The sequence below is a fragment of the Flavobacterium dankookense genome, from assembly GCF_004362665.1.
Lineage (GTDB): Bacteria > Bacteroidota > Bacteroidia > Flavobacteriales > Flavobacteriaceae > Flavobacterium > Flavobacterium dankookense.
Genome location: NZ_SNXR01000011.1, coordinates 1 through 230,686, shown reverse-complemented (window position 1 = coordinate 230,686; position 230,686 = coordinate 1). Strand labels below are relative to the sequence as shown.

General features: G+C 32.4%; 200 protein-coding genes and 1 tRNA gene (1 of these 201 cut by a window edge). 112 read left to right on the top strand and 89 right to left on the bottom strand.

The window, feature by feature from the left end; genetic code table 11:
* The 3 genes in view from BC748_RS02170 to BC748_RS02160 are tightly spaced (at most 47 nt apart) and all read left to right on the top strand, a layout consistent with a single transcriptional unit that may run on beyond the window.
* On the top strand, positions 1–613 hold the final stretch of the coding sequence (locus tag BC748_RS02170; RefSeq protein ID WP_133531820.1) for an endonuclease MutS2. Its footprint begins 1,562 nt before the window's first position; 613 of the gene's 2,175 nt are visible here — the last part of the coding sequence; the start codon falls outside the window, past its left edge; its stop codon occupies positions 611–613.
* Between the two features lie 16 nt (positions 614–629).
* Positions 630–1,046, top strand: coding sequence for a thiol-disulfide oxidoreductase DCC family protein (locus BC748_RS02165; protein WP_133531819.1), 417 nt, complete (start codon positions 630–632; stop codon positions 1,044–1,046).
* A 47-nt stretch (positions 1,047–1,093) separates the two neighbouring features.
* Positions 1,094–3,313, top strand: coding sequence for a M20/M25/M40 family metallo-hydrolase (locus BC748_RS02160; protein WP_133531818.1), 2,220 nt, complete (start codon positions 1,094–1,096; stop codon positions 3,311–3,313).
* A gap of 50 nt (positions 3,314–3,363) precedes the next feature.
* Here the strand turns inward: BC748_RS02160 and BC748_RS02155 are convergent, their stop codons facing one another.
* Together BC748_RS02155 and gyrA are read right to left on the bottom strand one after the other, a co-directional pair.
* A complete protein-coding gene (locus tag BC748_RS02155; RefSeq protein WP_133531817.1) occupies positions 3,364–4,677 on the bottom strand; it encodes a tetratricopeptide repeat protein in 1,314 nt (437 codons plus the stop codon).
* Between the two features lie 15 nt (positions 4,678–4,692).
* Complete coding sequence (gyrA, locus tag BC748_RS02150; protein WP_133531816.1) at positions 4,693–7,308, bottom strand: DNA gyrase subunit A; 2,616 nt, start codon at positions 7,306–7,308, stop codon at positions 4,693–4,695.
* 265 nt (positions 7,309–7,573) lie between these two features.
* Between gyrA and BC748_RS02145 the strand changes: the two genes are divergently transcribed.
* From BC748_RS02145 to BC748_RS02135, 3 genes are all read left to right on the top strand, one after another.
* Positions 7,574–10,120, top strand: a complete 2,547-nt coding sequence (locus BC748_RS02145; RefSeq protein WP_133531815.1) for an ATP-dependent Clp protease ATP-binding subunit — start codon at positions 7,574–7,576, stop codon at positions 10,118–10,120.
* Between the two features lie 99 nt (positions 10,121–10,219).
* Positions 10,220–11,599 carry a 30S ribosomal protein S6--L-glutamate ligase gene (gene rimK / locus BC748_RS02140; RefSeq protein ID WP_133531814.1) on the top strand — a complete coding sequence of 460 codons (1,380 nt, stop codon included), beginning with the start codon at positions 10,220–10,222 and terminating at the stop codon, positions 11,597–11,599.
* Positions 11,600–11,605: 6 nt separating this feature from the next.
* Positions 11,606–11,965: a DUF1304 domain-containing protein gene (locus BC748_RS02135; RefSeq protein ID WP_133531813.1), complete on the top strand. Its 360-nt coding sequence runs from the start codon at positions 11,606–11,608 to the stop codon at positions 11,963–11,965.
* Here BC748_RS02135 and BC748_RS02130 read toward each other — a convergent pair.
* Positions 11,957–12,631, bottom strand: coding sequence for a hypothetical protein (locus BC748_RS02130; protein ID WP_133531812.1), 675 nt, complete (start codon positions 12,629–12,631; stop codon positions 11,957–11,959). The two genes, BC748_RS02135 and BC748_RS02130, sit on opposite strands and share 9 nt — an antisense overlap.
* A gap of 147 nt (positions 12,632–12,778) precedes the next feature.
* On the opposite strand from BC748_RS02130, the gene BC748_RS02125 reads away from it, so the two are divergent.
* The gene (locus BC748_RS02125; RefSeq protein WP_133531811.1) at positions 12,779–13,027 is read left to right on the top strand and encodes a DUF6364 family protein; all 249 of its coding nucleotides are present in this window, start codon (positions 12,779–12,781) and stop codon (positions 13,025–13,027) included.
* Between the two features lies 1 nt (position 13,028).
* Positions 13,029–13,442, top strand: coding sequence for a type II toxin-antitoxin system VapC family toxin (locus tag BC748_RS02120; protein ID WP_133531810.1), 414 nt, complete (start codon positions 13,029–13,031; stop codon positions 13,440–13,442).
* A 54-nt stretch (positions 13,443–13,496) separates the two neighbouring features.
* Here BC748_RS02120 and BC748_RS02115 read toward each other — a convergent pair whose 3' ends face one another.
* The 9 genes from BC748_RS02115 to BC748_RS02075 form a co-directional block, all read right to left on the bottom strand.
* A complete protein-coding gene (locus tag BC748_RS02115) occupies positions 13,497–13,931 on the bottom strand; it encodes a hypothetical protein (RefSeq protein WP_133531809.1) in 435 nt (144 codons plus the stop codon).
* Positions 13,928–15,076 carry an N-acetyl-alpha-D-glucosaminyl L-malate synthase BshA gene (bshA, locus tag BC748_RS02110; protein WP_133531808.1) on the bottom strand — a complete coding sequence of 383 codons (1,149 nt, stop codon included), beginning with the start codon at positions 15,074–15,076 and terminating at the stop codon, positions 13,928–13,930. The genes BC748_RS02115 and bshA overlap by 4 nt, the downstream gene beginning before the upstream one ends.
* Before the next feature lie 85 nt (positions 15,077–15,161).
* Positions 15,162–18,167: a serine hydrolase domain-containing protein gene (locus BC748_RS02105; RefSeq protein ID WP_133531807.1), complete on the bottom strand. Its 3,006-nt coding sequence runs from the start codon at positions 18,165–18,167 to the stop codon at positions 15,162–15,164.
* A gap of 10 nt (positions 18,168–18,177) precedes the next feature.
* The gene (locus tag BC748_RS02100) at positions 18,178–18,660 is read right to left on the bottom strand and encodes an ABC transporter ATPase (RefSeq protein ID WP_133531806.1); all 483 of its coding nucleotides are present in this window, start codon (positions 18,658–18,660) and stop codon (positions 18,178–18,180) included.
* Positions 18,661–18,692: 32 nt separating this feature from the next.
* Complete coding sequence (locus BC748_RS02095) at positions 18,693–19,484, bottom strand: (Fe-S)-binding protein (protein ID WP_133531805.1); 792 nt, start codon at positions 19,482–19,484, stop codon at positions 18,693–18,695.
* Between the two features lie 70 nt (positions 19,485–19,554).
* Positions 19,555–20,001, bottom strand: coding sequence for an LNS2 domain-containing protein (locus BC748_RS02090; protein ID WP_133531804.1), 447 nt, complete (start codon positions 19,999–20,001; stop codon positions 19,555–19,557).
* A gap of 82 nt (positions 20,002–20,083) precedes the next feature.
* Positions 20,084–21,391: a 4Fe-4S dicluster domain-containing protein gene (locus BC748_RS02085; RefSeq protein ID WP_133531803.1), complete on the bottom strand. Its 1,308-nt coding sequence runs from the start codon at positions 21,389–21,391 to the stop codon at positions 20,084–20,086.
* A gap of 12 nt (positions 21,392–21,403) precedes the next feature.
* Positions 21,404–22,357, bottom strand: coding sequence for an MlaD family protein (locus BC748_RS02080; RefSeq protein ID WP_133531802.1), 954 nt, complete (start codon positions 22,355–22,357; stop codon positions 21,404–21,406).
* Positions 22,358–22,409: 52 nt separating this feature from the next.
* Complete coding sequence (locus tag BC748_RS02075; protein WP_133531801.1) at positions 22,410–23,573, bottom strand: N-acetylmuramoyl-L-alanine amidase family protein; 1,164 nt, start codon at positions 23,571–23,573, stop codon at positions 22,410–22,412.
* 135 nt (positions 23,574–23,708) lie between these two features.
* On the opposite strand from BC748_RS02075, the gene BC748_RS02070 reads away from it, so the two are divergent.
* Both BC748_RS02070 and BC748_RS02065 read left to right on the top strand, forming a co-directional pair.
* Entirely contained in the window at positions 23,709–26,381 is a 2,673-nt protein-coding gene (locus tag BC748_RS02070) for a putative LPS assembly protein LptD (RefSeq protein ID WP_342772693.1), read from the top strand.
* A gap of 29 nt (positions 26,382–26,410) precedes the next feature.
* Entirely contained in the window at positions 26,411–26,794 is a 384-nt protein-coding gene (locus tag BC748_RS02065) for a RidA family protein (RefSeq protein ID WP_133532171.1), read from the top strand.
* Positions 26,795–26,825: 31 nt separating this feature from the next.
* Here BC748_RS02065 and BC748_RS02060 read toward each other — a convergent pair whose 3' ends face one another.
* The 5 genes from BC748_RS02060 to BC748_RS02040 form a co-directional block, all read right to left on the bottom strand.
* Positions 26,826–27,200 carry a methylglyoxal synthase gene (locus BC748_RS02060; protein WP_133531800.1) on the bottom strand — a complete coding sequence of 125 codons (375 nt, stop codon included), beginning with the start codon at positions 27,198–27,200 and terminating at the stop codon, positions 26,826–26,828.
* Positions 27,201–27,260: 60 nt separating this feature from the next.
* The gene (locus tag BC748_RS02055) at positions 27,261–28,112 is read right to left on the bottom strand and encodes a BadF/BadG/BcrA/BcrD ATPase family protein (RefSeq protein WP_133531799.1); all 852 of its coding nucleotides are present in this window, start codon (positions 28,110–28,112) and stop codon (positions 27,261–27,263) included.
* Positions 28,113–28,182: 70 nt separating this feature from the next.
* On the bottom strand, positions 28,183–29,193 hold the full coding sequence (gene gap / locus BC748_RS02050; protein WP_133531798.1) for a type I glyceraldehyde-3-phosphate dehydrogenase: 1,011 nt from the start codon (positions 29,191–29,193) through the stop codon (positions 28,183–28,185).
* A gap of 51 nt (positions 29,194–29,244) precedes the next feature.
* Positions 29,245–30,231, bottom strand: a complete 987-nt coding sequence (gene pfkA / locus BC748_RS02045) for a 6-phosphofructokinase (protein WP_133531797.1) — start codon at positions 30,229–30,231, stop codon at positions 29,245–29,247.
* 129 nt (positions 30,232–30,360) lie between these two features.
* Positions 30,361–34,791: a translocation/assembly module TamB domain-containing protein gene (locus tag BC748_RS02040; RefSeq protein WP_246013987.1), complete on the bottom strand. Its 4,431-nt coding sequence runs from the start codon at positions 34,789–34,791 to the stop codon at positions 30,361–30,363.
* 189 nt (positions 34,792–34,980) lie between these two features.
* Here BC748_RS02040 and tsaD point away from each other — a divergent pair, with 189 nt between their 5' ends.
* The 7 genes from tsaD to BC748_RS02005 are packed head-to-tail and all read left to right on the top strand — an operon-like array spanning position 34,981 to position 42,329.
* Positions 34,981–36,003, top strand: coding sequence for a tRNA (adenosine(37)-N6)-threonylcarbamoyltransferase complex transferase subunit TsaD (gene tsaD / locus BC748_RS02035; protein ID WP_133531796.1), 1,023 nt, complete (start codon positions 34,981–34,983; stop codon positions 36,001–36,003).
* A gap of 3 nt (positions 36,004–36,006) precedes the next feature.
* Positions 36,007–36,711 (top strand): 16S rRNA (uracil(1498)-N(3))-methyltransferase, encoded by a 705-nt coding sequence (locus BC748_RS02030; RefSeq protein WP_133531795.1) that lies wholly within the window; start codon positions 36,007–36,009, stop codon positions 36,709–36,711.
* A 24-nt stretch (positions 36,712–36,735) separates the two neighbouring features.
* On the top strand, positions 36,736–38,829 hold the full coding sequence (locus tag BC748_RS02025) for a T9SS type A sorting domain-containing protein (RefSeq protein ID WP_133531794.1): 2,094 nt from the start codon (positions 36,736–36,738) through the stop codon (positions 38,827–38,829).
* 8 nt (positions 38,830–38,837) lie between these two features.
* Positions 38,838–39,479, top strand: a complete 642-nt coding sequence (locus BC748_RS02020; protein WP_133531793.1) for a DUF4159 domain-containing protein — start codon at positions 38,838–38,840, stop codon at positions 39,477–39,479.
* A 4-nt stretch (positions 39,480–39,483) separates the two neighbouring features.
* Positions 39,484–40,572: an AI-2E family transporter gene (locus tag BC748_RS02015; RefSeq protein WP_133531792.1), complete on the top strand. Its 1,089-nt coding sequence runs from the start codon at positions 39,484–39,486 to the stop codon at positions 40,570–40,572.
* 1 nt (position 40,573) lies between these two features.
* Positions 40,574–41,755 carry a THUMP-like domain-containing protein gene (locus BC748_RS02010; RefSeq protein WP_133531791.1) on the top strand — a complete coding sequence of 394 codons (1,182 nt, stop codon included), beginning with the start codon at positions 40,574–40,576 and terminating at the stop codon, positions 41,753–41,755.
* Between the two features lie 4 nt (positions 41,756–41,759).
* A complete protein-coding gene (locus BC748_RS02005) occupies positions 41,760–42,329 on the top strand; it encodes a hypothetical protein (RefSeq protein ID WP_133531790.1) in 570 nt (189 codons plus the stop codon).
* Here the strand turns inward: BC748_RS02005 and BC748_RS02000 are convergent.
* The 3 genes from BC748_RS02000 to BC748_RS01990 are packed head-to-tail and all read right to left on the bottom strand — an operon-like array spanning position 42,326 to position 44,609.
* On the bottom strand, positions 42,326–42,988 hold the full coding sequence (locus tag BC748_RS02000) for a M15 family metallopeptidase (protein ID WP_133531789.1): 663 nt from the start codon (positions 42,986–42,988) through the stop codon (positions 42,326–42,328). The genes BC748_RS02005 and BC748_RS02000 overlap by 4 nt on opposite strands.
* Positions 42,978–44,282 (bottom strand): NAD(P)/FAD-dependent oxidoreductase, encoded by a 1,305-nt coding sequence (locus BC748_RS01995; RefSeq protein ID WP_133531788.1) that lies wholly within the window; start codon positions 44,280–44,282, stop codon positions 42,978–42,980. Before BC748_RS01995 ends, BC748_RS02000 begins: the two co-directional genes overlap by 11 nt.
* A 6-nt stretch (positions 44,283–44,288) precedes the next feature.
* Entirely contained in the window at positions 44,289–44,609 is a 321-nt protein-coding gene (locus BC748_RS01990; RefSeq protein WP_133531787.1) for a rhodanese-like domain-containing protein, read from the bottom strand.
* 159 nt (positions 44,610–44,768) lie between these two features.
* Here BC748_RS01990 and BC748_RS01985 point away from each other — a divergent pair, with 159 nt between their 5' ends.
* From BC748_RS01985 to BC748_RS01965, 5 genes are all read left to right on the top strand, one after another.
* Complete coding sequence (locus BC748_RS01985; protein WP_133531786.1) at positions 44,769–45,227, top strand: MarR family winged helix-turn-helix transcriptional regulator; 459 nt, start codon at positions 44,769–44,771, stop codon at positions 45,225–45,227.
* 11 nt (positions 45,228–45,238) lie between these two features.
* Positions 45,239–45,871 carry an NAD(P)H-dependent oxidoreductase gene (locus BC748_RS01980; protein WP_133531785.1) on the top strand — a complete coding sequence of 211 codons (633 nt, stop codon included), beginning with the start codon at positions 45,239–45,241 and terminating at the stop codon, positions 45,869–45,871.
* A 20-nt stretch (positions 45,872–45,891) separates the two neighbouring features.
* A complete protein-coding gene (locus tag BC748_RS01975; protein ID WP_133531784.1) occupies positions 45,892–46,458 on the top strand; it encodes a YceI family protein in 567 nt (188 codons plus the stop codon).
* 106 nt (positions 46,459–46,564) lie between these two features.
* Entirely contained in the window at positions 46,565–47,134 is a 570-nt protein-coding gene (locus tag BC748_RS01970; protein WP_133531783.1) for an anthranilate synthase component II, read from the top strand.
* Between the two features lie 317 nt (positions 47,135–47,451).
* Positions 47,452–47,799 carry a hypothetical protein gene (locus tag BC748_RS01965; protein WP_133531782.1) on the top strand — a complete coding sequence of 116 codons (348 nt, stop codon included), beginning with the start codon at positions 47,452–47,454 and terminating at the stop codon, positions 47,797–47,799.
* A 4-nt stretch (positions 47,800–47,803) separates the two neighbouring features.
* On the opposite strand, the gene yaaA is transcribed toward BC748_RS01965, so the two are convergent.
* Positions 47,804–48,562, bottom strand: coding sequence for a peroxide stress protein YaaA (gene yaaA, locus BC748_RS01960; RefSeq protein ID WP_133531781.1), 759 nt, complete (start codon positions 48,560–48,562; stop codon positions 47,804–47,806).
* A 173-nt stretch (positions 48,563–48,735) separates the two neighbouring features.
* On the opposite strand from yaaA, the gene BC748_RS01955 reads away from it, so the two are divergent.
* From BC748_RS01955 to BC748_RS01890, 14 genes are all read left to right on the top strand, one after another.
* Positions 48,736–49,170, top strand: coding sequence for an META domain-containing protein (locus BC748_RS01955; RefSeq protein ID WP_133531780.1), 435 nt, complete (start codon positions 48,736–48,738; stop codon positions 49,168–49,170).
* Positions 49,171–49,180: 10 nt separating this feature from the next.
* Positions 49,181–49,642, top strand: a complete 462-nt coding sequence (locus BC748_RS01950) for a hypothetical protein (protein WP_133531779.1) — start codon at positions 49,181–49,183, stop codon at positions 49,640–49,642.
* A gap of 18 nt (positions 49,643–49,660) precedes the next feature.
* Positions 49,661–50,302: a Pr6Pr family membrane protein gene (locus tag BC748_RS01945; protein ID WP_133531778.1), complete on the top strand. Its 642-nt coding sequence runs from the start codon at positions 49,661–49,663 to the stop codon at positions 50,300–50,302.
* A 192-nt stretch (positions 50,303–50,494) separates the two neighbouring features.
* Entirely contained in the window at positions 50,495–50,719 is a 225-nt protein-coding gene (locus tag BC748_RS01940) for a hypothetical protein (RefSeq protein ID WP_133531777.1), read from the top strand.
* A gap of 209 nt (positions 50,720–50,928) precedes the next feature.
* Positions 50,929–51,399, top strand: coding sequence for a hypothetical protein (locus BC748_RS01935; protein WP_133531776.1), 471 nt, complete (start codon positions 50,929–50,931; stop codon positions 51,397–51,399).
* Between the two features lie 165 nt (positions 51,400–51,564).
* Positions 51,565–51,972, top strand: a complete 408-nt coding sequence (locus tag BC748_RS01930) for a hypothetical protein (RefSeq protein WP_133531775.1) — start codon at positions 51,565–51,567, stop codon at positions 51,970–51,972.
* An 11-nt stretch (positions 51,973–51,983) separates the two neighbouring features.
* Positions 51,984–52,250: a hypothetical protein gene (locus tag BC748_RS01925; protein ID WP_133531774.1), complete on the top strand. Its 267-nt coding sequence runs from the start codon at positions 51,984–51,986 to the stop codon at positions 52,248–52,250.
* Positions 52,251–52,416: 166 nt separating this feature from the next.
* Positions 52,417–53,268 carry an LAPAL motif-containing putative phage structural protein gene (locus BC748_RS01920; protein WP_133531773.1) on the top strand — a complete coding sequence of 284 codons (852 nt, stop codon included), beginning with the start codon at positions 52,417–52,419 and terminating at the stop codon, positions 53,266–53,268.
* Between the two features lie 33 nt (positions 53,269–53,301).
* On the top strand, positions 53,302–54,423 hold the full coding sequence (locus BC748_RS01915; protein WP_133531772.1) for a hypothetical protein: 1,122 nt from the start codon (positions 53,302–53,304) through the stop codon (positions 54,421–54,423).
* Positions 54,424–54,565: 142 nt separating this feature from the next.
* A complete protein-coding gene (locus tag BC748_RS01910) occupies positions 54,566–55,138 on the top strand; it encodes a hypothetical protein (protein ID WP_133531771.1) in 573 nt (190 codons plus the stop codon).
* A 152-nt stretch (positions 55,139–55,290) separates the two neighbouring features.
* A complete protein-coding gene (locus tag BC748_RS01905; RefSeq protein ID WP_133531770.1) occupies positions 55,291–55,749 on the top strand; it encodes a hypothetical protein in 459 nt (152 codons plus the stop codon).
* Positions 55,750–56,531: 782 nt separating this feature from the next.
* On the top strand, positions 56,532–56,870 hold the full coding sequence (locus BC748_RS01900) for a hypothetical protein (RefSeq protein WP_133531769.1): 339 nt from the start codon (positions 56,532–56,534) through the stop codon (positions 56,868–56,870).
* 88 nt (positions 56,871–56,958) lie between these two features.
* Positions 56,959–57,279, top strand: a complete 321-nt coding sequence (locus tag BC748_RS01895; protein WP_133531768.1) for a hypothetical protein — start codon at positions 56,959–56,961, stop codon at positions 57,277–57,279.
* Between the two features lie 139 nt (positions 57,280–57,418).
* Positions 57,419–58,846 carry an L-serine ammonia-lyase gene (locus BC748_RS01890; protein WP_133531767.1) on the top strand — a complete coding sequence of 476 codons (1,428 nt, stop codon included), beginning with the start codon at positions 57,419–57,421 and terminating at the stop codon, positions 58,844–58,846.
* A 101-nt stretch (positions 58,847–58,947) separates the two neighbouring features.
* On the opposite strand, the gene BC748_RS01885 is transcribed toward BC748_RS01890, so the two are convergent.
* The 7 genes from BC748_RS01885 to kdpB all read right to left on the bottom strand — a co-directional run bounded on the left by BC748_RS01885 (position 58,948) and on the right by kdpB (position 67,707).
* Complete coding sequence (locus BC748_RS01885) at positions 58,948–59,385, bottom strand: lipocalin-like domain-containing protein (protein ID WP_246013986.1); 438 nt, start codon at positions 59,383–59,385, stop codon at positions 58,948–58,950.
* A gap of 149 nt (positions 59,386–59,534) precedes the next feature.
* Positions 59,535–60,596, bottom strand: a complete 1,062-nt coding sequence (locus BC748_RS01880) for a DUF389 domain-containing protein (RefSeq protein WP_133531766.1) — start codon at positions 60,594–60,596, stop codon at positions 59,535–59,537.
* A gap of 77 nt (positions 60,597–60,673) precedes the next feature.
* A complete protein-coding gene (locus BC748_RS01875) occupies positions 60,674–62,392 on the bottom strand; it encodes a sensor histidine kinase (RefSeq protein WP_133531765.1) in 1,719 nt (572 codons plus the stop codon).
* Positions 62,392–63,519: a sensor protein KdpD gene (locus BC748_RS01870; RefSeq protein WP_133531764.1), complete on the bottom strand. Its 1,128-nt coding sequence runs from the start codon at positions 63,517–63,519 to the stop codon at positions 62,392–62,394. The genes BC748_RS01875 and BC748_RS01870 overlap by 1 nt, the downstream gene beginning before the upstream one ends.
* Positions 63,520–63,616: 97 nt before the next feature.
* Positions 63,617–64,687 (bottom strand): porin, encoded by a 1,071-nt coding sequence (locus BC748_RS01865; RefSeq protein ID WP_133531763.1) that lies wholly within the window; start codon positions 64,685–64,687, stop codon positions 63,617–63,619.
* Positions 64,688–64,971: 284 nt separating this feature from the next.
* Entirely contained in the window at positions 64,972–65,526 is a 555-nt protein-coding gene (locus tag BC748_RS01860) for a K(+)-transporting ATPase subunit C (RefSeq protein WP_133531762.1), read from the bottom strand.
* A gap of 108 nt (positions 65,527–65,634) precedes the next feature.
* Positions 65,635–67,707 carry a potassium-transporting ATPase subunit KdpB gene (gene kdpB, locus BC748_RS01855; RefSeq protein ID WP_133531761.1) on the bottom strand — a complete coding sequence of 691 codons (2,073 nt, stop codon included), beginning with the start codon at positions 67,705–67,707 and terminating at the stop codon, positions 65,635–65,637.
* 86 nt (positions 67,708–67,793) lie between these two features.
* On the opposite strand from kdpB, the gene BC748_RS01850 reads away from it, so the two are divergent.
* A complete protein-coding gene (locus BC748_RS01850) occupies positions 67,794–68,153 on the top strand; it encodes a four helix bundle protein (RefSeq protein WP_133531760.1) in 360 nt (119 codons plus the stop codon).
* A 109-nt stretch (positions 68,154–68,262) separates the two neighbouring features.
* On the opposite strand, the gene kdpA is transcribed toward BC748_RS01850, so the two are convergent.
* The 11 genes from kdpA to BC748_RS01795 form a co-directional block, all read right to left on the bottom strand.
* Positions 68,263–69,984 carry a potassium-transporting ATPase subunit KdpA gene (kdpA, locus tag BC748_RS01845; RefSeq protein ID WP_133531759.1) on the bottom strand — a complete coding sequence of 574 codons (1,722 nt, stop codon included), beginning with the start codon at positions 69,982–69,984 and terminating at the stop codon, positions 68,263–68,265.
* 22 nt (positions 69,985–70,006) lie between these two features.
* Positions 70,007–70,084 (bottom strand): K(+)-transporting ATPase subunit F, encoded by a 78-nt coding sequence (kdpF, locus tag BC748_RS01840; protein WP_091314114.1) that lies wholly within the window; start codon positions 70,082–70,084, stop codon positions 70,007–70,009.
* A gap of 113 nt (positions 70,085–70,197) precedes the next feature.
* Positions 70,198–70,479 carry a DUF7674 family protein gene (locus tag BC748_RS01835; protein WP_133531758.1) on the bottom strand — a complete coding sequence of 94 codons (282 nt, stop codon included), beginning with the start codon at positions 70,477–70,479 and terminating at the stop codon, positions 70,198–70,200.
* 164 nt (positions 70,480–70,643) lie between these two features.
* Positions 70,644–71,984, bottom strand: coding sequence for a sigma-54-dependent transcriptional regulator (locus BC748_RS01830; protein ID WP_133531757.1), 1,341 nt, complete (start codon positions 71,982–71,984; stop codon positions 70,644–70,646).
* A gap of 33 nt (positions 71,985–72,017) precedes the next feature.
* Positions 72,018–72,449, bottom strand: a complete 432-nt coding sequence (locus BC748_RS01825) for a nuclear transport factor 2 family protein (protein ID WP_133531756.1) — start codon at positions 72,447–72,449, stop codon at positions 72,018–72,020.
* A gap of 3 nt (positions 72,450–72,452) precedes the next feature.
* The gene (locus BC748_RS01820; protein ID WP_133531755.1) at positions 72,453–73,757 is read right to left on the bottom strand and encodes an ABC transporter permease; all 1,305 of its coding nucleotides are present in this window, start codon (positions 73,755–73,757) and stop codon (positions 72,453–72,455) included.
* Between the two features lie 100 nt (positions 73,758–73,857).
* Entirely contained in the window at positions 73,858–74,778 is a 921-nt protein-coding gene (locus BC748_RS01815; RefSeq protein ID WP_133531754.1) for an ABC transporter ATP-binding protein, read from the bottom strand.
* Between the two features lie 166 nt (positions 74,779–74,944).
* Positions 74,945–76,060, bottom strand: coding sequence for a molecular chaperone DnaJ (dnaJ, locus tag BC748_RS01810; protein WP_133531753.1), 1,116 nt, complete (start codon positions 76,058–76,060; stop codon positions 74,945–74,947).
* A 65-nt stretch (positions 76,061–76,125) separates the two neighbouring features.
* Complete coding sequence (locus BC748_RS01805; protein ID WP_133531752.1) at positions 76,126–76,695, bottom strand: nucleotide exchange factor GrpE; 570 nt, start codon at positions 76,693–76,695, stop codon at positions 76,126–76,128.
* 252 nt (positions 76,696–76,947) lie between these two features.
* Positions 76,948–77,853 carry a TIGR01777 family oxidoreductase gene (locus BC748_RS01800; RefSeq protein WP_133531751.1) on the bottom strand — a complete coding sequence of 302 codons (906 nt, stop codon included), beginning with the start codon at positions 77,851–77,853 and terminating at the stop codon, positions 76,948–76,950.
* Between the two features lie 66 nt (positions 77,854–77,919).
* On the bottom strand, positions 77,920–78,381 hold the full coding sequence (locus BC748_RS01795; protein WP_133531750.1) for a DUF4442 domain-containing protein: 462 nt from the start codon (positions 78,379–78,381) through the stop codon (positions 77,920–77,922).
* Between the two features lie 198 nt (positions 78,382–78,579).
* Here BC748_RS01795 and BC748_RS01790 point away from each other — a divergent pair, with 198 nt between their 5' ends.
* The 5 genes from BC748_RS01790 (at position 78,580) to BC748_RS01770 (ending at position 82,847) form a co-directional block, all read left to right on the top strand.
* Entirely contained in the window at positions 78,580–79,035 is a 456-nt protein-coding gene (locus BC748_RS01790) for a DUF4870 domain-containing protein (RefSeq protein ID WP_133531749.1), read from the top strand.
* Between the two features lie 71 nt (positions 79,036–79,106).
* Positions 79,107–79,436 (top strand): PadR family transcriptional regulator, encoded by a 330-nt coding sequence (locus BC748_RS01785; protein WP_133531748.1) that lies wholly within the window; start codon positions 79,107–79,109, stop codon positions 79,434–79,436.
* 6 nt (positions 79,437–79,442) lie between these two features.
* On the top strand, positions 79,443–81,197 hold the full coding sequence (locus tag BC748_RS01780; protein WP_133531747.1) for a PspC domain-containing protein: 1,755 nt from the start codon (positions 79,443–79,445) through the stop codon (positions 81,195–81,197).
* Positions 81,198–81,199: 2 nt separating this feature from the next.
* Positions 81,200–81,934 (top strand): head GIN domain-containing protein, encoded by a 735-nt coding sequence (locus BC748_RS01775; RefSeq protein ID WP_133531746.1) that lies wholly within the window; start codon positions 81,200–81,202, stop codon positions 81,932–81,934.
* Between the two features lie 79 nt (positions 81,935–82,013).
* A complete protein-coding gene (locus BC748_RS01770) occupies positions 82,014–82,847 on the top strand; it encodes a GIN domain-containing protein (RefSeq protein WP_133531745.1) in 834 nt (277 codons plus the stop codon).
* A gap of 57 nt (positions 82,848–82,904) precedes the next feature.
* On the opposite strand, the gene trxB is transcribed toward BC748_RS01770, so the two are convergent.
* Positions 82,905–83,852 carry a thioredoxin-disulfide reductase gene (gene trxB / locus BC748_RS01765; RefSeq protein ID WP_133531744.1) on the bottom strand — a complete coding sequence of 316 codons (948 nt, stop codon included), beginning with the start codon at positions 83,850–83,852 and terminating at the stop codon, positions 82,905–82,907.
* Positions 83,853–83,996: 144 nt separating this feature from the next.
* A tRNA-Pro gene (locus BC748_RS01760) sits at positions 83,997–84,071 on the bottom strand.
* 164 nt (positions 84,072–84,235) lie between these two features.
* Here BC748_RS01760 and udk point away from each other — a divergent pair.
* The 5 genes from udk to scpA are packed head-to-tail and all read left to right on the top strand — an operon-like array spanning position 84,236 to position 89,059.
* Positions 84,236–84,844 (top strand): uridine kinase, encoded by a 609-nt coding sequence (udk, locus tag BC748_RS01755; protein WP_133531743.1) that lies wholly within the window; start codon positions 84,236–84,238, stop codon positions 84,842–84,844.
* A gap of 24 nt (positions 84,845–84,868) precedes the next feature.
* Positions 84,869–85,216, top strand: coding sequence for an FtsB family cell division protein (locus BC748_RS01750; RefSeq protein ID WP_133531742.1), 348 nt, complete (start codon positions 84,869–84,871; stop codon positions 85,214–85,216).
* 9 nt (positions 85,217–85,225) lie between these two features.
* Positions 85,226–86,584: a methylmalonyl-CoA mutase subunit beta gene (locus tag BC748_RS01745; protein WP_133531741.1), complete on the top strand. Its 1,359-nt coding sequence runs from the start codon at positions 85,226–85,228 to the stop codon at positions 86,582–86,584.
* Positions 86,585–86,622: 38 nt separating this feature from the next.
* Positions 86,623–86,898, top strand: coding sequence for a hypothetical protein (locus tag BC748_RS01740; protein ID WP_133531740.1), 276 nt, complete (start codon positions 86,623–86,625; stop codon positions 86,896–86,898).
* Positions 86,899–86,920: 22 nt separating this feature from the next.
* Positions 86,921–89,059 carry a methylmalonyl-CoA mutase gene (gene scpA / locus BC748_RS01735; protein ID WP_133531739.1) on the top strand — a complete coding sequence of 713 codons (2,139 nt, stop codon included), beginning with the start codon at positions 86,921–86,923 and terminating at the stop codon, positions 89,057–89,059.
* 64 nt (positions 89,060–89,123) lie between these two features.
* On the opposite strand, the gene BC748_RS01730 is transcribed toward scpA, so the two are convergent.
* The 3 genes from BC748_RS01730 to BC748_RS01720 form a co-directional block, all read right to left on the bottom strand.
* Positions 89,124–89,543, bottom strand: coding sequence for a lipocalin family protein (locus BC748_RS01730; protein ID WP_133531738.1), 420 nt, complete (start codon positions 89,541–89,543; stop codon positions 89,124–89,126).
* Between the two features lie 313 nt (positions 89,544–89,856).
* Positions 89,857–90,198, bottom strand: a complete 342-nt coding sequence (locus BC748_RS01725; protein WP_133531737.1) for a hypothetical protein — start codon at positions 90,196–90,198, stop codon at positions 89,857–89,859.
* Between the two features lie 239 nt (positions 90,199–90,437).
* Complete coding sequence (locus BC748_RS01720; protein ID WP_133531736.1) at positions 90,438–90,923, bottom strand: hypothetical protein; 486 nt, start codon at positions 90,921–90,923, stop codon at positions 90,438–90,440.
* Positions 90,924–91,303: 380 nt separating this feature from the next.
* Between BC748_RS01720 and BC748_RS01715 the strand changes: the two genes are divergently transcribed.
* From BC748_RS01715 to BC748_RS01665, 11 genes are all read left to right on the top strand, one after another.
* Complete coding sequence (locus BC748_RS01715) at positions 91,304–91,687, top strand: hypothetical protein (protein WP_133531735.1); 384 nt, start codon at positions 91,304–91,306, stop codon at positions 91,685–91,687.
* Between the two features lie 68 nt (positions 91,688–91,755).
* The gene (locus tag BC748_RS01710; protein ID WP_133531734.1) at positions 91,756–96,105 is read left to right on the top strand and encodes a CusA/CzcA family heavy metal efflux RND transporter; all 4,350 of its coding nucleotides are present in this window, start codon (positions 91,756–91,758) and stop codon (positions 96,103–96,105) included.
* Position 96,106: 1 nt separating this feature from the next.
* The gene (locus BC748_RS01705; RefSeq protein ID WP_133531733.1) at positions 96,107–97,240 is read left to right on the top strand and encodes an efflux RND transporter periplasmic adaptor subunit; all 1,134 of its coding nucleotides are present in this window, start codon (positions 96,107–96,109) and stop codon (positions 97,238–97,240) included.
* A gap of 71 nt (positions 97,241–97,311) precedes the next feature.
* The gene (locus tag BC748_RS01700) at positions 97,312–98,439 is read left to right on the top strand and encodes a methionine aminotransferase (protein WP_133531732.1); all 1,128 of its coding nucleotides are present in this window, start codon (positions 97,312–97,314) and stop codon (positions 98,437–98,439) included.
* Positions 98,440–98,505: 66 nt separating this feature from the next.
* Entirely contained in the window at positions 98,506–99,387 is an 882-nt protein-coding gene (locus BC748_RS01695) for an SDR family oxidoreductase (RefSeq protein WP_162846387.1), read from the top strand.
* Between the two features lie 176 nt (positions 99,388–99,563).
* Positions 99,564–100,331, top strand: a complete 768-nt coding sequence (locus tag BC748_RS01690) for a ParA family protein (RefSeq protein WP_133531731.1) — start codon at positions 99,564–99,566, stop codon at positions 100,329–100,331.
* A gap of 3 nt (positions 100,332–100,334) precedes the next feature.
* Positions 100,335–101,234 (top strand): ParB/RepB/Spo0J family partition protein, encoded by a 900-nt coding sequence (locus tag BC748_RS01685; RefSeq protein WP_133531730.1) that lies wholly within the window; start codon positions 100,335–100,337, stop codon positions 101,232–101,234.
* Positions 101,234–101,791: a DUF5683 domain-containing protein gene (locus tag BC748_RS01680; protein ID WP_246013985.1), complete on the top strand. Its 558-nt coding sequence runs from the start codon at positions 101,234–101,236 to the stop codon at positions 101,789–101,791. Before BC748_RS01685 ends, BC748_RS01680 begins: the two co-directional genes overlap by 1 nt.
* A complete protein-coding gene (gene dapB / locus BC748_RS01675) occupies positions 101,792–102,499 on the top strand; it encodes a 4-hydroxy-tetrahydrodipicolinate reductase (RefSeq protein ID WP_133531729.1) in 708 nt (235 codons plus the stop codon). It abuts the gene before it with no gap.
* Between the two features lie 104 nt (positions 102,500–102,603).
* On the top strand, positions 102,604–104,343 hold the full coding sequence (gene lepB, locus BC748_RS01670; RefSeq protein ID WP_133531728.1) for a signal peptidase I: 1,740 nt from the start codon (positions 102,604–102,606) through the stop codon (positions 104,341–104,343).
* 10 nt (positions 104,344–104,353) lie between these two features.
* Positions 104,354–104,968 carry a WbqC family protein gene (locus BC748_RS01665; RefSeq protein ID WP_133531727.1) on the top strand — a complete coding sequence of 205 codons (615 nt, stop codon included), beginning with the start codon at positions 104,354–104,356 and terminating at the stop codon, positions 104,966–104,968.
* A gap of 1 nt (position 104,969) precedes the next feature.
* On the opposite strand, the gene BC748_RS01660 is transcribed toward BC748_RS01665, so the two are convergent.
* From BC748_RS01660 to BC748_RS01635, 6 genes are all read right to left on the bottom strand, one after another.
* The gene (locus BC748_RS01660) at positions 104,970–106,019 is read right to left on the bottom strand and encodes an endonuclease/exonuclease/phosphatase family protein (protein WP_133531726.1); all 1,050 of its coding nucleotides are present in this window, start codon (positions 106,017–106,019) and stop codon (positions 104,970–104,972) included.
* A 7-nt stretch (positions 106,020–106,026) separates the two neighbouring features.
* Positions 106,027–106,890, bottom strand: a complete 864-nt coding sequence (locus BC748_RS01655; RefSeq protein WP_133531725.1) for a rhomboid family intramembrane serine protease — start codon at positions 106,888–106,890, stop codon at positions 106,027–106,029.
* Position 106,891: 1 nt separating this feature from the next.
* Entirely contained in the window at positions 106,892–107,704 is an 813-nt protein-coding gene (locus tag BC748_RS01650) for a rhomboid family intramembrane serine protease (protein ID WP_133531724.1), read from the bottom strand.
* On the bottom strand, positions 107,701–109,584 hold the full coding sequence (mutL, locus tag BC748_RS01645; protein WP_133531723.1) for a DNA mismatch repair endonuclease MutL: 1,884 nt from the start codon (positions 109,582–109,584) through the stop codon (positions 107,701–107,703). Before mutL ends, BC748_RS01650 begins: the two co-directional genes overlap by 4 nt.
* 158 nt (positions 109,585–109,742) lie before the next feature.
* Complete coding sequence (gene ribH, locus BC748_RS01640; protein WP_133531722.1) at positions 109,743–110,258, bottom strand: 6,7-dimethyl-8-ribityllumazine synthase; 516 nt, start codon at positions 110,256–110,258, stop codon at positions 109,743–109,745.
* Positions 110,259–110,340: 82 nt separating this feature from the next.
* The gene (locus BC748_RS01635) at positions 110,341–111,129 is read right to left on the bottom strand and encodes a tetratricopeptide repeat protein (protein ID WP_133531721.1); all 789 of its coding nucleotides are present in this window, start codon (positions 111,127–111,129) and stop codon (positions 110,341–110,343) included.
* A 143-nt stretch (positions 111,130–111,272) separates the two neighbouring features.
* Between BC748_RS01635 and recF the strand changes: the two genes are divergently transcribed.
* The 10 genes from recF (at position 111,273) to BC748_RS01585 (ending at position 120,728) form a co-directional block, all read left to right on the top strand.
* Positions 111,273–112,352 carry a DNA replication/repair protein RecF gene (gene recF, locus BC748_RS01630; RefSeq protein WP_133531720.1) on the top strand — a complete coding sequence of 360 codons (1,080 nt, stop codon included), beginning with the start codon at positions 111,273–111,275 and terminating at the stop codon, positions 112,350–112,352.
* A gap of 27 nt (positions 112,353–112,379) precedes the next feature.
* The gene (locus BC748_RS01625; RefSeq protein WP_133531719.1) at positions 112,380–113,066 is read left to right on the top strand and encodes a thioredoxin domain-containing protein; all 687 of its coding nucleotides are present in this window, start codon (positions 112,380–112,382) and stop codon (positions 113,064–113,066) included.
* A gap of 60 nt (positions 113,067–113,126) precedes the next feature.
* A complete protein-coding gene (locus BC748_RS01620) occupies positions 113,127–113,801 on the top strand; it encodes a DUF2461 domain-containing protein (RefSeq protein ID WP_133531718.1) in 675 nt (224 codons plus the stop codon).
* Between the two features lie 90 nt (positions 113,802–113,891).
* A complete protein-coding gene (gene murB, locus BC748_RS01615) occupies positions 113,892–114,905 on the top strand; it encodes a UDP-N-acetylmuramate dehydrogenase (protein ID WP_133531717.1) in 1,014 nt (337 codons plus the stop codon).
* Between the two features lie 23 nt (positions 114,906–114,928).
* Complete coding sequence (locus BC748_RS01610) at positions 114,929–116,116, top strand: immunity 26/phosphotriesterase HocA family protein (protein ID WP_133531716.1); 1,188 nt, start codon at positions 114,929–114,931, stop codon at positions 116,114–116,116.
* A gap of 2 nt (positions 116,117–116,118) precedes the next feature.
* Entirely contained in the window at positions 116,119–116,730 is a 612-nt protein-coding gene (locus BC748_RS01605; RefSeq protein WP_133531715.1) for an FMN-binding negative transcriptional regulator, read from the top strand.
* Positions 116,731–116,809: 79 nt separating this feature from the next.
* Positions 116,810–117,916 carry a glycosyltransferase gene (locus BC748_RS01600; RefSeq protein ID WP_133531714.1) on the top strand — a complete coding sequence of 369 codons (1,107 nt, stop codon included), beginning with the start codon at positions 116,810–116,812 and terminating at the stop codon, positions 117,914–117,916.
* Positions 117,907–118,455, top strand: a complete 549-nt coding sequence (locus BC748_RS01595) for an RNA polymerase sigma factor (protein WP_133531713.1) — start codon at positions 117,907–117,909, stop codon at positions 118,453–118,455. Before BC748_RS01600 ends, BC748_RS01595 begins: the two co-directional genes overlap by 10 nt.
* Positions 118,456–118,563: 108 nt before the next feature.
* The gene (locus BC748_RS01590) at positions 118,564–119,385 is read left to right on the top strand and encodes an energy transducer TonB (RefSeq protein ID WP_133531712.1); all 822 of its coding nucleotides are present in this window, start codon (positions 118,564–118,566) and stop codon (positions 119,383–119,385) included.
* Positions 119,386–119,558: 173 nt separating this feature from the next.
* Positions 119,559–120,728, top strand: coding sequence for a serine hydrolase domain-containing protein (locus tag BC748_RS01585; RefSeq protein ID WP_133531711.1), 1,170 nt, complete (start codon positions 119,559–119,561; stop codon positions 120,726–120,728).
* Here the strand turns inward: BC748_RS01585 and BC748_RS01580 are convergent.
* The gene (locus BC748_RS01580; protein WP_133531710.1) at positions 120,710–121,540 is read right to left on the bottom strand and encodes a CvfB family protein; all 831 of its coding nucleotides are present in this window, start codon (positions 121,538–121,540) and stop codon (positions 120,710–120,712) included. The two genes, BC748_RS01585 and BC748_RS01580, sit on opposite strands and share 19 nt — an antisense overlap.
* Positions 121,541–121,674: 134 nt before the next feature.
* Between BC748_RS01580 and BC748_RS01575 the strand changes: the two genes are divergently transcribed.
* Both BC748_RS01575 and BC748_RS01570 read left to right on the top strand, forming a co-directional pair.
* Positions 121,675–122,169 carry an RNA polymerase sigma factor gene (locus BC748_RS01575; protein ID WP_133531709.1) on the top strand — a complete coding sequence of 165 codons (495 nt, stop codon included), beginning with the start codon at positions 121,675–121,677 and terminating at the stop codon, positions 122,167–122,169.
* A gap of 5 nt (positions 122,170–122,174) precedes the next feature.
* Positions 122,175–122,828: a hypothetical protein gene (locus BC748_RS01570; RefSeq protein ID WP_133531708.1), complete on the top strand. Its 654-nt coding sequence runs from the start codon at positions 122,175–122,177 to the stop codon at positions 122,826–122,828.
* A gap of 35 nt (positions 122,829–122,863) precedes the next feature.
* Here the strand turns inward: BC748_RS01570 and BC748_RS01565 are convergent, their stop codons facing one another.
* Together BC748_RS01565 and BC748_RS01560 are read right to left on the bottom strand one after the other, a co-directional pair.
* Complete coding sequence (locus tag BC748_RS01565) at positions 122,864–124,186, bottom strand: dihydrolipoamide acetyltransferase family protein (protein ID WP_133531707.1); 1,323 nt, start codon at positions 124,184–124,186, stop codon at positions 122,864–122,866.
* 72 nt (positions 124,187–124,258) lie between these two features.
* A complete protein-coding gene (locus tag BC748_RS01560) occupies positions 124,259–125,389 on the bottom strand; it encodes a glycosyltransferase family 2 protein (protein ID WP_133531706.1) in 1,131 nt (376 codons plus the stop codon).
* A 301-nt stretch (positions 125,390–125,690) separates the two neighbouring features.
* Between BC748_RS01560 and BC748_RS01555 the strand changes: the two genes are divergently transcribed.
* Both BC748_RS01555 and BC748_RS01550 read left to right on the top strand, forming a co-directional pair.
* Positions 125,691–127,559, top strand: a complete 1,869-nt coding sequence (locus tag BC748_RS01555) for an ABC-F family ATP-binding cassette domain-containing protein (RefSeq protein ID WP_133531705.1) — start codon at positions 125,691–125,693, stop codon at positions 127,557–127,559.
* 84 nt (positions 127,560–127,643) lie between these two features.
* A complete protein-coding gene (locus BC748_RS01550) occupies positions 127,644–128,423 on the top strand; it encodes an O-methyltransferase (RefSeq protein ID WP_133531704.1) in 780 nt (259 codons plus the stop codon).
* A gap of 58 nt (positions 128,424–128,481) precedes the next feature.
* On the opposite strand, the gene BC748_RS01545 is transcribed toward BC748_RS01550, so the two are convergent.
* Entirely contained in the window at positions 128,482–129,153 is a 672-nt protein-coding gene (locus BC748_RS01545; protein ID WP_133531703.1) for a hypothetical protein, read from the bottom strand.
* A gap of 161 nt (positions 129,154–129,314) precedes the next feature.
* On the opposite strand from BC748_RS01545, the gene BC748_RS01540 reads away from it, so the two are divergent.
* The 5 genes from BC748_RS01540 to BC748_RS01520 all read left to right on the top strand — a co-directional run bounded on the left by BC748_RS01540 (position 129,315) and on the right by BC748_RS01520 (position 135,359).
* Entirely contained in the window at positions 129,315–130,013 is a 699-nt protein-coding gene (locus tag BC748_RS01540; RefSeq protein WP_133531702.1) for an ABC transporter ATP-binding protein, read from the top strand.
* A gap of 274 nt (positions 130,014–130,287) precedes the next feature.
* Entirely contained in the window at positions 130,288–130,857 is a 570-nt protein-coding gene (locus tag BC748_RS01535; protein ID WP_133531701.1) for a cob(I)yrinic acid a,c-diamide adenosyltransferase, read from the top strand.
* 163 nt (positions 130,858–131,020) lie between these two features.
* Positions 131,021–131,242, top strand: coding sequence for a DUF2795 domain-containing protein (locus BC748_RS01530; RefSeq protein ID WP_022828503.1), 222 nt, complete (start codon positions 131,021–131,023; stop codon positions 131,240–131,242).
* Between the two features lie 101 nt (positions 131,243–131,343).
* On the top strand, positions 131,344–134,700 hold the full coding sequence (gene secA / locus BC748_RS01525) for a preprotein translocase subunit SecA (RefSeq protein ID WP_133531700.1): 3,357 nt from the start codon (positions 131,344–131,346) through the stop codon (positions 134,698–134,700).
* Positions 134,701–134,777: 77 nt separating this feature from the next.
* Positions 134,778–135,359, top strand: coding sequence for a hypothetical protein (locus BC748_RS01520; protein ID WP_133531699.1), 582 nt, complete (start codon positions 134,778–134,780; stop codon positions 135,357–135,359).
* A gap of 238 nt (positions 135,360–135,597) precedes the next feature.
* Here the strand turns inward: BC748_RS01520 and BC748_RS01510 are convergent, their stop codons facing one another.
* From BC748_RS01510 to BC748_RS01500, 3 genes are all read right to left on the bottom strand, one after another.
* Entirely contained in the window at positions 135,598–136,071 is a 474-nt protein-coding gene (locus BC748_RS01510; protein ID WP_162846386.1) for an outer membrane beta-barrel protein, read from the bottom strand.
* Positions 136,072–136,144: 73 nt separating this feature from the next.
* Positions 136,145–137,551 carry an FAD-binding oxidoreductase gene (locus BC748_RS01505; protein ID WP_133531696.1) on the bottom strand — a complete coding sequence of 469 codons (1,407 nt, stop codon included), beginning with the start codon at positions 137,549–137,551 and terminating at the stop codon, positions 136,145–136,147.
* 322 nt (positions 137,552–137,873) lie between these two features.
* Entirely contained in the window at positions 137,874–139,091 is a 1,218-nt protein-coding gene (locus BC748_RS01500; RefSeq protein WP_133531695.1) for an MFS transporter, read from the bottom strand.
* A gap of 107 nt (positions 139,092–139,198) precedes the next feature.
* Between BC748_RS01500 and meaB the strand changes: the two genes are divergently transcribed.
* Entirely contained in the window at positions 139,199–140,281 is a 1,083-nt protein-coding gene (gene meaB, locus BC748_RS01495; RefSeq protein ID WP_133531694.1) for a methylmalonyl Co-A mutase-associated GTPase MeaB, read from the top strand.
* Between the two features lie 57 nt (positions 140,282–140,338).
* Here the strand turns inward: meaB and BC748_RS01490 are convergent, their stop codons facing one another.
* From BC748_RS01490 to BC748_RS01475, 4 genes are all read right to left on the bottom strand, one after another.
* Positions 140,339–144,094 carry a T9SS type A sorting domain-containing protein gene (locus BC748_RS01490; protein ID WP_133531693.1) on the bottom strand — a complete coding sequence of 1,252 codons (3,756 nt, stop codon included), beginning with the start codon at positions 144,092–144,094 and terminating at the stop codon, positions 140,339–140,341.
* 214 nt (positions 144,095–144,308) lie between these two features.
* Complete coding sequence (locus BC748_RS01485) at positions 144,309–148,097, bottom strand: T9SS type A sorting domain-containing protein (protein WP_133531692.1); 3,789 nt, start codon at positions 148,095–148,097, stop codon at positions 144,309–144,311.
* A gap of 724 nt (positions 148,098–148,821) precedes the next feature.
* Complete coding sequence (locus tag BC748_RS01480; protein WP_133531691.1) at positions 148,822–149,445, bottom strand: response regulator; 624 nt, start codon at positions 149,443–149,445, stop codon at positions 148,822–148,824.
* 42 nt (positions 149,446–149,487) lie between these two features.
* The gene (locus BC748_RS01475) at positions 149,488–152,352 is read right to left on the bottom strand and encodes a sensor histidine kinase (protein ID WP_133531690.1); all 2,865 of its coding nucleotides are present in this window, start codon (positions 152,350–152,352) and stop codon (positions 149,488–149,490) included.
* Positions 152,353–152,988: 636 nt separating this feature from the next.
* Between BC748_RS01475 and BC748_RS01470 the strand changes: the two genes are divergently transcribed.
* Together BC748_RS01470 and BC748_RS01465 are read left to right on the top strand one after the other, a co-directional pair.
* Complete coding sequence (locus tag BC748_RS01470) at positions 152,989–154,182, top strand: sensor histidine kinase (protein WP_162846385.1); 1,194 nt, start codon at positions 152,989–152,991, stop codon at positions 154,180–154,182.
* A complete protein-coding gene (locus tag BC748_RS01465) occupies positions 154,179–154,814 on the top strand; it encodes a response regulator transcription factor (RefSeq protein WP_133531688.1) in 636 nt (211 codons plus the stop codon). The genes BC748_RS01470 and BC748_RS01465 overlap by 4 nt, the downstream gene beginning before the upstream one ends.
* Before the next feature lie 13 nt (positions 154,815–154,827).
* On the opposite strand, the gene BC748_RS01460 is transcribed toward BC748_RS01465, so the two are convergent.
* Both BC748_RS01460 and BC748_RS01455 read right to left on the bottom strand, forming a co-directional pair.
* Complete coding sequence (locus BC748_RS01460; protein WP_133531687.1) at positions 154,828–155,055, bottom strand: hypothetical protein; 228 nt, start codon at positions 155,053–155,055, stop codon at positions 154,828–154,830.
* Between the two features lie 107 nt (positions 155,056–155,162).
* Complete coding sequence (locus BC748_RS01455; protein ID WP_133531686.1) at positions 155,163–156,536, bottom strand: MATE family efflux transporter; 1,374 nt, start codon at positions 156,534–156,536, stop codon at positions 155,163–155,165.
* 123 nt (positions 156,537–156,659) lie between these two features.
* Between BC748_RS01455 and BC748_RS01450 the strand changes: the two genes are divergently transcribed.
* The gene (locus BC748_RS01450) at positions 156,660–157,688 is read left to right on the top strand and encodes a T9SS type A sorting domain-containing protein (protein ID WP_133531685.1); all 1,029 of its coding nucleotides are present in this window, start codon (positions 156,660–156,662) and stop codon (positions 157,686–157,688) included.
* Between the two features lie 41 nt (positions 157,689–157,729).
* Here the strand turns inward: BC748_RS01450 and BC748_RS01445 are convergent, their stop codons facing one another.
* Positions 157,730–158,605 carry a PPK2 family polyphosphate kinase gene (locus BC748_RS01445; protein ID WP_133531684.1) on the bottom strand — a complete coding sequence of 292 codons (876 nt, stop codon included), beginning with the start codon at positions 158,603–158,605 and terminating at the stop codon, positions 157,730–157,732.
* A 131-nt stretch (positions 158,606–158,736) separates the two neighbouring features.
* On the opposite strand from BC748_RS01445, the gene BC748_RS01440 reads away from it, so the two are divergent.
* From BC748_RS01440 to BC748_RS01415, 6 genes are all read left to right on the top strand, one after another.
* A complete protein-coding gene (locus BC748_RS01440) occupies positions 158,737–159,570 on the top strand; it encodes a DUF6929 family protein (protein ID WP_133531683.1) in 834 nt (277 codons plus the stop codon).
* A gap of 125 nt (positions 159,571–159,695) precedes the next feature.
* Positions 159,696–160,202: an RNA polymerase sigma factor gene (locus tag BC748_RS01435; RefSeq protein WP_162846384.1), complete on the top strand. Its 507-nt coding sequence runs from the start codon at positions 159,696–159,698 to the stop codon at positions 160,200–160,202.
* A gap of 15 nt (positions 160,203–160,217) precedes the next feature.
* On the top strand, positions 160,218–161,132 hold the full coding sequence (locus BC748_RS01430; protein ID WP_133531681.1) for a hypothetical protein: 915 nt from the start codon (positions 160,218–160,220) through the stop codon (positions 161,130–161,132).
* A 72-nt stretch (positions 161,133–161,204) separates the two neighbouring features.
* Positions 161,205–163,097, top strand: coding sequence for a vWA domain-containing protein (locus BC748_RS01425; protein WP_425459544.1), 1,893 nt, complete (start codon positions 161,205–161,207; stop codon positions 163,095–163,097).
* Positions 163,098–163,258: 161 nt separating this feature from the next.
* On the top strand, positions 163,259–163,957 hold the full coding sequence (locus BC748_RS01420; RefSeq protein ID WP_133531679.1) for an SIMPL domain-containing protein: 699 nt from the start codon (positions 163,259–163,261) through the stop codon (positions 163,955–163,957).
* 41 nt (positions 163,958–163,998) lie between these two features.
* The gene (locus tag BC748_RS01415) at positions 163,999–164,454 is read left to right on the top strand and encodes a heme-binding domain-containing protein (RefSeq protein WP_133531678.1); all 456 of its coding nucleotides are present in this window, start codon (positions 163,999–164,001) and stop codon (positions 164,452–164,454) included.
* A 99-nt stretch (positions 164,455–164,553) separates the two neighbouring features.
* Here BC748_RS01415 and BC748_RS01410 read toward each other — a convergent pair whose 3' ends face one another.
* Entirely contained in the window at positions 164,554–166,188 is a 1,635-nt protein-coding gene (locus BC748_RS01410) for an ABC-F family ATP-binding cassette domain-containing protein (RefSeq protein WP_133531677.1), read from the bottom strand.
* 838 nt (positions 166,189–167,026) lie between these two features.
* Here BC748_RS01410 and BC748_RS01405 point away from each other — a divergent pair.
* The 5 genes from BC748_RS01405 to BC748_RS01385 all read left to right on the top strand — a co-directional run bounded on the left by BC748_RS01405 (position 167,027) and on the right by BC748_RS01385 (position 171,102).
* Positions 167,027–167,911 carry a hypothetical protein gene (locus BC748_RS01405; RefSeq protein ID WP_133531676.1) on the top strand — a complete coding sequence of 295 codons (885 nt, stop codon included), beginning with the start codon at positions 167,027–167,029 and terminating at the stop codon, positions 167,909–167,911.
* 147 nt (positions 167,912–168,058) lie between these two features.
* On the top strand, positions 168,059–168,763 hold the full coding sequence (locus BC748_RS01400) for a HEPN domain-containing protein (RefSeq protein WP_133531675.1): 705 nt from the start codon (positions 168,059–168,061) through the stop codon (positions 168,761–168,763).
* Positions 168,764–168,915: 152 nt separating this feature from the next.
* On the top strand, positions 168,916–169,359 hold the full coding sequence (locus BC748_RS01395) for a hypothetical protein (protein ID WP_133531674.1): 444 nt from the start codon (positions 168,916–168,918) through the stop codon (positions 169,357–169,359).
* Between the two features lie 30 nt (positions 169,360–169,389).
* A complete protein-coding gene (locus BC748_RS01390; protein ID WP_133531673.1) occupies positions 169,390–169,617 on the top strand; it encodes a hypothetical protein in 228 nt (75 codons plus the stop codon).
* A 261-nt stretch (positions 169,618–169,878) separates the two neighbouring features.
* On the top strand, positions 169,879–171,102 hold the full coding sequence (locus BC748_RS01385; RefSeq protein WP_133531672.1) for an MFS transporter: 1,224 nt from the start codon (positions 169,879–169,881) through the stop codon (positions 171,100–171,102).
* An 88-nt stretch (positions 171,103–171,190) separates the two neighbouring features.
* Here the strand turns inward: BC748_RS01385 and BC748_RS01380 are convergent, their stop codons facing one another.
* The 5 genes from BC748_RS01380 to BC748_RS01360 all read right to left on the bottom strand — a co-directional run bounded on the left by BC748_RS01380 (position 171,191) and on the right by BC748_RS01360 (position 173,963).
* Positions 171,191–171,490 (bottom strand): type II toxin-antitoxin system RelE/ParE family toxin, encoded by a 300-nt coding sequence (locus BC748_RS01380; protein WP_133531671.1) that lies wholly within the window; start codon positions 171,488–171,490, stop codon positions 171,191–171,193.
* A gap of 1 nt (position 171,491) precedes the next feature.
* A complete protein-coding gene (locus BC748_RS01375) occupies positions 171,492–171,737 on the bottom strand; it encodes a hypothetical protein (protein WP_133531670.1) in 246 nt (81 codons plus the stop codon).
* Positions 171,738–171,768: 31 nt separating this feature from the next.
* The gene (locus tag BC748_RS01370) at positions 171,769–171,987 is read right to left on the bottom strand and encodes a putative signal transducing protein (RefSeq protein ID WP_133531669.1); all 219 of its coding nucleotides are present in this window, start codon (positions 171,985–171,987) and stop codon (positions 171,769–171,771) included.
* Between the two features lie 124 nt (positions 171,988–172,111).
* Positions 172,112–172,729, bottom strand: coding sequence for a DEAD/DEAH box helicase (locus tag BC748_RS01365; RefSeq protein ID WP_133531668.1), 618 nt, complete (start codon positions 172,727–172,729; stop codon positions 172,112–172,114).
* Positions 172,730–172,799: 70 nt separating this feature from the next.
* Positions 172,800–173,963 carry a sigma-54-dependent transcriptional regulator gene (locus BC748_RS01360; RefSeq protein WP_133531667.1) on the bottom strand — a complete coding sequence of 388 codons (1,164 nt, stop codon included), beginning with the start codon at positions 173,961–173,963 and terminating at the stop codon, positions 172,800–172,802.
* A gap of 252 nt (positions 173,964–174,215) precedes the next feature.
* Between BC748_RS01360 and panB the strand changes: the two genes are divergently transcribed.
* The 9 genes from panB (at position 174,216) to BC748_RS01315 (ending at position 186,792) form a co-directional block, all read left to right on the top strand.
* Complete coding sequence (gene panB, locus BC748_RS01355; RefSeq protein ID WP_133531666.1) at positions 174,216–175,034, top strand: 3-methyl-2-oxobutanoate hydroxymethyltransferase; 819 nt, start codon at positions 174,216–174,218, stop codon at positions 175,032–175,034.
* 32 nt (positions 175,035–175,066) lie between these two features.
* On the top strand, positions 175,067–175,420 hold the full coding sequence (locus BC748_RS01350; RefSeq protein WP_133531665.1) for a four helix bundle protein: 354 nt from the start codon (positions 175,067–175,069) through the stop codon (positions 175,418–175,420).
* Between the two features lie 41 nt (positions 175,421–175,461).
* Positions 175,462–176,151 carry an RluA family pseudouridine synthase gene (locus BC748_RS01345; protein ID WP_133531664.1) on the top strand — a complete coding sequence of 230 codons (690 nt, stop codon included), beginning with the start codon at positions 175,462–175,464 and terminating at the stop codon, positions 176,149–176,151.
* A gap of 70 nt (positions 176,152–176,221) precedes the next feature.
* Entirely contained in the window at positions 176,222–177,559 is a 1,338-nt protein-coding gene (locus tag BC748_RS01340) for a DUF5723 family protein (RefSeq protein ID WP_133531663.1), read from the top strand.
* Positions 177,560–177,617: 58 nt separating this feature from the next.
* Entirely contained in the window at positions 177,618–178,949 is a 1,332-nt protein-coding gene (locus tag BC748_RS01335; RefSeq protein ID WP_133531662.1) for an aldehyde dehydrogenase, read from the top strand.
* A 105-nt stretch (positions 178,950–179,054) separates the two neighbouring features.
* Positions 179,055–182,969, top strand: coding sequence for a PAS domain S-box protein (locus BC748_RS01330; protein WP_246013997.1), 3,915 nt, complete (start codon positions 179,055–179,057; stop codon positions 182,967–182,969).
* Between the two features lie 36 nt (positions 182,970–183,005).
* Positions 183,006–183,863 (top strand): KPN_02809 family neutral zinc metallopeptidase, encoded by an 858-nt coding sequence (ypfJ, locus tag BC748_RS01325; RefSeq protein ID WP_133531660.1) that lies wholly within the window; start codon positions 183,006–183,008, stop codon positions 183,861–183,863.
* 156 nt (positions 183,864–184,019) lie between these two features.
* Positions 184,020–185,375: a hydroxymethylglutaryl-CoA synthase family protein gene (locus tag BC748_RS01320; RefSeq protein WP_133531659.1), complete on the top strand. Its 1,356-nt coding sequence runs from the start codon at positions 184,020–184,022 to the stop codon at positions 185,373–185,375.
* 79 nt (positions 185,376–185,454) lie between these two features.
* The gene (locus BC748_RS01315) at positions 185,455–186,792 is read left to right on the top strand and encodes a M28 family peptidase (RefSeq protein WP_133531658.1); all 1,338 of its coding nucleotides are present in this window, start codon (positions 185,455–185,457) and stop codon (positions 186,790–186,792) included.
* Positions 186,793–186,809: 17 nt separating this feature from the next.
* On the opposite strand, the gene BC748_RS01310 is transcribed toward BC748_RS01315, so the two are convergent.
* Genes BC748_RS01310 through BC748_RS01300 form a run of 3 tightly spaced genes read right to left on the bottom strand, consistent with a single transcriptional unit; the run spans position 186,810 to position 191,356 of the window.
* Positions 186,810–188,345 carry a YifB family Mg chelatase-like AAA ATPase gene (locus tag BC748_RS01310; protein WP_133531657.1) on the bottom strand — a complete coding sequence of 512 codons (1,536 nt, stop codon included), beginning with the start codon at positions 188,343–188,345 and terminating at the stop codon, positions 186,810–186,812.
* Between the two features lie 42 nt (positions 188,346–188,387).
* Complete coding sequence (locus BC748_RS01305; protein WP_133531656.1) at positions 188,388–189,293, bottom strand: patatin-like phospholipase family protein; 906 nt, start codon at positions 189,291–189,293, stop codon at positions 188,388–188,390.
* Positions 189,293–191,356 carry a M1 family metallopeptidase gene (locus tag BC748_RS01300; protein WP_133531655.1) on the bottom strand — a complete coding sequence of 688 codons (2,064 nt, stop codon included), beginning with the start codon at positions 191,354–191,356 and terminating at the stop codon, positions 189,293–189,295. Before BC748_RS01300 ends, BC748_RS01305 begins: the two co-directional genes overlap by 1 nt.
* 83 nt (positions 191,357–191,439) lie before the next feature.
* Between BC748_RS01300 and recG the strand changes: the two genes are divergently transcribed.
* From recG to pheT, 7 genes are all read left to right on the top strand, one after another.
* Complete coding sequence (gene recG, locus BC748_RS01295; RefSeq protein WP_133531654.1) at positions 191,440–193,548, top strand: ATP-dependent DNA helicase RecG; 2,109 nt, start codon at positions 191,440–191,442, stop codon at positions 193,546–193,548.
* A 28-nt stretch (positions 193,549–193,576) separates the two neighbouring features.
* A complete protein-coding gene (locus BC748_RS01290) occupies positions 193,577–194,257 on the top strand; it encodes a T9SS type A sorting domain-containing protein (RefSeq protein WP_133531653.1) in 681 nt (226 codons plus the stop codon).
* Between the two features lie 203 nt (positions 194,258–194,460).
* Positions 194,461–195,531 (top strand): efflux RND transporter periplasmic adaptor subunit, encoded by a 1,071-nt coding sequence (locus tag BC748_RS01285; protein WP_133531652.1) that lies wholly within the window; start codon positions 194,461–194,463, stop codon positions 195,529–195,531.
* Positions 195,531–198,617, top strand: coding sequence for an efflux RND transporter permease subunit (locus BC748_RS01280; protein ID WP_133531651.1), 3,087 nt, complete (start codon positions 195,531–195,533; stop codon positions 198,615–198,617). The genes BC748_RS01285 and BC748_RS01280 overlap by 1 nt, the downstream gene beginning before the upstream one ends.
* Before the next feature lie 5 nt (positions 198,618–198,622).
* Complete coding sequence (locus BC748_RS01275; RefSeq protein ID WP_133531650.1) at positions 198,623–199,930, top strand: TolC family protein; 1,308 nt, start codon at positions 198,623–198,625, stop codon at positions 199,928–199,930.
* A 31-nt stretch (positions 199,931–199,961) separates the two neighbouring features.
* Positions 199,962–200,825 (top strand): bestrophin family protein, encoded by an 864-nt coding sequence (locus tag BC748_RS01270; protein ID WP_133531649.1) that lies wholly within the window; start codon positions 199,962–199,964, stop codon positions 200,823–200,825.
* A gap of 80 nt (positions 200,826–200,905) precedes the next feature.
* Positions 200,906–203,326, top strand: coding sequence for a phenylalanine--tRNA ligase subunit beta (pheT, locus tag BC748_RS01265; protein ID WP_133531648.1), 2,421 nt, complete (start codon positions 200,906–200,908; stop codon positions 203,324–203,326).
* A 52-nt stretch (positions 203,327–203,378) separates the two neighbouring features.
* Here the strand turns inward: pheT and BC748_RS01260 are convergent, their stop codons facing one another.
* A complete protein-coding gene (locus BC748_RS01260) occupies positions 203,379–203,936 on the bottom strand; it encodes a fasciclin domain-containing protein (protein ID WP_133531647.1) in 558 nt (185 codons plus the stop codon).
* 195 nt (positions 203,937–204,131) lie between these two features.
* Here BC748_RS01260 and BC748_RS01255 point away from each other — a divergent pair, with 195 nt between their 5' ends.
* A complete protein-coding gene (locus tag BC748_RS01255; protein ID WP_246013984.1) occupies positions 204,132–204,848 on the top strand; it encodes a hypothetical protein in 717 nt (238 codons plus the stop codon).
* Between the two features lie 58 nt (positions 204,849–204,906).
* Here BC748_RS01255 and rpsA read toward each other — a convergent pair whose 3' ends face one another.
* The 15 genes from rpsA to BC748_RS01180 all read right to left on the bottom strand — a co-directional run bounded on the left by rpsA (position 204,907) and on the right by BC748_RS01180 (position 227,896).
* The gene (rpsA, locus tag BC748_RS01250; protein WP_133531646.1) at positions 204,907–206,682 is read right to left on the bottom strand and encodes a 30S ribosomal protein S1; all 1,776 of its coding nucleotides are present in this window, start codon (positions 206,680–206,682) and stop codon (positions 204,907–204,909) included.
* Positions 206,683–207,121: 439 nt separating this feature from the next.
* A complete protein-coding gene (locus BC748_RS01245) occupies positions 207,122–208,378 on the bottom strand; it encodes a nucleoside permease (RefSeq protein ID WP_133531645.1) in 1,257 nt (418 codons plus the stop codon).
* An 82-nt stretch (positions 208,379–208,460) separates the two neighbouring features.
* Complete coding sequence (cmk, locus tag BC748_RS01240) at positions 208,461–209,150, bottom strand: (d)CMP kinase (RefSeq protein WP_133531644.1); 690 nt, start codon at positions 209,148–209,150, stop codon at positions 208,461–208,463.
* Between the two features lie 55 nt (positions 209,151–209,205).
* Positions 209,206–210,237 (bottom strand): type IX secretion system protein PorQ, encoded by a 1,032-nt coding sequence (porQ, locus tag BC748_RS01235; protein WP_133531643.1) that lies wholly within the window; start codon positions 210,235–210,237, stop codon positions 209,206–209,208.
* Positions 210,238–210,420: 183 nt separating this feature from the next.
* Complete coding sequence (gene lon / locus BC748_RS01230) at positions 210,421–212,871, bottom strand: endopeptidase La (protein WP_133531642.1); 2,451 nt, start codon at positions 212,869–212,871, stop codon at positions 210,421–210,423.
* 222 nt (positions 212,872–213,093) lie between these two features.
* A complete protein-coding gene (locus tag BC748_RS01225) occupies positions 213,094–214,137 on the bottom strand; it encodes a lipocalin family protein (protein WP_133531641.1) in 1,044 nt (347 codons plus the stop codon).
* Positions 214,138–214,172: 35 nt separating this feature from the next.
* A complete protein-coding gene (locus BC748_RS01220; protein ID WP_133531640.1) occupies positions 214,173–215,501 on the bottom strand; it encodes an MFS transporter in 1,329 nt (442 codons plus the stop codon).
* Between the two features lie 70 nt (positions 215,502–215,571).
* Complete coding sequence (locus BC748_RS01215) at positions 215,572–216,390, bottom strand: M48 family metallopeptidase (RefSeq protein ID WP_133531639.1); 819 nt, start codon at positions 216,388–216,390, stop codon at positions 215,572–215,574.
* Between the two features lie 34 nt (positions 216,391–216,424).
* The gene (locus tag BC748_RS01210; protein WP_133531638.1) at positions 216,425–218,824 is read right to left on the bottom strand and encodes a glycoside hydrolase family 31 protein; all 2,400 of its coding nucleotides are present in this window, start codon (positions 218,822–218,824) and stop codon (positions 216,425–216,427) included.
* A 183-nt stretch (positions 218,825–219,007) separates the two neighbouring features.
* The gene (gene glgB, locus BC748_RS01205; RefSeq protein ID WP_133531637.1) at positions 219,008–220,912 is read right to left on the bottom strand and encodes a 1,4-alpha-glucan branching protein GlgB; all 1,905 of its coding nucleotides are present in this window, start codon (positions 220,910–220,912) and stop codon (positions 219,008–219,010) included.
* Positions 220,913–221,127: 215 nt separating this feature from the next.
* Positions 221,128–221,973 (bottom strand): hypothetical protein, encoded by an 846-nt coding sequence (locus tag BC748_RS01200; RefSeq protein WP_133531636.1) that lies wholly within the window; start codon positions 221,971–221,973, stop codon positions 221,128–221,130.
* Positions 221,974–221,996: 23 nt separating this feature from the next.
* Complete coding sequence (locus BC748_RS01195; RefSeq protein ID WP_133531635.1) at positions 221,997–223,151, bottom strand: PIN domain-containing protein; 1,155 nt, start codon at positions 223,149–223,151, stop codon at positions 221,997–221,999.
* Between the two features lie 122 nt (positions 223,152–223,273).
* A complete protein-coding gene (locus tag BC748_RS01190) occupies positions 223,274–223,927 on the bottom strand; it encodes a hypothetical protein (protein ID WP_133531634.1) in 654 nt (217 codons plus the stop codon).
* A 390-nt stretch (positions 223,928–224,317) separates the two neighbouring features.
* Positions 224,318–225,940, bottom strand: a complete 1,623-nt coding sequence (locus tag BC748_RS01185; RefSeq protein WP_133531633.1) for a maltokinase N-terminal cap-like domain-containing protein — start codon at positions 225,938–225,940, stop codon at positions 224,318–224,320.
* A gap of 18 nt (positions 225,941–225,958) precedes the next feature.
* On the bottom strand, positions 225,959–227,896 hold the full coding sequence (locus BC748_RS01180) for an alpha-1,4-glucan--maltose-1-phosphate maltosyltransferase (RefSeq protein WP_133531632.1): 1,938 nt from the start codon (positions 227,894–227,896) through the stop codon (positions 225,959–225,961).
* A 74-nt stretch (positions 227,897–227,970) separates the two neighbouring features.
* Between BC748_RS01180 and BC748_RS01175 the strand changes: the two genes are divergently transcribed.
* From BC748_RS01175 to BC748_RS01165, 3 genes are read left to right on the top strand one after another with little or no spacing between them, the layout of a single operon-like run.
* Positions 227,971–228,834, top strand: coding sequence for an alpha/beta hydrolase (locus BC748_RS01175; RefSeq protein WP_133531631.1), 864 nt, complete (start codon positions 227,971–227,973; stop codon positions 228,832–228,834).
* A 34-nt stretch (positions 228,835–228,868) separates the two neighbouring features.
* Positions 228,869–229,504, top strand: a complete 636-nt coding sequence (locus BC748_RS01170; protein ID WP_133531630.1) for a hypothetical protein — start codon at positions 228,869–228,871, stop codon at positions 229,502–229,504.
* Between the two features lie 10 nt (positions 229,505–229,514).
* Positions 229,515–230,156, top strand: coding sequence for an endonuclease III domain-containing protein (locus tag BC748_RS01165; RefSeq protein ID WP_133531629.1), 642 nt, complete (start codon positions 229,515–229,517; stop codon positions 230,154–230,156).
* Positions 230,157–230,686 lie beyond the last annotated feature (530 nt).

Genomic DNA, 230,686 nt, shown 5'->3' with positions numbered 1-230,686 from the left:
TGGAAAAGTTCGCTTTGACAAAACAATTGCTACGCTACAAAAAGAACGTTCGAAATTGGAAAAAACGTCACTAAATTTAAAAGAAGAAGAAAGTAAAGCGCGAGAAGAAAGCAAAAAAATGGAGACGATTAATGCTAAAATTCAGGATAAATTGGAGCGTTATCAAGAACTTTACGATTCCAATCAAAGACTTATTTATATTGGTCAAAAGCTAGATGATATTGCCGAGAAGTATTTTAACAACAAAGACAAAAAAGTATTGATTGGTGAGTTTTTAAAAATTGTTGAAATCGAAAATTCCAAAAGAAAGAAAGCAACAGTTAAAGAAAAAAAGGAAAAAGAAATAATACAAAAAATTACACAACAAGAGGTTAAAGTTAAGGTTGAAGAAATAAGAGAAAAGAAAATAGAAATAAAACAGAAGAAAAAAGAAATCGAACTAATTAAACCAAAAGTGATTCTAAAAATTGGTGATAGAGTTCGAATGATAGATGGAAAATCCGTTGGAACTATTGATAAAATTGAGAAAAATAAAGCTGTAGTTAATTATGGAATTTTCACTTCAAAAGTAAGCATGGAGGAATTAGAATTTGTACAACCCGTAGTGAAATAAATTCAGCATAACAAAAATGGAACTAACCGAATTACCTGTAGATAAAAAAATAATTCTTTTTGACGGCGTCTGCAATCTTTGCGACAACTCTGTTCAATTCATCATTAAACATGATAAGAATGACCTATTCCGATTTGTTGCTTTGCAATCAGCATTAGGACAAAAAATAATTAAACATCTAGGAATTCAAGATAGAAACGTTGATAGTATTATTCTCTACGAACCAAACAAAGCCTACTATTACAAAGCTGAAGCAATAAAAAAAATCGTGAGTGAACTCGGCACTTGGAATCAGATAGTCTCGTTTTTAATTCCAAAAGGAACAATTGGAAATTACTTTTATGACTTTGTTGCCAAAAACAGGTATAAATGGTATGGCAAAAAAGAAAGTTGTATGATGCCAACAGCAGCAATTTTAAATAAGTTTTTATAAAATAATTCGTTTGAATTTATACTTTTACAAATCAAAATATAAAAATTATGCAATTAAAAAATTTACTTTCATTAACCATTTTTATCACAACTTCAATAGTTTTTGGTCAAGAAAAAAATCTTCAAAATATAAAAAAATTAACATTTGGTGGAGATAATGCTGAGGCTTACTTTAGTCCAGATAGTAAATCGTTAACATTGCAAGTCACAAATAATGATAAAGGAATTCCTTGTGACCAAATTTATACATTAGATGTAACAAAACCAGACGTTGACTTCAACAGTTTAAAACTTATTTCTACTGGAAAAGGAAGAACAACGTGTTCTTATTTTATGCCTGACGGAAAACATATTTTATATGCTTCAACACACGAAGCGAGCCATGTTTGTCCAATTCCACCAAAATCGCCTGATGGAAAATATCTTTGGGCAATTTATCCCGAATTTGATATTTATATCGCTGGTTTAGATGGAAAAATAACAAAGCAATTAACAAATTCTCCCGGTTATGATGCCGAAGCAGTTGTTTCTCCTGATGGAAAAAAGATTGCTTTTACAAGTATCAGAAGTGGCGATTTAGAACTTTGGACAATGGATATTGATGGTTCAAATTTAAAACAAGTTACTACAGGATTAGGATATGATGGCGGTTGTTTTTTTTCGCATGATAGCAAAAAATTAGTTTTTCGTGCATCTAGACCAACGACTGAAAAAGACATTAAAGAATACAAAGATCTATTAGCCCAAAATCTTGTGGCTCCAACCAATATGGAAATATATACTTGTAATATTGATGGCACAGATTTAAAACAAGTTACTAATTTAGGTAAAGCAAATTGGGCACCATTTTTTCATCCATCAGATAAAAAGATAATTTTCGCCTCGAATCATCATGCTACAAGAGGTTATGATTTCCAATTGTATATGATTAATACAGATGGAACTGGATTAAAACAAATCACTTACGAAAGCGAATTTAATGCGTTTCCTATGTTCTCACCAGATGGAAAAAAATTAGTTTTTTCAAGTAATCGTCAACAAGACAAACCAAGAGAAACCAATGTTTTTATAGCGGATTGGATTGAAACAGATGAAGTAGAAAATGCCAATGCTTCAAAACTAAAAAAACATATCACCTATCTAGCATCAGATGAATTAAAAGGAAGATTAACAGGTTCAAAAGAAGAAAAATTAGCTGGAAATTATATTGAAAAAGAATTTAAAAAATTAGAATTAAAACCTTATGATAAAACGTTCAAACAAACTTTCAATTATAACGTTAGATTAAATCCTCATGATACTATTTCGAAAGGAAAACCAAACACAGGAACAAATATTATTGGCTATCTTGATAATGGTGCCAAAAGAACAATTGTAATTGGAGCGCATTATGACCATCTTGGATTAAATGAACATCATCACTCTACTAAAATGAATTCAGAAGGAGAAATACATAATGGTGCAGATGATAATGCTTCTGGTGTTGCCGGAGTTTTAGAATTAGCGAGAATGTTTTCACAAAACAAGAGAAAGGAAAATGCCAACTATATTTTTGCCCTTTTTTCTGGTGAAGAAGATGGATTAATTGGCTCTAAACAAATGGCTGCTACTTTAAAAGAATTATATCCAAATGTTGAAGCGATGATAAACATGGACATGATTGGACGACTTGACGATAAAAAAGCACTAGTTATTGGTGGAACTGGCACTTCTCCATCATTTCCAGAAATTATAGAAAAAAATAAGCCCGCAGGATTTACGATAACACAAGAAACTGGTGGAATTGGTCCATCGGATCATACATCATTCTATTTGAAAGATATTCCAGTTTTATTTTTCTTCACTGGAACGCATACCGATTACCATAAACCAAGCGATGACGAGGACAAAATCAATTATTATGGTGTAGAAAATATAGTAAATTATGTTTTTAGAACAGTAAATTCAATTGCTGATTTGAAAACTATTGAGTTTACTAAAACCAAAATAAACGCAGAAAAAATTGTTCCTAAATACAAAGTCACACTAGGAATAATGCCAGATTATACAGATCATGGTGATGGATTGCATGTTGATGGAGTAACTGAAAATCGACCTGCACAGTTGGCAGGTATTCAAGCAGGAGATGTAATTACAAAAATTGGAGATTGCAATATTAAAGAGGTTTATACTTATATGGAATGTTTAGCAAAACTAAATTCTGGTGATGAAAAAGAAGTAACTTTTTTAAGAAAAGGTCAAGTAATGATTGTAAAAGTAAAATTTTAAAAAACAAAAAACTCCGCAAATTGCGGAGTTTTTTTTTTAATAAACCTATTTTATTTTGCTTTCAAAGCTTTATATTTATCAGTCATTTCAAGAGCATTATAAACACTTAACAAAGTCTTTTTTGCTGCATCATTTGTTGGCTCTAAATCATAAGCTTTTTCTAAATAAGGTAAAATTGATTTAAAGTTTTTCTCTCTTTCAGATTTTAGGAAAGTGTATCTTTTGTTATCTTTTTCTGAAGTACCTAATTTATTCATTTCCTCAACAAACTTTTCATCAGCTCTTAATTTTAATTCTGAATAATTTAAATAGGCATTAAAATAATTTGGGTTAATTTCAATAGCTTTTTTATAATGTTTTTCAGCTTCGTCTAATTTATTAGCATTTCCTGCAACAACTCCAAGATTGAAAACTAAATCCGCATTATTTGGATTTTTAGCCAATGCCTCGTTTACTAATTTTGTATATGTATCGAAATCATTCATTTTTAAATATAAATCCATTTCAGTCATCAACAGCGATTCATCATCAGGATTTACTTTTCTGGCTTCTTGAACAGCAGAAATAGCTTCTTGTGTTTTGCCTTTTTGAACTAAAATCAATGCAATGTTTTTATAAATTTCTCCTCGTTTTGAAGGTGTTTTTTCATCACGTGGTTTTTCATGTGTTTTTGCACTATTAACTGAAATGTCTCGGAGTGATTTGTTATCTCCAAAAGACTCTTCAGTTTTACTAGTTTTGTTTGTAGCAAAATAAATTATTGACTCTCCTGAATAGTTAATCTTTTTTAACTCATTGTAATATTCAATTGCTTTTTCATAGTCTTCAGCATTTACAGAATATCCTGCTGCATAGAAAAGCATATCAACATCTTTTTTATCTAATTGATATATTGAATGCAATAGGCTAGCCGATTCTTTATACTTCTTGGCATCACCAAGAGCAATAGCTGCATTTAATAATTCAGGTTTGAAAAGTGCAATTTTAGCTAAAATGTCATCAGTGTAAACTTTTTTACCAACTTTCTTCTCATAGTCCAAAGTAGCGTTAAGGCCTTTTTCAACTTCAGAAACAACACTTGGAGTAGCAATTTGAGCTTTTTGTTGTGGTGTTGCAGTTAAACCTAACGACATAATCTCAACAATTGGCGACATTGCTTTATAAAATCCATAATAAACAACATCACTTTCTGCCGTTGCTAATGGTTGCAATGCATTTAATGTTGCTTTATATTCTGATACATCATTAACTGTTGGAGCAGTTTTTTCATAAATCTTTTTCAGCTTTTTTAACTCATCTTTCTGAGCAAAAGATGAAACAGAAACTAGTATTGCCGAAGCTAATACAATGTGTTTTATTTTCATAATATTAATTTTTAATTATTCATCATCCTCGTCTTCCGACTCTTCGTCTTCGATTTCTTCTTCTTCAATATCGTCGTCATCGTCGTCGTCAGTTGTTCCTTCATCTTCAAGAATTTCAAGAACTGGTTTAACTCTTTCGATAACTTCTCCTTCGATAACATTTCCGTCTTCATCTAGAACTACTTCTGCAACGTCATCTTTCATTACTTTAGTAACAGCTGCAATTGAGTCGCTTCCTTTAATGTTTATCAACTTCACTCCTTGTGTTGCTCTTCCCATTACTCGTAAATCTTCAACTGCCATTCTGATAGTCAGTCCTGATTTATTAATAATCATTAAATCGTCCGCATCTGTAACTGAATTGATAGAGATTAACTTACCTGTTTTCTCGGTAATATTTAGGGTTTTCACTCCTTTTCCACCACGATTTGTAATTCTATATTCGTCGATGCTTGAACGTTTTCCATAACCATTTTCTGCAACAACTAATATTTCACTTTCCATATCGTTTACAGAAACCATACCAATTACTTCGTCTGTTTCATCTTTTAAAGTAATTCCACGAACTCCAGAAGCTGTTCTTCCCATCGGACGAGTTTTACTTTCTTCAAATCGAACCATTTTTCCTGATTTGACAGCAATCATGATGTGGCTGTTTCCATCTGTAAGTTCTGCAGCTAATAATTCATCTCCTTCTTTAATAGTGATTGCTGCAACACCATTTACTCTAGGTTTTGAATATTTGTCAAGAGATGTTTTCTTCACCTGACCTTTTTTAGTCACCATAATAAGATTATGACTATTAGTATAATCCTTATCTTTTAAATCTTGTGTACAAATAAATGCTTTTACTTTATCATCATTTTCAATGTTGATTAGGTTTTGTAAAGCTCTTCCTTTGGCGGTTTTACTTCCTTCTGGAATTTCATAAACACGCATCCAGAAACATTTTCCTTTTTGAGTAAAGAACATCATATATTGATGATTTGTTGCCACATACATGTGCTCTAAGAAATCTTGATCTCTTGTTCCAGCACTTTTTTGTCCAACACCACCACGATTTTGTGTTTTATATTCCGAAAGATTGGTACGTTTAATGTAACCTGCATGAGAAATAGTAATAACTACATTTTCATCAGCAATTAGATCTTCAATACTAACATCTCCACCAGAATATTCAATAACTGAACGACGAGCATCTCCATATTTATCTCTGATTTCTGCTAATTCTTCTTTAATTAAAGCCATTCTTAATTCTTTACTTGCTAATAAATCTTTCAAGTGTTGAATTAATTTCATGATTTCTTCATATTCTGCTCTTAACTTATCTTGCTCAAGACCAGTTAATTGACGTAAACGCATTTCAACAATAGCGCGTGCTTGAATTTCAGAAAGTGTAAAACGCTCAATTAATTTAGTTCTTGCTTCGTCTCCATCTTTAGATGAACGAATTAATGCGATTACTTCATCAATATTATCTGAAGCGATAATTAAACCTTCTAAAATATGAGCTCTTTCTTCAGCTTTACGTAATTCAAATTGTGTACGTCTAACAACTACATCATGTCTGTGTTCAACAAAATAATGAATCAAGTCTTTCACATTCAGCATTTGTGGTCTTCCGTTTACCAATGCAATATTGTTTACACTAAAAGAAGATTGAAGCTGTGTAAATTTATATAATGTATTCAAAACAACGTTTGGAACAGCGTCACGTTTTAATTCATAAACGATTCGCATTCCGTTTCTGTCTGATTCGTCACGAATATTGGAAATACCTTCAATTCTCTTTTCATTAATTAAATCTGCGGTTTTCTTAATCATGTCTGCTTTATTCACTTGATAAGGAATCTCAGAGACAACAATTGCTTCTTTTCCGTTGGATTCTTCAAAACTTACTTTAGCACGAATAACGATTCTTCCACGACCAGTTTTGAATGCTTCGCGAACACCATCCATACCATATATAATTCCACCTGTTGGAAAATCTGGTGCTTTTATATGAGTAATTAATTCATCAATTTCTATATCATTATTATCAATGTACGCCATTGTTCCATCGATAACTTCAGTCAAATTATGTGGTGCCATGTTTGTAGCCATACCAACTGCAATTCCAGAAGCACCATTAATCAAAAGATTTGGAACTCTTGTCGGCATTACTTTTGGTTCATACAAAGTATCGTCAAAGTTTAATTGAAAATCAACTGTTTCTTTGTCAATATCTGCCATAATGTCTTCTGACATTTTTTTCATTCTGGCTTCGGTATAACGCATTGCAGCTGGACTATCGCCGTCAACAGAACCAAAGTTACCTTGTCCGTCAATTAATAAATAACGTAAACTCCATTCTTGTGCCATACGAACCATAGCGTCATAAACAGATGTATCTCCGTGTGGATGATATTTACCCAAAACTTCTCCAACAATTCTTGCGGATTTCTTGTGAGCTCTATTTGAAAAAACTCCTAAATCATACATTCCATATAATACTCTTCTGTGCACTGGTTTCAAACCATCACGAACGTCAGGTAATGCTCTTGAGACAATAACAGACATCGAATAATCGATGTATGCTGATTTCATTTCATCTTCGATGTTAATAGGAATTAACTTTTCTCCGTCAGACATATTTTATAAATTATTAATAAAAAATTAGATTAAATTCAAAACGTGCTAATATAGAATATTTATAGTTTTTGAAGTCTTTTTTAGCTCACAAATTTCAACGATTTATTAACAAAATAGGGACTTTTTTTGGTTAATAAAATACTTGTCTAACTACTTTTATTATTGGCTTTTTTTTTGTCTATTAGCTGACAGTACATTTTAAAGGAATGATTTTTGAATAAGTCATTTCAATTAGTTAAATTTACTTAACAAAAATTATATTGCTATGGATGATAATTTTTCACCAAGAGTCAAGGATGTAATCACTTACAGTAAAGAAGAAGCGCTACGATTAGGGCATGACTTTATTGGAACTGAACATCTGATGCTCGGAATTTTAAGAGATGGAAACGGAAAAGCGATTACGATATTGAATAATCTTTCAGTAGATTTAGAGCATTTAAGAAAAAAAGTAGAGATTTTAAGTCCTGCTAGTCCTAATGTTGAAGTTAGTAATGAGAAAAAAAATCTTCATTTAACTCGTCAAGCCGAACGTGCATTAAAAACTACTTTTCTTGAGGCAAAAGTTTTTCAAAGTTCTTCTATCAGCACAGCTCATTTACTATTATGTATATTGAGAAATGAAAACGACCCAACAACCAAACTACTCCATCGTCTAAAAATTGACTATAGTTTAGTTAAAGAACAATATATAAATATGACACCAAACGAAGAAGAAGATTTTATGGATAATTTGCCAAAAAACGAGTCATATAACGATGATTCCAGTCAAGATGACAGCTTAAAAGAAGGAAACTTCAACAATCCTGCCAACAAAACCAACAAGAAATCAAAAACACCTGTTTTAGATAACTTTGGTCGTGATTTAACTGAAATGGCAGAAGAAGGAAAACTCGATCCTGTAGTTGGTCGTGAAAAAGAAATTGAGCGTGTTTCTCAAATTCTTAGCCGTAGAAAAAAGAATAATCCATTATTAATTGGAGAACCAGGAGTAGGAAAATCAGCTATTGCTGAAGGTTTAGCTTTGCGAATTATCCAAAAGAAAGTGTCGAGAATTCTTTTCAACAAACGTGTTGTTACGCTTGATTTAGCTTCATTAGTAGCTGGAACAAAATATCGTGGACAATTCGAAGAAAGAATGAAAGCTGTGATGAATGAACTAGAAAAGAATGATGATATTATTCTTTTTATAGATGAAATTCATACAATAGTTGGTGCTGGCGGAGCAACAGGTTCACTAGATGCTTCTAATATGTTCAAACCTGCATTAGCAAGAGGCGAAATACAATGTATTGGTGCAACAACACTAGATGAATACAGACAATATATTGAAAAAGATGGTGCATTAGAAAGACGTTTTCAAAAAGTAATCGTAGAACCAACTTCGGTTGAAGAAACAATTACAATTTTGAATAATATCAAAAATAAATATGAAGATCACCACAACGTTATTTACACTCAAGAAGCTATCGAAGCCTGTGTGAAATTAACAAACAGATACATGTCGGAACGTTTCCTTCCAGATAAAGCTATTGATGCTTTGGATGAAGCTGGTTCAAGAGTTCATATTACTAACATTGATGTTCCAAAGCAAATTTTGGATTTAGAACGTCAATTAGAAGAAATTCGTGAATTAAAAAATTCAGTTGTAAAAAAACAGAAGTATGAAGAAGCAGCAAAACTTCGCGATGACGAAAAGCGTTTGGAAAAAGATTTAGCTATTGCTCAAGAACAATGGGAAGAAGATTCTAAAAACAATAGAATTCGTGTCACCGAAGATAATGTTGCTGATGTTGTTTCAATGATGACTGGAATCCCAGTCAACCGAATTGCACAAACAGAAAGCAATAAACTGGCTCATTTACCTGAATTAATAAAAGGAAAGGTAATTGGTCAAGACGAAGCGGTTACTAAAATTGCTCGTTCTATCCAAAGAAATCGTGCAGGATTAAAAGATCCAAATCGTCCAATTGGTTCATTTATATTTTTAGGTCAAACTGGAGTTGGAAAAACACAATTGGCAAAAGTTATTGCTCGTGAACTATTTGATTCTGAAGATGCTTTAATCCGTATAGACATGAGCGAATACATGGAGAAATTTGCTATTTCAAGATTAATTGGCGCACCTCCAGGATATGTTGGTTATGAAGAAGGCGGACAATTGACTGAAAAAGTTAGAAGAAAACCATATTGCGTTGTGCTTCTTGACGAAATTGAAAAAGCACATCCTGATGTTTTTAATATGATGTTGCAAGTTTTAGACGATGGTTATTTGACCGATAGTTTAGGAAGAAAAATTGATTTTAAAAATACGATTATCATCATGACATCTAATGTTGGCGCACGTCAATTGAAAGATTTTGGTCAAGGTGTAGGCTTTGGTACTGCTGCAAAAGTGGCTCAAGCGGATGACAATTCAAAAAGTATTATTGAAAATGCTCTTAAGAAAACCTTTGCTCCTGAATTCTTAAATAGAATTGATGATGTGATTGTTTTCAACGCATTAGAGAAACATGATATTGATTTAATCATCGAAATCGAATTGAAAAAATTATATGCTCGTGTTGCTGAACTTGGATACAAATTAAATCTTTCTGATAGTGCGAAAGCATTTATTGCAGAAAAAGGTTTTGATAAACAATTTGGAGCTCGACCATTAAAAAGAGCTATTCAAAAATATGTTGAAGATGCTTTAGCTGAAGAAATTATTACCTCTAAAATTGCATCTGGTGATGAAATCTTTATGGATTTAGACGAAACTTCACAAGAGTTGACCGTTACCATTCAAAAGGCAGAGAACCCAACAAATTAAAAATTAAATATTTTAATTTAAAACCATTAAGAAATTAAGATAATTAAGTTTAGAGTACTTAATAAAACTTAATTTTTTAATGGTTTAATTTTTAAAAAAATGCCACAAAACAAAATCATTTTAGGTTCCGAAGAATGGTGTTCATTTCCTGAACTAGGAATTCCTGCCATTAAAGCAAGAGTAGACTCAGGTGCAAAAACTTCTGCGCTTCATGCAATAAATATTGCGCCTTTCATTAAAGACAGTGAAAATTGGGTAAAATTTGACATCAATCCAATTCAAAATAATCTTAAAACGGTTATTCATTGTGAAGCAAAACTAATTGACAAACGTATCGTTAAAAGCTCAAGTGGTTTTAGAGAACAACGTTATGTTATCCAAACTAATTTGGCTATTGGCAATGACATTTGGGAAATAGAAATGACATTGACCAATCGAGATTCGATGGGTTTCAGAATGCTTTTAGGTAGAGAAGCCATGAGCGGTAGAATTTTAGTTGATCCAGAACAAAAATACCTTTTAGGACAAACAACAACTGAAAATCTTAAAAGTCTATACGTAAACGCCATTATAAACAAATCTGGACTACGAATTGGTTTGTTAGCTAGTAATCCCGAATTGTATAGCAACAAGCGAATTATGGAAGCTGGAGAAATGCGTGGTCACGAAATGCATTTTTTGAACATCAAAGAATGTTATATGAAACTCGATGCCGACAAACCTGAAATTCATTATCGAGGTGGAAAAATATTAGACAATTTTGATGCTATTATTCCAAGAATACGTCCAAGTATTACTTTTTATGGATGTGCTTTAACACGACAGTTTGAAGCGATGAAAGTCTATTGTTTGAATTCCGCTGCTGCCATTACACAATCAAGAGATAAATTATTTTCATTGCAATTGCTTCTGAGAAATGGTGTTGATATTCCAACAACTGGTTTTGCCAATTCACCTCTAGATACTGATGACTTGATAAAAATGGTTGGTGGTTCGCCATTAATTGTAAAACTTTTAGAAGGAACTCAAGGAAAAGGTGTTGTTTTAGCAGAAACTAAAAAAGCAGCCGAATCGGTAATTAATGCATTTAAAAGCTTAAATGCCAATATTTTAGTTCAAGAATTCATCAAAGAAGCAGATGGAAAAGATTTGCGTCTTTTTGTAGTTGACGGTAAAGTAGTTGCCGCTATCCAACGTGAAGCTGCGCCAGGAGAATTTAGAGCCAACATTCACATGGGCGGAACAGCTTCGATTATAAAACCAACAGCAGATGAAAAAAGAATTGCAATAAAAGCTGCAAAAGCAATGGATTTGAAAGTCGCTGGAGTTGATATTATTCGTTCTTCAAAAGGTCCGCTTTTGTTAGAAGTAAATTCATCTCCTGGATTAGAAGGAATTGAAGGTGCAACCAATAAAGACATTGCTGGCGAAATGATTAAAGCAATTGAAAAGAATTTTAAAGTAAAACAAGAAATCTAAATAACTATGAACTTACTTTCTCAAATTATCGTCGGATTTATTGCTGTTTTACACCTTTATATCCTATGGCTTGAAATGTTCGCTTGGACAACTCGAGCAAAAAAGGTTTTCAAAACTATACCCGAAGATCAATTTGAAAAAACAAAAGTTATGGCTGCCAATCAAGGTTTGTACAACGGATTTCTTGCCGCAGGATTAATTTGGTCGTTACTGATTATTGATGTTACTTGGAGTAAAAACGTAGCGCTATTCTTTTTAGTCTGTGTTTTAATCGCTGGAATATATGGTGCAATGACGGCTTCCAAACGAATATTTTTTGTACAAGCTATTCCTGCTATTTTGGGGATTTTGAGTTTTTTAGTTTAGCTTTTTGTATTCCTGAATATGTCCTAAATTTTTTAAAGTCAACATTCTTTTGAATTCTGCTTTTGATAATTCAATTACATTTCTAGTTGAATCAATTTTTTGCACTTTAATTTTTGACAAAGAATCTATTCTTGCTAAATCATCTTCCGAAACAAGCGTCATTAGTTTTAAATTCTTTTTATCCAATGATAAAACTTTAATCTTCCAGTAAATTGAATCTTTGGTGTTTAAAACAAATGCTCCTTTAATTTTATTTGCTTTATTAAAATTTGAAATTGAAAATATAGTATCATAATAAGTATCTGTAATTTCAATTGAATCTTTTACTTTTCTGAAGTCGAAAAACTTTTTACTATCCAATAAATACATTCTATTGCCAATAATTTTGACACTATCTTTTACCGAATCAAATTCAGATAAACTTACATTATTTCTTTTTATCCATTTATTGCATATCACTTTATCTGTAATAATTAGATAGGTAGAATCTTGATTAATATAACTTCCGATAAGTTTATTTGGAAAATGTTTCAATTCTATATCGTTTATTGACTGAGGTTCTTTAAACAAAAAATCAATTCCAAAATACGGAACAGCATCAGTTTGTCTACAGCTCATATAAGATAAGAAAACAATAATCAAAAGAAAATATTTAGTTGGTTTCATAAAATTAGTTTAAGAAGATCTTAACTAAATTCATGCCAAAAATTTTACACCAACAAATCAATCATAAAACTATAAAAACGTATAAAAAAATAAAAAAACACACGTGTAATTATTTTTAACTATCTTTGTTTCAAATAATTTAAAATCATGAGTACAAAATTGACCTTAACAATCGACGAAGATATTATAGAAAAAGCTAAAAAATATGCCAAAGGCAAAAAAAACAGCTTGTCAAATATCATTGAAAATTATTTAAAAACATTAGTTACCGAAGATAAAAAAGAAACAACTGAGTTAAGTCCGATAGTGAAATCATTAAAAAGTTCGTTCAAAGCCGAAAATGATTTTGATTATAAAAAGGAATTAACCAAACGTCTTTCAGACAAATATCTATAACATGAAAAACGTTTTAATCGACACTGATGTTATTTTAGATTTTTTCTTTGATAGAGAACCTTTTTCCGAAAATGCTGCGCAAGTTTTATCGCTTTGCGAAAAGAAAATTGTTATTGGCTTTATAACTCCAGTAATTTTAAGTAATGTTTACTACTTGTTAAGTCAAAAAGGCAAACAAGAAAAAGTAATTGAAAAACTAAAATCACTTATCTCGTTTTTAGAAATTTTGAACATTGATAAAAATGCAATTATAACAGCTTTAAATTCTGATTTTAAAGACTTTGAAGATGCTTTGCAAAACTACTCTGCCGAACAAAACGGAACTATAAATACTATCATTACACGAAACACCAAAGATTATAAAAAAAGTAATCTCGGCGTTATTACTCCAGAGGAATTTTTGAAAACAAATTGATGAAACTTCAATGTTAATTATATGAGTATTATAATAATCATTAAAGACAATTTATCACTTAAAAACAATTGGTTTCTTCGAATTAATTTTCACTATAGTATAAGGATATTTAGTGTTTTCATCCGTCAAATTAATATCAATATTTTTTTGAGTATCTTTTATATAAACTTCAATTTCTGTTGGTTTTTCAATCACTTTTTGGATGCTAACTCTATTGTAACTTTCTTTGGTTGGTCCAGAATTAATAATTACAAAATTGCTTTCTGCTACATCTTTTGCTTTTATTTTTTTCTTCAAAGTTTCATCACTTTGTAACATCACAATTTCTTTTGGTTCCGTTAAAATTTCGAAAAACTTAATATTGGCACCACCATCATTGTTAACAACAAGAACTTCATAAAGAGGATTATCAACTTTTGATGTTTTACGCGTTGAACACGAATAAAAAAACGAAACCGTCAGTAGTAGTAAAATTATTTTCTTACTCATAATTTTGCCATTTCTTTAGAATTAGTAATCGCTTGAAGGTATAAATCTTCGTATAGTGGTAAAATGTTTTTGATATCAAATTGCTTTGCAACGGTCAAAGCATTTTCTTTAAATTGATTTAAAATTTCATCATTCTCTAATATTTTTAGCGCTTTTATTGCCATATCATCTACATCACCAACATTGCTCATATAACCTGAAATTCCATCAAAATTAACCTCTGGCAAACCGCCTGAATTACTTGAAATAACTGGAACACTCCAAGCCATAGCTTCTAATGCTGCTAAACCAAAACTTTCTGTTTCTGAAGGAAGTAAAAATAAATCGGAGTAGGATAAAATTTGATCAATCTCATTACTATTTCCAAAGAAAATAACTTTGTCCTGAATACCGAGTTGATTTACTAATTCTTCTGCTTTGGCTTTTTCTGGTCCATCGCCAACCATCATTAACTTGGATGGAATTTTTTCTTGAATTTTATAAAATAACTTTACAACATCTGGAATTCGTTTTACTTTTCTAAAATTACTAATGTGGGTTACAATTTTCTCCTCTTTTTTTGCCATTACCGAACGTTGACACGAAATTAAATTTTCATTACGTATTTTGTCTAATTCAATAAAATTAGGAATAACGTGAATCTCTTTTTTAATATTAAAAAGATTATACGTATCGTCTTTTAAACTTTTTGAAACTGAAGTAACTACATCAGACTTATTTATACTAAAACTTACGGCAGGTTTATAAAAAGGATGATTTCCAACAAGAGTAATATCAGTTCCATGAAGTGTAGTTACCATCGGAATATGAATTCCTTCATCTTTTAGCATTTGTTTTGCCATATAACCTGCATAAGCATGTGGAATAGCATAATGTACATGAAGTAATTCTATATTATACAATTTTACCATGTCCACCAATTTGCTTGATAAAGCTAATTCATAAGGTTGATAATGAAACAGCGGATACTCAGGAACATTCACTTCGTGATAATGTACATTTGGGTTGAGTAATGCCAAACGAACGGGTTGTCTATAAGTTATGAAATGAATTTCGTGACCACGATGTGCTAATTCCAAACCAAGTTCGGTAGCAACAACTCCACTTCCTCCAAAAGTTGGATAACAAACTATGGCTATTTTCATAAATGAGTTTTAGTATAACGAAATTAAGAAAATTTGGAATGAATAGGTTTAAAAAATAGTTAAAGTATAATTTCAGAATTTAAAATTATTTCACCATTACAGCATCCATGATTATCTTTTGAATATCTTCTCGAATATTCTCTTTCGAAAGTTTGTTCGGTGCATTGCTATCAGGAAAAGTTCTGTTGGAAAGGAAAACATAAATAATTTCGGTTTCAGGATCAGCCCAAGCAATTGTTCCTGTAAAGCCAGTATGACCAAAACTAGATTTAGATACACAACCACAAGTTGGACCTTCTTTTCCTAGCTGTGGTTTATCAAATCCTAAACCACGACGATTTCCTTCAGCACAAAAATGACATGTGTTAAAAGTATCAAAAGTTGCTGGTGAAAAATAATTCACACCTCCAAAATTTCCTTTTTGAAGGTACATCTGCATCATTTTGGCAACATCCATTGCATTTGAAAATAATCCAGCATGTCCGCCAATTCCACCTTCCATTGCGGCTTCCATATCATGAACATATCCTTGTAAAAATGTATGACGAAAATAGGTATCAACTTCTACTGGAGCAATTCTATCGCAATCCATTTTTTGCAACGGATTGTACATCGTATTGTTCATTCCAAGCGTTTTAAAGAAGTTTTGATTGGCCAACTCATCAAGTGATTTTCCATTCAATTGTTCTAAATATTTCTTTAAAATTATGAAAGTGAAATCACTGTATTTATATTCTTTTTTATCTATCAAAGGACTTTCAATAATTTTTTTCATAATGCTGTCTTGATAATCATCACGAATGAATAAATTTTCAGCAACTTGTTTAGTGAATCCTTCTGTAAGTGTTCGTCGGTAATATTTTTCTAATGGTTGGTTCTTGTCATCTAAAGTAGCTTTGTAAAAAGGAATCCATGCTTGTAATCGTCCATAATGTGAGAGCAATTCTTTAAATGAAATAGAATCTTTGTTAGTTCCTTTAAACTCAGTTAGCATATCACCAAGAGTCGTTTCTAAAGCAACTTCATTAGCATCATAGGCTTTCATAACATTTGGTAATGTTGCCATTATTTTGGTCAAAGAAGCTACATCATACAAATCAGAATTTTTAACTTTCGATAGCTTGTCATAAGTTTGATGTCCGAAAGATTTTTGGTAAACTACTTTTCCTTTTCTAGCCACTAAAACTTGCATTCCAGGTGTCATTTTACCATCAATAGCTTTTTGGGCAATGGTTTCAATTTGTGCCAACTTTTGAGAACTCATTCCAACATATTCTGGTAGCGCAAATCCCAAACGATTGATTTTTTGAGTTGATAAACCTTCATCAATTCCAAAAGAAGAATTGATTGAAACTGGTAATTTCCCTTTGGCTTCAACAGTTCCAAAAATAATTTGTGCCGATACTTCTTGTGAAACATCACTATTTTGATAAGAAACAATAACCGATTCAATTTCGTCAAAATTTGGAATTTGAAGCAAAGAATACGGTTTGGTAAACACATCCAAAACAACTTTATTTTGCTTAGCAATTTCATATATCCAGAGCAAATCGGTTTCAGAAAAATCATGTTTCTTCCACGCTTTGTCTGATTTATGAAAACCAATAATTACTTTGTCAAATTCTTTTAACTGTGATTTTAAAGTATCAATATTGGAATGATAAACCTCTGTAACTTCTGTATATTTTTTGAGTGTTTCAACAAATTTTGAATTCGTATCATCTCCCAATTTTACGTAGGCAATTTTTTCGTCAAGATTTTTTATTGGTAAAAAATTTTCTTCATTTTTCAGCACTGTAACAATATTTTCATACAACTCATATTGAAGAACATCTTTCGATTTATCATTTAAGTCTGTTGCTAAATTACTCATTTCAATAGGTTTATAATTGTTTAAACCCGCTTTGTATTTGTAACGCAATATCTTTTTTACTGATTGTTGTAAACGTTCTTCAGAAAACAAACTGTCTTGATAGGCAACACACAATTTTTCGACAGCAACAGGTACATTTTCAGCAAAAAGCAGAATATCATTTCCTGCTAAAAAAGCATCTAAATCAATTTCTCCTGGTTTTTTGAAATTACTTGCTCCTTTCATATTCAAGGCATCTGTAAAAATCAAACCATCAAATTCTAACTCTTTTTGGAGTAAATTTGTTACTACATTATAAGACAAAGAACTTGGATAATCAGGTCGAATTTCCAAACTTGGAACATTTAAATGTGCCACCATTACGGATACTAAACCTTCGTCAAACATCATTTTGTATGGATATAACTCCACTTTGTCTAAATGTTCTTTTGTTGCATTAACTAATGGTAATGTATAATGAGAATCGGTTGATGTATCACCGTGACCAGGAAAATGCTTTCCAGTTGAAAAAACACCTTGACTTTGAAAACCTTTCATCAGTGCAATTGCTCTTTCGGTTACGTTAACTTTGCTTTCGCCAAAAGAACGAAAACCTATAATTGGATTTTTAGGATTGGTGTTAATATCAAGTACAGGAGCAAAATTGAAATGAATACCTAATCGCTTAGATTCTTTTGCCATATTCTCGCCTACTTTTTCAATCAATTTTAAATCTTGAATTGCTCCAAGTGTCATGTTGAAAGGATAACGATAAGTAGAATCCAACCGCATAGACAAACCCCATTCTGCATCAATACCAATAAACAAAGGAACTTTTGCTTTTGCTTGATATCTATTCGTTAATCTAGCTTGACGAAGTGGTCCGCCTTGAAAAAAAATTAAACCGCCAACTTTGTTTTCTGAAACAAGTTTTTCAACTTCGTTAATGTGGTTGTTGTCCTTATTAGAATAGGCTGCAATCATAAAAAGCTGACCTAATTTTTCATCAAAAGTCATTTGATTGTAAATGCTGTCAACCCAAATTTTTTCTTTATCTGTATCTGGAAAAAAAGTTTTGCGTTCTGCCTTTGAATGTGGTACATAAACAACTTCATCCTCAAGAATAGCTGTTGTTGAAGGTTTTGTTGGTGCTACAACATTTTTTTTTTGAGTAGCACAATTAGCTGTTAGCAAAAGTATAGCAATAGAAAAACTTATGCTTATAAATAGTTTTTTCATTCGCTAAAATTTAAAAGAAACGACTGTGCCAACTCTCGTCAGCGGGAACTTCCCAGTTTTCGTTAAATTCTTCGATAGAATTTACTAAATTATTAAAAACAATCGTATTACCTGTAACCGCTTTTTCCTTGGCCATTCGCTTAAAATCGATTAATGATTTGTGAGCAATGTGTTCACCATTTCTAAAAGTTACATTCATTTTATCTAATAAATCAACTTGAAATTTTTGCTCCAAACTTTGAATAAAAGCCACTGAGCTATCAATAGAACAACCTGTTGCTTGTTGTACTTCTTGATTTACCGCAAGGATTATAAATCGGTTGTACTTTAAAAGATAGGAAGCTTCAAGACTAGTTCCGTGAGCTGACCAATTTTCTATAAAAATTTTTAGTTCATTTTCAATTTCAGTCATTTCATCATCTGAAAATTTTCTATTGGATTGATAAATCCAAATTTTGGAGTCTTCGGGTAAATTTTCAAAAGGAACGTACATGGAATTGTGAATTATTATTTGTGAATTGTAAATTATAAATCTTGAGCATTAGCAATAAGTTCAGCGATGTCCATCACTTTTACATCTGCTTCTTTTTCTTTGGCTTTTACACCGTCGGTCATCATTGTGTTGCAAAAAGGACAACCAGCAGCAATAATCTCGGGTTTCGTTTCCAAAGCGTCTTCTGTTCTTTCGATGTTGACCTCTTTGTTTCCAGGTTCGGCATCTTTGAACATTTGCGCACCGCCAGCTCCACAACATAATCCGTTGGCTTTGGAACGTTTCATTTCTACCAATTCGGCATCCAATTTTTGTATCAAATCTCTTGGAGCTTCATAAATATTATTAGCTCGACCTAAATAACATGGATCGTGAAACGTTATTCTTTTTCCTTTAAATTGTCCACCTTCAATGGTCAATCTTCCGGTATCTAAAAGTGATTTTAAAAATTCAGTGTGATGAATTACATCGTATTTACCACCTAATTCTGGATATTCATTTTTTAGTGTATTAAAACAATGTGGACAAGCGGTAACGATTTTTTTGGCTTCATAAGCGTTCAAAACCTCGATGTTCATCATGGCTTGCATTTGGAACAGAAATTCATTTCCTGCTCTTTTTGCTGGATCGCCTGTACAACTCTCTTCGGTTCCAAGAACAGCAAATTCAACATTGGCACGATTTAAAATCTTGACAAAAGCTTTGGTTATTTTTTTGGCTCTGTCGTCAAAACTTCCAGCACATCCTACCCAAAATAATACTTCGGGTTGTTTGCCTTGGGCTAACATTTCTGCCATTGTCGGCACGTTTATTACTTCATTCATAATTGTATAAATTAAGAATTAAAAATTAAAAATTTAGAATATTATTAATTCGTAATTTTTAATTTTTAATTTATTCATGATGTTCGTCATCAAACACCTGAATGGTTACTTCTTTTTCTACTAAATCGGTAAATTTTCCTCTGTAGCGTGTTGCTTTTACCAAATGATTGTCAATCCAGTGGTAGTTTCCACCTCTTGGTTTACCAAATAAAATTCCATGGTATTTAAACCCGTGTTGGTTTAACCAGCGTTCGGTATATTCTCGATGTGCTTCAGTTCTTGATGTAAAGAAAAAAATAATGTGTCCTTCATCATACCATTTGTTTAAAGTAACTAATGCATCAGGATAGACTTCAGCAGTTAACATTCTCTCTGGTTCTTCGTTTGGAATATCGTCACAGATTGTTCCATCGATATCGATTAGGTAATTCTTAATTCCTTCTGGTAAAATTGGACTTAAATGTTGTCCGTTTTCTGTGATGCTTTGCAATTGTTTTTCAATGTCTTCCGCTTTCATTTTTTTACTTTTTATAGTGTTTCAAAATCATTCAACAAATTCTCAAGCCTCACAAATATGAGAATTTATCAGTTTTATATAGTTAATTTTCGTCTTTCCAGTTTAATCTATCCATTTGGTTGTATTGCCATGGTGCGCCATTGTTTTCGATATTGGTCATCATAGCATTCAATGATTGTGGCGCGGCACTTTGCTCCATTACTAAATATCTTCTCATATCCATGATGATGGATAATGGACTAATATTTACTGGACATTCTTCCACACAAGCGTTACACGATGTACAAGCCCAAAGTTCTTCTGGTGTGATGTAATCATTTAATAACGACTTATTATCGGGAACAAAAACACCTTTATTGGCATCTATATTTCTTCCAACTTCTTCCATTCTATCACGTGTATCCATCATGATTTTTCGTGGCGAAAGTTTTTTTCCTGTTTGATTTGCTGGACATGATGATGTACAACGTCCACATTCAGTACAAGTGTATGCGTTCAACAACTGAACCCAATTCAAATCTTGAACATCAGAAGCACCAAATTTACTTAGAACTGCATTTTCATCAACAGGTTGTGCTGCAAATGGATCGGCATTTGGATCCATCATTAGTTTTACTTCTTTGGTTACGCTTTCGAGGTTGTCAAATTTTCCTTTTGCATTCAAATCTGCGAAATACGTATTTGGAAACGCTAGAAGTATGTGCAAATGTTTTGAATAATACAAATAGTTCAAGAAAACTAAAATACCAACAATGTGCAACCACCAAGCTGCTCTTTCAACCACTTGAATTTCAAAAAGTGATAATGAACTAAACAATGGAGAAATGTATTGAGAAATTATATTTCCCGAGTTTTCCTGTTGAAAATAGATATCAGTAGCATTCATTATCAAGAAAAGTGACATCAAAACCACTTCAAAATACAGAATGATATCAGCATCATTTTTTGGTTTTCCTTTCAAATCAGAACTAGTGAAACGTTTTAGTTTGATTACATTTCTGCGTATCCAAAAAGCAAAAACGGCTACGAGAACCAATACTGCTAATATTTCAAAAGAACCTATTAAAATTCCGTAAAATCCTCCGAGAAAAGAAAACACTCTATGCGTTCCAAATAAACCATCAATAATAATTTCTAAAACCTCGAGATTTATGATTACAAAACCAACATAAACAATAATGTGTAAAATTCCAGCAATTGGTCTTTTTACCATTTTGGATTGACCAAGAGCAATCATAGCCATGTTTTTCCATCGTTCAGCAGGATTATCTGAACGATCTACATCTTGTCCTAATTTAATATTACGAGTTAGCTTTTTTACATTTTTTATAAAAAAACCAATTCCAATAGTCAAAACAATCGCAAAAAGTATGTTATCGATATAAATCATATTATTTTGATTTTACTTTTTTATAGTATCAGCAACAGGTGCTTTATAGGGTTTGTTTTTCTTTCCGAACAATGAGACATTTACATATCGTGTTGGATTTAAACGTAAATCTTGTAGCAATAATTCTAATTCTTTCGACGTCTTTGCAAAATTATTATACATCGTTTCGTCTTTGGCTAATTTGCCTAAAGTTCCTTTCCCAGATTGAATATCTGCCATCAGTTTGTCAACATTAGCTAAAGTCTTTTCAAGATTTTTAACTGTTTGACCAATATTTGCTTTGGCAATGGAATCGGAAATTTTACTAAAATTAGCCGATGCTTTTTCCACATTAGACATTGTAGAACTGATTTTACCTTTATTATCAGCCAACATTTCGTTAGCCGATTTGGAAACTTCTTTAAACTCTGCTAGCGTAGCATTTAGATTTTCCAAACTACTTCTTAAATTCTGCTTGGTTTTATCATCCAAAACTTGATTGATATTGACCAACATAGTATTAGCATTTTCAAGAACTTTATCTAATTTTTCTTTAATTGGCTTAATTTCATTCGAAACTAAATCGGTCAAACCCAATTTGCTTGATGATTGTAAAAAATCACCTGATTTAGCAATTTCGGCACTTTTTAAATCTGGAATAATTGTAATTTGCTTTCCACCAATTGGTCCTGGAGAATATAATTCGGCAACGCTATTTTTTGTAATTTGATAATCGCCATCAATTTGTAATTCAACCAATGAAGTCCAATCTTTATTTAATTTTATAGAATTTACTTTTCCAACAACCAAACCATTAATGGTTACTGGTGCCGAATTAATTAATCCTTCTACGTTGTCGTATTTGACATAGAAAGTTTGATAATCCGAAAGCAAATCTCTTCCTTTCAAAAAACTATAACCCCAAATAAAAAGTAAAATGGAAGCTATAACAAGTATGGCAGTCTTAATCTCTCTAGTGATTTTCAATGTTGTAAGGTTTTTGGCAAAGTTAAAATAAAATATTAAAACTCTATTTATATTATCGTTTTATAGCTTCTTGAACCGATATTTTTTTACCGTCTTTAAAAGCAATTAAAAATGCTGTAGTGTAACCTTTTGATTTAGCTTCTTGCAACAATCGTTTTCCTTCTTCATAATTTGAAGTTTGACCATACATATATTTGTATAATGTACCTTCAGAAGACATGGAAATATTGCTCAATCCATTAAAATTACTTGGAACCAAATCAAGTTTTTTACTACTTGCTGATAATTGCACTTTGAAAACAACTCCAGAAGCAAATACGTCTTTAACTTCTGGTTTTGGTTCTGTTTTTTTAACCTCTGGTGTTTTTTCGACAGGTTTTGTTGAAATTGTTGTATCAATTTTGATTGGCTCTACTTTTTGAGAAGGTTTTACAATATTATCACCTTCGCCTGAGCCAAAATTTTCCTTTTTGTAAGCAATTATAGCATTTGCGATAGATTGTGCAATTTCGTTTTGTCCATCTTCTGAGTCTAAAATAGCACCTTCATTTGGATTAGAAATAAAACCCATTTCAATTAAAACTCTTGGCATATAGGCTTTGTGCAATACCATAAATGGTGCTTGTTTTACACCACGGCTTTTCTTTCCTAAATCAATAAATTCTTTTTGAATTGTACCTGCTAGCGTAATACTATTATCTAGATATTCTTCTTGCATCATTGTTAATCCAATCAAACTTTCGGGCGATTTAGGATCAAAACCTTTATACTTTTGTTGATAATCTTTTTCTAAAAGTACCACTTTATTCTCTTTTCGTGCCGCTTCAAGATTGGATGCGTTTTTGGACATACCCATTACATAGGTTTCACATCCAGAGGCTTCAGTATTTTTATTAGCATTACAATGAATGGAAACAAAAATGTTAGCATCAGCACGATTAGCTATATTAGCGCGTTCAATTAAATCTACAAAAACATCACTTTTTCTAGTATAGATTACTTCTATTCCAGAGTTTTTTTCTAAAATCTTACCTACTTTTAGCACCACTGCTAAAGCTATTTTCTTTTCTATATGTCCATGATAAACAGCACCGAAATCATGATCGCCATGACCCGCATCTAGTGCTACTTTGAATTTAGTTTGACCAAAAACAGTCGTAATTGCAAAAAAAAGTGCTACTACTAAAACAATTTTGTTATATCGATGTGTATTCATAAGAATATAAAAGTTAATTTAAATTTAAACCGCAAGGTTATAAAGTTACTATTTGTTTATTTTTGACCAGAAATTATCATTAAGTTTGCCACGTCAAAAATCGAGCCATACTTGTACAAAAATAGTATTAAACCATTGCAAAGAAACTTATTTTATATCGTTTTTTTAACAATCTTCCTAACATTTGGGAATACTATAACACATGCACAAGATGGCAAACCAAAAACAGAATCCTTTCCTGCTAAAAATCAAACAACTACACCCGAAACAAAGGAAGAAAAACCTCTAACAGAGGTTGACACAATTAAAATTGATACACTAAAAAAGAAAAAACCTTTGCTGGAAAGTAAAATAAAACGCAAGGCTGAGGATTACGAAAAACTGGATCAAAAGAAAAAACAAATTACACTTTATAATAAAGCAGAAGTCTATTATGAAGATATAGAGTTAAAATCCGGAATTATTGTAATTGACTATCAAAAAAATGAAGTTTATGCAGGTAGAATTAAAGATTCTACTGGAAAGTATACTCAGTTACCCGTCTTCAAACAAGGTTCAAATGTAATCGAACCCGATTCTATTCGATTTAATTTTAAAACAAAAAAAGCTTTAGTTTGGAATTCAAGAACGGATCAGGGAGAATTTAAAGTAAAAGCGGCAATCACAAAAAAAGAAAACGATTCGGTCTATTTTATGAAAGGTGCACGATTTACAACCTCTGAAGATGTTGAAAATCCTGAGTATTATTTTATTACTGATAGAGTTAAAATGGTTCCTGGAAAAAAAGTTGTGGTTGGTTTCACCAATATGGTAATTGCTGATGTTCCAACTCCAATTGCTTTGCCTTTTGCCTTCTTTCCAATTACTGAAACCAGTAAATCTGGAATCATTATTCCAACCTATAATGACAGCGCTTTAAGAGGATTTTCATTGCAAAATGGTGGTTATTATTTTGCCTTGAGCGATTATTATGATTTAGCCGTTTTAGGAGATTACTACACTAATGGAAGTTATGGTTTTAGATTTCAATCGAGTTATGCAAAAAAATATCGATTTAATGGAAATTTGAATTTACGTTTTGAAAATCTTGTAACCAGTGAAAGAGGTTATCCAGATTATTCCAAAGCAAGAATTTATAACATCCAATGGTCACATTCTAAAGACGGAAAATCAAATCCAAACTCTAGATTTTCGGCTTCTGTAAATCTTGGAAGTAGCACTTATTTTAGACAATCGTTAAACCAAATCAACGCTGGCTCTGAATTAAACAACACATTGAGTTCATCTATTTCGTATTCAAAAACGTTTAACTCTGTACCACAAGTAAATATATCCTTAACGGCTTCACACCAACAAAATACAAACACAGAAGCTATAAGTATGACATTACCAACGCTTCAGGCAAGTGTTGATCGAATTTTTCCTTTTGCAAAAGGCGACGGACTTAAAAAAGGAATTATTCAAAATATTAACCTTCAATACAACTTGAGAGGTGAAAATAGAATTTCAACTTTTGACTCATTATTCTTTAAACCACAAATGTTTCGCGATGCAAAATTAGGTTTCCAACATAGCATTCCGTTAAGTACAAATTTCAAACTATTTAAACATTTTAGTGCTTCGTCTTCTATTAATTATAATGAGGTTTGGGCTTTTAAAACAATTAGAAGATCGTATAGCGATTCGCAAAATAAGATTATTGACACCGAAGTTCAAGGATTTGATGCTTTTAGAACTTATTCATTTTCAACAGGAATAGGAACGACAATTTATGGAACTTTCAATTTTGGTGATAAAAAAAGAATTCAAGCCATTCGACATGTGATGCGACCAAACATTAGCTATGGTTACACTCCAAGTTTCTCTAAATATTATGATACTTATGATCCTGATGGAAGTGGAACAATAAGAAAAGATTATACTCGTTTTGAAGGTGGAAATTTTGGAGTGCCAGGAAGAAATATGTCAAACAATGTATCTTTCACTTTGAACAATACTTTTGAAGCTAAAGTGACAGATCGTGACTCGACGAAAACAGAACCAAAAAAAATAATGTTGTTGAACAACCTTAATATGTCAACAAGTTATGATATCACTGCAGACTCGCTTCGTTGGTCTCCGATGCGAATTAGTGGTGGAACGCAACTTTTTCAACAAAAAATGAATGTTAATTTTGCTGCTACACTTGATCCGTATGCCATCAATAATTCGGGTCAAAGAATCAATACTTGGAATATTGACAATGGAGGAAGTTTATTTAGAATGACAAGTGCAAACATGACAGTGAATTATTCCTTTTCTAGCAAAGACATGGATGGTAATAATGAAGAAAACACAGCTGGAAAAAGAAATGGTGGACGAGAAGACGATTTATTTGGAACAAATGCCGATTTAAGTGACAGACGGAAAAGTCAATTTGGTGAAGATGATGAAAAAGATACAACGTCAAAAGATTCCGAATTTTTTAAATATGAATTACCTTGGGACATGAATCTCGCCTACTCTATCACTTATTCTAACAACAATCGAGAAAAAAGAATAACCGGAAACTCTTTGATGGTTTCGATGAATACTGATTTAACTCCTAAATGGAAAATTGGAGTTTCAACAGGATATGATTTTGTCCAAAATGGTGTCACATATACACAATTACGTTTTGAACGTGATTTACTAAGTTGGCGAATGGACTTTAATTGGGTTCCGTTTGGAACCAATGCTAACTGGGGATTTTTCATTGGAATTAAATCAGGTGTCTTAAGTGATATTAAATGGGATAAACGTAGTTTGCCAGATAGAGCATTACGCTAATCATAAACTAAAAATCATTAAGTATGAGTATAAAAAAAATAATTTTTACTGACAAAGCTCCGGCTCCGATTGGACCATACAATCAAGCTGTTTTGGTAAATGATACAACGCTTTATACGTCAGGACAAATAGCTTTGCATCCAGAAACTATGGAATTGGTTCTCGACGATATTGAAACAGAAACCAAACAAGTTATGGAAAACATGAAAGCTGTTCTTGAAGCTGCTGACATGAGCTTTGAACAAGTAGTAAAAACAACTATTTTCATCATGGACATGAATGATTTTGCTAGAATAAACACTGTTTATGGAAGTTACTTTGATGAAAAAACGGCACCAGCTCGAGAAACCGTTCAAGTAGCTTGTTTACCAAAAAATGTGAATGTTGAGATTTCAATGATTGCGGTAAAATAGACTTATCTCAAATAGTGAAGATTTTTAATCTTTATTTAATCTCATCCAATCCAAACAATAATAATTGAGCTGTTGCTTTATTAGTTGCTAACGGAATATTATGTACATCACAAATTCTAATTAGCATATTAATATCCGGTTCATGAGGATGTGAAGAATTTGGGTCTTTGAAAAACAATACCATTTGAGTTTTCCCTTCGGCGACGCGTGCCGCAATTTGAGCATCGCCACCCAATGGTCCAGAAAGCATCTTTTTAACTTTTATTCCAACAGCTTCTACTTTGCTTCCTGTTGTTCCTGTAGCAATAAGTTTGATATTTTCTTTTTCGAGTAAATGTTTGTTTTTATTTATAAACTGAACCATGTCAGCTTTTTTTCCGTCGTGAGCAATGATGGCTATTTCCATATTTTTTTAAGTAAATTTTCTAAACAAAAAACCCGAAAGCAGTACTTTCAGGTTGGATAGCTATTTATTTAAGATATGATAAGCAATCAGTCCGTCGATTGGTCTTCGGAGAACATTACCTATTTTTATATCATATTTTTTTAGAATTTCTTCTAATTCGTCCTTGAGATAAAATGCAATAGAACCTACAAAATGTACTGGAACTTCTTTGTTGTTCTCATATTGCATAATGTAATTTTTAACAAATGATTTTAACTCTTTACGAATTATTTTTTTGCAAAATTCACTGTCTTTGTGCTTGATAATAAACTTTGCAAAAGTAGCTAAGTAAGCATTTGGATTGTCTTCTTTGTATAGATTTTCTTTGACGTAATCCGCATCAACGTTATATTCTTCTCCAAACTCTGTTGTTAAATCAGCTGGCATTTTATTGAAGAAATATCCTCTTAGCAAATGTCTTCCAAAACGATTTCCAGAACCATCATCCATTGCAATATATCCCAATGATTGTACTTTTTGGTGAAGTACTTTTCCATCAAAATAACTACAATTAGAACCTGTTCCAAGAATACAAACTATGGCTTTTTCATCTTTTGGAGTTGTAGCATATACAGCTGCATATGTGTCTTCGTGAACAACCACTTGTGCATTTCTAAAATAGCCTTCAAAAACTTTGGTTAAAAAGTTTTTCATTCTATCTGTTCCACAACCAGCTCCATAAAAAAAGACATGAGTGGCTTTCATTCGGTTATGTTCAATGTCAAATTTGTCGTCAAGACGTTCAATGATAGCATCTTTATCGAGCACTTCTGGGTTTAATCCAAGAGATTGTGTCGTAAATAATACTTTACCGTTATCGTCAATAGCTATCCAATCAGCTTTGGTTGAACCACTGTCTACTAATAATTTCATTCGTTTTGGGTTAGTTTTAGAAAATATAAAATCCCGATAAAAACAACCTTATCGGGATTTGTAAATATAATTATTTTACGCTAGCAATGTGTACTGCTAAATCAATTAATTTACTTGAATATCCATATTCGTTATCATACCAAGAAACTAGTTTGAAAAAAGTTGAATTTAATCCAATTCCAGCTTTTGCATCAATGATTGAAGTGCGAGTATCCGAAATAAAATCTTGAGAAACCACATCATCTTCTGTGTAACCTAAAATTCCTTTCAATTCATTTTCAGAAGCTTTTTTCAAAACAGCCATAATTTCTTCGTAAGACGTTTCTTTGGCAACTTTAACTGTTAAATCTACTACAGAAACGTCAACAGTTGGAACACGGAAAGACATTCCTGTTAATTTTCCATTTAATGATGGAATAACTTTTCCAACCGCTTTTGCTGCACCAGTTGATGATGGAATGATGTTTACACTTGCAGCACGTCCACCACGCCAATCTTTTCTTGATGGTCCATCAGCAGTCATTTGAGTAGAAGTCGTTGCGTGAACTGTAGTCATTAAACCTTCTACAATTCCGAAATTATCATTGATAACTTTAGCTAAAGGTGCTAAACAATTTGTTGTACAAGATGCATTTGATACTACTAAATCCGTAGGTTTTACCTCTGTATGATTTACACCCATGACAAACATTGGTGCATCAGCAGAAGGAGCAGAAATAATTACTTTTTTTGCACCACCATCAATGTGAGCTTTTGCTGTTTCGATAGTTGTAAAAATACCTGTACATTCAGCAACGATATCAACATCGACGTCTTTGTCATCCCATTTGATTAGTTTTGGATCACGTTCAGCAGTTACACGAATAAATTTATCATTTACATATAATTTTCCGTCTTTAACTTCAACTTTACCGTTGAAACGACCATGAACTGAGTCATATTTTAATAAATAAGCCAAATGATCAACGTCTAATAAATCGTTGATTGCTACAACTTCTACATTATCTCTGTTGAATGTTTCTCTGAAAACTATTCTACCTATTCTACCAAAACCGTTAATTCCTAATTTTACTTTAGACATTTTATTTTAAATTTTATTTTATTTGAAATTGTTAATGAATTTGAAATTGAGTTACGTCGACATGATGTCTGAAACTCTTAGCAATTCTAAATCGATTGGATAATGACCTTTAATTGCTTGTTCTAATGGAGTAAGTGTTACCACATCTTGAAGAATTCCAACCATATAATTTGATTTTCCTTCTAGCAATGACTCAACGGCTTTAACTCCTAATCGAGAAGCTAAAACTCTGTCAAAACATGATGGCGAACCACCACGCTGCATATGTCCAAGAACCGAAACACGAATATCATATTCAGGTAAGTGTTGTTCGATATAATCTTTTAATTCAAAAACATTTTTACCCATTTTATCACCTTCAGCTACCACAACTATGCTTGACGATTTTCCAGAAGCTTTACTTTTTTGAAGCGACTCTAACAATCTATCTAATCCCAAATCTTCTTCTGGAATAAGAATTTCTTCAGCTCCTGCTCCAATTCCAGCATTCAAAGCAATGTGTCCTGCATCTCTTCCCATAACTTCTACGAAGAAAAGACGGTTGTGCGAACTAGCAGTATCTCGGATTTTATCAATACAATCAACAACTGTATTCAATGCTGTATCGTATCCTAAAGTATGACTTGTTCCAAAAATATCGTTATCAATAGTTCCGGGAATTCCCATTACAGGAAAATCAAATTCTTCATTAAATACTTCAGCACCAGTAAATGATCCATCACCACCAATTACAACAAGAGCATCAACTCCTGCGTTTACAAGGTTTTGATGCGCTTTAATTCTTCCTTCTTTTGTCATGAACTCTTTCGATCGAGCTGACTTTAAAATGGTTCCTCCTTTGTTTACAATATTGTTCACACTTCTTGGTCCCATTTCTTTAAAATCGCCTTCAATCATACCTTGATAACCTCTATAAATACCGAGACATTCAACGCCATGAAAAGCACATGTTCTAACAACAGAACGGATGGCGGCATTCATTCCTGGAGAATCTCCTCCCGAAGTTAGCACACCTATTTTTTTTATCGTTTTTGACATTTTTTTGACTTTAAAATGTAAAATTAGCAAAGAAGCACCATTATTTTACCCACATTATTAATAATTTAATAATCCGGCTAAAATTCAAACGTTTTCGTTGATAAGTTTTTTATTTATGTAGAAAGCGGATTAATCTTCGGTTGGAATAGCTTCTTTATTGGAACTTTCTTTTTCCTTTTTTGGTTCTTTTTTATCCGATTTAGTAGGTGGATCAAAACTCATTCCTTCTGGTAGACTTGAATCGTCTATCTCAGATGCTTTTGGAATTATAGTATTTAATTTTTTGTTTTTAAATACTTTACTTATTAGTTCTCTGAAAGTATCAAAATCAACTTCATAAGAAATTCCCAGACCTTGTGTATACCCAACTCCTTGACCGATATAAGTAATATCATTTTCTTTGTTGAATACTCTCAAATTCAAGCTTCCATCTTCGTTAACTCTATACTGCAATTCAACATCACCAACAACAGCTGCTGATTGATTTACGTTACTTCCAACTGGCACACCAACTTTTCCGTTGATAGTAATTCTTTCATTAATTTTAGAAGAAACTGTCAATCCAAATCGTCCATCTGTTTCTAAACCAGGTGTTCTATCAGCGGTTGCATAATCTAATCCTATTTGGAGTTTTCCTTCATCACCTTTAAATAAATCATTAAAAATACTGCTTGCTCGTTCGAATAAATTATTGGATAATTGATTTTGATTTACACCTTCTTGACTTAAAAAACCACCTGTTGAAAGTAAATACAAAGCTTGGGTTTGTCTTGTATCTTTATCATCAAGTTTGTATTGGATTTCTGATTTTAATGTAGAAGCTACATTTGGGAAATTAATATTAAAATCGGGTTCAGGATTGGTTAAATTTCCTTTAATGCCGATAACAACTTCAACATCTATTTTTTTATTAAACGACGGATTATCAATCAACACCGCTGGATTAGCAGTAGTTTTATAAACTGCTTCCAAGTTTAAAACAGCTGCCATCGGATCACCAGTCCAAACAATAGAACCACCACGTTTTACATCAAATCGCTTTTCAATCAAACCGCCATATTTGAAATTATAGGTTCCAGAATGTGCAAGGAAATCACCCCACATTTCAAATCGTCCTAATGTATTTATTCTAAAAAGTAGTGTTCCAAAACCTTTCCCTTTCATTCCATGTCCAGAATCTCTATTAAGTATAACCTCAATATCAGCATTGTCATTGATTTCAAAGTTAAAATCGAGTTCTAATCCATTATAATTTTTTTCTTTAATTGCTTTAGCTGCTTCTTCTTTTGTATCGCTTTTGAAAGTAATAAACCCATTTTCTTCCGCAGCATCAGAGTCGTTAATTGGAATTTTTATATCTGTTCCTTTTTCAGATTGTGCATTTACTTTTATCAACAAACCATCCGTTGGACCTTTGATTGTTGCAGTTCCGTCCATAAAAGCAGTTCCAAAATAAGCCGCATCTTCATGATCAACGGTATTTAAAGCCAGTAATCGTTTAGTTTCAATTGCTAAATCTAATTGCCAATCTCCAAATTGTTTGTGCTTTATAAAACCGTTTATTGAACCCGAAGTATTAAATTTTGTATCACTAATTTTAGAATCTCTGATAATAAATTTTTCGGCAGTAACATCTACCACTGAGTAATCGTCAAATTGATAATCAACATTGAGATAAGGAATTGTTAGACCTGCTTTGTTTACTTGTAATCTTCCGTTATAATCTAAATCGTTAATATTGCCATCAATTCTGGCATTTCCAGAAGCTAATCCTCTAATATTTGTAATAACTTCTCCACCAATTTTTCCAAGTACTCCGAGATTGAATTTATCGAAACTCAAATCAACATCTAAAAAAGTGTTATTATCAACAATTTCTAGAGAACCATCCGCAGTAAAAGCTTCAACATTTTCGTTTTCTATTGATGATTTTAGATAAAATTTCTTTAAACTGTCGTCGCCTTTTATATCAAGATTTAATTTTCCAAGTGCAATTTCGTTGACCGACAAACTATCAATTGACAAGGAAGAAGTAGGTTGAAAAACTGCGCCATTTTGTTTAAAATCAATATTTCCATTGAGATTTCCATCAAAATTGAATTTTTCAATATCAGGTGTAACTTTATTTAAATTGACGTTTTCAAAACTCAATTTCAAATCTTTATTTTGCTTTCCATTTAGAATTCCACTTAAATTCATTTTTTCATTTTCATGAGAAAGCATTAAATCTTCTATAGTGAAATTTTGAAGTTTTTTATCAAAAACAATTCGGTTATCTTCATTTTCCTCTTCGTTTATATACCAGAGATAGTCTTTAAATTGCACTTCAGATTTATCAAATCCAACAACATTTTTATTCTCTTTATTTATAGTGTGATAAACGTTCAAGTTATAAAAGTCATTCCCTTGTTTTCCACCTTTGAATTCTGTTCTGAAATACAAAGTATCATTCACCAATGTATTAATTAAGCTAAAATCTCTAACTTTATAATACTTGGTTTTTATACTATCCAACTGAATGTAAGACTTATATAAAGGATTTCGATTGTCTATTTGAAGTAGTAAATTATCAAATGTATTTTCGTAAGCTATAATTTGAGGCGAAACAAAATCGAGTTTAAAATCATCCGAATCTGAACTCATACTTCCTTTTAATTTAGTGTCCGCAGAAAGAGAAACTTCAGGATAGAAAATTTCGACTACTTTACTATGAATATCAAAATCAAAGTTTAGATATTGTCCTTTGATAACTTTATTTGGAATGTAATTTGAATATAGACTTCCTAGCGAGTTTTCGACCATTTTTTGCAACTGAGCGAATTGGTATTTACCCACAATTTTACCTTCAACCGCATCGGGAGAATTGACTACTATTGTTCGTTCGTTATTACTATCAAAACTGGAATTTATATTGAGATAATCTACAAAATATAAATCTTTCTTGTTTTGATAAGAAGCGTTTGTTAGCGTAACATCACCTTTAAAATTGTCCAACGAACTTCCAACAACCTGAATGTCAATATCACCTTTAAAAACTGAAATCGAGTCGTTCAAAATTCGAAGTTTTTTTAGATTGGCAAAATCAATTTTTGCTTGGAAATCGACTACTTTTTCTTTTCGGCTTAAATTAATATTACCATCAAAATCCATATACAAGTTAGGATCGTTTACAAAGACTTTTCCTTGAAAAATAGGCTGTTTAAAATAGCCATCAACAATAATATTTCGGTAGGTATAACCATTGTATGTAACTTTATTTACATCGCCAACAAAAGTTGTATTGAGTAATTTTTGAGTAAATCCTTTTCCATCAACATCAATATTCATGGTAACTCGACCAAGGTCTTTTTGGTTCAAAATGGCTCCAACATCAAAATTATCTAGAATTACATTTCCTTTATATTTTGCATTGTCAATATTGTCGATGCTTTCCATCTGCAAATCGGATTCGATTAATCCTAAAGCCGTATTCATTACAAAATCGGCATTTATGTATTTTTGAGTGATTTCTGTTGTTCCAGTAAATTGAAATTGCCCCAATTTTTTTAAAGAAGTTGGCAGTTTTTTACCTAAAACATTTGGTAAAAGTGAAGTCAAATCATCATAATTGGAAGTGATTTTTTTGAAATCGCCATCCATATAAAATTCGCCTGGGCTTCTTGGAAAAAGATTTTTAAAATTAACATCACCTCGAATGATGGAATTTTTATCATCTCTTAAATTTAGATTTGATGCATAAAAGTCATTCAGCGTTCCTTTAACTTTTGTTTTTAAAGAAAAAATTCTGTTTTTACCTAATTCACTATAAAAATAACGAATGTCATTAGTAGCCAAAGTAGAACTATCAATTTCAACATCAAAAATCACTTTGTTGTTAAAATTGCTAAAATCCTTGCGATCATAACTCAAAATTGTCTTTCCTTTCAGAAAGGACTCTTTAGTTTCAACCGTTAATTTTTCTAATCTAATATTCTTCTTAGTATAGGTAAAATCAGAAGTCAAATTCTTAACTAACAAACCTCGGTGATCTTGAAAAGACATTTTTTTGATTGCTGCATAAACATTTGGACCTTGAATTTTAAAGTTTTTTATCCTTGCATTTAATTTAGTAAAATCAACGTCTTTTGGATTTTCTCTGTTGTAATCCGTCATCGCAAAACGGCTGTTTCTCAATGTAAGATTATCAGCTTTCAAAAGAAACTTTCCTGAACTTGGCTTTCCATCATCGAAAGCAGCAACAAATAAATCTAAGTTCGTATCTTTTTCGTTTTTGTAATTTTTAATATTCAAAAAGAAACCGTCAGCTGCCAAATCGCCAAAAATCAGTTTGTTGTTCAATATGTTATTAATACCAAGAATATTAGTCTTTACACGGTCAATATAAATCAAAGTATCTTTGTGATGATCTCGAATAAATACTTTTTTCAGTTTTACACCGCCAAAAACAGTAATGGCTACTTCATCTATATTAATATCTGTACCATAAGATTTATTGATTTCATCAGTTGCATAACGTGCGATTTTTGTTTGCACATAAGGCGTAGAAAGTGCAATGCTCAATAGTAGCAATAGCAAAAGCAGCACAACAATTGTGCGGAGAAAAATCTTTTTGAATTTTTTAAAACCGTTATTTGTTTTATTTTTTTCCAAATAGTTTAGTGGCTTAGGAAAGAAAATTACCTTTGCAGAAAATACTATTTTTGATTTTTCCGTAGGATTGTCAAATATAAATCAAAATCCGTGCCTTTTATGCAACAAAATGAAGTTTTTATTCTGGCTATCGAAAGTTCTTGCGACGATACAGCAGCAGCAGTTTTACAAAATGACAAAGTTTTATCCAATGTTGTGGCTCGACAAAGCATACACGAAGAATATGGCGGAGTTGTTCCTGAATTAGCTTCGCGTGCGCATCAGCAAAATATCGTTCCAGTGATTGATGTAGCGCTGAAAAAAGCAAATATTACTAAAGACCAACTTTCGGCTATTGCTTTTACTCAAGGTCCAGGATTAATGGGTTCACTTTTGGTTGGTTCGTCTTTTGCCAAATCATTATCGATGGCGTTGAACATTCCTTTGATTGCTGTAAATCACATGCATGCTCACATTTTGGCGCATTTCATTGATGAAGAAGGATTTGACAAACCGACGTTTCCATTTTTAGCCTTGACCATTTCTGGTGGACATACTCAAATTGTGAAAGTAAATGATTTTTTCAATATGGAAATTATCGGAGAAACCACGGATGATGCTGTTGGTGAGGCTTTTGACAAAACCGCAAAAATACTTGGTTTGCCCTATCCTGGCGGACCATTAATTGACCAATTTGCCAAGGAAGGAAATCCAAAAAAATACTCGTTTACCAAACCCAAAATTGCAGGATTAGATTTTAGTTTTTCGGGATTAAAAACACAAATTTTATATTTTATACAAAAAAATGTAGCCGAAAATCCAAATTTTATTGAAGAAAACAAAGCTGATATTTGTGCATCCGTTCAGCAAATTATCATCGATATTTTGATGGACAAACTCAGATTAGCTGTAGCCGAAACTGGAATTACACAAATTGCCATTGGCGGTGGAGTTTCAGCTAATTCTGGAATTAGAACAACACTAAAAAATGCAGAAGGAAAATATGGTTGGAAAACTTTTATTCCTAAATTTGAATACACAACAGATAATGCCGCTATGATTGGAATTGTAGGTTATCAAAAGTTTTTACACGATAAATTTGTCGATCAATCAACGGTTTCCAAAGCGAGAATTGAGTTTTAAATTATGCAACTATTCTACAACCAAAATATAACCGAAACCGCAACTTCATTTGTTTTTGACAAAGAAGAAAGTAAACACATTATCAAAGTATTGCGCAAAAAAGAAGCCGATATTTTATTTGTAACCAATGGTTTGGGTTTTTTATTTACAACTGAAATTACGATTGCTTCGGATAATAAATGTACGGTAAAAATTAACTCGTTTGAAAAACAAGAAAAATCAAAATTCCATTTACATCTAGCTGTTGCGCCAACCAAAATGAACGAACGCTACGAATGGTTTCTAGAAAAAGCTACTGAGATTGGCATTCAAGAAATTACGCCAATTATTTGTGAACATTCCGAACGAAAAGTTATTAAAACCGATAGATTTCAGAAGATTTTGGAAAGTGCAATGAAGCAATCATTGCATTATTTTCTGCCAAAATTAAACGAACCGATTGCTTACAAAGATTTTATTAAAAAAGAATTCAACGGTCAAAAATTCATAGCTCATTGTGTAGAAACCGATAAAAAATCATTAAAAAACGAATTAGAAGTTTGTGAAGATGTTACCATTTTAATTGGTCCAGAAGGTGATTTTTCAGTAAAAGAAATTCAACAAGCTATTGAAAGTTCATTTATTCCTGTATCTTTGGGAAACACAAGATTACGAACAGAAACCGCAGCTATTGTAGCTTGTCATAGTGTGGTTTTTAGAAATGAATAACCAACCATTAGATAAACAGCATATATGAAAACAAAACTACTTTTATCTTCTTTTTTGATTTTAATGTTGAATGTAGTTCTAGCAAAATCTGGATCAAACTTACATTTAAAAAATACTTTAGATCCTATTGTTACAATGACTGGAGACGCTACTATTTGTCCGGGAAATAGTGCTATACTAACCATAATTGGAACACCAAACTCAACTGTTACAATCACTAATAGTAACTTTTTGGTAAATACTGCATTTATTCCACAGTCAGGAACTGTTTTATTTACAACTCCAATTTTACAAGAAACCACAACGTTTTCAATTGTTGAAATTAAAGAATTTGCAACACAGATTACGACTCCAATAACAAATGTGTTTGTAACAATAACTGTAATTCCAAATGGATGTACAACAATAAATATTGACGTTGAAAACAACAACGCTCTTATTTGTGATATTGGAGAATGTATAGCTTTATTAGCTACGCCATCACCTGTTCCATCAACAACTTCGTATGAAGTAAGTTCGATACCCTATTGTCCGCAAGCGTCATTTAATAATCCTTGGTTCAATCAATTCCCATTAACAACTGACGATACCTATTCTCCTGTTTTTCCTTTACCTTTTGACTTTTGTTTTTACGGAAATAATTTTAATACTGTACAAATCGGCGACAATGGTGTAATCAGTTTTGGAACAAATTATCCATCTAACGTTTATTCTCAGAACACATATGCTCAAAATCTTTCTTTTACTAATTCACAGTTTCCGGTCAGTGGCATAGGTTTTGGTGATGCACCATTTAGAAATATGATTTGTGGTGTTTTTCAAGATACAAATGCTGCTATAATTCCACCAACAGGTTCAGGTTTAATAAAAAGTGTGAATTATCAAGTAATCGGAACATATCCATGTAGAAAACTAATTGTTAATTTCAATTTAGGTCAGTTTCAGTGTGGTTATGATAATGGTGAGCAATCCTCACAAATTGTACTTTATGAGATTTCGAATATTGTTGAAGTTTATGTGAAAAACCGAACTCCTTGTTATGGTTGGCAAGCTGGAAGAGGTGTTATTGGTATAAAAGGAAGTGGTGAAAATCCACCATATACTGTTGCACCTGGTAGAGATTCAGGAAATTGGACTGCTACAAATGAAGCTTGGCGTTTTACTCCAAATGGACCAAATGTTCCTTATTCATTTCAATGGTTAGAAAATGGCATTCCTATTTCAAATGATTTTATCATTTCAGTTTGTCCTTCAGAAAACAAAACCTATACCGCAACTGCAAATTATGATTTATGCGGAAATAATTATAGTGTTAACAGTAACAATATTAACGTGCTCGTTAGAGATACTGATTTTCAAGAACCTGTTGATTTAACGGTTTGTAACAACTCTGAAAATATTTATACAGTTGATTTAACACAGAATAATTCTGTTGTTTTAGGAAATCTAGAACCATATGATTTTGAAATATATTATTTCACAACGCTAGAAGATGCAACTAATTTTGCAAATCCAATTTCAAATCCTGTTAACTATTCGTTTTCAGAAAATCAAATAATCTACATGGGTATTTTTGATGGTTTATTTGGTTGTACAAATACAAAATCATTTAACCTTACCATATTAGAAGATGTTTTACCACCAACTGGAGAAAGTACTCAATATTTTATTGAAGGTCAAACGCTTAATGATTTAATTGTAATTGGCGAAAATATTAACTGGTATGATGCTCCAGAAGGCGGAAATCTATTGCCAGGAACAACTCTAGTTCAAGACAATACAATTTATTATGCTAGTCAAACTGTTAATAGTTGTGAAAGTAGGATGGCTGCATCAGATAGATTGGCTGTTTTAGTAACTTCAAGTTTGAATACTGATAATTTTGAATTTAGCGACATCTCAATTTCACCAAATCCTTTTAACGATTTTGTTACATTCAATTACAAAAACACAACAGGAACTTTGGATATTTTTACAATTTTAGGTCAAAAAATGAATAGCTATAAACTTGAAAACGGACAAAATACAATCAATTTGAATACGCTTAGTTCTGGTGTTTACTTTTTTAAAATTTCATCCGAAAACAGAAGTAAATCATTCAAATTAGTAAAAAAATAATCGTATCAATGAACTTAAAAACCTTATCTATATTTTTATTGTTTGCCTCTTTTTGTTTTTCCCAAGAAATTGCACTATTAAAGTACAATGGTGGTGGCGATTGGTATGCTAATCCAACTTCGTTACCTAATTTGATTAAATATTCCAATCAAACTATCAATACAAAAATTAGAACCAAACCAGCAACTGTAGAACCTGGAAGTCCCGATATTTTTGGTTATCCGTTCGTACACATGACTGGTCATGGAAATGTAGTCTTTAGCGATTCTGAAATCATAAACTTGAGAAACTATCTGCTTTCTGGCGGATTTCTCCATATCGATGATAATTATGGAATGGATGAATACATTCGTAGAGAAATCAAGCGTGTTTTTCCTAATACTCAATTAGTTGAAATTCCAGCAAATCATGCAATTTTTCAAAAACCAAATGTTTTTTCTGGTGGAATTCCTAAAATTCATCAACACGACAATAAACGTCCACAAGCTTTTGGTATCTTTGAAGGAAACCGATTGGTATTGCTTTATACTTATGAAACTGATTTAGGTGATGGTTGGGAAGATGCCGAAGTACACAACAACCCTAAAGAAGTTAGAGAAAAAGCACTAAAAATGGGTGCTAATATTTTGAATTATATTTTTAACAATTAAGCCTATGACTTCAAAAACAATTGCATTAGGAATAGTTAAAGCCGTTGGAATTATTTTATTGACAGCACTAGGATTGTATGTACTTCATTTAATTCAATCCGTATTAATTTATTTGGTTGTAGCATTTATTTTAACCCTGATTGGAAATCCTATTTTGGATTTTTTTAAAAGAAAACTCAAGTTCAATCACACCTTTGCAACAGTTGCTACTTTAAGTGTTTATCTCTTAATTATTATTGGATTGGTTTTACTTTTTGTACCACTAATTATTACTCAAGGTGAAAGTTTATCTCTTCTAAATACTGCCGAAATTGAAAAAAACATTGTTCAATTAATTGATAAAATTGCTGTCTATTTAGATAATCACAACATTGACTCGAAGAGAGTTTTTAAAGAAGCCAACTTAGGTTCAAAATTAGATTTTGGCTTTATTCCTGATTTATTCAACAATGTTATTAATGCTTTAAGTAGTTTCGGAATTGGATTAGCTTCGGTTTTATTTATTACTTTCTTCTTTTTGAAAGATCGATTAAATTTCATCATCGGAGCCAAACAATTAATTCCCGACTCGCAAGAAGAGAAAATACTTAATTCGTTGCACAAAATCAACCATTTATTATCGAGGTATTTCATCGGTTTACTAATTCAACTTTTTATTGTTTTCATCTTATACTTAATCGTTTTATTAATTTTTGGAGTTCAAAACGCCATTGTAATTGCCTTTTTGTGTGCAATTCTGAATATTGTGCCCTACATCGGACCGCTAATCGCATCATTTGTTGCGGCACTTTTGACAATGTTGAGCAACTTAGGCGGCGATTTTCAAACTCAAATGTTACCCATGACAATCTACGTAATGATTGGTTTTTGGATAGTTCAAATGATTGATAACAATGTTTCCTCACCAATTATTTTCTCAAAAAGTGTCAGCTCGCATCCACTAGAAATATTCTTAGTAGTTTTGATTGCAGGATTTTTATTTGGAATTATGGGAATGATTGTGGCAATTCCTGTTTATACAATTCTGAAAGTTTTTGGCAAAGAATTTTTTCCTGAAAACACTATAATAAAATTGTTAACCAAAAACATCTAGTATGGTTCAATCCATATTATCAAAGGAAATTCAACACTATATTGATGATAAAATAAATGCTGATGTTACAAAATTAGCATTACAAAAAAATCCTTTTCCTGAAGTGGAATGGAATCTTGTTTTGCAACAATTAGCAGCCAAACAAAAAGCGAAAAGTAAACTCCCAACTTGGTTTAAAACCCAAAACATTTATTATCCAAGTAAAATTTCTGTCGAGCAGACTTCTTCCGAAAAAACAGCTCAGTACAAAGCTTCATTAATTTCGGGAAATAATTTAATCGATTTAACTGGAGGTTTTGGCGTAGATGATTTCTATTTTTCTAAAACCGTTGCAAACGTTGTTCATTGTGAAATCAACTCCGAATTATCTAAAATTGTAAATCATAATTTCGAACAATTAAATGTTAAAAATATAGACTGTTTTGCCGATGATAGTTCAGAAGTTTTACAGAAATTAAATCAAAAATTCGATTGGATATATATTGATCCATCACGGAGAAATGATTCCAAAGGCAAAGTTTTTATGCTAAAAGATTGTTTGCCTAATGTTCCTGAATTGCTTGACTTCTACTTCAGTTTTTCGGATAATATTATTATAAAAACCGCACCCATTTTGGATATTTCTGCCGGAATTTCTGAACTGAAAAAAATAGTAGAAATTCATGTTGTTGCTTTAGAAAACGAAGTGAAAGAATTACTTTTTATTTTGAAAAAAAAACACGAATCAACCATTGAAATAAAAACTGTTAACTTACTAAAAGACAAAAATGAAGCTTTTCAATTTCAAATAAATTCAGAAGCTAAAAAACCTAATTATGCTGCTCCAAAAAAATATCTTTTCGAACCCAATGCTGCCATCATGAAATCGGGCGGATTTGATGCAATTGCTACAGAATTTGAATTAGAAAAACTGCATCAACATTCACATCTTTATACTTCGAATAAATTACTCGATTTTCCTGGCAGGATTTTTGAAATCCAAAACATATTGGAGTACAACAAAGCCAACATGAAATCGTTTTTAGAAAATCAAAAAGCCAATATTACCACAAGAAATTTTCCAGAAACAGTAGAAAATATTCGAAAAAAATGGAAAATAAAAGATGGCGGAAATGTGTATTCTTTTTTTACAACCGATATGACAAATTCGAAAATTGTATTACTTTGCGCGAAATTAAAATAAAACCATGAAAAAGATTTTTTTAGCACTTTTTATACTTACTTCGATTAACACTTTTGCTCAAAAACCATGCGAGATAGAAAGTTCTTTTACCGATAGTTTAGGAACGTATAAATCCTTAAAACAAAAATTAGTTTTCGAAAGAAACTTTGCAGGAAATTCAACCCGAATTTTCTTTTCATTATCAACAAATAATGGAGTTTTATCGCTAGATACAGAAATTTTACAGCGAAGTAATGACTTTATTAAAGCCAATTGTTTGGACCCAAAATCTAAAATTTACTTGCAACTAGCCAATGGAAAAATAGTGACATTACTACTTTCAAGCAACGAAACTTGCGGTACATTAATTAGAAGTGATGATGGTGCAAACAACAGAATAACATCAGCTTCATTTTTATTTTCAAAAGAAAATTTTGAAGATTTAAAAACAAGCAGAGTTACCTTTATGCGAATTCAATTTGCTGGAGAAACAATTGATTTTCCGTTTAAAACTTCGTTAGTATCCGAAATGGATAACAAAACCTATGAACCTGAAAAGTATTTTATAGAGGATTTAAAATGTTTTGAAAACTAATTGCATTTCCATTTAAGATTTTCCACTTTATCAGCTTTACTTCCATTCAAATTATAATGCCACCATTCGGAGTCGAAGGAAGAAAAATTATTTTGAAGCATAATTTCTTTTAAAAACTTTCGGTTTTGGATAATTGTATCGTTTAAATTCAGATAATTATGTGATGCTTCTTCTCCAAAAAAATCAAACTTTGTTCCCATATCAAGTTCTATTCCAAGCGAGTCAATTAGCGTAATATCAACTGCTCCGCCTTTGTTATGAATGGAACCTCGTCGTGGATTGGCAACATAATTAGCATCAGGAACGATTTTCCACATTTTTCTTTGAATAGCTCGCGGTCGATAACAGTCGTACAATTTGATTTTAAATCCTTTTTCGATGAAATTTTTATTAGCAGCAAGTAATGATTTAACCGTTTTTACGCGTAGAAAACATTCGTCACAAGGATATACTTTTTCTTTAAGGAAATTATCGGCTGTAGCATATTTCATGTCGTAAATGAAATCGTTGCTATAATTCTTTAAGTTGACGAATTTATCTTCATCCGTTTCAGCAGTAATATCTAAAAGTGTCGTTGATTTGGTGGAATCAAGATAGGATTTGCAGGAAAGTAATATTCCTGCAAAACACAAAACCAAAACTATCTTATTAAATTTCATCACTCGTAAAAGTCGTAAAACTTCTCTTTTTAAATGGTCTAACAATTAATCGACCTTCGCGGTCAAAACGAATGTAATTGTACATCCAGTTCATGAAAACAACGGCTTTATTTTTAAAACCAATTAGCGAAAATAAATGCACAAACATCCAAACAACCCAAGCAAAAAATCCGCTGAAATGGTATTTAGGCAAATCAACAACAGCTTTGTTTCTGCCAATAGTTGCCATTGAACCTTTGTCGTTATATTCAAAAGGTTTCATTAGTTTATTTTGAGAAAGTTTGATAAAATTATCTCCTAACAAATCGCCTTGTTGTATTGCTGGTTGTGCCATCATTGGATGACCTTGCGGAAACTTTTGGGTTTCCATTGAGGCAATATCGCCAACGGCAAAGATATTGTCATAACCATTTACCAAATTGAATTGATTTACTCGAATGCGCTCTACCCTTTCGACCAACGATTTTGCGTCTAATCCGTGAACCGTAGCACCTTGAACACCAGCAGTCCAAATAACGGTAGCTGAATCAAAACTTAAATCAGAATTGGTTGAAATAATTCTTCCATCATAATTAGTTACACGAACGTTTTTCCATACTTTCACACCCAGATTATCCAGAAATTTCTCGGCTGCAACGGATGATTTTTCACTCATGGTATTCAAAACTCGATCACCGCTTTGGATTAAATTAATTTGCATTTTGGAAATATCCAAATCGGGATAATCTTTTTGTAGAATTTCTTTTTTCATTTCTGCCAAAGCTCCGGCCAACTCAACACCAGTTGGTCCGGCGCCAACAAGAACAAAATTCATCAAAGCATTTCTATCGGCTTCATCTTTAGTTAAAACGGCTTGTTCAAAATTCTCGAGAATAAAACTTCGGATATTCAATGATTGTGGAATTGTTTTCATTGACATAGCATTGCGTTCAATTTCTTTATTACCAAAATAATTGGTTTTAGAACCTGTAGCAATTACTAAATAATCATAATGCAAATCGCCAATTTCGGAGATAATCTTTTGATTAACAGTATCTATTTCTTTTACCGAAGTCAATCGAAAATAGAAATCCTTATATTGTTGAATGACTTTTCGAATAGGATAAGCAATCGAACCCGCTTCTAATCCGCCAGTTGCTACTTGATACAACAATGGTTGAAATGTATGATAGTTATGTTTATCCAACATCACAACTTGATAATTGGTATTTTTTAGTTTTTTTGCCAAAGCAATACCTGCAAAACCGCCACCAATAATGACAATTCTAGGATTTTTTGAAACGGGAATGTTCATGATTTTTTATTTTTCTTCTGGAAAAGCAACTTCGCCTTTCCATTGCATAAAACCGCCTTCGAGGTTAAATGTATTCTCAAAACCTAATTGATTCATTATAGCACAAGCTTGTGCACTTCTTCCACCAGCTTTGCAATACACATAATAGTTTTTGTTTTTTTCTAATTCTTCCACTTGATAAATAAATCCTTGTCCTTTATAAATATCAATCATAATGGCATTCGGAATTATTCCCTCATTGCATTCGTCTTCCGTTCTTACGTCAAGTATAACAGCGTTTGTATCGGCTTCTAATTGTGAAATCCAGTCTTGTTGTGATAAATTCATCGTTACTAATTTTGCCTAACAAATATACTCTTTTTAGGTATTTAATACAACCCTATTCATTTTCCCCTTTTTAAACTTTAACAAAAAAATAACACAACAGTTGTATATACAAATGAAAAACTATTTACATTTGTACCTACAAATATCGATAATACAAATATGAAAATCGAAGACGTAATAAAATCAACCGTTAGTATTGATGATAGCAAAAAAGTTATCCTCAATATTATGTTTACACAAAATGTTCTAGGTGAAAAATTTGGTGAATTACTTAAACCTTATGATTTGTCAAGTGAACAATACAATGTGTTGCGTATTCTTAGAGGACAAAAAGGAAATCCTGCTAACATGTGTGTTATCCAAGAGCGAATGATTGCCAAAAACAGTAACACTACTCGATTGATTGACAAATTACTTCTTAAAGATTTGGTAACGAGAGAAGTTTGTCCAGACAACAGAAGAAAAATCGAAGTTCAAATTACAACAAAAGGCTTGCAATTATTAACAGAACTTGATCCAAAAGTGATTGAGCACGAACGATTTTTTGCAAATAACTTAACCAAAACAGAATTATCCGAATTAAATATTTTATTAGAAAAATACAGAACAATTAAATAATCAAAACTGCTATGAGTAATTTTATTAACGACGCAAACTGGCGTTATGCAACAAAAAAATTCGATACAACAAAGAAATTATCGAATGAAGATTTAGAAACTTTAAAAGAAGCTATTAGACTAACTGCTTCATCGTATGGTTTACAACCATATAAAGTATTTATTATTGAAAATCCTGAAATAAGAGCAAAAATACAACCTGTTGCTTGGGGACAATCACAAATTGTAGATGCTTCTCAGTTGATAGTGTTTGCTAATGTTACTAATTTTGGCGAAACTGAAATCGATGCTTACATCAAAAATATGTCTGAAACAAGAGGAATTCCTGTTGAAAGCATTCAAGGATATGGTGATTTCATGAAATCAAAAATAACAGCACTTTCTGTTGAACAAAGAAACAATTGGACAGCAAAACAAACTTATTTAGCGTTAGGGAATCTATTGAATGCCGCAGCGGAATTAAAGATTGATGTAACACCAATGGAAGGATTTGATCCTGCTGCTGTTAACGAAATTTTAGGTTTAGAAAAACTAGGTTTAAACGCAAGTTTGCTTGCAACAATTGGCTATCGTCATGAAGATGATGCTACACAACACTACGTAAAAGTGCGTAAATCGAACGAAGAACTTTTTATCAATTTATAAATCTATAAACAATTATTATCATGAAAAATTTAAAAACTATTGCTCTTGCATTATTAGTAGCTTTCGGAACGACTGTTGCTACCGCACAAAACAAAAAAATCAATGTTGAGAAAAGTAAAATCAACTGGGTTGGAAAAAAATTAACTGGAGAACACAGTGGAACAATTACTTTCAAAGAAGGAACTTTAGTATTTACTAAAAACAAATTGAAAGGTGGAACTTTTACAGTTGATATGACAAGCATCAACACAACTGATTTAACTGGTGATTACAAGAAAAATCTTGATGGACATTTGAAAGCGGATGATTTCTTTGGTGTTGACAAACATCCAACTGCAAAATTAGACTTCAAATTAATCTCTGATAATGGTGATGGAACGTATAATGTAACTGCTGATTTGACAATCAAAGGAATTACAAAGCCAATCACTTTCCCTATAACAGTTAAAGGAAATACAGCTATTGCTAAATTAAATGTTGACAGAACAAAATATGACATCAAATACAAATCAAAGAATTTCTTTGAAAACCTTGGTGACAATGTGATTAACGACGAATTTGAATTGACTGTTAATTTACAGTTCTAATTCAATTCAAAATCTTGCTATGAAAAAGGAAACCCCGAATTAATCTTCGGGGTTTTTTAATTGAAATAAATAACCAATATTTGCAACAGCAATTCAAATTAAACGTATGAAAAAAGTAGTGATTATTGATAACTATGATAGCTTTACCTTCAATTTAGTTCACTATTTAGAAGACTTGAATGCTGAAGTTACCGTCTTTAGAAACGATGAATTTGAATTAGCAGAAATTAATGCTTTCGACAAAATAATCTTATCACCTGGACCAGGAATGCCTGATGAAGCTGGATTACTAAAGGAAGTAATTATCACTTATGCTTCAAGCAAGAGCATTTTAGGTATATGCTTAGGTCATCAAGCGATTGCCGAAGTTTTTAATTCAAAATTAAAAAACTTAAAATCAACACTTCACGGAGTTTCATCTAAAGTTACTGTACTAGATAAAAGCGAACTGCTTTTTGACGAAATCCCAAATCAATTCAATATTGGTCATTACCATTCTTGGGTTGTAGAACCTAATACTATTTCTGATGATTTGATAATAACTTCGGTTGACGAGGAAGGAAATATCATGTCAATAAAGCACAAAGAATTTGACGTTAGAGGTGTTCAATTTCATCCTGAAAGCATCATGACAGAACACGGAAAACAAATCCTCAAAAACTGGCTTGAAAGCTAAAAAAAATATTTTTTCTACTCGCGTACAAACAAAAACAGCAAACCATTCACTGAAATAAAAATTTTGATTGTTTATTAAATTTATTATTTAAATTATGACATTTATTAAATTGATAATCATTTAAATAAAACAACACGATAGATTTTATCTATCTCCCCTTTATTTAACCTAAACATCACATTTCGGTCATTTACTTCACCTGAAGTTGCGTTACTTTTGAACGGAATTTATAACTTATCAACAACATGCAAACTGTTTGAATAAAAATTAATACATTTGATTGATTCATAACAATTTACCAACCAAAACCACAAGCTATGGGAATTTTTAATAATCACGAGAAAAAAGTTCTAATTGAGCTTTGCAAGAAGAGTGAAGACATCGGTAATGATATCACCAATGAAATCAACGAACTACTCGAAGATTTAAAAACGGAGTATGAAGCAAACAAAGTCATTCTAAAAGAATTCAACACCTTTGTTTCGACAATGGAAAACAAGCTGAATCCAGAAGAATTAGAACAGCTTCAATCCTTTTCATCCAAATTATATAAGATTAAACGTTGCGCAAAAAAAGGTGTGGAAGCCATGAGAGAAATAGCTCGTGATCAAAAGAAGGCCACACGCGAAACAATTAGAGAATATCAAGAATACCTTTATGTTTAATTTTTTATCGCGTAAAAACTAATTTGTTTCCACTACTCAAAGTGGCATCAAAAGAATATCCTTCGTAATTAAATCCTTTTAATCCATCAATCGTTTCGATATCATTATCAATAATATATCGAACCATTAAGCCACGTGCCTTTTTAGCAAAGAAGCTTATCATCTTCAGTTTACCGTCTTTAAAATCCTTAAATTCAGGAGTTATAACAGGAACTTTCAAAGATTTAAAATCAACCGCACTGAAGTATTCATTACTAGCTAAATTAACAAACAATTCATTTTCAGTCAATTCATCGTTCAAAGTTTTTGTAATTGTCTTTTTCCAAAACTCATATAAGTTTTTGTTTTTACCAATAGTCATTGAAGTTCCCATTTCAAGACGATAGGGCTGTATTAAATCCAATGGTTGTAATAATCCATACAAACCCGAAAGAATTCTTAGTTTGCTCTGCAAAACGTCTAATTTTGCTTCAGGCAAGGTGTAAATATCCAAACCTTGATACACATCGCCATCAAAAGCATAAACAGCAGCACGAGAATTTGCAGTAGTAAATGGCGTTTGCCAGTCTTGATTTCGCTGCCAATTGAGTTCTGCCAACTTATCTGAAATAGCCATTAGTTCCATCAATTGCTTTGGCTTTTTCTTTTTCAAAGTAGTCTGAATGACTGTGGCTTCTTTTAGAAATTTTGGCTCTGTGAAACGACGAGTAGGCAATTCTTTCTCAAAATTCAAGGATTTGGCTGGAGATATAACAATTTTCATAGCGTTCTTTTATTGTGATTCAAAAATACAAATTCCATTTTTATAATACTTACGATAAAATAGATTGTTTCGATGTAACTATTGGTACTTTTTAATCAATATTCACAACAAATTACCTCAACCGAAGATAAAATGACGTAAATTAGTATCGTTAAACAACAAACTTCCAAATGATGAAAAACACAACCTTACTCCTATTGCTACTGACTTCGGTTTTTATAAGCTGCAACTGCACTAAAACAGTAACTGCAACACCTTCTATCTATGACAATGCTTGGGAATTAGAATACATCTCAGGTTCAAGAATTGCTTTTGACGGTCTTTATCCAGAGAACAAACCAACCGTTATGTTTGACAAAACCGAGATGCGTGTTAGCGGTAATTCTTCTTGCAATGGTTATAGCGGCGATTTCACTTTGACAGAGAACCAAATTAAAATTGGCGAAATAATGCAAACCATGCGTTTTTGCGAAGGTGGCGGCGAACAAGCCTTTCAAGGAATGATGAAAAAAATAAACAAAGTCGCTTTTGACAGCGAAGGAAAGTTATTACTACTACTTGATGACATCCCGATGATGCGTTTTAAAAAAATCGTAAAACGACAATAAATCCAACATTATGAAAAAACAATTACTACTCTTTTTGGCGACAACGGCATTGCTTGTTAGCTGTAAAAAAGAAGAAACATCCCAACCCGAAACCACTACACCAACAGTAGAGGAAAGCGCTATTGAAGAACCAAAATCAACTTGTTATGAATATAAAACAAATGACAATGAGATTAAACTTCAGCTTCAGCTAAATGGTGAAAAAGCCTCAGGTTCATTAAAATACAACTTTAAAGAAAAAGATAAAAACAAAGGAACCTTTGAAGGAACTTTCAAAAACAACATCCTTATCGCTGATTACACTTTTCAATCGGAAGGAGTTGAAAGTGTTCGCCAAGTAGCATTTCAATTAAAAGACGGAAAGCTTATCGAAGGTTTTGGAGAACCAACCGCTGACGGAACAAAATTTAAAGACGTGAGCAAACTAACTTTTAATTCTAACATGCCGCTAAGCGAAATTAACTGCAATTAACTTTTACTGATTATCATTATGGTCAAAAACAATATACTGCTCATTGGAGCTGTTTTAGGATGGTTTGCTGTCATCACGCAATATATTTTAATGATAGATAACCGAATAGCATCTGTGCCCGAAACCACTATTCGCTTCTTCAGTTTCTTTACTATTTTGACCAATCTGATTGTAGCTATCTATTTCACCGTGCTTAGACTAAAAAAAACAACTTCATTACTATTTCGGTTAGAAAAACCAGGCGTTCTTTCAGCCGTTACGCTATACATTTCCATCGTAGGTTTGGTTTATCAAGTGGTTTTACGCAGTATTTGGTCGCCAACAGGTATGCAAAAACTCGTTGACGAACTCTTGCATTCCATCATTCCGTTGTTTGTTATTGTCTTTTGGTATGTATATGAAAACCACAAAGAGAACCAATGGAAATTCATTCCGAGTTGGCTAATTTACCCTTCGCTTTACTTGGTTTATATCTTGGTTAGAGGTAATTTTTCTAACTTTTACCCCTATCCTTTTGTGAATGTAACCCAACTTGGTTTACAACAAGTACTTATTAACAGTGGTGTTTTGGTCCTTGTCTTTATCTTGGCAGCAGTTATTTTTATTAGCATTAGCCGATGGATTAGCAAAAACCCATCCCATTCCCGTCAGTTCGAGTGATTTTCTATATTAAAAATGCAATTTTTACTATAGAAAATAGTATCGAGAACCATAAACAAAAAAACTAATAACATAAATCTACTAACACTACTCACAAAAAAAAATTACTACATTTGTTTCAATGACGGCATTGTTTTTTATCAACATGCTATACCATTTCAATAAATAACAACACACTCTAAAACAAAAACCATGAACCGATTTTTCTACTTTAAAGTTACTTTTCTATCCTGGGCTGCTGGCATTTTTGTAGGCACATTAGTCTATGGACTATTTGATATTGATTTTAGTAATAGCGATGAACTCATTTCACTGTTATGGAGGTCTTTTGTCGTTGCCGTTGGCACAGGATTAGTACTTGGTTTTTTAAATATGTATTTTAAAATAGGTAATTTTCAGAAAAAAGACAATTCTTAAAATAAACTAACTGCGCGATATAAATTGAACTTTTACGTTTGTGTAAAATACGTATTTATACGTAGAATAAAAATAAAGAGAGTTGTATATTTGAAAAGTAGAAAATAAAAAAGATTCGCCAATACACCCAAATTAGGATAGATTTGCTCAACTTAATAATAAAAACTGAGCATATAAACAAGTTACCGGCTATTGTAGACCAAAACCGCATGAAAAAGACAATATTTTTAATATCATTTATACTTCTGACAAGCTGTGGAAGACAAACCCAAAGCTACAAAATGCCAATTTTTGCTTTTAACTACGTAGATTCAAAGAATGATTACGTAATAAAATATTCTGGAAAAGATACTTTGTACCTGACTGACGAAATAAACAGAAAAAACTATTATTCTGTAATGAGTGAAAAACAAGGCGAAGAACTTTCGAAAATTATTGTGGAAATTGAAAAGCCCGAATATTTTAGTCACCAAGAATACGGAAACGTTAATGACATTTACTTTCGTTTCTCAATACTAGGCGATGGCGAAATGCCAAAATCGTTTCCATATAGAAAGGATTCGGAGAAAGAAATGTTTAAAGCAGCTTCGAAAGTGAATAAAATAAAATCTAGGCTGAATTTTGTGGAAACTGAAAAAGAATACATGTTTACGCAATTAGACGATAACAACAGCCGGTAACAGCGGTTAGTGGCCATTGCTGGATTTTCTTAGTTTCACGTTTGTTTTTCACGTAAATATTTTATCTTAGCTGAAAGTACGCAGTTCGCTGGCTTCGCAAAAAGCCACTAGCCGCGGAACGTTAGCGGTCATTGTAAAACGACACCAACCGATAATAAAAAATAAATGGAACCGACTTTTAGATGTGGAACAAGAAAAGCAATTGACGAGTTAGCAGAAGAACTAAATCTTCCTAACAAATTGACTATGCAAGATTGGTCTTACGAAGTTGCAAATCCAAACGACATTGACAAATACATATCCCATTACGGCTCGACAAAGGATGACGACAAGAAATTTGTTCTAATGGAGATTATTATTCAAGCGACAGAGGAACAAAACACCGAAGAACTTTTTCAAAAGTATTGTGAAGCAATTAAACCAATTTTAGAGATTGACTTTAAACTTCACGAATTCACAATTTACTATTGGTCTTGCTTTGACAATGAAAATCTTGAAGATTGCTGGAAAATCACACCACTGTTTAGACAGATTTGGGAAGACAATAAAAATCAACTAAAAAAAATGGAATAGTGACAAGAAAAATGACAGAGAAGCAAAAAATATTATACAAAGCAATTGATGAAATTCTATGGAAAGATTGGGACCCAATTGGACTAAATGATATTGAAGAAGTTAGAGACGAATATCAAGGTTACACGCCACACATTTTCAGTTTGACAATTCAAGGAGCGGACAAAGTAAAAATTGCAAAGCATCTTTATGAAATAGAAACCGTAAATATGGGAATGACCGGGAATAAAATTCATTGCGAACAGATTGCTGAAAAAATATTAAAACAAATTGAGTGACAAAAACAACGAACCGCTAACAAGGGTTTTGCGTCAGGCGGGCTGAAGTGCAAGCCTCAACGTTTGTGCATTTTAAAAACTTTTGTAAATTATTCGAGCGGTAGTGCATTTAAACCCGCCCGAACGCAAAGCCCCGAAACGTTAGGCGAAATATTACAACAAATATATGAACAACAACTATTTAACAATAAAATTTGGAGGTGATGGAAATATTAAGGTTGACACTTTAACTGAATTTCTTGAAATTTATAAAGAATTAATTTATAGCGTAAATAATCAATTAGGATATTTTGTTGACGATTTGATTATTGAAGTTTCACCACCAGAAAATGGAAGTTTTAAAATAAAGATTTCACCAAAATATGAAAAAATGCTGCTAAAATCTTTTGAAACAATTGTTGTTTCAACTTTAGCAGGTCTTTTACTTTATTACTTAACTAAACCAAAAGAAGACAATACTCTAAAAGAAATAAAATCACTTTTAGAAAAACAAAATGTTGAGCCAGAAATTATAAATAATGTTTATAATTTTTATCAAAATACTGGAGCTGAACAAAAGATAAAGCAATCATTTATTATCGTTAATGAAGATGAAAATATTACAGATTTAAAAATTGATAAGAATGACAAAGAAATTATTAATATCCCAAAATCACAATTTGCAAACCTTATAAATAGAGAAGAACAAATTGAAATTGAAAACGAACCCAAAAAAGATATAATTAGAGATGAAGCATTATTAATTGTAAAAACAATACATTTTGAAGGTAATGCAAAATGGGTTTTTATTTTTCGTGGATATCCAATCAAAGCATCAATAAAAGACCCTAACTTTATAATTAAACTAAATAATGAAGCATTTAGAAAAGGTGATACTTTTAAAGTAATTTTAGCAAGAAACAGAACTTATGATGAAGACTTACAAACTTATATAGTTGACCAAAATAGTTATGTTATTGAACAAGTTTTTGAACATATTTCAAAAACTGATAATCAAAATAAATTAGATTTAAAATAATCACATCGCTCAACAGCAGTTTTTCGAAATATTATGAAAACAGTAAACTACATATCACATATGCTTGAAGATAATATTGAGGAAATAAAAGCCTTAGTATTGTATTTTGACCAAATAAACATTATCGAGCAAAGACATCTTCATATCGTGGCTCCAACCAATGCAAAACCTGACAGAAACGGAAAGGTTAAAGCTCAAGTAATTTCAACAAATGATTTTACTGATGAAAAATTTTTATTACATTTAAAAGAGTTTGAAAAAAATAAAAATATTAAATATCAAATTGATATCGATAGTGTTGGAGAAAGTCCGGAAAAAGGAATCAGTTCAGTAAGTAGTGATATGCAAATAAATGACCTAGTACTTTTTCATTCAGAACTAGTGGGAAAAAAGCATAATGAACAACAAATTGTTGATGAAAAAGGAAGAATTGTATTAAGTTATGACTTAGAGCTTAATAAAGAATCTTCAATACTTTCAGAAAAACTTTTCAATAAAACTGATAATGTTAATCAACTATTATCTTATTATGCTAGAGTTTTCAAAACTTTTGTAAATTATTATGAACAAGGAAAAGATGTTTTAACTTCCAGTAAATATGTTAATGATCTTTTCAAAGAAATAAACAAAACTGATAGATTTAAAAATGCTCAAATAGCATTTAAAAACGAATTCAACGTAACTCCTTCATTTGCTCTTGAGGCTATTAAATTAGGCGTCCCAAATTTGGGCAAATTTCCACCTGAAGAAATCCTAAGATTTAAAGAAAATTCAAAAGATGAATTATTAGAGTTTCAATCAAAATTAGAGAATTTAACTTTCGATTTACTAAATAATTACGATTACAATTATATTAACACCAATGCTCAAAAAATTGCAGATCTAAAAATTCGTCCACTAATTGAAAATATCAATCATACTTTAGATAATTCAAAATATAAAGTTATGCAAGAATTAATTAAAGAAGCGAAAGACCCAAAATCTTATTCACCTCTTTTACTTACTTTTTCTGACCAAATATCAAACTCAATGATTTTATTAATTAGTGCTGGTATAGTTGGTTTAAATGTTGGACTAGAACATTACGCTAGAATTAAAGAAGCAAAAAAAGACGGTATTTACTACTTATACAAAATGAACAAATACTTCGCCTAACAGGCGTTTGGCAAGATTGCGAATTTTGTAGTAAAATCATATTTACATTTCGCAAGAATTTTTATCTTTAACAGAAAATAATCAGTTCCGAAGTTCGCAACTGCGTGAAGCGCCGGAACGTTATGCTCTATCATAGAAAAATATGAATAAAATCAACATTCTGCTAGTTGACATCTATATTTCTGAATCCAAAACATCAGAGGCAATTTCAGATGAGGAAAATTCTAAAATTCTTAATTTTAGAAATGAGTTTACACATTTTATAAAATTAGAAGAAAATAGTAATGTAAAAAAACTTATTGATGAAGCTGAAATTATTCCTGATTATGTCCTTGAATCTTTTTTAATCAATAAGTTTATTGAGTTTAAATCATCAAACATTCTTTGTGTCGGTCTATACTCGAAAGAGAGTTTGAAAATTATTAAAAACTCCCTAAATTCTCTAGGTTTAACAGTAAATAAAATTTGGTATGTTAAACAAAAAGATCCAGACACTTACAAAATTCAATTTTGTCAAAACCCACCTAATGCTAGCTTTGAAAAGTATCTCGAAGAAATTGAAGAGAGATGGGAAAAATCATATCGTGAGAGAAAAGACTTCATTAACTTTTTAAAAACAGAATTTTTAGATTTAGAATGGAGAGTTATTGAAGTAGATTATATAAAACCAATAACTAAGGAATATATCATGAACAAAATAAATGACAGAGCATAACCGTGGTTATCAGCTATAGCTGGTTTTTCTTAAGTTGTACTCATTTCTTCACGAAAAAATTTTATCTTAGCAGACAGTACGCAGTTCGCTGGCTTCGCAAAAAGCCACTAGCCGCGAAACGTTATCAATAAAGCCTCCCGATGTTGAAAAATATGGAAGAAGTTAAGTCTAAAATAACTTTTGACTTTGTTAGCAGAACGCTAAAATTTTGTGCTGTTGGATTATTCATTCCTGGTTTTTCTGCAATATTATTATTCGGAATACAAATGGCTTTAACAAAATTAGGAATAGAATGCACTGACGCTTGGAAGTTAATCTGGTTCATCACTTGGGTTGGAATGCTCCTTACTCCTACTTTTTTTATTAAATATTTAAAATCTGAGAACTGGCGTGAAAGAAGATTATTATCGAGGAAGTTAATTTTATTTAATTCATTAGAATATATATTCATTCAAGCAAGTTTCGGCTCATTAATGTCAAACTCAGAAACATTGTGTTATGGAAGTGGTGGACAAAATGGTTTGGAGCTAGGTTTTTCAGCTTGGCTTTCTTTACCAATCTTACTTGCTTTTAGTTTTGCTTTTAATAACATTTGGAAAAGTAAAGAATAACGGCACTACTGCCAACAGACGTTTGGCAAGATTGCGAATTTTGTAGTAAAATCATATTTACATTTCGCAAGAAATTTTATCTTTAACAGAAAATAAACAGTTCCGAAGTTCGCAACCTCGCCAAGCGCCGGAACGTTATATGCTATTTTGGAAGAAGACAACCGAGAAAATTAACTTTGTAATTGAAAAAATCAGAATGTTGAAAATTTACTATAGAATCTGGGTTAGCTTATTTCTTAGCATAAAACATTCACAAAAGGGAAATGAAAAATCTGCTATTTTGCTTTCACTCATTACTTTGAGTTTAACTAACTTTTTAAATGTTTTTTTTATTGCTTGTTTAATATTTTTATCAGGAATTGAAGTTAATTTTCTTGAGATTTTGCCTGAAAATAAATTTCTCAGAAGTCTAACAATTCTACTTATATTCTTATTGCCTAACTATTTTTTATTAATAAATGACAATAAACACAAATCATTGCTAGATAAATTTGAAAGTCAAAACTCAAAAAATTTAGGAACTAAATACTTCCTTGTGAGTTCATGTTTATGCTTGTTACTTGTTTTTTTGACAATAATCTTCCCTGAGTTTTTTAATTTAAATGTGAAAAAGTAAAAATAGCATATATCAGTGGTTATCCGCTATAGCTGGTTTTTCTTTGCTTCACTCCTATTTTTCACGTAAAACTATTATCTTAGCAGACGACATGTCCGCAGTTCGTTAGCTTCGCTGTAGACAGATAGACACGAAACGTTAACCTATGAAAACGAAAACCTAAAAAATGTGTAAAGCCTGTTTTGATAGAGAATATAACGAATTTGACACTTATTCTGAATTTGAAGAATTCAACAAAGAGTTCGACTCTAAAATTGCAAAGTCAGTTCATTTTGTTGAGAATGGAAAATACAGAAGCGATTCACATGCAGTTTATAAATGTAGTAATTGCAATCAACTTTGGTGGTTTTCAGATTCAGATAATCATTGGCGCGGCTATTTTCTAAAAGAACATAATGCAAAACGAAAAATTGATAATGATGAAAGAAAAGGAGATACAGTGAAATATGGATGTTTAGTAATTGTATTTTTATTAATAATTGGTTTAATAAAATCATTTTATTAAACGGCTACTGCTAACAGCAGTTAAAAGCTAGCTTCTCCAAAATTTTGCAATAAAGCAAATTCACGTTCAAAAAAACCGAAAAGTAGCTTTGAAACTAACTTTTCAAAAGATAAACAAGGCATCCGCCAAAGTAAACAAGACATCCGCCAAACTAAACAAGGCTTCCGCCAAAGTGAACAAGGCTTCCGCCAAACTAAACAAGGCTTCCGCCAAAGTGAACAAGGCTTCCGCCAAAATAAACAAGGCATCCGCCAAAATAAACAAGACAACGGCCAAAGTAAACAAGACACTGGCCAAAGTGAACAAGCCTTTGGCTCAAATAAACAAGACACCGGCCAAAGTAAACAAGACACTAGCTAAAGTAAACAAGCCTTTGGCTCAAATAAACAAGGCATCCGCCAATAGATAACAACAAAAGAAAAAATAGAATACCTCCAATCCCCATCCGTTCGAGTAAAATTTTTAGAGTAAATTGGTATCGAGAACAAAAATCTAAAAACCCAACCATCTAAATTGTCTATATTTGCTCCACTAAAACGATATAGTCTATGGAAGAATGCATCTCCGTTTTTGATATGCTAAAAATTGGCGTAGGTCCATCAAGTTCACACACACTTGGACCTTGGCGTGCTGCTGAACGTTTTTTATCTGAATTACGTACAGAAAACAAACTCCAAATAACTACCCGTGTAAGAGTAGATTTATATGGTTCATTATCCTTAACCGGAAAAGGACACGCCACTGATTTAGCCGTTATGCTCGGACTATCTGGCCAAGATCCAGAGTATATTCCCGTACAAAATATTGCTGGTATCATCAAAACAATAGAAGACAAAAACGAAATCATTTTAGCCAACGAAGTGACCATTCCGTTTTACTTTCTTCAAGACATAACATTCAATAAAAACTTCCTACCGTTTCATGCCAATGGATTAAAATTTACTGCTTTCCTAAATGACGATAGCGAATATGAAGCTACCTTCTACTCCATCGGTGGCGGATTTGTAGTCAAAGAAGAGCGCGTTAACGCCAAGAAAAAGCACGAAATTAAATGTGCGTTTCCTTATCCTATCCAAAACGCAGAAGAGTTACTAAACTATACCATTGATTTAAATAAATCCATTTCAGAAATCGTTTATGAAAACGAAAAATCCATGCGCAGTGAAGAAGTAATTCACACCGAGCTAATGCGCATCTGGAACACCATGCTGGAATGTATGTATATTGGTTGCCACAGCGAAGGCATACTTCCTGGTGGATTAAATGTTAGACGTCGCGCTTTCGATATGCATCAAGGATTGATTGGATTAGCCAATTATTCCAATCCACAAGAATGGTTAGAACAAATTAGAAAAACGGAAGTTAAATTTCGTCAAATATTAAAGTGGGTTTCTTGTTTTGCACTTGCTGTAAATGAAGTCAATGCCGCACTAGGAAGAGTAGTTACAGCACCAACCAACGGAAGTGCTGGTGTTATTCCAGCCGTTTTGATGTATTATTTGGTTATTGAAAACCACAATGCAGGCGAAAAAGAAATCAAACAATTCTTGATGGTTGCTGGAGAAATTGGAAGTATTTTCAAAAAAGGTTCAACCATATCTGCTGCAATGGGCGGATGCCAAGCCGAGATTGGCGTTTCATCAGCCATGGCTGCCGCAGCTTTGTGTGAAGTAATGGGCGGAACACCAGACCAAGTTCTTATGGCTGCCGAAATTGCCATGGAACATCATCTAGGATTAACTTGTGATCCTATTGGCGGATTGGTTCAAATTCCGTGTATTGAGCGCAATACTATGGGAGCAATAAAAGCCATCAACGCCGCTGAACTCGCCATGGAAACGGATGCTAAAAATGCCAAAGTACCATTGGATAAAGTAATTGATACCATGTGGCAAACAGCAAAAGACATGAATTCTAAATATAAAGAAACCTCCGAAGGCGGATTAGCGCTTTCAGTAAACATGGCTGACTGTTAATCAATTTTTTACAAAAAGAAACGGAGACAACTATAAAAGTTATCTCCGTGTCCTACTCAATAGTTAAAAACTTCCGAGCTTGTGGTTATGAATATACAGTCTTATCGAGTGTATAATTCAATGTTTCCGCTAGCATCTTTCAATTTCAATTCATTGAGCGTTAGATTCATAATATCTTGAGTTGTAGTTATACCATCAACAACTCGTGTTAGATTATTATGTGATCTAGAATAAATACCTTCGTCAGTAAACAATGCACATGGATCAATTGTTGAATCATAATTTCCTTCTTCAACAGTATTATCCGATTTTAATTGAATAAAATCTTTATCGCAACCCGTTTCGTTTTGAGGCGCATCGATTAGCGTTTCTGTTCCTCCAACTATTGTCCCTACTTTACTAATATTCCATTTTCCAACCAAAGGCGCTAATGATTCTCCGTCATTATCATCGTCACTACAAGAAGTTCCAAACAATCCTAAGCTACCAATTAATAAAGCCGCTACCATACTTCTACTGTTCATGCTTACTCTTTTCATAAATTCCTTTGTTATTTTGTTAGATACAAAGTTAGTTGTGAAGCCAACGAAGCCTGTTATACAATTATTTTTATAACTTGTATAATTACATGAAGAGTAATAATAAGGGGAAATAGTAATTTAAATACTTTTGATTGTTAAAGAAAACTTTACTTACTAACTTTCAACTCTTTAATCTCTTTTTTCAATAATTCGATTTCAGAATTTAATTTATCAAATTCTTCTCTATTGGTTTTTCTTGCTTCAATGGATTGATAAATTTTAAGCTTTGCGTTTTGTATTCCGTAGTTCTTAAGTTTTTTTTCAACTACGTTTTGAAGCAATTCATCATATTGTTCAACCATTACGTCAACCTCAATTAGTTTGGATTTATCATCAATTTTTGTTTGAACAACATGGTATTTAGCATCTATTTCATTGGTAACAAATTGATTGGCTTTTGCAGTAAAAATATTTGCGACAGCAAAATTATAAGCTAAATATACCGCTGGAATTATGGCGAGAAATATCAATATTCCAAACCAACTGTTTACATTTTTTACATTATCAGAAGAATGTGGTTTAAACTTCAAATACTTGACAATGATGTAACTTCCAACGCAAATAAAAAGTGCGTTTATAAAATAAGTATAAAGTCCGCCAACAAAGTATTCCCATTGCAACGTTGCCAATCCAAAACTTGCTGTACACAATGGTGGAATACACGAAGTAGCAACAGCAACACCAATTAAAACCTGCGTTCCGTTATGACGAGAAATTGCTATAAAACCAGCCATTCCACCAAGAAATGCTAATAAAACATCAAAAATAGTTGGATGCGAGAATGACAATAATTCATCGGTTGGAATAGCATAAGGCGTAATTAAGTAATAAATTGTTGCTACTAAAAGACTTATTAAAATAATTCTAACTGCGTTTTGAATACTAACTTTCAATAAATCTAAATCGGAAACTCCGAGGGAAAAACCTATTCCAAAAATTGGTCCCATTAATGGCGAGATTATCATTGCACCAATAACAGCTGCTTTTGAATTAATATTCAAACCAATGCAGGAAATAAATATTGCAAACGCTAGAAGCCAAAGATTTTTACCTTTAAAAATAACACCTTCGTGTACTTCTTTATCCGTAATGGTTTCATCTTCTTGACTTCCTTTTAAATCAAAAAGAGAACGAAAATAACGTTTTATGACTTTAGTATTTGTACTCATTTTTCAGTATTGATTGCGATGCTAAATTAGAATTAATACTTAAAGCATTACAAGACTGGACAAATATATTTTAAATATTAAACCCAATTCAATCCAATACTAAAAGTACTTCCTAAACCTAATTCACTTTCTACCGAAATGGTACCGTTTTGTGCTTCAATAAACTCTTTAGAAATTGCTAAACCCAATCCTGTTCCCGATTTGTTACTTCCTGGAATTTGAAAATATTTATCAAAAACTTTCGATTGATATCGTTTGTCAATTCCTTTTCCATAATCGATAACTTGAAATACAACTTGATTGTTTTCTTTCTTTAATTTGACAATAATTTTACTTTGACTTGAGGAATATGTGATGGCGTTTGTTAAAAAATTAATTAAAACCCAACCTGTTTTTTCGCTATCTGCTTTCACTTCTGGTAACTCTTTTTCTAAATCAATAATTAGCTCTATTTGCTTTTGCTCTGCTTGAACTTTAACAGCATCTACAGCATAGTTGACAATATCATACGGATTACTTTTTTCGATGTTTAGATGAATGTTTCCTGTTTCTAATTGTGAAATATCAAGCAATTCTCCTGTGATCTTTAATAACCGTTCACTATCCTCTTTTATACTCTCAATTAGCTGTTTTTGTTCATCGTTTATAGTTCCTGTTTCCGATTTTTCTAATAATTGTAAACTTAATTTTATTGAAGAAATTGGAGTTTTTAATTCGTGTGAAACTGTTGCAATAAAATTGGTTTTAGCAAAATCTAATTCTTTGAAAATAGTAATGTTTCGCAAAATAATTACATTACCTATATCAATTGATTTGTCTTCACCTGTTGGTGTAATGGTAATATTTACAGTTTCTTTTTCAAAATAACTTTCTTTACCGTCAGCGAAAATTTTCATTGGATGTGCTTTTGAACTTTCCAATTCGTTGATGATTAATGACCTCATCAAATCGTTTTTCAATGCTAATGTTGTAGCCGATTGACCTATAACTTCTTCTTGTCGAAGACCAATAATCTTTAATGCTTCATCGTTAACAAACAGAATTATTCCTTCACTATCCAAACCAATTATTGGATCGTGCATATTATTGATTAACGTTTCCAATCGTTTCTTTTCAAAAGTCAGTTTATGCAAATTACTATTGGAGTATTCTTCTAATTTTTCAGCCATTGTATTGAACGATTTTGCCAAATCTCCATATTCGTTATGATTATGAAAATGAACGCGTTCTGAGTAATTTCTATTGGCAATTTCTTTGATACTAGCGGTTAATTCTTTGATTGGATTGGCAATATTATTGGGCAAATTAACCAACAAATTAAATGCAATTAAGAAACATAATGAACCAACAATTGCAATCCATAAATTAGCCGTTTCTGCCGTTTTCTTTGCAATATCACCTTTCACTTTTATGGCATTCATGTTGAGTTTCATAATCTCAAAGATGTCATTTCTAATTTGAGATTTTAAAGTAGCATTGTTTCTATCTTGCTCTAAAATTTGGAATTTCCTTTGTAAATCATAAGTAACTTTATCTTCTCCAACTTCTGAAATATTTGCTATTTGTTTTTTTAAATTGGTTTCAAATAACACAATCGCTTTCGTTTCATTAACTTCAATTTCATCTAATGAAGAAAGCATATTTCGAGAATATTCTAAAGTTTCATAATTGGCTTTAAGAATATTTTGAGTATCTTTTTTTATCGAATAAATATAAAAGGCACTCACTAATGAAAGGACAATTATTAAAACAAATAACAATCCAACGCCTAAATTTAATTTGGTTTTTATTCTCATCAGGAAAGAATTACTAGGTCAATATTTGAAGATGATAAACTATTCAATAATTTATTGAATATACTGGTAGACAAAATTACTTTAAATAAATTTAAGTGAGGTTTTCCAATACAAACGGTTGTTATTTTTTTTTGTTCTACAACGTCTAAAATGGCATCGGTTATTTTTGCGTTTTCAACTTTGATAATTTCTGCACCAAGTTCGGTGGCTAACTTGAAATTATTTATCAAATGACGTTGTTTGTCTAAAGCAATTTTATCGCTACTTTCTTTGGGAGTTTCAACATACAAAACATACCAATCACTGTTATAATAACTAGCTAAACGAGCCGTTTTTCTGATTATTATTTTGGCAGTTTTATCATTACTACTGATACAAGCTAAAAGCTTTTCGTGTCGTAACGCTACATTTTTTGGGACTTCATTTTCTACCTTTCGAACTACTTGACTGGCAACTTCTTTCAAAGCCAATTCGCGCAATTGTAGAATTTGATCTGATTTAAAAAAATTGTTTAACGCTGCTTGTATTTTGTCTTCCGTATAAATCTTTCCTTCTTTTAATCTGGAAATCAATTCATCTGAAGTTAAGTCAATATTTACTACTTCGTCTGCTAGTCTTAAAACATTATCTGGAACTCGTTCTTGTACATCAACATTGGTAATTTGTTTTACATTTTGATTTAAACTTTCAATATGTTGGATATTTACCGCCGAAATTACATTGATACCAGCTTCTAAAATTTCTAATACATCTTGCCAACGCTTTTCATTTTTGCTTCCTTCAATATTGGTGTGTGCCAATTCATCTACAATTACAATTTCTGGTCGTAGATTGATTATAGCTTGCACGTCCATTTCTTCCAATTCTTTTCCTTTATAGAAAATAGTTCTTCGCGGAATAACAGGAAGTCCGGCTAATAACTCGTGGGTTTCTTTGCGATTGTGCGTTTCAATATAACCAATCTTAACATCAATGCCTTTCTTCAAAAGTGTATGTGCTTCTTGTAGCATACGAAATGTTTTGCCCACGCCAGCACTCATTCCGATGTAGATTTTGAATTTTCCTTTTCTCGATTTTTGAATTAAATCTAAAAAATGCTTTACACTTTTTTCTTTTTCAGCATCCATGATTTTAGGATTTGTAAATTGTATTGTTGTATACTGTATTATTGTATACTAATCTGAAAATCAATATACAATAATACAATATGCAGTTTATAGTAGTTTAAAACGAAATAGCCAATGAAGTTGTCAAAAAAGTATTGCTATCCGTCGGGTTTCCATCTTTCAAAAAGATATCATCTTTACTTGATAAATTTCTAGCTTCAACTCTAAACATCACATTATCTGAAACTAGATAATCAAAGTTGGCTGAAAATCCATAGGTTTTAAATCCGTTTTCGTTTCCCGTTGCAATAATTACACCTTGTTTGTCTTGATAATATTCACCTCTTGCTGCCAATTGAATTTTAGCAGTTGGTTTGTATTGCACAATTACAACTGGCGAATACCAAACATCATAATCGCTACTTCCGTTTGCAGTTTGTTGCGCTCCAATATCAAAACCAGCAGTTACATTGGTTTTATCAGAAACTTTAAATTGTCCATAAAAATTATTGAAATAACGCCATTTTCTATCACTATCCGGTTGCTCGTTTCCAATGTATGTACTCCAATTCCATGTTATTTTACCAGATGGTTTATACGTTATTTGCGTTCCAAAAGCAGGTGTTTGATTACAATCTATTTTTTGAATACGTTGCCAACCGTTTAAATACATGGCAGCTAAATACCATTTTTCGGATGAAGAAGTATAACCGATTTTTACTCCTGCTTCATAATAAGGAGAGTTATCAGCTAAAATGCTTCTTGTTAATGTTTGACAATCTTTTCCAATAGCACTTTCAAAACCAATATGCGAAGGCATAATTCCTGCATCAATCCATAAATTATGTTTTGAGGAAATTTTAACTCCTACATTGGCTTCAAAAACATTACGCAATAAATCTTGTTCGGCTGCCAAATTGTATTCGGCATACGTTCCAGCCATAAGTGCCAAGTTTCCTCTAACATTATCTTTGGCATAATTTACTTTTGCAAAACCTAAATTAAGGTTTAACTCGTTGTGCTTATTATGGCTGTATATAAATCCTGGTCGCAAATGATTATCAGGATTTCCGAAATCATAACTATAATAGGTTTCTATATATCCTGAAAAAGTTAGAGGACTTTTTTCTTTCTCTTGAGCGTAAACTGTTGTAAAGGTTAAAGCTAGTAAAGCTATTATTTTTTTCATTTTTTTATTATTTTTATTTTACTTATTACTAATTGAGTTTTGTTTAAACCAAATCGAGTTATGCTTACTACTAATTGAGTTTTGTTTAAACCTAATCGAGTTTTGTTTAAACCTAATCGAGTTTTGCTTAATACTAATTGAGTTTTGTTTAAACCTAATCGAGTTTTGCTTAAACCTAATCGAGTTTTGCTTATTACTAATTGAGTTTTGTTTAAACCAAATCGAGTTTTGCTTATTACTAATTGAGTTTTGCTTAAACCAAATCGAGTTTTGCTTATTAATTATTACTTCAAGTCATCTAAAGCTATATTCAATTCTAAAACATTAATTGTTTCGGTTCCTATAGCTGTTGGTTTGTTACTCATTTTTTCTACCAAAGATTTTACTTTTTCTTCAGGTAATTTTCTAGTAGCTGCTATTCTTTTCACTTGAATTAAAGCGCCTTGTGGCGAAATATTTGGATCCAAACCACTACCTGAAGCTGTAACCATGTCAGATGGAATGTCCGCTTTTTTCAAATAAGGATGAACTAGTAGAAAAGTATCAATTCGTTTCTGAACTTGTGCCAAATAATCTTCATTACTTGCACCTTTATTACTTCCTCCACTTCCAGCAGCATTGTAATCTACGGCTGATGGTCTTCCCCAAAAATAGTTTGCTTTATCAAATTTTTGACCTATTTTTTGATAACCAACTACTCTACCGTTTACCGAAATGGTTTCGCCTTTACCTTTATTTGGTGCCAATTGCGCTATTCCTAACATGGCTAAAGGATAGATTACTGCAAACAAAATTACTATTAATGCTGTGAATTTAATTATTGCTATTGTATTTTTCATTTTTTTATTTGTTAGATGTGAAAAGTGAGTTGTGAGTTGTGAGATGTAAAATATTGAATAACTTAATAAATTTTACTTTTTAATTTTTACTTTTTACTTTTTACATAATTAAAAGAACATTGCTACTACTAAATCAATTAATTTGATACCAATAAATGGGATAATAATTCCACCTAATCCATAAATTAAAAGGTTTCTTTTTAGAATGGCGCTTGCTCCAATTGGTTTGTAATCCACACCTCGTAGTGCCAACGGAATTAGTATTGGAATTATGATTGCATTAAAAATTACTGCTGATAAAATGGCACTTTCAGGACTATGCAATTGCATAATATTCAATCCTTGAAGCGCTGGAATTGAAGCTATAAATAGCGCTGGAACAATGGCAAAATATTTGGCAACATCATTAGCAATTGAGAATGTAGTTAGCGTTCCTCTTGTCATTAAAAGTTGTTTTCCAATTTCTACTATTTCAATTAATTTGGTTGGATCATTGTCTAAATCCACCATATTTCCTGCTTCTTTAGCGGCTTGCGTTCCACTATTCATGGCTACACCTACATCGGCTTGCGCTAAAGCAGGAGCATCATTGGTTCCGTCACCCATCATGGCGACTAATTTTCCGTTTTGTTGCTCATTTTTGATGTAGTTCATTTTGTCCTCAGGTTTGGCTTCTGCGATAAAATCGTCTACACCTGCTTTTTCTGCAATGAATTTGGCTGTTAGTGGATTATCTCCTGTAACCATAACCGTTTTTACACCCATTTTTCTCAAACGATCAAAACGTTCTTTCATTCCTGTTTTGATAATGTCTTGCAATTCCACTACACCTTGAACTTGACTGTTTTTAATTACTACTAAAGGCGTTCCACCATTGGAAGAAATTTCAATGACTTTTTTAGCTGTATCTTCAGGGAATGTATATCCTGCTTGTTCCGAAATGTTTTTGGCAGCATCTTGAGCACCTTTTCTAATGTTAGTTCCATCTTTTAAAACTACTCCCGAAGTTCTCGTTTCAGCTGTGAATTTTATTGTTTGTGAGATGTGAGATGTGAGATGTGAGATGCTTGTTTTCATTTCACCATTTACATCTAACATTTCACTTAACTCAAGAATACTTTTTCCTTCTGGAGTGTCATCTGCTAGAGAACTTAAAACAGCAGATTGAATAAATTCTTCAAGCGAAACACCATTTGTTGGATAAAAATTAGTTGCTTTTCTATTTCCGATAGTGATTGTACCTGTTTTATCTAACAATAAAACATCAATATCGCCTGCTGTTTCAACGGCTTTACCTGATTTTGTGATTACGTTAGCTCTTAAAGCTCTATCCATTCCTGCAATTCCAATGGCTGATAACAATCCTCCAATTGTTGTTGGTATTAAACAAACAAAAAGTGAGATAAAAGCAGCGATTGTTATCGGTGCATTAGCATAATCTGCAAAAGGTTTTAGTGTTACACAAACGATTACAAAGATTAAAGTAAAGGCTGCTAATAAAATAGTTAACGCAATTTCATTGGGTGTTTTTTGACGACTTGCACCTTCTACTAAAGCAATCATTTTGTCAAGAAAGCTTTCTCCGGGTTCGGTTGTTACTTTTACGGTTATTCTATCACTTAACACTTTTGTTCCACCAGTCACCGAACTTTTATCACCACCAGCTTCACGAATAACTGGTGCGCTTTCTCCTGTGATTGCACTTTCATCAATAGTGGCTAAACCTTCAATAATTTCGCCATCGGTTGGGATAACATCACCTGCTTCACAAAAGAACATATCTCCTTTTTTAAGTTGAGATGAAGAAATCAATTCAATTTCACTTGAACTGACTTTTCCAATTGCTACAACTTTTTTGGCTGGAGTTTCTTCTCTTGTTTTTCTTAAACTATCGGCTTGTGCTTTTCCTCTTGCTTCGGCTATAGCTTCAGCAAAATTGGCAAACAAAAGTGTGACAAATAATATTAAGAATACTACGAAATTATAAATGAAACTACCTTGATTTTGTGCGCCCATTAAAATGGCAATACACACAATAAACATAATGGCAGTTCCAATTTCTACAGTAAACATTACTGGGTTTTTGAACATTACTTTTGGATTAAGCTTTACAAAAGATTGCACTAAAGCTTCTTTTACTTGCTTACTTTCAAATAATGAATTGGATTTATTTTTAGTCATTTTTTTATTAAGTAAAATGTTATTTGTAAAATGTAAAATGTCATGATTTTGAATATGTTTGATATTCATTTAAATTATTATAAAATATGAAACCTCATAAAAAATTAAATTCTTGGATTAAAAGTTTTGAATTTGTTAAAGAAATATATTTAGTTACAAACCGATTCCCGACTGATGAAAAATTTGGATTAACCTCCCAAATAAGAAGAGCTTCTGTTTCAGTTCCAGTAAATATTGCCGAAGGAGCAGCTAGAAAAGGCACAAAAGAATTTATCCATTTTTTGCATATTTCACTAGGGTCTTTATCTGAACTTGATACATTAATTTTATTGAGTAAAGAATTAGATTTTATCAACGAAAAAGAATGTGAACAATTAATTGAAAAATTAGACATCATAGGAAAACTTATTTATGGTTTGATAAAAAGCCTTGATAGTAGATTGTGATATGTGATATGTTAGAAGTAAAAGGTTCGTTTTTTCTAGTGAAAAGTGATTATTATTTTTTTTCATTTAACTTCTCATATTTTACATTTCACATCTAACATTTCGCATTTCACCTCAAAGTAAAATATTCTGCTAATGGACCTAAAGCCAATGCTGGAAAGAAGGATAGTGCTGCAATAATTGCGATTACTGCAAAGACCATAATACCAAAAATGGTAGTATCCGTTTTTAAAGTTCCTGCACTTTCTGGAATGTATTTTTTATTGGCTAATAATCCTGCGATGGCAAGCGGTCCAATAATTGGGAGAAATCTACCTAATAGTAACACAATTCCGGTTGTGATATTCCAAAACGGATTATTATCGCCTAAACCTTCAAAACCAGAACCATTGTTGGCAGCACTTGAGGTAAACTCATAAAGCATTTCAGAAAAGCCATGATTACCAGGATTGTTTAACCAACTTGTAGCATTTCCATTAAACCAATATCCCATTGGAGTATCATTGGCAGCTAAATATGAGGCTAAAGCAGTTCCAGATAAAATTAATAAAGGATGAAGAATGGCAATAAATGCGGCGATTTTAACTTCACGAGCTTCGATTTTCTTCCCTAAAAACTCTGGAGTTCTACCAACCATTAATCCTGAAATGAAAACAGCAAGTATTATGAATATGTAGAAATTCAACCATCCAACACCGCAACCGCCATAAAAAGCATTGACCATCATAGCTAACAATTGCATTGCTCCTGACATTGGCATTGAACTATCGTGCATGCTATTCACAGAACCTGTAGAAATTACGGTCGTGGCAATACTCCAAAAACCTGAAATGGCTGGACCAAATCGCACTTCTTTACCTTCCATTGCTCCAGTAGTTTGGGTTATTCCCATTCTTTCAATAGCTGGATTTCCGTTTAATTCGGAACTAATTGTTGGAATGACCAAAAGCAAAAACCCGATAGTCATTACACCAAAAACGACATGAGAAAATTTACGTTTTTTGAGATAAAATCCTAATGCAAAAATCATTGCAAAAGGAATAATCAATTGAGCAACTAATTCAACAGCATTAGTAAAATAAGTTGGATTTTCAAATGGATGTGCTGAATTCACTCCAAAGAAACCACCACCATTGGTACCTATATGTTTAATACCAATAAAAGCTGCAGCTGGACCTCGAGATACTTCAACTGTATCACCTTGTAAAGTAGTAATGCTATCTTTACCTTCAAATGTCATTGGTGTTCCACTGAAAATCAATACGAGAGCAACAATTGCTGAAAGAGGTAATAAAATACGAGTACAACTTTTGATGAAATAATTATAGAAATTACCCAAATGTTCGGTTGTTCTCTCTTTCATGGCATTGAAAACCATAGCTGCGGCTGCCATTCCAACACCTGCTGAAACGAACTGTAAAAACATCAACATTAATTGCCCTAAATAAGACAAACCAGACTCACCGGAATAATGCTGAAGATTACAATTGACAACAAATGAAATAGCGGTATTAAAAGCTAAATCGGGACTCATTGATGGATTTCCATCTGGGTTTAAAGGCAAGCTTCCTTGAAAAAGTAAGACAAAAAAACAAAGAATAAACCATCCCAAATTGACACTCAAAAGTGCTTTAAGATGTTGCTTCCAATTCATTTCTTCTTTGTCATTGATACCACTTATTTTGAAAATTAGGCGTTCAATAGGATTAAAAATTGGGTCTAAAAGTGTTTTATCTCCTGTGTAAACTTTAGCAATATATTTCCCGATTGGGATTGCCAAAACAATGGTGAGAAGAAAAACAGTTATAACTCCAAGAATTTCTGTATTCATAATATATTTATTAAAAGAATGTTTAAAATTTTTCGGGTTTAATTAAGACATAAACCAAATAGCCAAATACAGCTAAAGCGACAATAAAAAGTGCTATCATAATTTAGATTTTTTCAAAAAATTCGACCGATTTAAAACAAATGGCAAAAAGAAAAATTCCTAATGCGAGTAAAAGAATAGTGCTTATCATATAGTTAATTTATTAGTTTAGGATTATACAGAAGTTGCATTGATTTGCTTGATGTATTCTGCTCGCAATGCTTTAGGAAAAAGATTGGAAATACTGCAATGTCTCAATTCCATAAATGAAGAAACGGAATAGACATAAACATTTGAGATTACATTTTTAGTTTCATTGCTGCCTGTTTCCAAAAGATTTTCTGCAACAGCCAATAGTTTTTTTGCTCTAGAAATGTTTCCAGAAATAATGGCTTTGTTGGTGATTTCTGCGAAGCGTTCCGCTTGTTTGTAAATGGTATTTATTTTGTTTTTCATAACGATGAATTTGTTTGTTCTTCATCGCTTATGCCAAAAGGTGTTCCAATAAAAATAAAATTCCGTAAGGTATTGTTATTGTTGATTCTGTGATTATCGTGCCAAAAATTGAGCATAAAAAAACCTATCAAAATGATAGGCTTTTATTAAAATGATAAGGTTGTCTATTGAATATTGTATTCGTCTAATTTTCTGTATAAAGTGGCAATACCTATTTCTAGTAATCTTGCGGTTTCTGCTTTATTACCTTTAGTATAATTTAGTACTTTTTGAATATGCAGTTTTTCAACACTATTCATTGAAAATGCTGACATTGATTTATTTTGATTATCGCTTTGATGTTTTATTTCATAAGGCAACACATCAAGGGTTAGCACATCATTGTTAGCTAAAATAACGGCTCTTTCAATCACATTTTTTAATTCTCTGACGTTTCCTGGCCAATGATAGGCTTCTAATTTGTGAAGAAAATTATCTTGAATTTGCAATGTTTTTTTATTTATTGAAGTAGAAAATTTATCTACAAAAAAATCTACTAAAGGTGCAATATCCTTAACTCTTTCTCGCAATGGCGGAATATTGATTTCAAAAATATTCAATCGAAAATATAAATCGGAACGAAAACGGTGTTCGTCGCTTTCTACTTTTAAATCACGATTTGTTGCCGCAATTAATCTGAAATTTGATTTTTTTGGAGTGGTATCTCCAACGGGAATAAACTCATTAGTTTCTAGAACTCGAAGTAATTTAGCTTGTAATTCTATAGGCATTTCTCCAATTTCATCCAAAAACAATGTTCCTCCGTTTGCTTCTTCAATAAATCCTTTCTTGTCTTTGATTGCTCCTGTAAAAGCACCTTGTTTGTGCCCAAATAATTCGCTTTCTAGAATCTCTTTGCTGAATGTGCTGCAATTTAATGCTACAAAAGATTTGCCAACTCGATGACTGTTTTCGTGAATGGCTTGCGCAAAAACTTCTTTTCCGGTTCCAGTTTCACCGGTAAGTAATACGGTAGAATCGGTTTTAGCTACTTTTTTAGCCAAATCAATTACTTGTTCAATTGCTTTTGATTTTCCTATTATGGTATCAAATGAATATTTATCCGAAATACGTTTTTCGAGTTGTTTGACTTTTTTTTGTAATTGTACTTTATCAAAGGCTTTGTAAAGTAATGGAATGATTTTATCGTTATCATCGCCTTTTACAATATAATCAAAAGCGCCATTTTTCATAGCTTGAACGCCATCGGGAATATTGCCATAAGCAGTCATCAAAATAACTTCTACTAGAGGAAAACTTGTTTTAATTTTTTGTACAAAATCAACACCATTTCCATCGGGAAGTTTGACATCACATAAAACGACGTCAATATCATTTTGCTCCAACTTTTTGAAACCTGATTTTAAATCGGGTGCTTCAATGACATCAAATCCTTCAGATTTTACTATTCGAGCCAAAAGTCCGCGAAGTTTTTCTTCGTCGTCTATGATTAGGATATTTTTCAAATGAAAACAATTAATTTCTGCAAAATTACATTTTTACTTTCTTCTGGTATCAATTACATGAATTATCTTCCATCCATTTTGCTCTTTAAAAAGTGTAAAAGCGTTAACGCCAGAATGACTTATTTTATCGTTGATATAAAATTCATAAGGTGTCCAAGCATGCGCCATTGTTCCATCGACTTGAATGGAATAACTCAAAATCTTTTCATTAAATTTAAAGTCACTCGGAATTGAGGCAATTGAAAAATAAAATTCCTTTGCTTTTTCATCAGTTAGTTTGTTACCTTTTATACTTTCTGAAATCGATTGTAAAATCAACTTTTCACTACAAACCGATTTCATTTTCACTGTATCTTTAGCATGAAATCCTTCAAAGAAAGTTTCAATTGTTTTTTGGACTTCTTCTTTTTGCGCATTAGCAAGAAAAACAAAAAATAGACTTATTACTAATGAAACTCTTTTCATTTCTTAATATTTAGACCATTTATACAATTCTTTCCATGTTGGTTTTTTTCCATACATTAATATTCCAACGCGGTAAATTTTTGCTGCAAACCAAACCACTAAAAAGAAGGTTGCAAAAAGTAATACCAATGAAACTAAGATTTGCCAAAGTGGAACGCCAAACGGAATTCGCATCATCATAACGATTGGAGAAGTCAACGGAATCATAGAGAAAACTGTTGCCACAGTTCCGTGTGGATCATTCATTACGGTAAAGAAACCTATATAAACTCCTAAAATCAATGGCATAATAATTGGCAAAAGAAACTGTTGCGAATCTGTTTCGTTATCAACTGCCGCACCAATAGACGCATAAAACGAACTGTATAGAAAATATCCTCCGATGAAATAGAAAATAAATGAAATAAGTATCGTTGCGATTGGTAAATTCCACAATTCTTGAATATACATTTGAATTGTTCCGCCCATTTCACTTTGTGCAGCTTTCATGGCTTGGTCTTCCATTCCTGATGTTGCTCCCATTTGAATTCCAAAAACCGTAGAAAGAATAAACATGGCTGTTAGTCCTAATATTGCCCAAATCATAAATTGTAAAATTCCAGCCAATGATGTTCCAATAATTTTTCCCATCATGAGTTGAAATGGTTTTACAGAAGAAATGATAACTTCTATAATTCGGGAAACTTTTTCTTCAATCACACTTCGCATAACCATATTGCCATAAATAACAATAAACATCATGATTAAATAGCCAAAAGCACCACCAATTCCAATTTTGATTTCGTTCAATCCTTTTAGTGAAGCTTCTCCAGAGGCTTTTGATAATTTGATTTCAATATCCGACTTAGCCTTTTTGATTGCTAACGTATCTAAACCTGCTTTTTGAAAATTTTCTTGTGTCAATTTATGATTGATGGTTTCCTCTATATCACTAATAAACATGACACTTGGACTATCGTTGGAGATGTATTGAATTCCTTTTTGGAATGTAGCACTATTTTCATTTTTAGGAATAACCAGAAGACCTTCATAAGCTTCAGAAACAATACTATCTTTTAAAACTTGAAGATTTACTTCTGAAAAATCTACATATTTATATTCTTCATCGCTTTTAAATTCATTGAAAAATTTACCCGATTGGTCATGAACAACTATGGTTTTCAAATCGGCTTTCATAGTACTTAGATAACCCACAAAAACAGCAATTCCAACAAATAATAACGGACTTAAAAAAGTCATGACGATGAATGATTTGTTGCGCACTTTTGCTACAAATTCTCTTTTGATTATAAGACTTAATTTACTCATTTTTTAGACTTCTTAGATTTTTGGATTATTAGACTTCTTGGATTTTAATGATTGCTAAATTTTTTTTTCTAAAATTCTAACAATCTAACTTTCTAGCTATCTAATCAGTTACTGTTTTAATAAAAATATCATTCACACTCGGGATTTTTTCCATAAAATGGGTTACTTGTCCGCGCTGAACTAAAATAGTTAATAGCTCATTTGGAGTGGCATTTCCCAAGTTAACTTCTAGTTTTAATTCGTCGTTCAAAGATTTGAAATCAGTTTGCGCAATCGTAAACTTTTGTGTTAAATCATACATTAGTCCTTCAACATTATTGGTTAAAACACCAACTTCATAATTGTTTGTTCTGAATTGTTTCTTGACATCAGTCAATTTTCCTTCAATTAACTTATTGGACTTGTGAATCAATGCAATATGATCGCACATTTCTTCTACACTTTCCATTCGGTGGGTTGAAAAAATGACCGATGTTCCTTGTTTATTTAACTCGATGATTTCATCTTTAATCAAATTGGCATTTACGGGATCAAAACCAGAAAATGGTTCATCGAGTATTAATAGTTTAGGTTTGTGTAAAACAGTGACAACAAACTGTACTTTTTGTGCCATTCCTTTAGATAATTCTTGAATTTTTTTATCCCACCAACCTTTTATTTCCAATCGTTCAAACCAATAATCAAGTTCGTGTTTTGCTTCAGCTTTTGAAAGTCCTTTTAATTGTGCCAAATACAAGCATTGCTCGCCTACTTTCATTGTTTTGTACAAGCCGCGTTCTTCGGGCATATAGCCAATTGTGCCAACATGTGAAGGATTTAATTTTTCTCCATCGAGAATAATTTCGCCGCTATCAGGCATTGTAATTTGATTGATTATACGAATTAAAGAAGTTTTTCCAGCTCCATTTGGACCAAGGAGTCCATAGATACTTCCTTTTGGAACCGTTAAAGAGACTTCGTTTAGTGCAGTGTAATCACCATATTGTTTGACTACATTTTTTACTTCAAGTATAGTATTCATACTTCTATTTTGGTTTTTTGTAAAAGTAAAGAATAAGTAAGTAACTGCGAATTTTTGTTACAAAAAAAACCCACCCAATAAAATGAATTACAGGATGGGAAAAATTGCTATGAAAAAGAAATTACTTGTTTCCAAGTAATATTCAAATGTATAATTAATTTTTTAATTACGAAAACATATCTTTTACTTTTTCAAAAAAAGATTTATCACTCTTTTCAGGATGCGGAATAAAATTATCGTCAGTTAGCGATTTTTCAAAGAATTGGCGTTGTTCTTTACTCAAAGACTTTGGTGTCCAGACGTTTACATGAACTAATAAATCGCCATTTCCATAACTATTTAAACTAGGAATTCCTTTTCCTTTTAGACGTAAAATCTTTCCAGATTGAATTCCTTCTTCTAATTTAATTCTTACTTTGCCGTTGATAGCATCAATATCTTTCGAAACTCCAAGCACAGCTTCAGCAAAACTGATGTATAAATCATAATGCAAATTTTCACCTTCTCTTTTCAAAAACTCATGTTCTTGCTCTTCGATGGCAACGATTAAATCACCTGGAATTCCATTTCCTGGTGCATCATTTCCTTTGCTAGAAACCTTTAGTTGCATTCCATCTACAACACCTGCAGGGATTTTGATAGAAACGGTTTCGTCTTCTAGTATCATTCCATAAGCATCAGCATTGTTTGGTTTGCTATCAATTGTTTGTCCAGAACCACCACAAACATTACATGTTGTAGCAGATTGCATTCTACCTAAAATAGTATTGGTTACTCGTAAGACTTGTCCTTGACCATTACAAGTAGAACAAGTTTTATATCGAACACCTGGCGCTTGAATTTTTCTCTTTACTTTTACTTTTTTCTCAACACCATTGGCAATTTCTTCTAAAGTCAATTTCACTTTAATACGAAGATTGCTTCCTTTAACACGTCTTTGTCCACCTGAATTTCCTCCAAAACCGCCACCAAAAGCACTTCCGAAAATATCTCCAAACTGACTGAAAATATCGTCCATGTTCATGTGTCCATGACCACCGCCAAATCCTCCAGCACCATCAAAAGCTTGATGACCGTATTGATCGTATTTTGCCTTTTTATTTGGATCGCTTAGTACTTCATAAGCTTCGGCAGCTAATTTAAAATTCTCCTCAGCCGTTGGATTTCCTGGGTTTTTGTCAGGATGAAATTCAATCGCTTTTTTTCGGTATGCTTTTTTTATTTCTTCGGCTGTAGCACCTTTAGAAATACCTAATATTTCGTAAAAATCTTTTTTGCTCATAATTTTTAATTTAAAAAAACGTGATAAATCACATTTCTATTCAAAAGTAGTACTCGAAAAATATACTAGTTTCCAATTACAACTTTTGGAAAACGAATTATCTTGTCACCTAGTTTATATCCTTTTTCAACTACATCAACAATTTTTCCTTTCAAATCGTCTGACGGTGCAGGAATTTGAGTAATTGCTTCAGCAAAATCAGCATTAAAAACATCTCCTACTTTTAAATCAACTTGCTCTAAACCTTTAGATTCTAGTGTGCTTTTTAATTTTTCATGAATAAGTTGAACACCTTTCAATAATGTTTCATCTTCCGATTTTGCAATTTGAACCATTGCTCTATCAAAATCATCTAAAACTGGCAGAATGGCTTGCAGCACTTCTTGATTGGCAGTTCTAAATAAATCAATACGTTCTTTTGTGGTTCGCTTTTTATAATTTTCAAATTCTGCAAAAAGACGTAAAAATTTATCTTTTTCTTTGGCTAATTCTTCTTGCAACTGCTCTTCAACACTTAATTCTTCTGCGGTTTCTACTTCATTTACGACGTTTTCATTTTCGTTTTCGATTGGTTCTTTTTCAGTGTTTTCAGTATTCATTTGTGTCTTATTTTTAAAAATATCTTTAATTTTCATTTTATTGGTTTAATCCGCTTTCTTGAATGCAAAAGTACTGCCAATTCTCTAAAAATGTCAAATTGTCATAGCTTTTTGTTTTCCTAAACGTATTTAAATTATTCAAAATTTAATATAATTTTAAGACTATATCGTTTTCGGTTTATTATATTTGTTGATATTAAAATTTAAAGGTTAGTATAAATAAAGGTTATTTACAATTATTAATTCAACAACTGAATAAAAAAAAGTGCTGCAAAACAGCACTTTTTTTTATGATAATAAGTTATCTAGACTACTTTCTAAATCGGGATATTCAAATTGAAAACCCAAATCTTGTATTTTTTTGGAACTTAATTTTTTACTACTAAAAAGTAAAATTGACATCTCACCTAAAATTAATTTCATCATAAACTGAGGAATGTTTGGAAGAAATAATGGTTTCTTGAGCTTTTTTGCCACAAGTTTAGTCAAGTCCATATTAGAAACTGTATTTGGTGCTACAGCATTAAAAGTTCCTTCTAAATCATTTTCTAAAACAAAATAATATAATCGAACCAAATCATCGAGATGAATCCATGATTGGATCTGATTTCCGTTGCCCATAAATGCGCCAAGACCAAGTTTAATTGGTTTAATCATTTCTAGAAAAGCACCACCGTTATTAGCAAAAACAACACCCGTTCTTATTTTGGTAACTTTAATAGATAGTGATTCAAATTGGTCAACACTTTTTTCCCATTGCTTTACTACATCTGCCAAAAAATCATTTGCAGTTTGAGTTGTATCCTCTGCGTATATTTTATCAAAACTTTCAGGATAAATAGCCGTACCAGAAGCTGAAATGATATTTTTTATGGTAAAATTATTTTCTTTGATTATTTTGAAAAGTAAATCGGATGATTGAATTCTACTGGAGAGAAGTTCTTTTTTATAACTAGATGTCCAGCGTTTGGCTATAGTTGCTCCAGCCAGATGAATAATCGTTTCAACTCCTTCGAAACAATTACTATCAATTTCTTGTAAAACCGGATTCCAGTAAAATCCTTTATAATTAATTCTATTTCTAATCTTATTTTTTGATGTAGTTAAATAATGTACAGTATGATTTTTTTCCAAAAGTAGATTCACTAATTTTGAACCAATAAATCCTGTTGCACCAGTAATTAGAATTTTCATTAGTATATGTTTGTGTCAAATTTATTGACATTTCAAATGGAAAGTAAATGAATTGGAAAAGTTTAACTATTGTTTAGCTTTCAATTTTATACTCCATTCGAATTCCATTTCGGAAACTTGATCACCTTTACTGTCTATACCAACAGATTTCATCCATATTGTTTGTCCTTCGCCTGTAGAAATAGTTTTTTGAATAGCTACATCTATAAGTAATCCGTCAGAGCAAGTAAACGTAATTAAACCTGTAGCTTTTTTAGAAAAATTACTCTTGTTATTAGCTACAAGCATAGAAATGTTTCTTTTGCTCATTTTAATTTTCATCATTACTAAAGCTCCTGTTGTTAACTCTGCAGCCATCGCCTGAACTGCAAAATACATTGAGTTAAAAGGATTTTGATTGAACCATTGGTGTCTAACGGTTGCTTCACATTTATCAGCCGAAAGTGACTTTACTCGAACTCCAGACCAAAATGCAGAAGGCAATTTAAAAAATAAAAAAGTATTTAATTTTGATGGAGAAAATTGCATGAAGTATTGATTTTGTTGTAAATATACAAAAATATGGACTTAAAAATCATTATTTATAAATGTTAATATTTTGTTAAATCTTAGTACTTTGTATTGCACAGTATCTTTTTTTAACCTTATCTTTGTATAAGAAATTAATAGCTATACAATAGTATTATTTGAATTTAGTTTTAATCATCATCAAAAAAAATAATAATCATGACATCAACAAACGGAACCAACACAGCAACATTACTTCACTTGAGTGCGTTAACTCAGTATTTTTTTCCATTTGGAAATTATATTTTTCCAATACTTATTTGGAGTGCAAAGAAAAACGAGTCGGAATTAGTTGACGCTAGTGGAAAAAGTGTTTTAAACTTTCAGTTAAGTATGTTTTTATACACACTTACAACTTTACTAATTGCAATTCCAGTATTTATTTATTGCATTTTCAAAAATATTTCTTTCACTACTATTTCAGATGGAAATGATTTCATAATAGAAAACTTTAGTGCTGGAAACATTTCAGGAATAGTTATTCTAGCTATAGTGGCAGTGGTATTATTTAGCTTTTTGAAAGTAATTGAGTTTATACTAATAATATATGGTTCAGTAAAAACTTCAAATGGTGAGGTTTATAAATATCCTTTATCAATCAACTTTTTAAAATAATCATCAATCAATCAAAAAATGAACAGTTTAATCAATCTGACTAATCATCAGAAAAAAATCAAAATCTTATTATGAACATTGAGAACACAAAAGCCCAGATGCGAAAAGGAGTTTTAGAGTTCTGTATCTTATCTGTTTTAAAAGAAAAAGATGCCTACACTTCTGAAATTCTCGACACCTTGAAAAACGCAAAATTGCTTGTAGTAGAAGGAACGGTTTATCCGCTACTGACAAGATTAAAAAATGACGGTTTATTAAACTACCGTTGGGAAGAATCAACTTCTGGTCCACCAAGAAAATATTATGGCTTGACCGAATTAGGAAAAACATTTTTAACTGAATTAAATAGCACTTGGACAGAATTGTCCGATGCAGTAAACATCATCACAACTAAAAAATAACAAATCATGAACAAAACAGTAAATATTAATATAGGTGGTTTATTCTTTCACATAGATGAAGATGCATACCAAAAATTATCACGCTATTTTGACGCCATAAAACGTTCACTTTCAAACGCTGGCGGAAAAGATGAAATCATGAAAGATATCGAAATGCGTGTAGCCGAACTTTTGACTGACAAACAAAAATCAGACAAACACGTAATCAATCTTAAAGATGTAGATGATGTTGTTGCCGTAATGGGACAGCCGGAAGATTATAGAATTGACGACGATTCAACTGAAACAACAAACACTGCTTATACTTCAACTGGTAGAAAAAAACTATATCGCGACAAAGACAGAGGTTTAATTGGTGGAGTTTGTACAGGTTTAGGACATTATTTTGGTATCGATTCAATCTGGATTAAAATAGGTTTCATCCTATTGGTTTGGGCTGGTGGTTCTGGAATATTAGCTTATTTAATTTTATGGGCAATTACTCCAAAAGCAATCACAACTACAGAAAAACTTGAAATGACTGGTGAACCAGTAACCATATCTAACATTGAAAAAAAAGTTAGAGAAGAATATGATAGCGTTTCTAATAAATTTAAAAATGCAAATTATGATGAAATGGGAAACCAAGTAAAAAATGGCGCTGAGAGAGTTGCCAATGGGCTTGGAAATGTTATTGTGAAAATTTTTGGAGCTTTTGCAAAAGTTCTTGGAGCTTTAATTTTAATATTCTCAGCTTTGACGCTAGCAGGTTTATTTATAGGATTATTTACTCTTGGAAGTACTTCTTTCATTGATGCGCCATGGCAACGTTATATTGACGCAGTAAACTACACTGATATTCCGCTTTGGTTATTTGGAATACTATCGTTTTTTGCTATAGGAATTCCGTTATTTTTCTTCATGCTATTAGGTTTAAAACTATTAGTAACTAACTTAAAATCAATTGGAAGTGTTGCTAAATATAGTTTATTAGCTATTTGGATTTTTGCAGTTGGTGCTTTAATTGTAATAGGAATTCAACAATCAACAGAAAGTGCTTTTGAAGGTAAAACTGTAGAAAAACATACCATCTCAATTCAACCCAACGATACTTTAAACATCAAATTTGTGGGTAATGATTATTTTTCAAAAAACGTTCATCATAGAGAGGATTTTGTTTTCACTCAAGACTCTTTGAAAAATGAGGTAATATATTCAAACAATATTAAATTCTACATCAAAGAAACCGACAAAAAACAAGCCTACATTCAAGTTGAAAAACTAGCCGAGGGAAAATCATTCAAAGAAGCCAACGAAAGAGCAGAAAAAATCAAATATTCTTTTAAAGTTTCTGGAAATCAATTACTTTTAGATAATTATTTACTAACAGAAATGGCAAGTAAGTATAGAGACCAAACGGTAGAATTGTATTTATATCTTCCAGTTGGTACAGTTTTTAAAGTTGATGATAAAGTAGAAGACTACGATTATTCTGATGATGAGTATTTCAATCTACATTACAGTTCAGATGACTACATTTATAAAGTAGAAGCTGATCAAATCAAATGTCTAAATTGTCCAGCTGATGAAAATGAACACAATGATGTTGATATCCAAGGGGAAATTAACAACAATAACGTTAACATTAAAGTAAACGATTCTTCAGAAACAGTAACAATTAAACTAAACGGTAAAGTAGTTAACGAAACCAAGTCGGAAAAATCAAATAAAAAAGGAAAATTAGAAATTAATAACGATGGTGTAATCATTAAAACAGAATAATCATGATAAAATTTATAATTTTTTGCTCAAAAGCAATCACAGCAACAATTGCGGGATTACTATTAACATCTTGCAATTACAAAATCGATTTAGGAAATGATATTACGGGTAGCGGAAATATTGTGAAAGAGGAAAGAAAGTTAAATTCTTTTACAAATGTATCAGTAAAAACAGGAATTGACTGCGAAATTAAACAAGCAACAGACTTTCAAGTAACAGTTGAAGCAGATGACAATGTGATAAAAGAAATCAAAACTCGAGTTGAAAACGGAACATTGGTTATAGAATCTGATTTTAATAGTTTTCATAACGTAACAAAAAAAGTTACTGTCTACATGCCAATAATAAACAACTTAGAAAGTTCAAGTGGATCTACTCTAAAATCATTAAACACGCTGACAGGAACAAATATTTCACTAAAATCCAGCAGTGGAAGTAGTATGAATGCAACCGTTGAATCAGACACTATTTCACTCGAAACATCTAGTGGAAGTGAACAAAACATCAGAGGAAAAGCATTAAAACTATATGCAACATCGTCTAGCGGAAGTAATATTGATGCAGATGAATTAATAGCAAATGAAGTTGCTGCTCAATCTTCAAGCGGAAGTTCAATTGATGTTAATCCAGTTGTTTCTCTTGATGGAAAAGCATCTAGCGGAAGTTCAATTCATTACAAAAACAATCCAAAGAAAGTCAATAAAGAAGAAAGTTCTGGCGGAAGCGTTTCAAATTAAAAAAGTGTAATAAAGCATCTCAATGAAAATTGGGATGTTTTTTTTTCTATTTTTGACAAAATAATCATTCAGAAGAAAAATGAAAAAAATTATACTGCTCGTACTGCTGTTATCTTCTATAAACAACTTTGCTCAAAAGAAAGAGAAAGTAAAAGGTTCCAAGATTGTAACAATGGAACAAAAAGAAGTAGCCAGCTTCAAATCGATTGAAGTAGAAGATAATTTAGAAGTTTTTTTAGTAAAAGGAACTGAATGCGCATTTGAAATAGAGGCTGATGATAATCTTCATGAATTTATTGACTTCAAATTATCTGGAAGCAATCTAAGAGTTACAACTACAAAAGAATTAACAAGCTTTAAAAAATTAAGTGTCCGTATAACCTATACTGACGGATTAGATATGGTTATTGCCAAAAACGAAACCAATGTAACAGCTCTATCCGATGTTGATTTAGATATTGTTACATTTAAAAGTTATGATTTTGCTAAACTCTATTTGAATGCAAAGTGCAAGAACTTTACATTAATGGCTAATGATAAATCAAAAATAGAATTAAACCTAAAATCAGACAAAGCTACAATTGATGTGAGCAAAAGTGCTCAAGTAAAAGCACTAATTGCAAGCACGGATTTAATCTTTGACATGTACCAAAAATCAAATGCGACTATCGAAGGTGACGTTAACAACTTAAAACTCCGATTAGACAATAATGCTGATTTTGTTGGAAGTAAACTAACTGCTGTAAATGCACAAATTTTTGCCGAAGGTTATGCTAATGGAAAAATAAATGTAAAAACAAATGTAGCGTTAGATATTGCTGGTAAAAGTGAAATACAACTATTTGGTGAGCCAAAAATTGAAGTAAAAAGGTTTACAGACAGCGCAACACTAATGAAAAAACCAATCAAATAAAAAAAACAAAATCCCATCAATTGACGGGATTTTTTATTTCAAATAATAAATTAATTGTTATTCCAAAGAAGCTAAATAACGCTCAGCATCTAAAGCAGCCATACATCCTGTTCCAGCAGCAGTAATCGCTTGACGATAGACATGATCAGCAGCATCACCAGCTACAAAAACACCAGTTATGTTCGTTTTTGAACTTCCAGGAACATTAACAATATAACCTGTTTCATCAAGAGTAATAAAGTCTTTAAAAATATCTGTATTTGGTTTGTGACCAATAGCAACAAAGAAACCAGTCGCAGGAATATCAATAATTTCTCCTGTAGTTTTGTTTTTTGCTTTTATCAAATTAACCACTTGTCCATCACCAACAACTTCTTCTGTATCATGATTCATAAGTATAGTGATATTCTCCGTTTTGCGAACGCGTTCCTCCATAATTTTAGAAGCTCTAAATTTTTCACTTCTAACTAACATTGTCACTTTTTTACAAAGCTTAGATAAATAATGTGCTTCTTCACAAGCTGAATCACCTGCTCCAACAATTACAACTTCTTGATTTCTATAGAAAAAACCATCACAAACGGCACAAGCAGAAACACCGCCACCAGTTTGTAAATAGTGTTGCTCCGATGGTAATCCTAAATATTTTGCAGAAGCACCAGTAGAAATAATTACGGTTTCTGCATGTATTTCCTTTGTTTCATTAATCCAAACTTTATGAATACTTCCCGAAAAATCAACTTTCGTAGCCCAACCATCGCGAACATCAGTTCCAAATCGTTGTGCTTGAGCTTGAATACTAATCATCATTTCAGGTCCAGTTATTCCTTCTGGATTTCCTGGCCAATTTTCTACTTCATTTGTGGTTGTTAATTGTCCACCAGGTTGCGTTCCTTGATATAAAACTGGATTCATATTTGCTCTAGCTGCATAAATAGCGGCAGTATAACCCGCAGGACCAGAACCTATAATTAAACATTTTACTTTTTCTATTGTATCTGACATGATTGAAATTTATTTGGTTGCAAATGTACTCTTTTATGAGAAATAGCAAAAGTAAAGTAGATTACAAAAAGCTATATTTTGATAAGAAATAACAATATCATAAAACAAAAAAAGAGATTTCTAAAATCTAGAAATCTCTTTTTGTCGGGGTGGCAGGATTCGAACCTGCGGCCTCCTGCTCCCAAAGCAGGCGCGATAACCGGGCTACGCTACACCCCGAAAAGTGGGTGCAAATATACTACTATTAATGAGCAAACAAAATATTTTTTTAACTATTTATGATTTTTAAAACAAAAACTTTCCTCATTAAACATTTCTCAAAAAAACGAAAAATGCTTTCGATATAATTTCTATTTTTGTTGCAGTAAAAAACACAACTAACTATGCTAATTATTGGAATTGCTGGCGGAACAGGTAGCGGAAAAACCACTGTTGTTCACCAAATTATGAATGAACTTCCCGAAACTGAAGTTGGTGTCATTTCTCAAGATTCATACTATAAAGAGAATCATAATTTAAGTTTTGAAGAAAGATCACTAATCAATTTTGATCATCCACGTGCAATAGATTTTGACTTATTGGGTAAACATTTAAAAGAATTAAAAGAAGGAAAAACCATCGAACAACCTGTTTATTCTTTTATTACTCATAATCGAACGGATGACACAATCGTTACTCATCCAAGAAAAGTAATGATTGTAGAAGGAATTCTTATTTTGGCAAATGCTGAATTAAGAGATTTGTTTGATGTAAAAGTTTTTGTTCACGCTGATTCCGACGAACGATTAATAAGAAGATTAAAAAGAGATATTGCTGAACGTGGTCGCGATATGGAAGAAGTTCTAAACCGTTATCAAACAACTTTAAAACCAATGCACCAACAGTTTATTGAACCTACAAAAGCATTTGCCGATATCATTATTCCTAATGACAAATACAATACCGTAGCAATTGATGTAGTTAGAGCTGTAATTAACCAAAGAATTACGTAATTTTACGAAAGTATAATTTCTATTATGAGCAATTTTAAAAATCTAACTGAAAAATATCCTATTCTAAAAGTTCTTGGAAATAGGTATCTTATTGTGTTAGTTTTTTTTGTTGTTTGGATGCTTTTTTTAGATAATACTTCTTATATGGAACATCGAGTACTCAACAAAGAACTTGAGGAACTTGAAGATAATAAAAAATATTATCAGGATGAGATAAAAAAAGATGACGAAAACATCAAGTTACTCAAAAATCCTGATCAAATAGAAAAATACGCTCGCGAAAAATACTATATGAAGCGCGATAGCGAAGATATTTATATCATTGAATTTGAAGAAGAAACGCTTCCTGACGAAAAATCAAAATCTTTATAAAGCAACTGTATGGCTGACCAACTATTTCAAGAGTTCGAATCTGTTTCCTCTAAACAATGGAAACAACAAATTCAGTATGAACTTAAAGGCTTAGATTATAACGAAACTTTAATTTGGGAAAGTCCAGAAGGCATCAAGGTAAAACCATTTTATCACGCTGATGAAACACAAGTAAAGTTCCAAGTAGATTCTGCACAAAAAAAGTTTACTATTGTTCAAAATATTTTTGTTCACGATGTAAAAAAATCCAATCTCAGAGCAAAAGAAACTTTAAGTCGAGGAGCTGAAAGTATTCGTTTTACAATTGAAAACGAAACCGTTTCTATTGAGGAATTAATGCAAAACTTACCTCTTGAAAAAACAACGTATTTTTTTTATTTGCCTTTCCTTTCAATCGATTTCGTAACTAAATTAAGCGAATTTACAACTAAAAATAATGCTGATTTTATAATTCAATTAGATCCAATTGGTCAATTTTGCAAAGACGGAAATTGGTTTGAAAACATAAAAAATGATTTTGAAAAGCTAAATACAATTTCAAAACTTACCTTTTCAACAATCAATATCAAAGCAGGAATTTACCAAAATGCTGGAGCAAATATGGTGCAGCAATTAGCATACACTCTTGCTCATATCAATGAATATTTCAATAGAATTCAATCTATAAATCAACCCATAACGATTGAAGTTTCAGTGGGAACAAATTATTTTTTCGAGATTGCTAAACTACGTGCGTTACGTCTATTATTTAAAACCTTAGCTGCCGAATATAATCACAATTTCGACTGTCACATTATAGTAACACCAACTAAAAGGAACAAAACAATTTATGATTATAACGTAAATATGTTGCGTACAACTACTGAATGTATGAGTGCAATTCTTGGTGGTGCCAACTCAATTTCAAATTTACCATACGACAGTTTGTATCACAAAGACAATGAATTTGGTGATAGAATTGCTAGAAATCAATTGCTAATTTTAAAAAACGAAAGTTATTTTGATAAAGTAAACAATCCTGCTGATGGAAGTTACTACATCGAAAACCTAACAGAACAATTAGCAGAAAAAGCACTACTGTTATTTAAAGAAATTGAAGATAAAGATGGTTTAATTACGCAATTAATTGAAGGAATTATTCAAAGAAAGATTTCAGAAAGCGCTCAAAAAGAACAAGATTTATTCGATAGCGGTAAAGAAATTTTATTAGGAACCAATAAATATCCTAACAAAAATGACCGAATGAAAGATGATTTAGAATTATATCCATTTGTAAAACAAAATCCTCGTAAAACTCAAATCACACCTATCATTGAAAAACGATTAGCTGAAAAATTAGAACAAGCACGATTAAACGAAGAAAAATAAAAAAACAGTAAACTTATAAGCTTAGAAAATAACTCGTTATGAAAATTTTTAACTTACAAATTGAAGTAGATAAAAATCGAATCGTTATAAATGTACCCGATGAATTTATTGGTGGAAAAATTGAATTAAAAATAACTTCTGAAGATAAAAAAACAAAGTCGATTACTACCTTGAAAAAAACTAATAAAAGTGAAATTTCAAATTTAACTAGTAATTTGAAAAGTACTAGAAGTGATGATGTTCTTGATAGTTTTCCATCATGGTTCAACCCTGATTCTTTGAATGATATAAATGATAATATTGATGATATTTAATCAAGATTATCTCAAATAAAAAATGAGAAAAAATATCCAACATATAAAGTTAAAGTCAGAAGCAAAAAGTGTAAAATCGGAAGATAAAATTTTCCTCACTGCAGAAGACATTGAAATAAAACCAAGTTATTCTAAAGAAGATATTGAAAACTTAGAACACATTGGTTTTGGAGCAGGATTTGCACCTAATCTTCGCGGACCTTATGCTACCATGTACGTTCGTCGTCCTTGGACCATTCGCCAATACGCAGGATTTTCAACTGCCGAAGAAAGTAACGCTTTCTACAGAAGAAATCTTGCTGCTGGACAAAAAGGTCTTTCAGTAGCATTCGATTTAGCGACTCACAGAGGTTACGATTCTGATCACGAACGCGTTTTTGGCGACGTAGGAAAAGCTGGTGTTGCCATCGATTCGGTGGAAGATATGAAAATACTATTCGACCAAATTCCACTCGATGAAATGTCGGTTTCCATGACTATGAATGGTGCGGTTTTACCAATCATGGCATTTTACATTGTTGCCGCAGAAGAACAAGGTGTTGCACCCGAATTACTTTCAGGAACCATTCAAAACGATATTTTGAAGGAATTCATGGTTCGAAATACCTACATCTATCCGCCAACACCTTCGATGAAAATCATTGCTGATATTTTTGAATATACAAGCAAAAAAATGCCAAAATTCAACTCGATATCTATTTCGGGCTATCACATGCAAGAAGCTGGAGCAACTGCCGATATTGAGTTGGCGTACACTTTAGCAGACGGTTTAGAATACATCCGAACAGGTTTAGCAACCGGAATGAAAATCGATGAGTTCGCTCCTCGCCTATCTTTTTTCTGGGCAATTGGAATGAACCATTTTATGGAAATCGCCAAAATGCGTGCTGGACGAATGTTATGGGCAAAATTGCTAAAACAATTCAATCCACAAGACGAAAAATCTTTGGCATTGCGAACCCATTGCCAAACATCAGGTTGGAGTTTAACCGAGCAAGATCCTTTTAATAATGTGGCTCGAACTGCCATTGAAGCAGCAGCAGCAGCCTTTGGTGGAACACAATCATTACACACCAACGCACTAGACGAAGCCATTGCGTTACCAACCGATTTCTCAGCTAGAATTGCTAGAAATACCCAAATATTTTTACAAGAAGAAACCAAAATTTGCAAAACAGTTGATCCTTGGGCAGGAAGTTATTATGTTGAAAGTTTGACCAACGAAATCGCACAAAACGCTTGGAAACTTATCGAAGAAGTAGAAGAATTAGGCGGAATGACCAAAGCCATCGAAGCTGGAATTCCGAAATTACGTATTGAAGAAGCTGCCGCTCGAAAACAAGCCAGAATTGACAGCAGTCAAGATATTATTGTTGGCGTTAACAAATTCAGATTAGAAAAAGAAGATCCATTACAGATTTTGGATGTCGATAACGATATGGTGCGCAAGCAACAAATTGAGCGTTTGACACAAATAAAAGCCACACGAGATAACACCAAAGTTGCCGAATGTTTAGCAAAATTGACCGATTGTGCTAATTCCCACATGCATGCGAATGACAATAAAAATAATTTATTAGATTTGGCAGTAGAAGCAGCAAGAAACAGAGCCACATTGGGTGAAATTAGTGATGCTTTGGAAGCAGTTTTCGGAAGATATAAAGCACAAATTAGAAGTTTTAGCGGCGTGTATAGTAAAGAAATAAAAAACGACGAAAGTTTTGAAAAAGCAAAACAACTAGCCGATGCCTTCGCCAAAAAAGAAGGTCGTCGTCCTAGAATTATGATTGCTAAAATGGGACAAGACGGACACGATCGCGGTGCCAAAGTAGTTGCCACAGGTTATGCCGACGTAGGTTTTGACGTAGACATTGGACCATTATTTCAAACACCTGCCGAAGCGGCGAAACAAGCCGTAGAAAACGACGTTCACATTCTTGGAGTTTCTTCATTGGCTGCTGGACACAAAACGCTAGTACCACAAGTTATTGAAGAACTAAAAAAATACGGACGCGAAGATATTATGGTCATTGTTGGTGGTGTAATTCCTGCGCAAGATTACCAGTTCCTTTTTGATGCTGGTGCAGTTGCCGTTTTTGGTCCTGGAACTAAAATTAGTGAAGCAGCAATTAGTATTTTGGAGGTTTTGATGGAGGATTGATTATTAACATAAAAAAAAACATTAACTGACTGTTAATGTTTTTTTTTATTTAAGTTTTTAATAATTAATTACTTGTGTAATTTAGTAATACAACTTCGTCTTCTCCATCTTCATCGAAATCAGTAGTAGCTTTTATCTGTAAGTCTGTAGCACTTAGTTTTGTTATTTTACCACTATAGCTATCACCTTCAATTGCAATGGCTATTGTAGTTCCATCTATAATCCAACTTCCAGTAGAAGTGCCTGAAACTGTTGGATTACAATCATTTATATAAAACTCTCTGTAAATTCCATCCGGTAAAAGCTCAATGTAATCCTTTCCACATGAAAGGTGGTCATAAGCTTCTGTAGTTCCATTTACTTTATAACTTTTGTAATACCATTTTTTTGCCAATTTTTCCTCTGTAACATTTATTGAATCATCTGAAGAACAAGATGAAAATAGTGATAATGAAACAAAAGCAAATAAAAATAATTTTTTCATAATTAGATTAGGTTTAAATTCAAAAGCTAAAATAGAAAAAATTCGATAACTTTTATAAAACTTTTCTTTTTATTTAATTTTTACACAAATGATTACAAAATCTAAATTAATAATACTCTTGTTTTTATTTTGCTTGTTATTATAATTAACTAAATGAATAAATGGTACCCAAGCTCTGCGAAGTCTCCTTACTTTCCCCACTCTTTTAGTTACTATGTTAACTAAGCACTCTAAAATTTCCTAACTTAATTAATCCTAAAAACACCCAAAACCCATTCAATTCGTCCATTTTTTTATAAAAAAATGCAGCGTACTACAATTTAGCCTTTACAATATCCATCAACACTTCCTTTTCAATTTTTAGCTTCTCGATTTCTAATTCGAGGTCGGCAATTTTCTGTTGGCTTTCTGCTTGTGCATTAATGGTTGTTGTGTATTTGGTAGGCAATTGATTGGCTATATCTGCAAAAAAATTATGTTCTAAAGCATGACTTAGTTCCCATAATTTATCCGTTTGGAGGCTTGCCTTTTTTTGATAACTTAAAAGTGATTGCAACAATATCCCCATTTTTCGGGCTAAGGCTGCTCGTCGTATCCTTTTAGCTTCTATATAGTTGGTTAGTATTGCGCCAACATTCAATTGTTGATTTGTCATGTCATTATGCTTTTAAAATTAAACAAAAGTACTTATTTTTATTAAAACTTAACTTTTTACTATATTAATTACTATTTATTATTATAATAATTACTACAAAAAATTATATTAATTACTATTAAATATAGTATTAATTATTACATACAATAGTATTTATTATATTTAAATAGTTTATTAATTACAATATAAAACAGTATTAATTATAATTAAAAGTTGATTAAAGTGAATTTTATATTCACTTATATAATATCATCACTGTTTTTACCTTGATTTTTACTAGTATAGCGTGCTTTTAAGGTTTCATAAGCACTCTTGGTTCCTGGCACACCTACTTTGGAAGCATTCTTTATGAATTCATAGGTAACATTAGACGTCATATAGGCTTCGTGTCCAGCAATTCGTTTAGCATCTTGTAGTTTTTTTAAGCCTTGCAGAAGAACCGATTCTAGTTGGTCTAACTGAGTAAATACCTTCAAATCATTTTCTAATGAAGATAAATCAATGTAAGTAGGCAATACATCAGGCAAGGTTTTGGCAGCGTTTAGCACATTCTCGGAAAAAATTTTATTGGCAACATCTATTGTTTTTAACTTTTTTCGCTCTTCTGGAGTAAGTCCGCCACACTCTGGAATTTTAGAAATAAAGGCAGCAATGTCTTGAAGCATACTGTCGGTATCTGCTTCTGGAAGTACCACATTAATTCTGTTGTAATTGATATTCGCCATAATTAGATTTTTTTTTGCATCAAGTTGCATGTTATACCATTTATACTTGAAATTATTATGAAGTAAAGCTACTATTTATATTTTGAAAAAAAAAGACTACAATTTCAATTATCTTTATTTACTACAGATTTACTTTTTAAAAGTAGTATATAGCTATAGTGCATATTGTTAATTATCAATGAGACCAATAGAAAAAAGAGCTATAAATCCTGTCGCTCTTTACCAATCAATTCGTCTTCTTTTTATTGTCACTATCCCTTTAATGATTTAATGCAAATCTCATTTACTTAGATTAAGTATAAAGTAGCTTCCGAAATAAGAATGATGAACAAAAATTCATAAATTTGTTTAGTATTTTTTGTTCCAAAAAAAAAAATTTCATGCGTAAACTACTAGCAATAGCTTTTTTATCGCTTTATATGTTTTCATCAACCGAATGTTTTGAGTTGTTCAAACTTCCTGTTTTGATAGATCACTTTTACAATCATAAAGAAGAAGATAAGTCAATTAATCTTTGGACTTTTCTTTGTATGCATTATGCTCATGGTGATGTTAATGATTCAGACAGAGATGAAGATATGAAATTACCTTTCAAAAGTATAGATAATAGTAGTTTTTCCACAATAACACTTATTCCAAACGATAACTTTGAATTAGTTAATTTTAAATTTAAAAAAGAAGACAAGGTAAAAAATAATTTTTATCGAAATTGCTTCATTTCTTCCAGCCACAGTTCGATTTGGCAACCACCTAAAATAGCTTAAATATTTAAGATAATTCACTTTTCAATTATCGCTACTTTACTGAATATTAATTAAGTTATTTATAAATCATGTTAAATAAAATTATTGCTTTTTCCATAGCGAATAAGCTTATAGTTGGTTTATTTACCATAGGGTTATTACTATATGGTATATATGAAACCACTAAATTACCAATTGATGCTGTTCCTGATATAACTAATAATCAGGTTCAAGTCATCACAATTGCACCTTCTTTTGGTGCTACCGATATCGAACGTTTGGTTACTTTTCCCATTGAACAGGCAAACAATAATATTTCTGGTTTAAAAGAAATTAGAAGTTTTTCTAGGTTTGGATTATCATTAGTGACTATCGTTTTTGATGATGAAACCGATATTTATTGGGCAAGACAACAAGTTGCGGAACGATTACAACAAGTACAAAATCAAATTCCCACAGGCATTGGAACTCCAGAACTTGGTCCAGTTTCTACAGGATTAGGAGAAATTTACCAATATATGGTTCGTCCAGAAAAAGGGTATGAAGACCAATATGATGAAACCGAATTGAGAACCATTCAAGATTGGACTGTTCGTAGGCAACTTTTAGGCGTGAAAGGCGTTGCTGAAGTCAGTAGTTTTGGTGGAAAATTAAAACAATTTGAAGTTGTAATTGAACCTAATAAACTACACTCTCATGGTTTAACAATTGAAGATGTTTTTACCGCTTTAGAAAAAAACAATCAAAATACTGGTGGTGCTTATATTGAAAAAGGAGCAACTAATTTATTTATAAGAAGTGAAGGATTAATTGGGAAAATTGAAGATATTGAAAATATAGCCGTAAAATCATCTCCAAGTGGAACACCATTATTCTTAAAAGATATTGCAAAAGTTACAACTGGATATGCTACTCGATATGGTGCAATGTGTTACAATGATGAAGGTGAAGTTGCTGGTGCAATAGTAATGATGCTTAAAGGTGCCAACAGTAGTGATGTAATCAAAGATGTTAAAGACCGTATAGAACAAATTAAAAAAACTTTGCCCAAAGGTGTGACTATTGAACCATTTCTTGACCGCACTAAAATGGTGAACAACGCTATTGGAACTGTTGAAAAAAATTTAATGGAAGGTGCGCTTATAGTCATTTTTGTTTTGGTTCTTTTTCTCGGAAACTTTAGAGCAGGTTTAATTGTAGCTTCAGTAATTCCACTCGCAATGCTTTTTGCTATTATTTTGATGAACACGTTTGGTGTTAGTGGAAACTTAATGAGTTTAGGTGCTTTAGACTTTGGATTGATTGTAGATGGTGCTGTCATTATTGTAGAAGCAGTGATGCATCAACTTAGCCACAGCAAGAAATTTAATAGTTTGAATAGTCTATCACAAAACAAGATGGATGAAGAAGTAAAAAGTGCTGCTGGAAAAATGATGAATAGCGCAGTATTTGGTCAAATTATAATTTTAATTGTATATCTACCTATTTTTACTCTTGAGGGAATTGAAGGAAAAATGTTCAAACCAATGGCACAAACTGTTGCTTTTGCTCTTTTGGGAGCATTCCTTTTATCACTCACTTACATTCCGATGATGAGTGCTTTATTTTTGAGTAAAAAAATCAAGCACGAACCAAATTTTTCAGACCGATTAATGTTTAAAGTTGAACGCAAATACCAACATTGGTTGCAAAGTGCTTTAAATATTCCTAAAGTTATAATAGGAATTGTTATAACATTATTTATTAGTGCTATTATAATATTAAGTTCTTTAGGAGGCGAATTTATTCCGGCACTTGAAGAAGGTGATTTTGCTGTTGACACAAGGGTTTTAACTGGTAGTAATCTTAGCACTACAATTGAAAGCACACAGAAAGCAGCACATATTCTCAAAAGTCAATTTCCTGAAGTAGAAAAAGTAGTAACCAAAATAGGAAGCGGTGAAGTGCCAACAGATCCAATGCCGATGGAAGCTAGCGATATGATGGTAATTCTTAAAGACAAATCTGAATGGACTTCTGCAACAACATTTGACGAATTAGCCGAAAAAATGGGTAAAGCACTGCAAGAAGTTCCAGGAATAACTGCTGGTTTTCAGTATCCAGTACAGATGCGATTTAATGAGTTAATGACTGGTGCAAGACAGGATGTGGTTTGTAAAATATTTGGTGAAAACCTAGACTCTTTGGCTTTATATGCAGAAAAACTGGGAAAAATTGTCAATACTGTTGAAGGTGCAAAAGATTTATTTGTTGAACCAGTAACTGGTATGCCACAAGTAATTATTGAATATAACCGTTCAATTATTTCACAATATCATTTAAATATTAATGACATTAATCGAGTAGTAAACACCGCTTTTGCTGGACAGAGTACAGGATTAGTTTTTGAAGGAGAAAAAAGATTTGAGCTAGTTGTTCGCTTAGACAATAACAAACGAAAAGACATAGAAGATGTTAGAAACCTTTTAATTCCTACTCCACAAGGAACACAAATTCCTTTATCACTACTAGCAGATGTAGCTATAAAAAATGGTCCAAATCAAATTCAACGTGAAGATGCAAAAAGAAGAATTGTTGTAGGGTTTAATGTTGAAGGTCGTGACGTTGAAAGTATTGTTGACGAATTAAAAACTAAAGTTGACAAAAAAATTAAACTTCCAGTAGGTTATTACACTACTTATGGAGGAACATTTGAAAATTTAAATAAAGCAAAAAACAGATTAATGATTGCTGTACCAATATCATTACTACTGATATTTATTTTGCTGTTTTTTGCTTTTAAATCAGTAAAACACGGTCTATTAATTTATTCAGCTATCCCACTTTCGGCTATTGGTGGTATATTTTTTCTGGCTTTAAGAGGAATGCCTTTTAGCATAAGTGCAGGAATTGGTTTTATTGCGCTTTTTGGTGTTGCGGTACTAAATGGTATAGTACTAGTATCTGAATTTAATCGTTTAAAAGCAGAAGGCATGGACGATTTAAATCGAATTGTATTAATGGGAACTAAAGTGCGTTTACGACCAGTACTGATGACAGCATTTGTAGCATCGTTAGGCTTTCTTCCTATGGCTATCAGCAACGGTTCAGGTGCTGAAGTGCAACGACCATTAGCTACAGTGGTTATTGGCGGACTGATGATTGCCACTTTATTGACACTTTTTGTATTACCCATACTTTATGTAACTTTTGAAAAAGGATTTAAAATGAAGACTATCACTAAAACAACTATTTTGCTTTTGTTATTTTCGTTAGCTGTTGTTCCAGCAAATGCACAAAACAAAATAACGCTAGACGAAGCTATTACACTTGCCCTAAAGAATAATAAATCGATAAAAATTGAACGCTTAAAATCTGATTACCAAAAAAAATTAATCAATACAGCAACCAATTTACCAACAACGAATATCAATTCAGAATTTGGACAAATCAATAGTAATTATACCGATAATCGTTTTGGGATTTCGCAATCATTTGAATTTCCTACTGTATATAACAGACAGAAAAAAATGCTAACATCAGAATGGAAAATGGCTTCTGCATTAGTTTTACTCAAAGAAACAGCATTAAAAAAAGAGGTTACTCACACTTTTTATGCCATTCTACTATTGACTGAAAAAGAAAAATTATTACAAAAAAGTGACACTTTGTATTCTGAATTTTTAAGAAAGTCATCTTTACGTTTACAAAAAGGCGAAAGTAATATTTTAGAAAAAACTACTGCTGAAACTCAATTAGGGTTATTAAAAATCCAATTACTACAACTTCAACAAGATAAAGAATTATGGATTAGCAAATTCCAATTGCTTTTAAATTCAGAAAACATTGTTATGCCAGTGGCTAATTCTATTAAAATTGTCAATATTGATATAGTGGCAGAAAACTCTATTGAGCAACATCCAATGTTACAAACAATGGAACAACAAAAAGCTTCAGCAACAGCACAAACTCAATTAGAAAAAGCACGAAAATTACCTATTCTTACTCTTGGTTACAATAACATGTCTATAACTGGAACAGGTGCAAATAATATTTTATATGACAAGTCAACTAGATTTCATTCGGCGCAAATTGGAATTGGCATTCCATTGTTTGGTGGTTTTCAAACAGCTAAAATTAAAGCTGCAAAAATACAAGAACAAATAGCCGAAGAAGAATACCAAAAAGAAAAAAATAATCTAGTACTACAAATGAACCAAGCTAAAATGGCTGTTGAAAAAAACCTTGAAAAACTCAGTTATTTTGAAAAAACTGGTTTAGCAAATGCTGAAGTAATTACCGAAACTGCAAATCGTCAATTTCTAGGCGGTGATATTAATTATCTCGATTGGGTAATGCTAGTAAATCAAGCTATTAACATTAATAACAGTTTTATTGATACTGTAAATACGTATAACGAAAGTATCATTGAACTAAATTATCTTACTTCAAAAAATTAAAATGAAAACAAAAATAATTATAGCAGTTTTATTACTAATAAGTTATAGCTGCAATTCAAAGAAAGAAGAACAAAATGTTTCAAAGAACCCTATTACCGAAAAAATAATATCACTTACAGATAAACAATTAAAAAATGCCGAATTGACTTTTGAAAATATTGAAAAAAGAAATATTTCTGCAACTATTACTGCAAATGGTGTTATTGATGTTCCTCCACAAAATCTAATATCAATCAGTATGCCTTTAGGAGGTTATTTGAAATACACAAAACTACTTCCAGGTATGTTTGTCAAAAAAAATGAAATCATTGCCGTGATGGAAGATCAACAATACATTCAGTTGCAACAAGAATACTTAACCGCAAAGTCAAAATTATTTTTTGCTGAAAAAGAGTATGAACGCCAAAGGGATTTAAATAAAGACAAAGCAAGTAGTGATAAAATATTTCAAATGGCTGATGCTGAATATAAAAGCCTTAGAATCATGGTCAATTCATTAGCCGAAAAATTACGATTGATAAACATTAATCCAAATTCGCTAACAGAAAAAACAATTTCTAAAAGTGTAAATATTTATTCTTCTATCAACGGCTTTGTATCTAAAGTAAATGTAAATATTGGTAAGTATGTAAATCCATCTGACATTCTTTTTGAACTTATCAACCCAGATGATATTCACCTGAATTTAAAAATATTTGAAAAAGATATAAACGGATTATCAATTGGTCAAAAAATAATGGCTTACACAAATTCCCAACCTGATAAAAAGTATCAATCTGAAATTATTTTAATTAGTAAAGATATTTCGTCAGAAGAGCATAGTGCTCAAGTACATTGTCATTTCAACAACTATGATAAAACTCTTTTGCCAGGAATGTATATGAATGCTACTATCGAACTAAAACGAGAACCTGTTCAAACTTTATCAAATGATGCAATTGTTACTTATGAAGGAATTGATTACGTTTTCATAAAAAAAGATAATCATACTTTTGAGATGGCTTCAGTAAAAGCAGGAAAAAATGAAAATGGCTTTACCGAAATTATAAACGCTGAAAAATTGCTTAATAGAAAAATAGTAAGCAAAGGTGCTTACACTCTATTAATGCAGTTAAAAAATAAATCAGAGGAATAAATAATATAAACCAGTAGATAAAAAGCACTTTAAATTAAAGTGCTTTTTTTATTTTTACAAAAAACAACTTAATGTCAAAACTACCACACATCACAACTAGCATTTTTACCGTAATGTCGCAAATGGCAAATGAGTACAAAGCCATTAATTTATCACAAGGATTTCCAAATTTCCTAGTAGATGAACGACTTAAAAATTTTGTTGCTAAATGGGCAAAAGAAGAAGTCCATCAATACTTGCCCATGGCTGGTTTTCCATCTTTGTTACATAAAATTGCTGTGCTTACGCAAAAATCCTATAACCGAAAAGTTACTGCTTCAACCGATATTTTAATAACAGCTGGTGCCACAGAAGGTATTTTTGCAACCATTCAAGCAGTAGTAAATCAAGGCGAAGAAGTAATCATTTTAGATCCAAGTTATGATTGTTATGAGACTCCAGTTTTGTTGTGCAACGCAAAACCAATTCGCATTAATTTAAATGATGATTTCACACCAAATTGGGAAGTTATAGAACGTGCTATCAATTCAAATACTCGAATGATAATCATCAATAATCCTCACAATCCTACTGGAAAAACTTGGACAGAAAATGATTTTATTCAGCTGGAAAAAATAGCAGATTTACATCCCGATTTACTTATTCTTTCCGACGAAGTTTATGAATACATTACTTTCGAAAACAAACATCTTTCGATAAATCAACGAATAAAATTAAGAGATAAAAGTGTGATTGTGTCGTCCTTTGGAAAATCATTTCACATTACTGGCTGGAAAATTGGCTACTTGATTGCACCCGAACATTTGATGAAAGAAATTAAAAAAGTACATCAATTTTTAGTTTTTAGTGTCAACAGTATCGCTCAATATGCAATCAATGATTACATGGATGTTGTTCATGTTGAAGAGCTAGGACAATTTTATCAACAAAAAAGAGACTTTTTTCGCAACTTACTTCAACAAACAAAATTTGAATTATTGCCTTGCGAAGGTTCCTATTTTCAAATAGCATCGTATGCTTCCATTTCATCAGACAATGATTTAGATTTTACAAAACGATTAGTACAAGAATTTGGTGTAGCTACTATTCCACTTTCACCTTTTTATGCCGATGGAAAACAAACTAACTGTATTCGATTTTGTTTTGCAAAAGATGAAAACACATTACAAACAGCTGTCGAACGATTATTGCAATTGTAAAAAATAAAAGTACTATGCATGCATAACAATTATTTTTATTACATTTGAAAAACAAATTAAACGACTATGGATTTTTCAGCAAAAATGCTTCGCGATGACGCGCTAAAAGGCAAAACAATTGTGGTTACTGGTGGCGGAAGCGGCTTGGGTAAAGCAATGACAAAATATTTTCTTGAATTGGGCGCCAATGTGGCAATTACATCAAGAGATTTAGAAAAATTGAAAACTACCGCAGCTGAATTAGAAGCTGCAACTGGATCAAAATGTTTGCCTATTCAATGTGATGTTCGTCATTACGACCAAGTGGAAGCCATGCTTGCCGAAGTCTTAAAAACATTTGGAAAAGTAGATGTTTTATTGAATAATGCAGCAGGAAATTTTATTTCACCTACCGAAAGATTGTCTGCAAATGCATTTGATACTATTATCGATATTGTTTTAAAAGGTTCAAAAAACTGCACGTTAGCCTTTGGAAAACATTGGATTGAGACTAAACAAACCAATTGCAATGTTTTAAACATCGTTACAACATACGCTTGGACAGGTTCTGGTTATGTGGTTCCAAGTGCCACTGCAAAAGCAGGAGTTTTAGCAATGACAAGAAGTCTAGCAGTTGAATGGGCAAAATACGGAATTCGAATGAACGCCATTGCTCCCGGACCATTTCCAACAAAAGGTGCTTGGGATAGATTATTACCAGGCGATTTAGCTGAGAAATTTGATATGGCTAAAAAAGTGCCACTTCGAAGAGTTGGAGATCACCAAGAATTGGCCAATCTTGCAGCCTATTTAGTTTCTGATTTCTCCGCTTATGTAAATGGTGAAGTAATTACTATTGATGGTGGTGAATGGCTTCAAGGCGCAGGACAATTCAATATTTTGGAAAAAATTCCACAGGAAATGTGGGATATGCTTGAAGCAATGATAAAAAATAAAGGAAGTAAATAAAACAATAAACAATCTAAGTTTTCAGTAAGAAGATTTTTATTTGCAAAAAAACTACAGATTATCGTGGCCATGACTGTAAACTAAACCTTTAAAAACTTTACAAGAATGTTAACAAAATAGCCTTGACAAACCCATAAATAATTGTATTTTTACCGCTCAAAATCTACTAAGAACAAATGGGTAAAATCATTGCTATTGCTAATCAAAAAGGTGGTGTTGGAAAGACAACAACTACGGTCAATCTCGCTGCATCACTAGGTGTTTTAGAAAAAAAAGTGCTACTAATTGACGCTGATCCACAAGCTAATGCCAGCTCAGGTTTAGGCATTGATGTAGAAAATGTTGAAATTGGCACCTATCAAATTCTAGAACACAGCAATACACCACAAGAAGCTATTATTTCAAGTTCAGCTCCGAATGTATCGGTTATTCCTGCCCATATTGATTTGGTTGCCATTGAAATTGAATTAGTTGACAAAGACAATCGCGAGTACATGCTTAAACAAGCATTGGAAAAAGTAAAAGATGAGTACGATTACATCTTGATTGACTGCGCACCATCGTTGGGATTACTGACGTTGAATGCGTTAACTGCTGCCGATAGTGTAATTATTCCAATTCAATGCGAGTATTTTGCGTTAGAAGGTTTAGGGAAATTGTTAAATACTATAAAAAGTGTGCAAAAAATCCACAATCCTGAGTTAGATATTGAAGGATTACTATTAACCATGTATGATTCTCGTTTACGCTTGTCTAATCAAGTGGTTGAAGAAGTTCAAAAACACTTTAACGACATGGTTTTCAAGACTATAATCCAAAGAAATGTAAAATTAAGCGAAGCTCCATCATTTGGCGAAAGCATCATCAACTTTGATGCAACAAGCAAAGGCGCAAGCAATTATTTGAGCTTAGCTCATGAAATTATCAAAAAAAATAGCAATTAGTGTATGGCAAAAGCTGTTCAAAAACAAGCATTGGGAAGAGGTTTATCTGCCTTATTAAAAGATCCTGAAAATGATATTAAATCAGTTAGCGATAAAAATGCCGACAAAGTTGTAGGTAACATCATCGAACTCGACATAGACTCTATTGAAATCAATCCGTTTCAACCGAGAACCAATTTTAATGAAGAATCTATTAAAGAATTAGCTAGTTCTATTAGAGAATTAGGTGTAATTCAGCCCATTACGGTTAGAAAATTAGACTTTAATAAATACCAACTGATTTCTGGAGAAAGACGTTTACGTGCTTCAAAAGTAGTTGGACTTACAACAATTCCATCCTACATCCGAATTGCTAATGATAACGAATCATTAGTAATGGCTTTGGTAGAAAACATACAACGACACGATTTAGACCCAATAGAAATTGCACTTTCTTACCAGCGATTGATTGATGAAATTCAATTAACGCAAGAGCAAATGAGTGAACGTGTTGGAAAAAAACGTTCAACTATTGCTAATTATTTACGATTACTAAAATTAGACCCAATTATCCAAACTGGAATTAGAGATGGATTTATTTCAATGGGACATGGTCGTGCCATCATTAATGTTGAAGATCAAGATGTTCAAACTGATATTTATCAAAAAATTGTAAGTCAAAATCTTTCTGTTCGCGAAACCGAAGCTTTAGTAAAAATCTACCAAGATGGATTAAAACCTGCTCCGGCAAAAGCGAAAAAAGCAACTTCATTTGCCATTGCCGATGAACAAAAAAAGGCTTTTACTGAATTTTTTGGTAGTAAAATTGAAGTTAAAATAGCAGGAAATGGCAAAGGAAAAATTACTATTCCATTCCATTCTGAAGAAGATTTCAATAGAATTATCAAGCTAATCAACAAATAGTGAGAAGTTTTGGCTACATATTTATTTTAATTTTCCTATTTGGAACTGACTTTTCCTATTCTCAAGATATTAGCAATCCAATCATTGCAAAAGATACATTAAAGCTTAAACCAATTGATCCATTACGCCCATCAAAAGCGGCTTTTTACTCGGCTATTTTACCTGGTTTAGGACAAGCGTACAATAAAAAATATTGGAAAGTTCCTCTAGTTTATGGCGCGATTGGAACAAGTATGTATTTTTATTTAGATAATAATAAGAAATATCACGATTTTCGTGATGCTTACAAACAAAGATTAAAAGGTTTGCCAGATAAATACCTTGGAGTATATGACGACACAAGATTGATAGCTGGACAACGATTTTATCAACGAAATAGAGATTTATCATTGCTTGTAACCATCGGTTTTTACGTTTTAAATATTGTTGACGCTAATATTGACGCGCATTTGACACAATTCAATGTAAACGATAATCTTTCCGTTGCGCCAGATATTTATCAAACTGATTTTACTGCAAAACCTAATGTTGGTCTGACTTTTAATTATACATTCTAAATGAAAATAGCACTTCTAGGATATGGCAAAATGGGAAAAGTAATTGAAAGAATTGCTTTAGAACGTGGTCATGAAATTGTTTTAAGAAAAAGTAGCTCGACAACTTTTGAAGGATTAGAAAATGCCGATGTTGCAATTGATTTTAGCGTTCCAAGTGTTGCTGTTGAAAATATTTCGACTTGCATTAACAATGGAATTCCAGTAATATCAGGAACAACAGGTTGGTTAGAAAATTATCATGAAATGGTACAACTTTGCGAAAGTAAAAATGCAGCATTTTTATATGGTTCTAACTTCAGTTTGGGTGTTAATTTGTTTTTTGAATTGAATGATTATTTGGCTCAAATGATGTCAAAATTCAAAGAATATAATGTTTCGATGGAAGAAATTCATCATACACAAAAACTTGACAAACCCAGCGGAACAGCAATTTCTCTTGCCAATGCGATAATTAATCATACGGATAAAAATAATTGGGCAATTGAAAATCCAAAAGCTGACGATTTATTTATTGATGTGCAACGAATAGAAAATGTTCCTGGAACACACAGCGTTCTTTATACATCCGAAGTTGATTTTATCGAAATAAAACATGTAGCACACAATCGTGAAGGCTTTGCGCTTGGTTCAATTGTTGCGGCAGAATGGATTATCGGTAAAAAAGGCGTATTTTCAATGAAAGATGTACTTAATTTAAATTCCAAATAACAATCCCGAAGTTTTGGGAGAAATTTTAAAAATTGTAACATTTCTAGCAAGACGAATACTTACTACAGGTAAATAGTTAAAATTTAATATCAAAAATCTTTATTATGTCTACATATCAATGGTTTATATTTTTTCTGGTAATACAATTAATTCATGGACTTGGAACATGGAAATTATATGAAAAAGCAGGAAGAAAATCCTGGGAAGCATTCGTTCCTGTTTATAATTCAATTATTTTAATGAAAATCATCAACAGACCAAGTTGGTGGACATTTTTACTTTTTATACCAGTAATTAACTTAATAATGTTTCCAGTTGTTTGGGTTGAAACCTTACGAAGTTTTGGAAGAAATTCAACTATTGATACTTGGTTAGGCATTTTTACATTTGGTTTTTATATCTACTACATCAATTATACTCAAAATGTCGCACATATAAAAGACAGAAGTTTGGTTGCGCCAACAAAAATTGGAGATACAGTTAGTTCTATATTATTTGCAATAGTTGTTGCAACATTAGTTCATACCTATGTAATGCAACCCTTTACGATTCCGTCGTCATCGTTAGAAAAATCATTATTAATTGGTGATTTTCTTTTTGTAAGTAAATTTCATTATGGTGCAAGACCTTCAATGACAACAGTTGCCGCACCAATGTTTCATGACACTTTGCCTATTGTAAAAGTGAAGTCGTATTTATATGATGACAACAATCCAAGTTCTTGGAAAAACAAACTACAACTTCCCTATTTTCGACTTCCTGGTTTTCAAGAAATTAAAAATAATGACATCGTGGTTTTCAACTGGCCAAGAGATACTTTATTTCACATGTACAAACCTGCTGACAGAAGGTACAGTAAACCAATTGATAAGAAAACAAATTATGTGAAGCGATGCGTTGGAATTCCAGGCGATAGTTTACAAATAAAAAATGGTGATGTTTTTATCAATGGAAAAGCAATTGTTTTACCGGAAAGAGCCAAGCCACAGTTTGGTTATGATTTAAAGTTTAAGTCAACTATTGATGCGGAATTGATGCAACAATATGAAATTGTTGAATATAATCGTGTGTTCAAAATTGAGCGTAACCTTTGGGAAAATAACATTATTAAAGACTATATAATAAAGGAAAAAATAAAAGTTACTGAATTATCTAAAGACTCAACTAGCGTAAATATTATTGGCGCTATCGATCAAGACATCTATGACAAACTAAAATTAAGTTTATCAGATAATTTTATACAAGCAAATTTAACTGTTGATAAGGCGGAATTATTAAAAAAAGACTCCCGAATTGAATTAGTAAATAAATATATTAAAAACGGTGCTGAAGATGGCGTTTTCCCAGATTTTATGGACGGAATTCCATCAAAAACAAACAATTGGAATAGCGATAATTTTGGACCAATTTACATTCCAAAAGCAGGAGAAACTGTTGATTTAAATCTAAAATCGCTTCCATTTTACAAATTAATAATCACAGAATACGAAGGAAACCAACTTAAAGTTGTTGGAAATGATATTTATGTAAATGACAAAATTGCTACAAAATATACTTTTACCAAAAATTATTATTGGATGATGGGAGACAACCGAAACAATTCGCTAGATGCAAGATATTTTGGTTATACGCCAGATGATCATATTGTTGGAAAACCAGTTTTTATTTGGTTAAGTTGGGATAGTAACGGTAAAGGGTTGAACAAAATTCGTTGGGATAGAATGTTTACTACTGTTAATGGCGAAGGTCAACCTGAATCCTATTTTAAATATTTTCTAGTTTTGCTTGGTTTATATTTTGTGGGCGAACACTTTTGGAAAAAGAGAAAAGCTGCAAAAGAATAGTTTATTCTAAATGAAAAACATATTAATACATCCAGGTTATTTTCCATCTATTAGTCATTTCGTGGCAATGGCACAAAGCGATTTGGTTACTTTTGAAATGGACGATAATTTTCAGAAACAAACCAATCGCAACCGAATGTATATTTATAGTCCAAACGGAATTCAATTATTGAATATCCCTGTAAAACATTCAAAAACTGCCCATCAAAAAACCAAAGACATTCAACTTGAAACCGCTTTCGATTGGCAAAAGCAACATTTTAAATCTTTGGAAGCAGCTTACAGAAGTTCACCATTCTTTGAATATTTTGAAGACGATATTGTTCCAATTTTTGAAAAAAAGCACAAATTCCTTATGGATTTGAATTTGCAAACTATGGAAATTGTTTCAAAATGTTTACGATTCGAATTTGATTACAACGAAACTACCGAATACTTTCATAACGTTGATGATAAAACCGATTTACGTCATTTAATTAATGGCAAAAAAGATACTTCCATTTTTGAGCCTTACACTCAAGTCTTTGAAGAAAAAAATGGTTTTCTAAACAATTTAAGTATTTTAGATTTACTTTTTAATGAAGGAAGACACGCTTTAGAGTATTTGAAAAAGCAGCAATTGTAAATTACTCCACAAAAGAAACTCGGGCCATTACCGGAAAATGATCCGAATTTTGAAATTCCGAAAAATTAGTAAAGCTCTTCACTTTCATTCGTTTATCAGCAAAAATATAATCAATTCGAGCAGGATAATATTTGAACTTATAGGTTTGACCAAAACCTTTTCCAGCTTCTTCAAAACAATCGTTTAAATTTCCTTTGATGCTACGATACACATAGGAGAACGCACTGTTATTCATATCGCCAGCAATAATTATTGGGTAATTGCACTCTTTTCTGTGATTAACTAATACTTCAGCTTGTTGTTCTTGTTTTTTAAAAGCATCTCTAATTCTAGTAAAAACTTGTTGTGATTTATTTTTATTAATGGTTTCAACGTGTTCGGAAATTTCATTAACATCAGGAGAAATTTTTATTGATTGCAAATGAATATTATACACTCTAATGGTATCTTTTCCCTTTTTAATATCCGCAAAAGTAATGTTGTTGCCAATATCTTTGATTTGCAAATTCCCTTGATTAAAAATGGGAAACTTTGAAAAAATTGCTTGACCTGTTTTAATTTTGTTGCCTTCCATAAAAACAGCCTTGTATTTATAAACTCTTAAGTCGATATTGGCATTTTCTGAATATTCTTGAACACAAAGTATATCGGGATTTTTCTCATTTACAAAAGATAAAATTTGATCTCCAACCGTATCATCTTCAATCCATTCGAAAAGATTAAATAAACGAACGTTGTAACTCATCACCGTAAAATCTTTTTCTTCTGTTTTAACTTCATTGGAAGAAAATTTGTAAAACTTATTGATAAACGTTATCCCAAGTAATAGAATAATTCCTGAAAAAATCAATTGTCTTTTCAACTGTAGCAACCAATAAATAAAAAACAAAGCATTCAACAACAAAAAAAGCGGTAAAATCAGCGTTAAAACCGAAAGTAATGGAAATGCTTTTGGCGCAAGAAATGGCAAAACATAAGCAATAATGGTCAATAGTATCAACATAATATTGAAACCATAAACTACTTTATTAAACCATGACAATTTTTTCATCAATAAATTATTTCCCTGATTGAAATAAAAATTCTTTTTCCTCTTGTGTTAAACTATCATAACCCGATTGACTAATTTTATCTAAAATTTCATCAATTTGTTGTTGGGTTTTGTCTTTAATAACAATTTTACTTTCTCTTTTAACAATAGTTTTTTTGTCATTAACATGTACTTTTTTAAAAGGAGTTGTTTTCTTTTTATCAAAAATAGTGGCAAAAAAAGTAATTGTGTTGGTTACTATTCTACTTAAATCAGTTCCGTTTTGTAATAATTTAATGTAAATATAACCAAAAAATGCGCCGCTCAAGTGAGCAATATGTCCACCAGTATTACTCATTTGAATTTGCAACAAATCAATTAAGAGTAAAACGGCTGTGATGTGCCAAAGTTTGACATTGCCAATCAATAACAACCTAATTTCCATTAAAGGTTGATAAGTAGTTGTAGCAACCAACAAAGCCATTATTGCAGCAGAAGCGCCAACCATCATTGCAGAATTTCCTAACAGATAAAAACTCAAAACAAATACTAAACCTGAAAAAATAGCGGCGAGAAAATATAATCCTAAATATTGTTTTTGAGTAAAATAAGTTAGAAACAATCGGCTAGAAAAATTTAAAATCATCATGTTAAAAAACAAATGAAAAAAGCCATAATGAAAAAAAGCATACGTTACTAACGTCCAAGGTTTGTAAAACACAACATTAGGTTCAGAGGAAACTGCCAACCAATTTGGGTAATCAAAAACGCCCAATTTGAATTGATAAAATAACGGAATTGACACTATAAAAAAACCAACATTCCAATAAATCATTTTATTTGAAATGCCGCCAATTCGGTACTGCAATTTTAAATCTTCAATTATACTCATACTAATTCCAACGGTTTTTATTAAAAGAGTTTTTCTTCCAATACCACATCATTACAAATCCAGTAATTGCTCCGCCAATGTGAGCAAAATGTGCAATTCCAGTTCCACCACTTCCAAAAAGTGAACTTCCTTTGAAACCTAAAAATAAATCGATGGCAATAATTCCCGGAACAAAATATTTCGCTTTTATTGGAATAGGAATAAACATCAAAGCCAACTCTGCATTGGGAAACATAAAAGCAAAGGCAGTCAGTAATCCATAAATAGCTCCAGATGCACCAACAGATGGTGTTTGAAATTCTTGAATAGCTGTTACTAAGACATTAAATTGCTCTTGAGTACACTTTGCTGTATCCAAAATTGTTTTCACTTTTCCTTCCATCATTTGACCATCTGAGCCAAAGACAGTGGAATAATCTGTGTTTAATAATATTTTTAAATCGCCATCAGAAAAATTCAAAATGGAAAGCTCGTCTAAAACTGCATGTATTTGAAAATAACTTACTCCTAAATGCAACAATGCAGCACCAAGTCCACATGAAATATAGAAAAAGATAAACTTTTTTGCTCCCCAAAAATGTTCTAAAGCAGAACCAAAAGAAACCAACGCAAACATATTGAAAACTATATGCATCAAATTTGGCATTGGCGCATGCATAAACATACTTGTTAGCGGTTGCCAAGCTCTAAAATTATCATTCTCAGGATAGTACAATGAAAACAATGGATAAGATATCGCAACAAACTGCGAACCAATGTAAAATATAATATTAATTATCAATAACTGCTTTACAGTTTCGGTCATTCGCATCATAAGCTGAATTTTTTATCTAAATCTTCCACACTCATAGTAATGAAAGTAGGTTTTTGAAAAGGAGAAACATTCGGTTCTTTACAGCCGAAAAGATTGTGAACTAAATTTTCTTGCTCTTTCTCAGTTAAATAAGTTCCTGTTTTTACAGCCAAACTTTTTGCCATTGATTTTGCAATACTATCATTTTCTGAAAAACTATTGGAAACAATTCCATCTTGTAAATCAGTCAATAAATCGTCCAAAACTATTGACGCTTGACTTTCTGAAATAGTTATTGGCAAACCTGACACGACCATTGACTCATCAGTAATTGAATCAAAAATAAATCCAAGATTTTCTAAAGAAAGTTGCAATTCTCTAAGCAAATCCATTTCATTTGAAGAAAAATACAATTCCAATGGAAATAACAATCGCTGACTTGACGCTTGTTTGACAGTCATGTTAGTCAAAAATTCTTCATACAAAACACGTTCGTGTGCTCGTTTTTGGTTGATAATTACCATTCCTGATTTTATAGGCGAAACGATGTATTTTTTATGAATTTGATAGGTTCGTTTTACTTCTTGTTCTATGTCATTTTCTTCAAAAAGCGATGATGTTACTGCATCATTTTCAAAAGTCATTTCAGCAATTTCCTGTGTATTTTGTTTTAAACCAACATATAAACTTTCCCAACTTGGTTGTGAAATTTCCGATTTTCTATAATTAGAAGATGATGAAAATGATTTTGACGATTTTACACCGTTCTGTTCGGAAAAGTTTTGGGAATTATCAGCAAAAGGATTGTAGTTACTATCAACTTGTATCGTTGGATATTCGGCTTCTTTGTTTTGATATTGATAAGGTGTATCTAAATTTGGATCTCTATCAAAATCTAAAACTGGTGCCACATTAAATTGTCCTAAACTGTGTTTGACTGACGAACGCAAAATTGCATACAGCGCATGTTCATCGTCAAATTTTATCTCGGTCTTAGTTGGATGAATATTAATATCTATGGTATGTGGCGGAACATCGAGGTATAAAAAATAACTCGGTTGCGCACCATCTTTTAGCAATCCGTCATAAGCAGCCATAACAGCATGATGCAAATAACCACTTTTGATAAATCGATTATTGACAAAAAAGAATTGTTCTCCACGATTTTTTTTAGAAAATTCGGGCTTTCCAACAAATCCTTGCAGATTTAAAATCTCCGTTTCTTCACTAACAGGAACTAATTTTTCATTTGTTTTTCCCGAAAAAATGTTCACAATTCGTTGTCTGAAATTGGATATCGGAAGATTAAACATTTCACTTCCATTGTGATACATGGTAAAATGAATATTTGGATGTGCCATAGCTACACGCTGAAATTCATCCACAATATGGCGTTGTTCCACCGTTTCCGATTTTAAAAAATTGCGTCGTGCTGGAATATTAAAAAATAAATTTTTAACCGCAAATGAAGTTCCTTTTGGCAAAACTGCTGGATCTTGCGATACAAATTTACTTCCTTCAATGATAATATGAATTCCTAGTTCTTCCTGTTCTTGTTTAGTTTTCATTTCCACATGAGCAATTGCAGCTATGGAAGCCAAAGCTTCACCACGAAAACCTTTAGTGTGCAAAGAAAATAAATCTTCTGCCTGACGAATTTTAGAAGTCGCATGACGCTCAAAACACAAACGCGAATCGGTTACACTCATTCCTACTCCATTATCAATAACTTGAATTAGTGATTTTCCTGCGTCTTTTAGAATTAATTTTATGTCAGTTGCTTTTGCGTCAACGGCATTTTCGAGTAGTTCTTTTACGACCGAAGCGGGACGTTGAACCACTTCGCCAGCAGCAATTTGGTTGGCAACATGATCAGGAAGTAATTGAATTATGCTCGACATTCGTTAGTATTCAGTGTTCAGTTATTAGTATTCAGTAAGAAAACCGAAGTCAGCAAATTTAAGGAAAAAGTAGCGTGCTTTTTAGTTAATCCAATGCTAAAAATAAAAAAACTATTCCAATCAAGAATAGTTTTTATTTAATTTGTTGAACATTCTTTTTAAAAACCAATTGAAGTGTTTTTATTATTTGCTTTTTTACGTAAATCTGCCATTTTTATTGCAGCAATTGCAGCTTCAGTTCCTTTATTTCCATGAATTCCTCCACTTCTATCGATAGATTGTTGTTCGTTATTATCAGTCAATAAACAAAAAATAACTGGAACATCGGATTTAATATTCAAATCTTTAATTCCTTGTGTAACACCTTCGCAAACAAATTCGAAATGCATCGTTTCTCCTTTGATAACACAACCTATAGTGATAACACAATCCACATTTTGAGTTTCAATCATTTTTTTTGAACCATAAATAAGCTCAAAACTTCCAGGAACATTCCATCTGATTATATTTTCGGGCAAAACACCACAATCTAGTAATGCCGCTTCAGCTCCATCGAAAAGTCCGTTTGTTATTTTATCATTCCATTCCGAAACAACAATTCCAAAACGAAAACCTGATGCATTTGGTAGTTGATTTTTGTCGTAATTAGATAAATTTTTATTTGCAGTTGCCATTTTATTTAAAATTTTAAGTAAAAAAAAACGAATTAAAAATTGATGACAATTCTTAATTCGCTTTCTCTAATTTATAAGTAAATTACTGAGCCAATCCAATTAAAGCATCAATGTTTTGCCCTTCTGGTGTGTTTTCGTAATTGTCTTTTATGTTTGTATAATATTTTACAGCATCAGCTTTGTTACCCAACGCATAAGCTGTTTTACCTGCTTTCAATAAATATCTTGGAGTTGTAAACTCATCTTTATTAGCATCTGCAGCTTTTACATAATATTCTAATGCTTCTTTTGGTTGATTTTTTTGAGCAAAAGCATCACCAATTGCACCAAGAGCCAAAGCACTCAATACTGTACTTTCTGATTTGAATTTTTCTAAACTAGCAATAGCTTCTGCATATTTTCCAGTGTTTAAATAAGCAACACCAGCATAGTAATTAGCAAGATTTCCAGCATCAGTTCCTGAATATTGCTCAGCAATTTCAATAACTCCTTGTTTTCCGTCAGAACCTTTTAAAACTAAATTGTATAATGAATCTGATTTTGTTCCTGCATCATCAACTGCTTTTTGGAAATTTTGTTGCGCAACGAATAAATCATTTGCAGCTTCTTCCTGATTTGGTTCAGCGATAAACTTTTGGTATAATAAATATCCAACAGTTACTAGAGCAATTGCACCTAGAAAACCTAATATATATTTTTGATTTTTTGCAACGAAATCTTCCGTTTTTGAAGCTGTTTCGTCTAAAGCGTCAAATGCTTTTGCAGTTGTACTGTCTTTTTCATCAACGTTTACATCTTCAATAAAATTGCTATCTACTTTTTCTTCTTTTTCTTTCGGTGCTTTGTAACCTCTTTTGTTAAAAGTTGCCATTTAATTCTAATTTAGTGTGCGCAAAAATAAAATTTTTATTGAGATTTAAAAGCGATTTTTATCGATATTTTTCAATAATTTGCACTCGCTGTAAAAACAGCTACTAATTTTTATATGCTTTTCAGCAATAGCAAGCCATTACAATGTTTTTAAAAAAAATATCTTTATTTAATTACAAGAATTTTTCGGAAGCCAACTTCGATTTTGACACTAAAATAAATTGTTTCGTAGGAAAAAATGGCATCGGTAAGACCAATGTACTTGACGCAATCTATCATTTGGCAAACGGAAAAAGTTATTTCAATCCTTTGGCAGTTCAAAATATCAAGCACAATGAAGAGTTTTTCGTAATTGATGGTGAGTTTGAAAAAGCAGATAGAACAGAACAAATTGTTAGTAGTTTTAAAAAAGGTCAAAAGAAAATTCTAAAAAGAAATGGCAAAGCTTATGAAAAATTCTCCGACCATATTGGATTTATTCCCCTTGTAATTATTTCTCCGGCAGACAACGATTTAATTATTGAAGGAAGTGAAACCAGAAGAAAATTTATTGATAGTGTTATTTCGCAATTGGATTCCATTTATTTGCAAGAATTAATTCAATATCAAAAAGTTATCAGTCAAAGAAACGCGTTACTTAAATATTTTGCATTAAATCACGTCTTTGAAACTGATACTTTGTCTATATATAATGAGCAATTGGATCACTTGGGACATGCTATTTTTGAAAAGAGAAAAAAGTTCATTAATGAATTTCTACCGATTTTCAATAAACATCATAAATCCATTACCGATTCAGAAGAAACTGTGCAAATAGTTTATGAAAGTCATTTGTTTGAAGCTAAAATCCTCACATTATTGGAACAAAATTTAGCCAAAGACAGAGCTTTACAATACACATCCGTTGGAATTCACAAAGATGATTTATCCTTTCAAATTGATGGTTTTCCTATCAAAAAATTTGGTTCACAAGGACAACAAAAATCATTTTTAATAGCTCTAAAATTAGCTCAATTTGAATTTGTAAAAAAACAAAGTGGCGAAAAGCCAATTTTGCTCTTTGATGATATTTTTGACAAACTAGACGAATTTCGTGTGAGTAAAATTGTAGCGATGGTCAATCAAGAAGAATTTGGGCAATTGTTTATTTCTGACACACATCCTGAACGAACGGAAACAATAGTAAAAACAACACATCAGAGTTATAAAATATTCAATCTTTAATTAGTAATTTTGTTTAAAATTTTCACAATGAAAAACCTTCTACTCCTTTTTGTAGTATTTCAATTGACAAGCTGTCAAAGTCAACAATCAAAGACGATTGAAACTGTTGATGGAAAAACCTATTCCGATAAATTATCAAATACTAAAAATCCGCAATTACTTGACGTTCGAACTCCAGAAGAATATGCTGTAGAACATCTTGAAAACGCATCAAATGTGAATTGGAACGGAAATGATTTTGTTTCAAAAGTTGAAAAATTAGACAAATCACAACCCGTTTTTGTGTATTGCAAAGTTGGCGGACGAAGTAGTCAAGCTGCCAATAAATTAGCAGAATTAGGATTTAATGAAATCTACAATTTGGATGGTGGCATCATGAAATGGCAAGGAAAAAAAACATCTAATGTATCATCACCAAAAGGATTGACAAGTGCAGAATTTGAAAAACTAATTAATTCAGACAAAAAAGTAATCATAAATTTTTCAGCAAAATGGTGTGCGCCTTGCAAAAAAATGGCACCTTATTTAACCAAAATGCAAGAAGAACTAAAAGGTAAAATTACTTTAGTAAAACTAGATGCTGATGAAAATAAAACATTAATGGAAAGCATGAAATTAAATGAGTTACCTGTAATTTTAATTTATGAAAACGGTAAAGAAACGTGGAGAAATTTGGGTTATTTATCGGAAGAAGATTTTAGATTAAAAATTTAATGTTTAATGATAAATTTTTAATTCGTAATTCGTAATTTTTAATTTTTAATTAATTTTAAAATGATTACAAAAGAAGCACTTCAGTTTTTAGCCGATTTAATCGCAAATAACAATACCGAATGGATGCATGCCAACAAAAAAAGGTATGAAAACTACAAAAAAGATTATCATGCATTTATCGCTTCATTGTTGGACGAAATGAAAAAATTGGATCCAACATTGGAACCTTTGGAAGTAAAAAACTGTACGTTTCGCATCAATCGTGACATTCGTTTCAGCAAAGATAAATCGCCATACAAAACCAATATGGGCGCATGGTTTACTCAAAATAAATTTAAAAAAAATAGTCCTGGTTATTATATTCATTTTGAAAAAGGAAATTCGTTTATCGCAGGTGGTGTTTGGTGTCCTGAACCGAATGAATTAAAATTAATCCGTAAAGAAATTGAGTTTTTCCATGACGATTTGGAAGCCGTGATTTCGGATAAAAATTTCAAATCAACTTTTGGCGATTTGGACAGAGACGAAAATAATGTTCTGAAAAAAGCACCAAAAGATTTTGACCCAAATCATCCTGCAATTGAGTTTTTAAAACTGAAAAGCTACACTGTTTCTCAAAAAATTGACGACAACCTTTTCACTTCCAACGATTTTAGTAAAACTATTGCTCAAAAATTAATTCTGATGAAACCAATGAATGACTTTTTGAGACGAGCACTTGAAACAGAAGAATAACAAACAATTAAAAATTAAAAATTATGAATTACGAATTTTTAATTTTAGATTTTAGAATCGTAATTCGTAATTTCAAATTCGTAATTTTTCATGCAAATTCAATCAAATTTCTCCCTAAAAAACTATAACACTTTTGGAATTGAAGCCAAAGCCAAACAATTTGTTGCCGTTCATAATGTTGCCGAATTACAATCGGTTTTGAAAAATCATTTCTCTGAAAAAAAATTTATTCTTGGCGGCGGAAGTAACATGCTTTTGACACAAGACATTGATGCATTGGTTATTCATATTGATTTAAAAGGAAAAAAAATCATCAAAGAAGACGACGATTTTGTTTGGGTAGAAAGTCAAGCTGGCGAAAATTGGCACGAATTTGTACTTTGGACAATTGATCAAAACTTTGGCGGATTGGAAAACATGTCGCTTATTCCGGGAAATGTTGGCACAACTCCAGTACAAAATATTGGCGCTTATGGAGCCGAAATCAAAGATACTTTTGTGAGTTGTGATGCTATGAATATTGCGACTCAAGAAATGAAAACCTTTACTAAAGACGAATGTAAATTTGGTTACCGAGAAAGTGTTTTCAAACAAGAAGCCAAAGATAAATACATCATTACTTCGGTTGTTTTTAAACTTAAAAAACACAGTCACATCATCAATATCGATTATGGCGACATTAAAGCAGAATTAGCCAAAAACAATATTACTAATCCAACAATTAAAGACGTTTCCAATGCTGTGATTGCCATTAGAAACACAAAATTACCCAATCCAAAAGAACTTGGAAACAGCGGAAGTTTCTTCAAAAATCCAGTGATTTCAAAAGAATTATTTGAAAAAGTCTATGCCAAATTTCCTGAGGTAAGACATTTTGAAGTTTCGCCAACAGAAGTAAAAGTTCCTGCTGGTTGGTTGATTGAAAATGCGGGTTTAAAAGGTTACCGAAAAGGCGATGCTGGAGTTCATAAAAACCAAGCATTGGTTTTAGTCAACTACGGAAATGCAACAGGTCAAGACATTTTAAATTTATCAAAATATGTTCAAAAAACAGTTTTTGATAAATATGGAATTGCTATTGAAGCAGAAGTAAATGTGATATAATTTTAGATTTTTAATAACAATTCATGAAAAACTTCGAACTTACAAACGAGCAAAGAAAATATTTTGGACTTGACTTAATTGAAGTTCATTGGAACAAAGTTATTCTTAGCAGTGATACATATCGTCCCGAAAGTATTTTGTATTTTGACAACGACATAATTAAACGACATATAATTTCAACCGAAAATCAATATTTTGAAAAACAGTATAATGAACTGACCAAAAACAGAACTATACTTTTACCCAAAACAAACAAAGGAAAAGAGAAGAAATTAACCGCTTCTGTTTTAGAACAAAGACTACCAATTGGTATTTATTTAAGTGTAAATTGTGGAGATTTGACAATCGGAAATTACACTTCCCAAACAACTTTTTATTCAAATCTTTGGGACAATGAAGAACAATCCCAAAAACCAATATCTGAAATTATAAACAATTTTATAACATCTTCACCAGAAAACCATTTTACTGAAATTGAAAAATTCAAAAACTCAAAAAGAAAAAATATAAAATTCAAATCAGGTGATTATTTCTGCTTCAAACTTGACAGATTGAATTTTGGCTTCGGACGAGTTCTACTTGACATAGGAAAAATTAGAAAAAAGAAATTGATTGATAACGAACATGGATTAAATTTAATTATGAGTTTACCCGTAGTTATTGAATTATTTGCTTTTAAATCACAATCAAAAAATATAGATATTTCAATACTTGACAATCAACCTAAATTACCATCGGACATTATGATGGACAATTTACTTTTATATGGTGAATTTGAAATAATTGGACATAGAAAAATTAATGACGAAGAATTTGATTTTCCAATTTCTTATGGACGAAGTATTGGTCAAAGTAAAGTTGTGTTTTTACAATGGGGTTTAATCCATAAAGAACTTTCACAAGAAGTATATAACAAATACACTTACACAGACGAAATTCAATTTGGCCAAAATCCTTACAGCTATTATTCAATCGGGATTAGACCAAAATATAACAACATTGAAATCATAAAAACCATAAACAACAATGGAGTTTACAATTTTGATAACACAAAACACTATATGGCGAAGTGGGATTTAAGAAATCCAAAAAACAAAGAAATAAAAAACGAATTATTTAAAACTTTTGGACTTGACAGCAATAAAAATTACTACGAAAATTCAAAATTAACAGAAACAAAACTGCCAAATGAAATAATTAAACAATTATAAGAATGTACATCCCAAATCTTTATAAAAACGAAAATCAAACGGAAATTGACCAATTTTTGCACGAAAACGGCTTTGCTATTTTGGTTAATCAAACGAATGGAAAACTTTGGGCAACACATATTCCGTTGATTTTGGGAACTAATCCCAATGATGAGAAAATTTTAATCGGACATATTTCTAAATTAAATCCTCAAGCCGAAAGTTTTAAGCAAAATGATGAAGTTTTGGCAATTTTTAGTGGTTCACATTCTTATATTTCTTCTTCTTGGTATGATCATGAAAATGTGCCAACATGGAATTATCTTGCTGTGCATGTTTATGGAAAAATTCGTTTACATTCTTTTGAAGAAAGCGTCGAAGGCCTGAAAAAACTAGTTAACAAATACGAAGCAAAATCAGAAAAACCCATTCGAATTGAAGATCTTTCCGAAAAAACAATGCTTGAAGCTCGTGGAATTGTTTCCTTTGAAATAGAAATTACAAACATCGAAGCGCAAAAGAAATTATCCCAAAATAGAGATGACAAAAACTATAAAAAAATCATTTCTGAACTAGAAAAAACTAATGATAGTCAGGCAATTGCCATTGCAAATGAGATGAAAAAAAATAGATAGTTATTTGTTGCATTTCCTTTGATATTTGGCTGTAGAATAACTACATTTGCACTCGTTTTAAAAAGACAATAAAGCCATTATGTTATTACTTATTTTCTGTTTATTCATTGCCATAATTGTTATTCAATTTTTCTATTACGTAATTGTTTTTGGAAAATTTTCGTTTGCAAAACCGCAAAATGAAACGCCAAAAAAAATTCCAATTTCGGTAATTGTATGTGCAAAAAATGAAGAAGAAAATGTGCAGAATTTTATTCCTCTTTTAGCAGAACAAAACTATCCTCATTTTGAAATTGTTTTAATTGACGACGCTTCCAGCGATGGAACATTAGATATATTTGAAGCTTTTGAAAAACAATATTCTAATATAAAATTGGTAAAAGTCGAGAACAATGAAGCATTTTGGGGAAGCAAAAAGTTTGCACTAACACTTGGAATTAAAGCGGCAAAATACGAATATTTACTATTTACTGATGCCGATTGTTATCCTACTTCAAAAGATTGGATTACGAAAATGAGTTCGCAATTTACTCAACAAAAAAACATTATTTTAGGTTATGGTGCTTACGAAAAAATTGCTGGCTCTTTTCTAAATAAATTAATACGATTTGAAACCTTATTATCTGCTACACAAATGTTTGCTTGGGCAAAATTTGGAAAACCCTATACTGGAGTTGGTAGAAATATGGCTTACAAAAGAGAAGAATTTTTTAAAACTAACGGTTTTATTGACCACATGAAAATCCGTTCAGGTGATGACGATTTGTTTATTAATCAAGCAGCTGATAAGTCGAATACAACTATTTGTTATTTGCCCGATAGTTTTACGTATTCAAAACCAAAAACTTCTTTCAAAGAATGGTTCATCCAAAAAAGAAGACACGTTTCTACAGCTGGACATTATAAAGGATTTGACAAAACCCAGTTGGGATTGTTTTATATCTCGCAATTGTTCTTCCTAATTTTACCGATAATTTTATTAGTATTTCAGTACCAATGGATTGTGGTAGTAAGTTTGATAGGTTTTAGATACTTATTCACATGGATAACAATGGGTTTTGCGGCAGGAAAATTAAAAGAAAAAGACGTAATTTATTGGTTTCCAATAATTGAAATGGTATTAATTTTTAATCAATTGAATGTTTTTATTTCGAATACATTCAAGAAACCAGTACATTGGAAATAAAATCACACATCGAAAAAGCAAAAAAAGGTGATCAAGTTGCATTCACTTTTCTACTCGACCATTATTGGAATGAAGTATATGGTTTTATGCTCAAAAGAACTGAAAATGAAACAGATGCCGAAGATATTACAATAGAAACGTTCTCCAAAGCATTTGACAAAATAGCAACATACAATCCTGAATTTCAATTCAATACTTGGTTGATTGCTATTGCAAAAAATGTGCATATTGACATGCTTCGCAAAAAAAAATCGACACTTTTTGTAGAAATCACTGACGAAGAAGACCAACAAGCTTATAACATTGCTGATAGTTCTCCTTCGGCTGAAGATGAATTAATTACAGAACAAAACTTATCCCGTTTATTACAATTCATCAAGGAATTAAAACCTCATTACCAAGAGGTTATACAGCTTCGCTATTTTCAAGAATTGAGTTATCAAGAAATTGCAGAACAACTCAATGAACCTTTGAGTAACGTAAAAATCAAACTCTTACGTGCCAAAAAACTACTGGCAGAAATTATCGAAAACAAATAGTTTAAAAAAAAGTTAAATTTTTACACAATATTTTAAGTAGTATTAACGTTATCTGTTAAAATACTATTGCTTATGTAAAATTGATACTTAACTTAAAAACTATTTATTATGTCAAACGTTAGTATCTATGAAAAAAACTGGATTGATCTAGTTTTTGAAGACAAAAACAAAGAATATGGTGCATATCAATTGCGCAAGGAAAACTCTAAAGTTTCGTTGTTAGCACTTTTTTACGGAATTTTGATTGTTGGTGGAGCAAGTTCCATTTTTATTTTTTCGAGTTTTTTATCAAAACCAGTTATAGAACCAATTCCAACTCTTCCAGATGATTACATCATTAAAGTTTCTAACTTTACCTATCCTGAAAGAGAGAAAGAAGCTTTAAAACAATTACCTACTGAAAAAACTCCTGAAACACAAGTAGAACCAACCAATTTATCTAATATGATTGTAGCTCAAACACAACAAGCCGTAGTTGATATTCCAACTAATGACAAATTGACTACAGAACAACCATCAACTGATGTAGGTTCAGGAAATGGAACTCCAGATGGAACTGGTCAAAGTACAACAGCAACAGCTGGTTCTTCATCTGATGGCGAAACAAAAGAATCTTACATTCCTGTCGAACTTGACAAACTTCCAGCTTTTCCTGGTGGAATGGAAAAATTCTATCAATATGTTGGGAATAATTTTGATAAACCTGAACATTTGAACGCTGGCACAATGATTTCGGTTCTTGTGGCATTTGTAATCGAAAAAGATGGTAGCATGACCGATATCAAAGTAATTAGAAATCCTGGTCATGGATTAGATAAAGAAGCTATTCGAGTTTTAAAATCATTAAAAACAAAATGGACACCGGGAATTAAAAACGGAAATAAAGTTAGAACTGAATATGTTCTCCCAATAAAAGTAAAAATTGATTAATCTCGGCATGATGTCATTTTAACCGCTTCCAATTAGAAAACGAAGCGGTTTTTTTTATGCTAATTTTTTTTTAAAATTGAAAATAAAGATTTCTATTTACATCAAAAAGTAGTAGTATTGCAAAACCTCGAAATACTACTTTTATTTTTTTGAATTTCGACTGATTTATGCACATGAAAACTTTATTAATTACCTTTTTTTCCTTTTTTCTCCTCTTTTTTTCTTCGCCAAAATCATTGCAAGAGCAAGATGGTTTAGGTTACTCAAATAATGATAGTACTCTAATTTCGATACCATTTCCAATAAAATTCAACAAAGTTTCTGACGAATATCTTTTAGAAAAAAAAGTAAAAACAGATTCTTTCTACGATAAGTTTATTGGAACTTATGGTTTTAGCGGCAGTTTTATTGTGACAAAAAACGGTAAGATTATCAGTGAAAAATACCAAGGTTATGCCAACCAACGAACAAAAGAATTAATTACGGTCAACACTCCGTTGCATTTGGCTTCGGTTAGTAAAGTTTTAACTGCAACAGCTATTCTAAAATTAGTTGACAATGACAATATTATGCTGGACCAAAAAGTTACTGATTGGCTACCAAGTTTTCCATACAAAAACACGACCATACGTACTTTGCTCAATCACAGAAGTGGTTTGCAACATTATTCCCGTTTTCCAGAACTATTAAAAAAAGGTTGGAACCGGAAAAAAATAGTGAGCAATCAAGATATTTTAGATTTGATAGTAAAACACAAATTCAAATTACTTACACCACATGATACTCGTTTTGATTATTGCAATACCAATTATATAATATTGGCTTTGATAATTGAAAAAGCAACTGGATTGAAATATGAAAAAGCAATGAAAGAACTTATTTTCAGACCATTAGGAATGAAGAATACTTTTGTTTTTGATTATTTTAGAGATAAAGATACTGTTTCATTGTCCTATAGAAAAGGAGGTTTAAATCCTTGGGATCAATTTGATAATTTGAATGGTGACAAGAATATTTATTCAACCGCTAGAGATTTAGTCAAATTTGATTTGGCAACCTATTCGCCTGATTTTATAAAGCCAGAAACATTAAAAGAAGTTTATACTAGCTACAGTCCATATATGCTAAAGTATAAAAAAGATTATGGCTTAGGAATGCGAATGAAACAATTACCAAATGGCGAAAATCTTTGGTTTCATAATGGTTGGTGGCACGGAAATACTTCGTCATTTATCCCGATGAAAAAAGATACGGTTACGATTATTTGTCTTTCAAACGTTTATACAACAAAAACTTATGAAACTTTGAAATTGGCCGAAACACATTATTCTTTGACAAGATAAATCCCATCAGGTTTAATATCTATTTTCTTTTCTTTGTAAAGTGAACCAATTGCTTTTTTGAATGTTTTTTTACTCATTTTTAAAACCGTTTTGATGTCTTCTGGATGGCTATTATCGTTTAAACGAAGAAAACCTCTGCTGGCTCTGAGTTCATCCAAAATAATTTGTGCATTAGGTTCAATACTTTCATATCCTAATTTCTGCAACGAAACATCAATTTTGTTATCAGGTCGAATGTTTTTAATGTAGCCAACGTGCTTGTCGCCGGTTCTTATATCTTTATACACTTCGTTGGCGTATAATAATCCTTTGTGTAGTTTATTGATAATTACATTTATTCCTAATTCAGTGATATGAGAAATAATTAAATCGACTTCTTCTCCTTGTGTAACGGTCAATTCATCGTTACTCAAAAACTTATTAGTTCGGCTTGAAGCTACAATTCTATTGGATTTTTCATCAAGATAAGCATAAACCAAATAACGTTTTCCTTTTTCCATTGGTCGTGCTTGTTCTTTAAACGGAACGAACAAATCTTTTTCTAAACCCCAATCAAGGAAAGCACCGAAAGTATTGGTATAATTTACCCTCAAAAAAGCAAAATCATCTACTGTAATATAAGGTTGAAGAGTCGTTGCTACAATTCGTTCTTCGTGATCAAGATAGATGAAAACAGCTATCTCTTCTCCTATTTCATAGACTTTTGGAACATATTTCAATGGTAATAAAACATCGTCTTTCCCATCGGTTAAAAAAAGACCAACTTTGGTTAAACGAGCAATTGTTAGCGTATTGAAAACTCCTATGTCCATCTGAAATATGTAATTTATATAATTTTGAGTTGCAAAGATAAGTAATAGGATATGATTTAGAATGTTTTAGAATTTTAAAAAAAATGTAGCTTTGCAGAGTGTAACATTTCAATACAAGTTGACACTAACCTACTATGAGTGAAACGCTAGAGCAATCATTTGTAAAGCAACTAAAGCAAAATCAGAATATAGTCCACAAAATTTGTCGATTATATACTACTGATTCTGATGCGCACAATGATTTGTTTCAAGAAATAACGATTCAGTTGTGGAAGGCATTTCCAAAATTCAGAGGCGAGTCTAAATTTTCTACATGGGCATATCGAGTAGCACTAAACACAGCAATTACACTATATAGAAAAAACTCTAGAGCTGTAAATACCGTAACTTATGAAGCACAAAAACATTTTTTTGTGCAAGACGAATATAATCTCGAAGAAGAAGAACGAATAAAACTTATGTATCAAGCAGTTCAACAATTGAATGATATCGAAAAAGCATTAGTCTTTATGTATTTAGAGGATAAAGATTATACTGAAATAGCCGAAACTTTGGGTATATCCGAAGTAAATGCAAGAGTAAAAATGAATAGAATTAAAGGAAAATTAGTTAAAATATTAAATCCCTAAGGATTATGGAAGAGCTGGATTTATTAAAAAAAGCTTGGCAAAAAGACAATCACTCTTTTGAACAAGTCACCGAAAAAGACATTTATAAAATGATACATAAACGATCTACTTCAATTGTGAAATGGATTTTTTACATCAGTTTATTAGAGTTAGGTTTTGGCTTTATTTTGAATATTGTGATGTCATTTACCAAATATGATACAGAAAGTTTAGAATTACTAAAAAAATGGAACTTATACAATTATTACATTGGCTTAAGCATTATAGTATATGTAGTTGTATTTTATTTTATATATCGATTTTACAAAATGTATAAAAGCATTTCGGTAGTTGATAATACTAAGAACTTATTAAGCACAATTCTAAAAACTAGAAAAGTGGTCAAACAATATGTAATTTTTAATCTGATTACATTTGCGCTAATTTTTGCAGTTATATTTAGCTATGGTTTTTATTATGGCTACATGGACATAATGATAAAAAAAGGCGTAGTACATCCAGAAATTTCTGCTAAAGCAATATGTGTCAGTTTACTAATAATTACTTTAATAACTTCGTTTGTAACATTTTTGTTTTGGTTGTTCTATAGACTTTTATACGGAATTTTATTAAGACGATTGAATAGAAATTATTCTGAACTCAAAAAAATTGATTTATAAATAAAAAATCCTTCTTTCGAAGGATTTTTTATTATTTAATATTCTCTATTCACATCAAAAGCTTCCAAATAATCGGCTACTCGTTTTACAAAGCTTCCGCCAAGCGCACCATCAACAACTCTGTGGTCATAACTGTGTGACAAGAACATTTTTTGACGAATTCCGATGAAATCACCTTCTGGAGTTTCAATAACCGCAGGAACTTTTCTAATCGCTCCAAGGGCTAAAATTCCAACTTGTGGTTGATTGATAATTGGTGTTCCAAATACAGAACCAAAAGTTCCAACATTCGTTACAGTATATGTTCCGCCTTGTGTATCGTCTGGTTTTAATTTTCCAGCTTTCGCACGATTTCCTAAATCGTTTACAGCTTTTGCCATTCCAACTAAATTCAACTGATCCGCATTTTTTATCACAGGAACAATTAAATTTCCATTTGGTAAAGCCGCAGCCATTCCAAGGTTGATATTTTTCTTTTTAATAATATAATCGCCATCTACAGAAATATTCATTCCAGGGAAATCTTTCAATGCTTTGGCAACCGCTTCCATGAAAATTGGTGTAAACGTCAATTTTTCACCTTCGCGTTTTTCAAAAGCGCCTTTCACTTTATCTCTCCATTTCACGATATTCGTAACATCAACTTCAATAAACGATTGTACGTGAGCCGAAGTTTGAACCGAAGCAACCATATAGCCAGAAATCAACTTACGCATTCTGTCCATTTCAATGATTTCATCACCACCATTTACTGAAACTGGCACTGCTGAAGTTGCTGTTGGTTGAACATTTTGAACAACAGGTTGAGCAACTGGAGTTACCGTTTGTGCTACAACTGGCTGATTTGTTCTGCTTTTTACAAAATTCAAAATATCGTCTTTCGTTACGCGACCATCTTTTCCTGAACCTGAAATACTTTCCAACTCAGCAACAGTAACACCTTCTTGATTAGCAATATTTTTTACTAATGGCGAAAAGAATTTATCACTTCCTGAAAAATCAACTGGAGGGACAGTTTCTTTGGCAACTTCAATAGTTTTGGTAACTTCTGCAACAGCAATTGGCATCTCGACTGCGCTCGATGTGACAGAACTATTTTCAGCAGATGAACTTCCACCTTCAGTTTCGATAATTGCAATGGTTTGACCTACTTTTACGACATCGTCTTTACCAAAAAGTTGTTGTACCAAAACTCCAGAAACTTCACTTGGCACTTCGCTATCTACTTTATCCGTAGCGATTTCAAGAACGGCTTCATCCATTTCGATTTTGTCGCCAACGTTTTTTAGCCAATTCGTAATTGTTGCCTCAGCAACGCTTTCACCCATTTTAGGTAATTTCAATTCAAACTTTGCCATATCTATAAACTAAAGTTGTGTGTTTTAAATTTCGATGCAAAAATACTAATTGTTTTGAGCAAACACTACGAATTATGCAATTTTTGATAAATTTATAATTTCTCCTATATCGTTTGCGTGATTACTGCCAATAATTACTTTTGACTGTGGTAAATACATTTTATAAGTGATAGTAGCAGCTTTATGTTTTTGCATAAAATCAATGATTTCTTTGAACGAAAACGACTGAATATCAAAGATAATTTCGGTTTGCAATTTATTATTTGGAGAAAAATCGAGAAGATTGGTTTGATAACTAACTGGTTTTTCTAATGCTAATTGTACTTCGTTTTTGGAGAAGAAAATGTAATTATCAATTGTTATACTTCTATTTTTTTGTTGTGCTTTTTTGATTTTAGAAAAAACGAAAGCTCCAATTTTCATAAATCCGCTGAAAAATAACGACTTCTTGAAATGTTTATTATAGAAAAAATTCATCGCTTCTTGAAATCGTTTCATGTATTTTTCATCACGGACAGTGCTTTCACCTTTATAATGTATTACCGAAGCTTCGGCAAAATAGTAGTTTTCTCTACCCGATTTTTTAACCATATAACTCAAATCGATATCATCCGAATACATAAAACAATTTTCATCAAATCCACCAACTTCAAGATATAAACTTCGTTTCATGACCATAAAAGCACCAACGAGAATATCCACTTTTCCCGATTGATTTTCCGATAAATGTTGTGCATAATATTTACCAAAAACATTTGAAATTTTATACAACCCGAAAATTTTGGTAAAAGCAACCCAAGGTGTTGGAACGCCACGCTTGCTTTCGGGAAGAAAATTTCCTGTTCCGTCGATGAGTTTGCAACCGATAAGTCCAGTGTTCAGTTGCCAGTTTTTAGTATTCAATATTTTTTCAAATGTATCTTCGGCAACAACGGTATCGGGATTTAGAATGCAAATGTATTCGCCTTTGGCTTGGTCAACGCCAATGTTATTTCCTTTTGGAAAACCAAAATTGGTTTTGTTTTCAATTAATTTGACATTTGGAAAGCGTGCTGCCATCATCGCACAACTATCATCAGACGAATTATTATCGACTACAATAATCTCGGCATCGATATTTTGAATGGCTTTTTGCACACTCAAAACACAGAGTTCGAGAAAATAACGGACGTTATAATTGAGGATGATTACGGATAGTTGCATTGGACAAATATAATATGAAAATTTTCAATCTATTATAACTGTCAGGTTTTTGATACCTGACAGGTGTAAAATTGTAGAAAAACACAAAAGACGCTTATTTTCTAACCCCGATTATCTCACTGATGAAATGATTTTTTATCTGTGTTCGATGAATTTCATTTGAAATGGTATCGTCTTTTGGGACGATATAAATGGAAAGCGGGAAAATGGAATGCCGATAAATCCCGGACGGTTCGTTCCAAAAGAAAAGATTGCTTTGTGCTTTGCAATAAACTACTTTTGCAGTCTTAAAAAATTAGTTGTGAATTACCTTTCTGTAGAAAATATATCAAAATCGTTTGGCGAACGAACGTTGTTTAAGGACATTTCTTTTGGGATTAATAAAGACCAAAAAATTGCTTTTATTGCCAAAAATGGCTCGGGAAAAACCCAAATTATGCGCATGATTAATGGTGATGATGAACCTGATTCTGGGCAAATTGTCATTAGAAAAGGCATTAAAATGGCATTTTTGTCGCAGAATAATTTACTTCAAGATGAGCTGACTATTGAGGAAAGTATTTTTGCTAGTGATAACGATGTTTTGAAGGTAATTGAACGCTATGAAAAAGCGTTGGAAAACCCTGAAGATGAGGAAAAATACCAATTGGCTTTTGATGAAATGGATCGTCATAATGCTTGGGATTTTGAAACGCAGTTCAAGCAAATTTTGTCCAAACTGAAATTGGAAGATTTGAAACTGAAAGTGAAATCGCTTTCGGGTGGACAAAAAAAGCGTTTGTCTTTGGCTATTATTTTGATTAATCGTCCGGATTTATTGATTTTGGATGAGCCAACGAACCATTTGGATTTGGAAATGATTGAATGGTTGGAAAGTTATTTTGCAAAGGAAAACATCACGTTGTTTATGGTTACGCACGATCGATTTTTCTTAGAACGTGTTTGTAACGAAATTATCGAACTTGACAACGGAAAATTGTATTCGTACAAAGGCAATTACTCTTACTATTTGCAGAAAAAAGAAGAGCGAATTGCGATGGAAAATTCATCGATAGACAAAGCGCAAAACTTGTTTGTAAAAGAATTGGCTTGGATGCGAAGACAACCTAAGGCTAGAACAACTAAATCGAAATCACGTCAAGATGATTTTTATAAAATTAAAGAAGTTGCCGAAAGCCGCAGAAAGGAAAATGTGGTGGAATTGGAAATCAATATGGAGCGAATGGGAAGCAAAATTATTGAGCTTCACAAATTGTTTAAAAAATTCAAAGACAAAGTTATTCTCGACAATTTTACGTATGATTTTCAACGTGGTGAACGCATTGGAATTATTGGTAAAAACGGAACAGGAAAATCGACTTTCTTGAATATTTTAACCAAAACAATGGTTCCAGATAGTGGAAAAGTTGTTATTGGCGAAACGATTAAAGTGGGTTATTATACCCAAAGCGGCATTAACCCAAAAGCAGGACAAAAAGTAATTGACATTATCAAAGAATATGGCGAGTACATTCCGCTGACGAAAGGAAAAATCATTTCGGCTTCGCAATTATTGGAACGTTTTCTTTTTGATGCCAAAAAACAATATGATTTTGTAGAAAAATTAAGCGGTGGCGAATTGAAACGATTGTATTTGTGTACGGTTTTAATCCAAAATCCAAACTTTCTTATTCTGGATGAACCAACGAATGATTTGGATATTGTTACGCTAAATGTTTTGGAGAGTTTCCTTTTGGATTATCCTGGATGTTTGCTTGTGGTTTCTCACGACCGTTATTTTATGGATAAAATTGTGGATCATTTATTTATTTTCCGTGGCGAAGGACAAATTGAAGATTTTCCAGGAAATTATTCTGATTTTAGAGCGTATGAAGATAGTTCGGAACCAACCAAAAAAGAATTAAATTCGGTTAATACGGAGAAAAACAGTTGGAAGCAAAACAACTCGACTGCTGCTGGTTTAAATTTCAACGAGCAAAAAGAATTCAACAAGATTGAGCGTGAAATAAAGGATTTGGAATATGAAAAGAAACAAATCGAAAATCTTTTTGCTGAAGGCAAAGTTGCTGACGCCGATATTACAACCAAAGCCAACGAATTGGAAAAAATTATAAAAAAAATAGAAGAAAAAGAAGAACGTTGGTTTGAGCTTTCTTCAAAAATGGAGTAATTATTCAAACCATTAAAATATTAAGTTTCATTTAGTTTTTTTCTTAATTTCCTTAATATCTTAATGGTTAAAAAATAATTTAAAATGTTTCAAATTGCTAAATCATATCTGAAATTCCTCTACAATTCCAAAAACCAACACGGAGTTCATTCGCCGTTTGTGTTTGATTTAGTGACGAAATGCTTTTATGATAAGACAAAATATCATGATTATCAATCTTTAAGTGAATACCGAAAATTTCTTTTAAAAAGCAAAACAACTATTGAAGTAACTGATTTTGGTGCAGGTTCACGAGTTTTTAAATCCAACAAAAGACAAATCTCAAAAATTGCCAAAACCGCTGGAATTTCTCCCAAAAGAGCCGAGTTACTTTTCAGAATAACAAAATATTTTCAACCTGATACTATTCTAGAAATTGGAACTTCATTAGGATTAGCAACATCTGCTCTTTCTTTAGGTAACTCAAATGCAAAAATTACTTCACTTGAAGGTTGCCCAAAAACATCTGAAGTTGCTATAACCTTATTGCAAAAGTTTGGTTTCTTTAATGCAAGAGTGGAAACAACAGAATTTTCAAGCTATCTGAAAACCCAACAACTGACAACCGATAAACGACAACTGATTTACTTCGATGGAAACCATTCAAAAAAAGCAACGTTAGAATATTTTGAATTGCTTTTGCCTACAATTACTAACGAAACCGTATGGATTTTTGACGACATTCACTGGAGCAAAGACATGGAAGAAGCATGGGAAACCATAAAAAATCATCCAAAAATTACTGTAACCATCGATACATTTCAATGGGGAATTGTGTTCTTTAGAGCCGAACAAGAAAAAGAACATTTTACAATTAGAGTGTAAAAAAAATAGCAACCATTACTAATTGCTATTTTCTGAATTGAATAAATAAACTTAAAAATTATTCTTTTGCCTCTTCATTTTCTCTTGCTTTAGCACCAATTCTGTTTACTTTAAACATTGGAGAAAATTTAAATTTTATAGATGCAATTTTAGTATTATCACTAGATGACAAACCTTCTTTTTCAACCGTGTTTTTTCTAGTATCTAATGCTTCATACATTAACTTAACTTCATCATAATCTTCTCTAGAAAAATCACTTTTATTGGCTTTGTAAGTATCAAAGAAACTTTGATATGTACTCAAAATATTATCTTTATTCACCCACGAAAAATTCATGTCTTCACCAATTTTTCCAGCACCAAAAAATCGATCTCTCAAAAGTTGATTTGGATTAATTACTTGCTTTTTTGCCGCTTTTGTTTCAATAGTTGTTTTCACTACAACATATCGCGCATTAATACTATCAATTTTTGCCTGACTTGTATATTTTACATCTTCAGTTAAATTTGATATCGCATCACTCGATTCTAAATTTTTTCTATCAAAATCACTAGAAATTCTGTCCCAATTGGTTTCCGTTTCTTCAAGATTTATTACTTCAATAGAATCTACATAACTTTCTAATGAAGCTATTTTTTTATCCGCAATTTCCAATTCCTTGTTTTTACAAGAAACTAAACTCACTGCTGCGATAAAAAAAACTCCATATTTCAAAATATTTTTTTTCATTTTATTAGGTTTAAATGTTGGTGTAAAACTAATTCAACTTCAATTTTTTAACATTACACAATTATTTATAAAAGTTATATAATTCTTTCAATCAAAACAAAAAAACAATTGTAACAATATCAGTATATTTACTACCAATAAAAAACTCAATTCAATTAAAAATGGCAAATCCATTAATCGACATAACCCAAATTAAAAGAGATTTTCAACTTGGCAGTGAAACCATAAATGTTTTAAAAGGCATTGATTTACAAATCAACAAAGGCGAATACGTCGCATTAATGGGACCAAGTGGTTCAGGAAAATCAACGCTAATGAACCTTTTAGGTTGTTTGGACACACCAACTTCTGGTAGTTATATTCTTAATGGAAAAGACGTTTCTCAAATGCATGATGACGATTTAGCCGAAATTAGAAACAAAGAAATTGGTTTCGTTTTTCAAACCTTCAACCTTTTGCCCAGAACAACTGCATTAGACAATGTTGCGTTGCCTATGATTTATGCCGGTTTTTCAAAATCAGAACGAAACGAACGCGCAACCGAAGTGCTAACCCAAGTAAATCTTGCCGATAGAATGGATCATCAACCCAACCAACTTTCGGGTGGACAACGCCAAAGAGTTGCCATTGCAAGAGCTTTAGTCAACAAACCTTCCATCATTCTTGCCGACGAACCAACTGGAAATCTAGACAGTAAAACCTCCGTAGAAATCATGAATCTATTCAATGAAATTCACAAAAACGGAAACACTGTCATTTTAGTAACGCACGAAGAAGACATTGCAGCTTATGCTCACAGAATTATTCGCCTTCGAGATGGATTAATCGAAAGTGACAACCAAAATACAAATCATTTGTAGAAGTGAATCGCTCGGGCTTTATCAGTAATAGTAATTCCAGCTTTTCTCTCCAACAACTCTATCAAAGTTTAAAACTTTGACAGAGTTGATTTCCGTTTCAAATGCAAAACATTCACTGAACTCCGATAAAAAAAAACACTAGGTGAAGTAATCTGGGCTATTAGATAAACCATTCTAATTTTTGCTACCTTTGAAAAACAATTTTGATTTTTTTGCCAAAGACTTAAATCTAACAGTCTAACAGTCTGAAAATCTAAAAATCTAAAAATCTAAAATGAAAGTATATACCAAAACTGGAGATACAGGAACAACAGCGCTTTTTGGCGGAACACGCGTACCAAAACACCACATTCGAATTGAAAGCTATGGAACAGTCGATGAACTCAACTCACATATTGGTTTAATTCGCGACCAAGAAATGAATCCATTATACAAAAACGTACTAGTTGAAGTTCAAGACCGACTTTTCACCGTTGGAGCAATTCTTGCCACACCACCAGAAAAAGAGGTTTTAAAAAACGGTCAAAAACGCCTTCAAAATCTTGGCATTTTAGAAACCGATATCGAATTTCTAGAAAACGAAATCGACTCTATGGAGGATAGTTTACCACAGATGACACATTTCGTGCTTCCTGGCGGACATACAACTGTGTCATATTGTCATATTGCACGTTGCGTTTGCCGTCGTGCCGAGCGTTTAGCTGTCCATTTAAATGACATCGAACCAACTGACGAACTTGTTATTAAATACCTAAACCGACTTTCTGACTACCTTTTTGTCTTGGCACGAAAGTTGTCCTTTGACCTGAAAGCGGATGAAGTTCAGTGGATACCACGCAAGTAGTAAATCGTTTTCAAAAGCTATTTTCAGAGGAACATTCGTCATTAAAAACTGAAAATTAAACATTAAAAAAAACACGTTCTTACATAGTATTGAAAATAAATCAAAAAAAACTTGACTTTTTCAGTTAAAAATTTATTTTTGCATAAATTAAAACCGATAGAAGATGTATTGGACATTAGAATTAGCATCGTATTTAAGTGATGCACCGTGGCCTGCAACCAAAGATGAGCTTATTGATTACGCAATTAGAGCTGGTGCTCCACTTGAAGTAGTGGAGAATCTTCAATCTATTGAAGACGAAGGCGAAATATACGAATCAATGGAAGAAATTTGGCCAGACTATCCAACCGACGAAGACTATCTTTGGAACGAGGATGAATATTAAAAAATAACCAAACACAAAAAACTAAAAGTCCGTTAGGGCTTTTTTTTATATTAAATTTACACCCGAAGTATCGGGATTTTAAAAACATAAATCATAATAATATGAGTTTCATTAATAGTATTCTTAAAGCTTTTGTAGGAGACAAATCCCAAAAAGATGTAAAAGCAATACAACCTTTAATTACTAAAATTAAATCTTTTGAAAGCACTTTAATGGCTTTGTCAAACGATGAATTACGTAACAAAACCGTTTCTTTCAAAGAAAAAATAAAATCTGCAAGAGCAGAAAAAGATGCAAAGATTGAAACCCTAAGACAAGAAGCAGAAAACACTTCTGATATTGATAAAAGAGAAGATATCTACAATGCAATTGATGCTCTCGAAAAAGAAGCATATGATATCTCTGAAAAAGTATTAAATGAAATTCTTCCAGAAGCGTTTGCAGTTGTTAAAGAAACTGCTCGTCGTTTTAAAGAGAATACTTCAATCACCGTTACTGCATCAGCAAAAGACAGAGAACTTTCTGCTACAAAATCATACATCAGTTTGGATGGTGATAATGCCGTTTGGGCAAACTCTTGGAATGCTGCCGGAAAAGAAATTACTTGGGATATGATTCACTATGACGTTCAGTTAATTGGTGGCGTTGTATTGCATCAAGGTAAAATTTCCGAAATGCAAACCGGTGAAGGAAAAACATTAGTAGCAACACTTCCACTCTATTTGAATGCTTTGACTGGAAATGGTGTTCACTTGGTAACCGTAAACGACTACTTAGCAAAACGTGATAGTACTTGGAAAGCACCTTTATTTGAATTCCACGGAATTACTGTAGATTGTATTGATAACCATTCGCCAAACTCTGACGCAAGAAGAAAAGCCTACGAAGCTGACATTACTTATGGAACAAATAATGAATTTGGTTTTGATTATTTGCGTGATAATATGGCACATTCGCCAGAAGATTTAGTGCAAAGAAAACACAATTATGCCATTGTCGATGAGGTCGACTCAGTATTGATTGATGATGCAAGAACGCCTTTAATCATTTCAGGACCAGTACCTGATGGTGATAGACACGAATTTAATGAATTGAAACCAAAAATTGAAAATCTTTACAATTTACAACGTCAATTGTCCAACGGCTTTTTAACGGAAGCAAAACGTTTGATAAAAGAAGGAAATACAAAAGATGGTGGTTTTCAATTGTTGAGAGCATATCGTTCACTACCAAAAAACAAGGCTTTGATTAAATTCCTAAGTGAAGAAGGAATTAAAGCACTTTTACAAAAAACCGAAAACGAATACATGCAAGATAACAATCGCAAAATGCCTTTGGTTGATGAAGCATTGTATTTTGTAATCGAAGAAAAAAACAATCAAGTAGAATTGACCGATAATGGAATTAAATTCCTTTCACAAGATACCGATTCAAACTTTTTTGTTCTTCCAGACATTGGAACTGAAATTGCCAACATCGAAAAACAAAATCTAGAAAAAGACGCAGAAGCGGAAGCTAAAGAACGATTGTTTCAAGATTTTGGAGTAAAATCAGAGCGTATTCATACACTTACGCAATTATTGAAAGCTTATACACTTTTTGAAAAAGATGTAGAATATGTAATCATGGATAATAAAATCCTAATCGTTGACGAGCAAACAGGTCGTATTATGGATGGTCGCCGTTATTCTGATGGATTGCACCAAGCTATTGAAGCTAAAGAACAAGTTACTATCGAAGCGGCAACTCAAACTTTTGCCACTATCACGTTGCAGAATTATTTCCGTATGTACAGCAAATTGGCTGGTATGACAGGAACTGCGGTTACTGAAGCTGGTGAATTATGGCAAATTTATAAATTAGACGTTGTTGAAATTCCAACCAATCGTGGAATGGCAAGAAAAGATAAAGAAGATTTGATTTACCGTTCAGTTCGTGAAAAATTCAATGCCGTTATAGAAGATGTTACGCAACTTTCCGCTTCTGGAAGACCAGTTTTGATTGGAACAACATCGGTAGAAATTTCAGAATTATTGAGTAGAATGTTGAAAATGCGTGGTGTTGCTCACAACGTATTGAACGCTAAAATGCACAAAAAAGAAGCAGAAATCGTAGCCGAAGCAGGAAATCCTGGTGTTGTAACTATTGCAACCAATATGGCTGGACGAGGAACCGATATTAAGCTTTCGCCAGAAGTAAAAGCGGCTGGTGGTTTAGCAATTATTGGAACAGAACGTCACGATTCTCGTCGTGTTGACCGTCAGTTGCGTGGTCGTGCTGGTCGTCAAGGTGATCCTGGAAGTTCGCAGTTTTATGTATCGTTAGAAGATAACTTAATGCGTCTTTTTGGTTCGGATAGAGTTGCCAAAATCATGGACCGAATGGGATTGAAAGAAGGTGAAGTTATCCAACATTCAATGATGACAAAATCGATTGAACGCGCACAGAAAAAAGTAGAAGAAAACAACTTTGGAACACGTAAACGCTTACTAGAATATGACGATGTTATGAATTCACAACGTGAAGTAGTTTACAAACGTCGTCGTCATGCTTTACATGGAGAACGTTTGAAACTTGACATCGCAAACATGATGTATGATACTTGCGAAGTAATTGTAAGCGATAATAAAGGAGCTAATAATTTCAAAAACTTTGAATTTGAATTAATTCGTTATTTTTCAATCACATCGCCTATTTCGGCTAATGAGTTTGAAAAAATGTCTGAAATGGAAATTACAGGCAAAGTATATAAAGCGGCAATGGCTTATTATGCTGAAAAAACAGAACGTAGCGCTCGAGAAGCTTTGCCAATCATTACAGAAGTATATCAAAAAGAAGGTAATAAATTTGAGCGAATTGTAGTTCCGTTTTCTGATGGAATCAAAACCTTGAATGTAGTTACCGATTTGAAAAAAGCTTTTGAATCTAATGGTGCACAACTCGTAGCTGATTTTGAAAAAAATATCACTCTAGCTATTGTTGACGAAGCTTGGAAAAAACATTTACGCAAAATGGACGAATTGAAACAATCGGTTCAATTAGCGGTTCACGAACAAAAAGATCCATTGTTGATATATAAATTAGAAGCGTTCAAATTGTTTAGCAACATGCTTGATGGAGTTAACAAAGAAGTGATATCGTTCTTGTTTAAAGGAGATTTACCTCAACAAAATCAAAATATCCAAGAAGCTAGAGAAGTAAAACGCAAAGAGAATTATACAGAAACAAAAGACGAAATTGAAAATGATGGAAAGATTTCCAATCAAGTTGGAAACGAAGCAAGCCATACACAACAACGTCCTCAAGTAACCGAAACTATCGTTCGCGAAACACCAAAAATTAACCGTAATGATACCGTTACTGTAAAACATGTAATGAGTGGAAAAACAGAAAGCATGAAATACAAAAAAGCAGAAAGTATGATTGCTACTGGTGAATGGGTTTTGGTTCACGAATAACACTTCACTAATTAATAATATAATCCTCAATGGTTAAAACTGTTGGGGATTTTTTTATATTTGAAAAAACATAATCTATGAAACTAAAAAAATTAGCACTTCTGTTGCTTTTAATTTCTCAAGTAACAGTTGGGCAAGACTTAAATTCCTTAAAAATTGAAGCACAAAAAGTTTATGAAGCCACGGCAATTTTAGACTTTGACCAAATAATTGACGGAACTTATCCTAAAGTATTTGAAATTGTTTCAAAAGAACAAATGAAACAAATACTCATTTCCACATTTAATGGAAATGATGAAATGAAAATAAAACTTTTGAATGTTCCGCCCGATTTTAAATTTGGAGAAATAAAAAAAATCGATACACAAACATTTTGTCTAATTGACCATAATTTATCTATGGAATTAACACTTCAAGAAAAAATTGAAGATGATGAAGAGGCTGAAATGATGTTAGAAATTTTTAAAGCTGGAATGGAAACGGATAAAGTAACTTTCAATAAAGAAACTAACACTTTTACCATAACCAAAATATCAACAATGATTGGTATTGCTGATCAAGCAACTAATAATACATGGAAATTTCTAAACAAGGATAAAGAAAATGTTTTGGCAACAAAGCTGTTTAGCAAAAAAGTATTAAAAGCACTCGGAATGTAATAAAAACAAAATTTATTTTATCTTTACTTACTATAATAATAAACCAAATTTAATCAACTATCATGGCAAAAGGAAAAGACGTTCAAAAAGCAGCAAAGAAAGAACCTCTAAAAACTGCTAAGGAAAAAAAAGAGGAGAAAAGAATTAAAAAACAAACTCCAAAAAGAGACTAAATCCTATAAAAAAAGCCATCGAGTTATTACACAAGATGGCTTTCCGGTTTTAACTAATCCAAAAATTAAAACTTATAACCAGCTCCAATAAAAATTCCACTCACACTAACATCACCCATTCCTAATGAATATTTAGCATTTACATCTATTTCTTCTGTGATGTCATATATTGCTCCAAAATCTACATTTACTTTAAATTCATCTTCTTCAGCATCTAAGAAATAGTTCAAACTTGGTCCAGCAATAATACCGAATTTTTCGGCTACGTTATATTTTGCCAAAACTGGAACACTTATAAAGTTCAAATCAGTAATTGCAACATAAAGTAACTCTGGTTGCACAGAGAATTTTTCAGAAAGACCAATGTTAGCAAAACCACCTAGAAAAAATCCAGTTTCCGAAGCAGTAGCTGTTGTTCCTAAAATTTTCACTTTTGCAGTGGCTAGGTCAACACCTGCTTTAGCACCAAATTTTGTCTCTTGTGCATTAGTAAATCCAAATGTAAAAACTGCAATAGCAGCAAATAGTAATTTTTTCATCATATTATAATTTAAAGGTTATGATGCAAAACTACTTTTGATTAACAAACGATACAATAAGTCAAATGTCGTATTATGTCAAATGATCGGGGAAAATTTTTCCTGGATTTAGAATGTTGTTTGGGTCAAAAACACGCTTGATACTTTCCATTAATTCTAAATGAGAACGTGAAAAAGCAATATCCATGAAGTTTTTTTGAACGTAACCAATGCCATGTTCGCCTGACAACGTTCCTTTGAGTGAAACGGTTAATTCAAATATTTCACGAATACCAATTGGAACTTGTGTTTGCCAATTGTCATCCGTCATATCGCCTTTGATGATGTTTACGTGTAGATTTCCATCGCCAGCATGACCATAACAAACGGATTTAAAACCATGCTTCGCTCCTATTCGTTTAATTCCTGTCAATAGTTCAGGCAACATATAGCGTGGCACAACCGTATCTTCTTCTTTATAAATCGAATTGGATTTTACGGCTTCGGCAACCGAACGACGCATTTTCCACAAGGCCTTTTTTGTATCTTCAGTATCAGCAAAAAGAACTTCATCAATTTCAAATTGTTCAACAACTGACATTATTTTTTCGGCTTCGATCATCAAGATTTCTGGATAATTTCCATCCACTTCAATTAGTAAATGGGCTTGAACTTTGTCATCAACATTGATACTAATATCGTCGTGATATTTCAATGTCCAATCGATAGCATCGCGTTCCATAAATTCCAAAGCACTTGGAATAATTCCGGCACGGAAAATTGCCGAAACGGCTTCGCAAGCTTCTTGTGCTTTATAAAACGGCACTAACATTAAAACATTATGAGAATTTTTAGGAAGCAATTTCAAAACCGCTTTCGTGATTACGCCAAGCGTTCCTTCGCTGCCAATCATCAATTGGGTTAAGTTGTAACCTGTAGAGTTTTTTAACGTATTGGCTCCAGTCCAAATTATGTCACCATTAGGCAAAACAACTTCTAGATTTAAAACATAATCTTTGGTTACACCATATTTCACTGCTCGTGCGCCACCCGAATTTTCGGCAATGTTTCCTCCAATCCAACAACTTCCCATACTGCTTGGATCGACTGGATAGAACAATCCTTTTTCGGCAACGGTTTCACGTAAAACTTGGGTTATTACAGCTGGTTCAACGGTAACTTGTAAATTTTGTTCGTCAATTTCGAGGATTTTATTTAATCGTTCCAAGGACAATCCGATACCTTCATAAATGGATAATGCGCCACCACTTAAACCTGTTCGCGCTCCAATTGGCGTTGTTGGGATTTTGTATTCGTTTGCCAATTTTATAACTGCCGAAACTTCACTGGTATTGGCTGGTTTTACAACTACGCTTGGCGGAAAAACATAATCTTCGGTTTCATCATGACCGTAATGATTTCGAGTTTCTATGTCGGTGAAGATATAGTTTTCGCCAACTATTTGAGTGAGTTTATGAAGTACTTCTGTATTGAGAGACATGGTAAAATTATTGATGAGTAAAAATAGAAAAAGAAAAGAGAAAATAGAAAAAAGAGAAAAGAAAAAAGAGAATAGAAAATAGAAAAAAGAGAATAGAAAAAAGAATATAGACGGATAGACAATTGACTAATGGATTATAGAATAGAAACTTGAAAAAGAATTTTATGGATTGATTTCTTTTGAAATGATGCATTTACAAAAGACAAATCCTGTTTAGCCCTGATGCTGAAATTGTTTGAGCTCTTGTCTTGTTTTCAAAACAAGACAAAGCGAGTTTAAGCAGCAGGAATAGGGAAAACAAGAATGCACTACCGATTCGCTCCTACTCTTTTTTCTTTAAATTGGGAAGGAAATAACAAATTGCGCCAATCAACGGAAGATAGGAACAAACGTGATAGACGTATTGAATTGATGTTTCGTCTGCCAATTTGCCGAGCAAAGCCGAACCCAAAGCACCCATTCCGAAGGCAAAACCATAGAAAAGTCCGGAAACCATGCCGAGTTTTTTAGGTAATAATTCTTGTGCGTAAACCAAAATTGCTGGAAATGCTGAGGAAATGATTATTCCGATGATAACCATTAATACATCGGTCCAAAAAAGATTGACATAAGGCAACAGCAAAGCAAACGGAAACGCTCCGAAAACAGATATCCAAATGACATATTTTCTCCCGATTTTGTCGCCTAATGGTCCGCCGAGAATGGTTCCAACAGCATAGGCAATCAGGTAAATAAACATGTGGAATTGGGCTTGTTTTATTGTTAAACCAAATTTATCGATGATGTAAAACTGGTAATAACTTGACAAGCTTGCAGTATAGAAAAACTTAGAAAATATAACGATTAATAGTATTCCGATGGCGATTTGCACTTTTTGTTTTGGAAGATTATGAAAATCGATAAAAGGCTGGACTTTGTTTTTTCTCAAAATTAAATGGTCGCGATACCAATAGGCGATTTTACTCAAAATAGCCAAACCTATGACTGCAACGATAACAAACCAAAGAATGTGTTTTTGTGAATTGGGGATAACAATCAACGCTACTAAAAGTGGTCCAAGTGCTGTTCCGAAATTGCCTCCAACTTGAAAAATAGATTGTGCCAAACCACGTTTTCCGCCCGAAGCTAGATTGGAAATTCGTGCCGATTCGGGATGGAAAATGGATGAACCTGTTCCGATTAAAATTACCGAAGCGATTATCCAGTAGAAATTATCGGCAAAGGAAATAGAAACAATTCCTGCCATAGAAAACAGCATTCCATAAATTTGAGAAAAGGGTTTTGGATTTTTATCGGTATAATAACCCACTAACGGTTGGAAAATGGACGCCGAAAACTGAAACGCAAAAGTGATTAAACCAATTTGAGAGAACGACAAATTATAACTTTCCTTCAACAACGGATAGATGGACGGAATGATTGCCTGAATTAAATCGTTGAGCAAATGAGCAAAACTGATGGAAAAAAGTATGGAATAAACCGTTTTTTCTAGTAACGGAGTTACCTTTTTTGTGCCATGAATAGTAGTTTCTACTTCCATTTTAATTTTTTAACGGTACAAAAGTACTATTAATATTAGTGATTAAAATAACATTTAGTAATTTTAGCAAATCATTAGGAGTAAGATTTTATAAACGGATACAAACCTTGGAAGAAAACCAAAAAAAATCGGCGCTAAAAGAAAAAGACGGAATTCCACAACCGGAAATTTTGAACGCTTCCTCTGTGCAGAAAGTATTGCTCAAGAGAAAAAATCAACCTTCGGCAGAGGAATTGATTGCTGGGATTTTGGCACAAGACAAAGTGGCTTTGAGCCGAGCGATTACGCTGGTTGAAAGTACTAATATTGAGCATTTGGCGAAAGCGAACGAAATCATCAACGGTTGTTTGCCACATGCTAATCAATCCATCCGCATAGGAATTACGGGTGTTCCAGGCGTTGGGAAAAGTACGTTTATTGAAGCTTTTGGGAAATACTTGACTTCTATTGGTAAAAAAGTAGCGGTGTTAGCGGTTGATCCAAGCAGTACCATTTCGCACGGAAGTATTTTGGGCGATAAAACCCGAATGGAAGAATTAGTAAAAGACGAAAACGCATTTATACGTCCGAGTGCTTCGGGAGAAACGCTTGGTGGTGTTGCTCGAAAAACCCGTGAGACTATTATTCTTTGTGAAGCTTGTGGTTTTGACACGATTATTATAGAAACTGTTGGCGTTGGTCAAAGCGAAACTGCGGTTCACAGCATGGTGGATTTCTTTTTGTTGTTGAAAATTTCGGGTGCTGGCGATGAGTTGCAAGGCATCAAACGCGGCATTATGGAAATGGCAGATACGATTGTAATCAACAAAGCCGATGGTGATAATGTTGCGAAAGCCAAATTGGCCAAAACGGAATTCAACCGAGCGTTGCATTTATTTCCTGCAAAATCTTCGGGTTGGATTCCTAATGTTACTACGTGTAGCGCTTTTGAAAAAACTGGGATTGACAACGTTTGGAAGATTATTGCTGACTATTTCGAATTGGTAAAATCCAACAATTATTTTGAAGAAAAACGTCAAAACCAAAATCAGTTTTGGATGATGGAAACTATAAACGAACAGTTGAAATCACATTTTTATACACATCCTGAAATCAGTTCGTTATTGGAAGAAAATAAAAAAGCTGTGCAAAGTAATGAGATATCACCTTTTGCAGCGGCTATGAATTTGTTGGAAAAGTATTTTAAATAAAAACTCCCAAGCTTTCGCTTAGGAGTTTTTCAAAAAACCACTATTATAATAACGAAACTAACGTTTAATTATTCTAAAGCTTCTCTGATTATTGCTTTGAGAAACAATAACATTGTAAACACCTGTTGGATAGTTTGTTCCAAATTCAATGGTTGAAACTTCGTTTGCATTTACATTTTTATCCTCAATAAGTCTTCCAACCATATCATAAACTTTAATTGAAACATTATTTCTGTCTGTTGATTGTAAACTAATTTCGAAATGATTATTAAATGGATTTGGATATGCCATGACTTCAAATAATTCTGTTGCCTTTTCTTCTTCCATCATCCTTGCAATGTTTGGTGAAGTTATTACACATGGTAACAACCCAAATGGTGACCAAGTTCCCGCTGACATAACTCTTATTCTAACACTATAATTAGTATTTGGAGCATAGATATTATATGGTAGTGCTTGTAAATCATTTAATGCAAAATAATTTTGAGGAGCATTTTTAAATATATCTTTTGGCGTTCCTAATGGATTTCCTGATGAATCTAACCTAGTTACTTCAAAATGATACATGTTTACTTGAGGAAGACTTAATGTTGCTATCGCTGTTGTTTTTGTTGGAACTACTATACCGCAATATGTTGTTAACCTTGGCACAGCCGGAGTAGTAACATTACAAGAATTACCAAAAGGGGAGAAATTAACACAATCAGTGCTCACTGCCACTTCCACAGAATAAGTTGTTCCATAGTTGAAATTAGTTAGCATTGTTAAACTAAACCAATGCAGACTTCTAGTTATCGTTTGCACTTGTCCAGTTGTTAAATCAGTTACTTTAAACCTATAGCATTGAACACGTGGCAAACTTGTTGTTGCTATTAAAGTGCTAAGACTAGTTAAAGTTGCTCCACATTGTGATGGGTTAACTTGCGCTTGTCCTGTTGGTAAAACGACATTTGGTGTAGAAATTAAACACGGTGCGCTAAATGCATTAGACCAAGCTCCGCCAATAAATATCTTTACTCTAACTGAGTAAGTTGTTGCATAATGAAATGACGGTAAACTTGTCAAGCTAAAATTAGGTGAGCCACCTGTAACATACGTTTGAACAATTGGTGCTACTGGGCTTGAACCAACATCTGTAACTTCAAAAAGATAATTTGCACCAGATCCAACTCCAACTGCATTGATAATTGAACCAATATTAGTTAATGTAGTTCCGCATAATGCTGGATTTATTGGTGTAGTTGGTCCGCATGGTGTTACAACTATTGTCATTGTTGCTGTAGTAGCACACAAGAAACTATTTGGAAAAAACGTATAAGTAGTTGTTTGTGTGTTATCTAATGCTGGTGACCAAAAACCTATTATACCATTTAGCGCTGTCGTTGGTAGTGGTGCAAGAGTTGCTCCTGCACAAATTGGTGCTACTTGGTTAAACAATGGCAGTGGTGTAATTGTTGGGTCATTATCATCACAGTCAATACCATTAGTTACATAACCTGTTGGTGGTGTAGTAGCATTAACGGCACATACCATTACTTGAAAAAAGTTACCATAACCATCACCATCATTGTCTGGATAAAATAAATATCTTGTGTTTATAGCAGCATTACTATCATCACAATCATCATTATTAATTGAAAATCCCGTTGGAGCAGTAAACTCATCAACAGAACAAACTCTTACAGAAACCAAATCACCAAACCCATCTCCATCATTATCAGGATAAAATGTAAATTGTTCATTAATCGCTGGATTATTATCATCACAATCGTTAAAATCTGTTGCGTAACCAGGAGGAGGAATAGCAGAATCTTCAGAACATTTCATCTCCAAAATAGCACCACCAAATCCATCAGCATCAGCATCTACATAAAAAGGAAATAGTTGATAAGCTAGTATATTATTATCATCACAATCAGTATTATTAGAAACATATCCAAAAGGTTGATCACAAGATAATACTGAATTATTTATATCTCCAAAAGTATCATTATCTGTGTCAGCATACCAAGTAGTTGCTGTGTTAACTACTATTGTCATGGCATATTCAGTAGCACATTGACCTGCATTAGGAGTAAATGTATAAGTAGTAGTTTGTGTATTATCAAGTGCTGGTGACCAAGTTCCTGTTATTCCATTTATTGAAGTTGATGGTAAAGGTGGTAAAACATCTGATGAACATATTGAACCAATATCAGTAAAAGTTGGTGTTACTAGAAATGCTGATGATAGTGTAGCAAATCCGCTTAATAAAAAAGCACCTGTTTCAGTATAAACAGGTGTAAAAGCAATCTTAGTTACTACTCTTATTTTCCAATCCCCAACCATAGGATTAGTAAAATCATTATTAATTGGTTGTGATAAATAATATGGTGTTAATGGAGGGTTTATATTTATTATTGATAAATCTGGTCGTATTATTTCAAGAGAAACTAAATTATTATCATGCGCAATAGAAAAGTTAATATTCAGATTATCAAATCCGCTAACTACTGTAATTGTTTTTTCATAAACACACAATCCAGGCGGTGCTCCACCTTGAAGTGCACCACTGTTATTTATCCATCGAGCATTTGTTGCTACAACTGGAGTTGCTTCTGATGGTGCTAAAAGTGTTTCAATTCCTAGTGCATAACCTCCAAACCCTACCGGATCATTAACTAATAACCAGTTAATATCAACGTTAAATTGAGGAAAAAAATAATTATCAGTATCTATTCCTGTGCTAATATTGATTTGGTTTGTAATTAGATTTATTATAATCTCTTTTGTTATTGTGCTTGCACATTGACCAGTATTTGGAGTAAAAGTATAAGTCGTTGTTTGAGTGTTATTAAATGCAGGTGACCATGTTCCTATAATTCCATTTAATGATGTTGTTGGTAACGGCGAGAGAGAACCACTTGTACAAATTGGTGCTATCTCGGCAAAAGTTGGTGTTATAATAGTGGGGCAAGAACAATCAATTGTATAACTAGCTGTTGCATCTTTATACCAATTTGAATTTGATGTTGCTAAAGTAATATCATCAACCAATATACAAGTTAGCAAAGGACTATTGGTAGTTAATAAAACACTTAAATTTGATAAACCTCTTACATCTAAAACTGAAAATGCATTATCACCACATTGCAACTGATTTAAAGTCGATAATCCACTCAAATCTAATGCTGATAATTGATTTATAGAACAGATCAACAATTGGATGCTACTAAGACTTGAAACATCTAAAGTTGTTAATTGATTTATAGCGCAACTCAAAACTGTCAAATTTGATAATCCGCTAATATTTAATGAAGTTAAATTATTATTTACACAAACTAAATATTCTAAATTTGATAAACTACTTGCATCTAAAGATGTTATAAAATTATTTTCGCATTCTAACCTTTTTAAACTCAAAAGGTTTGTTAAATTGATTGTTGTTAATTGATTGTTACTAACCCTTAAATTTTCTAAACTTGATAATCCAGACAAATTAATTTGATTAATTTGATTACCATCAGAATACAACGTTTGTAAACTTGACATTCCACTTAAATTTAGCACTGAAATAGTATTATTAGAACAATCCAACACCTGTAGACCTATGAAGTCTTGAATACCTGACAAATCTGAAATATTTCTGAATGATACAGATAAACTAGTAATATTATCTATACTTGCTGTTAAAACTTGTTGATCTATAACGTCATCTAATGTCAAATCTATCAAAGCTTGTTCAAAGTTTACATCAGGAATAGCAGTGAATTGTCCCATACTACTCTGAATTCCCATAATGAAAATTAAATAAAATAATAGTTTTTTCTTCATAATTGCTTTTTTAAATTAGTAAAATAGTATTTGTTTTTGTGTCGGTGTTTGATGTTCCAAAGGTCACTAGTAATGATGTTACTTTTTATGGTGTTTTAACTAAAAATGACACCGTTGATTAACGGTATTTTATCTACATCTTTTATATCCTTAATAAATAAAACTCCCAAACAAAAGTTTGGGAGTTCTAAAAATTACTTAAAAAAACTGATAATTAGCGTTTAATTATTCTAAAGCTTCTCTGATTATTGTTTTGTGAAACAATAACATTATAAACTCCTGTTGGATAATTTGTACCAAATTCAATGGTTGAAACTTCGTTTGCATTTACATTTTTATCATCAATAAGTCTTCCAATCATATCATAAACTTTAATTGAAACATTATTGCTGTTTGTTGATTGTAAACTAATTTCGAAATGATTGTTAAATGGATTTGGATATGCAACTAAATCAAATAATTCAATAGCTTTTTCTGGTTTATTTGACCTAAGCATAGCAGGTGAAGTTATAAAACAAGGATTTCCAAATGGCGACCAAGTTCCTGAAGTCATGAGAGCAACTCTTACACTATAAGTTGTATTTGGTGCGTAATTACTAATGTCATTTAAGGTAAATTTGTTGCTTGATTTATCAACGATTGATGTTGAAAGAACGACTAAACCTGTTGCATCATATCTTGTAACTTCAAAACGATAGTTCGTTACTTTTGATAAACTAGTAGTAGTGATTAAAGTTGACTTTGTTGGAACTATTGTTCCACAGTGTGATGTCAACATTGGGACAATTGGAGTTGTTATCAAACATGGCGCACCAAATACTGGATTTGTTGGAAATGTTGCTGATGTTCTCACCGCTACATCAATACTATAAGTGGTTCCATAATTATAAGATGTTAACATCGTTAAAGAAAACCAATGCAAAGTTCTGTCTAATGTTTCAACAGCACCTGTAATTGTATTGGTTACTCTAAAGCGGTAACCAACAACTCCTGGTAAACTTGTAGTAGTCAACAAAGTACTTAAACTCGGTAATGTTTGTCCACAATATGCTTGAAGTTGTGTTGAACCAACTCCGCCAGAAGGAGATGAAACTGCTGGAGTAGAGAATGAACAAGCTGGACCATAATAACCTAACCAAGAATTGGTACTGGTTTTTCTTAACATAACTCGTATAGAATAAGTAGTTGAATAATTATAATTACTTAATTCTGTTAAACTAAAGTAATGAGTTGTTTTATCAATAGTTTGAACAGGATTAGAATTAGTTAAATCCGTAATTTCAAAGCGATAGCCATTTATTCCTGCCGTACTAACTGTAGAGATGAGTGAACCAATACTTGATAATGTTGCTCCACAATTTTGCATAACAGTAGTTATTTGAAAACCTTCATCTAATTGACCATCACAATTATTATCAATACCGTCATATAATGCTTCTGTTAAACCAGGATTAGCTAATGCTGAGTTATCATTACAATCGGTATTATCTAAAACATATCCAGTTGTAGGGATATTTACAGTTGTTCCTGAAGGATTTCCATAACCATCACCATCATTATCGGCATAATAAGTTGCTCCAGTAACCAATATAGTTGCAAAAGCAGGATTGTTAGGACAAGATGAACCGATGTCTCTCAACTCATAATACACGATATAAACACCAGGCGGTGTTCCTGCTGGAACTATAATTTCACCAGAACTGGTAACCGTAAATGGCATACCAGATGTATTTATTAAAACTACACTAGTGTAGGCATTAAGAAAGCCATCATTCATTAATACACTTGGAGAAACTCCTCCCATTACACCATCAATTGCTGTATCTGTAAAAACATCATCATTAGGGAAATAAGGTTTGTCAAAATAGACGTTTATTGAAGCCACGTTTGATTCAATACCAGCCATGTCTTTAACAGTATAGTATATGGTGATACTTCCTATTAATGCTATATCTGAGGTAACATCACCAAAAGCATTAACGGAGAACGTTGCACCACTTATCATTGTACTAGTTTGTTGTCCAGGTGTTGATGGATCTAAATCTACTGTAGAAGCATCAACTGGATTACTACTAGCATCATAATCATTGGCAACAACATTGTAATTTAAAAGGCCATACGATGCTCCGCCAAAAACATTTGGACAAACAATTGGAAGATCAGGATTAGCTGTTGGTGGTGTTCCACCTGTTACCACTATAGTAGCTTGGCTCATTCGTCCTGGGCAATATGCTGTAGCAGATTCTGCAAGTTTTACTTCATAATAAAAGGTATAAACTCCTGATGGAGTTCCTGCTGGTATGGTGATATAGCCTGTTGAACTAATAGTAAATGTTGATCCTAGATTATAAAAATTATCTTGTGCTGTTAATGGAATCATTGAACTTCCAGCAACTAAATCATTATCTAAAACACTCGAAGTTACTCCGCCAGTTGCGCTATTAATTGGCGTTGACGAAAAATCATCGTTGGTTACTAATACATTTGGTTGAAAATATAGACTAACATTTGCTATGTTTGATAACTGACCATTACTGTCTTTAACTGTATAGAATAATCCGTAGTTCCCCAGGCCTGGTTGATTTGTGCTCAGAACTCCACTGCTATCAACTGAAAAGGTTACACTATTTACTGTAATACTAGTATCTTGCACTGGAGTGCTTGGGTCTAAATCTACTGTTGATGCATCAACTGGATTACTAACAGCATCTAAATCATTAACTGTTAAAGGATAACCAATTAAATTCCCTGGTTGAGAACAAACGATTATTCCATCAAAATTTGCCGTTGGTGGTGAGCTTGCTGCAACATAACTTGTTGCTGCGTCTTTATACCACGAAGTATTAGCATTGGCTGCCGCAACATCGTCAACAAAAATTGTAGCCAAGCTAGGGTTATTTCTACTATCAAAATAAGCAAGACTACTTGCGCCAACTAAATTTAGAGACGTTAACTGATTATCACTACAATCAAAATAAGTTAATGAAGAAATGCTGCTTATACTCAATGAACTTGAAACACTATTGCTACTGTTTGTGCGCCAAACAATACCTGATCCACCCAACAAATTATTGCTTGCATCTAAATAAGAAACTGGCGAACCTGTTAAAATTAAACTCGTTAATAGATTGTTACTACACTCTAGATGAGTTAAACTTGGTAAATTACTTGCGTTCAATGTTGCGAGTTGTCCTGAATTACAGTGCACCGTTTCAAGATTTATAAGGTCTACTAATCGTAAACTAGTTAAATTAGGATTGTTTGAAATATACAATTGTTTCAAACTACTTAGATCTCCTGAAACGTAAGGAAAATTTGTAAATTGATTCCATGATATATTTAAATTTTCTAAAATAGGTGCATAAAAAATTCTTAAATCATTCAGTTGATTGTGAACTCCTTGAATCGATTTCAAACTTGGTAAGTCAAAAACTGAGGTAGTAATTACATTGTTGTATGAAAATTCAACGCTTTCTAATAATGGATTTCTGTCGAAGTCAAAAGTTGTTAAAAGATTTTGATAGACATCTATACTTTTCAAATTAGGACACTGCGTCATCCTAAAAAATGTTAGCGAATTATTATAAATACTAACCACTTCAATATTTGGATGTAGATTAATATCAATATAACCTATTTGGTTGTAGCCCAAATTTAAAACCTTCAAATTCTGCAATGACCAAAGGATATCGTTCATAGAAGTAAGTGAGTTATGGTCTATATTCAAATCTTCTATGTTGGTGAAATATTCTAAACCTGTTGCATCGCTTATACTTGCTGCGCCAATATGCAAATAATATACATTCAACGCCTCGGTATCTTCTATTTCGTTGTTGCCATTAGCATCAATCACCAGCGGATTTCCTGCGCTATCTTTGGCAGTATAGCTAGTAGTCGAAGTACCTATTAGAACACTCTTAAAGTTGGCGTCGGGAAACGTAATAATTGTTGCTTGCATCTGAATGCAAAACAACAAACCCAGTACTAAAATAATTTTCTTCATAATTGCTTTGTTTAATTAGTAAAATAGTATTTGTTTTTTGTATTTGTTTTGATTCGCTATCACAAAGGTCTGTGATGTCGTTGGTTCTTTTTATGGTGTTTAAACTATAAATGACACCGTTGTTTAACGGTATTTACATGTCTAAAATCATAAGCAGGTGTAACGGCTATCACCGTTTTCGTGTCTAGCTTATTTATTGGCTCGGTTACATAGAAACAGCTGTTATCACTTTTCCTATAAATGCTATCAAGAGGGTTACAGGTTTCTAGGGTTATTATTTCTTTGCCAATGTTTTCTTAGAGGTTTCTACAAATTGAAGACAATGCTACCGTCTATTTTTGGGTTCTCATAGTTAACATGATACTTTCCTTTTAGGTCTGTTTTTCCAACTTGACTGACACCACCATGGTTGCAAGTTGATTTGCAGTTATTTCTTTTAACAACTACCCCAACTCACGGAATTGCACCATTAGCTACCCACTCGCTATCGCTTTCTATTAAAAAGCAACATAGTGCTAGGATAATCTTGATTGTTTTCATTTGATTTTTCATGATTACTATTTAATCTTTATTTCGTCTATTATTTTTTTTAATAAATCAGTTGCTTAATTCAACAAATATTAACATTTGAAAAACGCAAAAAATCCCTTAATAAAGGGAGAAAAAAAATTTGTTTTGAATTAAAATTTAAGAATTAAAAATCATCAAGATCAATTCGTAATTTTTAATTTTTTATGTTTTTGTAGTAAAAGGCTATGGCTTCACCAAGGGATGAAATGTGGAGTTTTTCGTAGATGTGCTTTGCATGGGTGTTTATGGTGGCATAGCTAACGCCGAGTTTATCAGCTACCATTTTATAAGATAGTCCTTCGGATAGAAGTGCTAGTACCTTATTTTCTTTTGTCGAAAGCGGATTATCTATTTCTTTTGGAATGAAGTAGTCTAATACTTTTTGAGCAATGGCAGGATTCATAGCAGCTCCACCTTGGCTTACTTCTTCTATGGCTTTTAGTATTCGCTGAGGTTTATCATTTTTCAGGATATAACCACTGGCTCCGTTCTTGATACAGGTAAATATTTTTTCGCTATCATCAAAGGCGGTTTGCATTAATACCTTCACTTCTGGGTGGTGTAGTTTTATTAATCGCAACCCTTCTATGCCATCTACATCGGGCATGCTGATGTCCATCAGGACTATATCTGGGTAGTAATTATCTATTTCATTCAGAACGTTAGAACAATTCATGGCTTCGCCTACAAACTTGAATTCGTCATTAAAACTCAGGAGTGCTTTTAAACTTTCCCTTCGTTCTGTACTATCGTCATATATAAAAATCCTTGTTAACATAGGACAAATATAAGGATGAATTGGTATTGTAATATACCTTAATTAAGGGATGATTGGAATGGTGGCTTTTATTGTTGCTCCATTGTTGGGCGATGAGATTATTTCTAGTTTACCGTTTAGCTCAGTTATTCTTTTATTGATGTTGGTTATTCCGTTTCCTTTTATCATGGTTGAATCAAACCCTACTCCGTCGTCAGTTATCTTTAATAAAATTTGATTATTTTCTATTGAAAGACGGATAATTACGTTAGTAGCTTTGCTATATTTTACAGCGTTGTTTATAGCTTCTTTAGTAACTAGGACTATGTTTTTTCGGGTACTAATGTCGGTTATTAGTGTGTCTAACTGAGTATTAATTTGTATTTTATAATTTATTAGTGTTGCACCAAGAATGTCGTTAGCAAAGTTTTTTATACGAGTGCTAATAGTCATAAATTCTTCTTTTCCTGGTTTCATACTCCAGATGATGTCGCCTATTTTGTCTGCAATGTTTTCGGATTGTAGTTCTATTTTTTCTAATAACTTTTGGGCTTCTTTTGGATTTTTTTCTATCAGTTTATTAGCCACAACACTGTTAATTTGAAGGCTGCTCAGCGTAGAACCAATTTCGTCGTGGAAGTCGGCAGTGATTCTGTTGCGCTGTTGTTCAAGGGCAAGTTGCTGCTCAAAGATGGTACGTTGTTTGGCTAGTCGTCTTCGATATATTATACAAAAAACTAGTCCAGCAAAACTGAAAGAAATTAACATCCAAAACCAAAATTTTTTATAAAAAGGAAAAGCTACGTTAAACTTTAGTTTTAGGATTTTAGTGCTAATATTGTTGTTGGCGTCTATTGCTCTTATATACAATCGATTGGTTCCATCAGTGAGCGATGTATTGAGTGTGTTTCCTTCAAGTGATCGCCAGTTAGTTCTACTGTTAAGCGAATATTGAAGTTTTTTAAAATGTCCAGAAAGTTCAACGCCAGCAAACTGAATGCTAATATCCGTTTGGTCTTCATTTAAATCATAAACTTCAGCAATTGGAGCTTTTTTATTTTTAATACTAAGAGCAACAATAGTTGGTCTAATCTCAAATTTTTTAAATTCAATATCGCAAGGAATTATAGAAATCCCAACATTAGTAGCGGCATAAATAGTATCATTATAGTTAATCAATTGATTAACTACATTGGAAGTCAATCCATCCGATTTGGAAAGTTTATTAATAGAATAGTGAAGCTTGGTATTAACTAATTTATATTGCAAAACATAAATTCCCGATTTGCTAGCTATCCAAATTTTGTCTTTAATAGTAATGATGTTTGTAATATTGTCTGGTAGTCCTTCTTCGTTTTTAATTACTTGAAGGGGTTTTTCGTTTAGTAGAACAACTAGGTCTCCTTTGACCGTAGCTATCCATAGAAGATTATAATCACCACTAGTAAAGACTGAAGGATCATTGTTTACAAATAGTTTTTTAAGCGGTAACTCTTTGCTTTTATTATTCTTATAATTGAGTTTAAAAATACTTTGATTAACAATATAATACAAATGAGTAGTGTCTTTTTTGGCTAATTGCAATATCCTTTTTTTAGGACTTTCAAATGGTTCAATTTTACAGGTATTGATGTTTAACTTATGTAATCCACTTATTGTCCCTAGCGCTAGTAAGCTATCATTGATTTTTAGAGCTGACTTTAACGAAAGAAAAAAATTGTTATGTGGATTAATTATTCTTCTACTTTCTTTAAAATTGATGCTATATCCTTCGTCGTGGATGGCTACTATTTTATCCTTTGATATGATAAGGTCTCTAATCCACATGGTTTTATTTTCGGAAGGAATGGATATAATTTGCTTCTTACTCTTAGAAAATTGAAAAACCTGACTTAAATAATTGCCAGCAAAAATTTCGCCTTTACTGTTAGCAGTTATCGATAGAAAATTGTCCTGTCCAATATTATTAGGATAGTTGATTTGTTTAATCTTAGAACGATTGTAATATAATAAACCTTTATCAGTCGTTCCTATCCACAGATCTTCTTTGTTGTCGAGAAAAGCAACATTGGCTGGAATGATGTTTTCTATTTTAGTCAACAATTTTAATGTTTTATTATCATACATGTATATTTTACCTGAATTGGTGATAATATTCAATTTAGTTTTAGAAAAAGTACACCACTTTATTTTTTCGTTTAGATTTAATGAATCTTTAGAGTAGGAAAAAGAGTTTGGTTTAAAATTATAAAAACGTTTAAAAAAATTATTTGAACTAAACCTATAAATACTATTATTATGTATAATTCTATAGTCAGAGTTATCTTTTTCAATAATTGATAAGCTATTCACAATTTTGTTATTCAATTTAAATAAGAAATTTTCTCTAACGATATTATCATCAATTACTTCTCCTTTTGAAAAAATTGAATAGTCTTTATTGTTAATACTAACTTTTCCAAAACATAATTCGTTGCCAACCTCTGTTACTTTTTTGTTTTTAAAAATTACATATCCATGAGTACAATAAAACTGAATGCCTCCTTTAGGCAGAATAAATATATTCAACAATAAATTACTTATTTTGTCAACATCCTTATTGTTAGTGATTGTGACAAATCTATCATTTATGGGGTCAAAATATGAAGGTGGTTGCTTGTAGCAGTTCACCCAAATAGTACCATCGTTTTCTTTAACAACTTGAAGCACATCGTTAGACGGTAACCCATCTTTCACTGTATAGTTATAAAAACATTTACCGTCAAAATGAGAAATACCATTATCAGTTGCTATCCAAAGAAAACCTTTATCGTCTTTAGTAATAGAATAAATATGATTGCTAGGTAGTCCTTCGTTTACAGTAAATGTATTGGCCAAACTATAGTTTTGCCCTTTGGAAACATTCCAAAAGAAAAATAAGAAAAACAAGAACGCTATTTGGCTTTTAGTTTTAATATGATTTTATTTAAAAATTAAAATACTTTTTAGGATGTGTTATAAATCTATCAGTAGGTTGACCAAAGTTGTTTTAATACTTACCCAAAATCAGTGGGCATCACGTACTGATTTTGGGAGTATCTCAAAAAACCACATTATAAAATCAGAACGATGAGTAAACTTGTTTATAAGAGTTGGGTTATTATTGAGATAAGCCAAAAATAGCAACACTCTTTGATTAGCAATAATCCAACTATTTTTTAATAAACCAAATATTGTTAATTTGTTCTAAATTGTAGGTAGTTAAACAACGGTATTTATACTGGGTATTTAACGGTATAAAAATACCGTCGTTTAACGGATATAAATAAGAGTAAATGACGGTATTTTTAACAAAAAACTTATCGTTTATTTGTCTTTAGAAACAAAAAAGCTAGCTATAAACGCTAAGTTTTGATTAGCCGATTATAAATTTATTTTACTTATATGTATAGTGATGATACATTCTTTATAGAACTTTGCTTCTACTCTGTCGGTTTCTTAAGCTTGGCTGGTGCTATTAGCCTTTTTCTTAATTTTTACTTTTCTTCAAAGGTGTATCGGTTCTATAGCGTTTATCTAGCTGTATTGATAGCGTTCGTTCTTGTGGTATATTATAAAAACACAGGCGATTTTCCTGCCAAGACAGAGCGAAGACGCAACATGAACTTATTGGTAGACATCTTGCAGATGGCGAGCCACTTCTTGTTCTGTGCCTTTGTCTATTTTGCAATGGTTATTGAGGACGAAAGATTTAGAAAACTTCGGGTTTATTTTAGGATATTCATTTGGTTTACGTTTGTTTATACGATAGCTGTTATTGTGTTTCCTAGGTTTATGAGTCGCGATTTTGTGGTGTTTTTAATCACTCGAATAGTGGTTATTGGGCTGTCGATAGTATTCTATATTCATTTGATAAAAAACCTAGATAGGGTATTTTTTAGGTATCTTTTCGCGGCTACTACTTTTGTGTTTATTAGTGGATTCCTTGCACTTTGGGATAGCTTTAGCACCGAAGGTAATAGTAAATATACCGGTTTCGACTATTTGTGTTATGGTTTCTTTTTAGAAAACTTGTGTTTTGTTGGGGCATTTGTTTATCGTTATTTTAAAGTAAACAAAGAAAAGAAAGAAGCCGAACAGCTCTACGAAACCCAGCTCTATGCAACTAAATATGAAATCCAACAACTAACAATGGATAACATTGGGAAAGAAATCCACGATAATATTGGTCAAAAACTAACGCTAGCCAGTATATATACTCAGCAGTTAGAACATGAAAACACCAGTGCAGATACTAAAGAAGCCATAGGCAACATTAGCGGGATTCTAAACGAAACACTCTGGGAAATGAGAGAATTAACAAAATCGTTAACCCAAAACTCTATAGCAGAGCAAATGATTTATGACTTGATAGAAAAAGAATGCGAACGGGTAGAAAAACTAAAAATCATCAAAGCTAAGTTTCTTTGTTACAATAAAAAACTTGAAATTGAAACGGAAATTAAAACAATAATTGTTAGAATTGTACAAGAATTTATTCAGAATAGCATTAAACACTCTGAGTGTGAAACGATTTCAATAGTGATGCATTCCAACAGTGGGAAAATTGTGCTAGTCCTAACCGACGACGGAAAAGGATTTGATACCGAACAAAGATATACCAACGGTATGGGATTGAAAAACATGAAGAAACGAGTAAAAATGCTTCAAGGAACATTTGTCTTAGAAAGTAAACTAAATTTTGGTACTAAAATTACCATCACACTACCAATAGAATGAAAAAAAAGATTGCCATAGTAGATGACCACGTTTTGATAGCCCAAGCCATCAAAGGAGTAATCAGTAACTTCAAAAACTTTGAAGTACTCTATGAATGTGAAAATGGCAAGGAACTTATTGATAAAATAATAAAGAAAAACCAATTGCCAGACATTGTTTTGCTTGACATCAGCATGCCGATAATGAATGGTTTTGACACTGCAAAATGGCTTCAAGAAAATCATCCTGATATTATGGTAGTTGTTCTTAGTATGCAAACAGATGAAGAAAGTGTCAACAAAATGATAAAATATGGCGCAAAGAGTTATTTATTAAAAAACTCACATCCAAGAGACCTAGAAATAGCACTGAATACTATGATAGAAAACGGCTATTACTATCCAGATTGGGCATCTCGACTAATTTTTTCGGCAATAAACAAAACTAACGGGAAGTTAGCTAACAAACTATCCGAAAGAGAAAAAGAATTTCTTCGCTATTGCATCACAGAGATGAGCTATAAGGAAATAGCCGAACTAATGCATTGTAGTCCCCGAACAGTAGAAAGCTATCGCGATAATTTATTTGAAAAACTAGATTTAAAAAGTCGTGTTGGATTAGCAGTGTATGCTATCAAAAACGGCTTTGAATAACAAAAGCTGCTTACTAGTCCTCAAACTCACTCATTTCTTTATCATAAAACTCTCCAGCAAGCGTAATTAAATGCTCCATTTCGCTTTCGAGTTCAGTTTCGTCTTCTCCTTCAAGGTCTTCAAGAAATTCTACCTCATCGTCTTTTAAGTTGATTATAAAACGTGGAAAATCAAGGTGAATAATAAAAATATCTTCTGGAAAATCAGAATTATCAGCGAGTACAAATTTTGGTAATTGCATTATTTTTTAATGTTTAAAGTTTAGTGATTAATGATTAATAGTCAGTGAATTATGGCAAATGATTACTAATTTATTGATAATCATTAGTAAACATTAAAAATTAATCATTAAACGGTATCAATAAGTTTTTTAGTTAAATAATTAAAGCGAAGATACAAAAATATTGCGGCTACTGTTAATCCTGCTAATAAACCTATCCAAACACCAACGGCACCTAAATCGGTTTTTAACCCTAAATAATACGAAATAGGAAAACCAAAAATCCAATATGCTACAAAAGTAATATACATCGGGATTTTAACGTCTTGCAAACCTCGTAAAGCGCCAAGAACTACAACCTGAATTCCATCTGAAATCTGAAAAATAGCTGCAACCAAAAGCAATTTGGCAGCAATACTAATCACTTCGTTATTGTCTAACAATTGGGATTGATTTTCCATATTTAAAAATAAATGTGGCAAAATAGTATGAAAAGCAACAAACAATAAAGCAAAAATTATTTCGATTATAATAGCTAATAAAAATATCGAACGCGCAACGATTATAAGCTGTTTATAATCGTTTAAACCTTTTTGGTTACTAATCCTAATCATAGAAACCACGCTCAATCCCATAGCAAACATAAACGTCAACGAAGCCAAACTCAACGCAATTTGATTAGCAGCTTGACTTGTTTTTCCAATGCTTCCGCAAAGCCAAATTGCTGCGGTAAATAAAACCACTTCAAACAACATTTGCATCGCCGATGGCAAACCTAGATTAACAATCTTTTTAATGGTTGATTTTTGTATTTCGGCAAAACTAAATCCATGAAAATAGTGTTTCAGTTTTTCTTTTCGAGACAAAATTACATGCATAAAAACAACCATCGCAATACGTGAAATAACCGTTCCAAGTGCTGCGCCAACTATTCCCATTTTTGGAAAAATCCAAATTCCATAAATCAGTAAATAATTAATGAAAACGTGCAAAACATTCGCCATAATAATAGCATACATCGAATATTTAGTCATCGACAAACCATCGGCAAATTGTTTATAACCTTGATACATAACCAACGGAATTAATGAAAAAGCAACCCAATCCAAAAAAGGTTTTGCCAGTTCAATAACTTCTTTAGGTTGTTGTAGCAATTCCATTATCGGCTTTGCCAAAACAACCAAACCAAACAGTAAAATCCCTAAAACCGTACACAAAAACAATCCGTTATGAAAAGCCGAGCGAATTTTAGAAGTATTTCCTTCGGCATCAGCTTCGGCAATAATTGGTGTAATTGCAGTAGAAAAACCAATTCCTATCGACATCGCAACAAAAATCAAACTGTTTCCCAACGAAACTGCAGCCAATTCGGTTGAACCTAATTTTCCAACCATAATATTGTCAACAATACCTATGAGTGTATGACCAACCATTCCTAAAACAACAGGATAAGCCAGTTTTATGTTGTAAGCAAACTCTTTTGTGTATTGGGAAAAATTCATTGCAATTTTGATTTTTCAAATTGGATGCAAAAATAGGACAATGAAACAAATAAAATAGCTATAAACATTTCTTAAAATAAATATTTTCATAAATTTGATAACTAATCCAATAAAAAATAAAATATGAAAAAAATTCTACTCTCAATTGCAATAGCATTTTCATTAAATACCAATGCACAAAATATTTTTAAAGATGATTTTAGCACTTACACCACAGGTGTTCAGTTGAGTGGTCAAGGCTCATGGACTAATAATTCATCCAATGGCGGTTCAGGTCCATGCACTGGAGCTATATGTTCAAATGCCCAAGTGGTTCAACAAAATATCGGTTATACAGGTTATGGAACTTCATCAAAAGCTTTTAGTTTAACCCCAGATACTGATGGATGTGGTAGATTATTCGGAACTACCGTTACTTCAGGAGATTTATATGTTGGTATGGTTATCAATATAACAAATGCACAAACATCGCCACAAGATTTTTTTAGAGTACAAAACGGCAGTTTCATAACAACTACTTTTAGAGTACTTGTTCAACCTACAAGCGGAAGTACATACAGTATCGGAATTAGAAAAGGTGATACTTCAAATCCTACTGTTTACACATCTAATTCATATAACTATGGAACTGATTATTTATTAATCTTCAAATACACTCAAGGTTCAGGAGCTAATGATGATACTGTTTCGCTGTATGCAAATCCAAATTATTTAGCCGGAGAAAATGGAAATAACGTTTCCGCAACAAATTTTGCAGGAAATGACCAAGCTGGTGGAATTGATAGATTAGTTTTTAGACAAAATGCTGGTCCAGCTGGAATGCCAACAGGTAAAGTTGGTCTGGTTAGTGTTGCAAGAACATGGGAGGAATTAACTTTCACATTATCCAATAGTGAATTTGCAAAAAATTCGTTTATCATAACAAGCAATCAAGCCAATCAAGGAAAACTTAACATTAAATCTTCCATTGCTTTAGAAAAAGTTCGTTTGTCAATATACAACATTGACGGTAAAAACATAGAAACGAAATTAATTTCACTCAACGAAAATAATAATGATATAACGATAAATCCAATTCAGAATAAAGGAATTTATATTGTGGAGATTTCATCTGAAAACAATCGATTTACTCAAAAAATAATTTTGAATTAACCATTTAAAAAAAATGCGCTAAAGATTTTAGCGCATTTTTTTTATCCTTTCAATTGGTCTTTATAAAGTTGAAGGTTATCTTTCACTTTTTGATCCAATTGAGGTTCACTAATATCCGTTAACGATTCTAATTTTTCCCAAATCGTTTTAGCAACAATATATCTCGCTACACCTTTATCATCCGCAGGAACAACATACCAAGGCGCATAATCCGTATTCGTTTTATTAATCGCTTCTTCGTAGAAGTTCATATAATCGTCCCAACGTTCGCGTTCTTTCAAATCGCCTGTCGAAAACTTCCATTGATCTTCCGGTTGTTCCAATCGTTTCAACAATCTTTTGCGCTGTTCATCCTTACTCATGTGAAAATAAAACTTCAAAATGGTCGTTCCGTTTTGCGCAATATGCTTTTCAAAATTATTGATTTGCTCCATCCTATTTTCCCAAAACTGTGGCGTTATGTCTGAAACTTTCTCAATTCCAGGCAAATTTTCAAACAAAATATATTCCGGATGCACGCGCGTCACCAAAACATTTTCATAATGCGTTCTGTTGAAAACCGCAAACTTTCCTTTCTCGGGTAATGCCAAATAATGTCGCCAAAGGTAATCGTGTTCCAACTCCGTCGAATTAGGCGTTTTAAAACTATGAACCACAACGCCACGCGGATTGAATTCCTTAAAAACCTCACGAATCAAACTATCCTTTCCACTCGTATCCATGCCTTGCAAACAAATCAAAAACGCATGACGATTGTGCGCATACATCGCATCTTGCTTGGCACTGAGTTTTTTTTGAATATCGTCCAAAGCCGTTTCTTCTTCTTTTTTCGATGTTTCAATCGACAATTCTGTTGGTGTTTTAGACAAGTCAAGTTTGCCTTTTACTCTAAAATCTTCTGGATTAATTGAATGCATAAGTATCTTTTTATGTTAAAAATAGTATTTTTGAGGAGCTATTCCGGCTATACGTTTCAATCTTTTCTTTTTCTGAAGAAAAAAAGAAAAGGATTTCCACTGCTATCCGGGCTAAACTTACCTGCTAACTTATGGAAAAATTTCAACTTTCGCTACTTTTTAAAATCATCGGCATTGGTTCTGCATCAGGATTAATCTATCAAGATGAGACGCTTTATATTATTTCAGATAATAGTTCGTATCTGTATGAATATGAAATCAAAAACACCAAACTTAATCGCCATTCCTTATCCGAAAATGCACAAGAAAACATTCCAAAAGCATTCAAACCCGATTTTGAAGCCATAACAAAACATGCCGATAGTCTTTATCTTTTTGGTTCAGGTTCTACAGAAAACCGCAACTCAATGGTGCAAGTTGACAGTAAAACCAAAGAAGTTATAAAAACCCAAGATTTAACCGATTTGTACTTAACCATGCAATCCTTCGCCAAAATTGCTCCAGAAGATTTCAACATCGAAGGCGTAATTTATAATGGCGAAAGCTGGTTTTTCTTCAATCGTGGCAATGGAAAAACAGGAAAAAATGTAGTTTTCACTGTAGAAGGAAAAAATCTAGTTAACGAATTTCAAATCATTTCTAACGAATTCAAACTCCCAAAAATCAAAGGCGTTCGCACTAGTTTTACTGATGCAATTTTAGTAGAGGACAAAATTTACTTTTTGGCTTCTGCAGAAAATTCCAATTCAACGTATGATGATGGTGAAGTTCTTGGAAGCATCATCGGACGAATTGATGTAAAGAAAATGAAAATCGATTTCACCCAAAAAATTTCCGATACTCATAAATTTGAAGGACTAACATTGTATAAAAAATCGTCCAACGAAATTGAATTTCTACTTTGCGAAGACAATGATACTGAAGTTTTGGAAGCGGATGTATATCAGTTGAAGTTAAAAATATGATTACTGAAAACTGACCACTGAAAACTTTTTTTCATTCCTTCCCAACCTTTTTGATAAAATAATACTCTTTAGTAATAAAGACATTCATTTTGATAAACGAAAACCTAATACAAGCTTGTAAAAAAATGCAGCGAGAAGCGCAGCGGCAAGTCTATGAACAGTTGTCGCCCAAGTTGTATCGAACCTGCAAACGGTATTTAAAGAAAGAGGAAGAAATTGAAGAAGTTATGGCGGATGCGTTTTATACCATATTTACCAAACTCGACCAACTAAAAGAAATTGGCGCTTTTGAAGCATGGGCAAGAAAAATAACCGTCAATCAATGCTTACTTCAATTGAAGAAAAACATCAATTTTAATCTGTATTTAGAAGATACAAAAATTCATGTTTTAGCAGAAAACACAAACGATACCAAAATGGAAGAAGAAGATTTGCTCAATCTGTTAAACCATATTCCCGAAGGTTGCAAAACGATTTTTAATCTGTTTGCCATAGAAGGTTTTGGTCACAAAGAAATAGCGCAAATGCTTAACATCTCCGAAGGAACATCAAAATCACAATTGAATGTAGCCAAAACCAAATTACAGGTTTTAGTCAACAATTTGTATTATCAAAAAGCGAAACTGAAATAAATTCAGCACAACATCATGGAAAATCAAGATAAATTATATAATCAATTCAAATCGGCTGCCGAAAATGCAGAAACGAAAGACTTTCCCGGAATGGAAAACGTCTGGAACCGAGTGGAACAAAAATTGGATACCAAAGTCCTGAAAAAAGAAACCAAACTTTGGAAAAAGTTAGCCGTTGCTGCTTCTATTTTATTAGTCGTTTCTGTCGGTTATCATTTTTGGAACAACGAAAAAATAACAGTAACTCCAACTACTGAAATTGTTATTACTGATAGCATTACAACTCCAATTATTGAAGAAAATAATGCTATTGCTGACGTAGAAAAACATCCAGCCATAAAAGAAAACGCCGAAGAAATTCTAAAACAACAAACAAAAACTGCCGATGTAGTTGTTATGAACGACACGGTAAAACCGAAAAAAATGGCAGCACCAATACCTGCAGCAGTTTCAGAAGTAGCTATTCAAGACGTTAAAAAAGAAAAAGATGATGCCAATTCATATAATGGCTATTTAATTAAAGACGTTTTTGATGCTCGAAGTGTTAAAAATAATAGCTATACAACACAACTAAATTCCAAAGGTCGAATTGCTGAAGCCAAAATGAAATCGAGCATAAAAGAAGAACCATTATTAGTCATCGATGATGTTGCCGAAGATTTGCAAAAACTAGGAAAATTAGACGCAAACGATGTTGAATCTATTATTATATTACCTGATCCATTATACATCATCAACGGAGTTGAATATTCAGAAAAAGAAGTTTTTGGTCCCAATCCAACCAGTCCATATTCGCCTTTGAACCAACAAGACATTGAAACTATTTCCATACTGCAGAATGAAAAAGCCATCGAAGTCTATGGTAAAAAAGGAGAAAAAGGTGTTGTAATCATTACCACTAAAAACGGAAAACCGAAGCTCAAAAAGTAGCTAAAAATCAAGTGTAACATTCTAAAAATTTAAGTCATGAAAAATTCAAAAATCTTTTCATCAGCCATAGCTATGCTTTTTTGTATCGTAGCTTTTGCACAAGACCCGAGCAATAGCGAACAGGCGAAGCAAAAAACCATTACAGGTATTGTTTCTGATACTTCTGGACCATTGCCTGGCGCAAGTATTGTCGTAAAAGGAACCACTCGCGGAACACAAACCGATATCGATGGAAAATATTCTATCAAAGCCAAAGAAGGAGAAACTTTAGTTTTCAGTTTTACAGGATATAACTCTAAAACAGTGAAAGTAAAAAAAGCAACTACAATTAATGTGGTTTTAGATAGTGGAGTTACACTTAATGAAGTTGTAGTAGTTGGATATGGTTCAGAATATGATAGTTATTCTCCTAAAAGAGTAAAAGGCAAAGCGGCAGGAGTTCAAGTTGTAGCCAATTCTAGTAGTATTAGTATTCGAGGTAATAGTCTGATGAAACAAGAAGTCAACAGTTATAATCCAAACTATCCTTCAAAACATGATGTAATTGCACCAAATATTGGAGATGAAGATTATGGAACTTTTGTAGAAAATGTTTTCGAAAGTCCAAAATCATCACCGCTTTCTACCTTTTCAATTGATGTGGATAATGCTTCTTATACCAACATTCGTCGATTTATCAACAACGGACAAAAAGTTCCAAAAGATGCCGTTCGCGTGGAAGAAATGATGAACTTTTTCAAATACAATTATCCAGAACCAAAAGGCGAACATCCGTTTTCCATCAACAGTGAATACAGCGAATGTCCTTGGAATACTAATAACAAGTTGGTTCGCATTGGTTTACAAGGAAAAAATATCAATGACGAAAAACTTCCGGCTTCTAACCTAGTTTTCCTGATTGATGTTTCGGGTTCGATGTTTTCTGAAAATAAATTGCCTTTATTGAAACAATCGTTGAAAGTTTTGGTCAACCAATTGCGTGCCGAAGACAAAGTTACCATTGTAGTTTATGCTGGTGCAGCGGGAATGGTTTTACCTCCAACTTCGGGCGATAAAAAAATGACGATTATTGATGCTTTGGAAAAATTATCTGCTGGTGGAAGTACAGCTGGTGGCGCAGGAATTCAATTGGCGTATAAAACAGCGAAAGAAAATTTCATCAAAAACGGAAACAACCGTGTGGTTTTGGCAACTGATGGCGATTTTAATGTTGGCGCAAGTTCGGATAATGATATGCAACGATTGATTGAAGAAGAACGAAAATCAGGTGTGTTTTTAACTTGTTTAGGTTTTGGAATGGGCAATTACAAAGACAGCAAAATGGAAACGTTAGCAAATAAAGGCAACGGAAATTATGCTTATATCGATAACATTCAAGAAGCTAATCGCTTTTTGGGTAAAGAATTCAAAGGTTCGATGTTTGCCATTGCCAAAGATGTCAAAATCCAAATTGAGTTCAATCCTGCGCATGTGCAAGCGTATCGATTGATTGGTTATGAAAACCGAAAATTGCGTCCCGAAGATTTTAAAAATGATGCTATTGATGCGGGCGAATTAGGCAGCGGACATACCGTTACGGCTTTATATGAAATCATTCCTGTGAATACAAAAAGTAAATTTTTCACACCAACGGATGAGTTGAAATATACTAAAACCGAACCATCAGCAACTAATCTTGGTGCGGAATTAGCAACAATTAAATTCCGATACAAAAAACCTGATGGCGAAAAAAGCATCGAAATGGTGGAAGTAATTAAAAACAATGTTGCGACATTAGAACAAACTTCAGAAGATTTTAAATTTTGTGCTTCGGTAGCTTGGTTTGGATTGAAATTGAGAAATTCTGAATTGGTTTCTAATAAATCTATTTCGGACATAAAAAACTTAGCCAAAAATAACATCAAAAACGATAACGAAGGTTACAAAGCGGAATTCATCCGATTGATGGAAGCTGTGAATTTATAATTTTGGGTTAATTTGATTAAATGTGGCAAATCCGTCAGTTGCATTAATTGGCGGATTTTGTCATTATTTATTTTCCACACAGTTTGTCATTCCGAGGAACGAGGAGTCTCTTAATACAATAATTTGACTAAAAAAACGTTTTATAAAAAACACTTTATACCATGAAAAAAACCTTCTTTTTAATTGCAATTCTCACTTCTTTCATAACATTTAGTCAAGAGAAAAACTTTATCGACAAACCGTATCTAGAAGTACAAGGAAAAGCTGATACGTTGGTAACACCAAACCGAATTTACATTGATGTTTTAATTTCTGAAAAAGATGTAAAAGGAAAAAAATCGGTGGAAGAATTAGAAAACGATATGCTAACCAAACTAAAAACTTTAGGCATTGATGTGGATAAAAACGTTGCAATGCAGGACATGATGAGCAACTACAAAAAATTCTTTTTGAAACAAACCGATATTCAAAAATCGAAGTCCTACTCTATTTTGGTTTTTGATGCTAAAACAACCGCCAAGGTATTTATTGGCTTGGAAGAAGTTGGCCTTTCTAACGTTAGAATTGATAAATTAGAACATTCTGATGAAAAGAAATTACAGCTTTTAATGAACAGTAAAGCTATTGAAAATGCTAAAGCCAATGCTGTTAGTTTTACAAAACCGTTGGGACAAACCGTTGGGAAAGCTATCTATATATTGCAAAAAAACAGTTTTAATGGAATTCCTGGCGCATCATCACAAATAAGATTAGGCTTATCTTCTCAATTAAACTATGACGCTAAGGATTACAATACCAACATCGAATTCGAAAAAATCACTATTTCAAGTGAAATTGGTGTTCGCTTTGCATTGGAATAGCAAATTATTTCATTACCTTTATTATATAAAATTCAATTCTAATGAAAAAAATACTTATTGCGCTTTTAGTAGTGTTGGTTGTACTTCAGTTTTTTCAAATTGACAAAACCAATCCTGCGGTTGATGAAAGTAAAGACTTTTTGAAAACACAAAACACACCCGAAGAAATTGCATCGATTATCAAAACATCATGCTACGATTGTCATTCTAATCAAAGTAACTATCCGTTGTATTCCTATGTGCAACCTGCTGGATGGTTTTTAAAAGGTCACATTGATGAAGGTCGAGAGGAACTTAATTTTTCCACTTTTACTGATTATGAATTAAAAAGACAAGATCACAAACTGGAAGAATGTATCGAGTACATCGAAAAAGATGAAATGCCTTTGGGAAGTTATACATTGGTGCATCGAGAAGCAGCATTGACCGAAGCACAAAAAAATACCTTAATTAATTATTTCAAAAGTGTCAGAACAAAATTGAACTATAAAGAATAAAACTAAAACCCGTCACTTCCACTGAACTGACGGGTTTTTTATTACTGAACACTAAATACTGCGACTGACCACTAAATACTGACCACTGACCACTAAAAACTACTTCTCTATCTCTTTCAAGCTTTCCATTTTCTTATTAGCCAAGAAACCTTTAATATCTTCAAAATGTTCTTTTACTCGTTTGTTTCCAAATTCGAATACTTTTTCAGCCAAACCATCAAGGAAATCACGGTCGTGGGAAACTAAAATCAACGTTCCGTCAAAATCGCGCAACGCATCTTTGATGATGTCTTTGGTTTTCATGTCTAAATGGTTGGAAGGTTCATCGAGAATTAGCAAATTCACTGGTTCCAACAATAATTTTATCATTGCCAAACGTGTTTTTTCGCCACCCGAAAGTACTTTAACTTTCTTGTGAATGTCATCACCTTGGAACATGAACGCACCTAGAATATTTTTAATCTGCGTGCGAACATCGCCAACAGCAATTCTATCAATCGTTTCAAAAATAGTAGCGTTTTCGTCTAATTGTGCCGCTTGATTTTGAGCAAAATAACCAATCTGTGCATTGTGACCTACTTCTACCGAACCGCCATTGATTTCGATTTCTTTCATAATGGCTTTAATCATGGTCGATTTTCCTTCACCATTTTTACCCACGAAAGCTACTTTTTGTCCGCGTTCAATCACTAAATTAGCATCTTTAAAAATCAAATGATCACCATACGATTTTTCTAAATCTTTTACAATGACTGGATATTGACCGGAACGAACTGATGGTGGAAACTTCAGCTTTAAAGCGGAATTGTCTATTTCATCTACCTCGATTGGAACAATTTTTTCTAACATTCGCACACGCGATTGCACTTGTTCTGTTTTGGAAAAAGTACCACGAAAACGTTCAATAAAGGCTTGATTGTCGGCGATGAATTTTTGTTGTTCTTCGTAGGCTTTTTGTTGGTGAATGCGTCGGTCTTTGCGAAGTTCTAGATAATGAGAATATTTAGCTTTGTAGTCGTAAATTCTTCCCATGGTTACTTCGATAGTTCTGTTGGTGATGTTATCCACAAACGCTCTATCGTGGGAAATTACCATTACGGCTTTGGCTTGATTGATCAAAAAGTCTTCCAGCCATTGAATACTATCCATATCCAAGTGGTTGGTTGGCTCATCGAGTAAAATCAAATCGGGTTTGGTTAAAAGTATTTTGGCTAATTCGATACGCATTCTCCAACCACCGGAAAATTCTTTGGTTGGACGGTTGAAATCTTCTCTTTCGAAGCCAAGACCTTTTAAAATCTTCTCTACCTCAGCTTCATAGTTTACTTCCTCGATGGAATAATATTTCTCAGACAGTTCTGAAACTTTTTCAATCAGTTTCATGTAGTCGTCGCTTTCATAATCGGTGCGAATGGTCAACTGTTCGTTGATGTCGTCGATTTCTTTTTTCATGTTAAGGACAGCTGCAAATGCTTTGGATGTTTCTTCCATTACCGTGCAATTGTCTTCGGTTAGTAAATGCTGTGGCAAATAGGCAATAACCGCATCGCTTGGTGCCGAGATGGTTCCGCGAGTAGGTTTGTTTGCTCCTGCAACTATCTTTAGTAAGGTAGATTTTCCTGCGCCGTTTTTACCCATTAGGGCAATCTTATCCGTTTCATTAATGGCAAAAGTTACTTCGCTGAAAAGTGTTGTACCGCCAAATTCTACGGCTATATCGTTTACTGTAATCATTTTTAGATTATTAGATTTTTGGATCGTTAGATTGTTAGACAATCTATTTTTTGAAGGCGCAAAGATAGTTTTATTTCATCATTCCATTAATTGTTAATTTGATGTTTTTGTATATTTGAAAATAAAAGCAAAAAAGCTTCGCCTATACACCCAAATTAAGGTAGATATGTGAATGTTTGTTGCGCACATATATAAGTTATACAACATTATAAAACAAAACGACGAATTTACGAAAAATAAAGTATTGAATTTAATTTTGATAATCAACTCAATTTGTTTTATACTTTATACAGCAAATTTATTTTATAGATTACCAAAATTTGGAGAATTAATACAAATTGCAGTTAGTATTCTCTGCATAATTTCAGTTGTTTGCGTCAGAATGAACAAACATTTAAGAGTGTCTTATTATTGCTTGTCATTTATTTATTTCCTTCAGTCATTTTCTTTTTTATTAATGAGTTTTACGTGGAAACTTATTATAGGTCCTGACTTGTCGCTATATGTTATCAAAGAAATGGATTTAACTTCAAAACTGGATTTTAAAGTATTCAATTTAGAGTTTCTTTTTAATACTTTTGGAAATAGCGAAAATTGGGTTGTTGGATTAAACTTCTTTCACTTAATAATATTTTTGTACTTGATTAAAGATTTAAGAGTTATAAAACAGAATAAATAACGTTGTATAACAGCCGTTTCTCGCAATTGCGAATTTTTTTGTAAGCTCACATTCACGTTTCGCAAGAATTTTTATCTTTAACAAAAATAAAAAGTTCATAACTTAGTAACTGACGAGAAGCATCGGAACTGTATTAGCAATTATTTTAAAACCACAACGATGAATATAATTGAATGGATAAATAATACTTTTGGAATTGATAATACAGTTTCGGTACCAACACTCATTTCGATTGTTGTTTTTATTACTGGCGGAATCATGACTTATCTATTTACATGGATCAAAGATTTCAACAATCGTAAAAATCTTAGAAAGACTTTTTATCTGTTATTGGAAGAGGTTATTCAAGATTTAAAAATAAAAGAGAAACATGCTTCTGAATTTTATCCTCAAATTACTGTCTCTCATAACGGAAGTTGGTTTTTACCACATAAACCAATAAGTTATTTAGAAACAATTTTTGAATTAGATTTTAAAGATAATTATTATGCATTTCGAAAAAAGTTTTTTTGGAACTTTTGCTCAAGAAAAATCAGAAATAGGGCATATCACAAGATTTGGACAATTTTGAGAACTTTAAAGTTTTTTGAAGAAAGAATAGATATTGATATAGAAAATTTAGTAAATAAATTTGATTTTTTCCACAAGCAATATAATACTCATTTAGAAGAGTATAGAAAATACCATGATGATTTAAATAGAAAATATAATGGCTTTCGATTTCCACCAACTCAAAGAAAACTTTATGAGTTTCTAATGGCTGAAGATAGAATTTGGAAAAATTGGCAAGATTTAGGAGAAGAAAACAGAACACGTTTTTTTGTGACTTACAATCAGCTTATCAAATTAGTACTTGATTTGAATAAACAAAATTCCGATTTAGAAATTACACAAGAATCTGATAATTTATTACTATCCTGTTCATTCCAATTTATAGAAATGGAAAATATTTTGAATATCTATCAACTCAAGTTTAAACAATATCATGACAACTATAAAAAATCACATAGATTATTAAAAAAATGTCTTGAGCTAATAGAATAACTGCGTTTAACATCAGCTAGCGTTAATGGCTAGGTCAAAGCTGTCAGGAAAGTACGCTGGTAAAATAAAATTTTAGTTATATCTGTTTAGTTAGTTCCAAAAGTTACCACTGAATGAAAGCCAAGGCACGTTACCAGCTATTATATTATGAAAGACGACAATTTAATTACATGGACGGAAAAACTTTATAAAGGAAGCTGGTTAATGGATTTAGGCTATCGAGATTATATTGCTGCGCGCTTCTTACTTAATAATCATTTAATAATTCAAGGGCTAACACTTGCAAGTACAGCTGTAGAAAAATACCTAAAAGCTCTCATTGTATTTAATCTAAAAAAGAGAGAAAAATATCATTATCATTTCGACAGATTTGAATTACTAAAAGATATTTTATCAAAAGTCAATAAAGATATAACCGGAGAATTTGATCCAGTTTTCATAGAAATATTGGAAAATGCATTTAAAATCAGATATTACGACAAAATTGAAAAACCAATTTTTATGGGGTTTTTCATAAATCAATTCATTGGGGAACTGGATTATACTATTGACTTTATAGAAAGATTTATCGCAAATCCACAAAATGTTGGAAACTCTTTGACAGCATATAGTAGCGCTATTAAAGATAATGATTTACAACTTTATGAAAACAACTTTATCCTTAATAAAGAAAACAAAAAAGACTACATGGAAAAAACTGATATCGGTTTTTCAATTCATATTCAAATTGATTCTGTAGTTCAAACCCAAAAAATAGTAAAAGGTGGAAGTTATAGGAATAAGTATGATGGTAAAATATCAAAGTTTACAGAATTTGAGCCAAATTTATTATTAAAAAATAACAGCTTGTAATAGCTATTACTAGCTGGGCAGGTTTTTCTTGAATTTTTCTTCTCTCTTCACAAAAAAATAATATCTTAGCTGACAGTAAGCAGTTCACTTTAATCGCAACGAATACGAAGCTGTAAAACGATAGTAGGATTGCAATATAAGGACAATAATTCATGGAATACATACTTAGTGGAACTGCATTAGTTATTGCGCTAATTGCTTTATACTTTCAGATAAAAGATTCAAAAAAGAAAATTCCTAAATTCTCAGGAAGAATTGGAAAAGATTGCACAAATAAAAATACTGCGAAATTTGCGAAATTCATCTTTGAAAAAGTTAACCATATTGTATTCTTAGATATTCATTTTGATAATGATGAAAATTATGAAGTTGACGAAGAAAATAAATTTTATTTCCATTTATATGAAGATTCAGAAACGAAACTTGTCAGTTATAGTTTTCAAATAAATATTGGAAAAGGAGACGACTTTTTCTATGACAGTAGACCATCATCAAAAAGATTAGTTGGGCATTTTAAAATTTTAGGAATGTTTGGACCACAACAAGGTTGCTTTACAGCTTTAATGAAACCAGTAAAAATTGAATACATAAAATAAAGTCTGAGTTATAAAAATTTGTAAAATAAAATGGATATCGAACTAATTTCAAATAAATTATATGAAACTCTAGTAAGTGATAAACTAAGTGAAATTCAAAAAGAAAAACTAAGTTGTGCTTGCAAAAAAGCAATCTTAGAAAATCCACAATTGGATTATAACGGGTGGAAAATAGCCTCCAAAATATATTTAAATTTTATTATTGATTTCCCAGACATTGATTTAGTGGGAATTAAATTACCAGTTAATAAAAGGTAAAGTTTTAAAGTATAAAGCCAGCTGCTAACAGCCGTTTAGCGCAATAGCTGGTTTTTTTTTTGTAAAATCAATTAGAGAAGTCCTTCCCATTTTTTTACAACTCACAAAATTTAAGCATTTAATAACTCACAACAAACTGTAAGTAATCTTCTATTCTAAAAAAACCTTCAAACGATATAGTATTCATAAAAATACAATCTGTTATCCTATCAAAAATAGATTAGTTATTTTAGCTACAAATTAATAGAGAAACTATCAAAAATGCCGTTACTCAACTATAGCTTCTTAACTAAAATATTACCAAAAGCTAAAATCAAAAAGGTTTTTAGAAACGCTAAACTATCGTATCTTAATCGAGTTCGATTAGCTACATCGCTCTTTTTCTTTGGTATGGGATTTAGTTTTGCAACTTGGGCAAGTCGTATTCCTGATTTTAAAACCATGCTTAATCTTTCTGAAGCTGATTTAGGCACTATGCTTTTTGCACTTCCAATCGGACAACTTTTTGCCATGCCGTTTTCGGGAAAAATTGTAACAAAATATGGAAGTCGAGCTATAACCATTCTTGGACTACTAACCTATTCTGCTTGTTTGCCGTTATTGGGATTTGCTACTTTGAGTTGGCAGCTAGCCGTTGGTCTTTTTCTATTTGGTTTTTTTGGTAATTTTTGCAACATCGCTGTGAATACTCAAGGAGTTTATACACAACAATTGTTTTCAAAACCTATCATGGGTTCGTTTCATGGTTCGTGGTCATTGGCTGGATTTAGTGGAGCTTTACTAGGTTTGCTGATGTTAACATTGAACTTAAATCCGCTTCAGCATTTCACAATCGCTTTCGTCATCGTTTGTTTGATTATCCTGTTTAACTATAAGTTTATTATAAAGGCAAAATCAAAAACCACTGAAGAAAAAACATCCTATTCCTTTTTCAAAAATCCTGATACTACGCTACTCTGGCTTGGTGTAATTTGTTTTTGTTGTATGGCAAGCGAAGGTATTATGTTTGATTGGAGTGGTGTTTATTTTAAAGAAATAGTTAAAGCTCCTGGCGCTTTGGTTGTTTTGGGTTATACTTCGTTTATGATAAGTATGGCTTCTGGACGATTTTTAAGTGATATTCTTGTACATAAATATGGTGCGAAAAAAGTATTGATTATCAGCGGAATTGTTATCTCTTTTGGACTGTACTTGGCAGTGTTGCTACCTTATTTAATTCCGTGTACGATTGCTTTTATGCTGGTTGGGTTTGGGGTTTCTAACGTTGTTCCTATTATATTTAATGCGGCAGGAAACGTAAAAAATGTTCCAACAGGAATTGCTTTAACTATCGTAACGAGTATCAGTTTTCTTGGTTTTTTGATTGGTCCACCATTAATTGGTTTCATAGCCGAAATGACAAGTCTTCAGTATTCGTTTGCTTTTATCGGGATTTTTGGTGTGTTTATTTCGATATTGGTTAGTCGATTGAAGGTTTTTAGGTAATAAATACTCATCCTAAGTTCCTCAATTACAAGATTCATTTCACTCCTACTTAATAACACTCCGTTAGTTATTAAATTTTTGAGAAAAGCTATTTTTTTATTTTTATTGGATTTTGACGAGTGTCAAAAATTTGAAGAATTCTAATTTCAGTTTCGGATTGAACTTTGTAAATGATTTTATAGTTTCTGACAACCATTCTTCTGTAGGGTTCACCAAGAAATTCATCAACTTGATACTGTTCGGTAAAGTGGATATTTTTACTTTGTAATACAATATCTCGGACCACGTTTTTAGCTCCTTGAGGCGATTTTAATTTGATGAATTCAAAAATTAACTTCAAATCAGCTTTTGCTTGATTATCCCAAAGAATTTGAATTGTTTTTTTCATCCTACCAATTCTCAATTTCTTTTTCTAAGTCTTCAATCGTTGTATATTTCCCTGATGAAATTCTATCGTCAGCTTCTTTAACCATATTGATATATTCTTCTTTATCAATTGGATAACCACTAATAGTATGCGCAACAACTTCTTTATCTAAAACAGATTTTAATGCAATGATTTTTTTTAGTTTACTTTCATCATCTAAAGCAAGTAACCAGTTCACTAATTCATTTTTTTTTGCAGCTATATCCATAGTTCAAGATTAAAAAACAAATATACAAAATTTACAAACTCATCCTAAACTCCTCAATTATAGGATGTGCTTTGCCATAATCTCTTTCTTGAATAAACAATTCTACGGCTAAATCGGCATTGCCAAAACCGCCTAATCGAGCGGATTGAATGTTGTCTTTTACAACCACATTCAAATCGATTGCTTCTAGTTTTTGCTTTAATCCTAAAGCTAAAATTTCACTTCCTGAAAATATTTTTATTAATCCCATTTTTTTGTATGATGTATATTGTATTAAAGTATTGTTGTTTTGGCACTTCGACTGTACTTCGTCTTCGCTCAGCATAAACTAGTGTGACAGACTGAAAACTGAAAACTGAGACTGCGACTGAAAACTATTCCTCTTCCATTTCGAAGAAAAGCGGTTCAATCATTATTTTTTCGGCTAAAACTTCTACTCTTTCTGTTATCTGTGAACAAAAGAACAAACGTTGTGTTTTTTCAACGCTGCTTGATAATCGTAGTATAACGGCATCCATTCGATTTCTAAACAACACATCAGCATCGTCAACTATAAACATTTTGATCGTATTGATGTTAAAACCTGCCGAAGAGAACATAGCATTTATTTTGTTGGGTGTTCCAATCAAAACATCCAATCCCATTGAAATCACATTTTTGTCATAGTCAATATCGCCTTTATCATGAACGCCTAAAATGCTTAAATCATGATAGGTTCCAAATTTTAGAAATAGTTCTTCCATCTCTAAAACCTTTTCTTTGTTTTCAACCATTATCAAAACTCTAGTGCTTTCGCCAACGGATTTCTCCATTCGTTGCAAAACGTTAATCACAATCGTTGATGATTTTCCGCTTCCGCCAGGCGATTGAATAACAGCATCTGCTCCACTTTTTATAGTAGAAAATGTTTCTTGTTGCATTTCATTGGCTTCGGTTAATCCGTTTTCAATGAGTGCCTTTTGGAGGTTTGGGTTTATTTTTTTTAAATTCATTATTTAAGGGAAAAGTTTTAAGGGAAAAGGGATTAGACTTATTGCTTTTGACTTATCCCTTATCTCTTTATTATTTTGATGCAAATAACTTCACATCGGTTTCTGAAATTTCGTTTCCACCAAGAATTATTAATCGTTCCACTACATTTCGTAACTCGCGAATGTTTCCTGTCCAATCGTATTCTTGTAATAATTTAATAGCTTGCTTTGAAAATGATTTTTGTGCATTTCCCTGTTCTTCGGCTATCTTTACAGCAAAATGTTCTACCAATAACGGAATATCATCACGTCTATCGTTCAACGCTGGAACTTTAATTAAAATTACAGCTAAACGATGGTATAAATCTTCACGGAAACGACCTTCGGAGATTTCTTTTTTCAAATCTTTGTTGGTTGCGGCAATAACGCGAACATCCACTTTAATGTCTTTGTCTGCTCCAACACGTTGGATTAAACTTTCTTGCAAAGCCCGTAAAACCTTAGCTTGCGCTGCTAAACTCATATCGCCAATTTCGTCTAAGAAAATAGTTCCACCATCGGCAGCTTCAAATTTTCCTGCTCTATCTTTTACAGCTGATGTAAATGCGCCTTTTACGTGACCAAAAAGTTCGCTTTCTATCAATTCTGATGGAATGGCGGCACAGTTTACCTCTACGATTGGTGAATTGGAACGCTCACTTTTTTGATGTAATTGATGGGCAACCAATTCTTTTCCAGTTCCGTTTGGTCCAGTAATTAAAACTCGTGCATCGGTTTGGGCCACTTTTTCAATCATTAATTTAATTTGATTGATAGGTTCGCTTTCGCCAATGATTTCGTAGTTTTTGGAAACTTTTTTCTTTAGAATTTTGTTTTCCACTACGAGTTGTTTTTTGTCTAACGCATTGCGAACTGTATTCAACAATCGGTTTAAATCGGGTGGTTTTGAAATATAATCAAATGCACCAAGTCTCATGGTTTGGATGGCGGTTTCCATGTCGCCGTGACCAGAAATCATCACCATTGGGATTTCGGGTTTTATTTTTTTGACTTCTTCTAGTAGTTCGACGCCATCCATTTTTGGCATTTTGATGTCGCATAACACTAAATCGTAGTCGCTGTTTTTTATCTTTTCTAAAGCTTGAACGCCATCTTCGGCTTCTTCTACTTGATACGTGCTGCTTTCTTCAGAAAGGATTCTGGTTAGAACTCTTCTGATGGCTGCTTCGTCTTCGATGATTAATATTTTTGGCATATTTTTATTTTTAACCGCAAAGTTCGCAAAGCTAATTCGCAAAGTTCACTGAAATTCAAATGGTTTTGGTTTTAGCCCTGATTGAAGCTAGCTACCGTGTAGCGCGAAAAGCAGGAAAATGGCTTTTAAATAGCTCAAACGATTCGCTCCTAAATCAGTTTTGACAAAAGTAGTATAAATTCACATTATTGGGTTGATTTTTGTTGCATCAAAAATAGATTTTATACTTTTACGACTTATAAACGAAATGTTATGTCTACTGCAAAAAAAGATTATAAAAGGATTACGACTAAGTCATTGATTGACATGAAGGTGAATGGCGAGAAGATTTCAATGCTTACGGCGTATGATTTTACGATGGCTAAAATTGTTGACTCGGCTGGTGTTGATGTGATTTTGGTTGGTGATTCGGCGAGTAATGTTATGGCTGGACACGAAACAACGTTGCCAATAACGTTGGATCAAATGATTTATCACGCTTCGGGTGTGGTTCGAGCTATTGAACGAGCTTTGGTTGTGGTGGATTTGCCTTTTGGAAGTTATCAAAGTGATCCAAAGGAAGCGTTGCGTTCGGCTATTAGAATTATGAAAGAAAGCGGCGGACATGCTGTAAAACTGGAAGGCGGAAGCGAAATTAAAGAAAGTATTAAGCGTATTTTGAATGCAGGAATTCCAGTTATGGGACATTTGGGTTTAACGCCACAATCGATTTATAAATTTGGAACGTACACAGTTCGTGCTAAAGAAGATGCGGAAGCAGAACAGTTGATTGAAGATGCAAAATTGCTTGAAAAATTAGGTTGTTTTGCGTTGGTTTTAGAAAAAATTCCTGCGGCTTTGGCCGAAAAAGTAGCCAAAACTATTTCTATTCCTGTTATTGGAATTGGTGCTGGCGGTGGCGTTGATGGTCAAGTTTTGGTTATCCACGATATGCTTGGAATGAATAATGAATTTAGTCCACGATTTTTGCGTCGCTATTTAGATTTGTATGAACAAATGACCAAAGCGATTGGAAATTATGTTGCTGATGTGAAATCGAAAGATTTTCCTAATTCTAGTGAACAATATTAATTAGATTGTTAGATTTTTAGATTATTAGAAATATGCACCGATTTAAAGATTTAGATATCTGGAAATTAAGTCGTAAATTTTGTTCGCAAATTTATATTACAACTGCTAATTTCCCTGATAACGAAAAATTTGGATTAACAAATCAACTTCGAAGAGCTTCTGTTTCTGTTCCTTCAAATATTGCAGAAGGTTGTTCAAGAAGCAGTAATAAGGACTTTTCTAGATTTCTTGAAATTGCAATTGGTTCTATTTATGAAATTGAAACACAATTATTAATAGCTTCTGATTTGGGATATATTAGTCAAGTGAAAGTAGATGAACTTATTTATGATTTAGATAAAATAACAAAAATGATTTCTAAATTCCGCTCAACATTGCAAATCTAAAAATCTAAAAATCTAAAAATCCAACAATCTAAAAATCTATTTTGAAAATAGTTTCCACCAAAGATAATCTCCAAATCCTTCACGAAGACAATCACATTATAGTGGTTAATAAACGTGTTGGTGATATTGTTCAAGGTGATAAAACGGGCGACAAACCGCTTTCGGAAGTTGTAAAAGAATATATTAAGGCGAAATACAACAAACCTGGAGATGTTTTTCTTGGCGTTGTTCATCGATTGGACAGACCTACAACAGGTATTGTGGTTTTTGCGAGAACAAGTAAAGCTTTGGAACGACTAAACGCAATGTTCAGCAACCGAGAAACACAGAAAACTTATTGGGCAGTTGTTAAAAACAAACCGCCAAAAACGTCGGATACGCTTGTTCATTTTCTGAAAAGAAACGAAAAAAATAATACTTCAAAAGCACATTTAAAAGAAGTTCCCGAGAGCAAAAAAGCAAGTTTAGATTATACCATAATCAAAGAATTGAATAATTATTTTGCCTTGGAAATTAATCTTCATACGGGAAGACATCATCAAATTAGAGCGCAACTTCAAGCGATTGGTTGTCCAATAAAAGGCGATTTAAAATATGGTTTTGACCGAAGTAATCCTGATGGTGGCATTCATCTTCATGCGCGAAAATTGGTTTTTATTCATCCGGTTTCTAAAGAAAACATGGAAATCGTTGCTTCTACCCCAAATGATGTGATTTGGAATGCTTTATAAGTAAAATTTCATATATTTACCACAGTCATATATTTTTTTTACCACTTTAACTATATAAAATACTACTGCTATGAAAAAAATCTTCGTTGTTGCTTTGTCGCTTTTCTGTCATTTTACTTTTGCTCAGGAACATTTTTCGGGCATTAGTACGTCCAATCGTGTTGGGATTTTAAACGTAAATATCAATCCTGCCGAATTAACAAATCTTTCTAAAAAATTTGAAGTTAATATTTTTGGACTGAGTGTTAATGTAGCTAATGACAAGCTTGCTTTTAGTGATTTTAATTCTGATACAGATTTTGAAGAACTGCTTTTTAGTGGAACAAGTCCTGTAAATGCTCGTGTTCATGCAGAAATTAATGGTTTGGGATTTGCAATGCGTTGGAAAAAATGGGGATTGGCAATTACGTCAAAAGCATACGCCAAATTTGACTTAGTCGACATTGATCCAACTATTGGAAATGCCATCACTAATAATAACATAGGTTTAAACACAACTCTTTTAGACAATAAGAAAAACCAACGTATGAATGGTACTTCGTATGGCGAAATAGGCTTTTCACTTGCTCGAACTTTGGTTGATAAAGAAAAACACAAATTTAGCGCAGGTGTGACTTTAAAGTTATTATTTCCAGGTTCGTATTCTAACTTTGGTTTAAGTAATCTAAATGGAACGATAACTGAAGTTGGTGGAGATGCATTTTTAACTACTAATTCTCCTGCCACACTAAACATTGCTTATTCAGGAAATCTTGCTGACAGCTTTACTAATTTTGATGATTATAGCAAATCAATTTTTGGTGGGTTGAATGGTTTTTCGGGTGATGTTGGAGCAAATTATCAATGGCTTGGTGATGATAAAAAATATAAATTAAATGCTGGATTATCTATTAGAAATATTGGTAGCATGACGTTTAAAGATAATAACAATGCTTCTACAAATTACTCATTAAATATTCCTAATTCTGATCCTTTGGATTTAAGTTTATTTGAAGATGTAGATAGCTTAAGTGATGTTGAAGATATTTTATCAAGCAATGGTTATTTAACTGTTGAACAAGGCGAAAAAGATTTTAAAGTTAAATTACCAACTGTTTTTTCAACTTATGTTGATTTAAAAGTAATTCACAAATTGTACGTTACAGCCTATTTACAACAAAAATTAAATGACGATTCAGCCAATGAACAAGTTACTGCTCCAAACATTTTTAGCATCACACCAAGAATAAGTTTACGCTATTTTGAAACTTATATTCCAGTAACTTTTCATGAAATTTCAGGAACCAATGTTGGATTTGGATTTCGTTTAGGAGGTTTTTACCTTGGTTCAAGTTCTATGGTAACTGCTTTACTAGCTGATAGCAAACAAGGTGATATTTACTTAGGTTTCCGTTGGGGATTTTTGTAGAAAAAAAGTTGATTTTAATGAGTTAAAAACGTAACTTGGCAGAAATAATACTCAAGTTATGACTTTTAAAACCGATGTTTCTTTTAGAAAAAAATCACTTATAAAACTACTGGTTTCTATTCAAAATCATGAAGAAGAAATTACGAAAGCATTGTATGATGATTTTAAAAAATCAGCCTTCGAAAGTTATTTGACTGAGATCAACTATGTAATTTCTGATTTAAAAGCAACGATAAAAAACATTGATAAATGGGCAAAACCAGAAATGGTTTTGCCTTCTTTGTTAAATTTTCCTTCCACCGATTATATTTACAAAGAACCGTTTGGAAAAGTCTTAGTGATTGCGCCATGGAATTATCCTTTTCAATTGGCATTTTGCCCTGCGATTGCAGCCATTGCAGCAGGAAATCAGGTTGTTGTAAAACCATCTGAACTAACACCAAATACTTCAAAAATCATAGTAAAAATCATTGGAGAAACTTTTGAAAAAAATCATGTAGAAGTAATTGAAGGTGGAATTGAAACTTCAGAAAAATTACTTTCACAACGTTGGGATTTTATTTTTTTTACTGGAAGTGTTGCTGTTGGAAAAATAGTTGCAAAAGCTGCTGCAGAAAACTTAACTCCAGTAATATTAGAACTTGGAGGAAAAAATCCTTGTATTATTGATGAAACTGCCAATATCAAATTAGCTGCTAAACGAATTGTCTGGGGAAAATTTCTAAATGCTGGACAAACGTGTATTGCACCAGATTATCTTTTGGTTCACCAGAAAATCAAGACACAATTTATTGAATATCTGAAGGAAGAAATTCAATTAGCCTATTCCGAAAATCCTCAAAACTCTCCTGATTATCCACGAATTGTAAACGAAAAAAATTGGAATAGATTGTGTCAAATGCTCATTGGTGAAACAATTCTTTTTGGAGGAAAAACAGCTGCAACTGATAACTATATCGAACCAACTCTAATCGACGAGCCAAAACAAAATAGCTTGGTGATGAAAGATGAAATCTTCGGTCCAATTCTTCCAATTTTGGCATTTGAAACTGAAGAAGATTTAAAAAAAATAATTACTAATTATGAAAAGCCACTTGGATTTTACGTTTTCTCGGAAAATAAAAAATTTGCAAAAAAAATAATGAAAAACTATTCTTTTGGTGGTGGTTGCATTAATGATACAATGATTCAATTTACAAACAATCGATTGCCATTTGGTGGTGTTGGACACAGCGGAATTGGTGCTTATCATGGTAGAAAAAGTTTTGATATTTTCTCGCATCATAAAGCAATTGTAATTAAAGCTACTTGGCTTGACATTCCAACGCGATATGCACCTTATGGAGAAAAGTTAAAAAAAATCAAACTCCTATTAAAATGGTTAACTTAACTTTATTTTAACTATTTTTGAAGCTATTGTAAAAAGACAAACCCAATCAAATCTTAATTTCAATTGAATACCAATTTATTTTTATTAAACAGCGGAAGTTTGATAGTGATATTTGTATTACTATTTCTTCTCTACTCTTTCTATTTTGCAACAAAAGAAACCATCAAGGATAAACTAAATTTATCTAGCAAAAATGAATTTGAACCCAAAGAACAGCAATATGCTTTGTATTTGTTATTTTTTGGTGTTGCAATTCCGCTAATCGAAACCATTTTAGAGATTTTCAAAGTTCGATCAAAAAGTTTTTTCCTCATAAATTTATGTATTGGAGCAATATTGCTTATATTTTATTTTCTGTGTACTAGAGTAAAGTTTTTCATAAAGAATATAAACTTTATTTTTCTTTTCTGCTATTATGGCTATCTTGGATTTGTAGTTAGAAATGTTTTTTTTAGAGATTTTGAACTGATTTCCTATGTTAGTTTAATTGTTTGCCTTTTTCTATCTTATTTCATCGTTAAAAACATTTTACATTATTGGCTATTCGTTATTTCTGTTATACTTCTTTTAGTCATTGCATTTGAATTAGAGTTAATTCCTCAAAACTATATTATAATCCTAATATGTGCTTTTATTCTAACTATTACAATTCACATTTCCAGACACTTAGCACTACTAGAAACTAAAAACAAATTTCTTTTTACAAATATTATTGTCAACAAAGGAAATTCTTTGATTTTAACAACAAATAAAAAAGGTGAAGTATCATTTTGTAGCGAGTCTATAGAATCTATTTTAGGTTATAAAGCAAATGAAGTTCTTGGACTTGAATATTGGCGATTAACCGAAGATCCTGAATTTATTGGTGAAGCGTATCACGAAGATTATGTTGATGATAGATTATATATTAGAAAATTAAAATGTAAAAATGGTGATTATAAATACATTCAGTGGAAAGACAAAAGATATTCGGAAGACATTCTTATTGGAATTGGTCAAGATGTCACTGAACAAATAAAAATTCAAAATCAATATCGAGATTTGATTGAATCGGCTAATGATTTAATAACTGAAATTAATTTTGAAGGTAAAATAATTTATGTCAACCCATTTACAGAAAAATCACTTGGATATTCAAAAGAAGAAATATTTAGCAATCACTATACTACATTTATAAGAACAGACTATATAGATGTAGTTAAAGAATTTTATGAACACATTCCAGAGGATACAGGAGATTATCCTGATTTAGTTTTCCCAATGATTAAAAAAAGTGGAGAAACCATTTGGGTCACTCAAAAAGTTACCGTTAAAAAAGATAAATACAACAAAAAAACTGGTTTTTCTGTTATTGCAAGAGATATCACTTTAATAAAAAATCTTGAAATTGAGCACTTTGAAAGAGCATCAAAAATAAAAATCCACAATCAAGTTATTAAAGAATTAACATCAAAAAGTTATTCGAATACAGATAGCTTCAATACGGTTCTAAAAAATATTCTACAAACAGTAGCCATAAATTGTGGTATAAATCGAGTTAGTTATTGGACATACATACCCGAAGGTCTTAGATGTGAGAGCATTTTTTATCTAGACAATAACCGATTTGAAAAACACTTTTTCGTAGATAAAAATCAATATCCAAACTATTTTAGAGCATTAGAAAGTGGCATTCAAATTGTAGCTTCTGATGTATACGATAATAAAATAACCGAAGAATTGTGTTATGATTTTTTTCCAAAATATAAAATTAAATCTCTGCTTGATACTCCTATTTTCATGGATAAAAAAACAAAAGGAATCTTATGTTTTGAAGCCGTTGAAAATAAAAGAGAATGGGATAATGAAGACATTAATTTTTCTCGTTCAATAGCTGATTTAATAGCTATCGCACTTGAAGCTGAAATGCGAAATGAATCAGAAAAAAATCTAACTTATAAAAGTGATATTCTATTTGAAATTAATAAAAACACTGAGAAATTCTTATTATCAAAAAATCAAGATGAAATTTTACTGGGAATTATAAGAACTATTGGTCATGTACTAAAAGCTTCTAGAGTTTCCTATTTCCAATACAATAGTGATGATGATACGATTTCTCAAAAATATCGTTGGTTGTCAGACTCAGACTCTATAAACGAACCGAACCCAAAGCTTCAAAAGTTGCCAAATAAAATGTTTAAGTTGACAATGGAAAACTTACTCAACAATAAACCTTTCAGCTCGGTAATCAGAAAATTGCCCGATTCAGAAGAGAAAAACTTCCTTCAACAAATAGGTTCAAAATCAATATTATTCATTCCAATTTTTATAAAAGAAACCTTTTATGGTATTTTAGTATTTGATGATACAGTTAAAGAACGCGAGTGGTCAAGTGATGAAATATCGTCTTTAGAAATTTTAGCAAAAAATATTTCTTATTCGTTTGAAAGAAATATCAATGAAACTATTATCCAAGAAAGCGAAGAAAAATTCCGTCTGCTTGCCAATAATATTCCAGGAACTGTTCATCTTTCTAAATATGATGACAAATGGACAAAAATTTATTTGAACGATGAAATTGAAAAATTAACAGGTTATCCAAAAGAAGATTTTCTAAAAACCGAAAGACATTACATAGATTTAGTTCATCCAGATGATTTAAAAATTGTTCAAAAACATGCTGACGATTTATTCAAACTAAAACAAAAAATACATCTTATCTATAGAATTATAAACAAAGATGGTGAGCAAATTTGGGTAGAAGAATTTGGCGAACCTATCGTTAATGAAGAAGAAATTGTATATATCGTAGGAATTTTTATTGACATCACCAAAAGAATTGAAGCTGAAGAAGCTATCAATGCTAAAAATTATGCTGAAGCAGCCAACAAAGCAAAATCAGAATTTTTAGCTAACATGAGCCATGAAATAAGAACGCCATTAAATGGTATAATCGGTTTCACGGAACTTTTAATGAATACCAATTTAGAAGATTTTCAACAAAAATATATGGATACCATCAATCAATCTGCCAACTCATTGATGGAAGTCATTAATAACATTCTTGATTTTTCAAAAATAGAATCAGGAAAAGTAGAACTCGAGATTGATAAATATAAAATTATCGATATTGCCAATCAAGTTACTGACCTTGTAAAATATGAAACAAAACAAAAGAATTTATTTTTAAATCTTACTATTGATAAAAATGTTCCAAAAAATATCTGGGTTGATTATATTCGATTGAAACAAGTTTTAATTAATCTTTTGAGTAATGCGGTTAAATTCACCGAAAAAGGCGGTGTTGATTTTCAAATTTCACTAGTAGAATATATTGACGACAAAACGGCAAAAATTTGTTTCTCCGTAAAAGATACCGGAATAGGTATAAAAATTAAAAATCAAACCAAAATCTTTGAGGCGTTTTCTCAAGAAGATGGCTCAACAACCAAACGTTTTGGTGGAACAGGTTTGGGACTTTCAATCTCAAATCAACTACTTGGATTGATGGATAGCAAATTAGAGTTAGAAAGTGAAAACAAAAAAGGTAGTCGATTCTATTTTACTTTGATTGTTAAATATTCTAATGAAGAAAGTAAATCACAAAAAAAGTCACTAGCTGAAATTTCAAAAGTTAAAGTACAAGAAATAATTACATCCGAAAACAAAATTGTATATGTAGTTGAAGATAACAAAATCAATATGCTTTTGGCAAAAACCTTAGTCAAACAAGTCATTCCAAATGCAACAATAATTGAATGTGAAAACGGTAAAGAAATTTTTGAATATCTAGAAAATTCTCAGCCTGATTTAATTTTAATGGATATTCAAATGCCAGTAATGAATGGCTATGAAGCAACAGCAGAAATTAGAAAAAATAGCGATTTAAAAGAAGTTCCAATCATTGCTCTAACTGCTGGCATAGTTGTTGGTGAAAAGGAAAAATGCATTGAAGCAGGAATGAACGATTATATTTCAAAACCAATTGATAAAGAAGTTTTAAAAAATATTCTTTCAAACTGGATTTTAAAATCATAATTTTTTAAATTTACATAAACCAATAAACATATAATCATGAAATGGGATAAAAAAGAAAGTGGGAATTTTGAAGACAGACGTGGAATGTCTGGAGGCGGAAAAGCATTACTTGGTGGTGGAGCAATTGGAATTATTATATTATTATTAAATATGTTTGGTGGAGAAACTGGACAAACCATTGGAAATATTTTAGAACAAACTCAAGGAAGTCAGCAACAAACTCAAGGAACACAAACAAGAGAATTATCAGAAGCCGAAAAACAACTAGGAGATTTCTCTGAATCCTGTTTTGTTTACAATAACGAAACTTGGACGAAAATATTTAACGATAATAATATGCAATATGAAGAACCAGGTATGGTTCTTTTTGATGATGGTGTAAATACGGCATGTGGAAGCGCAACCTCAGCATCTGGACCGTTTTATTGTCCTGGCGACAAAAAAGTGTATATGGATTTACGTTTTTTTGAAGAACTAAAAACTCGTTTTGGAGCCAAAGGTGGCGATTTTGCTATTGCTTATGTAATTGCTCACGAAGTTGGACATCATTTGCAAACCATTCTGGGAACATCAGGAAAAGTGCGTCAGCTTCAAGCGCAAAAAAGTGAAGCCGAAGCCAATAAACTATCCGTGTGTTTAGAACTTCAAGCTGATTTTTACGCAGGAGTTTGGGCACATTATAACAAAAATCTTTTAGAAGAAGGCGATATTGAAGAAGCATTAAGTGCTGCACATGCTGTTGGTGATGATGCTATTCAAAGCAAAATGCAAGGTCATGTTAATCAAGAATCATTTACCCATGGAACTTCTGAGCAACGTATGGAATGGTTTATGAAAGGTTACAAAACAGGCGACATTAAACAAGGTGATACTTTTTCTGCACTAATCAATTAAAATTCTTAGAAAAATTAAACAAAAATCACAATTCAAAAAATAAAAAACCAATTTGTTGCATTTATCATAAATCGTGTTTAAAGGCTTAATTTTAAAGGTAATTTCAATACAACTTGAAGTTACCTTTTTTAATTTTGTATTTCTAAAAAATTGAAAATGAAAGTTGGTATCGACAGTATTGCCTTTGACATTCCGAAAATTTATCTTCCAATAATAACATTAGCCGAAAAAAGAAATATTGAAGCTGATAAACTTATTAAAGGCTTAGGTTTGCACAAAATGAGTTTTCTAGATGTGCATCAAGATGTGGTGACTTTAGCTTCTAATGCAGCTTTGAAACTCATTCAACAAGAAAATTTAAATCCAAATGAAATCAGTCGAATTTACATCGGAACCGAAAGTGGTGTCGACAGTTCAAAGCCAGTTGGTTCGTATGTTTTATCGAACTTGGAACAAATTTTCGGAGCAAGAAGTTTTAAAAACTGTGATGTAGTCGATTTGACTTTTGCTTGTATTGGTGCGGTTGATGCATTGCAAAATTGTTTGGATTACATTCGATTAAATCCAACCAAAAAAACGATTGTGATTGCTTCGGATAATGCGAAATATGATTTAAATTCTTCTGGCGAATATACTCAAGGCGCAGGTTCAATTGCGATGCTGATTACTGCTAATCCAAGAATTTTAAGTTTTTCAAAAGAAGTTGGTGTAGCAACCGAAGGCGTTTTTGATTTTTTCAAACCTAGAAGAAATTTTTCTAAAGAAGAAATTTTTCAAACTGAAAACAATCCAGAATGGAATGGCATTTTAGAAAACGAAATCAACATCTACAAAGAACAACCTGTTTTTGACGGACAATATTCTAACCAATGTTACATCAGCAGAATCACCGAAGCTTATGAACATTACAAAGAAGAAAGTCACCAAAAAGGAAAACTTTACGAAAAATGGTCAGCCATTTTGATGCATTTGCCTTATTGTTTTCAAGGTCGACGAACTTTTATTGAAATTTTTGCCAATGAAAATCCTGAATTAGTAGAAGGTCAAATTGGTGAAAACAGTAAAGAAAAACTAAAAGCTTTAGCTAAAAGTCCTGAATATCTGAATTTAGTAAACCAATATATTTTACCCACGGAAATTGCTTCTGGACAAATTGGAAATATTTATACAGGTTCTATTTTTTTAGGCTTACTTTCTACACTCTGCCATCATTTTAAAAACGAAACCAATCTTACCAATACAACCTTTGGATTTATAGCATACGGAAGTGGTTCAAAATCAAAAGTTTTCGAAGCAATTGTAGAGGAAAACTGGAAAACATCAATAGAAAAAGTTGCTCTTTTTGAAACATTGGAACAAGCAACAGCCATTGATTTCTCTACTTATGAAAAATTACATAAAAAAGAATTAAAACAATCCGTCATTGCTCCAAAAAATGAATTCCACTTGGATAAAATAGAAAAAGAAAATCCAGTTTTAATTGGTGCGAGATATTACAAATTTGTACGATAATAAATAACGATAGAATTATCCGTTTTGAAAACTGTCACAGTGACTTTTGGCTATTATTTCATATATTTGAAATAAAAACATGAAAAAAGTGCTAACTATTTTCTTATTTATATTCACTTTGTTTGGATTTTCTCAAACAGATTCTAGATTATATGAGATTATTGACAATGTTTCTGCTAAGAGAATTGAACAAGACATTACTCGATTAGCAAATTTTAAAACCCGAAACACATTTAGTGATACATTATCCGAAACAGAAGGAATTGGTGCAGCTAGACGTTGGATAAAATCAGAATTTGAAACTATTTCCAAAAACTGCAAAAACTGTCTTTCCGTATTTTACCAGAAGGATTTTATAACAAAAAAGGAAGGTGAACGAGTTCCAAAAGATGCGTGGATTGTAAATGTTGCAGCGGTTCAAAAAGGTACTAAATATCCAAATCGTTACATAATAATGACAGGAGATATTGATAGTAGAAATTCTGACACAATGAATTACACAGATGATGCACCAGGAGCAAATGATAATGCTAGCGGAATGGCAGGAACAATAGAAGCTGCAAGAGTTTTATCTAAATACAAATTTGAAAACAGTATCGTTTATCTAGGTCTTTCTGGCGAAGAACAAGGACTATTTGGTGGAAAAGGTTTTGCAGAATATGCCAAAAAAAATAATTGGGAAATTATTGGAGTTCTAAATAATGATATGATTGGAAATATTGATGGCGTTGATGGTGTGATTGATAACCGTACTTTCCGAATTTTTTCTGAACCAACACCAATAACCGAAACTGAAAAAGAACGTAAAATGCGACGTTCATATGGTGGTGAAGTCGATGGGAATTCACGTCAACTGGCAAGATACATTCACAAACTAGTTAATAACTACATGCCAGAAATGAATCCGATGATGGTATATCGCTTGGATCGTTTTGGACGCGGTGGACATCATCGACCATTCAATGATCTTGGATTTGCTGGAGTAAGAATCATGGAAGCACATGAAAATTATAACCGTCAACATCAAAATATTCGAACTGAAAATGGCATAGAATATGGTGATGTACTTGAAGGTGTAAATTTTGAATATGCAAAAAAATTGACTGCAGTAAATGCTATTTCACTTGCAAGTTTTGGTTGGTCTCCAACCGAACCAAAAAATGTATTAATTGGAGGAATAGTTGCTCCAAACACTATTTTAAAATGGGACAAATCAAACGATGACAATATCATTGGATACAAGATATATTGGAGATTAACAACATCACCTAATTGGGAACATAGTAGATTTGTTGGAGATGTTAATACATTTGAGTTAAAAGGAATTGTTATTGACAATTATTACTTTGGAGTTGCAAGTGTATCAAAAAATGGACACGAAAGTGTTGTTGTCTTTCCTAAAGATATAATTAGATAAATAATCATAGCATTCTATTATCCCAACCAACCATCACGATCCAAACTTCGATATTGAATAGCTTCAGCAATGTGATTAGAATTTACACTTTCTGATTGTTCCAAATCAGCTATTGTTCTGGAAACTTTTAGAATTCGGTCATAGGCACGAGCGGAGAGATTCAATCGTTCCATTGCTGTTTTTAGTAACTGCAACGAAGTTTCGTCCAAAGCGCAAAATTCTCGAATTTGTTTTGTTCCCATTTGTGCATTGTAATGAATACCTTCAAAATTTTCAAATCGAATGGATTGAATTTCTCTTGCTCTAGTAACTCGTTCTCTAATCGAAACGCTACTTTCTGCCGGACGAGTTTCGGTTAATTTTTCAAATGGAACAGGAGTAACTTCAATATGAATATCAATCCTATCGAGTAATGGTCCAGAAATTTTGCTCATATAGCGTTGCATTTCAGCTGGAGACGAACTCACTGGCGCATCTGGGTCGTTAAAATAACCACCTGGACTAGGGTTCATACTGGCAACCAACATAAACGACGACGGATAAGTAATTGTAAATTTTGCTCTAGATATGGTAACTTCTCTATCTTCTAATGGCTGACGCATTACTTCAAGAACTTCTCGTTTGAATTCGGGTAATTCGTCCAAAAACAAAACGCCATTATGAGCCAACGAAATTTCTCCAGGTTGTGGATAACTTCCGCCACCAACTAATGAAACACTCGAAGCTGTATGATGTGGTGAACGAAACGGTCGTTGATTCATCAATCCTGCATCTTTAATTTTTCCAGCTACACTGTGAATTTTTGTAGTTTCTAATGCTTCGTGCAACGTCATTGGTGGTAAAATACTTGGTAATCGTTTGGCTAACATCGTTTTTCCTGATCCTGGCGGACCAATCAAAATAATATTATGACCTCCAGCTGCGGCAATTTCCATACATCGTTTAATGCTTTCTTGACCTTTGACATCAGAAAAATCAAATTCAGGGAAATCTAATGTCTTGTAAAATTCATCTCGTGTATTGATTATTGTAGGTTCAATTGTTCCTTTTCCATCAAAAAAGTCAATCACTTGAAGCACATTTTCAACACCATAAACATCTAATCCAGTAACAATTGCTGCTTCTTTTACATTCTGAATTGGGAGAAAAAAACCTTTGAATCCTTCTTCTTTAGCTTTTATTGCAATGGATAATGCACCTTTTATGGGTTGTAAACTTCCATCGAGCGATAATTCGCCCATAATCAAATATTTATCAACTTCATCTGTTTTTATTTGTCCTGAAGCTGCGAGAATTCCAATGGCAAGTGTTAAATCATAAGCCGAACCTTCTTTCCGTAAATCGGCTGGCGCCATATTTATGGTAATCTTTTTAACGGGAAGTGAATATCCGTTATTTTTTAATGCTGCCGCAATTCGATAGCTACTTTCTTTAATGGCATTATCTGGCAATCCAACTAAATGATAACCAACACCTTTATCAATATTTACTTCTACAGTTATTGTTGTTGCTTCAACACCAAAAACAGCGCTTCCAAAAACTTTTACTAACATGGCTTTTATTTTAAAAGCTAAAAATAATAAAAGTTTTACAAATTACTGCAAATTATCACTCATTAATTTACTTTTATTTTTGGCATATTCATAACCTTTGTGCCACCAATCTTTCATTTTTTCATGATTAAAAATCAAAGCATTGTCTGTTAGTTGCGTAGGTGTATAATATAAATTGAGCTTTACATTTTTATTTTTAGCAGCTAATTTTCCAATAGTAATATTATGTTTTTCAACTTGTGTCAATAAGGTTTGAAACAAATCTATCATCAACGAAAACGGGTTTTTTCCAATTTTTCTTGGTCTTGTTTGTACTTCGGTTTCAAGAATAACGACATCAACTTCGGTTGCTCCACGGTTAATTGCTTCACGAATGGGAACCAAACTCGAAAATCCGCCATCACCATATTCAAAACCATTTTTAGTCGCTAAACTCATGAACGGAATATAATTACACGAAATCCAAATCCATTCGCAGAAATCATCATAGTCAAAATCCTTTATCGACTTGTACTCTACTTCGTTGTTAGTGAGATTAGTAACGGTAACTACAACCTCGCAAGCCGTTGATTTTAGCAGAGTAAATTCGGCTAGAGTGAAATTCTCTTTGATGTATTCTAATAATTTATGGCTTTCGCCAAAAGTTCGTTTTCCTTTCAAAAATTGTTTAAAAACATTAATATGATTGATAGAAACGGTTTCGTTTGGTGTATTTTTATTTTTTACAACAAATGGACTAATATCAAAAATACTTCGCATATTGACATTTGAATAAATATTGTAAATCTTGCTGACTTCACCCAAAGCCAAATGCGGAATAAGTAAACTTCCTGTTGAACTTCCAATCAGTATATCATATTTACAACCGTTTTCTTGCATCAAATATTGTGCAACACCGCCAGCAAATGCGCCTTTACTTCCGCCACCAGAAATTACCAAAGCTCTCATTATTTTTCGTTTAACAGTTTTTGCAATTGATTTTTATCATTTTCAGGCAAATCCGAAAGTAAATTTTCAAATTTTTCTCTATACAAAGGCGTTTTCAATAAATTTCTGATGTAATCACGAGCAAATTTGGTCAATTGCCATTTATGATGTGAAGTGGCATTGACAAGGTTTTTTAAAACAACATCATCAATTGGTTGTTTGGCTTGAAAAGCTGCGTTAAATGCATTTTGTCTAACTGAACTTTCATAGTTTGACGATGTATAATCAACCAATTCACTGAAGTAATTCTGTTTCTGATTTTCATCAAAAGTGTCAGTCATTTGACTTAAAAGTAAAAAAGTCGTGCGCAATCCTAAATCATTATTTCCATACCAATTTTTGGCTTTTTCCAAATAAATTGCTTGACTTTCAGGAAAAGCATTGAATAATTTTATTAACGCAATTTCTCTAGTTTCATATGATTTATCATCTAAAAAAGTTTCATATTTTGTTTTAAACTCCAACAAAATTTCATCAATAAATTCAGCAACCGATTGACGAACTTTTACATCATTGGTCTGCATGGCTAATTCTAAAAGTTCTTTTTTATCTGCAAAATTGACATCTTTTAACTGATAGATAATTTCCGTTTTTATTGGATAAAACAAATCCGACTTGAGCAATTCGGAAAACTTATCTTTGTTTTCAGCAAATGTTTTTTTTCGCAATTGTTGTACATCAAATAACGTTTGCATAAACGTACTTTTTCGCAAGATTTCATTGGCAATATCGGTTGGAAAATGATAATCTTCAAGCCACATTTTCTGAAAAGCAACAGTATCAAAATTATGCGCGACATTTTTTACTTCTGCCAAAAAATCGCTGGTTTCAACATTTTTGAATTGGTATTTTTTCAAATAATTCTGAACCGCTTTTTGAAACAGCTTCGCTCCTATTTTTTCTCTCATAAAATGCAAAGCCCAAGCACCTTTTTGGTAGAATGACAATGAACTCGCTTTTTCATTCATCACCGGAATAGTGTCGGTTTTGGAGGCATTTCTCAATTGCAATGAATTTCGATACAATTGATGATTGAAATAATCCTCTCCAAAAATTTCTTTTTCTGCTAATAAAGCATAATATGTCGCAAAACCTTCTTGCAACCAATGGTGTTTTCCAGATTTTGCCGTAACCAAATCGCCGAACCATTGATGTGCCAATTCGTGTGCATTGACATTAATGTAATTTCTATCATTAAAACCAATTTCGTCAACTACAAAATCTTGGGCAAAAATGGTACAAGTCGTATTTTCCATTCCAGCATACAGAAAATCTTCCACCGGAATTTGTTTGTATAATTTCCACGGATAGTTAAAACCGATTTCTTTTTCGAGATAATCGAATATTTGTTTCGAATGACGATACGTTGGTTCAAACTTCGCGGTGTCTTTGGGTTGAATAAAAAACTGCAACGGGATTCCCGACTTGGAAGCGATTATTTTATTATAAAAATCTCCAATAACTAATGCCAAAAGATAGGAACTCATTGGCTTTTTCATTTCATAATACCATTTTTTTTGATGGTCTTTTACATAGCTATTTTTCAGAAAACCATTAGCAATGACATTATAATTTTCATCAAAAGAAACAGTCATATTAAAAATTACTTTTTCATTTACATCATCAAAACTCGGAAACCAATGACTGGTATATTTTCCCTGACCTTGCGTCCAAACTTGTCGTTTATCTACAAAATACATCGTTTGTTTTGGAAAAGCTTCGTAATAAAAAGTGACAGTGTTTTTCCCTTTTTTAAAACCTTCAAACAAGTTTAATGTCTTTCCTGAATTGGAAAATTTAACCGATTTTTTATTGATTTTAACTTCTGAAAAAGTCATTTTTTGTGCATCAATTTTAATCGTATCAGTACTTTCTTTTACTTCAAAAACATAATTGACTGTTCCGAAAACTTTTTTCTTGTTGACATCAACAGTTATATTTCCTTTGGCAGTTTTAAAATCAACTTTAGAAGTTTGTTGTGCAAAAGAAATGAAGGAAAGGAAAAGGAATAAAAGTAGTCGCATGGGTTATTTATTATAGATTACGAATATAATCATTTTAAAATTTTCAAATTAAAAACTTATCTTCGCTTTAACAATTTCTTACAATGTCATATCAACTTCTTCAAACACCTATCGAATACTTAAAAGGCGTTGGTCCGCAACGTGGCGAACTTTTGCGCAAAGAATTAGGCATTCATCGTTATGAAGATTTGATTAATTTTTATCCCAATCGCTATATTGATCGAACTCGTTATTATAAAATTAATGAACTCAATAATAATCCTGCGGAAGTTCAGATAATAGGTAAAATCATCAACATCAAAACGGTTGAATTTGGCAAAGCCAAAAAACGACTGGTTGCCACTTTTGTTGATGAAACTGGCGAAATGGAACTCGTTTGGTTTCAAGGACATAAATGGATTAGAGAAAGTTTGAAAATCAATATTCCCTATGTTATTTTTGGAAAAGTAACGTCGTTCAATGGTCAATACAACATGGCGCATCCAGAAATGGAATTGCTTAACGAACATGAACAAAGTTTACGTTCGGCATTGCAACCCGTTTATCCATCGACTGAAACCTTGACTAATCGGGGAATTTCCAATCGAGTGGTGAATAAAATGATGCAACAATTATTCCTTGAAACACAAGCAAAATTCACAGAAACGTTGCCACAATATCTTTTGGATGAATTAAAATTAATTCCAAAAAATGCAGCGCTTTTCAATATTCATTTTCCAAAAAGTCCGGAACTTTTAGCGAAAGCGCAATTCCGATTGAAATTTGAAGAATTATTTTTCATTCAATTGCAATTGATAACTAAAAACTTAGTCCGAAAGCATAAAATCAAAGGTCATTCTTTTACAATTATCGGTGAAAATTTCAATAATTTCTACAAAAATCATTTGCCTTTTGAGCTTACCAATGCACAGAAAAAAGTACTGAAAGAAATCCGAAATGATTTGGGAAGTAATGCTCAAATGAACCGATTACTTCAAGGCGATGTTGGTTCAGGAAAAACTATTGTGGCATTGATGGCAATGCTAATAGCTTTGGATAACGGATTTCAAAGCTGCTTAATGGCGCCAACCGAAATTTTAGCCAATCAACATTTTAACGGATTGACCGAATTGGCAAGTACATTAAATATAAACATCAAAATCCTAACCGGTTCAACCAAAACTTCGGAACGTAAAATAATTCACGAGGAACTTGAAAACGGCAGTTTACACATTCTTATTGGAACACATGCTTTATTGGAAGACAAAGTGCAATTTCAAAATTTAGGATTAGCAATTATTGATGAGCAACATCGTTTTGGTGTGGAACAAAGAAGTAAACTTTGGAAAAAGAATGAAATTCCACCACATGTACTTGTCATGACAGCAACGCCTATTCCGCGGACATTAGCCATGAGTTTGTATGGTGATTTAGATGTTTCAGTTATTGATGAATTGCCACCAGGACGAAAACCCATTCAAACCGTTCATCGCTATGACAGTAACCGATTAAAAGTTTGGAAATTTATTAAAGATGAAATTGCCAAAGGCAGACAAATTTATATTGTTTATCCGTTAATTCAGGAAAGTGAAACGATGGATTACAAAGATTTAATGGATGGATACGAAAGTATTTCTAGAGATTTTCCGCTACCAAATTACAGTATTTCCATAGTTCACGGGAAAATGAAACCAGCCGAAAAAGATTCTGAAATGAAACGCTTCGCCGAAGGAAAAACCAATATAATGGTTGCCACGACGGTAATTGAAGTTGGTGTAAATATTCCCAATGCCAGTGTGATGATTATTGAAAGTGCGGAACGATTTGGTTTGTCACAATTGCATCAATTGCGAGGTCGCGTTGGTCGTGGCGCTGAACAAAGCTATTGTATTTTAATGACTTCGCACAAACTTTCCAATGAAAGCAAAATCCGATTGGAAACCATGTGTAAAACCAATGATGGTTTTGAAATTGCCGAAGTCGATTTAAAACTTCGCGGTCCAGGTGATATCATGGGAAAACAACAAAGTGGTGTTTTAAATTTACAAATAGCCGATTTGGTAAAAGACAAAGACATTCTTCTTGTAGCAAGAAACGAAGCATTGAAATTATTAAAAAAAGATTCTTCGATGTTACTGCCGGAACATCAAACGTTAAGACAAATTTTTATCGAACTGACCAAGAAAAAGAATATTTGGAATTATATTAGTTGATAAGCAAATTTTTCTCTATTTTTATTTTATGAAAAAAATTTACCTTCTTTTATTTGTTGTCTTCTTTCAGAATATAATTTTATCTCAGATTGGTGGATGTTTTGATGGAATTTCAACTATAACATTCTCTCCAATCGAAGAAACAAATGATATAAGAATGACTATTGAAAGTCAGAGTTGTGATGTCCACTATATGATAGATAGCAATATTAGTAGTAATAATTCTGAACACATAATCAATGTTTGTTATTTGAATACAGGATTAAATCTACAAACTTCTATAACCAATAATTTGATTTTATCAAATATCAATATATCTGGTGAGCAAAATATAACTTTAAACTCATCTTTTCACTTTGGTAATGAAGCCAATTGTAGTAGTCCGATAATTTCAAGTGATACTTTTAATTTTGTATTATCTACTCCAATGATTGCTTCTAGGCAGTTTATTCTATCAAATTCTGTATTTGATGAAAAAAAAATCAGTTTATATCCAAATCCAAATAATGGCGTTTTCAATATTGAACTCCCGTCACAAATTGATAATGCTCAATTGAATATTTTTGATATTTCAGGGAAAAAAATATATAGCAATGAAAATTATTCTTCTGATGACACCATTCAAATCAACCATTTAGCCAAAGGATTATATTTAGTAAAAGTAATTGTAAACGATACTTCTCAAATCGTTAAATTCTTGGTAAACTAATTTTTAATCCTTTTTTCTAATATTTACATTAAAATTAAAATACGTCTATTGAATAAATTGAGTGCATAAAATAAAATTTATACTTGAGAATTAGTTTTCATGACAAAATTTGTAGCTACAAATGTTAAATAAATTTTAACACTACGCCTATTGTTGTTCGTATAAACTAGTTTTGTGAAACAAAATCCAATTCATTAGTTCCAATGAAAGTAAAAAGCATAGTCATTACGCTTGTAATAATAGTAATCGGTGGTTTAATTACAAATCGAATTTTACAAAACAAATCTGAAGCAGAAAAAAACAACGACAAATCTGGAAAAAAACCAACAATGACTGTTTCTGGAGTTGTTGTTGAACCGCAAAATTTTTCGAATACTATATCCATTTCAGGTTCAATCGAAGCCAATGAAAATGTAGAAATTCGTAGTGAAATTTCAGGAATTGTTGAAAATATTTCCTTCAGCGAAGGATCAAACGTTAGCAAAGGACAAACACTTTTAAAAGTAAATGATATTGAACTTCGAGCGCAATTAGCACAAGCCAAAACGAGAGAAAATTTATCCTCAGAAAACGAGCGAAGAGCGAAACTTTTATTGCAAAAAGAAGCCATAAGTCAAGAGGAATACGATATTGCCAGTGCTGATTTTAGAACGGCTAAAGCTCAAACGCAATTAATTCAGGCGCAAATTGGAAAAACAACTATTCGCGCACCATTTTCGGGAAAAATTGGTCTTCGAAATATTTCACCTGGAACCTATGTTACGCCAACGACATTGATTACAAAATTAGTAAGCTCAAATCGTGTGAAAATAACATTCTCTATTCCAGAGAAATATGCTTCGGAAATCAATAAAAATGCAGAAATCACTTTTACGGTTCCAAACATTCAAGAGACATTCAAAGCAAAAATTTATGCCATAGAACCTGAAATTGAAGCTACAACTAGAACATTAAAAATTAGAGCTTTGGCAGAAAATCAATCTGAAAAGCTTTTGCCTGGAACTTTTGCTACTATTGAACTTCCTTTAAAAAATATTCAAGATGCCATATTAATTCCAACTGAAGCAATTGTTCCTGTACAAGAAGGGAAAAAAGTTTTTGTATCAATCAATGGAAAAGCAAAAGGAATAAAAGTAGAAACGTTAACTCGAACGGATAAAAATATTATTATCACATCTGGATTAAAACCTGGCGATACCATAATTACATCCGGAGTTATGTCACTAAAAGATGATGCTGATGTTAAAGTAAAGATTAACGCTAAAAAAATCTAATGAGTTTATCTACATTAAGTATAAAAAGACCAGTTTTTACGATTGTCATTAACTTGACCATTATTCTTTTTGGAATTATTGGTTATAGTTATCTTGGTGTTCGTGAGTTTCCATCGATTGATCCAGCGCAAATAAACGTTAGAACAAATTATACTGGTGCGAATGCTGATATTATTGAGTCGCAAATAACCGAACCATTAGAAAAAGCAATTAACTCCATCGATGGAATTAGAAATATTACATCTTCAAGTAATCAAGGTTCGAGTAATATTACGATAGAATTTAAACTTGAAAAAAATCTTGAAGAAGCTGCGAATGATGTTCGTGACAAAGTTTCGCAAGCCATTAGAAGTTTACCACAAGATATTGACGCACCTCCAGTAGTTTCAAAAGCTGATGCTGACTCTGAACCTATCATTTCGATGACAGTTCAAAGTGACAGCAAAGATGTTTTGGCTTTGAGCGATTATGCAGAAAATGTCATAGCAGAACGTTTACAAACCATTCCAGGAGTAAGTAGTGTTCAAATTTGGGGACAAAAACGATATTCGATGCGAATTTGGATTGATCCTATAAAATTAACTTCATATGGTGTAACAGTTCAAGATGTTCGAAATGCATTAGAAAGACAAAATGTAGAATTACCATCTGGAAAATTAACTGGATCAAATACAGAATTAACAGTAAAAACAATGGGGAATTTATCTACAGAAGATGAATTCAACAAAATAATCATTATTGCCAATGATGATAAAATTGTTCGCCTTAGCGATATTGGTCGTGCTGAATTGGGTTCAGAAAATCTTGAAACTGAATTTAAAGCCAATGACCAATCGATGGTAGCAATGGCAATTATTCCTCAACCGGGAACAAATTATATCGATATTGCCGAACAATTTTACATTCAATATGAAGCTTTTCAAAAAGACTTACCCAAAGATATAAAGCTCAATATCGTTTTAGACAATACAATATTCATCAAAAAATCAATTGTTGAAGTAGCCGAAACACTTTTAATATCAATTGTCTTAGTGGTATTGATTATATTTTTATTTTTCAGAGATTGGTCAATTGCATTTCGACCATTAATTGATATTCCAGTTTCGTTAATCGCTACCTTTTTCATCATGTATTTATGTGGATTTTCGGTAAATGTATTAACACTTTTAGCCATAGTTTTAGCAACAGGATTGGTGGTTGATGATGGAATTGTTGTTACTGAAAATATTTTCAAAAAAGTAGAAGAAGGAATGTCACCAATTGAAGCTGCAATTAAAGGTTCAAATGAAATTTTCTTTGCTGTAATATCAATTTCTATCACATTGGCTGCAGTATTTTTACCAATTATTTTTCTTGAAGGTTTCGTTGGTCGATTGTTCCGAGAATTTGGAGTCGTAATTGGCGCAGCTGTTTTGATTTCCGCGTTCGTTTCTTTAACGCTTACACCAATGTTAAATGCTTATTTAATGAAAGGTGGCGAACAAAAGAAAACCAAATTTTACAACTTCACCGAACCCTATTTTGTAAATTTAAACAAAGGTTATGCTTCTTCTTTAGAACGTTTTATGAAAAGAAAATGGCTAAGCTTTCCGATTGTAATTATTTGCTTCGGATTAATTGGATTATTCTTTACTATTTTGCCAAAAGAAACAGCACCATATGATGATAGAAGTCTAGTTGTAGTTGGAGTTACCACTCCTGAAGGTGCAACTTTTGATTACACAGATCGTTTCATGCAAGAGATGTCAACTTTAATTAATGATAGTATTCCTGAGAAAAAAATTGCACTGGTGATAACTTCTCCCGGATTTTTGTCTTCCTCCGTCAACACAGGTAGAATAAGAATGGCCTTAAAAAATCCTGAAGATAGAGAACGATCTCAAAAAGAAATTGCAGCTGATTTTACAAAATGGACAAAAAAATATTCTGAAGCAAAAGTTACGGTTTCAGAGCAACCAACGATTGCCGTAAATCGTCGTGGTGGTTTGCCAATTCAATACATCATTCAAGCACCAAATTTTGAGAAATTGAGAGAAAAAATTCCTCAGTTCATGGAAGAAGCAAATAAAAGTGATGTATTTTCAAACGTTGATGTTAACCTAAAGTTCAATAAACCAGAAATCAATGTAACAATTGACCGTGAAAAAGCGGAAAGCATTGGTGTTTCAGTTATTGATGTTGCACAAACGTTACAATTATCATTAAGTGGACAGCGTTTTGGCTACTTTATGCAAAATGGAAAACAATACCAAGTCATTGGTCAATTTGAGGAAAAAGACAGAGACGAACCTCTTGATTTGACTTCGATGTTTGTAAAAAATAAAAATGGAGAACTTGTTCAATTAGATAATGTTGTAAGTGTAGAAGAACAAAGCAATCCACCACAGTTATTTCACAATAATCGTTATATGTCTGCTACCGTTTCTGCTGGTTTAGCTCAAGGAAAAAGCATTAGTGACGGAATCGAAGCAATGGACGAAATCAAAGCCAAAGTCTTAGACGATACATTCACAACTGATTTAGGTGGCGAATCTCGCGATTTTAAAGAAAGTAGTTCTAATATTCTTTTTGCTTTTGCTTTAGCTTTGCTTCTAATTTATTTGATATTAGCAGCACAGTTTGAAAGTTTTATTGATCCATTCATTATTATTTTAACAGTACCAATGGCTGTTGCTGGAGCATTATTCTCGCTTTGGTTATTTGGTCAAAGCTGGAATATTTTTAGCCAAATTGGAACGGTAATGCTTATTGGTTTGGTAACCAAAAACGGAATTTTAATAGTGGAATTTGCTAATCAATTGCGCGAACAAGGAAAACCAAAATTAGAAGCTATTCTAGAAGCATCGGAAGCAAGATTACGACCAATTTTGATGACGAGTTTGGCCATTGCCCTTGGTGCTTTACCAATTGCTCTTTCACTTGGAGCAGCATCAACAAGTAGAATTGGAATGGGTGTTGTAATTGTTGGAGGAACTATTTTTTCTTTAATATTAACACTTTTCGTAATTCCAGCTATTTATTTGATGTGGTCAAAAGCAAAAAAACACCGTCCGGAATTTGATAACATTGAAGCTTTAGAGAAATAATAACTATGAAATTCAAACCATTATATATTATCCTGATTTTGATTGGCTTTGCCATAAAAACAAATGCACAAGAACTTCTAAAACTGGAAGATGCTGTAAAAATTGCGTTGGAAAATAATTATGAAATCAAATTAGCAAAAAACGATTTGAAAATTGATGAAACGAATAATTACATTGGAAACGCTGGAATGCTTCCATCAATCAATGCAAATATTACAGATAATAATACCGTTCTTGACACCAAACAAACGCAAGGCGATGGAACTGAACGAGAATTAAACAATGCGAAAAACATGAATTTAAGCTACGGAGTAAGTTTAGATTGGACAGTTTTTGATGGACTTAGAATGTTTGCCCGAAAAGAGCAATTGAATATTTTACAAAAACAAGGTGAAGCCGAATTGAAACTAGCTATTTTAACCAAAATTGGTGATGTTTATTTATCCTATTTCGACTTGGTTCAACAACAACAGCAATTAAAAGCTTTGGATACAGCAATTGTTATTTCTAACGAAAGAGTTCGAACTGCCCAAAATAGATATAGTATTGGAAAAGCTTCAAAGTTGGAAGTTTTAAATGCTCAAGTTGATTTGAATGCTGACAAAAGTTTACAACTAAAACAACAAGAACTTTTCAAAAATGCTAAAATTACACTTAATCAAATTTTAGCTAGAGATGTTCAAACCGATTTTACTGTTACCGAAGAAACTACAATCGATAAAAACTTGAATTTTCAGGAATTAAAAGATTCATCTAGCAGTCAAAACCCACAATTGCAAGCACAACTTTTGGCCAAAAACAGTGCGGAACAACAACTAAAACAAGTAAAAGCTGGAAGATATCCAACACTTAGAATAACTTCTGGTTACAATTTTACTCGTTCTGAAGCTTCGTTAGGATTTATTACACAATCGTCTGGAAAGGGTTTTAATTATGGTTTTGCCGCAACAGTTCCAATTTTTAATGGTTCGCAACAAAATAGAAATGAAAAAATAGCTAAAATTCAGGTGGAAAATGCTACTCTAATTTTAGAGCAACAAAAACTTAATTTAGAAACGCAACTCAACACTTCCTACCAAAGCTATTTAATTAATTTAGAACTAATTAAAGTAGAAGAAAAAAATCTTGAAATAGCCGAACAAAACCTTGATATTACTTTATCTAAATTTAAAATTGGAACCATTACACCAATTGAATTTAGAACGGCGCAACAAAATTTCATTGATGCAAAAGTTCGTTATAGCAACGTATTGTATTTAACAAAAATTCACGAAATCAGCTTGAAAGAATTAGCAGGAAATTTAAGTTTTTAATGTATTTTTGACATCAAATTACTGATATCAAATGGTACAATACAACCCAAAAGACTGGATTACTTTCATCTTTAGATTTCATAAATCCGATACATTCCGACAACTGATGCCTATGATGTTTGTCATTGGATTATATACTTATGGTGTTTGCTTTTTAGAAATAGAATATTGGAAACTCTCCGAAAAAAGCCATGTGAAAAATATTTCTATAATGCATGGAATGTTAGGTTTTGTAATTTCATTACTTCTCGCCTATCGAACCAATACAGCCTATGATCGTTGGTGGGAAGGACGAAAACTTTGGGGAAGTTTAGTAAACAGTAGCCGAAATTTAGCTCTAAAACTTTCCGTTATCCTTTCTGATGAAAAAGATAAAAAGTTTTTGCGACAAATTATTCCAATGTATGCTTCCATTCTATCGAAACATCTCTCCAATAGTGATGTAAGCAAAATGCTCTATGAAAATATCGATTTGGAAATTGACCATTCCAAACACAAACCAAATCAAGTGGCCAAAACTATTTTTCAAAAAATAAACGATTTATACAAATCGGGGAAAATAACTGGTGACCAATTAATTACTATCAATAACGAACTACAAACATTTACCGATGTTTGCGGCGCTTGTGAACGAATTAAAAATACGCCAATTCCCTATTCATACAGTGCATTCATTAAAAAATTTATCTTTTTCTACATCATGACTTTGCCTTTTGGCTATGCTTTTAGTTTAGGTTATTACAGCATTCCAGTAGTTATTTTTACTTTTTATGTGTTAGCAAGTTTAGAGTTGATTGCTGAGGAAATTGAAGATCCGTTTGGAAATGACGCTAATGATTTACCAACTGAAAAAATATCAGAAAATATCAAAAAACATATTGAAGAGATTTTATAATTTGTTAATGAAATAAAGCCTTACAGATTGGTATTTTTTCCTATTATAACTATCTTTGCGACCTTATTAAAATTTCAAAAATGAAGATTTCATACAATTGGTTAAAACAATTCATCAAAATAGATTTAAAATCAGAAGAAACTGCAGCAATCCTAACCGATTTAGGACTTGAAGTTGAAGTGGTAGAAAAATACCAATCCGTTCGCGGTGGATTACAAGGTGTTGTTGTTGGCCATGTTTTAAGTTGTGAAAAACATCCTGATGCTGACCGATTAAAAATAACTAAAGTTGATCTTGGCGATGGAACACCAGTTCAAATTGTTTGTGGTGCAAATAATGTAGCTGCTGGACAAAAAGTTCCTGTTGCGACCATCGGTACTAAACTTTTTGATAAGGATGGAAATGAGTTTGAAATCAAAAAAGGAAAAATTCGTGGTGAAGAAAGTCATGGAATGATTTGTGCCGAAGATGAACTTGGACTTGGAACTAGCCATGACGGCATTATGATTTTAGACGAAAAGTTAAAACCAGGAACACCATGTGCCAAAGTTTTCAATATTGAAAATGACGAAGTTTTTGAAATTGGTTTAACACCAAATCGTGCAGATGCTATGTCGCATTATGGCGTTGCTCGTGATTTACGTGCCAGTTTACTTCAAAAAAATAGTACTCTTGAATTAATTACGCCATCAGTTAGTACATTCAGAATTGATAAAAGAACATTGAAAATTGATGTTGATGTTAAAGACAGTAAATTAGCACCAAGATATTGTGGCGTAACAATTTCCGGAATAACAGTTAAGGAATCTCCAGAATGGTTAAAGAATCGCTTAAAAGCAATTGGGCTTTCGCCAAAAAATAATATTGTTGATGTTACAAACTATATTTTGCATGACTTAGGTCAACCACTTCATGCCTTTGATGCTGCGAAAATAAACGGTAAGATTAGTGTAAAAACAGTAGCTTCAGGAACAAAATTCATTACACTTGATGATGTTGAAAGAACGCTTCACGAAGAAGACTTGATGATTTGCGATGAAAAAGGTCCATTGTGCATTGCAGGTGTTTTTGGTGGAAAAAGTTCAGGAGTTACAGAAACTACAAACTCAATATTCTTAGAAAGTGCTTATTTTAATCCAATTTCTATCCGAAAATCAGCTAAAAGACATGGATTAAATACCGATGCTTCATTCCGATTCGAAAGAGGAATTGACCCAACAATCACTGAATTTGCGCTAAAACGTGCAGCACTTTTAATCAAAGAAATTGCAGGTGGCGAAATCACTTCTGATATTATAGATATTTATCCAAAGAAAATTGAAGATTTTCCTGTTTTCTTAAACTTTGAAAAAACTTCTAAATTAATTGGTCAAGAATTGCCAAAAGAAACCATCAAAAGAATTTTGGCTTCACTAGATATTAAAGTAACCACCGTTTCTGATGCTGGATTAGGATTAATAATTCCATCCTATCGTGTTGATGTTCAACGTGAAGTAGATGTTATTGAAGAAATTCTAAGAGTTTATGGATACAACAACATTAATTTTACTAAAAAATTAAATGCTACTGTTGCTAATTCAGCAAGAACAGAAGATTATAAAGTGCAAAATATTATTGCCACACAATTGAATGCCAATGGGTTTCATGAAATGATGGCAAACTCTTTAACATCACCAGATTATATCAAACTTTCTGAAATGTTGAAAGAGGAATATAATGTTTTAATGCTCAATCCTTTAAGTAGTGATTTATTAGCAATGCGTCAATCGTTATTGTTTTCAGGATTGGAAGCTGTATCGTATAACATCAACAGAAGAAATGGGGATTTGAAATTATTTGAGTTTGGAAAAACCTACCATAAATTACCTTCTGGATATAATGAGCAAAAGCATTTAACATTATTTGTTTCTGGAAACCGAAACGAAGAAAGCTGGACAAATCCTCAAAAACCATCCGATTTCTTTTTATTTAAAGGATATGTAAATTCTGTTTTAGAACGATTAGGAATTAGTAAAATACAAAATAAACCTTTTGAATCTGATGTTTTTGCCGAAGGTATTGCCATTGCTAGCGGAAATGATACAATCGTAGAATTTGGAACTGTGAAAAAATCAATATTAAAACATTTTGATATCAAACAAGAAGTTTTCTATGCTGATTTTAACTGGAACTTGATCTTAAAATTAATTGGCAGTAAAATTAAGTTTACAGATATCACAAAATATCCAGAAGTAAGAAGAGATTTGGCGTTATTATTAGATAAGAATATTGCCTTTGACGCTATTTACAATCTTTCTCGCCAAACAGAAAAATCGCTATTAAAAAACATTAATTTATTTGATGTTTATGAAGGAAAGAATCTTCCTGAAGGTAAAAAATCTTATGCAATAAGTTTCACTTTGCAAGACAATTCAAAAACCTTAACCGACGAACAAATTGACAAAATCATGACAAAGTTGCAAAAGAATTTTGAAAATGAACTCGGCGCAAGTTTACGATAATAAAAAAAGTCCTGATTTTCAGGACTTTTTTATTTTTATAACACAAACCTAATTAAGATTTTGGCGTTACTACTGCATCAATTACATGAATAACTCCATTAGATTGATTAACATCAGCAATAGTTACTTTTGCACTATTACCATTTTCGTCAGTCAAATAAATATCTTTTCCTTTTGACCAAGCTGTTAAAGTTCCACCACTAACCGTTTTAAAAGTTGCTTTACCATTTCCCTTTTTTATTGCTTGAGCTATATCAGCAGCACTAAATTTACCAGCTAATACATGATACGTTAAAACTGTTTGAAGCAATTTTTTGTTTTCTGGTTTCAATAATGTTTCAACAGTTCCTTTTGGCAAATTATCAAAAGCATTGTTAGTTGGAGCAAATACCGTAAATGGACCTTTTGACTTTAATGTTTCAACTAAGTCTGCGGCTTTAACTGCGGCAACTAAAGTGGTGTGATCCTTTGAGTTTACAGCATTTTCGACAATGTTTTTTGAAGGATACATTGGCGCACCGCCAACATTTACTGTTTTTTCCTGAGAAAAAGAAGTTACAGAAATCATAAGGGCAAAAAAGGAGGCAGAAATTAAATTTTTTGTTTTCATAATTGGTATATTTTTAAATTTATAAAGTCATTTACGCTGTAAAGTGCTAAGTGGTTTTTTCAAATCATAGTTTTGAGAAAAGTTTAACAACTGTAGATACCATAATAATTGGCGATATTGAATTGTTTATTATAATTTATTTTGTAAATTGAAACTATAATGACCAAATTATCAATACTTTAAAAAATAAGTGAAATGCTAATAAATAAGGTTAATCTAGAGAAAGAATTAATTTCTGAACGAAAAAAATTCAAATCAGAAATGGCAATTTTAGAAGATGTAAAAGCGATTTTTGCGGAAAATGAAATAGAACGAGAGTTAATTAAACAAACATTACAAGAGAAAAGTTCAACAAAAACCAATCAATTGAAGTTTGATTTATTAGAAACAGATAAAATATTCCATTTAGAGCAAATAAAAAAAATCTGTATTGATTATAGATTTCGATTTCTTGATAGTAGCATTTTTAAAAATGAAATTCCAGAAGAAGCCATTTCTAAAATTAGAAATTTAGAAAAAAAACACGATACAAAACTTGAAGGTTTTAAAATTGTTGCGCCAAGCAAAGCATTCCTTTTAGAAAACTATGATGATCCGTTGCTTTTCATCCCAATGGGAAATGACTATTTCTATTTGATACATCAATGGGGAAACGATATGAATTCACTGAGAAAATGGATTGTCAAACCAGTAAAAAATATAAGTAATTTTGTTATTACTTGTGTTGTAGTTAGTTTATTCTTAACAGTATTGACACCTTCTACAGAATTAAGTAAAACTGTACCAATGGCTTCATTGATAATTTTCCTTTTCATATTTAAATCAATAGTTGCTGTTACTGCTTACTATTTTTTTATGATGGGCAAGAATTTTAATAGTGAAATTTGGCAACGAAAATATTATAATAACTAAAAAAAAAGTCCTCAAGTCAAAATGACAAGAGGACTTTTTAATTTATAAAAAGAGAATATTATTTCTTCTCGTTTTTCTCCATTTTTGCTTTTAAACCAGCAAGAATATCATTGTTATCTCCTAAAGTTGAAGCTTGATTATTGTTGTTAGAAGCAGCAACTGATTCTGAAGCAGCTTTAACATTTTTCTCTTCTTCTTCTCTAAAGATAGCTGTGTGAGAAGCAACAACTCTTTTGAATTCTTTATTGAACTCAATTACTTTGAATTCAGCTTCGTCACCTTTTTTCAATTTTTTACCGTCTTCTTTTTCTAAGTGACGTGTTGGAATAAACGCAACAACATCATCTCCAAAATCAACAGTTGCACCTTTGTCAACGATTTCAGCAATAATTCCAGTGTGAACTGTTCCTACTGCGAAAGCATCTTCATGCTTATCCCATGGATTAGCGGTAGTTTGTTTGTGACCTAATGACAATTTACGTGCATCAACGTCTAATTCTAAAACAACTACATCTAATTTATCACCAACGTTAACAAATTCTGATGGATGTTTGATTTTCTTAGTCCAAGATAGGTCAGAGATGTAAACTAATCCATCAATTCCTTCTTCTAATTCAACGAAAATACCAAAGTTTGTAAAGTTTCTAACGATACCTGTATGTTTAGAACCTACTGGATATTTAGCTGTGATATCAGTCCATGGATCTTGAGTCATTTGTTTGATACCCAATGACATTTTTCTTTCGTCTCTGTCAAGAGTTAATACAACTGCTTCAACTACATCACCAACTTTTACGAAATCTTGAGCGCTACGTAAGTGCGTAGACCAAGACATTTCAGAAACGTGGATTAAACCTTCAACACCTTCAGCAACTTCAATGAAAGCACCGTAATCAGCAATAACTACTACTTTACCTTTCACTTTGTCACCAACTTTAAGTTCAGCACCAAGTGCATCCCATGGGTGAGCGTTTAATTGTTTTAAACCTAATTGGATTCTTGTTTTTTCGTCATCGAAATCAAGGATTACTACGTTCAATTTTTGATCTAATTCAAGAACTTCACTTGGGTGATTAATTCTAGACCAAGAAAGGTCAGTAATATGGATTAATCCATCAACACCACCTAAGTCAATAAACACACCATAAGAAGTAATGTTTTTAACAACACCTTCTAATACTTGTCCTTTTTCTAATTGACCAATAATTTCTTTTTTCTGAACTTCGATATCTGCTTCGATAAGCGCTTTGTGTGATACAACAACATTTTTAAATTCGTGATTAATTTTCACAACTTTAAACTCCATCATTTTGTTCACATATACATCATAGTCACGGATTGGTTTCACATCAATTTGTGAACCTGGTAAGAATGCTTCAATTCCGAAAACATCTACAATCATACCACCTTTAGTTCTACATTTAACAAAACCTTGAACAATTTCTCCAGTTTCATTAGCAGAAATAACTCTATCCCATGATTTGATAGTTCTTGCTTTTCTGTGAGATAATACTAATTGACCAGTTTTATCCTCACGGATATCAATTAATACTTCTACTTTGTCTCCAACTTTTAAGTTTGGATTGTAACGAAATTCGTTAAGTGAAATTACACCTTCCGATTTTGCGTTAATGTCAACAATTGCGTCTCTTTCAGTAATTCTAACTACAACACCTTCAACTACTTCTTCTTGATCTGTAGAGATAAAAGTTTTAGTAACTAAATCTTCAAACTCTTGCAAGTTTTTTTGGTCTACTGCATCAATTCCTTCTGCGTAATTGTGCCAGTTAAAATCGTTTAAAAACGCTTGTTGTTCTTTGTTTAATTCAGACATGCTGATAAAAAATTTGTATGTTATGCTCTCTGAGTTTCATTATGCGAATAAAAACACAACAGTGTTAGATTTAAATAATTGATACCTATAAGGAAACTCTACTTCGCCAAAAGGTCTGCAAAATTACGCATAATTTCTTAACTACAAAACATTTACGAAAGAAAATAGACCATAGACGAAAAGATGATAGATAATGCTTTTCTAGAAGCGAATCGTTCGGGAATTTTTGGATACCATTTTCCCGCTTTTCGTTACAATCTGTCATTGCTAGGTACGAAGCAATCTCATTACATTTGCTAAAAAGCAATGACAGGATTTCCACTTCAATCGGGGCTAATTTGGATTTGAATTGAATTCTTAGAAACAAAAAAAGACCTGACAGTCCCGAAGTTTCGGGATAAAAACCTGTCAGGTCTAAAATTTCAATACTACATTTTTTTTAATGACTTACATTCGCCACATCATTTGGATTGTGTTTGTGTTTAAACAAAACCGCAAAAGCAATAGCTATAACCAAAGAATAAGCCGCAAAGGACAACCAGATATTGTGCCAATCTCGTTCTCCATCATGTGTAAAATATTTTTCAATTGCCCAACCTGAGGTAAAACTTCCCAACACAGCACCAAAACCATTGGTCATCATCATAAACAATCCTTGCGCCGAAGAACGAATTTTTGCATTAGTCGAAGTTTCAACAAACAACGAACCCGAAATATTGAAGAAATCAAATGCCATTCCATACACTATACAAGACGTTATTATCATCCAAAGTCCATCAGTAGGATTTCCGTAGGCAAATAATCCAAAACGTAAAACCCAAGCAACCATAGATATCAACATCACTTGTTTGATACCAAATCGTTTCAAGAAAAAAGGTATTGCCAAAATAAACAACGTCTCCGAAACCTGAGAAATAGACATAATAATAGTAGAATATTTTACAACAAATGAATCGGCATATTCAGGAACATTTTTAAATTCATCCAAAAAAACATCGCCATAAGCGTTTGTTAACTGTAAAGCTCCGCCAAGAAACATAGAAAAAATAAAAAACAACGCCATTTTATAGGTTCCAAATAATTTGAAAGCTTCTAAACCTAATGATTCAGCAAAAGAAGATTTTTCCGCTTTGGTGTGTTGTGGTTTACATTTTGGCAAGGTGAAAGCATAAAGTCCTAACAAAATAGCCGCAATTCCCGCAATGTAAAACTGATATGCTGTAGCTTTATTTCCCGAAAGATTGGTCAACCACATCGCTGCAATAAAACCAACAGTTCCCCAAACTCTAATTGGTGGAAAATCTTTAACAACATCACTATCAGAACTGTTTTTCAAAGCAGTATATGAAATGGAGTTAGACAACGCAATCGTCGGCATGTAGAAACACATTGCCAAAAGCATCACATAAATAAAATTTCCTGGTGTTTCTATTTGAGGTAAATAAAATAAAACTAATGCATACAAAATATGTAGAATTCCATATAATTTTTCAGCATTAATCCATCGATCAGCTAATATTCCTGTTAGGGTTGGCATGAACAAGGATGCAATTCCCATTGTTCCAAAAACCAATCCGAATTGTGTTCCTTCCCATTGTTTTGTACCAAACCAAAAGTTGGCAATAGTAATTAACCATGCACCCCAAACAAAGAACTGAAAAAAGTTCATTGCAATTAGTCTGTTCTTAATACTCATAATAAATAGTTTTTTGGTTGTAAAAAAATAACTCGTAAATCTACTATTTAAAATGAGATATGCAAAAAAAGTACTGCTTAAATTAATTAATCACTTCTTCAACCAATTCTAAAACTAAACTAAATTGTTCTTCTTTTGTGAGATAGGAATTGTCAATTTCAATAGCATCTTCCGCTTTTACTAGTGGTGAATCAGCTCGATGTGTGTCGATATAATCGCGCTCTTGAACATTGTGAAGTACTTGTTCAAAAGTAACTGCTTGTCCTTTGCTTACTAATTCATCAAAACGTCTTTGAGCACGCGTTTCTGGACTTGCGGTCATGAAAATTTTAAGTTCTGCATCAGGAAAAACAACAGTTCCAATATCGCGACCATCCATAACGATACCTTTATTTTTGCCCATCGATTGTTGTTGTTCCACTAATTTCGCACGAACTTCTGAAATCTCAGCAATTTTGCTTACAAAGTTGGAAACTTCAAGTGTTCGGATAGGAAGTTCAACATTTTCATCATTCAAAAACATTTCAGCAAATCCGAGTTCAGCATTAAACTCAAAATGTAATTTTATAGCAGACAAACTGTTCACTAAAGTTTCTTTATCAAAAAAATCATTTGAAACATATCCATTTTGCATAGCAAAATATGTTACAGCACGATACATTGCTCCAGTATCGACATAAACATATTCTAATTCTTTTGCTAGTTGCTTGGCCAAAGTACTTTTTCCTGTAGAAGAAAATCCATCAATGGCAATAGTAATTTTTTTACTCACACTATTTTCTATTATTTTTTTGTGTTATTGAACTTTCAATTTCAAAAACTATATTCTAATAACTGTTATCTGAAAAATCTATTGTCAATCCGAATAGACTTGTATTTGCTGCTAATGTATATCTGGAATACGAATAGTTAAATTTTAACTTTCTGATTTTCAATCCAAAACCAACCGAAATTCCAGAAAAATTTCGTTGTTCTAAAATACGTAATTCTTCGGCTCTACGAAAATTATATCCCAATCGAATATTAAATCCTTTATCAGGAAATAATTCCGCTCCAACAACTACATGTCGTAATGCATTATTAAAAACCGAAACTTTCTCGGGAGTTGAACCACCATCTAGTGAACCTTCTGCACGATTAGGATTGGAGAAAGCAATATTCCATTGTTGCATATTTTCTAATGTTAAATGCCACCGAATAGGAACATTTTCCATTAGTTGCGAAACACCAATCATCACTTCAAGAGGTAATTTTTCTCGTGTTTCTGCATATGGCGTAATTTGAGTTCCAATGTTTCGAATCACCAAAGCCCAATTGACATCGTTTCGTTCATCAATAAATAATCCGCCAATATCAATGGCAGCTCCAAAAGAATTGTAACTTTCTAAAGTAGAAGAAATCAATTTTGCATTGGCTCCAATATAAAAATTCGAAAAAGGAATATTATAAGCATAACCAAACGAAAGCGCCATTTCGCTTCCTGTGAAACTAGTAGTTTCTTGACCATTTTCGTCATAACCATCAAAACTTCCGTAGTTGACATAGTTTACACCTGCGTGAAAAGTTTGCAAATGCCTGTCATAAGTATAAGCATAAGCTGCTGTTCCATAGGTAACTTCACCAAAATAACTTCCATAATTTAAGGACAATTGATTATCCATTTCGGCATTGATTGTCGCTGGATTAAAATGAGCCTGATTGACATCATTATCATAAATAGTAATCGTCTTTCCGCCCAACGCAGCTTGTCTTGGCGACGTAACTAGGTTCAAAAATTGATACACAGATCTACCGCCAATTTGTCCGAAACTGACCAAACTAGTGAGCAACAAAAGAGTACAAACAATTTTTTTTACCATGGAAATAAATAGCAATCTATATACTATAACGGAAATGCGAAGATATTATTTTAAATTGGATAGAAAAAAAATGGTTTTTTATGAAGTTCATGATTTATAAAACTTCTAAAAAAAACTTTTAAACAAAAAAACCTACAAAGTTATGAAAACCTTGTAGGTTGTAAATATTTGAATAATTGAAAATTATAATTTCTTTGCGTTTTTCACTTTTTGTTCAGTAATAGCAACATCAATAACATCACTCATTTCTTTTACATAATGAAACGTTAGACCTTCAATATATTTTGGATTGATTTCTTCGATATCACTTTTATTTTCGTGACAAAGAATGATTTCTTTAATGTTCGCTCTTTTAGCCGCTAAAATTTTTTCTTTAATTCCACCAACAGGAAGTACTTTCCCGCGAAGTGTTATTTCTCCTGTCATTGCAATGCTTTTCTTTACTTTTCTTTGTGTCAGTAATGAAATTAAGGAAGTCAACATAGCAATTCCTGCACTTGGTCCGTCTTTTGGCGTTGCGCCTTCAGGAACGTGAAGGTGAATATTGTATTTTGAAATCATTTCTGCTTCTAATCCAAAAAGCTCAGCGTTGGCTTTGATATATTCTAAAGCAATTGTTGCAGATTCTTTCATTACTGTTCCAAGATTTCCTGTCAGGGTTAAATTTCCTTTTCCAGCAGAAATCAACGATTCAATAAACAAAATATCACCGCCAACTGATGTCCAAGCCAAACCAGTTACAACACCTGCAACATCGTTACTTTCCGACTTGTCGCGCTCTAATTTTGGTGCGCCTAAAATGGCAACAATATCTTCATCGGTTACTTTTTTATTATAATCTTCTTCCATCGCTACTGATTTGGCAGCATTTCGGATGACTTGTGCAATTTTTTGCTCTAAACTTCTCACACCAGATTCGCGAGTGTAACCTTCAACGATTTTTTCTAATTGTTTTTTCCCAATTGCTAAATCCTTGGTGGTTAAACCATGTGCTGCTAATTGTTTTGGAAAAAGGTGTTGACGAGCAATTTCCGTTTTTTCTTCAATGGTATAACCTGACATTTTAATCACTTCCATTCTGTCTTTCAACGCTGGTTGAATGGTTGCCATATTATTTGAAGTGGCTATAAACATGACTTTAGATAAATCATAACCCATTTCTAGGAAATTATCATAAAACTCACTGTTTTGCTCTGGATCAAGTACTTCGAGTAATGCTGACGATGGATCACCTTGATGTGAATTGGATAATTTATCGATTTCATCTAAAACAAAAACTGGATTAGAAGTTCCTGCTTTTTTCAAACTTTGGATAATTCTTCCTGGCATTGCGCCAATGTAGGTTTTTCTGTGACCGCGAATTTCAGCTTCATCACGCAAACCACCAAGCGAAATTCGAACATATTCTCTTCCTAAAGCTTCAGCAATTGATTTTCCTATAGATGTCTTTCCAACTCCTGGAGGACCAGTTAAACATATAATTGGCGATTTCATATCATTTCGCAATTTTAAAACTGCCAAATGCTCTATGATTCTTTTCTTAACATCTTCAAGACCAAAATGATCTTTGTCAATAACTTTTTGTGCTCGTTTTAAATCAAAATTATCTTTTGAAAAATGATTCCAAGGCAATTCTAGAAATAGTTCTAAATAATTACGTTGAATGCCAAAATCAGGAGCTTGTGGATTCATTCGTTGCATTTTAGAAATTTCTTTCTCAAAATGTTTCGCTGTTTTATCATCCCAAGTTTTGGTTTTTGCTTTTACTCGCATTTCTTCAATTTCTTGCTCATAGGAAACGCCACCCAATTCTTCTTGAATGGTTTTCATTTGCTGATGCAAAAAATATTCGCGTTGTTGTTGGTCCAAATCAAATCGAACTTTAGATTGAATATCGTTTTTGAGTTCTAATTTTTGCAACTCAACATTCATGTAACGAAGCGTTTCTAAAGCTCTTTCTTTTAGAATATTAATCGATAATAAATCTTGTTTTTCTTTTACCGTAAGGTTCATATTTGAAGAAACAAAATTGATTAGAAACGACTGACTTTCAATATTTTTTATTGCAAAAGTAGCTTCAGTTGGAATGTTTGGGCTTTCTTTTATAATTTGAATGGCCAATTCTCTAATGGAGTCCACAATAGCTGTAAATTCTGTATCGTGTGCGCCAGGACGTTTTTCATCAACCTCTTTTACTAAAGCTTTTAGATAGGGTTTTTCAGAAGTTACAGCATCAACAGCAAAGCGTTTTTTACCTTGAAGAATAACTGTAATATTACCGTCAGGCATTTTAAGCACTCTTAAAATCTTAGCGACAGTTCCAATGGTATGAATATCATTTTTAGTTGGATCTTCGTCGGCTTCATTTTTTTGAGCTACTACACCAATGATTTTGTTTCCAGCATTGGCTTCATTAATTAATTTTATGGATTTATCTCTTCCTGCAGAAATTGGGATTACAACTCCGGGAAATAAAACTGTGTTTCGCAAAGGCAAAATAGGTAACGAAGCAGGTAATTCTTCATTATTCATTTCCTCTTCATCTTCTGGTGTTAAAAGTGGAATTAACTCAGCTTCTGTATCGAATTCTTGCAACATTAAATTGTCGAAAGATAAAATTGAATGGTTTGACATGTTTGGATTTTATATAAGTCAAAATGACATTAAAACTATGTAATGCTTAACAAATGTAGGACATCTTTATTTAGAAATAAATTAAAATCGATGTATGACATTTGAAATTGCATAAAATCGATATACCAACTAGTATTATCGATTAGCACAACTGTAAGTCAAGTATTGTGCCATAAAAAAATCCGCCAAAATGACGGATTTTTAATTTTTATTTAGTTAAAACTATTGCTTTGTATAAATCAAGGTAATATCACTGTTTAAATAAACTGGTGCACCAGAGTTTTCTTCTACTCCAACAACTTGACCATCTTCAAGAACATATTTTAGCGTGTTTCCTTGTATTGTAAAGGTATCGGAGTATACTTCGCCTTCTTCAGTATATGTGAAAGTAATTGTATTTCCATTTAAAACCCATGTTCCAGCTATTTGAGCATCTTCATAGCAAACAATAGACTCAACTTCTACACCATTGTTATCGACAGTAACTTCGATATCAACTCCTTCAGCATCGGAAGTAAAAGTATTGTTTGCGTTAATTGTTAAAAATGAATTATTAAGGCAGCTAATTTCGTCCATTTGGTTTGTAGATGCTGTTCCGTCAAGATTTAAATCTGTCGGTACTGATGTATTGAAAGCAGTCAACTTATATGAACCAACAACTGAAGAATTTCCTCCTCCATTATTTCCGCCACCGTTGTTTCCACCTCCATTATTTCCTCCACCAGTTGTTGTATTTTCGAATGAAATATTTGTTAATTTACCTTCTGTAACTTGTATTTGAGTAGAACTTGACAAAGCACCATAAGCAGTATAACTAAAAGTACCTGATAATTTTTTTGTAGTTAAATTAAATTCTGTTATTGTTAAAGTTCCGCTGTATTGAGATGTTGCTGAATTTATATTAGAATATAAATCATTTGCACTTGATGCATAACTAAAACTTAGCAACGAAGACAAATCACTACTTGCATTTCTAGTACCAATTGTTGGGTTATGAACTATTATTGACATTGTTTTCCCTGTAGATGAAACTCCAACAATATTTAACTGTGTTCCCAAAGCTGTATTTACATATTCAGCTTCTATTAATTGGTTAGCATTAAAATTATCTGTTCCTACTTTTGCGGTAAAAACACCAGTTGAATTTCCTCCTCCATTGAACTCATCCAAATCAATATTTGGATCAATTGGTTCGTTATCACAAGATGTGAATGTAAATGACGTTAAAAACAGAAAAATTCCAGCTAAGATTTTTATTTTGCTCATGACAATTTTTATTTAAAGGTCAAATATAATTTTTTTTATTTATTTCTCAAGGCATTTTTTGGAACTCTCAACAAAAGTAGTAAACCAATAATGAAAAAAACACCTAAAAACACAATTGCATTTCGCATACTTCCTGTAATTTGATCGATAATTCCATATATTGACATTCCTATAACTATTCCAACTTTTTCAGTTACGTCATAAAAACTAAAAAATGAAGCTGTATCTTTCGTTTCAGGTAACAACTTAGAATAAGTAGAACGCGCCAAAGATTGAATTCCTCCCATCACAAGTCCTACAAAACCTGCAGTAGTATAAAAATGAATTGGAGTTTCTATGAAATAAGCGAAGCCACACAAGATGGCCCAAAAAGCATTTAGAAATATAAGTGTATTGATATTTCCAAATTTTGCTGAAGCTTTGGAAGTAAGATAAGCACCTAAAACCGCTACTAATTGTATCAATAAAATACTAATTATCAAGCCTGTCGTTTTTTGACTTGGTGTTTCCCATGCAACTTCTGTTGCGCCAAAATAAGTAGCAACCAACATCACAGTTTGTACAGCCATTATAAAAACAAAATAGCTATATAAATATCTTTTTAATGATAAATTTTCTTGTAGTTGTTTCCAGACCAATTTTAACTCGTTGAAACCTTTAAAAATAAAGTCTCTTGTAATGGGCACATTTTTTTTATTCCCTTTTGGTAAATAATAATAGGTTATATGACTAAATCCAATCCACCAAACTCCAACAGTAATAAACGAAATCCTCATTGCTTTCATACTTGCCTCAGCTTCTGTTCCTGTAATTCCAAAACTGTTAGGAAACATTACCATTGCTAAATTTAAAATCAACAATAATGTACTTCCAATATAACCCATCGAAAATCCTCTCGCACTAACTTTATCCTGTTGCTCAGGAAAAGCGATATCAGGTAAATATGAATTATAAAAAACTAAACTTGACCAAAAACCTATTAATCCTAAAAAATAAAAGGCATAACTTAAGAACAATTGATTTAAATTAAACCAAAACAAACAAATACAAGAAATGGCTCCGAGATAGCAAAAAAATCGAAGGAAAGCTTTTTTATTCCCAATATAATCGGCTATTCCTGATAAAAAAGGCGAAAAAATGGCAACAATTAGAAAAGCGAAAGCCGTTACAAAACTAATCATAGCAGTATCTTTACACTGCATTCCAAATACGGTTACATAATTTCTTCCACTTTCTTTAAAAATCATTTCGTAAAAAATGGGAAATACCGCCGAAGCTATAACTAAACTATAAACTGAATTTGCCCAATCATAGAAAGCCCAAGCATTGAGTAATTTTGGATGACCTTTTGGTAAATCTGCCATAAAACTATTTTTAAATAAAAAATCCCGAACTAATCGGGATTAAATATACTCTTTTTTTGGAATTATAATGTTATTTAAACGTTACGCCAAACTTTGCGGCTTCTGCTTTTGCTTTTGGAATTAATTTTTTCAAATTAGCAATTCTAGTTGCGTCTGATGGATGCGTACTTAAAATTTCTGCTGGTGCTGCACCGCCTGATTTGGCTGACATTCTTTCCCAAAATGCTACCGAAGTTTCTGGATTGTAACCAGCAATTGCCATTAATGTAAGTCCAATTTCATCAGCTTCCGATTCATGACTTCTACTAAAGGGAAGCATTCCACCAACTTGAGTTCCAACGCCATATGCTTGCATTACTAACGCTTGTGTTTCGGCACTTTTTCCGCCAACCGCAACTTGCGTAACACCTGCGCCAAGTTGTTGAAGTAATCCAGCACTCATTCGCTGTTGTCCATGATTAGCTAAAGCATGGGCAACTTCATGTCCCATAACGGTTGCCATTCCAGCTTCGTCTTTACAAATAGGAAGAATTCCTGAGTAGAAAACTATTTTTCCACCTGGCATACACCAAGCATTTACTTCTTTGCTATCTACCAATTTGTATTCCCAAGCATAACCTTCTAATTGTCCTGCTGTTCCCTTTGCTTTTAACAATTTTTCAGCGGCTGCTTTAATTTTCATTCCAACCGTTTCTACTCGTTTAGCATCGGCTGTACCAGTAATCACTTTATTAGTTTTCAAAAACTCTCCATATTGACTAAAAGAAGAAGCAAAAATTTCTGAATTTGAAACTAATGCCCAAGTTTTCTTTCCTGTAACCGGATTTGTAGCACATGATATTACTAAGAACAAGGCTAACAAACTACTAAATAAAATTCCTTTTTTCATTTTGACATAATTTTAAGGAACAAATTTACAAAAACTATGAACCAATAATATGTAATTCTGCAAAATCTTTATCAATTATTAAGAAATTCCCACCATTAAATTGAACCTGTTCTAACGATATTTTTTCATTATCCAATTCAATTTTCTTAACTTTAAAAGGTAATCCCATTAAATTAATTTTGAATTTAGAATAAGAAGTTTCAAAAGTTCCTTCTCTATGTTGTTGAATTATAAGCTCTTTTTCTTTTCCTGTTGCGTTGAAAGTTCTTAGCGAGAATCGTCCTTTGTTATAATCATAACCATCTTGTGCATCTTCATAAACGGTTGATTTTTCTTTTCCTAATTTATAATAAACATCAAGTGTTAGCTCATCAAATTGTAATTCACCCACATATTGCTGCACTGGATATTTTGGAATAATAGCTCCTTCTTTTATAAAAATAGGAATTTGATCAAAACTAGTATTTACCCATAATTCTCTTTTTCCATCAACCAATTCATTTGTCCAGTAATTATACCAATTACCTTTTGGCAAATACATTCGTCGTCCTTGTGCATTTGGTTCAAGAATTGGACAAACTAATATTTGTTTTCCAAATAAAAATTCATCGGTTCTATAATGTGTATGGAAATCATCTTGGTCAAAATAAACTAATGGTTTCAACATCGGTGTACCTTCATTTACATATTGCCAAAACATGGTGTATAAATATGGTAGTAATTGGTATCGCAATTCAACAAATTTTCTAGTAATATCAATTACTTCTTTACCAAATGACCACGGTTCTTGTTCTCCATGATCGCCAGAAGAGTGTGTTCTACAAAATGGATGAAAAACCCCAAGTTGTATCCAACGTGCATATAATTCTCCCGATGGTTGTTCTGCAAATCCTCCAATATCAGAACCAGTGAAACCCATTCCTGACATTGACATTCTTTGCATTTGAATATTAGCTATCCATAAATGTTCCCAACTTGCCACATTGTCTCCTGTCCAAGACGAAGTATAACGTTGTGCTCCAGAATAAGCCGAACGTGTAATAATAAAAGGTCGCTTTGGGTAAGAAAAACGCTTTACGCCTTCATAAGTGGCACGCGCCATTTGCGTTCCATAAACGTTGTGCGCTTTTCTATGACTGCATGGATTTCCATCATAATCATGGCGAACATCATAAGGAAATGTTTTTCCAGGAACATCCATAACAGCTGGTTCGTTCATATCATTCCAAACGCCTTTTACGCCAATTTCAGAAATTAATTCTTTGAACAATCCTGCCCACCATTCTCTAACCGCTGGATTGGTATAATCTGGAAAATTACATTCACCAGGCCAAACTTTTCCTTTCATATAAGGTCCATCAGCGCGTTTGCAGAAATAATCATTCTTCAATGCTTCTTGATAAACCCAATAATCTTTGTCAATTTTAATTCCTGGATCAATAATAACTACCGTTTTAAAACCATCTTTGGCTAACTCTGCAACCATTCGTTTTGGTTCAGGAAAATACTCTTTACTCCAAGTAAAACATCGAAAGCCTTCCATATAATCAATGTCTAAATAAATAGCATCACATGGAATTTTTAGTTCTCTAAACTTGCTGGTAACTTCTTTTACTTTACTTTCTGGATAATAACTCCATTTACACTGGTGATAACCTAATGTCCACATTGGTGGCAATTCAGGTTTTCCTGTTAAATGAGTATAAGTTTCAACCACATCACTCATTTTTGGACCATAAATAAAGTAGTAATTCATTTCACCTCCTTCAGCCCAAAAACTAGTTACATTTCTTCTTTCATGACAAAAATCAAAAAAAGTTCTAAACGTATTATCAAAGAAAACACCATACGCTTTGTTGTGATGCAATCCAATATAAAACGGAACCACTTTATACAACGGTTCTTGGTCTTTATGAAAAGCATATTGGTCTGTTGCCCAATTCTCAACGCGTTTTCCTTTTAAATTCAAATGAGTTGGTTTGTCACCTAATCCGTAAAAACTTTCGCCATCTTTAGACTGCTTACTCATTTTCACAATATTTCCACCATATTCATAACTTTCTTCCCAATGAAAACCAATTTCGTCCTCAAGAATAGTAAAACCATCAATATCATGAATTGAGATTTTCATGTCTTTCTTGTTGACTTTACAAAATACTTTACTCGTCTTTATCAGATAGAAAGCATTTTCCTCAATAACCTCTAATTGGTTATAACCATGCGATTGAGTTTTATCAATAGCATACGAGAAATCGTTACTAAAATAGCCTTTGGTTGTATATCTAAAACGGATTAAACTATCTCTGAAAATCGTAATTTTTAAAATTACATTATTATCGGTATTGAAATAAATACTGTCTACATCTTGTTCGAAAGAAACAATTTTAGAAGGAAATAAATCACCTTTATATTCAAGTTCTGTATTGGTAATCATAATGATAAATATTGTCTAAACGCCAAATATACTAAGTTGAAACGTAAAAATTAATAACTTGCATGAGTTGTTTTTAACTACAACGTTTGCGAATGGGTATAAAAAACAATAACCACAAATTACACAATACACAAAACTAATTTGTGAAAATTTGTGCAATTTGTGGCTACTAAAAAAAGAATACTACGAAATGCTAAACGCTACAACTCCTAATGGTGGCAAAGTAATCTCAGCCGAATAGTCTTTCCAGTTCCAAGGTGTTTTGTCAATCTTAATGGCTTTGGAGTTAGCAACACCACTTCCGCCGTATTCCACTTTATCAGAGTTGAAAATTTCGGTTAGTTTCCCTTTAGTAGTCAACCCTATTCTGTAATTCGTTCTTACCACTGGCGTGAAATTACAAACCACAATTATATTTTCTTTTTCGTTGTTTCCTTTTCTGACGTAACTCAAAACAGCATTCTCAGCATCGGAATAATTAATCCATTCAAAACCATCAACATGGAATTGTTTTTCATACATCGCAGGATAATTTTTGTACAATGCATTCAAATCGGTGATACATTTTTTAATACCGTCGTGATAACCATATTGCAACAAATGCCAGTCCAAACTACCTTCAAAATTCCATTCGGCACTTTGACCAAATTCAGCACCTTGAAATAATAATTTTCCTCCAGGATGCGTAAACATATAGCCATACAACAATCGAAGATTAGCAAATCGTTGCCATTCATCGCCTGGCATTCTGCCAAGAATTGAGTGTTTTCCATAAACCACTTCATCGTGTGACAATGGCAACATAAAGTTCTCCGTAAATGCATACGTCATCGAAAACGTCAAATCATTTTGATGAAAACGTCTGTAAACCGGTTCTTTTTTGAAATATTGCAACGTGTCGTGCATCCAACCCATCATCCATTTCATACCAAAGCCCAAACCACCCAAAAATGTTGGTCGCGAAACCATCGGGAAACTCGTGCTTTCTTCTGCTATCGTTTGCACATCAGGGAAATTAGTATAAACCGCTTCATTAAAATCTTTCAAGAAACTAATAGTGTCTAAGTTTTCTCTTCCGCCATAAATATTCGGTTCCCATTCGCCATCTTTTCTTGAATAATCCAAGTATAACATCGATGCTACTGCATCCACACGAAGTCCATCAACATGGTATTGCTGCAACCAAAATATCGCATTACTTATCAAAAACGAACGCACTTCATTACGTCCATAATTAAACACTAAACTCTTCCAATCGGGATGAAAACCTTTTCGTCTATCGGGATGTTCGTAGAGATTTGAACCATCAAAAAAGCCCAAACCATGCGCATCTTCTGGAAAATGCGACGGAACCCAATCCAAAATAACACCTATTCCTGCCTGATGCAATTTATCCACCAAAACCATAAAATCCTGTGGCTTTCCAAAACGAGACGTTGGCGCAAAATAACCCACCAACTGATAACCCCAAGACGGATCATATGGAAACTCCATAACCGGCATAAACTCTACATGCGTAAAACCCGTTTCTTTCACATAAGCAACCAATTGGTCAGCCAGTTCCAAATACGTCAAAAACTTCCCTTCACTATTGCGTCGCCACGAACCCAAATGCACTTCATATACCGAATACGGCTTATCCAAACCATTTTTGTCCTTTCGGCTGTCCATCCATTTTTTGTCTTTCCACTTATAGTCCAAATCCCAAATGACAGAAGCCGTTTGCGGCGGATGTTCACAATACAGCGCAAAAGGATCGGCTTTCTCCGTGATAATCCCGTTGTTGTTCGACTGGATTTTATACTTATACGTTGTGCCTTTGTCAACTCCCGGAATAAATCCTTCCCAAATACCCGAACCATCCCAACGAACGTTCAACAAATGCTCGCCTTGTATCCAATAATTAAAATCGCCCACCACCGAAACCGATCGTGCCGCTGGTGCCCAAACCGCAAAATAAACACCTTTCACGCCATTCACCTCCATCAAATGCGCGCCTAGTTTTTCATATAATTTAAAATGCTTTCCCGCTTTGAATAAATCAATATCAAAATCAGTGAAAAGCGAATGTACTTGTACTTGGTTCATGTTTTTTATTTTTAAACCTGACATGTTTTGAAAACCTGTCAGGTTTGATTTTCTAATTCTTAATTCCTAATTTTTAATTTTTCTCGGAGCGAATCGCTTGCCCATCCTTGCCATCCCTATTCCCGCTGTCCGTTATATCCCGAAGCTTCGGGATGCCACTTCCATCGGGGCTAGTAGAAATACGTCTTGTGTGTTTTAAAGTTTTTTTAATTACTTTATTTAAAATTAACTTCTGATACCCTTCTTAAACTTATTTCCTCTCCATTTAACATTCCAACTAAACTATCGTCATTATTTCTTCTCAAGTTGTGTATAATACTCATGGGGTTGTCTCTAAAAGTTGGTTCTTCTTCAAATAATACGAAAAAGATATAATCAGATTTAATAAAAAAATGTTTCATTTCATAAACAATAGTTGGAAAACCATTATTATCTAATACCGAGTAACTTGAATTATTAATCTTAATTTTTTGATTTAATTTACCACTTGAATTATATAACCAATTGCCATTAAGAATAGAACTATCAAAAGTTCTGGCCAAACTATCTCTTAAATCACCATTCTCTTTTATTTTTTGATTTAATTCTTCCCTAACTCCATTAAAATCAGTTAATAATTTCCCTTTTTCTGTTAAATATTTTTTTTCTTCTTTGTCAACATCTTCTAATTTTTTTATCGCTTCTTTATATTCCTCTCTTAATTTCAAATATTTATTTATACCTATTTTTCCACCATCCAATGCCTTTATTTCTTCGCTTTCACCCCATTTTTGAGCACATGCTGAAACAATTCTAAAAAAATTTTTTACATAAGGTATTCCTAAAGAATAAACAAAAGCAAAAAACAAAGGAAAAAGAAAAGAATTAGTTTTAGCTAACTCAAAGCTTATAAAATCAAATATTGTATGACATCCGCAACCACTAAACTGTGACTTATCATATCTAATTAAAGCAACAGGAATTCTCCAATTGTAAACCAACCAAGAGCATATAAATGAAAATACAAAAGGATTAGACAACCTATCTTTTATATTGTTATAAACCTCTAAAACTTTTTCCATCAAATTTTTATTAAAATAATACTTTATTTACTTTCATTATCATCATTCAATAAATCATCATTTTTATCCTTAATTTTTGAAACTGGATTCATTATTCTCCACAGACTATCATTACTAAAGTTATTAAAAACATTTTTATATGTTTGCGCAGAGTCATAAAATGGATTAGACATAATTTTGTTTATATTATCAATATTACTTAATCTATTCAATACTTCTCTTGAATTATCACCTACATTATGCCAATTTCTATAAAATTCACGCATATCATAATAGTTTGTATTTCTTGCCTCGTCATATATTCTTATCTCCTTTACTTCTTCAATAGTCTCGTCTTTAATAGTTGGTATCATCCCTCTTTCTTTGGCAAACTTCAAAAACTGATCGGCATTATAAATTAGAATTCGTATTCCAGTTATATCATAAAACTCTTTTATCAATTCTTCTCTAGGTCGAATCGTTTTACCATTTTCTATCTTCCACCAATCCTCTTTTCTATCATCAGTCACAAAGACTAGTGGTTTTTTATTTTTTTTTGAAAATTCAATTAATTCTTTCCAAACCAATAAATCTCCATATAAGTGCCTGCTCCCTTTCTTTTCTTTTTCTTTTAAATCTTTATACCCTGGTGGAATTTCCTCAGCGTATCTTTCCTTTCCTTCCGCATAAATTTTAACAACTTCAGTTTTAGAAGGCTCTTTTCCAATACAACTTTCAAATAATTCAGTTAGTTCATTAAGTATGTTATCCTTTGTTTTAAAATCTGGATGCCTCTTCTTTTGTTTTTCCAGCTCAACAGATATTTTCTTTAAAAAATCTTCATACTTTCCTAAAATTGTTTCAATAACTATCGATGGATGTCTTTTAAAGGCATTTATTGACTTTTTCAAATTATTATCAAAATTATCTTTTAAAACTTTCTCTAATTCGAAATAAGATTTTTCTAAACCATCAATAACACCAACTCTATTGTTTAAATATTCATAGGCTACTTGAGAAGGTATAAATAGTCTTTCTTTAATAGATTTTAATGCGTGTGTAAAATCCTTCCTCGTAACATCTGTGTATCTATATAGATTTAATAACGTATTAGCGTCAAAAGCAAATATTCCATCATTCCAAGCTTGTTCAATCTCTTCATCAGTTGGATCATAAAAACCAATAAATTCTTTTTTCATAATATATCCTCCATTTTCTTAAAAACAAAAAAACAAGCGCAAGCACAAACCTGCGCTGTTTTCATTAAACCTTACTAACCAGGTTCTTCTCCCTCTCCTTTGGAGAGGGCTGGGGTGAGGCCTCACTTCTTCGGTGCTCTCATCCTACCCACCAACTTCGTGATATTATACTCATCCTCAACAACAGTACCTTTAAAAACCAGCTTCCCTTTCTCCGCAATAGCAGAAACAAACCGATACAACGCTTTATAATCTTCAGCATTCGCTTCAACCAACTGCTTTCTAGTATTCAAAACACTATTTTGCAACGTGTTCAACGCCTCCATACTAACGCGGTGTGCATCCAATTCACTAGGAAAACCAGCATCCATTCCTTCCTCTTCCAATGCCGCCTGATTAGCAACAATATACTGCCTCAAATCCTTCATCTCCAACAAAGCTCCTTCAATATTACTTCGCTTCAGATTTTTTTTCAAACTAGAAATCGCCGCCGTTGGCAATCCCGCATCCTTAAAATAAGAACTCAAAAAATTCAAATCCTTATTAACAACATCTGCCTCAGCATACAGCGTAGCAGTCGCCTTCTTCTGGTCTTCCGTCAACTTAAGCGTACCCTCAAGCTTTTTAACCACATCCAATTGGTCTTCAAACGAAGCCAAATAAGCAGCATTCATTTTCTTAAAACGAACCTCAATTGCCGCCAAATCTCTAGCAAAACTAGCCATCAAAAAATCCCCAAGAGGAGCATACTCCTCAGTCCTAACATTAAAACTCATATAAAAAACAATTAAAAATTACAAAGCAATATTTGTGGTATTTTTAATTGATAATTTTCTAATTATCTTTTATACAATAAACTTAATTAAAAGTAAGTAATAATCTATAAAAACAAGCCTTTTCTCAAAAACCATCGTCCGACAGTCTACTTCCATCGTCTGAAACTCTACTTCCATCGTCTGAAAGCCTACTTCCATCGTCATACTTCCAACTTCCATCGTCTGAATTCAAACATCCATCGTCATAAAATACACTTCCATCGTCTGACTTTCAACTACCATCATCTGACTTTCAACTCCCATCATCTGACAATCAACTCACATCATCTGACAATCAACTCACAATTCAAAATTTAAAATTCGTAATTCCTAATTCGTAATTTTTAATTCTTAATACTTCATTATACTCTGAATTCCCCGCAACGGAATAACTGCCCAACGTGGTCGGGAATTTAGTTCGTAACCGAGTTCGTAAACCGCTTTTTCCAGCAAACAATATTTAAGTAAAAACTCTATTTCGTGGCTGTAACCAATGTTCAAATTCCCCGATTGTGCTTTTTCGATATAGGTTTCCAAAAACGCTCCAACAAAATAATTGAACAGTATTTCGGCAGCTTTAAAAAGTTGCTCCTGCTCAAATGGATATTTGTCTTTGTTGTTGAAAATCGTAGCATAAATAGCATAATGAAACGAGCGAAACAGTCCTGCAACGTCTTTCAACGGCGGCTGTTTTACTTTTCTATCGCGAATGGTACTTTCGGGTTCGCCTTCAAAATCAAGCAGATAAAAATCATCGCCATTGACTAAAATTTGTCCCAAATGATAATCGCCGTGAATTCTGATGCGTTCCGATTTCATTTTTGTCCAATCGAAATCGACAAAATGTTTACGGACAATTTTCTTGTTTTCCATAAACTGATGCGCTAATTCGAGCGCCAATCCGTCGAGTTTGTGCAAACTATTTTCAATAATATTCAATCGATTTTGAAACTGATAGAGCATTCGGTTTTTCAACCAAACGGTATAATCGCCATTGTAAGTTGTTGGCGTGAAAGCCGTATCGTGAATATCGCCACCAAGTGCAATGTGCATTTCGGCTGTTCGTTTGGCTAAGGTTTGCAATCGAAGAAACAAACTCAATCCAACCCAATCAATAATTTCAGGCGGAATTTCGTTGATTTTCATTCGCTTGAACAACGGAATATCGGGTAATTTGTCAATTTTTATCTTCTTTGTCTTCAAATTCATGAAAACACCATCGATTTCTTCGAGCATAAATTTCCAAGCATCGCCTTGATTTGGAACCAATTCTTGCATCAATCCCAATGTAATATTTCCTTCGGGTAAAGCCAAATTAATACTTCCAGTATAAGCAGGCGAACTCTTAAAATGCATTCGTTCAGTTAAAAATCGACTGATTTCATAATCAGGATTAGTGCTCACATAAATACGTCGGAAGATTTTCAACACAAAAGCATCGTTATAAATTATGGACGTATTGCTTTGCTCCAAGCCCATGAATTTCGATGACTTATATTCTTTGTCGTCAAATTTGGAACCTTTATGAAAAACTAATTTCAATTCAGGATTTTCTTTTGCCTGAACGATATTATCAAACAATAATTTCCTAAAATCTTCCTGATGCAATGCATCAACTAAATACCCTTTTTGATTTCCCAACTGAATAGGAGCAATAATAGTATTAGTATCTAATTCTTCTTCTGCCATGAAAGCCAATGGCATGAAATAGTGCTGGTAGAAAGCTTCCTTGAAATTAACTTCCAAAAGAACACCGTAATAGGTATTTTTCTTTGAGGTAATTTTAAAATGATCAACGACTTCGATGTATTTTAACGTACTCGCTTTTCCACCATACCAGCGTTTATTGATGATATAATTCTCTAAAATATCCGAAGAAAAGACTTTGATAAACTCATCATCGTCAAGCGCGTTTTTCCAATCTGTTTTAAAAACAAAAGGAGTAGTAAAAGTTTCCTGATTTAAATTTTCCATGTTAATTATGGATTTATACTATTTAAAAATTTTAAACAAATGGAATGGTAACGCCGGTTGAAGCTCAACAAAATTCCATTCTTTGTCCCAATAATAACTATTTCCAGTAATCAAATCGACCACTTTTAGCGTTTGACCTGGTTGAATTCCTAGCGATTGCAACGGTAATTGAACCCAAGTTTGCTTTGGATAATACGGATCGATGTTACAAATCATCAAGGTTTCATCGGTTTTATCGTCGTCAAATTTGTAGTACGCAATAACTTGTTCGTTATCAGTATTGCAAAACTGAATGTTATTGGTTTGCTGCAATGACGGTTGTTCGTGACGGATTTTGTTCAAACGAGTAATCAATGTAATCAATTTGTTTTGAACCGTCCAGTCCCAATGATAGACTTCATATTTTTCGGAGTTGAAATATTCTTCTTTGCCTGGCATAGCAGCAGAAACCATGTATTCATAGGCTGGACCATAAATTCCTACGCTGGAACTTAACGTTGCTGCCAAGAAATATTTGTGCAAGTAAACACTTTCCATTCCGCTTTGTAAGGCATACGGTAAAATATCGGGTGTATTTGGCCAAAAGTTTGGTCTGAAGAATTCTTTTTGTTCCGTTTTGGATAATTCAGTAAGATATTCAATTAGTTCAGCTTTGGAATTTCGCCACGTAAAATAGGTATAGGATTGCGTAAATCCTTGTTTTGCTAGTTCATGCATAATTTTTGGTCGCGTGAAAGCTTCGGCTAAAAACAATACATCAGGATGTTTTTTCTTCACTTCGGCAATCAACCAACCCCAAAAATAGAATGGTTTGGTATGCGGATTATCTACTCTAAAAACTTTAATATCACATTCTTCTACCCAAAATAAAGCAACGTCTAACAATTCTTTCCAAAGATTTTTCCAATCGCCACTTTCAAAATATATTGGTTGAATATCTTGGTATTTTTTTGGTGGATTTTCTGCATATTGAACTGTTCCGTCAGGTCGCCATTTGAACCATTGTGGAAAATGGTTTACATACGGATGATCGGGCGCAGCTTGAAGTGCATAATCCATCGCCACTTCAATTCCGAGTTTTTTAGCTTCTTTTACTAATGATTTGAAATCATCGATTGTCCCTAGTTCTGGATGTGTTGCTTTGTGTCCGCCGTGTTTTGAGCCAATTCCCCAAGGCGAACCAACATCGCCTTTTTGCGCATTGGTTGCATTATTTTTTCCTTTTCGATTAACTTCTCCAATAGGATGAATTGGTGGAAAATATAAAGTGTCAAATCCCATAGCAGCAACTCGTGGCAGAAGTTTTTCACAATCTTTAAATGTTCCGTGTTTTCCTTCTTGCGAAGCCGAACGTGGAAAAAATTCATACCAAGTGCTAAACAATGCTTTTTTTCTATCAACGTAAACTTTCAGTTCAGCCGAAGTATTGGCCAAGGTTCGCGTTGGATAGTTATAAAAAATATGATGCAATTCAGCCGACAAAGCAATCTGAATGGCATCATTATATAATTTTTCGTCTTGAAAAGCTTTAATCGCTTTCGTCAAATAGGCTTTCTCTTCCTTTGAAGCTTCTTTTAAAATCGCCTGACAATATTCAGCTCCTTCCAAAAGCTCCGATTTTACATGCTGATTATCTTGAATTTTTCGCTCCGTTCCGTGTTGCCAATTCAAAGCATAATCAACCCAAGCTTCAACAAAATAGGAATAATGACCTTGCTTTTCAACTTTAAAAGTGGCTGTCCATTCATCATTACCCATTTCCGTCATTCTCACTTCTTGCCATTTTTTGTCTTTTTCGTGTTTGAATTTCACACAAGTTGCTACAACATCATGACCATCGGCAAAAACATTTGCAGTAACTACTACTTTTTCTCCAACAATTCTTTTGATAAAAAAGGCACCACCATCTAACTGCGGTTGCACATTTTCGATTATAATTCGGGTTTGATTTTGCATTTTATACTAATTTTAAGAAGTTGTAAGTTAGAAAAAAATATAATAAGTTATAAATTGCAGTAAAATTTATTGAAATGACAAAAAAAGCAGCAATACCTACTCAATCATTGCAAATTCCGAAACCGATTCTAATTACTGCTAAATTTTTAGAAGCAATTTCACCAAAATTAGCAATGCTCTTTGCCGCAAAATTATTTGTAAGACCAATAAAACACAAAATACCAAAGCGAGAATTACACATGGTGCAAAAAAGTATTCAAACAAAACTATTTGTACCTCAAATCAATAAAAACATAATTGTGTACCGATATGGAGATTATGAAAAAAAGATTTTATTAGTGCATGGCTGGTCTGGTAGAGGAACACAAATGGTGAAAATAGCTGATAAAATGCTTGAATTAGGTTATGCCACCATAAGTTTTGATGCGCCAGCTCACGGAAAATCAGAGGGAAAAACGACATTGATGCCCGAATTTATTACTTCCATCTTAGAAATAGAAAAGCAATTTGGACCATTTGAATTTGCCATCGGTCATTCACTTGGAGGAATGTCTATTTTAAACGCAATAAAACAAAATCTAAATGTGAAAAAAGCAGTAATTATTGGAAGTGGCGATATTATTCAAGACATTATTGATGATTTTATTCAAAAACTACAACTGAAACCGAAGATTGGTCTATTACTAAAAAACTATTTTGAAGAAAAATTTAAGGAACCAATGGAAAATTATGCCGCTAGTTTTTCAGCAAAATCAGTAACCATTCCTGTACTAATCATCCACGATAGCAATGACGATGATGTAGCAATAAAAGCAGCACACAACATTCATAAACATCTTAAAAATAGCACACTAATGATTACTGAAGGATTAGGTCATCGAAAAATTTTGGGTGATACTAAAGTAATAGAAACTATAAAAGAGTTTATTTATAACTAATTTTTAGTAATTTAGTTACAAATAAAAAAATATAATGTCACACATTCAATTAGCACCGAATATATACGATTGTAGCAGTTGCCAAACACGGTGCGATGGAAAGTCAATTGGAGTTTATGATTTTGAAAAAGACGTAAATTTTTCAGAAGCGATTGAAGAACAGATCATAAGACAAATCAATAAGTCAAACCCAAATCTATTCGCTTTCAAAACTAAAAAAAACGGTTACCCTGATATTGAAGTAATTTCTAAAACCTCAATTGATAAACCCGTTTGTTATATCGAAATCAAAGTACAATCTCGAACATTTATGTCAGTTGAAACGATTTTACCAAATAGCAATCTGAAACCATCCGAAACTATCGCTCTTAATCTAAGCGATTTAGAAAGATACTTTGAAATTTATGAAAAAGAAAAAATAGACCTTTATATAGTTTGGTGTTTAAAAAATAGAAATTGCATAAACAATCAAAATACCGATTTGTATTTTTATCAAAACAGTAAAGAACTAGAAAAAATTAGACTAAATGATAAAAACAATACTCGAAAATTCAAAAGAGCCACTGGAATTGGAGATGTTGTTAATGGACAACACAAAGGTGTTTTAGTAAATTATCATTTTAGTATAAACGAATTAATCCAAGGAATACCAACTATAACAAACCAATAATTTATCTATCATGAATTTATTTGAACCCAACGATAATTGGTCAGAAAAATTAAAACCATTAATCGAAAAATATAAAGGGAAAAAGCATCCTTTAGAATACAAAAACACCTACCAATTAATGATGATGGTCATACTCTCTGCTCAAGACTCCGATGCGAATATCAACAAAATTGCACCAGCATTATTTGAAGTATATCCATACATGGAATCCTTAGCAGTGTCAAACGTCGAAGCACTAATTCCTCATATTTCTAAAGTTAGAAACTTTGGCACAAAAGCAAATTGGATTATTGAAATAGCGCAAACTATCCAATCTAACGAAAATATTCCACTAACAATGGAGAAACTAACCGCTCTAAAAGGCATAGGAAGAAAATCAGCCAATGTGATAATCAGAGAAACAAATAGCCCAGCAGAAGGTATTATTGCAGATTTGCATGTAATAAGAGTAGCACCAAGAATTGGTCTTTGCAATGAAACTAAAGACGGAAACAAAGTCGAAAAACAATTGATGCAAATACTCCAAAAAAACATTTGGAACGAAATCGGAATGGCTATTTCCTTTCTAGGAAGAGAAATCTGCCGACCAACCAATCCAAAATGTGAAAGTTGTCCAATAAATTATCATTGCAAATATAATTCAAGTAACTAGAAAATAAATCCAAAAGAATTTCCCACCAGAAACTCTTTTTTTTTCTAAAAATAAAAAACTACCCAAGAACAGTATTGAACCATCCGAGAAGAGTGTTGAAGTATCCGCGATGAGTGTTGGAACATCCGGGATGAGTGTTAGACCATACGGGATGAGTGTTTCACCATTAAAGGAAAATATTGATTTACATCAAAAGAATATCTAAGAATATTTGACGAATATTGATATACATCGAAAGAATACTAAATAACATTAGAAGAATATTGATTTCCATCACAAGAATATTGACTTCCATCAAAAGAATATCGCCTTACATTACTAGAATATTGATATACATCAGAAGAATATTGATTTCCATCACAAGAAAATCAAACACCATTTGAAGAATATCAACTTACACCAAAAGAATAGCTATTTCATATAAATTACAAAAGCACTAAAAACAAAAAAGCCCATCCAATACGGATAGGCTTTTCAAAAAAAGGCGGCGACATACTCTCCCACAAATTGCAGTACCATCTGCGCAGTCG

What these genes read in the sequence shown, in the direction of transcription:
- BC748_RS02165 (WP_133531819.1), top strand. Translation starts at nt 630, where the DNA reads ATGGAACTAACCGAATTACCTGTAGATAAAAAAATAATTCTTTTTGAC.
- BC748_RS02160 (WP_133531818.1), top strand. Translation starts at nt 1,094, where the DNA reads ATGCAATTAAAAAATTTACTTTCATTAACCATTTTTATCACAACTTCA.
- BC748_RS02155 (WP_133531817.1), bottom strand. Translation starts at nt 4,677, where the DNA reads ATGAAAATAAAACACATTGTATTAGCTTCGGCAATACTAGTTTCTGTT.
- gyrA (WP_133531816.1), bottom strand. Translation starts at nt 7,308, where the DNA reads ATGTCTGACGGAGAAAAGTTAATTCCTATTAACATCGAAGATGAAATG.
- BC748_RS02145 (WP_133531815.1), top strand. Translation starts at nt 7,574, where the DNA reads ATGGATGATAATTTTTCACCAAGAGTCAAGGATGTAATCACTTACAGT.
- rimK (WP_133531814.1), top strand. Translation starts at nt 10,220, where the DNA reads ATGCCACAAAACAAAATCATTTTAGGTTCCGAAGAATGGTGTTCATTT.
- BC748_RS02135 (WP_133531813.1), top strand. Translation starts at nt 11,606, where the DNA reads ATGAACTTACTTTCTCAAATTATCGTCGGATTTATTGCTGTTTTACAC.
- BC748_RS02130 (WP_133531812.1), bottom strand. Translation starts at nt 12,631, where the DNA reads ATGAAACCAACTAAATATTTTCTTTTGATTATTGTTTTCTTATCTTAT.
- BC748_RS02125 (WP_133531811.1), top strand. Translation starts at nt 12,779, where the DNA reads ATGAGTACAAAATTGACCTTAACAATCGACGAAGATATTATAGAAAAA.
- BC748_RS02120 (WP_133531810.1), top strand. Translation starts at nt 13,029, where the DNA reads ATGAAAAACGTTTTAATCGACACTGATGTTATTTTAGATTTTTTCTTT.
- BC748_RS02115 (WP_133531809.1), bottom strand. Translation starts at nt 13,931, where the DNA reads ATGAGTAAGAAAATAATTTTACTACTACTGACGGTTTCGTTTTTTTAT.
- bshA (WP_133531808.1), bottom strand. Translation starts at nt 15,076, where the DNA reads ATGAAAATAGCCATAGTTTGTTATCCAACTTTTGGAGGAAGTGGAGTT.
- BC748_RS02105 (WP_133531807.1), bottom strand. Translation starts at nt 18,167, where the DNA reads ATGAAAAAACTATTTATAAGCATAAGTTTTTCTATTGCTATACTTTTG.
- BC748_RS02100 (WP_133531806.1), bottom strand. Translation starts at nt 18,660, where the DNA reads ATGTACGTTCCTTTTGAAAATTTACCCGAAGACTCCAAAATTTGGATT.
- BC748_RS02095 (WP_133531805.1), bottom strand. Translation starts at nt 19,484, where the DNA reads ATGAATGAAGTAATAAACGTGCCGACAATGGCAGAAATGTTAGCCCAA.
- BC748_RS02090 (WP_133531804.1), bottom strand. Translation starts at nt 20,001, where the DNA reads ATGAAAGCGGAAGACATTGAAAAACAATTGCAAAGCATCACAGAAAAC.
- BC748_RS02085 (WP_133531803.1), bottom strand. Translation starts at nt 21,391, where the DNA reads ATGATTTATATCGATAACATACTTTTTGCGATTGTTTTGACTATTGGA.
- BC748_RS02075 (WP_133531801.1), bottom strand. Translation starts at nt 23,573, where the DNA reads ATGAATACACATCGATATAACAAAATTGTTTTAGTAGTAGCACTTTTT.
- BC748_RS02060 (WP_133531800.1), bottom strand. Translation starts at nt 27,200, where the DNA reads ATGGAAATAGCCATCATTGCTCACGACGGAAAAAAAGCTGACATGGTT.
- BC748_RS02055 (WP_133531799.1), bottom strand. Translation starts at nt 28,112, where the DNA reads ATGAAATTATTAGTAGACAGTGGTTCAACCAAAGCTGATTGGATAGCT.
- gap (WP_133531798.1), bottom strand. Translation starts at nt 29,193, where the DNA reads ATGTCTAAAGTAAAATTAGGAATTAACGGTTTTGGTAGAATAGGTAGA.
- pfkA (WP_133531797.1), bottom strand. Translation starts at nt 30,231, where the DNA reads ATGTCAAAAACGATAAAAAAAATAGGTGTGCTAACTTCGGGAGGAGAT.
- tsaD (WP_133531796.1), top strand. Translation starts at nt 34,981, where the DNA reads ATGCAACAAAATGAAGTTTTTATTCTGGCTATCGAAAGTTCTTGCGAC.
- BC748_RS02030 (WP_133531795.1), top strand. Translation starts at nt 36,007, where the DNA reads ATGCAACTATTCTACAACCAAAATATAACCGAAACCGCAACTTCATTT.
- BC748_RS02025 (WP_133531794.1), top strand. Translation starts at nt 36,736, where the DNA reads ATGAAAACAAAACTACTTTTATCTTCTTTTTTGATTTTAATGTTGAAT.
- BC748_RS02020 (WP_133531793.1), top strand. Translation starts at nt 38,838, where the DNA reads ATGAACTTAAAAACCTTATCTATATTTTTATTGTTTGCCTCTTTTTGT.
- BC748_RS02015 (WP_133531792.1), top strand. Translation starts at nt 39,484, where the DNA reads ATGACTTCAAAAACAATTGCATTAGGAATAGTTAAAGCCGTTGGAATT.
- BC748_RS02010 (WP_133531791.1), top strand. Translation starts at nt 40,574, where the DNA reads ATGGTTCAATCCATATTATCAAAGGAAATTCAACACTATATTGATGAT.
- BC748_RS02005 (WP_133531790.1), top strand. Translation starts at nt 41,760, where the DNA reads ATGAAAAAGATTTTTTTAGCACTTTTTATACTTACTTCGATTAACACT.
- BC748_RS02000 (WP_133531789.1), bottom strand. Translation starts at nt 42,988, where the DNA reads ATGAAATTTAATAAGATAGTTTTGGTTTTGTGTTTTGCAGGAATATTA.
- BC748_RS01995 (WP_133531788.1), bottom strand. Translation starts at nt 44,282, where the DNA reads ATGAACATTCCCGTTTCAAAAAATCCTAGAATTGTCATTATTGGTGGC.
- BC748_RS01990 (WP_133531787.1), bottom strand. Translation starts at nt 44,609, where the DNA reads ATGAATTTATCACAACAAGACTGGATTTCACAATTAGAAGCCGATACA.
- BC748_RS01985 (WP_133531786.1), top strand. Translation starts at nt 44,769, where the DNA reads ATGAAAATCGAAGACGTAATAAAATCAACCGTTAGTATTGATGATAGC.
- BC748_RS01980 (WP_133531785.1), top strand. Translation starts at nt 45,239, where the DNA reads ATGAGTAATTTTATTAACGACGCAAACTGGCGTTATGCAACAAAAAAA.
- BC748_RS01975 (WP_133531784.1), top strand. Translation starts at nt 45,892, where the DNA reads ATGAAAAATTTAAAAACTATTGCTCTTGCATTATTAGTAGCTTTCGGA.
- BC748_RS01970 (WP_133531783.1), top strand. Translation starts at nt 46,565, where the DNA reads ATGAAAAAAGTAGTGATTATTGATAACTATGATAGCTTTACCTTCAAT.
- BC748_RS01965 (WP_133531782.1), top strand. Translation starts at nt 47,452, where the DNA reads ATGGGAATTTTTAATAATCACGAGAAAAAAGTTCTAATTGAGCTTTGC.
- yaaA (WP_133531781.1), bottom strand. Translation starts at nt 48,562, where the DNA reads ATGAAAATTGTTATATCTCCAGCCAAATCCTTGAATTTTGAGAAAGAA.
- BC748_RS01955 (WP_133531780.1), top strand. Translation starts at nt 48,736, where the DNA reads ATGAAAAACACAACCTTACTCCTATTGCTACTGACTTCGGTTTTTATA.
- BC748_RS01950 (WP_133531779.1), top strand. Translation starts at nt 49,181, where the DNA reads ATGAAAAAACAATTACTACTCTTTTTGGCGACAACGGCATTGCTTGTT.
- BC748_RS01945 (WP_133531778.1), top strand. Translation starts at nt 49,661, where the DNA reads ATGGTCAAAAACAATATACTGCTCATTGGAGCTGTTTTAGGATGGTTT.
- BC748_RS01940 (WP_133531777.1), top strand. Translation starts at nt 50,495, where the DNA reads ATGAACCGATTTTTCTACTTTAAAGTTACTTTTCTATCCTGGGCTGCT.
- BC748_RS01935 (WP_133531776.1), top strand. Translation starts at nt 50,929, where the DNA reads ATGAAAAAGACAATATTTTTAATATCATTTATACTTCTGACAAGCTGT.
- BC748_RS01930 (WP_133531775.1), top strand. Translation starts at nt 51,565, where the DNA reads ATGGAACCGACTTTTAGATGTGGAACAAGAAAAGCAATTGACGAGTTA.
- BC748_RS01925 (WP_133531774.1), top strand. Translation starts at nt 51,984, where the DNA reads ATGACAGAGAAGCAAAAAATATTATACAAAGCAATTGATGAAATTCTA.
- BC748_RS01920 (WP_133531773.1), top strand. Translation starts at nt 52,417, where the DNA reads ATGAACAACAACTATTTAACAATAAAATTTGGAGGTGATGGAAATATT.
- BC748_RS01915 (WP_133531772.1), top strand. Translation starts at nt 53,302, where the DNA reads ATGAAAACAGTAAACTACATATCACATATGCTTGAAGATAATATTGAG.
- BC748_RS01910 (WP_133531771.1), top strand. Translation starts at nt 54,566, where the DNA reads ATGAATAAAATCAACATTCTGCTAGTTGACATCTATATTTCTGAATCC.
- BC748_RS01905 (WP_133531770.1), top strand. Translation starts at nt 55,291, where the DNA reads ATGGAAGAAGTTAAGTCTAAAATAACTTTTGACTTTGTTAGCAGAACG.
- BC748_RS01900 (WP_133531769.1), top strand. Translation starts at nt 56,532, where the DNA reads ATGTGTAAAGCCTGTTTTGATAGAGAATATAACGAATTTGACACTTAT.
- BC748_RS01890 (WP_133531767.1), top strand. Translation starts at nt 57,419, where the DNA reads ATGGAAGAATGCATCTCCGTTTTTGATATGCTAAAAATTGGCGTAGGT.
- BC748_RS01885 (WP_246013986.1), bottom strand. Translation starts at nt 59,385, where the DNA reads ATGAAAAGAGTAAGCATGAACAGTAGAAGTATGGTAGCGGCTTTATTA.
- BC748_RS01880 (WP_133531766.1), bottom strand. Translation starts at nt 60,596, where the DNA reads ATGAGTACAAATACTAAAGTCATAAAACGTTATTTTCGTTCTCTTTTT.
- BC748_RS01875 (WP_133531765.1), bottom strand. Translation starts at nt 62,392, where the DNA reads ATGAGAATAAAAACCAAATTAAATTTAGGCGTTGGATTGTTATTTGTT.
- BC748_RS01870 (WP_133531764.1), bottom strand. Translation starts at nt 63,519, where the DNA reads ATGGATGCTGAAAAAGAAAAAAGTGTAAAGCATTTTTTAGATTTAATT.
- BC748_RS01865 (WP_133531763.1), bottom strand. Translation starts at nt 64,687, where the DNA reads ATGAAAAAAATAATAGCTTTACTAGCTTTAACCTTTACAACAGTTTAC.
- BC748_RS01860 (WP_133531762.1), bottom strand. Translation starts at nt 65,526, where the DNA reads ATGAAAAATACAATAGCAATAATTAAATTCACAGCATTAATAGTAATT.
- kdpB (WP_133531761.1), bottom strand. Translation starts at nt 67,707, where the DNA reads ATGACTAAAAATAAATCCAATTCATTATTTGAAAGTAAGCAAGTAAAA.
- BC748_RS01850 (WP_133531760.1), top strand. Translation starts at nt 67,794, where the DNA reads ATGAAACCTCATAAAAAATTAAATTCTTGGATTAAAAGTTTTGAATTT.
- kdpA (WP_133531759.1), bottom strand. Translation starts at nt 69,984, where the DNA reads ATGAATACAGAAATTCTTGGAGTTATAACTGTTTTTCTTCTCACCATT.
- kdpF (WP_091314114.1), bottom strand. Translation starts at nt 70,084, where the DNA reads ATGATAGCACTTTTTATTGTCGCTTTAGCTGTATTTGGCTATTTGGTT.
- BC748_RS01835 (WP_133531758.1), bottom strand. Translation starts at nt 70,479, where the DNA reads ATGAAAAACAAAATAAATACCATTTACAAACAAGCGGAACGCTTCGCA.
- BC748_RS01825 (WP_133531756.1), bottom strand. Translation starts at nt 72,449, where the DNA reads ATGAAAAGAGTTTCATTAGTAATAAGTCTATTTTTTGTTTTTCTTGCT.
- BC748_RS01820 (WP_133531755.1), bottom strand. Translation starts at nt 73,757, where the DNA reads ATGAGTAAATTAAGTCTTATAATCAAAAGAGAATTTGTAGCAAAAGTG.
- BC748_RS01815 (WP_133531754.1), bottom strand. Translation starts at nt 74,778, where the DNA reads ATGAATACTATACTTGAAGTAAAAAATGTAGTCAAACAATATGGTGAT.
- dnaJ (WP_133531753.1), bottom strand. Translation starts at nt 76,060, where the DNA reads ATGAGCAAAAAAGATTTTTACGAAATATTAGGTATTTCTAAAGGTGCT.
- BC748_RS01805 (WP_133531752.1), bottom strand. Translation starts at nt 76,695, where the DNA reads ATGAAAATTAAAGATATTTTTAAAAATAAGACACAAATGAATACTGAA.
- BC748_RS01800 (WP_133531751.1), bottom strand. Translation starts at nt 77,853, where the DNA reads ATGAAAATTCTAATTACTGGTGCAACAGGATTTATTGGTTCAAAATTA.
- BC748_RS01795 (WP_133531750.1), bottom strand. Translation starts at nt 78,381, where the DNA reads ATGCAATTTTCTCCATCAAAATTAAATACTTTTTTATTTTTTAAATTG.
- BC748_RS01790 (WP_133531749.1), top strand. Translation starts at nt 78,580, where the DNA reads ATGACATCAACAAACGGAACCAACACAGCAACATTACTTCACTTGAGT.
- BC748_RS01785 (WP_133531748.1), top strand. Translation starts at nt 79,107, where the DNA reads ATGAACATTGAGAACACAAAAGCCCAGATGCGAAAAGGAGTTTTAGAG.
- BC748_RS01780 (WP_133531747.1), top strand. Translation starts at nt 79,443, where the DNA reads ATGAACAAAACAGTAAATATTAATATAGGTGGTTTATTCTTTCACATA.
- BC748_RS01775 (WP_133531746.1), top strand. Translation starts at nt 81,200, where the DNA reads ATGATAAAATTTATAATTTTTTGCTCAAAAGCAATCACAGCAACAATT.
- BC748_RS01770 (WP_133531745.1), top strand. Translation starts at nt 82,014, where the DNA reads ATGAAAAAAATTATACTGCTCGTACTGCTGTTATCTTCTATAAACAAC.
- trxB (WP_133531744.1), bottom strand. Translation starts at nt 83,852, where the DNA reads ATGTCAGATACAATAGAAAAAGTAAAATGTTTAATTATAGGTTCTGGT.
- udk (WP_133531743.1), top strand. Translation starts at nt 84,236, where the DNA reads ATGCTAATTATTGGAATTGCTGGCGGAACAGGTAGCGGAAAAACCACT.
- BC748_RS01750 (WP_133531742.1), top strand. Translation starts at nt 84,869, where the DNA reads ATGAGCAATTTTAAAAATCTAACTGAAAAATATCCTATTCTAAAAGTT.
- BC748_RS01745 (WP_133531741.1), top strand. Translation starts at nt 85,226, where the DNA reads ATGGCTGACCAACTATTTCAAGAGTTCGAATCTGTTTCCTCTAAACAA.
- BC748_RS01740 (WP_133531740.1), top strand. Translation starts at nt 86,623, where the DNA reads ATGAAAATTTTTAACTTACAAATTGAAGTAGATAAAAATCGAATCGTT.
- scpA (WP_133531739.1), top strand. Translation starts at nt 86,921, where the DNA reads ATGAGAAAAAATATCCAACATATAAAGTTAAAGTCAGAAGCAAAAAGT.
- BC748_RS01730 (WP_133531738.1), bottom strand. Translation starts at nt 89,543, where the DNA reads ATGAAAAAATTATTTTTATTTGCTTTTGTTTCATTATCACTATTTTCA.
- BC748_RS01725 (WP_133531737.1), bottom strand. Translation starts at nt 90,198, where the DNA reads ATGACAAATCAACAATTGAATGTTGGCGCAATACTAACCAACTATATA.
- BC748_RS01720 (WP_133531736.1), bottom strand. Translation starts at nt 90,923, where the DNA reads ATGGCGAATATCAATTACAACAGAATTAATGTGGTACTTCCAGAAGCA.
- BC748_RS01715 (WP_133531735.1), top strand. Translation starts at nt 91,304, where the DNA reads ATGCGTAAACTACTAGCAATAGCTTTTTTATCGCTTTATATGTTTTCA.
- BC748_RS01710 (WP_133531734.1), top strand. Translation starts at nt 91,756, where the DNA reads ATGTTAAATAAAATTATTGCTTTTTCCATAGCGAATAAGCTTATAGTT.
- BC748_RS01705 (WP_133531733.1), top strand. Translation starts at nt 96,107, where the DNA reads ATGAAAACAAAAATAATTATAGCAGTTTTATTACTAATAAGTTATAGC.
- BC748_RS01700 (WP_133531732.1), top strand. Translation starts at nt 97,312, where the DNA reads ATGTCAAAACTACCACACATCACAACTAGCATTTTTACCGTAATGTCG.
- BC748_RS01695 (WP_162846387.1), top strand. Translation starts at nt 98,506, where the DNA reads ATGGATTTTTCAGCAAAAATGCTTCGCGATGACGCGCTAAAAGGCAAA.
- BC748_RS01690 (WP_133531731.1), top strand. Translation starts at nt 99,564, where the DNA reads ATGGGTAAAATCATTGCTATTGCTAATCAAAAAGGTGGTGTTGGAAAG.
- BC748_RS01685 (WP_133531730.1), top strand. Translation starts at nt 100,335, where the DNA reads ATGGCAAAAGCTGTTCAAAAACAAGCATTGGGAAGAGGTTTATCTGCC.
- dapB (WP_133531729.1), top strand. Translation starts at nt 101,792, where the DNA reads ATGAAAATAGCACTTCTAGGATATGGCAAAATGGGAAAAGTAATTGAA.
- lepB (WP_133531728.1), top strand. Translation starts at nt 102,604, where the DNA reads ATGTCTACATATCAATGGTTTATATTTTTTCTGGTAATACAATTAATT.
- BC748_RS01665 (WP_133531727.1), top strand. Translation starts at nt 104,354, where the DNA reads ATGAAAAACATATTAATACATCCAGGTTATTTTCCATCTATTAGTCAT.
- BC748_RS01660 (WP_133531726.1), bottom strand. Translation starts at nt 106,019, where the DNA reads ATGAAAAAATTGTCATGGTTTAATAAAGTAGTTTATGGTTTCAATATT.
- BC748_RS01655 (WP_133531725.1), bottom strand. Translation starts at nt 106,890, where the DNA reads ATGAGTATAATTGAAGATTTAAAATTGCAGTACCGAATTGGCGGCATT.
- BC748_RS01650 (WP_133531724.1), bottom strand. Translation starts at nt 107,704, where the DNA reads ATGATGCGAATGACCGAAACTGTAAAGCAGTTATTGATAATTAATATT.
- mutL (WP_133531723.1), bottom strand. Translation starts at nt 109,584, where the DNA reads ATGTCGAGCATAATTCAATTACTTCCTGATCATGTTGCCAACCAAATT.
- ribH (WP_133531722.1), bottom strand. Translation starts at nt 110,258, where the DNA reads ATGGCAACTGCAAATAAAAATTTATCTAATTACGACAAAAATCAACTA.
- BC748_RS01635 (WP_133531721.1), bottom strand. Translation starts at nt 111,129, where the DNA reads ATGGCAACTTTTAACAAAAGAGGTTACAAAGCACCGAAAGAAAAAGAA.
- recF (WP_133531720.1), top strand. Translation starts at nt 111,273, where the DNA reads ATGTTTTTAAAAAAAATATCTTTATTTAATTACAAGAATTTTTCGGAA.
- BC748_RS01625 (WP_133531719.1), top strand. Translation starts at nt 112,380, where the DNA reads ATGAAAAACCTTCTACTCCTTTTTGTAGTATTTCAATTGACAAGCTGT.
- BC748_RS01620 (WP_133531718.1), top strand. Translation starts at nt 113,127, where the DNA reads ATGATTACAAAAGAAGCACTTCAGTTTTTAGCCGATTTAATCGCAAAT.
- murB (WP_133531717.1), top strand. Translation starts at nt 113,892, where the DNA reads ATGCAAATTCAATCAAATTTCTCCCTAAAAAACTATAACACTTTTGGA.
- BC748_RS01610 (WP_133531716.1), top strand. Translation starts at nt 114,929, where the DNA reads ATGAAAAACTTCGAACTTACAAACGAGCAAAGAAAATATTTTGGACTT.
- BC748_RS01605 (WP_133531715.1), top strand. Translation starts at nt 116,119, where the DNA reads ATGTACATCCCAAATCTTTATAAAAACGAAAATCAAACGGAAATTGAC.
- BC748_RS01600 (WP_133531714.1), top strand. Translation starts at nt 116,810, where the DNA reads ATGTTATTACTTATTTTCTGTTTATTCATTGCCATAATTGTTATTCAA.
- BC748_RS01590 (WP_133531712.1), top strand. Translation starts at nt 118,564, where the DNA reads ATGTCAAACGTTAGTATCTATGAAAAAAACTGGATTGATCTAGTTTTT.
- BC748_RS01585 (WP_133531711.1), top strand. Translation starts at nt 119,559, where the DNA reads ATGAAAACTTTATTAATTACCTTTTTTTCCTTTTTTCTCCTCTTTTTT.
- BC748_RS01580 (WP_133531710.1), bottom strand. Translation starts at nt 121,540, where the DNA reads ATGGACATAGGAGTTTTCAATACGCTAACAATTGCTCGTTTAACCAAA.
- BC748_RS01575 (WP_133531709.1), top strand. Translation starts at nt 121,675, where the DNA reads ATGAGTGAAACGCTAGAGCAATCATTTGTAAAGCAACTAAAGCAAAAT.
- BC748_RS01570 (WP_133531708.1), top strand. Translation starts at nt 122,175, where the DNA reads ATGGAAGAGCTGGATTTATTAAAAAAAGCTTGGCAAAAAGACAATCAC.
- BC748_RS01565 (WP_133531707.1), bottom strand. Translation starts at nt 124,186, where the DNA reads ATGGCAAAGTTTGAATTGAAATTACCTAAAATGGGTGAAAGCGTTGCT.
- BC748_RS01560 (WP_133531706.1), bottom strand. Translation starts at nt 125,389, where the DNA reads ATGCAACTATCCGTAATCATCCTCAATTATAACGTCCGTTATTTTCTC.
- BC748_RS01550 (WP_133531704.1), top strand. Translation starts at nt 127,644, where the DNA reads ATGTTTCAAATTGCTAAATCATATCTGAAATTCCTCTACAATTCCAAA.
- BC748_RS01545 (WP_133531703.1), bottom strand. Translation starts at nt 129,153, where the DNA reads ATGAAAAAAAATATTTTGAAATATGGAGTTTTTTTTATCGCAGCAGTG.
- BC748_RS01540 (WP_133531702.1), top strand. Translation starts at nt 129,315, where the DNA reads ATGGCAAATCCATTAATCGACATAACCCAAATTAAAAGAGATTTTCAA.
- BC748_RS01535 (WP_133531701.1), top strand. Translation starts at nt 130,288, where the DNA reads ATGAAAGTATATACCAAAACTGGAGATACAGGAACAACAGCGCTTTTT.
- BC748_RS01530 (WP_022828503.1), top strand. Translation starts at nt 131,021, where the DNA reads ATGTATTGGACATTAGAATTAGCATCGTATTTAAGTGATGCACCGTGG.
- secA (WP_133531700.1), top strand. Translation starts at nt 131,344, where the DNA reads ATGAGTTTCATTAATAGTATTCTTAAAGCTTTTGTAGGAGACAAATCC.
- BC748_RS01520 (WP_133531699.1), top strand. Translation starts at nt 134,778, where the DNA reads ATGAAACTAAAAAAATTAGCACTTCTGTTGCTTTTAATTTCTCAAGTA.
- BC748_RS01510 (WP_162846386.1), bottom strand. Translation starts at nt 136,071, where the DNA reads ATGAAAAAATTACTATTTGCTGCTATTGCAGTTTTTACATTTGGATTT.
- BC748_RS01505 (WP_133531696.1), bottom strand. Translation starts at nt 137,551, where the DNA reads ATGTCTCTCAATACAGAAGTACTTCATAAACTCACTCAAATAGTTGGC.
- BC748_RS01500 (WP_133531695.1), bottom strand. Translation starts at nt 139,091, where the DNA reads ATGGAAGTAGAAACTACTATTCATGGCACAAAAAAGGTAACTCCGTTA.
- BC748_RS01490 (WP_133531693.1), bottom strand. Translation starts at nt 144,094, where the DNA reads ATGAAGAAAAAACTATTATTTTATTTAATTTTCATTATGGGAATTCAG.
- BC748_RS01485 (WP_133531692.1), bottom strand. Translation starts at nt 148,097, where the DNA reads ATGAAGAAAATTATTTTAGTACTGGGTTTGTTGTTTTGCATTCAGATG.
- BC748_RS01480 (WP_133531691.1), bottom strand. Translation starts at nt 149,445, where the DNA reads ATGTTAACAAGGATTTTTATATATGACGATAGTACAGAACGAAGGGAA.
- BC748_RS01465 (WP_133531688.1), top strand. Translation starts at nt 154,179, where the DNA reads ATGAAAAAAAAGATTGCCATAGTAGATGACCACGTTTTGATAGCCCAA.
- BC748_RS01460 (WP_133531687.1), bottom strand. Translation starts at nt 155,055, where the DNA reads ATGCAATTACCAAAATTTGTACTCGCTGATAATTCTGATTTTCCAGAA.
- BC748_RS01455 (WP_133531686.1), bottom strand. Translation starts at nt 156,536, where the DNA reads ATGAATTTTTCCCAATACACAAAAGAGTTTGCTTACAACATAAAACTG.
- BC748_RS01450 (WP_133531685.1), top strand. Translation starts at nt 156,660, where the DNA reads ATGAAAAAAATTCTACTCTCAATTGCAATAGCATTTTCATTAAATACC.
- BC748_RS01445 (WP_133531684.1), bottom strand. Translation starts at nt 158,605, where the DNA reads ATGCATTCAATTAATCCAGAAGATTTTAGAGTAAAAGGCAAACTTGAC.
- BC748_RS01440 (WP_133531683.1), top strand. Translation starts at nt 158,737, where the DNA reads ATGGAAAAATTTCAACTTTCGCTACTTTTTAAAATCATCGGCATTGGT.
- BC748_RS01435 (WP_162846384.1), top strand. Translation starts at nt 159,696, where the DNA reads ATGCAGCGAGAAGCGCAGCGGCAAGTCTATGAACAGTTGTCGCCCAAG.
- BC748_RS01430 (WP_133531681.1), top strand. Translation starts at nt 160,218, where the DNA reads ATGGAAAATCAAGATAAATTATATAATCAATTCAAATCGGCTGCCGAA.
- BC748_RS01425 (WP_425459544.1), top strand. Translation starts at nt 161,205, where the DNA reads ATGCTTTTTTGTATCGTAGCTTTTGCACAAGACCCGAGCAATAGCGAA.
- BC748_RS01420 (WP_133531679.1), top strand. Translation starts at nt 163,259, where the DNA reads ATGAAAAAAACCTTCTTTTTAATTGCAATTCTCACTTCTTTCATAACA.
- BC748_RS01415 (WP_133531678.1), top strand. Translation starts at nt 163,999, where the DNA reads ATGAAAAAAATACTTATTGCGCTTTTAGTAGTGTTGGTTGTACTTCAG.
- BC748_RS01410 (WP_133531677.1), bottom strand. Translation starts at nt 166,188, where the DNA reads ATGATTACAGTAAACGATATAGCCGTAGAATTTGGCGGTACAACACTT.
- BC748_RS01405 (WP_133531676.1), top strand. Translation starts at nt 167,027, where the DNA reads ATGAATATAATTGAATGGATAAATAATACTTTTGGAATTGATAATACA.
- BC748_RS01400 (WP_133531675.1), top strand. Translation starts at nt 168,059, where the DNA reads ATGAAAGACGACAATTTAATTACATGGACGGAAAAACTTTATAAAGGA.
- BC748_RS01395 (WP_133531674.1), top strand. Translation starts at nt 168,916, where the DNA reads ATGGAATACATACTTAGTGGAACTGCATTAGTTATTGCGCTAATTGCT.
- BC748_RS01390 (WP_133531673.1), top strand. Translation starts at nt 169,390, where the DNA reads ATGGATATCGAACTAATTTCAAATAAATTATATGAAACTCTAGTAAGT.
- BC748_RS01385 (WP_133531672.1), top strand. Translation starts at nt 169,879, where the DNA reads ATGCCGTTACTCAACTATAGCTTCTTAACTAAAATATTACCAAAAGCT.
- BC748_RS01380 (WP_133531671.1), bottom strand. Translation starts at nt 171,490, where the DNA reads ATGAAAAAAACAATTCAAATTCTTTGGGATAATCAAGCAAAAGCTGAT.
- BC748_RS01375 (WP_133531670.1), bottom strand. Translation starts at nt 171,737, where the DNA reads ATGGATATAGCTGCAAAAAAAAATGAATTAGTGAACTGGTTACTTGCT.
- BC748_RS01370 (WP_133531669.1), bottom strand. Translation starts at nt 171,987, where the DNA reads ATGGGATTAATAAAAATATTTTCAGGAAGTGAAATTTTAGCTTTAGGA.
- BC748_RS01365 (WP_133531668.1), bottom strand. Translation starts at nt 172,729, where the DNA reads ATGAATTTAAAAAAAATAAACCCAAACCTCCAAAAGGCACTCATTGAA.
- BC748_RS01360 (WP_133531667.1), bottom strand. Translation starts at nt 173,963, where the DNA reads ATGCCAAAAATATTAATCATCGAAGACGAAGCAGCCATCAGAAGAGTT.
- panB (WP_133531666.1), top strand. Translation starts at nt 174,216, where the DNA reads ATGTCTACTGCAAAAAAAGATTATAAAAGGATTACGACTAAGTCATTG.
- BC748_RS01350 (WP_133531665.1), top strand. Translation starts at nt 175,067, where the DNA reads ATGCACCGATTTAAAGATTTAGATATCTGGAAATTAAGTCGTAAATTT.
- BC748_RS01340 (WP_133531663.1), top strand. Translation starts at nt 176,222, where the DNA reads ATGAAAAAAATCTTCGTTGTTGCTTTGTCGCTTTTCTGTCATTTTACT.
- BC748_RS01335 (WP_133531662.1), top strand. Translation starts at nt 177,618, where the DNA reads ATGACTTTTAAAACCGATGTTTCTTTTAGAAAAAAATCACTTATAAAA.
- ypfJ (WP_133531660.1), top strand. Translation starts at nt 183,006, where the DNA reads ATGAAATGGGATAAAAAAGAAAGTGGGAATTTTGAAGACAGACGTGGA.
- BC748_RS01320 (WP_133531659.1), top strand. Translation starts at nt 184,020, where the DNA reads ATGAAAGTTGGTATCGACAGTATTGCCTTTGACATTCCGAAAATTTAT.
- BC748_RS01315 (WP_133531658.1), top strand. Translation starts at nt 185,455, where the DNA reads ATGAAAAAAGTGCTAACTATTTTCTTATTTATATTCACTTTGTTTGGA.
- BC748_RS01310 (WP_133531657.1), bottom strand. Translation starts at nt 188,345, where the DNA reads ATGTTAGTAAAAGTTTTTGGAAGCGCTGTTTTTGGTGTTGAAGCAACA.
- BC748_RS01305 (WP_133531656.1), bottom strand. Translation starts at nt 189,293, where the DNA reads ATGAGAGCTTTGGTAATTTCTGGTGGCGGAAGTAAAGGCGCATTTGCT.
- BC748_RS01300 (WP_133531655.1), bottom strand. Translation starts at nt 191,356, where the DNA reads ATGCGACTACTTTTATTCCTTTTCCTTTCCTTCATTTCTTTTGCACAA.
- recG (WP_133531654.1), top strand. Translation starts at nt 191,440, where the DNA reads ATGTCATATCAACTTCTTCAAACACCTATCGAATACTTAAAAGGCGTT.
- BC748_RS01290 (WP_133531653.1), top strand. Translation starts at nt 193,577, where the DNA reads ATGAAAAAAATTTACCTTCTTTTATTTGTTGTCTTCTTTCAGAATATA.
- BC748_RS01285 (WP_133531652.1), top strand. Translation starts at nt 194,461, where the DNA reads ATGAAAGTAAAAAGCATAGTCATTACGCTTGTAATAATAGTAATCGGT.
- BC748_RS01280 (WP_133531651.1), top strand. Translation starts at nt 195,531, where the DNA reads ATGAGTTTATCTACATTAAGTATAAAAAGACCAGTTTTTACGATTGTC.
- BC748_RS01275 (WP_133531650.1), top strand. Translation starts at nt 198,623, where the DNA reads ATGAAATTCAAACCATTATATATTATCCTGATTTTGATTGGCTTTGCC.
- BC748_RS01270 (WP_133531649.1), top strand. Translation starts at nt 199,962, where the DNA reads ATGGTACAATACAACCCAAAAGACTGGATTACTTTCATCTTTAGATTT.
- pheT (WP_133531648.1), top strand. Translation starts at nt 200,906, where the DNA reads ATGAAGATTTCATACAATTGGTTAAAACAATTCATCAAAATAGATTTA.
- BC748_RS01260 (WP_133531647.1), bottom strand. Translation starts at nt 203,936, where the DNA reads ATGAAAACAAAAAATTTAATTTCTGCCTCCTTTTTTGCCCTTATGATT.
- BC748_RS01255 (WP_246013984.1), top strand. Translation starts at nt 204,132, where the DNA reads ATGCTAATAAATAAGGTTAATCTAGAGAAAGAATTAATTTCTGAACGA.
- rpsA (WP_133531646.1), bottom strand. Translation starts at nt 206,682, where the DNA reads ATGTCTGAATTAAACAAAGAACAACAAGCGTTTTTAAACGATTTTAAC.
- BC748_RS01245 (WP_133531645.1), bottom strand. Translation starts at nt 208,378, where the DNA reads ATGAGTATTAAGAACAGACTAATTGCAATGAACTTTTTTCAGTTCTTT.
- porQ (WP_133531643.1), bottom strand. Translation starts at nt 210,237, where the DNA reads ATGGTAAAAAAAATTGTTTGTACTCTTTTGTTGCTCACTAGTTTGGTC.
- lon (WP_133531642.1), bottom strand. Translation starts at nt 212,871, where the DNA reads ATGTCAAACCATTCAATTTTATCTTTCGACAATTTAATGTTGCAAGAA.
- BC748_RS01225 (WP_133531641.1), bottom strand. Translation starts at nt 214,137, where the DNA reads ATGAGCAAAATAAAAATCTTAGCTGGAATTTTTCTGTTTTTAACGTCA.
- BC748_RS01220 (WP_133531640.1), bottom strand. Translation starts at nt 215,501, where the DNA reads ATGGCAGATTTACCAAAAGGTCATCCAAAATTACTCAATGCTTGGGCT.
- BC748_RS01215 (WP_133531639.1), bottom strand. Translation starts at nt 216,390, where the DNA reads ATGAAAAAAGGAATTTTATTTAGTAGTTTGTTAGCCTTGTTCTTAGTA.
- BC748_RS01210 (WP_133531638.1), bottom strand. Translation starts at nt 218,824, where the DNA reads ATGATTACCAATACAGAACTTGAATATAAAGGTGATTTATTTCCTTCT.
- glgB (WP_133531637.1), bottom strand. Translation starts at nt 220,912, where the DNA reads ATGAACCAAGTACAAGTACATTCGCTTTTCACTGATTTTGATATTGAT.
- BC748_RS01200 (WP_133531636.1), bottom strand. Translation starts at nt 221,973, where the DNA reads ATGGAAAAAGTTTTAGAGGTTTATAACAATATAAAAGATAGGTTGTCT.
- BC748_RS01195 (WP_133531635.1), bottom strand. Translation starts at nt 223,151, where the DNA reads ATGAAAAAAGAATTTATTGGTTTTTATGATCCAACTGATGAAGAGATT.
- BC748_RS01190 (WP_133531634.1), bottom strand. Translation starts at nt 223,927, where the DNA reads ATGAGTTTTAATGTTAGGACTGAGGAGTATGCTCCTCTTGGGGATTTT.
- BC748_RS01185 (WP_133531633.1), bottom strand. Translation starts at nt 225,940, where the DNA reads ATGGAAAATTTAAATCAGGAAACTTTTACTACTCCTTTTGTTTTTAAA.
- BC748_RS01180 (WP_133531632.1), bottom strand. Translation starts at nt 227,896, where the DNA reads ATGCAAAATCAAACCCGAATTATAATCGAAAATGTGCAACCGCAGTTA.
- BC748_RS01175 (WP_133531631.1), top strand. Translation starts at nt 227,971, where the DNA reads ATGACAAAAAAAGCAGCAATACCTACTCAATCATTGCAAATTCCGAAA.
- BC748_RS01170 (WP_133531630.1), top strand. Translation starts at nt 228,869, where the DNA reads ATGTCACACATTCAATTAGCACCGAATATATACGATTGTAGCAGTTGC.
- BC748_RS01165 (WP_133531629.1), top strand. Translation starts at nt 229,515, where the DNA reads ATGAATTTATTTGAACCCAACGATAATTGGTCAGAAAAATTAAAACCA.